The 197,855-nt window shown below is 71.0% G+C and carries 167 protein-coding genes, 3 tRNA genes and 3 pseudogenes (1 of these 173 only partly in view); 94 read left to right on the plus strand and 79 right to left on the minus strand.

The window, feature by feature from the left end; genetic code table 11:
• Positions 1-14, minus strand: partial view of an MBL fold metallo-hydrolase gene (locus OTB16_RS17045; protein ID WP_267721075.1) — the start only. It extends 1,351 nt beyond the left edge of the window; the window shows 14 of its 1,365 coding nt (coding positions 1-14); it begins with the start codon at positions 12-14; its stop codon lies off the left edge, out of view.
• Positions 15-100: 86 nt separating this feature from the next.
• Here OTB16_RS17045 and OTB16_RS17050 point away from each other — a divergent pair, with 86 nt between their 5' ends.
• The gene (locus tag OTB16_RS17050; RefSeq protein ID WP_267721076.1) at positions 101-766 is read left to right on the plus strand and encodes an ArsR/SmtB family transcription factor; all 666 of its coding nucleotides are present in this window, start codon (positions 101-103) and stop codon (positions 764-766) included.
• 46 nt (positions 767-812) lie between these two features.
• Here OTB16_RS17050 and OTB16_RS17055 read toward each other — a convergent pair whose 3' ends face one another.
• A complete protein-coding gene (locus tag OTB16_RS17055; protein ID WP_267721077.1) occupies positions 813-1,094 on the minus strand; it encodes a hypothetical protein in 282 nt (93 codons plus the stop codon).
• Positions 1,095-1,447: 353 nt separating this feature from the next.
• A tRNA-Gly gene (locus OTB16_RS17060) sits at positions 1,448-1,518 on the minus strand.
• Positions 1,519-1,998: 480 nt separating this feature from the next.
• Between OTB16_RS17060 and dcd the strand changes: the two genes are divergently transcribed.
• Positions 1,999-2,586, plus strand: a complete 588-nt coding sequence (gene dcd, locus OTB16_RS17065) for a dCTP deaminase (RefSeq protein ID WP_267721078.1) — start codon at positions 1,999-2,001, stop codon at positions 2,584-2,586.
• On the plus strand, positions 2,583-3,080 hold the full coding sequence (locus OTB16_RS17070; protein ID WP_267721079.1) for a phosphoribosyltransferase: 498 nt from the start codon (positions 2,583-2,585) through the stop codon (positions 3,078-3,080). Before dcd ends, OTB16_RS17070 begins: the two co-directional genes overlap by 4 nt.
• A gap of 46 nt (positions 3,081-3,126) precedes the next feature.
• On the opposite strand, the gene OTB16_RS17075 is transcribed toward OTB16_RS17070, so the two are convergent.
• From OTB16_RS17075 to OTB16_RS17085, 3 genes are all read right to left on the minus strand, one after another.
• Positions 3,127-4,038 (minus strand): YIP1 family protein, encoded by a 912-nt coding sequence (locus tag OTB16_RS17075; protein ID WP_267721080.1) that lies wholly within the window; start codon positions 4,036-4,038, stop codon positions 3,127-3,129.
• A 217-nt stretch (positions 4,039-4,255) separates the two neighbouring features.
• Positions 4,256-6,961: a (Fe-S)-binding protein gene (locus OTB16_RS17080; RefSeq protein WP_324290837.1), complete on the minus strand. Its 2,706-nt coding sequence runs from the start codon at positions 6,959-6,961 to the stop codon at positions 4,256-4,258.
• 111 nt (positions 6,962-7,072) lie between these two features.
• Positions 7,073-7,603 carry a sugar transferase gene (locus OTB16_RS17085; RefSeq protein WP_267721081.1) on the minus strand — a complete coding sequence of 177 codons (531 nt, stop codon included), beginning with the start codon at positions 7,601-7,603 and terminating at the stop codon, positions 7,073-7,075.
• Between the two features lie 398 nt (positions 7,604-8,001).
• Between OTB16_RS17085 and dnaK the strand changes: the two genes are divergently transcribed.
• From dnaK to OTB16_RS17105, 4 genes are read left to right on the plus strand one after another with little or no spacing between them, the layout of a single operon-like run.
• Positions 8,002-9,849 (plus strand): molecular chaperone DnaK, encoded by a 1,848-nt coding sequence (gene dnaK, locus OTB16_RS17090; protein WP_267721082.1) that lies wholly within the window; start codon positions 8,002-8,004, stop codon positions 9,847-9,849.
• Positions 9,849-10,526, plus strand: coding sequence for a nucleotide exchange factor GrpE (gene grpE / locus OTB16_RS17095; protein ID WP_267721083.1), 678 nt, complete (start codon positions 9,849-9,851; stop codon positions 10,524-10,526). The genes dnaK and grpE overlap by 1 nt, the downstream gene beginning before the upstream one ends.
• 39 nt (positions 10,527-10,565) lie before the next feature.
• Positions 10,566-11,771, plus strand: coding sequence for a molecular chaperone DnaJ (gene dnaJ, locus OTB16_RS17100; protein WP_267721084.1), 1,206 nt, complete (start codon positions 10,566-10,568; stop codon positions 11,769-11,771).
• 1 nt (position 11,772) lies between these two features.
• Positions 11,773-12,225, plus strand: a complete 453-nt coding sequence (locus OTB16_RS17105) for a heat shock protein transcriptional repressor HspR (protein ID WP_267721085.1) — start codon at positions 11,773-11,775, stop codon at positions 12,223-12,225.
• 78 nt (positions 12,226-12,303) lie between these two features.
• Here the strand turns inward: OTB16_RS17105 and OTB16_RS17110 are convergent, their stop codons facing one another.
• Positions 12,304-13,296 carry a helix-turn-helix transcriptional regulator gene (locus OTB16_RS17110; protein WP_267721086.1) on the minus strand — a complete coding sequence of 331 codons (993 nt, stop codon included), beginning with the start codon at positions 13,294-13,296 and terminating at the stop codon, positions 12,304-12,306.
• 144 nt (positions 13,297-13,440) lie between these two features.
• Between OTB16_RS17110 and OTB16_RS17115 the strand changes: the two genes are divergently transcribed.
• Positions 13,441-13,749 (plus strand): hypothetical protein, encoded by a 309-nt coding sequence (locus tag OTB16_RS17115; protein WP_267721087.1) that lies wholly within the window; start codon positions 13,441-13,443, stop codon positions 13,747-13,749.
• The gene (locus OTB16_RS17120; RefSeq protein ID WP_267721088.1) at positions 13,746-14,060 is read left to right on the plus strand and encodes a Rieske (2Fe-2S) protein; all 315 of its coding nucleotides are present in this window, start codon (positions 13,746-13,748) and stop codon (positions 14,058-14,060) included. The genes OTB16_RS17115 and OTB16_RS17120 overlap by 4 nt, the downstream gene beginning before the upstream one ends.
• A gap of 164 nt (positions 14,061-14,224) precedes the next feature.
• Here the strand turns inward: OTB16_RS17120 and OTB16_RS17125 are convergent, their stop codons facing one another.
• Entirely contained in the window at positions 14,225-14,635 is a 411-nt protein-coding gene (locus OTB16_RS17125; protein WP_267721089.1) for a pyridoxamine 5'-phosphate oxidase family protein, read from the minus strand.
• A gap of 156 nt (positions 14,636-14,791) precedes the next feature.
• Here OTB16_RS17125 and clpB point away from each other — a divergent pair, with 156 nt between their 5' ends.
• Positions 14,792-17,392 carry an ATP-dependent chaperone ClpB gene (gene clpB, locus OTB16_RS17130; protein WP_267721090.1) on the plus strand — a complete coding sequence of 867 codons (2,601 nt, stop codon included), beginning with the start codon at positions 14,792-14,794 and terminating at the stop codon, positions 17,390-17,392.
• Positions 17,393-17,517: 125 nt separating this feature from the next.
• A complete protein-coding gene (locus OTB16_RS17135) occupies positions 17,518-18,063 on the plus strand; it encodes a type III secretion system chaperone family protein (protein WP_267721091.1) in 546 nt (181 codons plus the stop codon).
• A 10-nt stretch (positions 18,064-18,073) separates the two neighbouring features.
• Here the strand turns inward: OTB16_RS17135 and OTB16_RS17140 are convergent, their stop codons facing one another.
• Complete coding sequence (locus OTB16_RS17140; protein WP_267721092.1) at positions 18,074-19,264, minus strand: glycosyltransferase family 39 protein; 1,191 nt, start codon at positions 19,262-19,264, stop codon at positions 18,074-18,076.
• Between the two features lie 162 nt (positions 19,265-19,426).
• Positions 19,427-20,617: a pyridoxal phosphate-dependent aminotransferase gene (locus OTB16_RS17145; RefSeq protein ID WP_267721093.1), complete on the minus strand. Its 1,191-nt coding sequence runs from the start codon at positions 20,615-20,617 to the stop codon at positions 19,427-19,429.
• 798 nt (positions 20,618-21,415) lie between these two features.
• On the opposite strand from OTB16_RS17145, the gene OTB16_RS17150 reads away from it, so the two are divergent.
• The 6 genes from OTB16_RS17150 (at position 21,416) to fbaA (ending at position 27,421) form a co-directional block, all read left to right on the plus strand.
• Positions 21,416-21,979: a DUF2617 family protein gene (locus OTB16_RS17150; RefSeq protein WP_267721094.1), complete on the plus strand. Its 564-nt coding sequence runs from the start codon at positions 21,416-21,418 to the stop codon at positions 21,977-21,979.
• Between the two features lie 200 nt (positions 21,980-22,179).
• Positions 22,180-23,823, plus strand: coding sequence for a polyamine aminopropyltransferase (locus OTB16_RS17155; RefSeq protein ID WP_267721095.1), 1,644 nt, complete (start codon positions 22,180-22,182; stop codon positions 23,821-23,823).
• 33 nt (positions 23,824-23,856) lie between these two features.
• Positions 23,857-24,711 (plus strand): SRPBCC family protein, encoded by an 855-nt coding sequence (locus tag OTB16_RS17160; RefSeq protein WP_267721096.1) that lies wholly within the window; start codon positions 23,857-23,859, stop codon positions 24,709-24,711.
• 27 nt (positions 24,712-24,738) lie between these two features.
• Positions 24,739-25,524, plus strand: coding sequence for an aldose epimerase family protein (locus OTB16_RS17165; RefSeq protein ID WP_267721097.1), 786 nt, complete (start codon positions 24,739-24,741; stop codon positions 25,522-25,524).
• 30 nt (positions 25,525-25,554) lie between these two features.
• Positions 25,555-26,094 carry an orotate phosphoribosyltransferase gene (gene pyrE / locus OTB16_RS17170; RefSeq protein ID WP_267721098.1) on the plus strand — a complete coding sequence of 180 codons (540 nt, stop codon included), beginning with the start codon at positions 25,555-25,557 and terminating at the stop codon, positions 26,092-26,094.
• 304 nt (positions 26,095-26,398) lie between these two features.
• Positions 26,399-27,421: a class II fructose-bisphosphate aldolase gene (gene fbaA / locus OTB16_RS17175; RefSeq protein WP_267721099.1), complete on the plus strand. Its 1,023-nt coding sequence runs from the start codon at positions 26,399-26,401 to the stop codon at positions 27,419-27,421.
• A gap of 190 nt (positions 27,422-27,611) precedes the next feature.
• Here the strand turns inward: fbaA and OTB16_RS17180 are convergent, their stop codons facing one another.
• Positions 27,612-28,607 (minus strand): ScbA/BarX family gamma-butyrolactone biosynthesis protein, encoded by a 996-nt coding sequence (locus tag OTB16_RS17180; protein WP_267721100.1) that lies wholly within the window; start codon positions 28,605-28,607, stop codon positions 27,612-27,614.
• A gap of 377 nt (positions 28,608-28,984) precedes the next feature.
• Here OTB16_RS17180 and OTB16_RS17185 point away from each other — a divergent pair, with 377 nt between their 5' ends.
• The 4 genes from OTB16_RS17185 (at position 28,985) to OTB16_RS17200 (ending at position 32,558) form a co-directional block, all read left to right on the plus strand.
• Entirely contained in the window at positions 28,985-29,731 is a 747-nt protein-coding gene (locus tag OTB16_RS17185) for an HAD family hydrolase (protein ID WP_267721101.1), read from the plus strand.
• Positions 29,732-29,782: 51 nt separating this feature from the next.
• Positions 29,783-30,574, plus strand: a complete 792-nt coding sequence (locus tag OTB16_RS17190) for a glucose 1-dehydrogenase (protein WP_267721102.1) — start codon at positions 29,783-29,785, stop codon at positions 30,572-30,574.
• 142 nt (positions 30,575-30,716) lie between these two features.
• Positions 30,717-31,487, plus strand: coding sequence for a ScbR family autoregulator-binding transcription factor (locus OTB16_RS17195; RefSeq protein ID WP_267721103.1), 771 nt, complete (start codon positions 30,717-30,719; stop codon positions 31,485-31,487).
• A gap of 285 nt (positions 31,488-31,772) precedes the next feature.
• On the plus strand, positions 31,773-32,558 hold the full coding sequence (locus OTB16_RS17200; protein WP_267721104.1) for an AfsR/SARP family transcriptional regulator: 786 nt from the start codon (positions 31,773-31,775) through the stop codon (positions 32,556-32,558).
• 87 nt (positions 32,559-32,645) lie between these two features.
• Here the strand turns inward: OTB16_RS17200 and OTB16_RS17205 are convergent, their stop codons facing one another.
• Positions 32,646-33,053 (minus strand): RidA family protein, encoded by a 408-nt coding sequence (locus OTB16_RS17205; protein WP_267721105.1) that lies wholly within the window; start codon positions 33,051-33,053, stop codon positions 32,646-32,648.
• A 101-nt stretch (positions 33,054-33,154) separates the two neighbouring features.
• Here OTB16_RS17205 and OTB16_RS17210 point away from each other — a divergent pair, with 101 nt between their 5' ends.
• The 5 genes from OTB16_RS17210 (at position 33,155) to OTB16_RS17230 (ending at position 37,693) form a co-directional block, all read left to right on the plus strand.
• Positions 33,155-33,535: a winged helix-turn-helix transcriptional regulator gene (locus OTB16_RS17210; RefSeq protein ID WP_267721106.1), complete on the plus strand. Its 381-nt coding sequence runs from the start codon at positions 33,155-33,157 to the stop codon at positions 33,533-33,535.
• Between the two features lie 334 nt (positions 33,536-33,869).
• Positions 33,870-34,283: a DUF3151 domain-containing protein gene (locus OTB16_RS17215; protein WP_267721107.1), complete on the plus strand. Its 414-nt coding sequence runs from the start codon at positions 33,870-33,872 to the stop codon at positions 34,281-34,283.
• 238 nt (positions 34,284-34,521) lie between these two features.
• Positions 34,522-35,367, plus strand: coding sequence for a tryptophan 2,3-dioxygenase family protein (locus OTB16_RS17220; protein WP_267721108.1), 846 nt, complete (start codon positions 34,522-34,524; stop codon positions 35,365-35,367).
• The gene (gene kynU, locus OTB16_RS17225; RefSeq protein WP_267721109.1) at positions 35,360-36,643 is read left to right on the plus strand and encodes a kynureninase; all 1,284 of its coding nucleotides are present in this window, start codon (positions 35,360-35,362) and stop codon (positions 36,641-36,643) included. Before OTB16_RS17220 ends, kynU begins: the two co-directional genes overlap by 8 nt.
• A 171-nt stretch (positions 36,644-36,814) precedes the next feature.
• Complete coding sequence (locus OTB16_RS17230; RefSeq protein ID WP_267721111.1) at positions 36,815-37,693, plus strand: alpha/beta hydrolase family protein; 879 nt, start codon at positions 36,815-36,817, stop codon at positions 37,691-37,693.
• Here the strand turns inward: OTB16_RS17230 and OTB16_RS17235 are convergent.
• Complete coding sequence (locus OTB16_RS17235; RefSeq protein ID WP_267721112.1) at positions 37,618-38,094, minus strand: hypothetical protein; 477 nt, start codon at positions 38,092-38,094, stop codon at positions 37,618-37,620. The two genes, OTB16_RS17230 and OTB16_RS17235, sit on opposite strands and share 76 nt — an antisense overlap.
• A gap of 125 nt (positions 38,095-38,219) precedes the next feature.
• Between OTB16_RS17235 and OTB16_RS17240 the strand changes: the two genes are divergently transcribed.
• Together OTB16_RS17240 and OTB16_RS17245 are read left to right on the plus strand one after the other, a co-directional pair.
• Entirely contained in the window at positions 38,220-39,074 is an 855-nt protein-coding gene (locus OTB16_RS17240) for a helix-turn-helix domain-containing protein (protein ID WP_267721229.1), read from the plus strand.
• On the plus strand, positions 39,071-39,322 hold the full coding sequence (locus tag OTB16_RS17245; protein ID WP_267721114.1) for a DUF397 domain-containing protein: 252 nt from the start codon (positions 39,071-39,073) through the stop codon (positions 39,320-39,322). The genes OTB16_RS17240 and OTB16_RS17245 overlap by 4 nt, the downstream gene beginning before the upstream one ends.
• A gap of 75 nt (positions 39,323-39,397) precedes the next feature.
• Here the strand turns inward: OTB16_RS17245 and OTB16_RS17250 are convergent, their stop codons facing one another.
• The 3 genes from OTB16_RS17250 to OTB16_RS17260 all read right to left on the minus strand — a co-directional run bounded on the left by OTB16_RS17250 (position 39,398) and on the right by OTB16_RS17260 (position 46,591).
• Positions 39,398-43,363 (minus strand): hypothetical protein, encoded by a 3,966-nt coding sequence (locus tag OTB16_RS17250; RefSeq protein ID WP_267721115.1) that lies wholly within the window; start codon positions 43,361-43,363, stop codon positions 39,398-39,400.
• Positions 43,364-43,564: 201 nt separating this feature from the next.
• Complete coding sequence (locus tag OTB16_RS17255; protein ID WP_267721117.1) at positions 43,565-44,869, minus strand: hypothetical protein; 1,305 nt, start codon at positions 44,867-44,869, stop codon at positions 43,565-43,567.
• Positions 44,870-45,307: 438 nt separating this feature from the next.
• Entirely contained in the window at positions 45,308-46,591 is a 1,284-nt protein-coding gene (locus OTB16_RS17260) for an adenylosuccinate synthase (RefSeq protein WP_267721119.1), read from the minus strand.
• 184 nt (positions 46,592-46,775) lie between these two features.
• Here OTB16_RS17260 and OTB16_RS17265 point away from each other — a divergent pair, with 184 nt between their 5' ends.
• The gene (locus OTB16_RS17265) at positions 46,776-47,636 is read left to right on the plus strand and encodes a diacylglycerol kinase catalytic domain-containing protein (RefSeq protein WP_267721230.1); all 861 of its coding nucleotides are present in this window, start codon (positions 46,776-46,778) and stop codon (positions 47,634-47,636) included.
• A 107-nt stretch (positions 47,637-47,743) separates the two neighbouring features.
• On the opposite strand, the gene OTB16_RS17270 is transcribed toward OTB16_RS17265, so the two are convergent.
• From OTB16_RS17270 to OTB16_RS17300, 7 genes are all read right to left on the minus strand, one after another.
• The gene (locus tag OTB16_RS17270) at positions 47,744-48,967 is read right to left on the minus strand and encodes a cytochrome P450 (RefSeq protein ID WP_267721120.1); all 1,224 of its coding nucleotides are present in this window, start codon (positions 48,965-48,967) and stop codon (positions 47,744-47,746) included.
• A gap of 197 nt (positions 48,968-49,164) precedes the next feature.
• A complete protein-coding gene (locus OTB16_RS17275; protein WP_267721121.1) occupies positions 49,165-49,824 on the minus strand; it encodes a response regulator in 660 nt (219 codons plus the stop codon).
• On the minus strand, positions 49,821-51,200 hold the full coding sequence (locus tag OTB16_RS17280) for a sensor histidine kinase (RefSeq protein ID WP_267721122.1): 1,380 nt from the start codon (positions 51,198-51,200) through the stop codon (positions 49,821-49,823). Before OTB16_RS17280 ends, OTB16_RS17275 begins: the two co-directional genes overlap by 4 nt.
• Positions 51,201-51,288: 88 nt before the next feature.
• Positions 51,289-51,960: a response regulator gene (locus tag OTB16_RS17285; RefSeq protein ID WP_267721123.1), complete on the minus strand. Its 672-nt coding sequence runs from the start codon at positions 51,958-51,960 to the stop codon at positions 51,289-51,291.
• A 5-nt stretch (positions 51,961-51,965) separates the two neighbouring features.
• Positions 51,966-53,300 carry a sensor histidine kinase gene (locus OTB16_RS17290; protein ID WP_267721124.1) on the minus strand — a complete coding sequence of 445 codons (1,335 nt, stop codon included), beginning with the start codon at positions 53,298-53,300 and terminating at the stop codon, positions 51,966-51,968.
• A gap of 10 nt (positions 53,301-53,310) precedes the next feature.
• Entirely contained in the window at positions 53,311-54,618 is a 1,308-nt protein-coding gene (locus OTB16_RS17295; RefSeq protein WP_267721125.1) for an acyltransferase family protein, read from the minus strand.
• The gene (locus tag OTB16_RS17300; protein WP_267721127.1) at positions 54,611-55,729 is read right to left on the minus strand and encodes an alpha/beta hydrolase; all 1,119 of its coding nucleotides are present in this window, start codon (positions 55,727-55,729) and stop codon (positions 54,611-54,613) included. Before OTB16_RS17300 ends, OTB16_RS17295 begins: the two co-directional genes overlap by 8 nt.
• Before the next feature lie 185 nt (positions 55,730-55,914).
• On the opposite strand from OTB16_RS17300, the gene OTB16_RS17305 reads away from it, so the two are divergent.
• The gene (locus OTB16_RS17305; protein ID WP_267721128.1) at positions 55,915-56,397 is read left to right on the plus strand and encodes an HIT family protein; all 483 of its coding nucleotides are present in this window, start codon (positions 55,915-55,917) and stop codon (positions 56,395-56,397) included.
• 32 nt (positions 56,398-56,429) lie between these two features.
• Here the strand turns inward: OTB16_RS17305 and OTB16_RS17310 are convergent, their stop codons facing one another.
• The 4 genes from OTB16_RS17310 to OTB16_RS17325 all read right to left on the minus strand — a co-directional run bounded on the left by OTB16_RS17310 (position 56,430) and on the right by OTB16_RS17325 (position 60,187).
• Positions 56,430-56,819: a nuclear transport factor 2 family protein gene (locus tag OTB16_RS17310; protein ID WP_267721129.1), complete on the minus strand. Its 390-nt coding sequence runs from the start codon at positions 56,817-56,819 to the stop codon at positions 56,430-56,432.
• An 81-nt stretch (positions 56,820-56,900) separates the two neighbouring features.
• The gene (locus OTB16_RS17315; protein WP_267721130.1) at positions 56,901-58,655 is read right to left on the minus strand and encodes a serine/threonine-protein kinase; all 1,755 of its coding nucleotides are present in this window, start codon (positions 58,653-58,655) and stop codon (positions 56,901-56,903) included.
• Between the two features lie 340 nt (positions 58,656-58,995).
• The gene (locus OTB16_RS17320) at positions 58,996-59,565 is read right to left on the minus strand and encodes a MarR family winged helix-turn-helix transcriptional regulator (RefSeq protein ID WP_267721131.1); all 570 of its coding nucleotides are present in this window, start codon (positions 59,563-59,565) and stop codon (positions 58,996-58,998) included.
• Positions 59,558-60,187, minus strand: coding sequence for a type 1 glutamine amidotransferase family protein (locus tag OTB16_RS17325; RefSeq protein ID WP_267721132.1), 630 nt, complete (start codon positions 60,185-60,187; stop codon positions 59,558-59,560). The genes OTB16_RS17320 and OTB16_RS17325 overlap by 8 nt, the downstream gene beginning before the upstream one ends.
• Before the next feature lie 339 nt (positions 60,188-60,526).
• Between OTB16_RS17325 and OTB16_RS17330 the strand changes: the two genes are divergently transcribed.
• The 3 genes from OTB16_RS17330 (at position 60,527) to OTB16_RS17340 (ending at position 63,454) form a co-directional block, all read left to right on the plus strand.
• Complete coding sequence (locus OTB16_RS17330) at positions 60,527-61,894, plus strand: aspartate aminotransferase family protein (RefSeq protein WP_267721133.1); 1,368 nt, start codon at positions 60,527-60,529, stop codon at positions 61,892-61,894.
• 97 nt (positions 61,895-61,991) lie between these two features.
• Positions 61,992-62,657, plus strand: coding sequence for a GntR family transcriptional regulator (locus tag OTB16_RS17335; RefSeq protein WP_267721134.1), 666 nt, complete (start codon positions 61,992-61,994; stop codon positions 62,655-62,657).
• 146 nt (positions 62,658-62,803) lie between these two features.
• The gene (locus OTB16_RS17340; RefSeq protein WP_267721135.1) at positions 62,804-63,454 is read left to right on the plus strand and encodes a hypothetical protein; all 651 of its coding nucleotides are present in this window, start codon (positions 62,804-62,806) and stop codon (positions 63,452-63,454) included.
• A 66-nt stretch (positions 63,455-63,520) separates the two neighbouring features.
• On the opposite strand, the gene OTB16_RS17345 is transcribed toward OTB16_RS17340, so the two are convergent.
• The gene (locus OTB16_RS17345; protein ID WP_267721136.1) at positions 63,521-64,267 is read right to left on the minus strand and encodes an SLATT domain-containing protein; all 747 of its coding nucleotides are present in this window, start codon (positions 64,265-64,267) and stop codon (positions 63,521-63,523) included.
• Between the two features lie 255 nt (positions 64,268-64,522).
• On the opposite strand from OTB16_RS17345, the gene OTB16_RS17350 reads away from it, so the two are divergent.
• The 7 genes from OTB16_RS17350 to OTB16_RS17380 all read left to right on the plus strand — a co-directional run bounded on the left by OTB16_RS17350 (position 64,523) and on the right by OTB16_RS17380 (position 70,743).
• A complete protein-coding gene (locus tag OTB16_RS17350) occupies positions 64,523-64,867 on the plus strand; it encodes a YbaB/EbfC family nucleoid-associated protein (RefSeq protein WP_267721137.1) in 345 nt (114 codons plus the stop codon).
• Between the two features lie 51 nt (positions 64,868-64,918).
• Positions 64,919-65,518: a recombination mediator RecR gene (recR, locus tag OTB16_RS17355; RefSeq protein WP_267721138.1), complete on the plus strand. Its 600-nt coding sequence runs from the start codon at positions 64,919-64,921 to the stop codon at positions 65,516-65,518.
• The gene (locus tag OTB16_RS17360; RefSeq protein WP_267721139.1) at positions 65,511-66,158 is read left to right on the plus strand and encodes a DUF5063 domain-containing protein; all 648 of its coding nucleotides are present in this window, start codon (positions 65,511-65,513) and stop codon (positions 66,156-66,158) included. The genes recR and OTB16_RS17360 overlap by 8 nt, the downstream gene beginning before the upstream one ends.
• 156 nt (positions 66,159-66,314) lie before the next feature.
• Positions 66,315-67,589: an aspartate kinase gene (locus OTB16_RS17365; RefSeq protein WP_267721140.1), complete on the plus strand. Its 1,275-nt coding sequence runs from the start codon at positions 66,315-66,317 to the stop codon at positions 67,587-67,589.
• Complete coding sequence (locus OTB16_RS17370; RefSeq protein ID WP_267721141.1) at positions 67,586-68,671, plus strand: aspartate-semialdehyde dehydrogenase; 1,086 nt, start codon at positions 67,586-67,588, stop codon at positions 68,669-68,671. The genes OTB16_RS17365 and OTB16_RS17370 overlap by 4 nt, the downstream gene beginning before the upstream one ends.
• A gap of 159 nt (positions 68,672-68,830) precedes the next feature.
• Positions 68,831-69,625: a SigE family RNA polymerase sigma factor gene (locus OTB16_RS17375; RefSeq protein ID WP_267721142.1), complete on the plus strand. Its 795-nt coding sequence runs from the start codon at positions 68,831-68,833 to the stop codon at positions 69,623-69,625.
• Positions 69,622-70,743: a hypothetical protein gene (locus OTB16_RS17380; protein WP_267721143.1), complete on the plus strand. Its 1,122-nt coding sequence runs from the start codon at positions 69,622-69,624 to the stop codon at positions 70,741-70,743. The genes OTB16_RS17375 and OTB16_RS17380 overlap by 4 nt, the downstream gene beginning before the upstream one ends.
• 56 nt (positions 70,744-70,799) lie before the next feature.
• Here OTB16_RS17380 and OTB16_RS17385 read toward each other — a convergent pair whose 3' ends face one another.
• Positions 70,800-71,612: an SURF1 family protein gene (locus tag OTB16_RS17385; RefSeq protein WP_267721144.1), complete on the minus strand. Its 813-nt coding sequence runs from the start codon at positions 71,610-71,612 to the stop codon at positions 70,800-70,802.
• 58 nt (positions 71,613-71,670) lie between these two features.
• Positions 71,671-73,515 (minus strand): S9 family peptidase, encoded by a 1,845-nt coding sequence (locus OTB16_RS17390; RefSeq protein ID WP_267721231.1) that lies wholly within the window; start codon positions 73,513-73,515, stop codon positions 71,671-71,673.
• Between the two features lie 231 nt (positions 73,516-73,746).
• On the opposite strand from OTB16_RS17390, the gene codA reads away from it, so the two are divergent.
• Together codA and OTB16_RS17400 are read left to right on the plus strand one after the other, a co-directional pair.
• Entirely contained in the window at positions 73,747-75,066 is a 1,320-nt protein-coding gene (gene codA, locus OTB16_RS17395; RefSeq protein WP_267721145.1) for a cytosine deaminase, read from the plus strand.
• A gap of 131 nt (positions 75,067-75,197) precedes the next feature.
• The gene (locus OTB16_RS17400; RefSeq protein WP_267721146.1) at positions 75,198-75,710 is read left to right on the plus strand and encodes a hypothetical protein; all 513 of its coding nucleotides are present in this window, start codon (positions 75,198-75,200) and stop codon (positions 75,708-75,710) included.
• Here the strand turns inward: OTB16_RS17400 and OTB16_RS17405 are convergent.
• Positions 75,707-75,865, minus strand: a complete 159-nt coding sequence (locus OTB16_RS17405) for an AfsR/SARP family transcriptional regulator (protein WP_476470168.1) — start codon at positions 75,863-75,865, stop codon at positions 75,707-75,709. The genes OTB16_RS17400 and OTB16_RS17405 overlap by 4 nt on opposite strands.
• Before the next feature lie 664 nt (positions 75,866-76,529).
• Between OTB16_RS17405 and OTB16_RS17410 the strand changes: the two genes are divergently transcribed.
• Positions 76,530-77,051: an acyl-CoA dehydrogenase family protein gene (locus OTB16_RS17410; RefSeq protein ID WP_267721147.1), complete on the plus strand. Its 522-nt coding sequence runs from the start codon at positions 76,530-76,532 to the stop codon at positions 77,049-77,051.
• Between the two features lie 43 nt (positions 77,052-77,094).
• Here OTB16_RS17410 and OTB16_RS17415 read toward each other — a convergent pair whose 3' ends face one another.
• On the minus strand, positions 77,095-78,024 hold the full coding sequence (locus tag OTB16_RS17415; protein WP_267721148.1) for a nitroreductase/quinone reductase family protein: 930 nt from the start codon (positions 78,022-78,024) through the stop codon (positions 77,095-77,097).
• Between the two features lie 364 nt (positions 78,025-78,388).
• Here OTB16_RS17415 and OTB16_RS17420 point away from each other — a divergent pair, with 364 nt between their 5' ends.
• The 11 genes from OTB16_RS17420 to OTB16_RS17475 all read left to right on the plus strand — a co-directional run bounded on the left by OTB16_RS17420 (position 78,389) and on the right by OTB16_RS17475 (position 101,305).
• The gene (locus OTB16_RS17420) at positions 78,389-79,438 is read left to right on the plus strand and encodes an NHL repeat-containing protein (protein WP_267721149.1); all 1,050 of its coding nucleotides are present in this window, start codon (positions 78,389-78,391) and stop codon (positions 79,436-79,438) included.
• A gap of 779 nt (positions 79,439-80,217) precedes the next feature.
• Entirely contained in the window at positions 80,218-82,194 is a 1,977-nt protein-coding gene (locus OTB16_RS17425) for a DNA methyltransferase family protein (RefSeq protein WP_267721150.1), read from the plus strand.
• Positions 82,181-83,815, plus strand: a complete 1,635-nt coding sequence (locus tag OTB16_RS17430; RefSeq protein ID WP_267721151.1) for a type I restriction-modification system subunit M — start codon at positions 82,181-82,183, stop codon at positions 83,813-83,815. The genes OTB16_RS17425 and OTB16_RS17430 overlap by 14 nt, the downstream gene beginning before the upstream one ends.
• The gene (locus OTB16_RS17435; protein WP_267721152.1) at positions 83,808-85,031 is read left to right on the plus strand and encodes a restriction endonuclease subunit S; all 1,224 of its coding nucleotides are present in this window, start codon (positions 83,808-83,810) and stop codon (positions 85,029-85,031) included. Before OTB16_RS17430 ends, OTB16_RS17435 begins: the two co-directional genes overlap by 8 nt.
• Positions 85,028-88,255, plus strand: coding sequence for a type I restriction endonuclease subunit R (locus OTB16_RS17440; RefSeq protein ID WP_267721153.1), 3,228 nt, complete (start codon positions 85,028-85,030; stop codon positions 88,253-88,255). The genes OTB16_RS17435 and OTB16_RS17440 overlap by 4 nt, the downstream gene beginning before the upstream one ends.
• A 768-nt stretch (positions 88,256-89,023) precedes the next feature.
• A complete protein-coding gene (locus tag OTB16_RS17450; protein ID WP_267721154.1) occupies positions 89,024-91,492 on the plus strand; it encodes an AAA family ATPase in 2,469 nt (822 codons plus the stop codon).
• Positions 91,489-91,848, plus strand: a complete 360-nt coding sequence (locus OTB16_RS17455; protein WP_267721155.1) for a hypothetical protein — start codon at positions 91,489-91,491, stop codon at positions 91,846-91,848. Before OTB16_RS17450 ends, OTB16_RS17455 begins: the two co-directional genes overlap by 4 nt.
• 698 nt (positions 91,849-92,546) lie before the next feature.
• A complete protein-coding gene (locus OTB16_RS17460; RefSeq protein ID WP_267721156.1) occupies positions 92,547-93,806 on the plus strand; it encodes a helix-turn-helix domain-containing protein in 1,260 nt (419 codons plus the stop codon).
• Between the two features lie 60 nt (positions 93,807-93,866).
• Positions 93,867-95,111: a restriction endonuclease-related protein gene (locus tag OTB16_RS17465; protein WP_267721157.1), complete on the plus strand. Its 1,245-nt coding sequence runs from the start codon at positions 93,867-93,869 to the stop codon at positions 95,109-95,111.
• Positions 95,108-98,437 carry a hypothetical protein gene (locus OTB16_RS17470; RefSeq protein WP_267721158.1) on the plus strand — a complete coding sequence of 1,110 codons (3,330 nt, stop codon included), beginning with the start codon at positions 95,108-95,110 and terminating at the stop codon, positions 98,435-98,437. Before OTB16_RS17465 ends, OTB16_RS17470 begins: the two co-directional genes overlap by 4 nt.
• A 24-nt stretch (positions 98,438-98,461) precedes the next feature.
• Positions 98,462-101,305: an RNaseH domain-containing protein gene (locus tag OTB16_RS17475; protein WP_267721159.1), complete on the plus strand. Its 2,844-nt coding sequence runs from the start codon at positions 98,462-98,464 to the stop codon at positions 101,303-101,305.
• A 27-nt stretch (positions 101,306-101,332) separates the two neighbouring features.
• Here the strand turns inward: OTB16_RS17475 and OTB16_RS17480 are convergent, their stop codons facing one another.
• Positions 101,333-101,740 (minus strand): hypothetical protein, encoded by a 408-nt coding sequence (locus OTB16_RS17480; RefSeq protein ID WP_267721160.1) that lies wholly within the window; start codon positions 101,738-101,740, stop codon positions 101,333-101,335.
• Between the two features lie 468 nt (positions 101,741-102,208).
• Positions 102,209-102,676 (minus strand): NUDIX hydrolase, encoded by a 468-nt coding sequence (locus tag OTB16_RS17485; RefSeq protein WP_267721161.1) that lies wholly within the window; start codon positions 102,674-102,676, stop codon positions 102,209-102,211.
• 484 nt (positions 102,677-103,160) lie between these two features.
• Between OTB16_RS17485 and aspS the strand changes: the two genes are divergently transcribed.
• Positions 103,161-104,477 carry an aspartate--tRNA(Asn) ligase gene (gene aspS, locus OTB16_RS17490; protein WP_267721162.1) on the plus strand — a complete coding sequence of 439 codons (1,317 nt, stop codon included), beginning with the start codon at positions 103,161-103,163 and terminating at the stop codon, positions 104,475-104,477.
• Positions 104,478-104,590: 113 nt separating this feature from the next.
• Positions 104,591-105,204: pseudogene (locus OTB16_RS39595) on the plus strand (HAD family phosphatase).
• Positions 105,205-105,415: 211 nt separating this feature from the next.
• On the opposite strand, the gene OTB16_RS17500 reads toward OTB16_RS39595, so the two are convergent.
• The 10 genes from OTB16_RS17500 to OTB16_RS17545 form a co-directional block, all read right to left on the minus strand.
• Positions 105,416-106,711: a serine hydrolase domain-containing protein gene (locus OTB16_RS17500; protein WP_267721163.1), complete on the minus strand. Its 1,296-nt coding sequence runs from the start codon at positions 106,709-106,711 to the stop codon at positions 105,416-105,418.
• Positions 106,708-107,619, minus strand: a complete 912-nt coding sequence (locus tag OTB16_RS17505; RefSeq protein ID WP_267721164.1) for an aKG-HExxH-type peptide beta-hydroxylase — start codon at positions 107,617-107,619, stop codon at positions 106,708-106,710. Before OTB16_RS17505 ends, OTB16_RS17500 begins: the two co-directional genes overlap by 4 nt.
• Positions 107,620-107,727: 108 nt before the next feature.
• On the minus strand, positions 107,728-107,871 hold the full coding sequence (locus tag OTB16_RS17510; RefSeq protein ID WP_167347301.1) for a hypothetical protein: 144 nt from the start codon (positions 107,869-107,871) through the stop codon (positions 107,728-107,730).
• 113 nt (positions 107,872-107,984) lie between these two features.
• Complete coding sequence (locus tag OTB16_RS17515) at positions 107,985-108,851, minus strand: protein kinase domain-containing protein (RefSeq protein WP_267721165.1); 867 nt, start codon at positions 108,849-108,851, stop codon at positions 107,985-107,987.
• Positions 108,848-109,495 carry a nucleoside/nucleotide kinase family protein gene (locus OTB16_RS17520; protein WP_267721166.1) on the minus strand — a complete coding sequence of 216 codons (648 nt, stop codon included), beginning with the start codon at positions 109,493-109,495 and terminating at the stop codon, positions 108,848-108,850. Before OTB16_RS17520 ends, OTB16_RS17515 begins: the two co-directional genes overlap by 4 nt.
• Positions 109,496-109,499: 4 nt before the next feature.
• On the minus strand, positions 109,500-110,234 hold the full coding sequence (locus OTB16_RS17525; RefSeq protein WP_267721167.1) for a hypothetical protein: 735 nt from the start codon (positions 110,232-110,234) through the stop codon (positions 109,500-109,502).
• Positions 110,231-110,863: a hypothetical protein gene (locus OTB16_RS17530; RefSeq protein ID WP_267721168.1), complete on the minus strand. Its 633-nt coding sequence runs from the start codon at positions 110,861-110,863 to the stop codon at positions 110,231-110,233. Before OTB16_RS17530 ends, OTB16_RS17525 begins: the two co-directional genes overlap by 4 nt.
• Positions 110,860-112,746, minus strand: coding sequence for a radical SAM/SPASM domain-containing protein (locus OTB16_RS17535; RefSeq protein WP_267721169.1), 1,887 nt, complete (start codon positions 112,744-112,746; stop codon positions 110,860-110,862). The genes OTB16_RS17530 and OTB16_RS17535 overlap by 4 nt, the downstream gene beginning before the upstream one ends.
• 39 nt (positions 112,747-112,785) lie before the next feature.
• On the minus strand, positions 112,786-113,220 hold the full coding sequence (locus OTB16_RS17540) for an NUDIX hydrolase (RefSeq protein WP_267721170.1): 435 nt from the start codon (positions 113,218-113,220) through the stop codon (positions 112,786-112,788).
• Positions 113,221-113,371: 151 nt separating this feature from the next.
• Positions 113,372-113,968, minus strand: a complete 597-nt coding sequence (locus OTB16_RS17545; protein WP_267721171.1) for an ATP-binding protein — start codon at positions 113,966-113,968, stop codon at positions 113,372-113,374.
• A 265-nt stretch (positions 113,969-114,233) separates the two neighbouring features.
• Here OTB16_RS17545 and OTB16_RS17550 point away from each other — a divergent pair, with 265 nt between their 5' ends.
• Genes OTB16_RS17550 through OTB16_RS17560 form a run of 3 tightly spaced genes read left to right on the plus strand, consistent with a single transcriptional unit; the run spans position 114,234 to position 116,858 of the window.
• Positions 114,234-115,601 (plus strand): NsdA family TPR-like regulatory protein, encoded by a 1,368-nt coding sequence (locus OTB16_RS17550; RefSeq protein ID WP_267721172.1) that lies wholly within the window; start codon positions 114,234-114,236, stop codon positions 115,599-115,601.
• Positions 115,598-116,437, plus strand: coding sequence for an NAD(P)-dependent oxidoreductase (locus tag OTB16_RS17555; protein ID WP_267721173.1), 840 nt, complete (start codon positions 115,598-115,600; stop codon positions 116,435-116,437). Before OTB16_RS17550 ends, OTB16_RS17555 begins: the two co-directional genes overlap by 4 nt.
• Complete coding sequence (locus tag OTB16_RS17560) at positions 116,430-116,858, plus strand: NUDIX hydrolase (protein ID WP_267721174.1); 429 nt, start codon at positions 116,430-116,432, stop codon at positions 116,856-116,858. Before OTB16_RS17555 ends, OTB16_RS17560 begins: the two co-directional genes overlap by 8 nt.
• 11 nt (positions 116,859-116,869) lie before the next feature.
• Here OTB16_RS17560 and OTB16_RS17565 read toward each other — a convergent pair whose 3' ends face one another.
• The 8 genes and pseudogenes from OTB16_RS17565 to OTB16_RS39265 form a co-directional block, all read right to left on the minus strand.
• Positions 116,870-117,382 (minus strand): hypothetical protein, encoded by a 513-nt coding sequence (locus tag OTB16_RS17565; RefSeq protein ID WP_267721175.1) that lies wholly within the window; start codon positions 117,380-117,382, stop codon positions 116,870-116,872.
• 558 nt (positions 117,383-117,940) lie between these two features.
• Entirely contained in the window at positions 117,941-118,303 is a 363-nt protein-coding gene (locus OTB16_RS17570) for a hypothetical protein (RefSeq protein WP_267721176.1), read from the minus strand.
• A gap of 252 nt (positions 118,304-118,555) precedes the next feature.
• On the minus strand, positions 118,556-120,256 hold the full coding sequence (locus OTB16_RS17575; protein WP_267721177.1) for a relaxase/mobilization nuclease domain-containing protein: 1,701 nt from the start codon (positions 120,254-120,256) through the stop codon (positions 118,556-118,558).
• On the minus strand, positions 120,253-120,816 hold the full coding sequence (locus OTB16_RS17580) for a MobC family plasmid mobilization relaxosome protein (RefSeq protein WP_267721178.1): 564 nt from the start codon (positions 120,814-120,816) through the stop codon (positions 120,253-120,255). The genes OTB16_RS17575 and OTB16_RS17580 overlap by 4 nt, the downstream gene beginning before the upstream one ends.
• A 333-nt stretch (positions 120,817-121,149) precedes the next feature.
• Positions 121,150-122,442, minus strand: coding sequence for a hypothetical protein (locus OTB16_RS17585; protein ID WP_267721179.1), 1,293 nt, complete (start codon positions 122,440-122,442; stop codon positions 121,150-121,152).
• A 272-nt stretch (positions 122,443-122,714) separates the two neighbouring features.
• Positions 122,715-123,215 (minus strand): annotated as a pseudogene (locus OTB16_RS39600) (zinc finger domain-containing protein); the annotation flags it as partial.
• Positions 123,216-123,220: 5 nt separating this feature from the next.
• Positions 123,221-123,601 (minus strand): hypothetical protein, encoded by a 381-nt coding sequence (locus OTB16_RS39260; protein ID WP_324290841.1) that lies wholly within the window; start codon positions 123,599-123,601, stop codon positions 123,221-123,223.
• A 10-nt stretch (positions 123,602-123,611) separates the two neighbouring features.
• Positions 123,612-124,061, minus strand: coding sequence for a winged helix-turn-helix domain-containing protein (locus tag OTB16_RS39265; protein WP_324290842.1), 450 nt, complete (start codon positions 124,059-124,061; stop codon positions 123,612-123,614).
• Between the two features lie 585 nt (positions 124,062-124,646).
• Here OTB16_RS39265 and OTB16_RS17600 point away from each other — a divergent pair.
• The 3 genes from OTB16_RS17600 (at position 124,647) to OTB16_RS17610 (ending at position 126,889) form a co-directional block, all read left to right on the plus strand.
• Positions 124,647-124,898 (plus strand): helix-turn-helix domain-containing protein, encoded by a 252-nt coding sequence (locus OTB16_RS17600; RefSeq protein ID WP_202200479.1) that lies wholly within the window; start codon positions 124,647-124,649, stop codon positions 124,896-124,898.
• 138 nt (positions 124,899-125,036) lie between these two features.
• A complete protein-coding gene (locus tag OTB16_RS17605; RefSeq protein WP_243331338.1) occupies positions 125,037-125,366 on the plus strand; it encodes a helix-turn-helix domain-containing protein in 330 nt (109 codons plus the stop codon).
• Positions 125,367-125,395: 29 nt separating this feature from the next.
• Entirely contained in the window at positions 125,396-126,889 is a 1,494-nt protein-coding gene (locus OTB16_RS17610; RefSeq protein ID WP_267721180.1) for a LacI family DNA-binding transcriptional regulator, read from the plus strand.
• 114 nt (positions 126,890-127,003) lie between these two features.
• On the opposite strand, the gene OTB16_RS17615 is transcribed toward OTB16_RS17610, so the two are convergent.
• Positions 127,004-127,492 (minus strand): hypothetical protein, encoded by a 489-nt coding sequence (locus OTB16_RS17615; protein WP_267721181.1) that lies wholly within the window; start codon positions 127,490-127,492, stop codon positions 127,004-127,006.
• A gap of 136 nt (positions 127,493-127,628) precedes the next feature.
• Here OTB16_RS17615 and OTB16_RS17620 point away from each other — a divergent pair, with 136 nt between their 5' ends.
• Complete coding sequence (locus tag OTB16_RS17620) at positions 127,629-128,471, plus strand: PE-PGRS family protein (RefSeq protein WP_267721182.1); 843 nt, start codon at positions 127,629-127,631, stop codon at positions 128,469-128,471.
• Here the strand turns inward: OTB16_RS17620 and OTB16_RS17625 are convergent.
• The 7 genes from OTB16_RS17625 to OTB16_RS17655 form a co-directional block, all read right to left on the minus strand.
• Positions 128,401-130,053 (minus strand): PE-PGRS family protein, encoded by a 1,653-nt coding sequence (locus OTB16_RS17625; protein ID WP_267721183.1) that lies wholly within the window; start codon positions 130,051-130,053, stop codon positions 128,401-128,403. The two genes, OTB16_RS17620 and OTB16_RS17625, sit on opposite strands and share 71 nt — an antisense overlap.
• 94 nt (positions 130,054-130,147) lie before the next feature.
• On the minus strand, positions 130,148-131,548 hold the full coding sequence (locus tag OTB16_RS17630) for an MGMT family protein (RefSeq protein WP_267721184.1): 1,401 nt from the start codon (positions 131,546-131,548) through the stop codon (positions 130,148-130,150).
• A gap of 212 nt (positions 131,549-131,760) precedes the next feature.
• On the minus strand, positions 131,761-132,213 hold the full coding sequence (locus OTB16_RS17635) for a hypothetical protein (protein WP_267721185.1): 453 nt from the start codon (positions 132,211-132,213) through the stop codon (positions 131,761-131,763).
• A 13-nt stretch (positions 132,214-132,226) separates the two neighbouring features.
• Positions 132,227-133,129 (minus strand): nucleotide-binding protein, encoded by a 903-nt coding sequence (locus OTB16_RS17640; RefSeq protein ID WP_267721186.1) that lies wholly within the window; start codon positions 133,127-133,129, stop codon positions 132,227-132,229.
• Between the two features lie 191 nt (positions 133,130-133,320).
• A tRNA-Pro gene (locus OTB16_RS17645) sits at positions 133,321-133,394 on the minus strand.
• Positions 133,395-133,434: 40 nt separating this feature from the next.
• Positions 133,435-134,157 (minus strand): Pr6Pr family membrane protein, encoded by a 723-nt coding sequence (locus OTB16_RS17650; protein WP_267721187.1) that lies wholly within the window; start codon positions 134,155-134,157, stop codon positions 133,435-133,437.
• Positions 134,158-134,161: 4 nt separating this feature from the next.
• Positions 134,162-135,130: a metallophosphoesterase gene (locus OTB16_RS17655; protein WP_267721188.1), complete on the minus strand. Its 969-nt coding sequence runs from the start codon at positions 135,128-135,130 to the stop codon at positions 134,162-134,164.
• Between the two features lie 68 nt (positions 135,131-135,198).
• Here OTB16_RS17655 and OTB16_RS17660 point away from each other — a divergent pair, with 68 nt between their 5' ends.
• Positions 135,199-135,660, plus strand: coding sequence for a GatB/YqeY domain-containing protein (locus OTB16_RS17660; protein ID WP_267721189.1), 462 nt, complete (start codon positions 135,199-135,201; stop codon positions 135,658-135,660).
• 128 nt (positions 135,661-135,788) lie between these two features.
• Here OTB16_RS17660 and OTB16_RS17665 read toward each other — a convergent pair whose 3' ends face one another.
• Positions 135,789-138,101, minus strand: coding sequence for a transglycosylase domain-containing protein (locus OTB16_RS17665; protein WP_267721190.1), 2,313 nt, complete (start codon positions 138,099-138,101; stop codon positions 135,789-135,791).
• 397 nt (positions 138,102-138,498) lie between these two features.
• On the opposite strand from OTB16_RS17665, the gene OTB16_RS17670 reads away from it, so the two are divergent.
• On the plus strand, positions 138,499-138,849 hold the full coding sequence (locus tag OTB16_RS17670) for a WhiB family transcriptional regulator (RefSeq protein ID WP_267721232.1): 351 nt from the start codon (positions 138,499-138,501) through the stop codon (positions 138,847-138,849).
• 28 nt (positions 138,850-138,877) lie between these two features.
• Here OTB16_RS17670 and bagB read toward each other — a convergent pair whose 3' ends face one another.
• Both bagB and bagA read right to left on the minus strand, forming a co-directional pair.
• On the minus strand, positions 138,878-140,236 hold the full coding sequence (bagB, locus tag OTB16_RS17675; RefSeq protein ID WP_267721191.1) for an ATPase BagB: 1,359 nt from the start codon (positions 140,234-140,236) through the stop codon (positions 138,878-138,880).
• The gene (bagA, locus tag OTB16_RS17680) at positions 140,233-141,213 is read right to left on the minus strand and encodes an ATPase BagA (protein WP_267721192.1); all 981 of its coding nucleotides are present in this window, start codon (positions 141,211-141,213) and stop codon (positions 140,233-140,235) included. The genes bagB and bagA overlap by 4 nt, the downstream gene beginning before the upstream one ends.
• Positions 141,214-141,285: 72 nt before the next feature.
• On the opposite strand from bagA, the gene OTB16_RS17685 reads away from it, so the two are divergent.
• From OTB16_RS17685 to OTB16_RS17705, 5 genes are all read left to right on the plus strand, one after another.
• On the plus strand, positions 141,286-141,447 hold the full coding sequence (locus OTB16_RS17685) for a Sp36 family protein (protein WP_007264966.1): 162 nt from the start codon (positions 141,286-141,288) through the stop codon (positions 141,445-141,447).
• Positions 141,444-141,917 (plus strand): RidA family protein, encoded by a 474-nt coding sequence (locus OTB16_RS17690; RefSeq protein ID WP_267721193.1) that lies wholly within the window; start codon positions 141,444-141,446, stop codon positions 141,915-141,917. Before OTB16_RS17685 ends, OTB16_RS17690 begins: the two co-directional genes overlap by 4 nt.
• Positions 141,918-142,213: 296 nt before the next feature.
• On the plus strand, positions 142,214-143,113 hold the full coding sequence (locus OTB16_RS17695; protein ID WP_267721194.1) for an NUDIX hydrolase: 900 nt from the start codon (positions 142,214-142,216) through the stop codon (positions 143,111-143,113).
• Entirely contained in the window at positions 143,110-143,955 is an 846-nt protein-coding gene (locus tag OTB16_RS17700; protein WP_267721195.1) for an MBL fold metallo-hydrolase, read from the plus strand. Before OTB16_RS17695 ends, OTB16_RS17700 begins: the two co-directional genes overlap by 4 nt.
• Positions 143,952-144,245: a hypothetical protein gene (locus OTB16_RS17705; RefSeq protein ID WP_267721196.1), complete on the plus strand. Its 294-nt coding sequence runs from the start codon at positions 143,952-143,954 to the stop codon at positions 144,243-144,245. The genes OTB16_RS17700 and OTB16_RS17705 overlap by 4 nt, the downstream gene beginning before the upstream one ends.
• A 6-nt stretch (positions 144,246-144,251) precedes the next feature.
• Here OTB16_RS17705 and OTB16_RS17710 read toward each other — a convergent pair whose 3' ends face one another.
• Positions 144,252-145,070, minus strand: coding sequence for a nucleotidyltransferase domain-containing protein (locus tag OTB16_RS17710; RefSeq protein WP_267721197.1), 819 nt, complete (start codon positions 145,068-145,070; stop codon positions 144,252-144,254).
• Between the two features lie 140 nt (positions 145,071-145,210).
• A complete protein-coding gene (locus tag OTB16_RS17715) occupies positions 145,211-145,885 on the minus strand; it encodes a Crp/Fnr family transcriptional regulator (protein WP_003981529.1) in 675 nt (224 codons plus the stop codon).
• A gap of 225 nt (positions 145,886-146,110) precedes the next feature.
• Between OTB16_RS17715 and nth the strand changes: the two genes are divergently transcribed.
• From nth to OTB16_RS17730, 3 genes are all read left to right on the plus strand, one after another.
• Positions 146,111-147,001, plus strand: coding sequence for an endonuclease III (gene nth, locus OTB16_RS17720; protein ID WP_420717724.1), 891 nt, complete (start codon positions 146,111-146,113; stop codon positions 146,999-147,001).
• Positions 147,002-147,111: 110 nt separating this feature from the next.
• Entirely contained in the window at positions 147,112-147,954 is an 843-nt protein-coding gene (locus OTB16_RS17725) for an NUDIX hydrolase (RefSeq protein WP_267721198.1), read from the plus strand.
• A gap of 13 nt (positions 147,955-147,967) precedes the next feature.
• Positions 147,968-149,173, plus strand: coding sequence for a MarP family serine protease (locus tag OTB16_RS17730; RefSeq protein ID WP_267721199.1), 1,206 nt, complete (start codon positions 147,968-147,970; stop codon positions 149,171-149,173).
• Positions 149,174-149,628: 455 nt separating this feature from the next.
• On the opposite strand, the gene OTB16_RS17735 is transcribed toward OTB16_RS17730, so the two are convergent.
• From OTB16_RS17735 to OTB16_RS17755, 5 genes are all read right to left on the minus strand, one after another.
• Positions 149,629-150,588 (minus strand): alpha/beta fold hydrolase, encoded by a 960-nt coding sequence (locus tag OTB16_RS17735; RefSeq protein ID WP_267721200.1) that lies wholly within the window; start codon positions 150,586-150,588, stop codon positions 149,629-149,631.
• A complete protein-coding gene (locus OTB16_RS17740; RefSeq protein WP_267721201.1) occupies positions 150,585-151,043 on the minus strand; it encodes a phage holin family protein in 459 nt (152 codons plus the stop codon). Before OTB16_RS17740 ends, OTB16_RS17735 begins: the two co-directional genes overlap by 4 nt.
• Positions 151,044-151,097: 54 nt before the next feature.
• Positions 151,098-152,525: a Na+/H+ antiporter NhaA gene (gene nhaA / locus OTB16_RS17745; protein ID WP_267721202.1), complete on the minus strand. Its 1,428-nt coding sequence runs from the start codon at positions 152,523-152,525 to the stop codon at positions 151,098-151,100.
• Between the two features lie 227 nt (positions 152,526-152,752).
• Entirely contained in the window at positions 152,753-154,750 is a 1,998-nt protein-coding gene (gene acs, locus OTB16_RS17750; protein WP_267721203.1) for an acetate--CoA ligase, read from the minus strand.
• A 179-nt stretch (positions 154,751-154,929) separates the two neighbouring features.
• Positions 154,930-157,422: a bifunctional SulP family inorganic anion transporter/carbonic anhydrase gene (locus OTB16_RS17755; RefSeq protein ID WP_267721234.1), complete on the minus strand. Its 2,493-nt coding sequence runs from the start codon at positions 157,420-157,422 to the stop codon at positions 154,930-154,932.
• A gap of 259 nt (positions 157,423-157,681) precedes the next feature.
• Between OTB16_RS17755 and OTB16_RS17760 the strand changes: the two genes are divergently transcribed.
• Entirely contained in the window at positions 157,682-158,989 is a 1,308-nt protein-coding gene (locus OTB16_RS17760) for a polysaccharide deacetylase family protein (protein ID WP_267721204.1), read from the plus strand.
• On the opposite strand, the gene OTB16_RS17765 is transcribed toward OTB16_RS17760, so the two are convergent.
• On the minus strand, positions 158,943-159,983 hold the full coding sequence (locus tag OTB16_RS17765; protein ID WP_267721205.1) for an ATP-binding protein: 1,041 nt from the start codon (positions 159,981-159,983) through the stop codon (positions 158,943-158,945). The two genes, OTB16_RS17760 and OTB16_RS17765, sit on opposite strands and share 47 nt — an antisense overlap.
• 109 nt (positions 159,984-160,092) lie before the next feature.
• On the opposite strand from OTB16_RS17765, the gene OTB16_RS17770 reads away from it, so the two are divergent.
• Positions 160,093-160,914 (plus strand): Fic family protein, encoded by an 822-nt coding sequence (locus OTB16_RS17770; RefSeq protein ID WP_267721206.1) that lies wholly within the window; start codon positions 160,093-160,095, stop codon positions 160,912-160,914.
• A gap of 472 nt (positions 160,915-161,386) precedes the next feature.
• Here OTB16_RS17770 and OTB16_RS17775 read toward each other — a convergent pair whose 3' ends face one another.
• Complete coding sequence (locus OTB16_RS17775; RefSeq protein WP_267721207.1) at positions 161,387-162,247, minus strand: HAD family hydrolase; 861 nt, start codon at positions 162,245-162,247, stop codon at positions 161,387-161,389.
• A gap of 564 nt (positions 162,248-162,811) precedes the next feature.
• Between OTB16_RS17775 and ssd the strand changes: the two genes are divergently transcribed.
• From ssd to OTB16_RS39270, 7 genes are read left to right on the plus strand one after another with little or no spacing between them, the layout of a single operon-like run.
• On the plus strand, positions 162,812-163,948 hold the full coding sequence (gene ssd / locus OTB16_RS17780) for a septum site-determining protein Ssd (RefSeq protein ID WP_267721208.1): 1,137 nt from the start codon (positions 162,812-162,814) through the stop codon (positions 163,946-163,948).
• Positions 163,945-165,093 carry a TadA family conjugal transfer-associated ATPase gene (locus OTB16_RS17785; RefSeq protein WP_267721209.1) on the plus strand — a complete coding sequence of 383 codons (1,149 nt, stop codon included), beginning with the start codon at positions 163,945-163,947 and terminating at the stop codon, positions 165,091-165,093. The genes ssd and OTB16_RS17785 overlap by 4 nt, the downstream gene beginning before the upstream one ends.
• A complete protein-coding gene (locus OTB16_RS17790; protein WP_267721210.1) occupies positions 165,090-165,977 on the plus strand; it encodes a type II secretion system F family protein in 888 nt (295 codons plus the stop codon). The genes OTB16_RS17785 and OTB16_RS17790 overlap by 4 nt, the downstream gene beginning before the upstream one ends.
• Positions 165,977-166,753, plus strand: coding sequence for a type II secretion system F family protein (locus OTB16_RS17795; RefSeq protein ID WP_267721211.1), 777 nt, complete (start codon positions 165,977-165,979; stop codon positions 166,751-166,753). The genes OTB16_RS17790 and OTB16_RS17795 overlap by 1 nt, the downstream gene beginning before the upstream one ends.
• Before the next feature lie 48 nt (positions 166,754-166,801).
• Positions 166,802-166,999 (plus strand): DUF4244 domain-containing protein, encoded by a 198-nt coding sequence (locus tag OTB16_RS17800; protein ID WP_267721212.1) that lies wholly within the window; start codon positions 166,802-166,804, stop codon positions 166,997-166,999.
• Complete coding sequence (locus OTB16_RS17805; protein WP_267721213.1) at positions 166,986-167,372, plus strand: TadE family type IV pilus minor pilin; 387 nt, start codon at positions 166,986-166,988, stop codon at positions 167,370-167,372. The genes OTB16_RS17800 and OTB16_RS17805 overlap by 14 nt, the downstream gene beginning before the upstream one ends.
• Positions 167,369-167,989: an Rv3654c family TadE-like protein gene (locus tag OTB16_RS39270; protein WP_324290846.1), complete on the plus strand. Its 621-nt coding sequence runs from the start codon at positions 167,369-167,371 to the stop codon at positions 167,987-167,989. Before OTB16_RS17805 ends, OTB16_RS39270 begins: the two co-directional genes overlap by 4 nt.
• A 29-nt stretch (positions 167,990-168,018) precedes the next feature.
• Here OTB16_RS39270 and OTB16_RS17815 read toward each other — a convergent pair whose 3' ends face one another.
• Positions 168,019-170,520 carry a DEAD/DEAH box helicase gene (locus OTB16_RS17815; protein ID WP_267721214.1) on the minus strand — a complete coding sequence of 834 codons (2,502 nt, stop codon included), beginning with the start codon at positions 170,518-170,520 and terminating at the stop codon, positions 168,019-168,021.
• 81 nt (positions 170,521-170,601) lie between these two features.
• Between OTB16_RS17815 and bldG the strand changes: the two genes are divergently transcribed.
• The 10 genes from bldG (at position 170,602) to OTB16_RS17865 (ending at position 186,692) form a co-directional block, all read left to right on the plus strand.
• Positions 170,602-170,943, plus strand: a complete 342-nt coding sequence (gene bldG, locus OTB16_RS17820; protein ID WP_073917433.1) for an anti-sigma factor antagonist BldG — start codon at positions 170,602-170,604, stop codon at positions 170,941-170,943.
• A 100-nt stretch (positions 170,944-171,043) separates the two neighbouring features.
• Complete coding sequence (locus OTB16_RS17825; RefSeq protein WP_267721215.1) at positions 171,044-171,484, plus strand: ATP-binding protein; 441 nt, start codon at positions 171,044-171,046, stop codon at positions 171,482-171,484.
• Between the two features lie 257 nt (positions 171,485-171,741).
• Positions 171,742-174,144 (plus strand): sodium-translocating pyrophosphatase, encoded by a 2,403-nt coding sequence (locus OTB16_RS17830; protein ID WP_267721216.1) that lies wholly within the window; start codon positions 171,742-171,744, stop codon positions 174,142-174,144.
• 162 nt (positions 174,145-174,306) lie between these two features.
• On the plus strand, positions 174,307-174,876 hold the full coding sequence (locus OTB16_RS17835) for a small secreted protein (protein WP_267721217.1): 570 nt from the start codon (positions 174,307-174,309) through the stop codon (positions 174,874-174,876).
• Positions 174,877-175,099: 223 nt separating this feature from the next.
• On the plus strand, positions 175,100-176,614 hold the full coding sequence (locus tag OTB16_RS17840; protein ID WP_267721218.1) for a DUF7059 domain-containing protein: 1,515 nt from the start codon (positions 175,100-175,102) through the stop codon (positions 176,612-176,614).
• Between the two features lie 182 nt (positions 176,615-176,796).
• Complete coding sequence (locus OTB16_RS17845; RefSeq protein WP_267721219.1) at positions 176,797-176,994, plus strand: hypothetical protein; 198 nt, start codon at positions 176,797-176,799, stop codon at positions 176,992-176,994.
• A 266-nt stretch (positions 176,995-177,260) separates the two neighbouring features.
• A complete protein-coding gene (topA, locus tag OTB16_RS17850) occupies positions 177,261-180,089 on the plus strand; it encodes a type I DNA topoisomerase (RefSeq protein ID WP_267721220.1) in 2,829 nt (942 codons plus the stop codon).
• A gap of 241 nt (positions 180,090-180,330) precedes the next feature.
• Positions 180,331-183,603 (plus strand): dTMP kinase, encoded by a 3,273-nt coding sequence (gene tmk / locus OTB16_RS17855; protein WP_267721221.1) that lies wholly within the window; start codon positions 180,331-180,333, stop codon positions 183,601-183,603.
• Between the two features lie 72 nt (positions 183,604-183,675).
• Entirely contained in the window at positions 183,676-184,887 is a 1,212-nt protein-coding gene (locus tag OTB16_RS17860) for a DNA polymerase III subunit delta' (protein ID WP_267721222.1), read from the plus strand.
• A 182-nt stretch (positions 184,888-185,069) separates the two neighbouring features.
• The gene (locus OTB16_RS17865; protein ID WP_267721223.1) at positions 185,070-186,692 is read left to right on the plus strand and encodes an alpha/beta hydrolase; all 1,623 of its coding nucleotides are present in this window, start codon (positions 185,070-185,072) and stop codon (positions 186,690-186,692) included.
• A gap of 52 nt (positions 186,693-186,744) precedes the next feature.
• Here the strand turns inward: OTB16_RS17865 and OTB16_RS17870 are convergent, their stop codons facing one another.
• Positions 186,745-188,277, minus strand: a complete 1,533-nt coding sequence (locus OTB16_RS17870) for an MFS transporter (RefSeq protein WP_267721224.1) — start codon at positions 188,275-188,277, stop codon at positions 186,745-186,747.
• 190 nt (positions 188,278-188,467) lie between these two features.
• Here OTB16_RS17870 and OTB16_RS17875 point away from each other — a divergent pair.
• Positions 188,468-188,541, plus strand: a tRNA-Thr gene (locus OTB16_RS17875).
• A 608-nt stretch (positions 188,542-189,149) separates the two neighbouring features.
• Here OTB16_RS17875 and OTB16_RS17880 read toward each other — a convergent pair.
• Together OTB16_RS17880 and OTB16_RS17885 are read right to left on the minus strand one after the other, a co-directional pair.
• Entirely contained in the window at positions 189,150-190,763 is a 1,614-nt protein-coding gene (locus tag OTB16_RS17880; RefSeq protein WP_185300002.1) for a site-specific integrase, read from the minus strand.
• Positions 190,760-191,419 carry a helix-turn-helix domain-containing protein gene (locus OTB16_RS17885; RefSeq protein WP_185300003.1) on the minus strand — a complete coding sequence of 220 codons (660 nt, stop codon included), beginning with the start codon at positions 191,417-191,419 and terminating at the stop codon, positions 190,760-190,762. The genes OTB16_RS17880 and OTB16_RS17885 overlap by 4 nt, the downstream gene beginning before the upstream one ends.
• Positions 191,420-191,579: 160 nt before the next feature.
• On the opposite strand from OTB16_RS17885, the gene OTB16_RS17890 reads away from it, so the two are divergent.
• Positions 191,580-191,834, plus strand: a complete 255-nt coding sequence (locus OTB16_RS17890) for a hypothetical protein (protein WP_420717723.1) — start codon at positions 191,580-191,582, stop codon at positions 191,832-191,834.
• A gap of 51 nt (positions 191,835-191,885) precedes the next feature.
• Here the strand turns inward: OTB16_RS17890 and OTB16_RS17895 are convergent, their stop codons facing one another.
• From OTB16_RS17895 to OTB16_RS17900, 3 genes and pseudogenes are all read right to left on the minus strand, one after another.
• Complete coding sequence (locus OTB16_RS17895) at positions 191,886-192,035, minus strand: hypothetical protein (RefSeq protein WP_267721225.1); 150 nt, start codon at positions 192,033-192,035, stop codon at positions 191,886-191,888.
• Positions 192,036-192,367: 332 nt separating this feature from the next.
• Positions 192,368-192,661, minus strand: a pseudogene (locus OTB16_RS39275) (IS630 family transposase); the annotation flags it as partial.
• Positions 192,662-192,722: 61 nt separating this feature from the next.
• Positions 192,723-197,534, minus strand: a complete 4,812-nt coding sequence (locus OTB16_RS17900; RefSeq protein ID WP_267721226.1) for a DEAD/DEAH box helicase — start codon at positions 197,532-197,534, stop codon at positions 192,723-192,725.
• Positions 197,535-197,855 lie beyond the last annotated feature (321 nt).

A 197,855-nucleotide genomic window follows, 5' to 3' on the forward strand; every position in this document is an offset into this window, starting at 1 on the left:
TCGGCGAAGCCCATCAGGTCCTCCAGATGACACGGTAGGGGCTCGGTGGTCCCAGCGCCCATCCATAGATACAATATTCCATGGATCTATGGAGGATGCCATGGGAGACGCCGCACGGAAGTCGGCCTTGTACGACGCTTTCGCCCTCACGGGCAAGGCACTGAGCAGCGGGAAGCGCTTGGAACTGCTCGACCTGCTGGCGCAGGGCGAACGCACGGTCGACGCGCTCGCCAAGGCGGCCGGACTGAACCTGACCACCGCCTCGGCGCACCTGCAAACCCTCAAGCAGGCCGGACTCGTCGCCACCCGTCGCGAGGGCGTGCGGATCCACTACCGCCTCGCCGGTGACGACGTCGCCGCCCTCTACGCCCTCCTGCGCCAGGTCGCCCGGACCCACCAAGCCGCCGTCGAACCGGCGCGCACCGCATACCTCGGCACGGACGCGGCGCAAGAGGTCGACCGTGAGGAACTGCTGACCCGCGCGCAAGCGGGCGAAGTCGTCGTCCTCGACGTCCGCCCGGGTGAGGAGTACGCCGCGGGCCATATCCCCGGCGCGATCTCCATTCCGGTCGAGGAACTCGCCGAGCGCATCGCCGAACTACCGGACGACGTCGAAGTCGTCGCGTACTGCCGCGGCGCCTACTGCGTCCTCGCTCACGACGCCGTACGCCTGCTCCATCAGCACGGCCGCAAAGCCCTGCGACTCACCGACGGCATGCTGGAGTGGCGTCTGGCCGACCTGCCCGTCGAGGCGGAAGCTGCCTGAATACGCGTCCTCTGTGCCCTCGCGCGTCTGAGGCGTATGGAGCTCGTCAGCCGGTGACGCGGGCAGCCCGCTCGCGGAGTTCCTGGGCTTCCGGGACGCCGTTGTACCGCCGCAGGCGGACGCGCATGTCCTGGAGGGCGGCCTGGACCTTGACCGAGCGGATGCCGTCGGCGCAGTCGAGGAAGTCGCGCCAGGTGGCCATGGCGCCGTCCACATCGCCTTGGCGCAGGCGTACGCCGCCGAGGTCGGCGAGGACGATGGCGCGGGTGCGGCGGCGGTCGAGGCCGTGGATGTCCAGCGCGAGGTGGAGGATCGCACTTCCCCCCACACCGTCAAGGAGCACGAGCGAGCCTGCCTGCGCTTCGGTAGGGAGCGCCTTGGGTGGCATTCGGAGGCGTAGGAGGAGTGTCGCGCTGCCGCCAACTCGGCTGCGTAGGCGGGGTGATTGGGCGGCTGCGTTCAGGGTTGCGAACGGGCGAATTCGAGCGCCCCTGTGGTGCGGGTCACATGGAATATGCCTCGCGATTCGAGACGACTGCGCTCCGTCGTGGGGCAAGTGGCGCACCAGGGGCCTCCGAGTAGGACGCTTCTGCGAGTTGGGGCACGCGGAGGGCACGGCGGGGGCAGAGAGGTCTAGACGACGAAGAAGGCCCAGGTCGTTGACCTGGGCCTTCTTGGAAGAGCGGATGACGGGAATCGAACCCGCGCTATAAGCTTGGGAAGCTCATGTTCTACCATTAAACTACATCCGCTTAGCGGCCCAGTTGCCTGGATCCGTCTCTTTCGTCACTCTACCCCATCGTCGACCCCCGGTGAATTTGCCGCGGGGTCGCTGTCGTGTGTGGCGTGCACGGGGGCGTGTGGGGGCGGGAGTTGGGGCGTACCGTGTGGGGGCGGAGCGGCGGCTGGAGTGGGTCGCGAACATCCCCTAATGTGGCGATTCGTCGCAGTGCGCAGCACGGCTCGTTGGGGAAAGGGACTCGATGGAGCACACCGTCGTCCGTTGTGCCGAAGGGCACGTTTTCAGTACCGCCTCGTTTCCGCTGCAGCACCTCGGTGCCGGCCGGATCGGGCCGGGGCGGCTGCTGCGGTGTCCGCGCTGTGCGCGGCTGAGGCAGTCCGTGCCCGTGGGTGGCGGCGCCGCCAAGCGGTAGGCGTACGGGACGTACGGCCGGGCGCGCGGGTGCCGCTCCGATTGGGGGTGGCCCGCGCGCTCTGCGTATCCTCGGGACGTGCTTCTCTCTGACAAAGACATCCGGGCCGAGATCGACAGCGGACGGGTCCGCATCGACCCGTTCGACGAGTCGATGGTGCAGCCCTCCAGCATCGATGTACGGCTCGACCGGTTCTTCCGGGTCTTCGAGAACCACCGGTACGCCCACATCGACCCCGCCGTCGAGCAGGCGGACCTGACGCGGCTGGTCGAGCCCGAGGGCGACGAGGCGTTCATCCTGCACCCGGGCGAGTTCGTCCTCGCCTCCACGTACGAGGTCATCTCGCTGCCCGACGACATCGCCTCCCGCCTGGAGGGAAAGTCCAGCCTGGGCCGCCTCGGTCTGGTGACGCACTCGACCGCCGGGTTCATCGACCCGGGCTTCTCGGGGCACGTGACCCTGGAGCTGTCGAACCTCGCCACCCTGCCGATCAAGCTCTGGCCGGGCATGAAGATCGGGCAGCTGTGCCTGTTCCAGCTCAGCTCGCCCGCGGAGTTCCCGTACGGCAGCGACCGGTACGGGTCCAGGTACCAGGGGCAGCGCGGGCCGACCGCCTCGCGTTCCTTCCAGAACTTCCACCGCACCCAGGTGAGGCACGAGGCATGAGCGAAGTACGCGAGAACCTCAACTACGAGGGGTTCGGGCGCGCCGTCCGCGAGCTGGCGCAGACCATCGCCGACGACGGCTACGAGCCCGACATCATCCTGAGCATCGCCCGCGGCGGGGTGTTCGTCGCCGGCGGGCTGGCGTACGCGCTCGACTGCAAGAACATCCACCTCGTGAACGTGGAGTTCTACACCGGCGTCGGGACCACCCTGGAGATGCCGGTCATGCTGGCGCCCGTGCCCGAGGCGATCGACTTCACGAACAAGAAGGTCCTGATCGCCGACGACGTCGCCGACACCGGCAAGACGCTCAAGCTGGTGCACGACTTCTGCCTGGGGCACGTCGCCGAGGTGCGCTCCGCAGTCGTCTACGAGAAGTCCCACTCCCTCGTGAAGTGCGAGTACGTGTGGAAGAAGACCGACGAGTGGATCAACTTCCCCTGGTCGGTCGAGCCGCCCGTGGTCAAGCGCGAGGGCCAGGTCCTCGACGCCTGATCCGGACCCGCACCTGCGTCGTGTTCGGCGGGGTGGTGGGCGGCCGTTACAGCGTGCCGAGCTTGATGATCGACAGCAGTGCGATGAGCTGGATCGCGGACGCGCCCAGCGCCTTCGGCCACGGCAGGTCGTGGGACTTGCTGATCAGCGACGTGAACAGGGCGCCGGCCGCGACCCAGGTGGCCCAGCCGAGGACCTGCACCACCATGTTGTCGCCGCCGAGGAACACGGCGAACAGCAGGCGCGGCGCGTCCGTGATGGACATGACCAGCATCGACAGGCCCACCGTGGGCTGCCAGGAGCCGTCGCCGCCCATCTGGCGGGCCAGGGTGTGCGTCACCGCGCCCAGGATCAGCCCGCAGATGACGAAGGCCACGCCGGTGCTGAGGACGATCGGGATGGCCGCGCCGAGGGGCGCCTTGATGGCGTCCTCGCGGGCCTTGTCGAAGCCGAACACCGCGAGCATCCCGTAGAGGAAGGTCATGGTCAGCGCCGGGCCCCAGACGGCGAAGTCGCGCATCTGGAGGAAGGTCTGCCCGGGGCGGGTCACGATGCCGCGGAGCAGTTCCTTCCACGGCAGCCGCGGGCCGGACGGCGCCGCCGCGGCCGAGCCGGCCTGGTAGGTCGCGCCCTGGCCGTACGGGTCCTCGCCGATGGAGAACGCACGGGTGTGCCCCGGGTTGTCGTTCCCGTAAGCCGGCCCGGGCGCGGGGGCGCCGGGTGAGCCGGGGGCTCCGTGGCCGTACGGGGGCCGCCCCTGCGGCTGCTGACCGTACGGGTCGAAGTACTCGGGCTCGCCTTGGTCTCCCGGGGCCTGCGAGGGCCACTGCTGTTGCGGGGGGTAGGGCTGCTGGCCGTACGGCGGCGGCGGTTGCTGCTGACCGTACGGCTGCTGCTGCGGGGGTTGTTGCGGGGTGCGGTTGTTGTCCCGGCCGCGTCCGATCCTGAATCCAGCCACGTGATCGAACGTACCTGGTCCCGTGGGTCCCGGTGGCCGGGCGGCCGGAACACGCGGCCTTTGCGGCTGACCTGTGACATCCCCTAGGGGAACCCCGGGGGGTTGTCCACACCCCGGCGTGACGTCCGGTGTGGAGTGAAATGGCCGTACCGCGGAACGCGCGACGGCCGGTCCCCCGGGTGGGGGACCGGCCGTCGCGGTGGTCGGCTGCGGGCGGTTACTTGCCGCTCTCCGCCGTCTGGGGCTTGCCTTCCGCCTCGGGCTCGGCCTCGGATTCCTTGGCCTCGGGCTCGGCCTCGGATTCCTCGGCCTCGGATTCCTTGGCCTCGGGCTCCTTGGCCGTGGCCTCCTTGGCCGTGGCCTCCGGCTTCGACTCGGCCTCGGCGGCGGGTGCCGCTTCGGCCTTCGGCGCGGCCTTCGGCGCGGCCTTCGGCGCGGCCTTCGGCGCGGCCTCGGCGGGAGCCGGGGTGGGCTCCGCCTTCGGCGCGGTCTCGGTGGCCACCGGCTCCGCGGGAGCCACCGGCTCCGCCTTGGCCACCGGGGCCGGCTCCGCAGCCGGCTCCGCCTTCGGCGCGGCCTTGACGGCAGCCGTCGTAGCCGTAGCCGTAGCCGCAGGTGCCTCCGCCTTCGCGGCGGGGGCCGGCTCGGCCGCGGTCGCGGCCGGCTCCACCACCGGCTCGGGCTCGACCATCGGCTCCGGCTCCACCACCGGCTCCGGGGTCCTCACCGACTCCAGCAGCAGCTGCGCCACGTCCACGACCTGCACGGACTCCTTGGCCTGGCCGTCGTTCTTCTTGCCGTTGACCGAGTCCGTCAGCATCACCAGGCAGAACGGGCACGCGGTGGAGACGATGTCCGGGTTCAGGGACAGGGCCTCGTCGACGCGCTCGTTGTTGATGCGCTTGCCGATCCGCTCCTCCATCCACATCCGCGCGCCACCGGCGCCGCAGCAGAAGCCCCGCTCCTTGTGGCGGTGCATCTCCTGCTGGCGCAGGCCCGGTACGGCCGACATGATCTCGCGCGGCGGCGTGTAGATCTTGTTGTGCCGGCCCAGGTAGCACGGGTCGTGGTACGTGATCAGGCCCTCGACCGGCGTCACCGGCGTCAGCCGGCCCTCGTCGATCAGGTGCTGGAGCAGCTGCGTGTGGTGAATGACCTCGTACTCGCCGCCCAGCTGCGGGTACTCGTTCGCGATGGTGTTGAAGCAGTGCGGGCAGGTCGAGACGATCCGCTTCGCCGACTTCGGCTTCTTCGTCGTCGGGTCCTCGTCGTCCTCGCCGAAGGCCATGTTCAGCATGGCCACGTTCTCCTGGCCCAGCTGCTGGAACAGCGGCTCGTTGCCCAGGCGGCGCGGCGAGTCGCCGGTGCACTTCTCGTCGCCGCCCATGATCGCGAACTTGACGCCCGCGATGTTCAGCAGCTCCGCGAAGGCCTTCGTCGTCTTCTTGGCCCGGTCCTCGAGAGCGCCCGCGCAGCCGACCCAGTACAGGTAGTCGAACTCCGAGAGGTCCTCCGCGTCCTTCCCGATGATCGGGACCTCGAAGTCGACCTCCTTCGTCCACTCGACGCGCTGCTTCTTGGCCAGGCCCCAGGGGTTGCCCTTCTTCTCCAGGTTCTTGAGCATCGTGCCCGCCTCCGACGGGAACGCGCTCTCGATCATCACCTGGTAGCGCCGCATGTCGACGATGTGGTCGATGTGCTCGATGTCGACCGGGCACTGCTCCACGCACGCGCCGCAGGTCGTGCAGGACCACAGCACGTCCGGGTCGATGACGCCGTTCTCCTCGGCCGTCCCGATCAGCGGGCGCTCGGCCTCGGCGAGGGCGGCCGCGGGGACGTCCTTCAGCTGCTCCGCCGTGGCCTTCTCGTTGCCCTCCATGTCCTTGCCGCCGCCCGCGAGCAGGTACGGGGCCTTGGCGTGCGCGTGGTCGCGCAGCGACATGATCAGGAGCTTCGGGGACAGCGGCTTGCCGGTGTTCCAGGCGGGGCACTGCGACTGGCAGCGGCCGCACTCGGTGCAGGTGGAGAAGTCGAGGATGCCCTTCCAGGAGAACTGCTCGACCTGGGAGACGCCGAAGACGTCGTCCTCGCCCGGGTCCTCGAAGTCGATCTCCTTGCCGCCGCTCGTCATCGGCTTGAGCTCGCCGAGCGCGACCGCGCCGTCGGCGTTCCGCTTGAACCAGATGTTCGGGAAGCCGAGGAAGCGGTGCCAGGCGACACCCATGTTGGTGTTGAGCGAGACGACGATCATCCAGACCAGCGACGTGCCGATCTTGATCATCGCGGTGAAGTAGATGGCGTTCTGCAGGGTGCCGAGCGAGAGTCCCTCGAAGGCCAGCACCAGCGGGTACGACACGAAGTACGCCGGGTCGTACGAGTCCACGTGGTGGATCGCGCCCTCGAGGCCGCGCAGGGCCAGGATCGCCAGGCCGATCGTCAGGATGATGTACTCGACGAAGTACGCCTGCCAGGCCTTCGAGCCGGTGAAGCGCGACTTGCGGCCGGCCCGCGACGGCAGGTTCAGCAGCCGGATCGCGATCAGGACGACGATGCCCACGACCGTCATCAGGCCGATGAACTCGATGTACATCTCGAACGGCAGGAAGCCGCCGATGACCGGCAGCGTCCAGTCGGCCTGGAAGAGCTGGCCGTACGCCTGGGCCAGCGTCGGCGGCAGCGTCAGGAAGCCGATCGCGACGAACCAGTGCGCGAAGCCGACGATGCCCCAGCGGTTCATCCGGCTGTGGCCGAGGAACTCCCGGGCCAGGGTGAGCGTTCGTGCCTTCGGGTCGTCCGTTCGGCTGCCCGCGGGGACGGGCTGGCCGATCTTCACGAACCGGTAGATCTGCGCCACGGCTCGTGCGAGCAGCGCGACGCCGACCACGGTCAGGACCAGCGACACGATGATCGCGGCGAGTTGCATGGAAGGGCTCCTCGGGCGGGGACTTACTAAGCGGTAACTTATTGAGTCAAGGCTTGAGGTTACCCATTCTCCGCGCCGCAATGTAGGCGAGCGTGCGGTGATCTGTGTCGCTCAGGCATACCTGTGTCGGTAGGCCGCGCGAGGGGTCTGAGCGAGGATCGCGAGATCCATCCCCAGCCAATGGCTCTCCACATAGTGCCGGTCGAGCAGGGCCATCTCCTCCCAGGGCAGGTCAGAGCGTGCGCTCACCTGCCACAATCCGGTCATTCCGGGGCGAACGAGCAGTCGGTCGGGCCGGTCCGTACGCGGCTCGGGGCGCGGGCCGACCAGAGACATCTCACCGCGGAACACGTTGAGCAGCTGCGGGAGCCCGTCGAGGGCGCACCGCTCGACCGCCGCCCCGGCCCGGCCCGCGCCGTCCGTGCGCAGCCGGTACGTCAGGAACGGGCGCCCGGCGAGCCCCGCGGCGGGCTCCCGTACGAGGACCCGCCGGCCGTGCGCGGTCGCGAGCACGGCGGCGGCCAGCGCGACCGGCACCGCGCACAGGGCCAGCAGGATCGCGGCCCCGATGAGGTCGAGCACCCGTTTCGCCGGCGGCCGGACCGGCCGCGGGAGGGGGAGGGCAGCGAGCGTCAGAGGCATGCCGAAACGGTCCCGCACGGCGGTGGCGCGCCCGGCGCGCCGCGCGGCGGAAGAGGGCCGGACGGGTGCCCGCGCTGGGCCGTTCGGGTGGAACCGCGTCTCCGGCGGCATCCCGCGAGTGCCCCCGGGGCGTCTGCGGGGTGTGCCCGGGGGCCTGCCCAGTGCCCCCGGAAGCCCGCCAGGAAGCCCGCCCGGAAGCCCGCTCGTTCGCGCCTCCCGAGCCCCGGGAGCCCGCCGCCGGCCCCGCGCCGCGCGCTTCGGCAGGAGCGGGCCGGGCCGGGTAGTTGCGCGTAAGGAAGGCCTAAAGATTGAGTCGGCTCGACTCAGCTCTGTTGACGCAGGCGCGACGATCGTGCATGGTTGAGTCTGTTCCACTCAAGTCAGCTGGAGGAATCGAAATGGCACGTGCGGTCGGCATCGACCTGGGCACCACTAACTCCGTCGTCAGCGTTCTGGAAGGCGGCGAGCCCACCGTCATCACCAACGCCGAGGGCGCCAGGACCACGCCGTCCGTCGTCGCCTTCGCCAAGAACGGCGAGGTGCTCGTCGGCGAGGTCGCGAAGCGCCAGGCGGTCACGAACGTGGACCGGACCATCCGCTCCGTCAAGCGCCACATGGGCACTGACTGGAAGATCAACCTGGATGGCAAGGACTTCAACCCGCAGCAGATGAGCGCCTTCATCCTGCAGAAGCTGAAGCGGGACGCCGAGGCCTACCTGGGTGAGAAGGTCACGGACGCGGTCATCACCGTCCCGGCCTACTTCAACGACTCCGAGCGTCAGGCGACGAAGGAAGCCGGCGAGATCGCGGGTCTGAACGTCCTGCGCATCGTCAACGAGCCGACGGCCGCCGCCCTGGCCTACGGTCTCGACAAGGACGACCAGACCATTCTGGTCTTCGACCTCGGTGGCGGCACCTTCGACGTCTCGCTCCTCGAGATCGGCGACGGCGTCGTCGAGGTGAAGGCGACCAACGGCGACAACCACCTCGGTGGCGACGACTGGGACCAGCGCGTCGTCGACTACCTCGTGAAGCAGTTCCAGAACGGCCACGGCGTCGACCTGGGCAAGGACAAGATGGCGCTCCAGCGCCTGCGCGAGGCCGCCGAGAAGGCGAAGATCGAGCTGTCCTCCTCCACGGAGACCTCGATCAACCTGCCCTACATCACGGCCTCCGCCGAGGGCCCGCTGCACCTGGACGAGAAGCTCACGCGCGCCCAGTTCCAGCAGCTCACCTCGGACCTCCTGGACCGCTGCAAGACCCCGTTCCACAACGTCATCAAGGACGCCGGCATCCAGCTGTCCGAGATCGACCACGTGGTCCTGGTCGGCGGCTCCACCCGCATGCCGGCCGTCGCCGAGCTCGTCAAGGAGCTCACCGGCGGTCAGGACGCCAACAAGGGCGTCAACCCGGACGAGGTCGTCGCCATCGGCGCGACCCTCCAGGCGGGCGTGCTCAAGGGTGAGGTCAAGGACGTCCTGCTCCTCGACGTAACCCCGCTGTCCCTCGGTATCGAAACCAAGGGCGGCATCATGACCAAGCTCATCGAGCGCAACACCACGATCCCGACCAAGCGGTCCGAGATCTTCACGACGGCCGAGGACAACCAGCCGTCCGTGCAGATCCAGGTCTACCAGGGCGAGCGTGAGATCGCGGCGTACAACAAGAAGCTCGGCATGTTCGAGCTGACCGGCCTGCCGCCGGCCCCGCGTGGCGTCCCGCAGATCGAGGTCTCCTTCGACATCGACGCGAACGGCATCATGCACGTCACGGCCAAGGACCTCGGCACGGGCAAGGAGCAGAAGATGACCGTCACCGGCGGCTCTTCGCTCGGCAAGGACGAGGTCGACCGCATGCGCCAGGAGGCGGAGCAGTACGCGGACGAGGACCTGCGCCGCAAGGAGGCCGCCGAGTCCCGCAACCAGGGCGAGCAGCTCGTCTACCAGACGGAGAAGTTCGTCAAGGACAACGAGGACAAGGTCCCGGCCGACGTCAGGACCGAGGTCGAGACGGCCGTCTCCGAGCTCAAGGAGACCCTCAAGGGCGAGGACACCACCGCGATCCGCACCGCGACGGAGAAGCTCGCCGCGGTCAGCCAGAAGCTGGGCCAGGCGATCTACGCCGACGCGCAGGGCGCCCAGGGTGCGGCCGGAGCCGCCGGTGACGCGGGCCAGGCCAAGGCCGACGACGACGTCGTCGACGCCGAGATCGTCGACGACGAGAAGCCGAAGGGTGGTGCTGCCTGATGTCGGAGGAGACCCCGGGATTCGACGAGAAGCCCGAAGTCCCCGCCGACGGCACGCCCGACGAGCCGAAGGCCGCCGACTCCTCCAAGGAGGAGGCGGCGGCCCCGGCCGGGGACGACGCGCAGGCCGCCGGCCAGGAGACGGCGCTGCTGGCGCAGCTGGACCAGGCCCGTACGGCGCTCTCCGAGCGCACCGCGGACCTCCAGCGGCTTCAGGCGGAGTACCAGAACTACCGGCGCCGGGTGGACCGGGACCGGATCACCGTCAAGGAGATCGCGGTCGCGTCCCTCCTGACCGAACTGCTCCCGACTCTGGACGACGTCGGCCGGGCGCGGGAGCATGGCGAGCTGGTCGGCGGTTTCAAGTCGGTGGCCGAATCGCTCGAGACGGTCGCCGCCAAGATGGGCCTCCAGCAGTTCGGCAAGGAGGGCGAGCCCTTCGACCCGACGATCCACGAGGCCCTGATGCACTCGTACGCGCCGGACGTCACCGAGACGACCTGCGTGGCGGTCCTGCAGCCGGGCTACCGGATCGGCGAGCGTACGATCCGTCCCGCACGGGTCGCGGTGGCCGAGCCCCAGCCGGGCGCGGCCCCCAAGTCCGCGGGCTCCGACTCCGCCGACGCGGAGGGCGAAGCACCGTCGGACAAGGACGCGGATGCCCCCGACAAGGGCTGATGCACCACACGTAGAGGCGCGAGAGGAGGGACACCGGGGATGAACACGAAGGACTTCGTCGAGAAGGACTACTACAAGGTCCTCGGTGTCCCGAAGGACGCCACCGAGGCCGAGATCAAGAAGGCGTACCGGAAGCTCGCCCGCGAGTTCCACCCGGACGCCAACAAGGGCGACGCCTCGGCCGAGGAGCGCTTCAAGGAGATCTCCGAGGCGAACGACATCCTCGGTGACCCGAAGAAGCGCAAGGAGTACGACGAGGCCCGCTCCCTGTTCGGCAACGGCGCCCTCTTCGATCGTGGCGGTCGCCCGGGTCCGGGCGGGGGCGGCGGCTCGTTCAACTTCGACCTCGGCGACCTCTTCGGCGGGCAGCAGCCGCAGCAGGGCGGCCCGGGCGGCGGCTTCGGCGGCGGTCTGGGCGACGTCTTCGGCGGCCTGTTCAACCGCGGCGGAGCCGGCGCCGGTACGGGCACCCGTACCCAGCCGCGCCGGGGCCAGGACGTGGAGTCGGAGGTCACCCTCTCCTTCACGGAGGCGGTGGACGGGGCCACGGTCCCGCTCCGGATGTCCTCGCAGGCGCCCTGCAAGGCCTGTTCGGGCACCGGCGACAAGAACGGCACCCCCAGGGTGTGCCCGACCTGCGTCGGCACCGGCCAGGTGTCGCGGGGCAGCGGCGGCGGGTTCTCCCTGACCGACCCCTGCGCGGACTGCAAGGGCCGCGGCCTGATCGCGGAGCACCCCTGTGACATCTGCAAGGGCAGCGGGCGCGCCCGCAGCTCCCGGACCATGCAGGTGCGGATCCCGGCGGGCGTCTCCGACGGCCAGCGGATCCGGCTGCGGGGCAAGGGCGCGCCGGGCGAGCGCGGTGGTCCCGGCGGCGACCTCTACGTCGTCGTCCACGTCGACGCGCACCCGGTGTTCGGCCGCAAGGACGACAATCTGACGGTGACCGTCCCGGTGACCTTCGCCGAGGCGGCCCTGGGCGCCGACATCAAGGTCCCGACCTTGAACGGCCCCTCGGTGACGCTGAAGCTGCCGCCGGGCACGCCGGGCGGCCGCACCATGCGTGCGCGCGGCAAGGGGGCGGTCCGCAAGGACGGCACCCGCGGCGACCTGCTGGTGACGGTGGAGGTGGCCGTCCCCGCGGAGCTGTCGGACGAGGCGCGCGAGGCGCTGGAGAAGTACCGCGAGGCGACCGGGTCGGAGGACCCGCGCTCCGCGCTGTTCGAGTCCGCGAAGGGAGCATGACATGGACGGCCGCCGGAGGAATCCCTATCAACTGACCGACGAGACCCCGGTCTACGTGATCTCGGTGGCCGCCCAGCTCTCGGGTCTGCATCCGCAGACCCTGCGGCAGTACGACCGGCTCGGCCTGGTCTCCCCGGACCGCACGGCGGGCCGCGGCCGGCGCTATTCGGCCCGGGACATCGAGCTGCTCCGCACGGTGCAGGCGCTGTCCCAGGACGAGGGCATCAACCTGGCGGGCATCAAGCGGATCATCGAGCTGGAGAACCAGGTCACCGCGCTCCAGCAGCGCGTGGCCGAGCTCGCCGCCGCGGTGGACGGCGCGGCCGCCGCGCTGCAGGCCCGTGAGGCCCAGGTGCACGCCTCGTACCGGCGCGACCTGGTCCCGTACCAGTCCCCGCAGCCGGGCAGCGCCCTGGTGGTCTGGCGCCCGACGCCGAAGCGTCCGCTGGACTGACGCACGCCGTACGTACGAGGGCCCCGCCCGGGAACGCTCCGGGCGGGGCCCTCGCGTACGCCCGGGGCGGCCGCCCCCTTACAGCGGCGGCCGGCCGGCCGGGCCCGAGACGCGGCCGAGGATGCCCGACTGGGCGATCAGGTAGCCCAGCTGGGCGCGGCTGCCGCTGCCCAGGGCGGTGGCCAGCTTGGCGATGTGCGCGCGGCAGGTGCGGACGTTCATGCCGAGGCGGCGGGCGATGGCCTCGTCCACGTGTCCCTCGACGAGGAGCTGGGCGATGGAGCGCTGAACGCCGGAGATCCCCGAGGGCGTCGGGTCGTACGGGATCTGCTCGTTGAGGGGGGTGGCGCGGCGCCACAGCTGTTCGAAGACGCGGACCAGGTAGCGCACGAGCGCCGGGTGGCGCAGTTCCAGGGCGATCTGCTGGTCGTCGCTGGCCGGTATGAAAGCGACCGATTCGTCGCAGATGATCAGCCGTTCGACCAGTTCCTCGAGTGTCCGGATCTCGACCTTGCCACTGGCCATCCGGTCGACGTAGGCCATGGTGCCCCGGCTGTGCCGGACGGTGTGCTGGTACAGGGTGCGCATGCTCACGCCCCGCCGGATGAGCGGCTGGTCGCGCTCGATCGCCTGGTTGAGTATGTTCTCAGAACGCCCGCCGCCCGGCTGGATGGTGAGCATCTCCGCCTGGCACTCGGCCGTGGCGACGTTGAGCGCCGCGTTGATCCTGTTGAATCCCTCCAGCACGGTGATCGCGTGCGTGGGTGCGGGAGTCAGAGCGCTGATGGCCATGAATGGCTCAAACGCTTCGGCGAGCTCGATGGAGGAGCGCCTGCGGTGCAGGATCTCCCGTTCCAGCGGGTGGAGCCGTTGGGCCAGTGCGACCGACGGTGGAACCGGGCGGAGCCAGTTGTCGTCATCCGGATCAGGGTGCAGCAGCGCGAATTCCAGCAGGCAGGGCACCTGATCGACCTCCTCGCGGGCGATTCGGCCGGAGCTGAGGGCACTTGCGTACAGCTCTGCCCCCAGGTCGCACAGGTCCGTCACCGCATGGGGATGTGTCTGGTTCATGCGCATAATCGGCAAATCTCCCACCCCCAGGGTCCTGCATGTACAGGAACATGATGCATCGCCACGGTGGCAATGGCGTGGCTCGATCAGTCATCGTCTGAGATGCGGGGGAGAGGAATCCATCAAGTGAGGACAACGTCGACCATGTACAAGAAATTGCTTCGCTCGGTGGCTGCCATTGCTCTCTCTACGGCTGCTGCTGTCGGTGGAATCTCGCTCGCGGACAGCGGCTGGGGCAGCGCTCCCGCCGACAGCGGCTGGGGCGCCGGTGTCACCAGTGATGACAGCGGCTGGGGAACACCCGGCAAGAGCGACAGCGGCTGGGGAAGTGTCCGGGCCGACAGCGGTTGGGGACCGTCGTCGCCCAAGGACGACAGCGGCTGGGGCAGCGGGCCGGCCGGCGCGCAGTCCGACAGTGGCTGGGGTGTGGGTGGGAAGTCGTCGGACGCATGACCCCCGACGACCGCGGGTTCCGCCGCGAAATGGCCTCTGCCTACCGTTCCGGCTGGCAGTTCATCGACCTTGCCACCGCGATCCCGTACTCCGGGGACTCGCTGATGGTCACCCTGTTCGGTCAGCCGATCGTCGTCGTGCGCGAGGAGGACGAGGACGTACGTGCCTACCGGTGCCTGCGCCGTCCGAGGGGCGCACCGCAGCCCGTCCGCTGCGAAGTGCGCTACGGAATGGTCTTCGTCAATCTTGATCAGCGCGATCACCAGCTCTTCGAACCCGACATCACCTCCGCCACCCCCCGCAGTGCCTGAAGCGATTCCCCCGTCGTTGCAGATCGCTCAGGCGCTACCCCCACACAGCGGCGCCATCGTGGACCTGACCACGATGGCGCCGTTGTGATGTCCGCATCCAGTGCGCGGCCGGACAAGTCGAAAGTCGTGCGGCCCGGTCCCGCCCCTGGTGGCGCGGTGCGGCCTCAGGCCCGCCCCATGGCCCGTTCCAGGGTGATCTCCACGACCACGCGGTCGGGGTTGGGCGAGGGCACCCGCCCGTAGCGCACCGCGTAGCGCGCCACCGCGTCGGCGACCGACGCCTCGTCCGTACGGACCACCGCGCGCCCCTCCAGGGTGGCCCAGCGGCGCCCTTCCATCTGGCAGACCGCGACCCTCGCCCCGCCCGGCTCCGCGGCGGCCACCAGGATGTTGCGGACCTTCCTGCTGTGCCGGTTGCTGATCACCCGCGCCAGGCCGGCCTCCGGGTCGTACGTCACGCCGACCGGCACCACGTGGGGGGAGCCGTCGGGGCGGTGCGTGGTCAGTGTGCAGACGTGCCGTTCCCGCCAGAAGGCGAGGTACTCGGGCGTCGGGTTGAGTACGTCATGGGACATGGCCCGAAGAGTACGTCCACGGCCGGACGCGCCCGCGGGGTGCCCGCGGGAGTGCGGGTGCCCGCAGGAGTACCGTTCTCCACCTTGAGTGAACTAGACTCAACTTTGCATAGTCGACTCTGTCATGGTTACCCCTTGAGGGAGAGGAGAAGCGCAGTGGACGCCGAGCTGACCAACAAGAGCCGGGACGCGCTGAACGCGGCCACCAGCCGGGCCGTCAAGGACGGCCATGCCGATCTGACCCCCGCGCACCTGCTGCTGGCCCTGCTCGCCGGAGACGACAACGAGAACGTCGTCGACCTGCTCGTGGCCACGGACGCCGACCAGGCGGCCGTACGGGCCGCGGCCGAGCGGCTGCTCGCCGCCCTGCCCAGCGTCACGGGGTCCACGGTCGCGCCGCCGCAGCCCACCCGCGAGCTGCTCGCCGTACTGGCCGAGGCCGACGCGCAGGCCGGGAAGCTCGGCGACGACTACCTCTCCACCGAACACCTCCTGATTGGCACGGCCGCCAAGGGCGGCGCCGCCGGTGAGGCACTTTCCGGCCAGGGCGCGAGCGCGAAGAAGCTGCTGGCCGCCTTCGAGAACGCACGAGGAGGACGGCGGGTGACCACCCCCGATCCCGAGGGCCAGTACAAGGCCCTGGAGAAGTTCGGCACCGACTTCACGGCGGCCGCCCGCGAGGGCAAGCTCGACCCGGTCATCGGCCGGGACCAGGAGATCCGGCGCGTCGTCCAGGTGCTCTCGCGCCGGACGAAGAACAACCCGGTCCTCATCGGCGAGCCCGGCGTCGGCAAGACCGCCGTCGTCGAGGGCCTGGCCCAGCGCATCGTCAAGGGCGACGTCCCCGAGTCCCTGAAGAACAAGCGGCTCGTCTCCCTCGACCTCGGCGCGATGGTCGCCGGCGCCAAGTACCGCGGCGAGTTCGAGGAGCGGCTCAAGACCGTCCTCGCCGAGATCAAGTCGAGCGACGGCCAGATCATCACCTTCATCGACGAGCTGCACACCGTCGTCGGCGCGGGCGCCGGCGGGGACTCCGCCATGGACGCGGGCAACATGCTCAAGCCCATGCTGGCCCGCGGCGAGCTGCGCATGGTCGGCGCGACCACCCTCGACGAGTACCGCGAGCGGATCGAGAAGGACCCGGCGCTGGAGCGGCGCTTCCAGCAGGTGCTGGTCGCCGAGCCGTCCGTCGAGGACACGATCGCCATCCTGCGCGGGCTCAAGGGCCGCTACGAGGCCCACCACAAGGTCGTCATCGCCGACAGCGCCCTGGTCGCGGCCGCCACCCTGTCCGACCGGTACATCACCTCCCGCTTCCTGCCCGACAAGGCCATCGACCTCGTCGACGAGGCCGCGTCCCGGCTGCGCATGGAGATCGACTCCTCCCCGCTGGAGATCGACGAGCTCCAGCGCTCCGTGGACCGCCTGCGGATGGAGGAGCTGGCGCTGAAGAACGAGTCCGACCCGGCCTCCCGCGAGCGCCTGGAGCGGCTCCGCAAGGACCTGGCGGACAAGGAGGAGGACCTGCGCGGCCTGACCGCCCGCTGGGAGAAGGAGAAGCAGTCCCTCAACCGGGTCGGCGAGCTCAAGGAGCGCCTGGACGACCTGCGCGGCCAGGCCGAGCGCGCCCAGCGCGACGGCGACTTCGACTCCGCCTCCAAGCTGCTCTACGGGGAGATCCCCGGCCTGGAGCGCGAGCTGGCCGAGGCCACCGAGGAGGAGGCCGAGGCGTCCAAGACCGGCGCCGCCAAGGACAGCATGGTCAAGGACGAGGTGGGGCCCGACGACATCGCCGACGTGGTCGGCGCCTGGACCGGCATCCCGGCCGGCCGCCTGCTGGAGGGCGAGACGCAGAAGCTGCTCCGCATGGAGGACGAGCTGGGCCGCCGCCTGATCGGCCAGGGCGAAGCCGTACGGGCCGTCTCCGACGCCGTGCGCCGCACCCGGGCCGGGATCGCCGACCCGGACCGCCCGACCGGCTCGTTCCTCTTCCTGGGCCCGACCGGCGTGGGCAAGACGGAGCTGGCCAAGGCGCTGGCGGACTTCCTCTTCGACGACGAGCGGGCCATGATCCGCATCGACATGTCGGAGTACGGCGAGAAGCACAGCGTGGCCCGCCTCGTCGGCGCCCCGCCCGGCTACGTCGGCTACGAGGAGGGCGGCCAGCTCACCGAGGCCGTCCGCCGCCGCCCGTACAGCGTGGTGCTGCTGGACGAGGTCGAGAAGGCCCACCCGGAGGTCTTCGACGTCCTGCTCCAGGTCCTGGACGACGGCCGCCTCACGGACGGCCAGGGCCGGACCGTGGACTTCCGCAACACCATCCTGATCCTGACCTCCAACCTGGGCAGCCAGTTCCTGATGGACCCGGCCACCCCGGTGGAGCAGAAGAAGCAGCAGGTCCTGACCGTGGTCAGGAGCTCCTTCAAGCCGGAGTTCCTCAACCGCCTGGACGACCTGGTGGTCTTCTCCGCGCTCAGCGGCGACGAGCTGGCGCACATCGCCCGCCTTCAGATCGGCCGTCTGGCCAAGCGGCTCGCCGAGCGGCGCCTCACCCTCGACGTCACGCCCGAGGCCCTGGCCTGGCTGGCCGACAAGGGCAACGACCCGGCGTACGGAGCCCGGCCGCTGCGCCGCCTGATCCAGACGGCGATCGGCGACCGCCTCGCGAAGGAGATCCTCTCCGGCGAGGTCCGCGACGGCGACACCGTACGGGTCGACGTGGCCGGCGAGGGCCTGCTGGTCGGCAAGGTCCTCTGACGTTCGTCCGCTCCCGCCCCCCTGGGGTTCCCGTGTCCGCCCGGAGCGGATCGGGCCCCCGGGGGTGGACACGGAGTGGGCGCGATGGGGGAGGATGCAGGTATCCGCACGAAGGGAAAATCACGGTGAGCATCGACCCGGCCTCGATTCCGAACTTCGGAGGGCAGCAGCCCGATCCGCAGGCCACAGGACCGGCGGGCCCCGTCGTCCCCGACCAGGATCTGGTCAAGCAGCTGCTGGAACAGATGGAGCTCAAGTACGTCCTCGACGACGAGGGCGACCTCGCGGCGCCGTGGGAGGAGTTCCGCACGTACTTCATGTTCCGCGGCGAGGACGAGCAGCAGGTCTTCTCCGTGCGGACCTTCTACGACCGCCCGCACAAGATCGACGAGAAGCCGCAGCTGCTCGAGTCGATCGACGACTGGAACCGCCGCACCCTGTGGCCGAAGGTCTACAGCCACACCCACGACGACGGCTCGGTCCGTCTGATCGGTGAGGCGCAGATGCTGATCGGCACCGGCGTGAACCTGGAGCACTTCGTGTCCTCCACGGTCAGCTGGGTCCGTGCGTCCATCGAGTTCGACAAGTGGCTCGTCGAGCAGCTCGGCCTGGAGAAGGACGTCGACTCCGCCGAGGGCGACGAGGACAGGAACGGCGACGCCGGCAACTAGCCGTCGCCCGTCACAGCGGTACGCGCGCCACGAGCAGCAGGTACAGCCCGTAGCCGTAGGAGAGCCCGGCCAGCCCCGCGGTCACCACGACCGAGGTGCGCGGCCGGGCTCTCGCCATCGCGGCGGCCACCGGCAGCAGCAGCGGGAACGCCGGGAGCAGGAAGCGGGGCTTCGACTCGAAGAAGCCGGCCCCGCCGAAGGCCATCAGCAGCAGCACCCCGGTGTACGCGAGCAGCGGCAGCGGGTTGCGGTCCAGCAGCAGGAGCACCGCCAGCAGGCCCGCCGCGGCCAGCACCACCACGGTCACGGTGGTCGCGAGGGTCACGTGCCCGCCGGTCAGCACCCGCTCCGCGGAGCGCAGCGCCCCGGCGCCGAAGTCGAAGCGCGAGCCCCACTGCCGCTGCACGGTGAAGTAGCCGCCGAGGGGGTCTCCCGTCCGGGCCCCCACGGCGAGGACGTACGCCGCCCAGCCCGCGGGCGCCAGCAGCCCGGCCGCCCACACCGCGGGCGCGCGGGACCCGCGTACGGCCACCGCGTACAGCGCGGCGGCGCACACGGCGGCCGCGACGGCGAGCCCCGTGGGCCGGGTCAGCCCGGCGAGGACGGCGAGGCCCCCGGCCCACAGCCAGCGGTCGCGCAGGAGGGCGTACAGGGCCCAGGCGGCGAACGCGGCGAGCAGGGCCTCGGTGTAGGCGAGGGTCAGCACCACGGCGTGCGGGAGGGCCGCCCACAGCCCCACGAGGAGCAGCCCGGCGCGGGCGCCGAGGAGCCGTTCCCCGATCCGGTAGACCCCGACGGCGGCCGCGGCGGCGGCGACCCAGGCGACGAGGAGCCCGGCGGGTGCGGGCCCGCCGGGCAGGACGGCCGAGACGAGCCGTATCAGCGCCGGGTAGAGCGGGAAGAAGGCGGTGTCGCTCTGGACGGACCCGGTGCCGGTGACGGCGTCGGGCCACATCAGGGTGCGGCCGTAGCCGTGGGCGGCTATCCCGAGGTACCAGCCGGAGTCCCAGGACCCGCCGAGCACCTTGAGCGGGTCGCGGCCGGCCCACCAGGAGCCGAGGCCGGCCACGAGCACCCCGGCCCCGCGGACGGCGCTGAACACCCCGAGCGCGAGCACGGACGCCGGGGCGGAGGCCCGGACGGCGCGGACGGCGCGCATCTCCAACGGAGACGCGGACACCGCGGCTCGGCCCGTTGCCATGTGTCCCGACTTTCCGGCTCGTCGTTCGTACGCTCATCCGTTGATGAGAGCTTCGGGCCCCCTCAAAACCGTCAGCTTCACACCGGCCCCGCCCACCCCGCAAGCGCCTCCGGAAACCAGCCTCCGGCGGATACCCGCCGGGCGGCGCGTCGCCCGGACGGCCTAGAGGCGGCGCAGGCGCTCCGCCGCCTCCCGGAGCACCTCGGTCTTCTTGCAGAAGGCCCAGCGGACCTGGGTGCGGCCGGCGTCCTGGTCGTCGTAGAAGACCTGGTTCGGGATGGCGACGACCCCGCAGCGTTCGGGGAGGGCGCGGCAGAAGGCCAGGCCGTCCTTCTCGCCGAGCGGGGTGATGTCGGTGGTGATGAAGTACGTGCCCCGCGGGCGGAAGACCTCGAACCCGGCCGCCGTCAGGCCGTCGGCGAGGATGTCGCGCTTGGCCGCCAGGTCGGCGCGGAACCCGTCGTAGTAGGCGTCCGGGAGGGCGAGGGCCTCGGCGATGGCGTACTGGAAGGGGCCCGACGCGACGTACGTGAGGTACTGCTTCGCCGAGCGGACGGCCGCCACCAGCTCCGGCGGCGCCGTGACCCAGCCGACCTTCCAGCCGGTGAACGAGAACGTCTTGCCGGCCGACGAGATCGAGACCGTGCGCTCGCGCATGCCGGGCAGGCCGGCCAGGGGGACGTGGGCGCCCTCGAAGACCAGGTGCTCGTACACCTCGTCCGTGACGACGAGGAGGTCGCGCTCGACCGCCAGTTCGGCGATAGCCGTCAGCTCGGCGGGGGTGAGTACCGTGCCCGTCGGGTTGTGCGGGGTGTTGAGCAGGAGCAGGCGGGTGCGCGGGGTCACCGCCGCGCGCAGCTCGTCCAGGTCCAGTGTGAAGGCGCCCGCGTGGGGGCGCAGGGTGACGGGGACGCGCGCCGCGCCGGCCATGGCGATGCAGGCGGCGTACGAGTCGTAGAACGGCTCCAGGGCGATGACCTCGTCGCCCGGTTCGAGGAGGGCCAGGAGGGTGGCGGCGATGGCCTCGGTGGCGCCCGCCGTGACCAGTACCTCGCTGTCGGGGTCGTAGCCGAGGCCGTAGAAGCGCTGTTGGTGGGCGGCGACGGCGGCGCGCAGCTCCGGGACACCGGGGCCGGGCGGGTACTGGTTGCCGAGGCCGGTGAGGACCGCGCGGGAGGCCGCCTCGGCGATCCGCGCGGGGCCGTCGGTGTCGGGGAAGCCCTGGCCGAGGTTGATCGACCCGGTGCGGGCGGCGAGCGCCGACATCTCCGCGAAGATCGTGGTCCCGAAGGCCGCCAGACGGCGGTTCAGGAAGGGGCGGTTGCTGCTCACGGGTGCGGTCATGGGCGCCATCCTGCGGGCAACCTCTGGACTTGCTCAAGTGCGCTTTGGCGCGCGGGGGCCGAGGGAATCCCCCTGTCACGCGGGACGCGGGGATCCCGTTCCCCCCGGGAAGACCGGGGCGTGAGAGAGGGGCGAGCGCCATGTTCGTCTTCGGAGTGATCTTCCTTGCCATGGTCGTCGGCGCTGCCGTGGCCCTGGCGATCTGGGCCGTCAGGCGCGCCGTCTCGTCGGCCGCCGCTTGCGGCGTCGGCAAGAGCGGCAGCGGCAGCGGCAGCAGCGGTGGCGGCAGCGGCAGCGGCAGCGGCAGCGGCAGCTGGTGGGCAGGCGGAAGCGGCTCGTCACACTCGTGTTCGAGCAGCTCGTCCTCGTGCGGGTCCTCCTCGTCCTGCGGAGGGTCGTCGTCCTCCTGCGGCGGCGGGGGGTGCGGTTCCAGCTGACACGGGGCAGCGGGGACCGCGCAGGCGCAGGCGTGGACGGAGGCGTGGACGCAGGCGCCGGCGCGGGCGCGAACGGAGGCGCCCGAGGGGGTCAGGATCCCCTCGGGCGCCTTTCTGTCCGGCCTGCACGGCGACGCGCGGGACGCAACTCTTTGAACACGTGAACTGTGGAGCCCCCGGGGGGATGTAAACCCCTTCAAGTTGGGTAAAACCGCTGTGAGTGCCGTGCCTTTCATGATTCCCTCGGTTGAGTAGACCAGTCCTCGGACCTCCCTGGACTTCCTGTGGACCCGTGCCGGTGTCCCCCCACCCGTTGACTACCGCTGGCGGGCTCCGGCCCATCTCCCTCGCGCGTTTGCGGAGCCGACTCATGCTCACGACCCTCCAGACCTCATACACCGACACGCGTGCCGCCGACCTCGCCTGGGCCCTGGGCCGGGACCGGCTGCCCGCCCTGGCCGTACTGAATCTCGAACTGGATGGCGCAAAAGTTGAGTTGCGCCTGCTGGGGGCCTCCCATCAGGTACTCCTCGAGGAGGGTGAGGTGCTCTGCTCGGAGACGGTCGCCTGCATGCCGGGCAGCAGCACGCCGCTGCCGCTCGGCGTGGCCAAGCGGGTGGGCGACTGGGAGTACGAGTTCGCCGCGCGGGTCGAAACCCTGTCCCGCGGATCCTTCGCGGGACGGGCGCAGGAGCTGCTCGCCCTGGTCGCCGACCACCCGAACGGGCTAGCGGGCACGTTCCCGGGCAGTCCGCACGCCTTCACGGCCCTGCTCGCGCAGCGGTGCGAGGGGCAGGTGCGCTGGCGGACCTGGCACGCCTATCCCCAGGAGGGCCAGCTGGTGGCCACCCGCACCCGGGTGGGCGTACGGATGGGTGCGGCGGCTGCGGCGGCCGCCGCAGCCGCCGCGCTGGACAGCCCGGCGCTGCTCTAGGGAGCGCCGCCGCGTCCGGGCCGGGCCGCGTGCCGGCCCGGCGCGTCCCGGCGTGTCCCGCCGCGTCCCGGCCCGGCGCGGGGCGGCGCTCGCGGGGCGCGGGTGGTGCGGTCCGGTTACGTCAACTGGCCGAATCGGTACGCCACTTACATTCATGTGGGTGACAGGGTGCGGGTGGGCCGTAACGTACGGTTCGCTTCATGATCGACCGTTCCGTCCCGCGCCGGGTGCTCCCGGCCCCGGAGCCGCGGGGCGCGGCGACCGTCCAGGCCGCCCTGCCCGTACGGCCCCGGACCGGCCGACTCCTCGTCCTGGCCACGGTGTTCGTCTGCGCCGCCTGCGGGCTGGTGTACGAACTGGAGCTGCTCGCCCTCGGGACCTACCTCATCGGTGACTCCGTCACCCAGGCGTCGGTCGTCCTGTCCGTCATGGTCTTCGCCATGGGTGTCGGCTCCCTGCTCGCGAAGCGGCTGTGCCACCGGCCCGCCTTCGGCTTCGGCGCCATCGAGGCCGCGCTCGCCCTGCTCGGCGGGCTCTCGGCCATGGCGCTGTACGCGAGCTTCGCCTGGCTGGGCGAGTCCCGCCCCGCGCTCGTCGCGTTCTCCTTCGCCATCGGGGTGCTCATCGGCGCGGAGATCCCGCTGCTGATGGTCCTCATCCAGCGGATCCGCAGACAGGACGCGGGCGGGGCCGTCGCCGACCTCTTCGCCGCCGACTACGTCGGGGCCCTGGTCGGCGGCCTCGCCTTCCCGTTCCTGCTGCTGCCGCTGTTCGGCCAGCTCACCGGCGCCCTGCTCACCGGCACCGTGAACGTGGTCGCGGGCGGCGGGCTCGTGCTGTGGCTGTTCCGCCGCGACCTGAGCCGGCGCTCCCGCTGGATCCTGATCGTCCTCAACGCGACCGTCCTGGCCGTCCTCGGCTGCGCGACCGTGCTCGCCGACGACTTCGAACGGGTCGCCCGGCGGGCGGTGTACGGCGGGGAGGTCCGCGTCGCCGTCCAGACCGGGGTGCAGGAACTGGTGCTCACCGGGCCGCCGACCGGCTCCCCGCGCTCCCTCGACCTGTACCTCGACGGGCGGCTGCGGGTCAGCGGGTACGACGAGTACCGCTACCACGAGGCACTCGTCCACCCCGCGATGACCGGCCCGCACGGCCGGGTCCTGGTGCTCGGCGGCGGTGACGGGCTGGCCGCCCGCGAGGTGCTGCGCTACCGCGACGTCGACTCGGTCACCGTCGTCGAACTCGACCCCGGCGTGGTCAGCCTCGCCCGCACCGATCCGATGCTCTCCGCGCTCAACGCCGGGGTGTACGGGGACCCGCGCCTGGGCGTCGTGAACCAGGACGCCTTCGGCTGGCTGCGCCAGCCGGCCGCCCGGGACCGGTTCGACGTCATCGTCTCCGACCTCCCCGACCCGGGCATCACCCCCAGCACGAAGCTGTACTCGCAGGAGTTCTACGGGCTGGCGGCGCGGGCCCTGCGCCCCGGCGGGCGGCTCGCCGTGCACGCCGGGCCGATGGCCGCGCGGCCGCGCTCGTACTGGACCGTCGAGTCCACCCTGCGCGCCGCCGGTCTGCGGACCGCGCCCTACAGCGCGGGCGGCCGCCTCTCCGGCTCCGCCGCCGGACCCGACCGCACCCCCCGGATCCTCGGCGCCGCGCCGCCGCAGGACTGGGGCTTCGTCCTCGCCGCCCGCGACCAGGTGCCCGTCCTGCGCGTGGACCGCGACACGCCGGGGCTCCACTCGCTGTCGACGCGTTCCCTCCAGGACGCCGCGCGCGACACGGAGCGGACCCGGATGCCCGGACTTCCGCCGTCGACGCTGCCGCACCCGCGGTATTCGTGACCCGGCGCGGGTCTCGTCGGTAGGCTCGGCCGCATGGAGCATCAGGTGTTCGTTCCGGTACCGCCCGACGACCTCCGCGCCGTACTGCGCGACCCCGTCCGGGTCGCCCGGTGCGTCCCCGGACTCCAGCAGGACGCCGACGCCGCTTCGGGGCCGCTCTCGGGCCGGCTGAAGGTCCGGGTCGGCGGGCACACCGTGACCTACCGGGGCGCCCTGGTCGTCACCGAGCGGACCCCCGGCCGCTTCACCGCCGACGGAGAGGGCACCGAGGTGCGGGGCCACGGCACCGTCACGGTCGCGGTGGAGCTGCGGCTGAACCCGGTGGACGGCGGGACCCGGCTGGAGTTCACCGCCGAGGGCACCGCCGACGGCCGCGCGGCCGCGTTCACCCCGGGGGCCACCGCCACCGCCGTACGCCGGCTGCTGGACCGGACGGCCGAGCAACTGGCAGCCGTCGCGGCGGAGCCGGCCGAGGCGGCCGCGGACGCGGCCGAGGCAGCCCGGGCGGGCGCCGACGATTCCGATCCCGTCGCCGAGGGCGAGGCCGGCGAGGACGCCGACGCCGCCGGGGAGGAGATCAGCGAGGTCACGGAGTCCGTGTACGGGACCGACGCGCCGACCCCGTCCCCGGACCCGTTCCTCGCCGGTGCCCCGGACGAGCCGGCCGGGGCACCGCGGCCCCCGGCCGAGGCCGCGCACGCCCGCCGCACCATGATCGGCCGCAGCGCCGAGGAGGTGGACCACGCTCCGCCGAGGGGCCGCTACGCACCCGTCCCCGCGCCCTCCGCGGGCACGGCCGGCGACAGCCTGCGCTGGCTCGCCCCGGCCGCCGCCCTCGCCGTGGCCTCGGCCGTCGTCCTGGGCAGGGCGCTGCGCCGCCGACGCTGACGACCGGCCCGCACTAGGGTCGGCGGCATGAGTACGCAACTGAGCGCCGGTGGCGCCGAGGTGACCGTCGACCAGGAGAACGGCTGCCGGATCAGCAGCCTGCGCATCGACGGGACGGAACTGCTGCGCCAGGGCGCCCACTACGGAGCCTTCCCGATGGTCCCGTGGTGCGGGCGGACCGAGAACGGCCGGTTCCAGGACGGTGCGACCGTCCACCAGCTGCCGGTCAACCACCCGCCGCACGCCATCCACGGCTTCGGCCGCGACGCCGCCTGGCGCCGGGCCGGCGGCGGCCCCTCGGACGCCGTGTTCACGTACGACCTCGCCGACCCGTGGCCCTACCCCGGCCGCGTCACCCAGATCGTCGAGCTGTCCGAGAACGCGATGACCCTCACCCTGGGCATCGAGACCTACGGGGACTCCTTCCCGGCGCAGGCCGGCTGGCACCCGTGGTTCCGCCGCGACCTCGGGACCGGCGAGGACGTGCGCGTCGACTTCACCGCCGGCTGGCAGGAGGAGCGGGGCGAGGACCACCTTCCCACCGGCAACCGGATCGACCCGCTGCCCGGTCCGTGGGACGACTGCTTCGGGATGCCGGAGGGGGTCGACGTCACCCTCACCTGGCCCGGCGCGCTGGAGCTGAGGGTCACCAGCCGCGCCGAGTGGGTGGTCGTCTACGACGAGGAGGCCGAGGCCGTCTGCGTGGAGCCGCAGTCCGGCCCGCCGAACGGGCTGAACAGCCTGCCCCGCCTGGTCACCCCCGTGGACCCGCTGGAAATCTCCACCACGTGGGCCTGGCGGCGGCTCGGCTGACGCCGGAGGGGGCCGTCTAAGCTCAGGGCCATGACTGACGTACACGATGCGCTTCTGCAGCAGATCAAGGACAAGGCCGTCGTGCACGGCAAGGTGACGCTCTCCTCCGGCCGTGAGGCCGACTACTACATCGACCTCCGCCGGATCACCCTCGACGGCGAGGCGGCCCCGATGGTCGGTCAGGTCATGCTCGACCTGACCGCCGAGCTGGACTTCGACTGCGTCGGCGGCCTGACCCTGGGCGCCGACCCGGTCGCGACCTCGATGCTGCACGCCTCCGCCGCGCGCGGCGGGCGCCTGGACGCCTTCGTCGTCCGCAAGGCGCAGAAGGCGCACGGCATGCAGCGCCGCATCGAGGGCACCGACGTGAAGGGCAAGCGCTGCCTGGTCGTCGAGGACACCTCGACGACCGGGGGCTCCCCGCTGACCGCCGTCGAGGCGGTCCGCGAGGCCGGAGGCGAGGTCGTCGCCGTCGCCACGATCGTCGACCGCGGGGCGGCCGACGCCATCGCGGCCGCGGGCCTGCCGTACCTCACCGGCTACCGCCTCGGAGACCTTGGCCTTTCCTAGCGCACCGGGTGCCGGACCGCCCCGGGCTGGCCCGGACCGCCCCGGACCGTATGGTTCCGGCCTGCGGGACCGCGGTCACACCTGGTGACGAAGGTCCCCGGAAGTTCCTGAGCAGTCTCTGACCTGCTGTTTTGTGTGTCGCCGGGGTGTTTCACGTGAAACACCCCGGCACGTTCTGACCGCCTCGTGCGACCGGCGGGGTGGAGTGTCGCGCGGAGTCTGGAAAGATAGGCGCGACGATGACGTCGCCCCCAGGTCAGGGCCCGCAATAAGCACACTCCCCGCACATCCAAGGAGCGGACAGATGCCCATCGCAACCCCCGAGGTCTACAACGAGATGCTCGACCGGGCGAAGGCAGGCAAGTTCGCCTACCCGGCCATCAACGTGACCTCCTCCCAGACCCTGCACGCCGCACTGCGCGGCTTCGCGGAGGCCGAGAGCGACGGCATCATCCAGATCTCCACCGGTGGTGCGGAGTTCCTGGGTGGCCAGTACAACAAGGACATGGTCACGGGCGCCGTCGCCCTGGCGGAGTTCGCGCACATCGTGGCCGCGAAGTACGACATCACGGTCGGGCTGCACACGGACCACTGCCCCAAGGACAAGCTGGACGGCTACGTGCGTCCGCTGATCGAGGTCTCCGCCGAGCGCGTGGCCCGCGGTCTGAACCCGCTCTTCCAGTCGCACATGTGGGACGGCTCCGCCGAGACCCTGGCCGACAACCTGGCCATCGGCCAGGAGCTGCTCGCCAAGGCCGCCGCCGCGAAGATCATCCTCGAGGTCGAGATCACCCCGACCGGCGGCGAGGAGGACGGCGTCAGCCACGAGATCAACGACGAGCTGTACACCACCGTCGACGACGCGCTCCGCACCGCCGAGGCCCTGGGTCTGGGCGAGAAGGGCCGCTACCTGCTGGCCGCCTCGTTCGGCAACGTGCACGGCGTCTACAAGCCGGGCAACGTCGTCCTGCGTCCGGAGCTCCTCAAGGACCTCCAGGCCGGCGTCGGCGAGAAGTACGGCAAGTCCTCGCCGTTCGACTTCGTCTTCCACGGCGGTTCGGGCTCCACGGCCGAGGAGATCGCCACCGCGCTGGAGAACGGCGTCGTGAAGATGAACCTCGACACCGACACCCAGTACGCCTTCACCCGCCCGGTCGTGGACCACATGTTCCGCAACTACGACGCGGTGCTGAAGGTCGACGGCGAGGTCGGCACGAAGTCCAAGTACGACCCCCGCACCTGGGGCAAGTCCGCCGAGGCGGGCATGGCCGCGCGCGTCACCGAGGCGTGCGCGAACCTGCGCTCCACCGGTACCCGGCTGAAGTAGCGGTACCGCTCCACCAGGCAGACCGCTTCACCAGGCAGGACGTACCAAGGGTCTGCCGGTCCCCCCGGACCGGCAGACCCTTGGGTCGTTGACGGGGCGCGGCCGCGCGGCGCGTCCGCCGCGCCGGCCGGGCCGCCCCGTCCGCTCGTGCGCACCGCCGGGGCGCCGGCCCCGTCGGCGCGCCGGTCCGTCAGCGCATCGGCGGGACGGCGTCGACCGGCTCGGTGCCCACCAGGGCGTCGAAGACCTGCTCGCCGTCCTGGATGCCCGTCACCCGGACCGACCGGGTGTCGGCGTCGCCCAGTCCGGTCGGGGCGGGCTCCGCGTGGATCCACAGGGGGCTGCCGAACTCGGCGTAGCGCTGGTAGCTGCTGATGACGGAGACGGGCAGTACGTCGCCCCCGCCGCCGAGGACCACCGCGGCCTGCCGGGCGGCCTCCAGGAGGACCATGCCGGGCAGGTGGTCGCCGACGTGGTCGAAGAGCACCGGGTGGCGGGTGTCGTAGCGCAGCCGCCACACCCCCGGGCGGGTGCCGTCGGCGAGCACCACGTCGAACGGCGAGAGCCGGCCGACGGCGGCGGGCAGGACCGGGGCCGGCGGGAGCGAGGCCACGGGCTCCTTGGCCAGTTGCTCGGCGCGCAGCCGCCGGTAGACGGCCGGCGAGGTGACGGTGTAGCCGACGCGGCCCGTCGCGACGACGCGGCCGTGCTGACGGATCACCACCTCGTAGCAGAGCGCGGTGAGCCGGTTGCCGCGGCGGCGTATCTCGGGGCAGGTGACCGTCAGGTCGAGGTCGGCCGGGGCCCTGCCGGTCACGAGGTTCTCGGGAACGGTGCCGTACTCCAGGGACCAGAGCAGGAACTGGTGTCCGAGCGGTACGCCGAAGGCCTCGTGGGCGAGGTACGAGCCGACCTGTCGGATGGTCTCGGCGATCAGCATCGGGTCGTAGTGCGTGCCCCCGATGGGGGTGAAGAAGCAGTGCCCGCGCGGCCACTGGGCGGTGATGTGGAAGAGGTTCTCCGCGGGGCGGCACATGCCGGTCAGGAAGACCTCGGCGAAGGCCGCACGGTGGACCAGCGCCCTTGGAACCGTGGTCGCCCGGCCGTCGTCCGAGCTGGCCGGGCAGACACAGCTCGCGGTCGAGGCTGAGGTGGTGAAGTCCATCGGTTCCAGAGTCGTGATCATGAAGTCCCTCGTCATCATGGCCGGATACAACAAACTTCCACTGCCAACAAAGTACGTACTTCAGGGTTTGATTACCTCTCAGATAATTACCTGAGGAACCCCCGCCCGTCCGTACAGAGTGACGCAGGCCACAGCGCGGTCGGTTGCGAGGTTGGCTGAATTGTGGAGATTGCCCAGGTCAGGTCTGGTTTCTGATGTGGTCTACGCCATAGAATCCGGGAACTGGCGGACCGTACGGCGGAACCGACATCCGGTATCTTTCTCAACGCGCGGCAGTCCGCGTACTGGTAGGTATTTTTCGGGGGGCCCGCCAGGCGCACGGGCCGCATCTGCCCGAAAACAGTCCGTGCCGGCCTCCCCCGCACGATCGGAGCGCCATGCAGCCCCTGCGGAAACTGCGGCTCGCCGCCCTGAACATCGACGGCGTCCTCCTCAACGACACCTTCAGTCCGGTCATCCACGGTTTCGTCACGAGCCGCGGCGGGTCCTACGACGGCGAAGTGGAACGCGGGATCTTCTCCCAGCCCCGTGCGGTCGCGGCGCTGGCGATGGGCCGCGCGGCCGGAGTGGACTGGCCCGCGGACAAGGTGCTGGAGGTCTACTTCGAGGAGCGGGCCGCCCACCTGGAGCGGCATCCGCTGCACGTGCTGCCCGGGGTCGGGGAACTGCTGCACCGGCTGCGCCGGCTCGGGCTGCGGACCGTCTGCTACGGCGGTCTCGACAAGGGGCACTTCGACCACTACCTCGGCCACCTCGCGCACCTCTTCGACGGCCCCGGGTACGTCAGCACGGACTCCTTCCGTCCGGGGGTGCACGAGATCGCCGTCGACGCGTTCGGCCTCGACCACGCGCAGGCGCTCTTCGTGGACGACGTGGCGCGGGTCGCCGAGGCGGCGCTCGGCCTGGGGGCGTCGTTCATCGGGCACCCGAGTCCCTTCGAACACGGCTTCCAGGAGCAGCAGATGCGCGAGGCGGGCGTGCGCCACCTGGTCGGCTCGCTCGACGAGATCGACGAGGAGCTGCTGCGCGCGGTGGACGCGGAGGCGGCGGGCGCGGCGGACGCGGCGGGTGTCGCGGGCGCGGAGCACGGTGCACGGTGCGAGGACATATGGGTGAACCGGTGAACTGGTGAACTCACAGATGGGCGAACGGGCGACCGGGTGAAGGGGAGCGGCATGCAGGTGCAGGGACAGGGACAGGGACAGCGGCAGGGTCTGCTGGAGGGGAAGGTCGCGCTGATCACCGGGGCGAGCAGCGGCATCGGAGCCGCCGCCGCCCGGGTCTTCGCGCGGGAGGGCGCGAGCGTCGTCCTCGTCGCGCGGCGCGAGGAGCTGCTCCGGGATCTGGTCGCGGAGCTGGCGGAGCAGGGCGCGCAGGCGCGCTACGCGGTGGCGGACGTGACGGTACGCGCCGACGCCGAGGCGGCGGTGGCGCTGGCGGTCGAGTCCTTCGGCCGGCTCGACTGCGCCTTCAACAACGCCGGTTGGGGGACCGGACGTACGCCGCTGCACGAGATGGACGACGACCTGTACGAGCGGATCATGCGGGTCAACGTCGACGGGGTGTGGAACTTCCTGCGCCCGGAGATCGCGGCGATGCTGGAGACCGGCGGCGGGTCGATCGTCAACAACAGCAGCGTCGGTGGACTGCTGGCCACCCCGGTGGCGGCGCCGTACGTCGCGGCCAAGCACGCGGTCATCGGCCTCACCAAGGCGGCCGCGGCCGAGTACGCGGCCCGGGGCATCCGGGTCAACGCGGTGGCGCCGGGCACCACACGGACCGAGGTGGTCCAGGAGTGGTTCGCGGCGGTGCCCGGGATCGAGGCCCAGCTGCACGCCGGTACGCCCCAGCCGCGGACGGCGGAGCCGGCCGAGATCGCCGAGGCGGCCGCCTGGCTGTGCAGCGACAGGGCGTCGTTCGTCACAGGGGTCACGATGCCTGTGGACGGCGGCTTCGTCATGGTGTGAAACTGCACGCACAGGAACGTACCCGGGGGCATGTAAAGATACCGGGTGCTGGGGATGGCGGGTGAAGACGGTTCACCCGCTGGCTGCCGGGGGAACTCCGAGCGCAGCGGCATGACCGACGGGGGCAGGAGAGGCTCGGCACATGAGGACAGAACGACCCCAGGTCAAGCAGGACCGCGCGGTGCGAACCCGGCAGGCGATCCTCGAGGCGGCGGCGGTGGTGTTCGAGGAGCGCGGGTACGAGGCGGCGAAGCTCTCCGACATCGTCAACATCGCCCGGGTGACCAAGGGCGCGCTCTACTTCCACTTCGACTCCAAGGAGCACCTCGCGCAGGCGGTGATCGACGCCCAGGTGGCCTCGGCCCCGAACGCGGCGCCCCAGGAGTACAAGGTGCAGGAGTTCGTCGACATCGGGATGATCTTCTCGCACCGGCTGCGGCACGATTCGCTGATGCGGGCCAGCGCCCGGCTCACCCTCGACCAGACCACGCTGAGCCTGGACCAGGCCTCGCCGTACGCGGCGTGGATCGAGATGCACGTTTCCCTGATGACGCAGGCCAAGGCGCGCGGCGAGCTGATGCCGACGGTCGATCCGGTCGTTCCGTCGCGGCTGATCGTCGGGTCGTACGCGGGCCTCAACATGATGTCGCAGATGCTGGACCTGGACCTGGACGAGCAGGTGTCGGCGCTGTACACGCACGTGATGCCCAACGTCGTGGTGCCGTCGCTGGCGATCCGGCTGGACACGGCGCCGGGCCGGGGGGCGCGGGCGCTCTACGGCCCGCAGGGGACGCACCCCTGTGCGTACGGATGCGCCTCGGGAGTTCCCGTCCTCGCGACGGGGGGAGGGGAACCCGGCCCGCGGGCGACCGCGGAGGCCGGCTCCGGAGCCGGCTCCGGCTCCGGAGCCTGACGGGCCCGGCGGCGCGGGCCTGACGGCCTGCCGTGCGCGCCCGCGCCTGAGGGCCGGGCGGACGCCCCGGACGAGGGGACCCCGCGCGAGGGGGTGCTCCGTCCGGGGCGTCCGCATGTCCGGAGGTGGTTCGGGGCGGACTGCGGGTGGGTGTTCCACGGGCGGTTCAGGGGTGCTTCGGGTCCGGTGGGCGGAGCCGGGTTGCCAAAAAATCCTTCCGGGTATTATTTTTTACCGGAACGGCGTCGCCATCGCCGCCGCGTCCGGCCATCTCTGGGGGGAACTGTGGACATCGACGTACTCGGAGGGCTCCGCGTCACCGAGAACGGTGTGCCCGTCGTGGCGCCCACCCCGTCGGCCCGGCACGTCCTCGCCGTCCTCGCCGCCCACGCCAACCAGGTGGTTCCCGTGTCCGTACTGGCCGACGAGCTGGCCGGCCGGGTACCGCCCGAACACGCCCGGGCCGTGGCGCACTCCGCGGTGCGCGTCCTGCGCGACCGGCTGGCCGCAGCGCTGGACGCCGGTCCGCACGCGGTCCGCACCGCCGAAGACGTCCTGCCGTCGGTGCCCGGCGGGTATCTTCTCGACACCGGCGGCGGCCGCTGCGACCTCGACGAGTTCGAACGGGGCGCGGGCGCCGGCTACCGGGCCATGGCCCGGGGCGACTTCGACACCGCGGTCCGCCGGCTGCGCGGAGCGCTGGACCTGTGGACGGGCCCGGCCTTCGCGGGGGTCGAGGCGGGTCGCTGGCTGGGCGCCCGCATCGCGTTCCTGGAGGAGTCCCGGCTCGCCGTCCTCGGACAGTGGGTGGAGGCCGGTCTCGTCCTGGGCCGCCACCGTGAGCTGCACACCGAACTCTCGGCGCTCCTCGCCCGGCAGGGCGGCCGGGAGCAGCCGGACGATCCGTACCTGGCGGCCCTGCGCCGTTCCGGGCGGCGCGTCTGGTCGCTGCGCCACCTGCACTCCCTGGCCGCCGCGCTCGACGCGGACGGCGGCCGCAGCCCCGCGGCGGCCGTACGAGCCCTGCGCCGGGCCGTCCTGATGGGCCCGCCCGGCGCCCGGTGCGCCTGAGCCGCTGCCACTCGGGGCATCCGCCGCCGCTCGGCGCGACCGGGTACGGAGCCGTGCGACCGGGTTCCGCTCCGCGCGTCCGGGGGCTCAGTCGATGACCGCGGTGGCCTCGACCTCCACCAAGTGGTCGGGTACGTCCAGGGCCGCGACGCCGATCAGCGTGCCGGGCGGTACCGGGGTACCGCCCAGCCGCGCGGCCGCGCGGGCCACCCCCTCCAGGAAGAGGGGCATCTTGTCGGGGGTCCAGTCGACGACGTAGACGGTCAGCTTCGCCACGTCGTCGAAGGTGGCTCCGACACCGGCCAGGGCGGTGCCGATGTTGAGGTAGCACCGCTCGACCTGAGCCGCGAGGTCGCCCTCGCCGACCGTGGCGCCGTCGGCGTCCCAGGCGACCTGCCCGGCGATGAAGACCAGCTTCGAACCGGTCGCGATCGCCACCTGCCGGTACGGGCCGACTTCCGGTAGTCCCTCGGGGTTCACCAGGGTGATGGCCATGCTGCCCGCCTCCTCGTCGTGGTCACTTGTGGTTACTCAGGAACCGTAAGAGAGTGGCCGCTGACATGGAAGAACGCACTTCTTGGTGACGGGGGAACCTCATGGTGACCAAGCAGTTCAGCGGCTCGCCGGACGACGCGGACCTGACGCGCGCGGACTCCCTGGCGCGGGAGATCTTCTCGGACGTCGCCAACAAATGGGCGTTCCTGATCATCGATGCGCTGGGTGAGCGGACGCTGCGCTTCAGCGAGGTGCGCGACGAGATCGAGGGCATCAGCCACAAGATGCTGACCCAGAACCTGCGCATGCTGGAGCGCAACGGTCTGGCCGAGCGGAAGGTCCACCCCACCGTGCCGCCACGGGTCGAGTACACGCTCACCGAGCCGGGGCGCGCCCTGCGCGAGACCGTCCACCGGATGTGCGACTGGACCCACCGGTACCTCGGCCACATCGAGGCCGCACGGCGCGGCTTCGGCGCCTGAGGGGCCGAGGGCGAGGATGACGCCGTCGAGCCCGTCGAGCCCGTCGAGCCCGTCGAGCCCGTCGAGTTGGGTCCCGTCGTCCAGGCGGAGGACCCAGGGGCCGTCCGGAACGCCGTGGCCGCCGGGGGTGTTCCGCATCAGGTGCTCGAACGCGTCGCGCAGGCAGGCGCCGTGGAGGGCGGCCGCCGGGTGGCTCCCGGGGCGGAGTCGGCGGGCCTCGGCGAGGGTCCGCTCGCCGTACGCGGGGTGCCCGCCGCGGCCCGGCCTCCTGCCCGCCCCGCTGACCGACCCGGTCGGCGGTACGTCCCCGTACCCGTTCCGACAGACTGTGCGCATGTCCATTCACGAGAACCTCCTCGGGGGCCCCGCCCCCACCCACCTCCCCGACGAGCCGGGCCGCGAGGCCATCGCCGCCGGGACCCCCGCCGTCGAGGTGGCGGCCGCGCACCCCACCTCCTCGCTCGCCTGGGCGGTTCTGGCCGACGAGGCGTTCGCGGCCGGCCACACCGTCGAGTCGTACGCCTACGCCCGTACCGGCTACCACCGCGGCCTCGACGCCCTGCGCCGCTCCGGCTGGAAGGGCCACGGCCCGGTCCCGTGGGAGCACGAGCCGAACCGCGGCTTCCTGCGCGCCCTCGGCGCCCTGTCCCGCGCGGCCGGGGCGATCGGCGAGAAGGAGGAGTACGAGCGCTGCTCCACCTTCCTGCGCGACTCCTCCCCGACGGCGGCGGACGCCCTCGGCGCCTGAGCGTCCGACAGCGGGTCGGCGGCGCTCGGCCGCGGGCCGCGGCGGCCCGGCCCGCGGCGGGTCGTCGGCGGGGGCGGGTCGTCGGCGGGTGGCGCGGGACACGAGCGTGTGACCTGCGTCACTCCCCGCTGGAGCGCCGCCGCGAGCGCGTCCTATGATGCGGGCAGGGGACCGGGGCTCCACTCACCCAACGGAAGGAGCGGACCGCTACCCGGAAGCACGTGTCGAGGAGACAGCGATGTCGAACACCCTTGATGCCTCCGGAGCCGGTTCGGACACCCCGAACCTCGACTTCGACGGCACCACCCCGTACGAGGACTACGTCCAGGCGGACGTCCTCACCCACCTCCAGCACCTCCGCTCGGACGACCCCGGCGAGATGGTCTTCCTGGTCACCACCCAGGTCATGGAGCTGTGGTTCACGGTCATCGTCCACGAGTGGGAGACCGCCGCGAAGGCCGTCCGCGAGGACCGGCTGCCGGTCGCGATGGACGCGCTGAAACGATCCCTCCGCGAGCTGGAGGCCCTCAACGCCTCCTGGCGCCCGCTCGCCCAGCTCACCCCCGGCCAGTTCAACTCCTACCGCTCCGCCCTCGGCGAGGGCTCCGGCTTCCAGTCGGCGATGTACCGCCGGATGGAGTTCCTGCTCGGCGACAAGTCCGCCTCCATGCTGGTTCCGCACCGCGGCGCCCCGCGCGTCCACTCGGAGCTGGAGAAGGCCCTGCACGAGCCCAGCCTGTACGACGAGGTCCTGCGTCTCCTGGCCCGCCGCGGCCTGCCCGTCCCGTCCGCCGTCCTGGACCGCGACCTCTCGCAGCGCTACGAGCCCTCCACCGAGGTCGAGGCCGTCTGGACGGCCCTGTACGCCGACCCCGACGCCCAATCGGACCTGCACCGCCTCGGCGAGGTCCTCACGGACGTCGCCGAGCTGGTCTGGCGCTGGCGCAACGACCACCTGGTGGCGACCCGCCGCGCGATGGGCGCGAAGACCGGCACGGGCGGCTCCGCCGGGGTGGCCTGGCTGGAGAAGCGCGCGACGAAGAACGTCTTCCCGGAGCTGTGGACGGCGCGCAGCCATGTCTGAGCCGACGGCCCCCAAGGCCCCCGCCGCGGCCGCACCCGCTCCCGCACCCGCTCCCGCACCCGCACCCGCACCCGCTCCGGCCCCCCTCACGGGGGACCTGGCGGCGCGCGCCGCGCTGCTGGACACCGCCGACGAGCTGGGCAAGCTCCGCGACCGCTTCACCCTTCCCGACGGTCTCGTGTACCTGGACGGCAACTCCCTCGGAGCCCTGCCGTCCGGTGTGCCCGGCACCCTGGAGGACGTCGCCCGGCGGCAGTGGGGCGAGCTCCTCATCCGCTCCTGGGACGAATCCGACTGGTGGACCGCGCCCGAGCGGATCGGCGACAAGCTCGCCCCGCTCATCGGCGCGGCCCCCGGCCAGGTGGTGGTGGGCGACTCCACCAGCGTCAACCTCTTCAAGGCCCTCGTCGGCGCGGCCCGCCTCGCCGTCCCCGGCCGCACGACCATGCTGGTCGACGCCGCCACCTTCCCCACCGACGGCTACATAGCCGCCTCGGCGGCCCGGATGACCGGCCTGACCGTCACCCCGGTGGACCCCACGCACGCGGCGGAGGCGATGGACGCGGACACCGCCGTCGTCCTCCTCAACCACGTCGACTACCGCACCGGCAGGCTGCACGACCTCGGCGCGCTGACCGCGGCGGCCCGTGCCGCCGGGGCGGTCGTCGTCTGGGACCTGTGCCACTCCGCGGGCGCCCTGCCCGTCGGCCTCGACGCGCACGGCGCGGACCTCGCGGTCGGCTGTACGTACAAGTACCTCAACGGGGGCCCTGGTTCCCCCGCGTACCTCTACATCGCCGAGCGGCACCAGGAGGCCTTCGACTCCCCGCTCCCCGGCTGGACCGGGCACGCCGACCCCTTCGCCATGACCCCGGGCTACGTCCCGGCCGGCGGGGCGCGGCGCGGCCGGGTCGGCACCCCGGACATCCTGTCCATGCTGGCCCTGGAAGCGGCGCTCGACGTCTGGGACGGGGTCTCCGTCGAGGCGGTGCGGGCCAAGTCCCTCGCCCTGAGCGACTTCTTCCTCGAATGCGTGGCGGCGTACGTCCCGAGCGGCCGCGTCGAGTCGGTCACCCCGGTCCGGCACGCCCACCGCGGCAGCCAGGTGTCCCTGCGCGCCGAGAACGCCCGCGCGATCATGGCGGAGCTCATCTCCCGCGACGTCGTCGGGGACTTCCGCGCTCCCGACGTCCTGCGCTTCGGCTTCACCCCGCTCTACGTCGGATTCGCCGATGTCGAGCGTGCCGCGCGCACCTTGGGTCACATTTTCGGGTGACCCGGTAGCGAAACGTCACCTCACGCGGCGGGCGGGGCTACGGCTCCGCCCGCCGTCGTACATCCACGCCCCCGCACGGAAGGCGCCGTTCCAGACTGATACGGTCCCGCTCTGCCGGAACACCGGAACATCTGTCCCCGCTGCCCCACGCGTTACCGAGAGGTTGAGCCGATGACGGACCCCGCCGCAGTGGAACGGGACGCCGCCGAGGCCGCCTCGGCCTTCGCCCACCCGCCCGTCGCACCGGACACGACCGCCGCGTACGGGGACCACCCCGACCAGGTCGTCGACTTCTACGCCCCCCGCGGCGCGGCCCGTGGCCCCGTCCCGCTGGTGGTCCTGCTGCACGGCGGGGCCTGGCGGGCCCCGTACGACCGGCAGCACGTCACCCCCTTCGCGGGCTTCCTGGCCCGGCGCGGCCTCGCCGTGGCCAATGTCGAGTACCGGCGCGGCAGTCCGGTCCCGCACCAGAACGCCGACGGCCCCGTCGCGGGACGCTGGCCCGAGACCTTCGACGACGTCGCCGCCGCGCTGGACGCCCTCCCGGACCTGGCCGCGACCGCGCTCCCGGACGCCGACGTCCGCCGTACGGTCGTCACGGGCCACTCGGCCGGCGGCCACCTCGCGCTGTGGGCCGCGGCCCGGCACGTCCTGCCGCCGGGGTCGCCGTGGAGGCTGCCTTCCGCGCCGCTGCTGCGCGGCGTGGTGGCACTGGCCCCCATCGCGGACTTCGCGGTGGCGGAGGAGCTGGGCGTGTGCGGGGGCGCGAGCGCGCAACTGCTGGGCGGGCCGGCGTACTTCGCGGAGCGGCTGCCGTACGCGGACCCCTCGGCCCTGCTGCCGACCGGGATCGCCACGGCGGTGGTCCAGGGCCGGGACGACATCGTGGTCCCGGAGCGGGTGGCGGAGTCGTACGTGGCCGCGGCGGCCCGTGCGGGCGAGCTGGTCGGGCTGACGCTGCTGGACGGCGTCGGTCACTTCCCGCTGATCGACCCGGCGGCGGACGCGTGCGCGGTGGTCTTGGAGGAGATCTCGCAACTGGCCTGGTAGAGCCCGGCCGCGCGGTGCAGCAACAGGGCGTGCACGAGGCGGCCGCCGGCACGCGGGGGACACCGCCAGGCGAGCGGCCAGCAGCCGTCGAGTGCCGGGACGGGGACGTAGCTGCTGCGCAGCGGCCCGGAGGTCAGCCGGGTGAACCCCTCGGGCCACATCCGGTACGCGGCGCCGCCGACGGGGATCAGGAAGTAGGTCGGCCGCCGGCCGTTGCATTGTGTGACGATCGGCCCGGGGTCACCGCCTGTGAGCGTGACGAGGAGATCGGCGAGGCTCCGTCCGGGGTCACCGTCCACACGTACTGCGTCAAATAGCACTCCTGCCTTGCGCATTCCGATTCCGGCGGCCGGAATCCAGTCCGGCGTAGGGGAGTTGGGGGCGTCACTTTCAGTGTTCATGGGACGAGTCTGGAGCCCCCGGTCTACCGTTTTCCATGTCCCGGACTTGAGGGTTCAGAACTCTGGGATACGGCCGCTCCGCGGTTGAGACCGTTTGAGTTCGTTTGAGTTCGGGGGTGTTCACATTGCCCAAAGCGGGCGCGAGCAAGGACAAGGAACAGGACGAGGACGTCCGCCACGCGACGTCCTTCATCGCGGAGATCGCCCGCATGACCCGGCTGGAGAAGGGCCTGACCCAGGAGGAGCTGGGGGCGTTGATCCAGTACACCGCCTCGGCGGTCAGCGCCATGGAGACCGGGGTGCAGCCGCCCAGTGACCAGATGCTGGAGCGACTGGAGGCGGCCATCGGGGACGGGCGTGGAATCTTCGACGCGGCGCGCAAGTACGTCCTGATGGAGAAGTACCCCGTGCGCTTCCGGAACTTCTCGAAGTTGGAAGCCTCGGCGCACATGATCTCGTCCTACGAGACGTTGGTAGTGGACGGCCTCTTCCAGACGGGGCCGTACGCGCGGGCGCTGATCGGCGGGGGATACCCGCCCCTCCCCAGTGCCAAGGTGGACGAACTGGTCGAGGCCCGGTTGGCCCGGCGGGCGCTCTTCGACCGCGACCCGATGGCGATGATCGAGCTGATCGTCGAGGAGGCCGTCCTGCGCCGGCCCTTCGGGGACTGGGAGGTCATGCGCGGGCAACTGGCATCGCTTGCGGACGACGCTCGGCGCGACAACGTGACCGTCCAGGTACTGCCCCAGGACCGAGGTCTGAAAGGCAGCTACGCGGGTGACCGAGGTCCGATGAAACTGGTGGAGACCGAGGACCACGAGCACGTGGTCTACCTGGAGATCGAGGACGAGAGCGTCCTAGTCAGCAATCGGGCGAAGGCGTCCAGGCTGTTCCAGCGGTATGCGAAGATCCGCGCACAGGCACTGAGCCCCGATGAATCCCTGGGTCTCATCGAGCGGTTGGCGGGAGAACGGATATGAGCACCAGCACCTTGCAGTGGTGCAAGTCGAGCTACAGCGACGGTGGCGGCGGCAACTGCATCGAGGTGGCCTACGCCTGGCGGAAGTCGAGCTACAGCGATAGCGGCGGCGGAAACTGCGTCGAGGTGGCGGACTGTGGGGACGGCTGCGCCGTCCACGTTCGGGACTCCAAGAACCCCGGGCCCACGCTCCGCCTGGCCGGCGGGGCCTGGGCCGTGTTCGCCGGGTGGGCGGCGGCGCGGCCGTAGAGGCGGCGGGGGAACGCGGAGGGGCCCGTCCGATCTGGCGACCGGACGGGCCCCTCGTACGCACACCCCGGGGGATCAGCCCGTGAAGTAGCCGCTCAGGTCGGCGATCACGTCCACGCTGCCCGAGTGGTTGTAGAACGTCACCTTGCCGTCCACCACCGGGACCACGACCAGGTTGGAGACGGTCTGGCCGGCGGTGAAGTTGAGGTTCGACACGTTGGGGCGCGTCACCCCGTACGGGTGGACGATGAGGTGTCCCGCCGTCGTCGGGTTGGTCACCGTGACGTTCAGGATGACCGCGGTCACCCCGTCCGCCGGCACTCCCTCTACCCCGGCCACCCGGAGGCTGACGGCCCCGCCCTGGCCCACGGCCCCGGCGCGGGCGCCGGTGCCGTCGCGGGTGTCCAGGAGGCGTACCGGATTGCCCGACGAGTACGTCGAGCCCGTCGCGGAGTAGTAGCCGGTGACGTCGGCGATGAGGTCGACGGAACCGGCGTTGTTGCGCAGGTCCACCTTGCCGTTCACCACCGGCACGATCACCAGGTTCGGGACGATCTGGCCGGCGGTGAAGTTGAGGTTCGACACCCCCGGAACGGTCTGGCCGTTCGGGTAGACCGTGACGTGGCCCGCGGTGGTCGGCTCGACGGCCGTCACGTTCATGACGACGGCGGTGACCCCGCTGGCCGGGACGCCCTTGACGCCCGTGACCTGGAGGCTGACGATGCCGCCGGGACCGACCCGCTGCTGCTTCGCGCCGGTGCCGTCACGCGTGTCCAGGAACCGGGACGGGGTGATCGTCTTGTACGCGGAGCCGGTGTCGGCCTTGTCGGTGTAGTAGCCGGTGACGTCGGCGATGAGGTCGACGGAACCGGCGTTGTTGCGCAGGTCCACCTTCCCGTTCACGACCGACACCGTCACCAGGTTCGGGACGATCTGGCCGGCGGCGAAGTTGAGGTTGGACACCCCGGGGACGGGCCGGCCGTTCGGGTAGACCTTGACGTGGCCGGCGTGCGTCGGGTCGACGGCCGTCACGTTCATGACGACCGCGGTGACGCCGGTGGCCGGGACGCCCTTGAGGCCCGCGACCTGGAGGGTGACCACGCCGCCGGGACCGACCCGCTGCTTGGTCGCGCCGGTGCCGTCACGCGTGTCCAGGAACCGGGCCGGAGTGAGCGGCACGAAGCGGGACTTCCCCGTGGTGGGGGCGGCCGTGACCGTGTACGCGTTCGGGAGGTAGCCCGGGGAGGGCACTCCGCTCGTGTAGCCGACGCCCTCGCGGACGAGGTCGTACACGCCCGCGTCCAGGCCGACCGCGTCGACCTGGACGGTGAGCGCGGTGCCCGCCGGGTTCACGGAGACCGGGGTGAGGGCCCGCTCGACGCCGTTGCCGCGGACCAGCCGCAGCTTGGTGCCGAGGGTGAGCCCGGTGCCGCTGACGACGGCCTGCGACTTCGTGCCGGTGGCGCTGGCCGAGGGGCTGATGCCCGTCGGGATCTGGTTCTGCGGGGGAGTGCAACCGCGGTCGCAGACGCCCTGCATGGAGAACTCGACGGGGGTCGTCGCCTTGCGGGGGCTGACCAGCAGGACCGCCTGGCCGGCGGGTGCGTCGCTGCCGGTGCCGCAGCGCGTGGCGAACTGGCCCATCGTGCCGAGGCAGGTGTACTGGCGGATCTGGGCGCTCCACTCGGAGGCGCTGAGCAGGTCCGTCCAGGGGTGCTCGCCGTTGGTGGCGCTGCTGGTGCCGTAGACGTTGAAGGACTGTCCGGGCTTCATGTCGAGCACGGCGCAGTAGGCGGTCGAGGTTTCGGAGAGCACCGCGCCGCGGACCGGGAATCCTTCGGGGGAGACCTGGTTGGCCGTGCACTCGGGGGCCCAGCCGGCCGCCGTGGCGACCTTCCAGGTGTCCACGTTCGAGTGGATCGGCTTGTCCTCGTACCCGGTGGCGGTCACCACCGCGACGTACGAGGTCGAGCCGGTCACCTGGCAGGACACGCCGTGCTGCCAGCAGGCGATCCTGCCGCTGGGGTCCACGACGACCAGCGTCGTGGTGGGCTCGTACCGCGATCCGAGGGTCCGCGAGCTGAACCACAGCTTGTCGGTGGCGGCCGCGGTGACCTTGACGCAGCGGGCGTCGAGGGCCGAGGTCAGGTCGAAGGGGGTGGACGGGCCGCCCACCTTCGTCGAGGCCGGGGTGGTGCAGTTCGCCGCCGGAGAGACGTCGCGGCGCACCAGGGTGTACGAGTCCTCGCCGCCCCAGCCGACCAGCAGGGCCGTGTACGGGACGCCCGCGGTCAGCGCGCACGACGTGGTGGTGCTGGAGTAGCCCGTCGCGCACGCCTCGTTGCCCGCCGGGTCGACGACCCGGACCGTGGCGTTCAGTTTGTTCTGGAGGTTCGTGTAGTCGAGCATCTCGGCGGCCGAGTGCTTGTCGGCGGGCAGGCTCAGGCAGGCCTGCCGGACGTCCGCCGGCAGCTGGACCTGCGCGCCCGACGAGGCGCCGAAGGAGGTCTGCGGCCACGGCGTGCAGCCCGCGGCCTCACCGGTGCGGTGGACGACCAGCCCGAACGCGCCGGGGTCACCCGTCAGCACCACGCGGAAGGGCGCGGTGCCGGTCAGCTTGCAGATGCTCTCCGGGGAACCGTCGCACTGCAAGGCGCCCGTCGCGTCGTAGACCTTCGGGGACGCGTAGGTGCCGTCGGCGGGCGGCCGGTTGAGCAGGTAGACGCCCTTGCCGGTGGCGGTCGGCAGGGTCAGGCAGTGCAGCTGCCCGGGACCGGCGAAAGTGCCGGCGACCGCGCCGGCCACCAGGCCGTTGTCGTGGGTCGCGGTGCAGCCCCGGGTCTCCTTGGGGGAGTGGAAGGCGATGCCGAACGCGCCGGCGTCGGTGTTCCGCGGGTCGACCACCCAGGTGTGGTCACCGGGGGTCAGGTCGCAGGCGCCCTCGGAGCAGCCGGTGGCGGGAGCCCCGGCGGCCGTGAAGAGGGTGCCGTACGGCACGGATCCGGCGGAGACCGGGGTGACGGAGTACCGGGCGGCCGCCGGAACGCGCAGCACGCGGCAGCGGGCGGTGGACCCCAGGTCCGGGGAGGCCCCGTACGCCTGGGGCTCGATCACCGGGCAGCCCTCGGGCTTCGAGAGCCGGGCCGCGGTGAAGTCGTAGGCCTCGGCGGCTCCGCCGCTCTGCAGGACCGACACGCGGAACGGCGCGGTGCCCGCGAGCTTGCAGTCGAGCGCGTCGCCCTCGCGGTTCAGGGAGGAGCAGAGCTCCTTGCCCGTCGCGTCGTAGACGGAGTGCAGGACGCGGTACGAGGTGGCGTAGGTCCGCAGCACGTCGTTCGCGGCCAGCGCCGGGGCGTAGCAGTCGCCGGCCGAGCCGACGGCCAGCGATCCCTTGAACACGGTCGGGGCGCCGAGCTTGCGGTCGGCGGGGCCGACCGGCTTGCAGACGGTGGTGGACAGCAGCGGGGCGTACGCGACCGAGGCGCCGGTCTCCGTACCGCTGTTGTTCAGGAGCGACAGCCGGTACGTGCCCGCCCCGGTGGTGGGACAGCGCAGCGCCCCGTCGGCGCTGCCGCTGCCGCGGACGTTTTCGCAGGTGACGGCGGAGCCGTCCGGCGCCGTGAGCCGGGGCCACAGCGACCCCTGCGCGGCGACGGCCTGGATCAGGACCAGGTCCTTCTGCTGCGGCAGGGTCAGCGTGAACTCGGTCGTCGTGCTCGCCGGGACGGTGCAGTTCACGACCGTGTGCGGCGTCAGGGCCGGCGGGCAGGCGCCCGCCGGGTCGCTCGCGCGCAGCGCGCGTACGGCCGCCGCGTGGTCGGCCTTCGGGTCCGGCTTCGGGTCCGGCTTGGGCGCCGCCCCGGGGCCGGTGGGTGCCTGCGGCGCGGTGGCCGCGGCCGCGGCCACCGCGGTGTCGGTGCTGGCAGGCGGTGACGGGGCCGCGAGGGCGGACCCGGTCTGGCCGGCGGACGAGGCCAGGACCGCCAGCAGCAGGGCGCCCGAGGCGACCGCGGTGCGGCTTCTCCCCCGTCTGCTGGACATTCTTCTGCCCAGTGGCAGCAAGCTCATGAACCCCCCAGTTCAAGCAGGCCCGCGCTCCGTGATCTGTACAGGGGCTGCGGGTAGGCGGAGTTTAACGTTTCGCCTGGCCGGAAACGCACCGGGTTTCCCACGGCCTGCCGCACCACGCGCGAGGGCCCGGCGCACGGGTGCGCCGGGCCCTGCGGGCGGTACGGGAGGGGGTCAGGCGCCGATGCTCCGGCGCCGCCGGACCCCGAGCCAGGCGGCGGCGGAGCCGAGGGCGACGAGGGCCGCGGCGAGCCCGGCGTACAGGCCCGTACGGTCGTCCGAGCCGGTGTGCGCGAGGGCGCCGCCGGCCGTTTTGGCGGCGTTCACCGGGGTGGTCGTCGTGGCCGCGGAAGAAGCCGGGGGCGTGGCCCGAGGCGTCGCCGGCGCGGTGGCGGCGGGCGTGGCCGACGGGGTCGCGGAGGGCGTGGCCGCCGGACCGGTGGGCTGCGTCGTCGGGACGGGCTTGGCCGGGGTGACGGCGGCGAAGGCCGAGGCGTCGGCGAACGGGTAGCCGTTGCCCGTCGCGAGGCCGGTCGAGGCCTTCAGCGTGACCTTGGTGATCTGCGTCAGCCGGGTCTTCGGGCCGAAGGTCACCCGCAGCCGCGCGACGCGCTCGCCGGAGGCGGAGCCGAAGCCCTTGGCGATCATCGGCAGGTGGTAGGTGCCGTCGGCGGCGTCGGCCGTGAGCTCCTCCCACCGGCCGCCGCTCTGGGCGCTGATCCGCAGGTCGGCGGCGGTGTTCGAGATGCCCCCGCCCGCGACGCTCGCGGTCAGCCGGGTGGCCAGGGCGGAGGCGAACGCCCCGTCACCGGTCTGCCGGTAGGTGAGCTTCAGCTCCTGGCAGAGATCGGCGCCGGCGCCCGGCTCGCACGGACCGGCCTCCTCCAGGCGGGTGTTCAGCTTCCCGGGGGTCATCGACGGGCTCGCCTTGAAGGTGTGCGCGTCCGGCTTCGCCACCTCGTGGGCGAGGCTGGTGGCGGTCAGCGCGAGGTCGCCGTCGTTGGTCGGGTAGTCCTTGCCGAGGCCGATGGTGACCTTCCACTTCAGCGCGCCGCCCGCCGGGACGTCGAACCCGGTGCCGGGCTTGCCCGCCGGGTGGAAGAGGCCCTGCCAGCCGCCGTCCTGCTGCCCGACGAGGTACTGGGTCGCGGGGGCGTCGACCGGCTCGACCTCGTAGACGATGTCCGCCTTCTGGAGCGGACTGGCGCCGGCCGGGGTGGCGAGCAGCCACGGGTGGAAGGGGGCCGCCTTGTCCGAGGAGTTCTTCACGGTCAGCTCGAACGTCTGCGCCGCACCGCCGCGCGTCAGCGGACCGGCCGGGGCCGGGGCGCCGAGCTCCACCGTCAGCACGGGCTTGCCGTCTTCCGCCGGTGCCGCGTACGCGGTCAGCGGCAGCAGGGCGGTACCGGCCACGGCTGCGACGACGATGCCGGCGGCAGCGGAGCGGAGGTGACGGCGGCGGGCGGTGCGAGCGGACATGGTGGACTCCCCCAAGGAATCAACGAGGGCGTGCTGCGGGACGGCAGCGAGCCGGGAGGAACGAACGGAAGGCAGGTGCGCGAGGGCGGAGCGGCGGGGAACGAAACGGGTCGGGTACCGGCAGAGCGCGGGCCCCGGAGAGTGGTGCGGAGGGTCGCTCCCGGCCGGCTGTGGAGCTGCCTGGCCGCTGCGATGGGCCCATCCTCGCGCGCCGGTGATCTTGGAACTATGGGTTCCGTGTCACCGCTTCGCAACAGCCGCGAGAGGGCGGCGTGCCCGGCGAGTCGCCTGGTCAGCCCGGTGCCTGGTGCCTGGTGCCTGGTGCCTGGTGGGTGGTGGGTGCCCTGTGCCCGGATACGACGGAGGGGCGGGACGCGTGGTGCGCGTCCCGCCCCTCCGGGTGGGCCTGTGGGCCTGTGAGCCGGCGGCCCGGTGCTGCTAGAGGAAGGAGTTGATCTCGATCGTCTCGGTCCGGCCGGGGCCGACGCCGATCGCGGAGATCGGGGCGCCCGACATCTCCTCCAGGGCCTTGACGTACGCCTGGGCGTTCGCCGGGAGGTCCTCGAAGGTCTTGGCCTTCGTGATGTCCTCGGACCAGCCGGGGAGGTATTCGTAGATCGGCTTCGCGTGGTGGAAGTCGGTCTGCGAGTAGGGCAGCTCCTCGACGCGCTTGCCGTCGATCTCGTACGCGACGCACACCGGGATCTGCTCCCAGCCGGTCAGCACGTCCAGCTTGGTGAGGAAGAAGTCCGTCAGGCCGTTCACGCGGGTCGCGTAGCGGGCGATCGGCGCGTCGAACCAGCCGCAGCGCCGGTCACGGCCGGTGGTCACACCGCGCTCGCCGCCGATGCGGCGCAGGTCCTCGCCGTCCTTGTCGAACAGCTCGGTCGGGAACGGGCCGGCGCCGACGCGGGTCGTGTAGGCCTTCAGGATGCCGATGACGCGGCTGATCTTCGTCGGGCCCACGCCGGTGCCGGTGCAGGCGCCGCCGGCGGTCGGGTTCGAGGAGGTGACGAAGGGGTAGGTGCCGTGGTCGACGTCGAGCAGGGTGCCCTGGCCGCCCTCGAACAGCACGACCTTGTCCTCGTCCAGCGCGTTGTTGAGGATCAGGGTGGTGTCGGCGACGTAGCCCTTGATCTGCTCCGCGTACTGGAGCATTTCCTCGACGATCGCGCCCGCGTCGATCGCGCGGCGGTTGTACAGCTTGGCGAGGAGCTGGTTCTTGCCCTCCAGCGCCGCTTCGACCTTCTGGATGAGGATCGACTCGTCGTACAGGTCCTGGACACGGATGCCGACGCGGTTGATCTTGTCCGCGTAGGTCGGGCCGATGCCGCGGCCGGTCGTACCGATCTTGCGCTTGCCGAGGAAGCGCTCGCCGACCTTGTCGAGGGTGACGTTGTACGGCGTGATCAGATGCGCGTTACCGCTGATCAGCAGCTTGGAAGTGTCGATGCCGCGCTCGTTCAGGCCGCGCAGCTCGGAGAGCAGGACGGCCGGGTCGACGACGACGCCGTTGCCGATGACAGGGGTGCATCCGGGGGAGAGGATGCCGGAGGGGAGAAGGTGCAGCGCGTACTTCTGGTCGCCGACGACGACCGTGTGGCCGGCGTTGTTGCCACCCTGGTAGCGCACTACATAGTCAACGGATCCACCGAGCAGGTCGGTGGCCTTTCCCTTGCCCTCGTCACCCCACTGAGCTCCGAGCAGCACAAGAGCGGGCACAGGCGTACACCTCTTCCGGATGGGGCATGTCCAAGGTCAGGGGGCGTACGACGATGTACACCGCAGGCTGAGCCGTCGGACCGGTACCCCGGAATAGACGAAGGCCCTGGCGCAATAGCGCAAGGGCCTCTTGCACAAAGATGCTACCCGAGGAAGGACCGAGGTGTCGGCTCCAGAGCCCACCATGAGCCATGCGGGCGCGCCGGTAGGCGGCCTGCTGCTGCTCGTCGACCCGGTCGCCCGCCGTCTTGACGGCGAGTCCGTGCGGATCGCGAAAGATGTGTTGTCAGCGGGAGCGGCGGCGAAAATCTGCCTTCCGGATTCGCAGGAGGAGTTTGCGCGGGCCCTCGCCCGCCGGGGTCATCGGCAGCCGGTGATCGTGGGCGACGACCGGGCGCTGGTCCGTGCCGTCGGGCTGTTGCACCGCGAGCGGGGGCTGGCCGGAGGGGCTGTTTCGCTGATCCCGGTGGGCCAGGCGGCCAACCTGGGGCTGGCCCGGTCGCTCGGTGTGCCCCAGTCGGCCGTCACGGCGGCGCGGGCGGTGCTCGACGGGTCGGTGCACATGTGCGACCTGCTGGTCGACGACAGCGACGGGGTGGTGCTGGGAGAGCTGTGGATCCCGCCGCTGCGCGCCGGGTCGGACGCCGCCTCCCGGGGCCCCCGGCGGCCGGGGACCGGGCCGTCGGTGTGGAGCGCGTACCGGTCGCTGGTGCGGTCGCTGGTGCGCCCGGTGGGCGGCGGGGGACCGGTGCCGCGCCGGCTGCGGGTGGAGGCCGACGGGGTGGTGCTGGTGGACGTGGACCGCCCGGTGGAGGACGTCTCGCTGTCCACGCGGGACGACGGCGGCCTCGCGGAGGTCACGGTCCGGACGGCCGGGGGCGCCGGCGGCGCGGGCGCTGGCACGGTGGTGCGGGCCCGGGCCAAGACGGTGACGGTGTCGGGCGCGGACTTCCGCTACCGCGCCGACGTCGCCGTGGCGGGCCCGGTGCGCCGCCGTACGTGGACCCTGCACCCTGCGGCCTGGGCACTCACCCGGCCCCGCTGACACGTCCGCCGGAGCGCGGCGGCCGGGCGCTCGCGCCGGAGCGCGGCGGCCGGAGCACGAACGTCAGAACGCGGTGAGTCAGAACGCGGTGAGTCAGAACGCGAAGGTCAGAACGCGACGATCAGCTCCTCCAGCCCCCTGATGACGTACCCGTCCCGCCACCGCGGCTCCTTCACGAGTCGCAGCGGCGGGACCCCGGGCGCCAGCAGCGCCCCGAAGGACGCCTCCAACTCCCGTCGCGCCAGGGGGGCTCCGAGGCAGTAGTGGATTCCGGCGCCGAAGGTCAGATGCGGATTGTCGGCCCGTACGAGGTCCAGAACGTCGGGGTCGGCGAACCGCGCCGGGTCCCGGTTCGCCGAGCCGAAGAGCAGCGCGACCTCGGCGCCGCGGGGGATGACGGTGTCACCGACCTCGATGTCGTCGAGCACCCAGCGTTCGAACATTTGTAGGGGTGTATCGAAGCGCAGGAGTTCATCCACAGCTGTGGACAAGTATTTGGACGCCGCGTCCCCGGGGTGCGGACGGGCCCGGAGCTCCGCGAGCTGTTCCGGGTGGCGCAGCAGCGTCCACCAGCCGTTGGCGGTGGTGTTGACGGTCGCTTCGTGCCCGGCGTTCAGCAGGAGCACGCAGGTGGAGATCATCTCCTGCTCGCTGAGGCGGCCCGCCTCGTCGTGGGCGGCGATCAGCCCGGAGATCAGATCCTCCCCGGGTCGGGCGCGCCGCTCGGCGATCAGCGCCCGCAGGTACGCGCTGAACTCCTCGCTCGCCCGCACCGCGCGCCGCGCCGTCTCCTCGTCCGGCCGCAGCTCGAACATGCCGCAGATGTCCGCCGACCAGGGCCGCAGCAGCCCCCGGTCCGCCTCCGGGATGCCGAGCAGTTCGGCGATCACCGCCACCGGCAGCGGTTCGGCGACGGCGGTGAGCAGATCCCCGCCGCCGTCCGCGACCAACTGCCCCACCAGCTCCCGCGCGAGCCGCCGCACGGCGGGGACCAGCCGCTCCACGGTCCGCGGGGTGAAGGCCTTCGCCACCAGCCCGCGCACCCGCGCGTGCGCGGGGTCCTCCAGGTCCAGCAGGCCGTTGCCGTTGAGCACGTGGAACGGCTCGTGCTCCGCCGGAGGGGCCGCACGGCCGAACTCCTCGTGCGAGAACCGGTGCAGGTAGGTCCGGCCCAGCCGCCGGTCCCGCAGCAGCGCGCTCACATCGGCGTAGTGCGGCACCAGCCACTGACCGGTGGCCTCGTACCACACGGCCCGCCCACGCCCCCGCAACTCCCGGTAGGCCGGGTACGGATCGGCGACGAACGCGGGGTCCCACGGATCAAAGCCCATCCCCGCACCCTAGGGGGTGACCGGAAAGGTTCCCGTGTCGCGGCGCCCGGCGCGGCACCCCGCCGCGTTGTCGGCGCCACCGGCGCGGCAACCGGACCCGCCGGACGGGCTGTTCCCACAACCCCCGTACCGTCCAGAGCGGTTCCCCGCCCGCCCGGAGGCCCGGGGCGCCAGCGCGCCGCCTCGCGCCCCGCGCCCTAGCCGGGCCGTACCAAGCGGGTCTCGTAGGCGAACACCGCGGCCTGCGTCCGGTCCCGGAGACCCAGCTTGACCAGGATCCGGCTCACATGGGTCTTGATCGTGGACTCCGCGACGACCAGCCGGTCGGCTATCTCGGCGTTGGAGAGCCCCTGAGCGATCAGCACGAGCACCTCGGTCTCGCGCTCCGTCAGCTCTCCCACGCCCGCCGGGTCGGCGAGCCTCGGGCTCTCGGCGAGCTTGGAGAACTCCGCGATCAGCCGCTTGGTCACCGAGGGTGCCAGCAGCGCCTCGCCGGCCGCCACCACCCGCACCCCGTCGGCCAGCTGACGGGCCGAGGCGTCCTTGAGCAGGAACCCGGAGGCCCCGGCCCGCAGCGCCTGGTACACGTACTCGTCGAGGTCGAAGGTCGTCAGGACCAGCACCTTCGCGTCGGTGTCGGCGGCCACGATCTCCCGCGTCGCCTCCAGTCCGTTCATCAGCGGCATCCGGATGTCCATCAGCACCACGTCCGGCCGCAGCGCCGCCACCTGCGCGATGGCCTCACGGCCGTCGACGGCCTCCCCGACCACCTCGATGCCGTCCATGGCGTTCAACAGGACCGAGAAGCCCTCGCGGACCATCATCTGGTCGTCGACGATCAATACCCTGATCGTCATGGCGTTCCCGCCCCGGAGCCCGCCCCGGAGCCCGCCCCGGAGCCCGGCGCGGACGCGTCCTCGGCCGCCGACTCGGCACGGCCGCGCACCGGGATGAACACCGCCACCTCATACCCGCCGCCGACCGTGCTGCCGGCCGTCATCTCCCCCTCCAGCATGGCCACGCGCTCCCGCATCCCCGTGATCCCGTGCCCGGCTCCGGGCGAGGGGCGGACGTCCCCCGTCGCCGCCTCGTTGACCACGCGTATCCCCAGGCCGCCGAGCACGTAGGACACCTCCACAGCGGCCTGCGCACCCGGCGCGTGCCGCAGCGTGTTGCTCAGCGCCTCCTGGATGATCCGGTACGCCGACAGCTCCACTCCCTGCGGCAGCTCCCGGACCGCGCCCGTGACGGTCTTGTCCACGCTCAGCCCGGCCTCCCGCACGTTCGCCAGCAGCCCGTCCAGCGAGGCCAGCGTCGGCTGCGGGGCGTCGGGGGCCTCGTAGTCCGCGGAGCGCACCACCCCCAGCACCCGGCGCAGTTCCGTCAGGGCCGCCACCGCGTTCTCCCGGATGGTGACGAACGCGGCCTCCAGCTCCGGCGGCGGATTCTTCACCCGGTACGGCGCCGCCTCCGCCTGGATCGCCACCACCGACATGTGGTGCGCCACCACGTCGTGCAGCTCGCGGGCGATCGTGGTCCGCTCCTCCAGCAGCGTCCGCTTGTCCCGCTCGACGGCCGTCACCTCCTGCTGCGCCGTCACCTCCGCCGTGGCGTGCCGGCGTATCTGGACGCTGCTCGCGATCGCCAGCGCGATGGCCGAGGTCACCGCCATCTCCGGAAGGTTCATCCCCGACCGGTTGCCGAACACCATCGCGATCACGAAACCCAGGGCGAAGGTCAGCGCCCACATCCAGGCCGCGATCCGCGGCCCGGTCCGCAGGGTCACCAGGACCAGGACGACGATGTAGGAGAAGAAGCTGCCCGGGGTCCAGGGCCAGTTCCAGGATCCGCCGAGCACGGCCAGGACCAGCGTCATCGCGACGGCCGCCCACCACGCACCCACCGGCCGCACCAGCGTCATCAGGATCGGGATCGCGGCGATGAGCCCTGCGGCGAGCCGCCCCAGATCGCCGAGGAAGGTCTGCTGGGAGCCGACCGTGAAGATCGCGGCGAAGACGGCCAGCGCCGTCACCGCCGCGTACCGGCTCCACGGCGAGTGCCTGCGTATCGCCGCGGGCATCCGCCGCATGAAGCGCCCCGGGGTCGCCACCAGCGGTAGCGGCCGGTAGGCGAAGGCATCGGTGATCATGTCCTGGCGCAGGGTCGCCAGTACCCCCGCTGCCATGCGGAACTCGGGTGTCCGGGCTGTCCCCCCGGCGGTCGTCTCGGTCATACACACAACCGTAGGTCGCCGCCCCCGTCGCCCGCGTCGCCGCTGATGGGGATATCCGGGGGTCCCCCTCAAGTACTACCCGGGTCCGTCAGTAGCCCGTCGGGCGGATCAGACCCGTCTCGTACGCGAAGACGGCGGCCTGCGTCCGGTCCCGCAGCCCCAGCTTCACCAGGATGCGGCCCACATGGGTCTTCACCGTCTGCTCGGCCAGGACCAGGTGCGCGGCGATCTCCGCGTTCGACAGGCCCTGGGCGATCAGCGACAGCACCTCCGTCTCCCGCTCGGTCAGCTCGTCGATCCGCGCACGTGACCGGCCGCGGGGAGCCCCCATCCGGGAGAACTCCGTGATCAGCCGCTTCGTGATGTTCGGCGAGAGCAGCGCCTCCCCGGCCGCCACCACCCGCACCGCCTCGGCCAGCTGGTCCGCCGAGGCGTCCTTGAGCAGGAAGCCGGAGGCCCCGGCCCGCAGCGCCTCGTACACGTACTCGTCGAGGTCGAAGGTGGTGAGCACCAGCACCTTCACGGAGGCGCCCGGGACGGCGGTGATGACGGACGTGGCCTCGATGCCGCCCATGCCCGGCATGCGGATGTCCATCAGCACCACGTCCGGGTCCAGCGCGGCGACCTGGGCCACGGCATCGGCGCCGTCCACAGCCTGGCCGACCACCTCGATGTCGGGCTGGGCGTTGAGCAGCACGGTGAACCCCTGCCGGACCATCATCTGGTCGTCGGCGATCATCACCTTGATGGGGCTGGTCATGGGGGTCAGTCCTTCTTCGTGTCAGGGGCGGATCCACCGGTCGGCTGCCGCGGGTCCATCGGGAGCACGGCGCTCACCTCGTACCCGCCGCCGGGGCACGGCCCCGCGGCCAGCTCGCCCCCCAGCATGCCCGCGCGTTCCCGCATGCCCAACAGCCCGTGTCCCGCGCCCGGAGAGGACGGGGCGGGGCGCGTCGGCGCGGTGTTGGCGACGCACAGGTGCAGCTCGTGCGGCCCGTAGGCGATGCCGACCTCGACCTGCGACCCGGGCGCGTGGCGCAGGCAGTTGCTCAGGGCCTCCTGCACGATCCGGTACGCGGTGAGCTCGACGCCCGGGGTCAGCGGCCGACGGCGGCCCGCGATCTCGGTGGTGACGTCCAGTCCGGCCCCCCGCACGTTGTCCACGAGGCCCTCCAGCTCGGCGAGGGTCGGCTGCGGATGGTGCGGGTTCGCGGGATCCTCCGGTTCCTCGGAGCGCAGGACGCCCAGTACCCGGCGCAGCTCGGTCAGGGCCTCCAGGGCGTTCTCCCGGATGCCGGACAGATTCTCCTTCAGCTCCTCGGACGGGTTCTCCACGAGGTGCGGGGCGACCTGGGCCTGGATGGAGATCACCGACATGTGGTGCGCGACCACGTCATGGAGCTCGCGGGCGATCCGGCTGCGCTCCTCCAGCAGGGTGCGCCGGGCGCGTTCCTCCCCGGTGAGGTTCTCCTGCTCGACGAGTTCGCCGCGGGCCAGCCGCAGCGCGCGCAGCGCGTAGCCGAGGAGTCCGGCGAAGCCGAAGAGGAGCGCGGCGCCCACGAAGGTGCTCTGGCCGTTCACCGGTTTGAAGAGCGCCTCGGTCAGGGCGGTGTAGCCGACCGAGACGCCGACGACCGCGATGGTGACCCTGGGCGGTACCCGTAGGGCGGCCAGGAGGATGAGCGGCGCGAAGGCGAACAGCCCGCCGGGCGTCCAGGGCCAGGTCGCCCCCGGCCCCAGGGGGAGGGGGATCGTCCAGGCGATCAGGGCCGCGGCCACCAGCCCGAGCCACCAGGCGGCGATCGGACGGAACAGCGCCAGCCCGATGGCCAGACCGGTCAGGACCGCCAGGAAGAACGCGAGGTCGCCGCTGACCTGGTACGGGTCGAAGAGCTGCGTCGCCGTGAGGAGGCCGAGGAGCACGGCCGCGAGCATGACGATCACGTGCGGCAGCCGGGCCAGCCAGCGCGGCCGCGACATCCGGGGAAGCGGGTCCCGGCGCAGGGTGAACAGTTCCCGCCCCACCGCCCGCCAGGTGGTGTCCCCCAGGACGGGGGCACGGAACGGTGGTTCGGCCGGGGACGGGGGCTTCGGAGTCACGGGGGTCACCCTAGGCACCGGTGACCTCCTTGACGGGGTCCGGACAAGCACCGGCCGTCCGCCGCGCGGCAGCCGGGCGGGACCCGGCCACCCGGGCGGCCCGCGGCGGCCGGGACGCCTGCGGGGGCCCGGGTGGCCGCGCAGACCCGGGTGGCCGCGGGGGCGGGGACGGCCGCGGGGTCGTCCGGGGCGACCGCCGTGACCGGGGTCGCTCGTACGCGCGGAACGCGGCCCAGCACACCGCCAGCGCGGCGGCGAACACCGGCAGCCACAACAGCCGGGCGGCCGTCCAGCCCACCGAGCCGGGCACCGTGTGCAGCCCGGGCAGGTCTGCCGAGACCAGCAGCCCGACGGCGGTGACAGCGATCATGGCGGTCTGGTGCCAGAGGAAGACCGTCATGGCGGACAGGTTCACCAGGGCCACCTTCGCCCAGGCCCGCGGCCGGCACATGGCCCGGGCCAGCGGCTCGCGGACCAGCAGCGCCAGCCCGCACTGGGCCAGGCCGAAGGCCACGGCGGCGAGCGTCGGCGGGTTCAGGTTCGACACCGCGGCGCCGGGAACGCCCACCATCGACGCCGGGTACCCGCCCCAGAGCACCAGCGAGGCGGTGGCGGCGGCCCCGCCGCAGAGCAGGAGCAGCGCCGGCCCACGCCGGGCGAACACCCCCCGGGACCACGCGGCGCCCAGGGCGTACGGCACGAGCCAGCCGGCGGCCACGTTGACCCAGCCGATCGCCTCGGGCCCGCCGAAGCCGAACCGCCACACGTCGACGCCCGCCACCACGGCCAGCGGCCAGAGCGGGTTCAGCCGCGCCACCAGCGGGGTCACGGCGGTCAGCGCGGCGAACACCAGCAGGAACCACAGCGGCGACAGCACCAGCGCGACCAGGGTCCGCACGGTGTCCAGCGGCACCCCGCCGAGGAGCATCCCACCCGCGGCCACGGTCCACAGGACCAGTACCGCGGCGACCGGACGGAACAGCCGGCCCAGCCGCTGCCCGACCCAGGTGCCGTACGGGATCCCCCGCGCCCGGGCCGACGCGTACCCGCCCGCCGCGACCTGGCCGCCGACGAGGAAGAAGACGGCGAGGGTCTGGAACACCCAGGACACCGGGGCCAGCCAGGGCATGTACGCCAGCGGACTCGCGCCGCTCAGACCGCCGTTGGCGGTGGTCACGGCGGTGACCAGCCAGTGGCCGAGCACCACGCCAAGGATCGCGAAGGCCCGCAGCGCGTCCACGGCGCGGTCCCGCCCGGCCGGGGTGGCGCCGTCGACGCGGTCCGCCAGGACGGACCAGCGGGAGCGGAGGCTACGCACGGGACACCCCCGGAGCAGGGACGATGGCGGAGGTGCCGGTGCCGGTGCCGGTGCCGGTGGCGGTGCCGAGGACGATGGCGGCCAGGCTGTCGAGGGATTCGGTGCCGGGCTTGAGGTAGTCGCTGTGCCCGGCGGAGCCGGCGGCGAAGGGCCGGGCGCCGAAGGCCGGGTCGACCGGGTCGGCGCCGAAGCCGACCCCGGCGACCCGCACGTGCGGAACGCCGCCGATCCAGTCGCCGGTGCCCCGGCCGGCCCACACCCGGGCCCCGGTCGGCAGGTCGCCGGCGGAGTCGGCCCCCGTGCCCGGGCTGCCGAACAGGGCCACGTCGGTGACCCCCGGCCCGGTGGCGGTCCGGGCACAGACCACGGACCCGTAGGAGTGGCACAGCAGGGAGATCCGGGCACCCGGGCCCGACAGCCCCCGCAACCGGTCGAGGAAGGGCCGCAGTTCGGCGGCGGCCTCGTCCGCCCGTCCGGCGGTGAGGACGGTGACGCTGACCGTACCCGGAGTGTCGTACCCGAGCCAGGCCACCACGGCCGAGCGCGGGTGCTCGGCCTCGAGGCGCTGCTGAAGGGCGACGGCCCCGGCGCGGAACCGCTGGTAGGTGTCGAGCGTGGTGTCCGACCCGGGCACGAGCACGGTGACGCGGTCGGCGCCCTCCAGGCCGCCGAACACCTCGACGGCGCGCCCCTTCCCGCGGCCGTCGAACGCGAGGAACCGGGCCGCACCGCCCGCCTCCATGGCACGGAGCTTCGCGGCCCGGCCCGTGCGGCCGGCGCTCCGGGCCGTACGGGCCGCCTCGGCGAGGTTGGCGAGGTTGGCGGCGTACCGCCCCTCTGCCGTGGCGTCCTCCGCGAACACCACGGGCGGCGGCGCGGGCACGTCGGGGGAGGCGGCGGCGGAGACGGGTATCGCGACGGCGGAGGCGACCAGGGCGGCCAGCACCGTGCGCCGCGCCCGCCCTCCGGCCCGCCCACCAGCCCGTACGGCCCCGGCGACGCCCGCCGCGCCCGCCGTCCCGGTCGCCGTGCCGGTCGCCGTGCCCGCCGCGCCCGCCGTGCCGGTCGCCGTGCCCGCCGTGCCCGTTGTCCCGGTCGTCGTCCCCGCCATCGTCTGTTCCTTCGGTCCGGAAGAGCCGTCCCCGCCCCTCTCCGTTCCGAAGTTAGAAATCCAGGCCCGTGGTTCGCGTCCCGCTGCGGAGCCGTGTTCGTACGTGGCTCTCAGGTATGACAGGGGTTACGTGAGAGGCGAGTTGGGACCGGTTGAGACGCCCGGCCGTTCGTTAGGGTCTCGTCATGAGCGATACCGCGTGGCGCCACGACCGCATCGGCAGCGCGCACCGGGGGGAGAACCCCACCGTCCTACGCCGCCTCGACACGGGCTTCGCCGTGATCGGCGACCGGCAGTTCCTGCCCGGGTACGCGGTGCTGCTGACCGACGACCCCGCCGTCACCCGGCTCTCCGACCTCCCCCGGGCGCGCAGGACCGCGTACCTCTGTGACATGGAGCGGCTCGCCGAGGCCGTCGAACTGGCCTGCCGCCGGCTCGACCCGGCCTTCCGCCGCGTGAACATCGAGATCCTGGGCAACACCGATCCGTACCTCCACGCCCACATCTGGCCCCGCTACGACTGGGAGCCCGACGACCTCGTCCGGATGCCGGTCTGGCTGTACGACCGGGAGGCGTACTGGCGCGGCGAGGAACACGCCCTGGCCCCCCGCCACGACGGCCTGCGCGCCGCGATCGGGGAGGAGCTGGACCGGCTCGGCGCCGCCTGACGGCTCGGCGCCGCCTGACGTCAGCGGGCGGCTCAGTCCGCCAGCAGGGGTTCCACGTACCCCGCCCGCCAGCGCGGTGCAGGGTCCTGGCCGGGGCTGGTCCAGTACTCCCTCGCGCGCACGATCTCCCCGTTCCGCACGGTCCACAGGGAGACGGCCCGGTAGACGACGTGGTCCTGAGGTATCTCCACCTCGGTGACGACGAGGTCCTCGTCCGCCAGGATGCGCAGCAGTTCCACCGGTCTCTCGTCCGAATAGCCGTCGTCGCTGTTCACGGCGATGAAGTTGGCACGCCCCACGATGCGCTCACCGCTCACGGGCCATTCGATGACCGCGTCCTCGGCGATGAGCCTGGCCACCCCGTCCCAGTCGCGTGCCTCGATCCGCTCCCACAGTTGTGCCACTACGTTCAACGGCTCCATGTGCGGCAGTGTCCGACGCCGCCGTCATACGTAACAAGCTCTGCTTGCAAGCTTATTGACGTCGACACAATTCGGTGATGCTCACTGTTCGCGATACGTCAGCGGCGGACTGTCGCTGCCGACGAGCTCCCGCTGGAGGCCCCCGCCGGGCAGCAGCCGCAGTCGGCTCCACCCGCCGGGCGCGCAGGTCACCGGGTCGCCCGAGGTGACGGTGGAGCCGTCCAGCTCCACCGGTTCGGAGGCGCTGCGCAGGGGCGCCTCCCAGGAACAGGCGAAGGCGGGGTCCCGGACGGAGAGGGACATCACGGTGTCGCCGACCGAGCCGGGACCGAGGGTGAGCTGCCACGTCTGGGTGCCGTTGGTGGCGCGCCAGGTGCCGAGGTAGGCGTCGGGAAGGCGGCCGGCGGCGGCGGAGGTCCCGGCCCCGGACGCGCCCGCCGCGGTGGCAGGGGCCGACGGCGACGGCGCGGCCGGGTCCGAGGGGGCGGCGACGGCGGGCGTACGGGGAGTGCTGCCGGGCGGCCGTACGCCCTGGTCGCGGCCCATCACGGCGTACACCGTGCCGCCCGCCGCGACCGCGACGACCGCGGCCACCACGAGGAGGAAGGCGGTGGACGCGGTCCGGGGACGCGGAGCCGGTTCCGCCCGGGGCGGTCCGTACGCGGGGTGGCCGGTCGGCAGCGTCGGGGCGCCGTAACGGGTCGGGAGCGTCGACGGGTGCAGCGGTGGCGGTGGCGGTGGCGGGGACGCCGGGAGCCGCGGAGGCGTCGGTCGCGGCGCCGCGCCGTTGCCGCCCGGGTGGGGCGGCGGGTACGGGAGCCCGTACGGGGCCGGATACGGCGGCTGATACGGCGGCTCGTACGGGGACGGGGCCGCGGCCCTGGGCTCCTGTTCTGGCTCCGCGCGGTCCGGGCCGGCGTCCTCGCGGTCCAGGAGCTGTACGGCGTGCCGCCCGAGCTGGGCCACCAACGGGCCCGGAAGCCACGGTTCCAGGGCCCGCCCGTCCGCCACGGTGTCGCCCGCGCCGACCCGGGCCAGCACCTCGGCGGGCCCCGGCCGCTCGGCGGGGTTACGGCGCAGGCAGTCCCGCACGAGGTCGAGGAGGCCGGCCGGTACGCCGGTCAGGTCCGGCTCGGCCCCGGTGATGCGGAGCAGCAGCGCGGCCATGCCGCCGGGCCGCTCGCTGTCGCCGAACGGCAGCCGGCCGGTGGCGGCGTACGCCAGGACCGCGCCGAGGCAGAACACGTCGCAGGCGGCGGTGACCGGAACGCCGTTGATCTGCTCGGGGGCCATGAACCCGGGGGAGCCAATGAGTTCGCCGGTCCGGGTCAGACCGGCGTCGGGGCCGGCCGGGGCGCGGGCGATGCCGAAGTCGATGACGCGGGGGCCGTCGAGGGTGAGCAGGACGTTCGAGGGCTTCAGGTCGCGGTGGATGAGCCCGGCGCGGTGGATGTCCTGGAGGGCGTACGCGAGGCCCGCGGCGAGGATCCGTACGGAACGCCCCGGCAGCGGGCCGAAGTCGGCGGCGACGGCCTGGCGGAGGCTGGGCCCGGCGATGTAGCCGGTGGCGAACCAGGGGGTCGGGGCCTCGGTGTCGGCGTCGAGCACCGGGGCCGTCCACGCACCGCCGACGCGGCGGGCGGCGGCGACCTCCTGGCGGAACCGGATCCGGAACTCCTCGCGGGCGGCGAGCTCGGGGTGCACGAGCTTGACGGCGACGGTGCGGCCGCGGTCGGACCGGGCCAGGTAGACCTGGCCCATGCCGCCGGCGCCGAGCCGGGACAGTAGGCGGTACGGGCCGATGCGGTGCGGGTCGTGCGGGTGCAGTTGCTCCATGGCCGGGTGGCCCCTCCCCCTGGACTGGCCGTGGATCCGAGCCTAGTGGGGTGGGCTCGGGCGGGGGGCCGGAACGCGGGGTCCCGGCGGGCTGACGCCCGCACCCTTGCGCGGTGGTCCGGCTGCCGGGCTCTGCCCGGACCGGACCCGTGCCTCATGCCCCGGCGGGGAGGGGGGCCGTGCCTCCGGCTCCGGGGGTGGGGTGGCCCGTACCGGCTGCGCGCCGGGGCCGCCGGGCTCTGCCCGGACCCGCGCCTCAAACGCCGGCGGGGCTGGAGGGGCGCGCCTCAAACGGCGGCGGGGATGGACCCGCGCTTCAAACGGCGGCGGGGCTGGGGCGTCAGGGGTGGGTGGGGTCCGGGAGGGTGTCCAGGGCTGCTGTCAGGCGTTCCAGGACGCGTACCGTCTCCGCGAAGGCGTCGTCGCCCATCGCGTCCGCCAGCCGGTTCGCCAGGGCCGCGTGGCCCGGGGCGATGCGGGAGATCGCCGCGCGGCCGGCTTCCGTCGGGCGGAGCAGTTTCGCCCTGCGGTGGGCCGGGTTCGGGGCGTACTCCGCGAGCCCCTTGTCCGCCAGCAGGTCCGCGATGCGCTGGACGCTCTGCCGGGTGATGCCCATGGTCCGGGCTATGCCCGAGACGGGCAGCGGCTCCCGGAGCACGGCCCCCAGCACCTGCCACCAGGCGGCCGTCAGCCCGGCCGGCCGGGCCAGTTCCTCCGAGAGGGCGAGGAACTGGCCGTTCAGCCGGAACACCTCCAGCGCGGTGCTGCTCAGCAGGTCCTGCCGGGCGCGGTCGGCCCGGCCCGGTATGCCCGCGGCCGGCGCCCCCGCCTCCGGGGCCGCCCCCGCCCCCTCGGCCGCCTCCGCCGGTGCCCCCGTCGCCAGGGCAGGCCCCGTCGCCAGGTCAGGCATTGCCGGCCGCCGCTGCCGCCATCAGGACCGGGTACGCGCTCGCGTCCGAGTCGCGGAACAGGCGGTACCAGGCGTCCAGGACGTCCGGCTCGTAGACGTCGAGCCGTGCGAACACCTCGCGCGCGAAGGCCACCGGGTCCGTCGGGCCCGCCGTGATCAGGTCGCCGTCCGTGACCGCGTCGGCGTCGACGTAGTGCTCCGCGCCGCCGTAGCCCGGCTGCTCCGCCAGGTAGAAGGAGACGGCGCTCGTGTGGGTCCGGCCGTCCAGCAGGCCCTCCCGGGCGAGGCCGGCGGTGGCCCCGCAGATCGCCGCGACCGGCACTCCCGCGGCCAGGAACTCCCGGGCCTTCGCCGCGAAGGGGGCCAGTTCCTCGCCCGAGTCCCACAGTTCGGCGCCGGTGAGGATCAGCAGCGAGGAGTCCTCCGGTCGCAGTTCCGCCAGCGCCAGGTCAGGCTGGATGCGGACACCGCCCATGGTGGTGACCGGCTCCCCGGCGACCGTGCCGACCGTACGGACCTGGTGGCCGCGCTGGGTCAGGTGCGCGGTGGTGTAGCCGGTCTCCCAGTCCGCGTACGTGTCGTAGACCGCGAGGTGGACGGGCTTGCGGGGGGTCTCGCTCATGGTGCTCGCCTCCAACATCGATTCCGGTGGCGACTGCGAGGCACGATGTTCCGTCCGCCTCGTTTCCGACACCGACTTGCTATGACAATAGACTGTCATAAAGGCAGCATGCTGTCAATCGCACAGCCGGTCGGATCCGGCCCGCAAGGCCCCCCTCGCAGGCCCCGGAAAGCCCTCCGCGAGCCCCCCGGTACCCCTTCGCAAGCCCCCCGTACCCCTCCGCAAGTCCCCCGCGGTCCCTTTCGGGCCGTCCGCGCAGACAGACTGCCGAGGCCTGCCCCCCACCCCCATACAGTCCGCCGATATCGGTCCCCACCTGGGCACTTCTAGCGTGGCGCCATGACCCCTCATGCCTCCCCGCACACCCTTGCCGCCGTGAAGGACGCCGACCGGAAGCACGTCTTCCATTCCTGGTCCGCCCAGGCCCTCATCGACCCCCTCGCCGTGGCCGGGGCCGAGGGCTCGTACTTCTGGGACTACGAGGGCAAGCGCTTCCTCGACTTCTCCTCCCAACTGGTCAACACCAACATCGGCCACCAGCACCCCAAGGTCGTCGCCGCCGTCCAGGAGCAGGCCGCCCGGCTCTGCACCCTGGCCCCGGGCTTCGCCGTGGACGTCCGTTCCGAGGCCGCACGCCTCATCGCGGAGCGGACCCCCGGTGACCTCGACAAGATCTTCTTCACCAACGGCGGCGCCGAGGCCGTCGAGAACGCCGTCCGCATGGCCCGGCTGCACACCGGCCGCCAGAAGGTGATGTCCACCTACCGCTCGTACCACGGGGCCACCGCCGCCGCGATCAACCTGACCGGCGACCCGCGCCGCTGGCCCTCCGACACCGCCGCCGCGGGCGTCGTGCACTTCTGGGGCCCGTACCTCTACCGCTCCGCCTTCCACGCCACCACCGAGGCAGAGGAGTGCGCGCGCGCCCTCACCCACCTCGCCGACACGATCGCCTTCGAGGGGCCGCAGACCATCGCGGCGATCATCCTGGAGAGCGTCCCCGGCACCGCCGGGATCATGACCCCGCCCGCCGGGTACCTCGCGGGCGTGCGCGAGCTCTGCGACCGCCACGGCATCGTCTTCATCCTCGACGAGGTCATGTCCGGTTTCGGCCGGACCGGCGCGTGGTTCGCGGCCGACCACTGGGGCGTCACCCCCGACCTGATCACCTTCGCCAAGGGCGTGAACAGCGGTTACGTGCCGCTCGGCGGCGTCGCCATCTCCGCCGCCATCGCCGAGACCTTCGCCACGCGCCCCTACCCGGGCGGGCTCACGTACTCCGGCCATCCGCTGGCCTGCGCCGCCGCCGTCGCCACCATCAACGCGATGGAGGAGGAGGGCGTCGTCGCGCACGCCGCCCACCTCGGGGAGAACGTGATCGGCCCGGCGCTCGCCGAGATCGCCGAGCGGCACCCGTCGGTCGGCGAGGTGCGGGGGCTGGGCACGTTCTGGGCCCTGGAGCTCGTACGGGACAAGGAGACGCGCGAGCCGCTCGTCCCGTACAACGCGGCCGGGGCCGACAACGCGCCCATGGCCGAGTTCGCGGCCGCCTGCAAGGCGTCGGGCCTGTGGCCCTTCGTCAACATGAACCGCACGCACGTGGTCCCCCCGTGCACCATCTCCGAGGCGGAGGCCAAGGAGGGTCTGGCCCTGCTCGACGAGGCCCTGACGGTGGCCGACCGGCACACCACGGCGGCGTCCGCATAACGGGTACCAAATCCGCATAACGATCGCCGACCGCTCGGTTTCGGCCGCGCTGCCTGGCCTAAGGTGTCCGAAGTTCTCACTGAGGAAACGGACCCCTATGCCAGGCAGCGGAGCTGTCACCCGCAACACCCTTCGCCAGCAGATCGCGGACGCGCTGCGGGACGAGGTCCTTGCGGGACGCCTGCCGCCGGGGACCGAGTTCACCGTCAAGCAGATCGCCGAGCAGTACGAGGTCTCGGCGACCCCGGTCCGCGAGGCCCTCGTGGACCTCTCCGCGCAGGGGCTGCTCGAACTGGTCCAGCACCGGGGGTTCCGGGTCCGCGTCTACTCCGTCGACGACTTCCGCGGGATGATCGAGGCCCGCACGCTGATCGTGGACGGGATATTCCGCCGGCTCGCCGAGCGCGGCACCGTGCCCGGCTCCGGCGAGATGCTGGTGTCGGTGCGCCGCCGGGCCGAGGAGGCGCGGCGCGCCGCGCAGAGCGGCTCGCTCGAAGTGCTCATCGGCTACGACCTGCGCTTCTGGCGGGAGCTGAGCGGGCTGGTCGGCAACACCTACATCTCCGAGTTCCTGCACCGCATCCGGATCCAGTGCTGGGTCTTCGCCGTCCCGCACCTCCAGCGCGAACCGCAGCTCCGGGCAGCCCTGTGGGACCGGCACGGGGAGCTGGTGGACGCGGTGACGCTGGCGGACGCCGAGACCGTGCGCGGCCTGGTGCTCGACTACAACCGCCACGGCCTGGACTGGGCCGCCGGGCTGTAAGGACGGGCTGCAGGGGACGGGGCGGGGCGCCGATCCGCGCGGCACGGAACCGGCCGTACGCCGACCGGGTTCTGCGCACCCCTTCGCGGAGGGTGTTGGGCGCACTACGCTTGGCCGATCGGCGGCAACGACTGATCGGAGCCCGCGTGGCCTGTGACCTGTGGCTGGTCCCCCTTGTCGACGTGCTGTGCCACAGCCCCGACAACCCCTTCGCGGAAGAGATCGCCTCGTACGACAAGGCGCTGGGCGAGGCCGGGCTGCCGTCCGTGCCCGTCTTCTCCTACATGCCGGGTCTGAGCGGGGACGTCGCCCCGGTCGCCGGCTTCGACTACGACGCCCTGCACTTCCTGCGGCGGGCCTACCTCCTCCAGCTCTGCGGACTGCCGGTGACCCCGGTGGACGAGCTGGGCGGTGACTACGAGCAGCTGCTGGAGATGTTCGAGCCGACCGCCCAGCAGTCCCACCTGGTCTGGCACTACGACCACGCCGGGGCCTACGTCCCGGTGGACTTCGCGGCGCCGCTGGCGAACGAGGAGCTGCTCGCCGGAGGGGGCCCGCTCGGATCCGCGCAGGGGCTGCTGCGGGAGCTGCTCTTCGTGGCTCCGGCGATCGGGATAGACCCGGGGAACCCGCCCGCGCCGCCCGCGCCGCCCGGCCGTCCGACCTCGCTGGAGGAGCCCGCGGGGCCGATCCCGTACGACGACAGCCCCTTCGCCCGGGAGCGCCACGTCTGGCTCGGGCTGCACGCGGCCGCGACCCGCAGCCTCGGCCAGGGCTCGATGATCATCTTCAGCTGACGGGAAAACTCCGGACCCGCGCCCCTGCCCCGCCCGACCCGCGCCCCGCCCGCCCCGCCGCAGCGGCTACCTCGGCTGCTCCGGCGGGCGCTGGCGCGGCATGTTCGGCCGGGTGCCCGGCGGCAGCGGGAACCGGGCCGGCGGGATGCCCGCCTCCACCCGGCCCGCCGAGGCGCCCAGGGACTGCATCACCAGGGGCGCGGGCCCGGCCCGGAACTCCACCATCCAGTCCGCCGTCTCCGAGCGCACCAGCTCGGTGATGTCCTCGGAGAACCGCCGCAGCACGGTCAGGCAGCGCTCGGCGGCCTCGCTCGCCGTGCCCTCGGTGGGACCGAGCACCTCCCGTACGTTCTCCGAGGCCCAGTCGAACTGGAGCGTCTGGAGCCGGCGCTGCACCGCCTGCGCGGTCGCCACGTTGCGCATCCAGCCGGACGTCAGCCCGAAGAACCGGTCGCAGGCCAGCGCGGCCGCGCCCAGCAGCAGTGCCAGGTACCCGTAGGAGGCCGCGCCGGGCACCGAGCCCGTCAGCTCCAGCAGCGGCATCGCGGCGCCCGTGACGGCGCCCACGGCCGCGGCCCCGCGCAGCACCCGCGCGCCCCCGCGCTTCCAGGCCCGGTCGGCGAGGTACCACTCGGCGGTGCGCAGGGCGTCGGCCTCGACCCGCCGGTACAGCTCGTCGAGCCGCTCGGCGGGCTCGCCCCAGTCCCCGAGGGGGAACGGCAGGCCGATCAGGTCGCCGGCCGCCACCGGCCCGTCGACCTCCTCCCGGGGATCCCGGGGTGGCCCTTCGGGCTGCATCTCCGGCTGGCTCACCCGGCACTCCCTCTGCCTGCGCTGACGACTGGTGGTGCGCGTGTGCGCAATGGTGCGCATGCTCTTCCTACCTTCGAATGACGGGCGGCGGACGACGATTCCCGGGATTTCCGCCCGCAAGGAGGTCTCCAGCAGGTACGCGCACGCCCGCTCCCTCACTCGAAAGAGTTGGTCCTCACGGCGTAGGGCGCTGCGCCCGGGGAGCACGTAGGCTCGGATTGACCAAGCGTCCCGACGGTACGGAGTGAATGACCTGTGATTCCCGGTGGTGGCCAGCCCGACATGCAGCAGCTGCTCCAGCAGGCCCAGAAGATGCAGCAGGACCTCGCCGCGGCTCAGGAAGAACTCGCGCGCACCGAGGTCGAGGGCCAGGCCGGCGGCGGTCTGGTCCGGGCGACGGTCACCGGTTCCGGTGAGCTGCGCGCGCTGGTGATCGACCCCAAGGCCGTGGACCCGGCGGACACCGAGACCCTCGCCGACCTGGTCGTCGCGGCGGTCCAGGCCGCCAACGAGAACGCCCAGGCGCTCCAGCAGCAGGCGCTGGGCCCCCTGGCCCAGGGCCTGGGCGGCGGCAGCGGCATCCCCGGCCTCCCCTTCTAGTCCCCCGCACCCGCCTCGCGGCGGGAAACCGAAACGAAAGAAGGCAGTCCGTTGTACGAAGGCGTGGTCCAGGACCTGATCGACGAACTGGGCAGGCTGCCCGGCGTCGGGCCCAAGAGCGCGCAGCGGATCGCCTTCCACATCCTGCAGGCCGAGCCCACCGACGTCCGCCGCCTCGCGCACACGCTGCTGGAGGTCAAGGACAAGGTCCGGTTCTGCGGGGTGTGCGGGAACGTGGCGCAGGAGGAGCGGTGCGGGATCTGCCGCGATCCGCGCCGCGACACCACGGTCATCTGTGTCGTGGAGGAGCCCAAGGACGTCGTCGCGGTCGAGCGGACGCGCGAGTTCCGGGGCCGGTACCACGTCCTCGGCGGTGCGATCAGCCCGATCGAGGGCGTCGGACCGGACGACCTGCGCATCCGCGAGCTGCTGGCGCGCCTCGCGGACGGGGTGGTGACCGAGCTGATCCTCGCCACCGACCCGAACCTGGAGGGCGAGGCGACCGCCACCTACCTCGCCCGGATGCTCAAGCCCATGGGCCTCAAGGTCACCCGCCTGGCCAGCGGGCTCCCCGTCGGGGGAGATCTGGAGTACGCGGACGAGGTCACGCTCGGGCGGGCCTTTGAAGGAAGGCGACTTCTCGATGTCTGACGCAACCCTGCACGCAGCGGGCCCGGAACCGGGCGACTTCGCCGTCCAGACCGCGGACCAGATCGGTTCGTTCATCGTCGCGGTCACCGAGGTGGCCAAGGGCGAGGATCCGGACCGCGCCGTGCCGTTCCTGCTGCTGGAGATCTCGCAGCTGCTGCTCGCGGGCGGCCGGCTGGGCGCGTACCAGGACGTACTGCCCGACGAGCGCTACGAGCCCGACCTGGGCCCGGAGCCTGACGTGGACGACCTGCGCGAGCGCTTCGCCGTGATGCTGGAGCCGGTCGACGTCTACTCCGAGGTCTTCGACCCCTACGAGCCGCGCAAGGCCCCGGTCCCGCACCGGATCTCCGACGACGTGGCCGACGTGGTGGCCGACCTGCGGCACGGCCTGATCCACTACCAGGCGGGGCGGATCACCGAGGCGCTGTGGTGGTGGCAGTTCTCGTACTTCACCAACTGGGGCCCGACGGCCTCGGCGACCCTGCGGGCCCTGCAGTCCCTGGTGGCCCACGTGCGCCTGGACCAGCCGCTGGCGGCCCTGGACGGGCTGGACACCGACGAGGATCTGGCCGAGGACGACCTGGCCGAGCAGGCCGGGGTGGTCATGGCGGAGGAGCTCGGGGGCCTCGGCCGCAGGTGAGGGGCCTGGTGGCGGCCTGGTGGCGGCCCGTTCGGATGTCCCGGCGCGGGAACTTCTGGGCTGATCTTTTCGTCTCATGATGTGGTACGAAGCGGTCGGATCGCGGCCGCTCGTTAGACTGCACCAGCAATGAGACGGACTGAGCGAGGAGCGCACGTGGGCCTTGTCGTGCAGAAGTACGGAGGTTCCTCCGTAGCCGATGCCGAAGGCATCAAGCGTGTCGCCAAGCGGATCGTGGACGCCAAGAAGAACGGCCACCAGGTGGTCGTCGTGGTTTCCGCGATGGGCGACACGACGGACGAGCTGATCGATCTCGCCGAGCAGGTGTCCCCGATGCCTGCCGGGCGGGAGTTCGACATGCTGTTGACCGCCGGAGAGCGGATCTCCATGGCCCTGCTGGCCATGGCGATCAAGAACCTGGGCCACGAGGCCCAGTCGTTCACCGGCAGCCAGGCAGGCGTGATCACCGACTCGGTCCACAACAAAGCGCGCATCATCGATGTCACGCCGGGCCGTATCCGCACCGCGCTGGACGAGGGCAACATCGCCATCGTCGCCGGCTTCCAGGGCGTGTCCGCGGACTCCAAGGACATCACCACCCTCGGCCGCGGCGGCTCGGACACCACCGCCGTGGCGCTCGCCGCCGCGCTGGACGCCGGGGTCTGCGAGATCTACACCGACGTCGACGGCGTCTTCACCGCGGACCCCCGCGTCGTGAAGAAGGCCCGGAAGATCGACTGGATCTCCTCCGAGGACATGCTGGAGCTCGCGGCCTCCGGCTCCAAGGTGCTCCTGCACCGCTGCGTCGAGTACGCACGCCGCTACGACATCCCGATCCACGTCCGCTCGTCCTTCTCGGGACTGCCGGGCACCTGGGTCAGCAACGAGAATCCGCAAGGGGACGCGCAGGTGGAGCACGCCATCATCTCCGGAGTCGCGCACGACGTCTCCGAAGCCAAGATCACCGTCGTCGGCGTCCCGGACAAGCCGGGTGAGGCCGCGGCGATCTTCCGCGCCATCGCGGACGCCGAGATCAACATCGACATGATCGTGCAGAACGTGTCGGCGGCCTCGACGGGCCTCACCGACATCTCCTTCACGCTCCCCAAGGCCGAGGGCCACAAGGCCATCGACGCCCTGGAGAAGGCCAAGGACCGGATCGGCTTCGACTCCCTGCGCTACGACGACCAGATCGGCAAGATCTCCCTGGTCGGCGCGGGCATGAAGACGAACCCCGGCGTCACCGCCTCCTTCTTCCAGGCCCTGTCCGACGCCGGCGTGAACATCGAGCTGATCTCCACCTCGGAGATCCGCATCTCGGTCGTGACCCGTCAGGACGACGTCAACGAGGCCGTCCGCGCCGTGCACACGGCCTTCGGCCTCGACTCCGACAACGACGAGGCCGTCGTCTACGGAGGCACCGGACGATGACCGCGCCCCGGTCCTCCGGCCCGGCTCTCGCCGTGGTCGGGGCGACCGGAGCGGTCGGTACCGTCCTGCTCCAGATCCTGTCCCAGCGGGCGGACGTCTGGGGCGACATCCGCCTGATCGCCTCCGCGCGCTCGGCCGGCCGTGTGCTGGCCGTCCGCGCGGAGGCGACCGAGGTGCTCGCCCTCACCGAGGACGCCTTCCACGGCCTCGGCCCGGGCGACGTCGTGGTCTTCCTCACGCCCGCCGCGGTCTCGGCCCGGTGGGCGCCCGTCGTCACCGCGCGCGGTGCCGTCGTCGTGGACCAGTCCGCCGCGTTCCGCGCGGACCCCGAGGTGCCGCTGGTGGTGCCCGAGGTCAACGCCCACGCCGTACGGATCCGGCCGCGCGGGATCGTCGCGGGCCCGGACTGCGTGACCGCCGCGATGAGCGCGGCCCTCGGCGCGCTGCACGCCGAGTACGGCCTGACCGAGCTGGCCGTCTCCTCGTACCAGGCCGCGGGCGCCGCCGGCCGGGCCGGCTCCGAGGCGCTGCGCCGCCAGCTGTCGCTGGTCGCCGGCACCTCCCTGGGGGAGCACCCCGGCGACGTGCGCCGGGCCGTGGGCGAGGACACCGGCCCCTTCGCGGCGCCGCTCGCCCTCAACGTCGTTCCCTGGTCGGGCGAGTTGTGCGAGGGCGGCTGGTCCTCGCACGAGCTGGCCGTACGGGCCGAGACGCGCCGGATCCTGGACCTGGAGCGGCTCCCGGTGTCGGTGACCTGCGTACAGGTGCCGGTGGTGACCGGGCATTCGCTGACCGTGCGGGCCCGGTTCGAGAACCCGGTGGACGCCGCGCACGCCCGGAAGATCCTGGAGGCGGCGCCCGGCGTGGTGCTCGTGGACGACCCGGCGGCGGGCGAGTTCCCCACCCCCGCGGACGCCGCGGGGACCGATCCGGCCTGGGCGGGGCGGGTGCGGGTGTCGCTCGACGACCCGCGCGCGCTGGAGTTCTTCGTGTGCGCCGACAATCTGCGCAAGGGCGCCGCTCTGAATGCCACGCAGATCGCGGAACTGATCGCGGGTGAATTTGCGTATTTCGCTTTGTAGGATCGGTGCTGATCCCTTGATCAAAGTGATGGCCCGACTGCCGTCTCGATAGGACCGGGGCAATCGGGAAGATCGGGAACGCATGAGGGCAATGGGGATATCGCGGGCGAGGTTGCCCGGCGCGTACAACCCTCGCGGGGGGACGCGCGTCCTACAGGCGTGGCAGAGGCACTTCTCGACCTGGCCGTCCTGCCGGCGCGCACCGGGACCGTTCCGTCGCGCCGGGGATCCCGCGCGCCGGGCGGCGGTTTCCCCGTGATCGTTCCCGTCCCGCCGACGGGGCCTTCCGAGGCGTCCGTACGGGCTCCCGCGTCGGCCCGGGGCGGGCGCGTGCCCGCGCCGCGCGGCGGCGCCGGGACAGCGGCGGACGACGGGGCGGCCGGCGACGGGACGGCGGCGGGCGGCGACACGGCCGCCGTGGCCGGGAGCGCGGCCGCCGAAGCCGCGCCGGTGGTGGCGGGCACCACCGTCGACCACCTCACGGCGACCTACCAGGCCCACTACCGCTCGCTCCTCGGCCTGGCCGCACTGCTCCTCGACGACACCGCCTCCTGCGAGGACGTCGTCCAGGAGGCGTTCATCCGCGTCCACTCGGCCCGCAACCGGGTCCGCGACCGGGACAAGACACTGGCCTACCTGCGCCAGACCGTCGTCAACCTCTCCCGGTCCGCGCTGCGCCGCCGCATCCTCGGCCTCAAGCTGCTGTCGAAGCCGATGCCGGACATGGCCAGCGCCGAAGAAGGTGCCTACGACCAGCTGGAGCGCGACGACCTGATCAAGTCGATGCGCGGACTCCAGCGCCGACAGCGCGAGGTGCTGGTGCTGCGCTACTTCGCGGACATGACGGAGGCCCAGGTCGCCGAGACGCTCGGGATATCGATCGGTTCGGTGAAGGCGTACGGATCGCGAGGGATTGCCGCACTGCGGGTGGCGATGGAGGCTGCGCAGTCATGACGGACGACCACACCCCGCTGTGCGGGGCGGGCGAGGAACAGGCGCTACGGGGCCTGCTGCACGGGGCCGTCGAGGGCCTGGAGCCCTCCGAAGGCGCGCTCGAACGGCTGCGGTACGCGGTCCCCGCGCGCCGGAGCCGCAGGCGCCGGGCCGTCGTGGGCGCCGCCGCGGCCGCGCTGCTGGCCGGCGCGGGGATCCCGGCCGCCGTGCACCTGAGCGGCGGCGGGAACACGGCCGCCGACCGCTCGGCGATGGCCCGGCACGGCGAGCGGTCCGGAGCCACCGCGGGCACCGCCTCCTCCGACCCGCACCAGAACGGCGCCGGGGCCCATCCGAGGGCCACCCGCTCCCCGGGCGCGGCCCCCGACGCGGGCGGCACCACCGGGGAGCCGGACCAGGCCGCCACCGGGTCGCCGACCGGCGGGACCGGAGCCTCCGCCGGACCCTCGGGCGCCGGCACGCCGTCCGGCTCGTCGCTGGGCCAGAGCGGGCAGCTCCCGGTCACCGGACCCCAGCCGCCCGCCGCGCAGGGGGTGGGTCGCTGCGGCGCCGACCAGCTCGGAGTGGTGGCCTCGGCCCGCGCCCCCGAGGCCGACGGCAGGGTGTACGGCAGCTTCAAGGTCACCAACGTGTCGGTGCGCGGCTGCATCGTCTCCGGCGCGGACAGGGTGACGGCCGCGGCCGCCGCGCCCGGTACGGGCACGGGCACCGCCGTCGTCGGCCACACCGCGGGCGATCCGGCGAGCGGGCTGCTGCCCGACCCGTCGGCGGCGCCGCCGCTGCTGGTGCTCCAGCCGAACACGGCGTACGAGGTGCGCTTCGCCTGGGTTCCCTCGGGGGAGTCCTGCCCGGCGGCGACCCCGGCGGGTCCCAAGCCGCCGCAGGGTGATTCCGCGGACGGCGCGGGCGCCGCTCCGGGCGGTGCGGACGGTACGGGGGGCACGGCGGGCGCGGGCCCGGACCCGCAGACGGGCCCGCCGTCCCCGGACCCGGCCGGGGTCGCGGTCGCGCACACTCCGGTGGCGGGGTCGCCGAGTACGCAGACGACGATCCCCGAGGCCTGCGGGGGCACGCTGTACCGGACGGGCTCGATCCCGCTGGACGCGCCGGCGCCGTAGAGCGCGGTGCCGGCGCCGTGGCCCGAGCGCCGCGGGGCGGCGGAGGCGCCGGGCCGTCAGGCGCGCCGGAGCGCGGCTTCGGCGGTGGCGGCGGAAGCGGCGGTGGGGGTCTCCTCCGCGGGGAGGAGACCGGCCTCGGCGTCGCGGAGGGTCTCGATCTCGCGGCGGTAGAGCCGGAACCACATGAACAGCACGAAGGCGGCGAAGACGAACCACTCGCCGGTGTAGCCGAGGTTCTGGAAGGCCTTCAGGTCGAGCCCGGTGTCGTTCGGGGCCTGCGGCGGCACCGGCAGCATGCCGTCCGCCGGGGTCCGCACCGTCAGCCACGCGTCGTACAGGTCGTACGGGACGATGTTGACCAGCGACGCGGCGCCGATCACCCCCAGCTGTCCGGCGGGCAGCCCTCCCTCGGAATGGACCCCCTTCGTACGGGAGTTCTCCGGGGGCTGCAGCGCCCCGGTGACGTCCACCCGCCCGGCCGGCGCGGCCGGCGCCGCCGCCGGGTCCGCGTTCCCCGGCAGCCAGCCCCGTACCACCGGGACGGCCTTGCCGGAGTCGGTCCTCAGCAGCGTCAGCACGTAGAAGCCGGGCTTCCCGTCGAGCGTCCGCTCCGGGACCAGCAGCTGCTCCGCGTACTCCCCGGACACGGCGGCCGGCTGCCCGGAGGTCTTCTTGTCCACCGGGAGCAGCGACGCCAGCGGGGCGGCCGCCCGGTCGGCGGGCCGCTCGGCGGTCGCCTCGCGGTGGGAGTCGACGCGGTCCTCGAACCGGCCGAGCTGCCAGGTCCCCATGAACAGGCAGAAGGGGACGCCGAGCGCGACGAAGACGTTGATCCCCCACCAGCGCGGGGTCAGGAGAAACCGGTGCACCCCACCACCGTACGGGGGGTGCGACCGGTTCCGTCTGCCGGGGCTCGGTTCTCCGGGGTCAGCGGGGGAGGTGCTTCAGGGCGAACTCCAGCTCCATCCGGACCTGCTTGATCCGCTCCTCCACGACCAGCGAGCCGTGGCCCGCGTCGAAGCGGTACACCTCGTGCTCCGCGCCGCGCGCCGCCAGCCGGTCGACGTAGTTGTCGATCTGCCGGATCGGGCAGCGCGGGTCGTTGACGCCCGCCGCGATGTACACCGGGGCCGTCACCGCGTCCACGTACGTCAGCGGCGAGGACGCCTCGAAGCGGTCCGGGACCTCCTCCGGGGTGCCGCCGAAGAGGGTGCGGTCCAGGGACTTCAGCGCCTCCATCTCGTCGTGGTACGCCGTCACGTAGTCGGCGACCGGTACGGCGGCCAGGCCCACCGCCCAGGCGTCCGGCCGGGTGCCCAGACCCAGCAGGGTCAGGTACCCGCCCCAGGACCCGCCCGAGAGCACCAGCCGCGCCGGGTCCGCGAGGCCGGACTCCACCGCCCACGCGCGGACCGCCTCGATGTCCTCCAGCTCGATCAGGCCGACGCGGTGCTTGAGGGCGTCGGTCCACTCGCGGCCGTAGCCGGTCGAGCCGCGGTAGTTGACGCGGACGACCGCGAAGCCGTGGTCGAGCCAGGCCGCCGGGGTCGCCAGGAAGGCGTCGCTGTCGTGCCAGGTCGGGCCGCCGTGGATCTCGAAGATGGTCGGGAAGGGGCCGTCGCCGTGGCCGACGGGCCGCTGTGCCAGCGCGTGGATCCGCCCGCCGGGTCCCTCCACCCACATGTCCTCGACCGGCACCGAGCCCGGCGGCCGGAAGCCGGGCGGGTCCAGTACGACCCCGCCCGCGGTGGACCGTACGGAGGCGGGCTCGGCGGCCGAGGACCACTGGTACTCCACCGTCCCGTCGGGGCGGGCCGTCGCACCGGACACGGTCCCGGCCGGGGTCCGCACCGCGACCAGGGCCCGCTCGGCCAGGTCGTAGCGCCACAGTTCGCTGCGCGCCTCGAAGCTGTGCACGATCAGCAGCGCCGACCCGTCCGGGTACCACTCTGCGCTGACGTCGCCAGGCAGCTCGATGCCGAGTTCCGTCTCCGTGCCCGTGGACACGTCCCACACCATCGGCTCCCACCGACCGCGCCGCTGGTGGCCGACGAGCAGCCGGGTGTCGCCGTCGACGGGGGCGAAGCCGAGCACGGCGAGGCCGAGGTCCTCGGTGCCGCCCTCGGAGTCGTCGAGCTCCGCGACCGTGGCGCCGTCGAGGGTGACGACGCGCAGCGCCGAGTGCATGGCGTCGCCGTGCTCGGTGTGCTCGATGACGAGCAGGGAGCCGTCGCGGGACAGGTCGCCCACCCCGGCGGACTCGCGGTGCCGGTAGACGACGGCGGGCGCGCTGCCGTCCGGCCGCACCACGTGGATCGTCGTGCCGTCCTCGTCGGTGGACCGGCCCACGACCGCCGTCCCGTCCCGCCCGATGGCCAGGCCCGCGGAGTACGAGGGCTCCAGCCCGGGCGTGGCCGGCTCGTCGGGGCCGCCCGCGAAGGGCTGGCGGACCCAGGTGCCGAACTCGTCGCCGTCGGTGTCGGAGAACCACCAGATCCACTCGCCGTCGGGGGAGAGCGTGCCGTCGGTGGTGCCGTTGGGGCGGTCCGTGGCCTGCCGCTGGGCGCCGGTGGAGCGGTCCCAGGCGTAGAGCTCGAAGGTGCCGGTCGCGTTGGAGACGAAGAGGGAGCGGTCCGGCGCGTCCTCGGCCCACTCGGGCAGACCGACGCGCGGGGCGCGGAACCGCTTCTCCCACTCGGGGACCGCGTCGGGGGTGGTGTCGGGGGCGGCGCCGGGGGTCGCTCCGGCGCCGTGCGCGCCGCCGCCGTTCATGCCGCTGCCGTTCACGTCGCCGTTCACGCCGTCGCCGGTCTCGTCGTTGCCGGTCTCGTCGTTGCCGGTCACATCGCTGTCGCTGCTCATGCCTCCCATTCTTGCCACACCCGGTCCCCGAACGACGACCCCGCCGGAAGACCCCGCCGGACGGGCGCCGCCCGGAACCGCCCGCCCGCCGCTTCCCACCGCCTCCCGCCGGGCCGCGGGCCGCGTGCGTACGCTGGCGGCATGCGGATGATCGTCCGGGGCGCCCGGCTGCTGCACACCGAAGGCCACGAGCGGGGCCGGGACGGCCTCTGGGACGTGGAGGTGGGCGAGGACGGCCGGATCGCGCGCGTCCTGCCGCACGACGACCAGAAGGAACCCCCGGCCACCGGCGTCCTGATCGAGGCCCACGGGTCGCTCCTGAGCGCCCCCTTCGTCGAACCGCACATCCACCTCGACACGGCCCTGACCGCCGGTGAGCCGCGCCCCAACGCCTCCGGCACCCTGTGGGAGGGCATCGCCTGCTGGAGCGAGCGCAAGCGGACCCTGACCCGCGACGACGTCGTCGGCCGGGCCACCGAGGTGCTGCGCTGGCAGGCGGCGCAGGGCGTGCTGCACGTGCGCACCCACTGCGACACCACCGACCCGGCCCTGACCGCCCTCGACGCGCTGCTCGAAGTGCGCGACCGCGTACGGGACTTCATGACCCTCCAGATCGTGGCCTTCCCGCAGGAGGGCATCGTCTCCTTCCCGGACGGCGAGGCGCTGCTGCGCGAGGCGGTCCGGCGCGGCGCGGACGTGGTCGGCGCGATCCCGCACTTCGAGGACACGCGGGAGGACGGGGTCGCCTCGCTGGGCATCGCCTTCGCGCTCGCCGAGGAACACGGGCTGCGCGTCGACGCGCACTGCGACGAGATCGACGACGAGCAGTCCCGCTTCGTGGAGGTGCTGGCCACCCTGGCCCTGCGCTCGGGCCTGCGCGGACGCGCCACGGCCTCCCACACGACGGCGATGGGCTCCTACGGCGGCGCGTACAGCTACAAACTCCAGCGCCTGCTGTCGCGTTCGGGGATCAACCTGGTCTCCAACCCCTTCGCCAACCTCAACCTCCAGGGCCGGTTCGACGCCTACCCCAAGCGCCGCGGCCTCACCCAGGTCAAGGAGATGCTGGCGGCGGGGGTCAACGTCGCCTTCGGCCACGACGACGTCATGGACCCGTGGAACGCGCTCGGCACCGGCAACCCGCTCCAGACCGCCCTCGTCGGGGTGTACGCCGCCCAGCTCACCGGCGCCGACGAGATCCCGGAGGCCTTCGCGATGGTGACCGACCGCGCCGCGCGCGTCCTGGGCCTGCCGGAGGCGGAGTACGGCATCGCGGAGGGCGCCCCCGCCTCCTTCGTCCTGCTCCCGGCCCCGACCCCGCTGGAGGCGGTCCGCCGCCAGGTCCGCCCCCGGTACGTCGTCGCGCGCGGGCGCGTCCTCGCGGAGAACCCGCCGGCCCCGGCCCGGCTGTCCTGGCCCGGAGAGGCCCCGTCCGAGGTCGACTTCGTCCGCCTACCCTGAGGGGGCCGGTCCGTCGACGAGGTGCCGCGTGACCCCGCTCGAGCGGTCCGCCGCGGGCAGGGCCCGGCGCGAGACGGCCGTACCGCCCGTGACGAAACCGCGGGTTCCGACCGCACCGAAGGACTCGACTCATGAACGACCCCGACCGAACCCCCATCGAGGACACGCGCTTCGGCGAGATCACCGTCCGCCAGGACGGGCAGCTGTCCCTCCAGGTCGAGGGCGAGCGGATCCCCCGCGTCACCCTGGAGCGCGACCCCGGCTCCGAGGCGGACCCGCAGACCGCCATCGGCACCCGGGACCCCGAGCACCTCACGATGCGCATAGACGGCCGGAAGGTCGGGCTGAGGCCCGCCAAGGGCGGCCTGGCCAGGCGCTCGTACCGGGTGGACGTGGAGTACGACGGAGCGCGCTACCGGCTGGTCCCCGACTCCGTGCCCAGCAGCCGGCTGACCCGCGACGGCGCGCACCTCGGCGACTTCTCCTCCGACGGCGACGAGCTGGTCCTCGCCGAATGGCAGGAGGACGCCGAACTCCGCCCGGCGGACGCGTCGGTCGGCTACGCCCTCGCCTCGGCCTTCGGGACGGGCGGCCAGCCGATGTGGATGATGATCGCCGACGGCGTGAGCAGCGCCCTGCCCTAGGTCTGGAGCGTGGTGAGCCCGCTGCGCGGGATCGAGTCCCCCCAGAGCTCTTCCATCAGCGTCGCGATAGGCACCACCCGGCCGCACCTCAGCGCCAGGAGCGTCAGCAGCTGCCGCTGCTTTCCGGCGGTCGGAACGATCGACCGGCCGTTCACCTCAATTGAGATCGGGCCGAGCGCGTCTATTTACATCGAATACGGAGCTCCGGCTGATTCTGCCTTCATACTTCATTCCCCCGTGGAAGAGTGTGAAATTAGCTGACATGCGGCTTCGATGGCCGGTCGGAGATGCCAGGTGTGAGATGTGATCCGCATCGCACAGTGTGAATGCGTCTGAGGAGGCGGTGAAGGGAGTCCTTGAATGGACGAACAGGGCGCATTCGCCCCGGGTGTGCCTATCGGCGGTCGAGTGCGACCGGGGCGTCAAGTCTTCGTCCAGGCGTGACACGGCAGGCAGGGGCCATCACGACACGTTCAACTGCCACCGACATCAAGCCCGTCCTTTCTGTGCGAGAGAACCTCTCGTGTGGCAGCGCAAGATTCCCGGCGGCCAGAGATGATCGCCAGGCTACGACCTGTACAGAGTAAAATCAAGCAAAATTCGAGTGGCTTGATAGGTGCACTGTGGTGCCTTGATATCGATGGCGACATTGTGCCATCGGATGGAGCTGTGATAGTGGCTTCGATAAAGCGGCTTCGGGTGTGCGGGCGGTGCGGAACATTCCGGGTTTAAGGCTCGAGTGACGTCCAAGTGATTTCCCGTCGACCTCTGATCGCGCTCTCCCATACTCGGTCGGCCCCGAGTGAAGGAGATCAGCCCATGCACCCCACCTCCGTGGCCGAATCCCGACTGTCGCGTGCCGCACGCGGCGCCGCCGAACTCGCCGGCGCCGAGGCCGCGCGGGCCGAGCAGGACCGCTCCCTGAGCCCCGAGGTGCTCGGCGCCGCCCAGGGGGCACTGGCCCACTGGTCCGGGTACGCCGTCCAGCGGCTGCGCGCCCAGGCCCCCGGAGCACCCGGCCCCTCCTTCTACGAGGAGACCCTGGCCCGTACGGCAGGGGAGCTCGATGCCGCCCGGCTGCTCCTGGAGCGCGCCGACGCGGCCGCGGAGGTCACCGCGCTGGAAGCCGCCCGCGGCCAGCGCGACTGCGCGCTCGCCGCCGACCTGCTGGTGGGCGCGGTGGAGCGGCTGTTCCGCGCCTCCGGCACCGCCGGGCACGACGAGGGCGCCGTGCTCCAGCGGCTGTGGCGCGACATCCACTCCGCCGCGGGCCACGTGGTGCTCCAGTTCGGCCCGTCCGCGGCCGCCTACGCGCGCCATGCCCTGAACCCGGAGTCCTGAGGCGCGACGCGGGGCGGCCGCTGTCGCGGTCGCCCAGGCGCCGTCAGGCCGCCTCCGGTTCGGCCTCGGAGGGCGGCCCCGGAGGAAAGGGGATCGCTGCGAGGATCGGGAGGAGCGACTCCTCCTCGTAGTCGAGGTGCGCGGTGAGCTCGTCCGACATCCGCGTCAGTTCGGTACGGAACCGCTCCGGGTCGGCGCCCGCGATGTCGGCCAGCAGCCCGCTGAGCTCCTCCTGGAGACGGGCCACCGTGCGGTGCTCGACACGCAGCCGCTCGAACGCGTCGCTGAGGTGCGGGTTCTGCGCCTCCAGCATCGGGAACATGTGCGCGTCCTCGCTGACGTGGTGGAACTCCAGCGACTGGCAGAAGGCCAGGCACCGCTGCCTGATCTGGAGCCCGAGCCCCGGGGCCGGCGGCTCGCCCGGACCCTGGTGCGCCGCCACGGCGGCGAAGTGGGCGTCCACCTCGGCCCGTACGTGGCCCAGCTGCGCGCGGAGCCAGACGTGGACCTCCACGAGCTTGTCGGCGAGGTTCCTCACCTCCGCGGGACCCTCGCCCTCGGCCACCTCGGCGGACTCCAGCACCACGACCGGCAGCACGCGCCGGGTGTTCTCCTGGTACTCGCCGTAACCCGGCTCCGCGCTCACCACGTGGGTGAACAGCTCATCGCGCCGGGCCCCTTCGGCGGGGACCGCGATGGCCTCGAAGGACTCGGCGCCGATCTCCACCTGGACCAGCGGGTGCGCCAGCAGGTTGTGGTACCAGTCGGGGTGCTTGTCGGCACCGAGGTTCGACCCGATGACCATCAGCAGTTCGCCGTGGCGGACGAATCCGAGGGGCGTGGTGCGCTCCTCACCGGACTTGGCCCCGGTGGTGGTCAGCAGGAGCAGGTCACTGCCCTCGAAGTAGCCGCCGACCACTCCCTTGTTGGCGCGGAACTCATCGATGACGGACTGGTTGAAAGATGTGGGCATGATGCTTCGAATCTCCATGGGGGCGCAGAACCGCATCGCAGTGCGGTGATGTCGGCCGGGAAGGTTCCAGAACGCGGAAGCCCGTGATGACGGGATCGCGGAACGCGGAGTGACGTACGGCGTGCGGGGCTGCGTCACGCGGCTGTGCCGCGTACGGACGCGCCTCGGTCAGGCGTTGCCTGTGAGGTATGGACTCATGAGGGTCCCCTGCTGGCTGGTGGTCGCCCGACTGCCGGCCGGCCCACTGCTCTTTGGCCGGCGTCACGCGCCACGATCTTGATTAAACCACGGGGTCCGCCGGTGTCAACGTGCTGTTTCAGCGGGTAGCAGCCGGTCCGTCCGCGGGTCCAGCCGGATTCGAGTCATGCTGGAGCGCTCCTCAGGCGGAGGCCGCCACGATGCCGCCCGTCGTACACACAAGGGGAGGCACGATGCAGAGCACATCGATGACGCGACGCCGGCTGTTGGGCGCCGGAGCTGCGCTGGGCGGCGCCGTGGTGCTCGGCTCCGTCGCCCATACACGGCACGCGCCACCCCGCGCGTACCGGCGGGCGGCGCGTGGCCGGACGAACTGATCCTGCCGGAAGGCTTCCACCCGGCGGGCATCGGCATCGGCCCCGCCCCGTACGCGTACTTCGGCTCGCTCCTCGGCGGCGCGATCTACCGCGTCGCCCTGGCCACCGGACGCGGCAAGGTGATCAACCCGGGCGGCGGCGAAGGCCACTTCGCCGTGGGACTCCAGGTCGACGACCGCCAGCGGGTGTTCGTCGCGGGCGGCTGGGGGCGCACCATCACCGTCATGGACGGCGTCACCGGCCAGGTGATCCGGACGTACGAGGTGGGCAACGCCGACACCTTCGTCGACCACCTCGTCGTCACCCCCCGCATGGTCTGGTGCACCGACTCCTTCAGCGGCCAGCTGTTCGGCCTGCCCCTCGGTCCGGGCGGCCGCCTGCCCGCCCCGCACGAGGTGGTGACCCTGCCGCTGACGGGTGAATGGGTACAGGGCCCGTCGGACGGCCTCAGCGCGACGGGCATCTCCACGACGCCCGACGGCAGGTCCCTGCTGGTGGTCAACATCCACGCCGGCGGCGGCAGCCTGTTCCGGGTCGACCCGGCGACCGGCACCGCGCGCAAGGTCGACCTCGGCGGCGTGACCCTGCCCACCACCAACGGCATCCTGCTCCGCGGCCGCACGCTGTACGCACCCCGGCAGTCCGACCTCGCGGTGTTCCACCTCGACCCCACCGGCTTCGGCGCGCACCTGTTCAAGACCGTCGCCGACCCCCGCTTCGATACCCCGTGCGCGGCCGCCGTCCACAACGGCCGCATCTACCTTCCGAACTCCCGCTTCCCCCTCCCCCCGGAACCGGGCACCCCGTACAACGCGGTGTCCCTCCCCCTCCCCCTCTGACCGAGGGACCCGATCCCGGCACGCATCAGGTCGGTCCCACGAACACGGAGGACGGACGGGGCCCCGCAGGTGCGCGAGAACGCGCGCACCCGCTCCCACCCGAGGGCTGTACGGAGAACGCCAAACAGGGGCCTGATCCGCAATGCGGATCAGGCCCCTGACCTGGTACTACAGCGTCGGGGTGGCGGGATTTGAACCCACGACCTCTTCGTCCCGAATGAGGTCCACCCAAGATCCCCACCAGCGCGAACGACGTTTCCCCTGGTCAGCGCCGTGGGCTCGAACGGTCTGGGGCAGTCTCAAGAGGCCTCGGTGAGCAGACCGGCTCCCAGCTGGCTCCCAAGCCTCCCGATGTCATCTTGGGAGCCATTAAGCTTGGGGGCGCTCGATAACCCCCGTTATCGAGAGCCCGTGGCGGCTTCATCGAAGAGCGGCCGTAGTTTTTGGATACGCGGGAGGCGGTACTGCCGACGGGGCAGTCAGGGTGTCCTGCGAACAGGATCTTGAAGGGGGGGGAGGGCACCGTGGTTCACCGTAGGGTTTCCGTGCCGGGCTCATCTCACCCCTTCGCGGCTGTGCCGTACGTCTCCATGTCCGAGATCGCAACGCTCGCGCGGGTGAAGCGTCCCGTGGTCTCGACGTGGCGGCGACGGTACTCGCATTTCCCGGCACCCGTCGCGGGAAATGCCGGCCGTCCCTTGTTCGACGGCGGGCAAGTGGCGGAGTGGCTGATTTCCTCGGGCCTGGGAAACACCGACCATGCGGAGCTTCGTTCTGATGTGGCCCTCTTCGGCATCGTGGCACTGACGGACCGATTCAGTGGGTGGCAGCTCATTGAGGTCCTGGGCAGCCTGCTCTGCCTGCGCAAGCTCGACGGCCGCCCACTGGCCGGCCCTGACGCCGGTCCTGACGACGATGACCGGACGCTATGGACCGCGGTGATGCACCGAGCTGAGCGGATGGACGCCGAGGACGAGTTCGTCCTGCGCGAGCTGCGCTCAGTCGACGCTGCCGCCGCCCCGCTCGTCCGGTTCGCAGAGGACCTGGCTGACGCCGCCTACAACGAGCGAGGCGCGTACGAGCGGCTGCTGGCTGCCCGCGCCCGGCTCGGCGTGGACGCTCTCGCCGCAGATGCCGTGTCCCCCGAGCTTCTGAGCCTGATCACCCAGCTCGCGGACCTGCGTGTCCGCCTGGAACGCGACCAATCGATCACCCTCGCCGACCCGCACGCACGCGCTGGCGACCTGCTTGCCGCGCTGCTGCGCGAGGCCGACGACTGCGAGAACATCACCGCCTTGGCCGCCGAGCCGGACGAGCGCCTGGCCCGCATCGCCCGTCGCCGCTTGCTGCTCGCGGGCGTCGACGAGCTCGCACTCGACGTGCAGACCGGCAACGACCTCGAGGAACGCCTCGCGGACCCCGATCTCATCGTGACTCAGCTCCCGTACCGCCCCGGCGAGGACCGCTCGGCCCTCGCCGCCCTTGAGGGCATAGAGCGCGTGGCCGACCTTCTCGCCTCTGGCTCGACGGCCCTCGTGCTGGGCCCCGCCGACGCCCTCGTCGACGCTCTGCGGGGCACGGAGGAGTCCCAGCTGCGGTCGGAGCTGCTGCGCAGAAATATCGTCGAGGCCGTCATCGCTCTGCCCGGCGGCGTGCTTCCTTACCGTCCTGGCTACCGTCCGGCTCTTTGGGTACTCACCCGCGACCCCGTTTCGGCAGCGGACGGCAAGGTCTTGCTCGCCGACATCAGCGCCGTCTCCTTGACCGAAGACGTATGCTCCCGGCTGGCTGAAGACGTACTCCTCTGGCGCGCCGAAGGCTTCCGCGCACTCGACGGCCACGACCCCCGCTACGGACGCGCGGTGGACGTCGCTGTCCTGGACCGTTCCTTCGGCGGCCCGCTGACCCCGCCCGCGCCGCCTGCCTCCGCGATCTGGTCGCGTACGACGACGGAGCGTCCCGCGCTGATCGCCGAGGCCGAGGCCTGCCTGGAGCGTGCGGCCGACGAGGCCGGGTCGTACCAGGACACGCACGGCCCGTACCGCGGGCGCGTGCTGCGCCGCGTCGGCCGGATGCCCCGGCGGACCACTCTCGGCGCCCTCATCGCCGAGGGTAAGGTGAGCAGGCTTAAGGGCCACCGGATCGACGAGGACCATCTCGTCCGGGACGGCCATCACACCGTGCTCGGCCCCGAAGAGATCACCGGGCACGGTGCCGTCGGGGCGCGGCGCATGGACCGGCTGGTGCTGGCCACCGCGTACGACCGCGTGGCGCTCACCGAGCCGGGCGACGTCGTCTACACCCTGGCGCCGCGACTCGGCCTGTACGTCGACCACGACGGCTTCAGCGTGGTCGCCTTCCCGGCCCGCGTGCTCCGCGTCAACCGCGCCGCCGAACGCCCGCTGACCCCGCGCGTGCTGGCAGCCTTGCTCGGCGTCGCCCGCAACACCGGCCGCAGCCCGAGCGCCGTGCGGGCCGCCCGCCGCATCGAGGACTACCAGCTGCCCGACCTCGACCCGGAGGACGTCGAGCGTTTCGACGCCCTGCTGGCCGAGACCGAGCGCCGGGAGCGGCTGTTGCGCGCGCAGGCCGACGCGCTCGCCGAGGCCACGAGCCTGACGGTCGCCGGGCTCGCGGACGGCACCCTCACTCTCGACCGAAACGTGAACCAACCACCGTACGCAATGCATACCTTGACCATGGACGAGCTGTCGTCGAGCAGTCACGCAGGAAGAAGGAACGATGCCCCCGCGTAAGCGAGCCGCCGCCGGACAGGGCGAACTGCCCGGCGTCTCCAGCACCAAGGAGATCCAGGACATCTTGTGGAAGGCCGCGGACAAACTCCGCGGCTCCATGGACGCCGCGCAGTACAAGGAGTTCGTGCTCGGCCTGGTCTTCCTGAAGTACGTCTCCGACGCCTTCACCGAGCGCCGCGAGGAGCTGGCCGCCGACCCGGAGCTGGCGGCCATCCCGGAGCACCGGCGGGCGGCGTTCCTGGAGGAGAAGGACGAGTACACCGAGAAGAACGTCTTCTGGGTGCCCCCGACCGCCCGCTGGGACCACATCAAGGAGAACGCGTCGAGCGTGGAGGGGGGCGTCGGCAAGCTCCTGGACGAGGCCATGGACGAGGTGATGAAGGCGAACAAGACCCTCACCGGCGTCCTCCCCAAGATCTTCAACCGCGACAACGTCGACCAGAAGCGCCTGAAGGAGCTGGTCGACCTCATCAGCGACGCCCGTTTCACGGGCCACGGCGACCGCCCGGCGCAGGACGTGCTCGGTGAGGTGTACGAGTACTTCCTGGAGAAGTTCGCCAGGGCGGAAGGCAAGCGCGCCGGTGAGTTCTACACCCCGGCGAGCGTGGTGCGGCTGCTGGTCGAGGTCTTGGAGCCGTACGAGGGTCGGGTGTACGACCCGGCCTGCGGCTCGGGCGGCATGTTCGTGCAGAGCGGAAAGTTCGTCGCGAATCGGCGCGGCAAGGACCACACGCACGACATCGCGGTATACGGCCAGGAGGCCAACGAGCGGACGTGGCGTCTGGCGAAGATGAACCTCGCCATCCACGGCATGGACCCGAAGGGTGTCGGCGAACGGTGGGCGGACACGTTCGCCGACGACAAGCTGCCTGACCTCAAGGCCGACTTCGTGATGGCCAACCCGCCGTTCAACATGTCCGACTGGGCAAGGAAGTCGGACGACCCTCGCTGGCGTTACGGCGTCCCGCCCCAGTCGAACGCCAACTACGCCTGGCTCCAGCACATCGTCTCCAAGCTGGGGGACCGGGGCAGCGCGGGCGTCGTCCTGTCGAACGGCTCCATGTCGTCGAAGCAGTCGGGCGAGGGCGAGATCCGCGCGGCACTGGTCGCGGCCGACCTGGTGGCATGCATGGTCGCGCTGCCGGCCAACCTGTTCCGCACGACCGCGATCCCGGCGTGCCTGTGGTTCCTCACGAAGGACAAGTCCCCGCAGGGCACGAAGGCGCTGGAGGACCGCCGTAGCCGGGTGCTGTTCATCGACGCGCGGGCGATGGGCACGATGATCGACCGCACGGAGCGCATCCTCACGGACGAGGACCTGGAGAAGATCTCCGATACGTATCACGCGTGGCGCGGCACCAAGTCGGCGAAGCACAAGGGGGTTGCGTACGAGGACGTGTCCGGCTTCTGCTACAGCGCAACGCTGGAGGAGATCGAGAAGCACGACTATGTGCTGACGCCCGGCAGGTACGTGGGCGCGGCGGAGGTCGAGGATGACCCGGATGCCGAGCCCGTGGAGGAGCGCGTTGCGCGACTGACTAAGGAACTATTCACGCGTCTGGACGAGTCGGCGAAGTTGGATGTAGTGGTACGCGATCAGTTGGGGAGGATTGGTGGCTGAGCGAGCTTCTTTGGACGTGGCGAAGCTCCCCCGTCTTCCTAGAGACTGGTCCTACGAGGCCCTCGAAGATCTACTAGAACCGAGCGGTATCTCCTATGGAATCGTTCAGCCCGGGAGTCCTGACCCGGATGGGATTCCCATCGTTCGCGTAAAGGATCTGAAGGGTGGCCGTGTAGTTCAGGATGACCCGCTGCAGGTCAGTTCGGAGATTGAGGAGAAATATGCACGCACGCGCCTCCGAGGTGGAGAGGTGTTGATTTCACTCGTAGGCTCCGTGGGTGAAACCGCAGTCGCCGCGGAAGCGCTCTCTGGATGGAATGTCGCGCGCGCAATTGGTGTCCTGCGAGTATCCCATAAGGTTTCGGCAAAATGGCTCAAGACATGCCTGAGCGCTGACGTCGCGCAGCAATACATGCACACGCGGTTGAACACAACGGTCCAGGCCACGCTCAATTTGCGGGATGTGCGAAGGATCCCGGTCGTCATGCCGCCCGATTCGGAGCGTGCAGCCATCGCGGGGGTGCTCGGGGCGTTGGACGACAAGATTGAAGCGAACCAGGCAGTCGCGACCACCATTGAGGCTTTGCTACGTTCCTGGTATGACCTGTTCGGTGTGCGGGCTAGCCGCACGGTCCGCATCGATGACCTCGGTCATCTAATCCGAGACACCGTGAAGCCCGACGGTCTCTCCGGTGTAGAGCCTTACATCGGACTTGAGCACATGCCGCGTAAGTCTATTTGGCTCCATGCGTGGGGTCAGGCATCGGAAGTTGGCAGTACCAAAACCTCCTTCGATTCCGGCGATATTCTCTTCGGTAAGCTGCGTCCATATTTCCGCAAGGTGGGGCTTGCGCAGGTAGCTGGCATTTGCTCAACTGACATCCTTGTGGTGCGAGCACGCAAGGCTGATAGTCGGGCCTGGCTCTTGCTGGCACTGTCCAGTGACGAGGTTATCGAGCATGCGACAGGTCGAAGCGATGGGACTCGAATGCCTCGCGCCAAGTGGTCTGACCTCGCCGAATTTAAGATCCCATTTCCTGATGCCGAGGCTCTCGCCCGGTTTGAGGCAGTGGCATCCCCCTTGGTAGAGCGAGCAGAGCTGGCTGGAGCTGAGAGTCGAACTCTCGCCGCCCTGCGCGACTCGCTCCTCCCCCAGCTCATGTCCGGCAAGCTCCGCGTCCGCGACGCCGAGCGCATCGTGGAGGACGCCCTATGACGACCGTCAACGACGGCGTCAAGCTCGACGGGAAGATGACCGAGTCCACCTGGGAGCATCTCGCCATGGACGAGCTCGCCGAGCTCGCCTGGGAGGTCAAGGAGGGCAAGGCCATCGCCCCCGGCTCAGGCCACCGCAAGGACTGGGACGACCTGATCCTGCACGACCAGCTCCAGGCGGCCATCGAGCGCCTGAACCCCGAGCTGTCGGCCACCGCCGTCCACGAGGCGCTCCGCATCGCCACTGACCCCGCCTCCACCGAGCCGTACCCGGAGAACAAGCAGGCGCACGCCCACCTCACCGCCGGCGTCCGGCTCACCTACACCGACGAGTTCGGCGCCGAGCAGACCCCCACCGTCCGTCTCGTCGACTTCAACGACCCCGACGCGAACACCTACCTCGCGGTCAACCAGGTCACCGTCCGGGACACCGACGGCCGCCACCGCCGCTTCGACGTCGTCCTCTACGTCAACGGCCTGCCCCTCGCCGCCATCGAGCTGAAGAGTGCCTCCGCCGAGAACGCCACCCTCAAGGACGCGCACGCCCAGCTCCAGACCTACGTCGCCGAGTTCCCCATCGCGTTCCGCTACAACGTCCTGAGCCTGGTCTCCGACGGCATCACCGCGAAGTACGGCACCGTCTTCACCCCGTACGAGCACTTCGCACCGTGGAACGTCGACCACGACGGCGACCGCGTCGACACCAACGCCCCCGACTATGACGGCCTGGAGGCGCTGAACCTCGCCCTCCACGGACTGTTCACCCAGTCCCGCTTCCTCTCCCTCACCCGCAACTTCGTCAACTTCACGCCCACCGGCAAGCGCATCGCGAAGCCGCACCAGTACTTTGCTGTGACCAAGGCCGTCGAGGCGATCGTCACCGCCTCCCAGAGCAACGGCCAGGCGGGCGTCGTCTGGCACACCCAGGGCGCCGGCAAGTCCGAGGAGATGGTGGAGACCTCCGCTCTGGTCTCCCGCCATCCCGCTCTGAACAACCCCACCGTCGTCGTCGTCACCGACCGCAACGACCTCGACGACCAGCTGTACGACACCTTCCGGGACAGCCAGACCCTCCTCGGGCAGGAGCCCCGCCAGGTCAACACCCGCGAAGAGCTCCGCACCGAGCTGAAGAGCCGTACCGTCGGCGGGATCATCTTCACCACGCTGCAGAAGTTCGGTCTCAGCCAGGAGGAGAAGGACTCGGGCGCGGGCCACCCTCTCCTCTCCGAGCGCCGCAACATCCTGGTGGTCGTCGACGAAGCGCACCGCTCGCACTACGACAGCCTCGACGGTTACGCCCGCCACCTGCGCGACGCGCTCCCGTACGCCACGCTCATCGCCTTCACGGGCACCCCGATCTCGAAGGCCGACGCCGACACCCGCGCGGTGTTCGGCGAGTACATCGACATCTACGACCTCAAGCGGGCCGTCGACGACGAGGCCACCGTCCGCGTTTACCACGAGCCCCGCGTTATCGACGTGTCCCTGCCGCCCGACGTCGACCCGTCCGCGATCGACGAGCAGGCCAACGCCCTCACCGAGGGCATGGACGACGCCGAGCGCCGCCGCGCCGTGCAGTACGCCGCCACCATGAACACGGTCTACGGCGCGCCCGACCGCATAGCGACGCTCGCCGACGACCTGATCTCCCACTGGGAGAGGCGTCGCGAGCTGATGAAGCCGGACATCGGCGGCCCTGGCAAGGCGATGATCGTCTGTGCAACGCGGGAGATTTGCGTCCGGGTGTACGACGCGCTGGCTGAGCGCCGCCCCGAGTGGGCGAGCGCCGAGGTCGACCAGGGCGTCATGAAGATCGTCTTCCACGGTGACCGCACCGACGACGAACACCTGCGCAAGCACGCCCTGCTCAAGTCCCAGCAGAAGACCATCCAGGCCCGGGCCAAGAACCCGGAGGACGCGCTCGAACTGCTCATCGTGCACTCGATGCTGCTCACGGGCTACGACGCACCGCCCATCCACACTCTCTACATGGACCGCCCCATGCGGGGTGCCAACCTGATGCAGGCCCTGGCCCGCGTCAACCGCCGCTTCCGCGGCAAGCAGGACGGTCTTCTCGTCGGATACGCGCCGCTCACGGACAACCTTTCCAAGGCCCTGGAGGAGTACTCCCGCCAGGACCGGCAGGACAAGACGCTCGGTGCGGACATCGAGCGGGCCATCACCGAGGTCAAGAACGAACTCGCCACCATCAGGGGCCTGCTGGCCGGCTCGCGTTGGCGGGAACTGCTCGCAGACACCGCCCACCCCGAGCCGCGCAAGCGAGCCCTGCGCCTGACCTCCAACTTCCTGCGCGACCCGAAGACCCCGGGCAACAAGGTGGAACCCGGCACCAAGCCGCTGTCCGTCCGTTTCAAGGACAGTGCCGCTCGCCTGGACCGCTTCTACCGGATCTGCGCGATGAGCAAGGAGATCGCCGAGCGCTGCGAGGACCTGGAGGACTGGCGGCGCGACATCGCCTTCTTCAGTGAGGTGCGCGCCTGGATGATCAAGCTCGACGCCGCCGACCGCGAGGCCACCGGTCAGCCGGTGACCGCTGAGATCCGGCGTTACCTCGAAGCGCTCGCCGCCTCGGTCGTCGACGCGGACGAGATCACCGACCTGTACGAAGAGGCCGGGATCGGGCGGCTGGACATCACCCGCCTCAACGACGCGCAGCTGCGGAAGCTGGAGAACTCCGAGACCCCACACCTGGTCGCCGAGGCGTTGCGCCGCATGATCGAGCAGAAGATGCGCGAGGTGACGAAGCACAACGTCGTCCGGCACGAGAGTTTCTCCGAGCGGCTGAACGACCTGATGACGCGCTACATGCTCCAACAGCTCACCAGCGCCCAGGCGATTGCCGAACTCGCGGCGCTGGCACGGCAGGTGTCGGACGAGGCCCGTCGCGGTGAGCGCTTCGACCCACCGCTCAACCACGCCGAGCTGGCCTTCTACGACGCGGTCGCCCATCGCGACATGGCCGAGCTGATGGAGGGCGGCGACGACAAGCTCGCGCAGATCGCCCGGGCCCTCGTTGCGGACGTCCGCAAGAACCTGTCCGTCGACTGGCTCTCCCGCGAGCCGGTGCGCGCCAAGCTGCGCACCCGCATCCGCCGGGTCCTGGCCATGTTCGACTACCCGCCCGAGGAGGAGCTGGAGGCCATCGACCTGGTCCTCAAGCAGATGGAGACCTTCGCGGCCCAGTGGGCACCCGGCGCCAAGTAGTCCTCAGCAGGCGGGCCGCCATGCGGCCGGCCCGCCTGCTGAGATCGGCGATCAGTCCCGCACGTGCGAGTTGAACGGAGGTGCCGTCGTCGCGGCAGCCCGCCGTCCCGGCCAAGTGCGCTCAAGGCACGCGAGACGCAAGCAGTGGTGCGGCCGTTCGGTGAGGAAGCGTGCGAGCCAGGGGAGGAAACCGGGTCCGCACAGGAGGAGTTCGCCGCGTAGTTCACCTCGACACCCCGAGGTGCGCATCTCGCTCTGCGGCTCGCAGTGCGCGTCCTGGAGGAGTGGGGGGCATCCGCCTGCCTCGGACGTCTCCTGCACCGTCGCCCTGTTGGTGGTGGAACTCGCCGCCAACGCCGTACGCCACGGGCGGTGCCAGGGCTCGACGTCCGGCTTCGCCTGACCTCTGATGCGCGGCGGCGTCTGATCCGTATCGAGGCGGGGGACGCGTCCTCGGACTGGCCCCCGGCCCCTGCGCCTGCGCCGTCCCCCGACGATGAGGCGGTGCGCGGCCTGCTTCTCGTGGACGTGCTGGCCACCCGCTGGGGTGTGACGTCCCGTGTTCCGATCGGCAAGGTCGTCTGGTCGGAAGTGGCGGTGGAGCCCTGAGGCCTTCGACTGAACTCAACCCTGTTCCACGTCGACCAGTTAGCGATAACGGGAGTTATCGGTGAATCAATAGATCGAAGCCATCCAGTCTTCCTACTGTTCCTTTACACCGAGCCCCCACGAAGCGGCGGGCCGGACACCGGAGCAGAGGAGCTGACCGTGACGGCACACCCCGCGCAGAGCACTCACGCTGAAGAATCAGCACCGTCGGCAGAAGCCGAGGACCCGCAGACGCTCTCCGGCCTCCTGGAGACCCGCCTCGCCGCCTCGGTGCTCTCCGACGCGACGAAGGCGATGCTCTGGGAGGCGCTGGGAGACGTCGAAGGGGCCGCCGCGGCCACCTCGCCTCGCCGCGTCTATCTGGACTCCGTCTCCGTCGCCGGCTTCCGGGGCATCGGCCCCAAGGCGTGGCTCTCCCTCGCCCCCAAGCCCGGCGTCACCCTTGTTGTCGGACGCAACGGCTCCGGCAAATCCAGCTTCGCCGAGGCCATCGAGACGGCGTTCACCGGGAAGAGCGCCCGGTGGGACGGGCTCAACCCCGTGTACCGCAGCAACTGGCGCAACCTGCACGACGGTGCCGCGCCGAAGATCGAAGTCAAGCTGTGTGAGGAAGGAGACACCAAGCCCAGCACCCTGACCTGCACCTGGGCGGGGGCCGATGTCACGCTGCCCGACATCGAGTTCAAGCGTCCGGGGCACGGGCACGGGCACGGGCGCGGCGCCTTCGGCGAGGCGGGCTGGCAGCAGCCGCTGACCGACTACCGCCCGTTCCTGTCGTACTCCGACCTCGACCGGATGATCAGCGGGAAGCCCAGTCAGATGTACGACGCGGTCGCCAAGATCCTCGGTCTGGGCAAGCTGACTGGCGCCGACGACCTGCTCCAGCTCCTCGAGAAGGAGCTGAACACCGCGCTGAAGAGCGCTGAAGCGGAGCTGCCGGGGCTGGTCGAGATGCTTTCCGGTCTGGAGGACCCCCGGGCGGATGCGGCGATCGCTGCCCTCGGCCGGACCGGAGCCTCCGACTTCGACGCGCTGACCGTGCTTGTGGAGGGCCTGCCCACCGCCGACGCCGGCCACCTCGACGGGCTGCGCGCCGCCGCTGCCCTGACCGGACCCGACCTCGACGAGGTCGGCCCGGCGGTGGACCGTCTGCGCGAGGCCGTCGCCGTCCTGGGCGACGTGCGCGCATCGGGAGCCGAGGACGCTCACCAGCGCGCCGAACTGCTGGCCAAGGCCCTGGACCACAGCCGCCGTCACCCCGGCGAGGAAGCCTGTCCCGTCTGCGGCTCGGCCCGGCTGCTGGACGACGCCTGGGTAGAGCGTGCGGCCGACCAGATCGCCGCCCTTCGGCAGGAGGCCGCCGCCGCCGAGGAAGCGCGGAGCGCCCTGCGCCGCTCTGCGGATGCCGTCCGGTACCTCGTTACCCAGGCCCCCAACTGGCTTCCGGCCGCGCTGGTCGATCCGTGGGAGGAGTGGACGGCCTGTCGCGGGATCGCCGATCCCGAGCAGCTCGCCGGGCGGGCCGAGAACAGCGCCCTCGTCCTGGCCGACGCCTGCGCCGTCCTCAGGGAGGAGGCGGTCCTGGAACTGGAGAAGCTGGACGAGGGCTGGCGCCGGTGCGTCGCGCGGCTCGCGGGCTGGCTCGACCGGGCGCGTACCGCCCATGCCGGAAAGCCCCGGCTGCGTCAGGTGAAGGCGGCCCGCAAGTGGCTCAAGGACGCCGGCGGGGAGCTGCGGGAGGAGCGGCTGCGGCCCTTCGCCGACCACGCGCAGAGGATCTGGGAGCAGCTGCGGCAGCAGAGCAACGTCGACCTGCGGTCCGTGCGCCTGAACGGCACTGAGAAGGCCTCCGTGCGCAAGCTCGTGATGGACGTGTGCGTGGACGGTACGGAGGCGTCGGCCCTCGGGGTCATGAGCCAGGGGGAGCTGCACTCCCTCGCGCTGTCACTCTTCCTGCCCCGCGCCGCCGCGCCAGACAGCCCGTTCGGCTTCGTGGTGATCGACGACCCGGTGCAGTCCATGGATCCGGCGAAGGTCCACGGCCTCGCGAAGGTCCTGCACGACCTCGGCCAGAGCCGGCAGGTCGTGGTCTTCACCCACGACACCAGGCTGCAGCGTGCCTTCCACGACCAGGAGCTCGCCGTGACGGTGCTCCAGGTCGAGCGGGGTGACCGGTCCATCGTCAAGGTCGAGCGGGAGACCGATCCGGTCGCTCAGGCGCTGAAGGACGCGCGGGCCCTCGCGAGCACGACGGACCTCCCGGCCGTGGCGATGACTCATGTCCTGCCGGGCATCTGCCGGACCGTGCTGGAGCGCGCGTTCACCGAGGCCGCCTGGCTGCGTATGCACAGGGCTGGCATCGCGGAACACGAAGCACAGGCCGCGATCACCGACGCGAACACGCTGAGGGAGATCGCCGCTCTGGGGCTGTTCGGTGACGCGTCCAGGGCGGGGGACATCTACCGGGAGCTGAGCAGGCGCTGCGGGCCGCAGACCGTGGGACTCGTCAGGCAGTGCCAGGAGGGTGCGCATCCCGCGGGCGCTTCCATGCCGGCCCCGCACCGGTTCGTGGACGCTATCGCAGTCATTGCCGAGAACGTACGGAAGCCGGAGGACTCGACGCCGTGAACGCCACCATCCCCCTGTTGCTCGCGACCGCCGACCGGCTCCTCACCGACCCGCCCGCCGCGATGGCGGCGGGCAGGTACCGGGGAGCCGCCTTCGCCCTCCGGACCGCAGTGGAGATCGCGGTCTCCGACGCGCTGCTGGCCGCGACGCCCGCAGTCCGGGCCAGGTCCACGCGAGCGAAGCTCCTCTGCCTGCGCTGCTGCACCGAAGCCGAGACTGCCCGACGGGCCAAGGCCGTATGGAAGCTTCTCTGCCTGGGCTGCCACTACCACCACTACGAAATCGGCCCTACCGCGAGCCAGCTGGAGCTCTGGCGGAGCGAAGTCATTCTCGTTGTCGGCCGATTGGGGAATTGAGTCAGACTTTGCACACCGATTTCTGCTAATCCTATGACCGTTGACACGGGCGCCAGCCCCTCGTAGCGCCAGTATGGCGAACCGCTGATTGCGGCGGGACCAGGCTGACTGGCTGAGCGTGTGGCAGATGATCGGATGCCCTGACCACGGCCGGTTGCGTTTCCTGCGGGATCTTGCCCAGAGCATTCGCGACGTCGAAGGGCCCCATTGCGAATGGTGGGCCCTCCGACATCGTGGCCGGTGAGGCACTGGCGGAGGGTGCGAGATTCGAACTCGTGAAGGGTTGCCCCCAACACACTTTCCAAATGTTCGCCCGGGCGTACGGCGACGATCAGGGGGGTTCTGACCTGCGTCTGAGTGCTCAGGGTGGCCCCGCCCGGACGGGTCCGGACAGGGGCGAATGAGACCAGGAATGAGACCAGGATAGGCACGCCCACGGGACCCGATCTGGCCGACGTCAGCCGAGATGTACCAAAGCCTGCTGGCTGCTCGCACCGCCGAGGAGATCGAGTCCGGGCCGCAGACGAGGCGGCTGCGACGGTCAGGATGATCGCGCTCACGCCCTGCAGCGTCATCATGCCGGAGGAGTGAAGGCCGAGGGCGTACCCGGTGGTGCCGTCCGGACCAAGGCGGACGCCGTCGCTGTGGTTGGAGCGGCACCATTGCAATGAAGTCTTCATGCGACTTCCATAGAAGGCATGCCATCGCCGTTGCGCACAGTCGATCCGGTACGTCTGAGGGCTCGACGCGTCGAGCTGGGACTCTCCCGCGCCGCCCTAGCTGCCCAAGCTGGAGTTTCGACTCGGATGATCTTCTTTTACGAGGAAGGTCGTCACACCCCCACCTCGCAGCGCCTGGAGCAGTTGGCGACCGCGCTCAGATGCAAAGTAGAGGCGCTCACCGGTGTCCCACGTGGTCAGGAGACGTTAGTCGATCTCAGGTATGCCGCCGGGCTGACCTTGGAGCGCGTCGCCGAACTGCTCAAGACCACGCCTGCGGGGAGGGAGCTGCGCGTGTCCGCGCCGAAGGTCTCCGTGCTGGAGAGCGGGGGACAGGTCACTGGGCGGCACTGGCAGGACCCCAAGGCGACGGGGCGCCTAATCGGTCCCCTGGCCAGGGCGTACGGAGTTCCGGTGCGCATGGTCCTTGACGCATGGCTGCGCACCAGGCCGGAAGACCCCGCTCCTGTGCTGTCGGACAAAGCCAAGCAGGCACCTTCGAGGGCGGCTCTGGCAACATGGGATTCGTTGAATGAGCGTCAGCAGGTCTACCTGGGTGAGGTCATGCGGGACGACCGGATGACCGCGACCGAGATGTGGATGCGGCGGCTTCAGCGGCTGCCCGTGCCTAAGGCCGCTGAGTGGCGCCGACTGCCTCTAGCCCTGCGGGCCGCTCCGTCCGTTGTCGGATACACCCGGTTGCAGGAGCGGCTTCGCCAGCGTGGCGTTCACGATCCCGGCGCGGGTTCGACGGTGCACGCTCTAGAGCGTCGAGGGCTGTTGGTGGTCAGTGAGGATTCCGTTGACCACCCTGCTGTTGGGGAGGTTGGACGGGTGCTGGTGGAGATCACCGGGCGTGGCCGGGCTGCCGCCCGTGCGGGGCTTGGCGAACCGCGTGAGCCGGATCCTGCGCCCCACCTGCTTTCGGAGTGGCTATGGGGCGTCGTTGCCCGTGTTGCTTCCGCAGAGCCTGCTGGCCTGGAGGACGACCAACTAGCCGGCCGCTCATTGTTCTTCATCGGAGTGGGCTACCGGGGCAGATCCGGAGCACAGCCGAGCCGTGGCTTCGTGGACTCCGTCCCAGTCATGGCATCGGGAGGGACACACGTCTCGGAGTACCGCTGGCGGCTGACCCAGCTCGGCCTACGCCATGTAGCGGAGTACCTGCACGTCTACCGAGACCTCTATCCGGGAGTCAATACCACAGGACTCGAAGAAATCGCGGGTGACTCGCCATAGTCCGCGCCTTTCCTCCTTGGGCGGCCCGATTGTCAGAGGCGCCGCTTACGCTCCATGGCTGTGACGAGTTCAACGGAGAACGGCGCGCAAGAACTTGGCGATGTCCGTGTTCGCTACCTGGTAACCCGGGCCGCTCTGCGTGCGGCAAAGGCGATGACCGAGCCCGGACTTGAGCCGCAGCAGCGGCTGGCAACCCTGATGGAGTGCCACGGAACGCTGCATGCGGCGCGTGGCCCGGGAATTCTTCTGCCGTTCGGGGAGTTCCGCCGCGCGCTCGGAGGGAATCTGGCGGCCCTGCTGCCCGACAGTGTGGACCCGCTCGACCTGGAAGGGATGCTGGTCGTCGACCGGGATGGACAGGTGACGGAGGACGCCTTCGATCTCGATCTTGAACAGCAGATGCTGCTGCACACGCTGCGGAAGCTCGACACGACCGCAGGAGCGGTGAGCGACAGGGAGCTCCAGTCGGAGATCGACCAGGAGACCGCGTTCACACTGCTGCACAAGCAGGGTGACCAGGCCGTCTACGAAGCCGGACGGTCAGACCTGATCCGTTCTCCTGCTGGTGCCGTGGACGAGCTCTGCGAGCTACGGCTGCCCCCGTTGGTCGCGGACTTCTACCGGGAGATTCCCTACAACTCACAGTTCGAGGGCTGGTGGTTCCCGTGCCCTGTATGCCGGTGGCCGATGCGGATCGTCCTACGGAAGAACAGCGGCGCTCTGGTAGGAGCAGTCCGTTGCTGGCATGCTCCGCACGCGGACATGGGGGCCTCCTACCTGTTTCGGCCGACCACGAATCCCAGTGCCCCCGAGTTGCTACCCGAACCGTCGCCGGCCCGGCCGAGTGGCCGTGAGGCAGTCCTGTATCCGGACCTCGGGGACATCCCGCTGGCTGTGCCCGTCGCTGGGCACAAGGCCGTCAGCCGGGGGATTTGGCGGTACACGACCGTTCCTGGACTTCCTGAGCTGTCCCTGTACGACCGGTTGGTTGATCGCGGCCTCAAGGTGAAGCTGTGGCCAGGGCTCGATGCTTACGACCTGCTGGTCGAGGCCGGGCCCAAGCGGGGCAAGAAGGTGCCGTTCAAGGTTGACGTGAAGGACTACACCTCGGCGGCGACGCTGGCCAAGCTGATCCACGCCCAGGATGGCGACCGCGGTGGCGCCGAGTGGCTGGTGGTGCCTGACTACCGTGCCCGCCAGGTCCCGCTGCTGTCGGGGGTGTGCGAGAAGTACGGCATGCGGGTGGCTGCGGCCTCCGAGTTCGGCGAGATGGTCTGCGAGAAGGCTGGGGTGAGCTGGACATGAGTGATGTGCCGATCGCAGAGACCGCCGTCTACACGGCGCTGGCCCTCGCGGCCCACTACTTTCCTACGTCTGTCGACGGGGACTCCCGCACTGCGGCCCCGTTCGCCGAGGCGGCATCCCTGGTCTCGGGGAAGTACCGGGCTTGGGACCGGTGGAAGGAACTGCCTCACGACGAGAGGCAGCGCATCGCCATGGTCTGCTCCATCGCTCCCGGCGAACTCGCCGACGTCCGCACATTCTCGGTAGCGGCGCGCACCCTGTTGTCACCGCTCACCGCGGACGGAACCAGCAGCGTCCCGGTGATGGGCCCCTTCGAGCTCGTGGGCACCGACCCCTTCACTGCGAATTCCGCGTTCCCCAGGCTCGGCGGTGATCCTCTGGGCTACGTCGACCGTATGACCAGCCGGTTCCGACGCCCCAGCGCCCGCAGCAAGCCTCCGGAGTTCGCAGGACCGGGGACGTGGCTTACCCGGGAGATCTTCGTCAAGAACGTGGGCCAGGTCCACGGCCGGCTGCAGATCCCCACCTACCCCCAGTTCACGGAGGCGCTCGGCCACGACAGTCTGCCCAGCGTCTCGACCGTGCCGTACCAGGCCGACTTGCGCATCCCCACGCCGGAACTGCTGCGCTTGGCAGAAGAGATCGACCTGCGCTTCCCGGAGAGCAAGCGCTACCTGCACAGCACTCTCGGGCAGCTGTTCAAGGTCCTGAAGACCTCGGACACGGTGTCCCCCGAGGAGGCCCTGTCCCTGGCTGCCGGCGGCATGGAGATCTTCAATGCACCCACCGGTACCGGCAAGAGTGTCCTGGTCCGCGTGATGGCTGCCTGGTTCGCTGCCACTGACCGGCGCATCGCTATCGTCTTGCCGGATATCAAGGCGTGTCTGGCCATGACCTGGAATGTGCGCGAAGACCTGGATCACCTGCACCGTTCCGGGAGTATCAAGCAGAAGCGCACGTGCGCGCACCTGATGTCGTCCTCCGGGATGCACGACCGCGCTCTCAAGCTCGCCTCGCTGATCAACGAGTCTGTGGACGCGCCGGGCGAGTGGGGCGAACGAGCCGAACGTGACATCGATCCCCTGGCATACGGATGTGCCCAGAGGACGTTCCTCGAATCCACCGGCGACTACCCGCCCGGACGCGAACCGTGCCTGTCACTGCACCGACAGGGCGTCGGGTCGGCAGCCTGCCCCTGGATCCCCACCTGCGGGAAGTACACCCCCGTCTACGAGGCGGCCACCGCCAACGTCGTCATCATGAACCACTACGTCTTCATGCAAGGCCACCTGAAGATCGGCGTCAATCTGGACGGTCGACCCGTTCGCAGCATGACCGCAGCCGAGTTCGCCTTGCGGACCTGCCACGCGGTGGCGATCGACGAGGTCGACCAATTCCAGTCCCGAGCCGTGGACAAGTGTGCCAGTGAGATCGTCTTGCACTCACGCCGGCACTGGTCGGCAGCGCCCCAGGAGATGGACACCGACGCCAAGCGACTGCGCATCGACGACGAGCACAGCCTGCTGCCTGCCGTCAGCCATGTCCGCCTCATGGCCGAGTTCTTGCTGCTGAGCATCTGCAAGAACGCTCTCAGCCTGCACGCCACCGAGGACGACCGCGCCCAGGCACGCATCCCCGACCAGACCAGCACTCGCTGGCACCTAGCCCGCGGACGGGACCGCACCCTCCTGCGACTGCTGTGGCCGGAAACCGCAGCGGAGGACAGGGCAGACATCCCTGTCGAGTACTTCCAGCGGCTCAACGCGCTCATGCCTGCCCGCTACCAGCGCCTCGACCCGCTCAGCGGGCAGCCGAGCCTGCTCGAACCCGACTGGCACGAGGTCAGGAGCGAGCTCAGCGCGCTGGTGGCGCCCCGTGGCGAACACCTTCTGGATGCAGTCAAGCTCGAACTCCACCGACTCCTCGGGGACGCCGTCAAGGACCCTCACCAGCGGACACAAGCGATCAACCTGCTGGTCACCAGAACCGCCATGATCGAGCTGGACGAGGCGCTCTCGGCCCTCCAGGAGAAGGCCCACGACTACCGCTCCTCCGGTCTGCGCTCGGCCCAGAGGATGTCCAAGGATCTGCAGTCCGGCGCCGTCGCCTCCGTTCTGCCACTCGGCATGCTGGGTCGAGCGATCACCGGCTACCGTGTCACCGGTCTGGACGATAAAGAGAAGAACGCCTCCCTGGTCGCCCAGACCATCGCCGGCGACCCGCACACCTTCACCGCCGAACTGGGCGGCATCGTTTCGCTTATCCTGGCCGGCGTCGAGCGGCCGGTGATCGGGCTGTCGGCCACCGCATACTTCCCCCAAGCGGTACGTGAACACCTGCATGCCCCGGTGCGCTGGTGGATGACCGACGCCCAGGCTAAGTCCATCCGGGCCCGGAAGCACCGGATCGACTACGGCGAGGGCCACCCTCTCTTCGGTGACCCCATCAAGGTCTCCGGCACCCACCCCAGCCGTAAGAAGGACGCTCTCATCGAGCTGGGCAGCAACCTGTACGACCAGTACATCCACCGCGAGCTCGAACGCACCGCCGTCAAGGACCCGGACCGGGCACACGTCCTGGTCGTCGCCAACTCCTACGAGCAGTGCGCCTGGCTCGCCCGCGGCATCGCCCGGGCCGGGCGCTACGACGGAGGGCTCTGCCTGGCGGTCAGGGCCGAAGACCTCCACAGCCCCAACCCCGAGCTACCCCGAGAGAACGTGGCCGTACGGCTGACCGCCGAGGAGTTCGAGGACTTCCCTCGGCACGGGAAGATCCTGGTCGTGCCGTTGTCGCTGATCGCCCGAGGACTCAACATCGTCAAGGGCACCCGCTCAGCGGTCCGCTCCGTCTACCTGTGCGTGCGCCCCCTCGCCCTGCTCAACGACCCCGCCGAGATGTACGGAAGCATCAACGCCGCCGGACTGCGAGCCCTGCCGACGGGCGGCAGCCCGCTTCCCTCACAGGCCCTGACTAAGGCCAGGGATGCCGCCTGGGACCGTCTCGCACTTCTACTACGTACCGCTCCACAGTTCACGGCAATGCACAAATCCCTCCAGGAGGAAGTCGTCGCTGGCATGATTGTCGACCTCATCCAGCTTGCTGGCCGCGCCCGCCGCGGCGGCACCGAAGCCGTGCTGCACATGGTCGACTACGCCTTCCACGAGGACACCTGGAGCGCCGACCTGGAAACCGTCCTCAAGCGCATTCATTCCCAATGGGCGCCGGAGGTGAAGCAGCGCATGAACGACCTGTATGGGGAGGCACTCAACGCCTTCCTCTCCTACGCCGGCATCGAACCCCACGACACCGGCCTCCCGGGCAACTGAGCGAGCAGAGACGGAAGAGGACACGTGACCCAGCAGGACCGTGAACCCGGCAAGTACCTGAACACCCTCGCCTTCCGCTGTACCCCGGAGCTGGTCGGCGACGCCGCAGTCCACGTGCGCCACTTCGACGAGGCGACCTGGAAGCTCTGGGACGACTTCGACAGGCTCTGCAAGAAGAAGTTCAGGAACGACTCGGCCCAGGCCCCCTACTCCATCGCCACCACGGTCCTCAACATGACCAGCGGCGGCTACGTGTACTTCGATCCCGACCGCCGCGCCCCGTTCCTCGCCTCCCTCCAACCCCTCGACGACAAGCTGCTTCGCCGTGTGTTCACCCTCGCCTATCACCTCGCCCTGGGGCAGGACGTCAGCACCATCGACCTCACCGCTCCTCCTGAGCTCGCCAAGAGGTTCGCTGACACCCCTGAACACACGTACTCGCTAGCCACCTACCTCCAGACCACGAAGAACGCTCAGCCCACGGCCCCCAACTGGCTCTACCGCACAGTTGCCTGGCAGCTCTCCCAGCAGCTCGCCACCGAGCCCTGGGCCATCTCCGACAGCCGGACCGTCAAGCTGCGGCCCGACACCACCGGCGGCCTGGTCGCCTTCGACGACCCCTGGACGAACGAGCAGGGCGGTCGCTACGCCCTCTCCCGAACAGCTCTCAACCTGAAGACGCTGCCCAACGTCTCCAATCCCGTGCTGCTGCTGACATCACGGGTAACCCGGATCTCCTCCTCCCTGGTCTTCTCCAACACCGCCCTCGCCGAGCAGCCCGGCAGGAACCACCCGCTCCTTGAGGTCACCCTCAACGGCCGCGGAGGTGCTCGCACCATCAACCGCCTTGCGCTGCAGGCTCTCGGCCGCCTGGAGATGGATTACTCCATCCTGCGTGCTATCGATGAGCGGTCGCAGGCGGAGCAGAAGCTGCTCGCCGAGGTGGCAAAGGCGAAAGCCGAGGGGAAGGAGCCGCCCCGCTTCGCCAGCGGGCACCCCGGCAAGGTGTGGCCCATCCTGCCGAAGAATTTCTCCTTCCCCGTCGGCACCGGTACCGGCATGCAGCACCTGCGGCTCCTGTACCAGCACTTCACCAAGGTCTTCGACACCGACGCCGTGCCGCTGGAGGCACGTGAAGTACGGATGAGCCTGCCGCACCGGCCGACAGACCCCGAGAACATCTCGAAGATGGAATACCTCCGCCGCAAGGCAGAGCGCGAGGCACATCCGGAGCCCAAGACACTGGGTCCGATCCGTAAGCGCGGCACCCTTTTCCCGACCCCAGAATCCATCTCCGCCTCAGTCGAGGCCGCCGGCTTCAAGAAGCTGCGCATCGTCTGCCTCTGGTACCAGGACGACACCCGGCTCCGGATGCTTGACACCTTCTGCAAGAGCTTCGACCTCAACCCCGAAGGGCTCGACCGGGAGAACGGCCAGGAACTCCGGCTGCACGGCGACCAGATCGTCGCAGAATTCCACTACGCCCCCGCCTTCCTCAAGCCCGGCCCCTCCGGCGAACGCAGGGACGCACTGGCGGCCACCGGCGCACCGATCCGCTCCCAGAACGGGGTGCTTGTCGCAGCATGGTGCGAGACCGAGATTCCCACGTCGGTAGTGGCAGAGGAGTATGCGGGGGTCAGTTTGGACGATCTCGACGCCAAGCCGCAGACCAGGAACATCTTCGGAGACCTCGGCGTCCCCAGCCAGTACCTCCGTGGCCAAGACGAGAAGGGTGTCGTTTTCAAGCCCAAGGCCAAGGACCACCCCGCCGAGATGGCCCTTCTCGATCTCTACCGGTCGCTCGGCATCGTCGACGGCCGCATTGCGGACGCCCTACGTCCGGAGAAGGCGGGTTACCCGGTCGACCGCATCGCACACGTGGGTATCCACGTACGGCAACAGAACCGACGAAAGGGGGAGTTCGGCCAGCCCAAGGTCGTCATCACCGCGTCCGCCCTCGTGCCTCCGCAAGCCACCGGCGGTACCTGGACCATGCTCGGGTGGAGCTCTACCCGGCCCGAATGGCAGCCCTACCACCTCGCCCAGCCGGCCTTCCACGCCAGCGCCTACCCAGAGGGAACGGGCGATAAGAAGACCTACCGGCAGCGCTGGGACGACGCGGCCGAGACCGTCGAACGCGCCCTCGCCGATCTCGCCGACGAACTCGACGGTACGCCGTACGTCGTCACCGTGGACGAGTTGGCCTCCCGACGAATGTGGGACGGGCTGCAGAACATGCGGCAGGGAGGCTCGCCCGGTGACGGCAACAGCCGCTACTGGCTCCCCGGCACCACGCTGAGCCGCGATGACAGGCCGCAGGCCGTCGTCCGCATCAACATCGACAGCGATGAAGTGCCGCAGCCGGTGAGCACCACCCGTTTTGTCAAGGCCAAGGACAGCGAGCCGGTGGAGCAGGACACGGCGACCACGCTCTACCAGGTCACCACGGACTTTGGCGCACCTGCATGGATCCTTTGCAACGTCCCGCGAGCCTTCGACGGGGACGGAGCGGGCCGGTTGGGCTCGAAATACACGCGTTGGGATGCCAAGGCATCCGTCTTCTCCGATAAGAAGGAGGACCGCCGCAAGGGAGAGATGCCGCAGAACTGGTACTCCATGACGGCCAGCGAAATCTACCCGCTCGCCTGCGCTGCCGGAGTCTCCGAGGAAGCCCTCGCCATCACCACGGCGAAGCTCTGTCACCAGAGCCAGTTCTGGGACGGCCGCTCCCGTTTCCCGCTCCCCCTGCACGCCGCGAAGCAGATGGACCTCGACCACCCGCAGTACCGACGCACGGCCGCGCCTGAGGAGAAGCTGAACCCGGAACTCGGTATCGAGGACGCTACTGCCGAGGGAACCGAGGAGTAGAAGTACTAGGGCTCGCAGGGGGCGGCTTCACCGAGTTCCGTAATACCGCCCCCACATACGGAACCGCGACCTGTTCGTCTCGACCTGGTGATCGTGGCTACGTTCCAGACGAGCTTCGTGAATAGGGTTTGCCGCCGCACTATCGGGACCAAGAGCTGCAGTGCGCCGTTGCCGCACTGCGGCGATGGCTGCTGAGCCTCGGCGAGCACCAAGCTTCACGTTGAGGCAGTCGTTCGAGTCCATCGCCATCCCAGAGGGGGTGTAAGCGATGACGCCGTGCTCGGACCCGGCCAGGGCCCGCATCGCGGTGCACCGCTGCCCGGCGTCGCCGCTGGTGTACTTGATCACGACCGAGTCCCTGCGGTCGGCTGGGTCTTCTTCATCAGGATTGCCGGGCAGGATGTAGGCCGCCTCCACGTCCTGGACACGCTTCACCCATGCGGGGACTCCGGCCCCGAAGCTGGGAGCCACGCGGGGGGTGGGTGTGTCAGGGGCCTGCGGCGTCGGCGCAGTCGATGGTGAAACCGCCGAGGGGCTCATCGGTGCGATGGGTGCTGCCGACACGTGAGAGGGCGCCGAGGTGGTCCCGTTCACGTCACTGTCATCGAGGTCGAGCAGGAATGCCAAGGCGACGACGGCTACGAGTCCGAGGCCGGCGAACAGGCAGGCCCGGGAGAGCGGCGGCCCCGCACCAGCAGGCGTCGTCTGAGAGGTCAGTCTGTCCGGAGGGACGGATAGCTCGCTTCCGGTGCTGAGCATTCGTATCTCGATGTTGCCGTCGGCCGCGTGGCCCGTGACATTGGCACGGTTCCCCAGGTACCGGACGATCGAGCCGACCGGGAAGCTCTGTGGCGCGGGCGTCAAAGCAGGAGCCTTTCGATTGCAGGAGATAAAGCTGGTGGCTCAGCCGAGGTAGGGGTATGTGCCGGCGAGGTAGTCGCCGATCTGCTGGCGCATGCTGGGGTGGATGTCGTACTGGTCGAGCTCGGTGGGCTGGATGAAGCGGACGCCGTCAGCCTCGTCGTTGATGGTGGGATCGCCGCCGAGGGGGCGGCCGATGTAGGTGTTCTCGTACTGCTGGCGGATCTCGCCGTCGGTGTAGGCCACGATGTGGTGGGGGTTGGTGTAGACGCCGAGGAAGCCGGTGATCTCGGCGACGATGCCGGTTTCCTCCAGGCATTCGCGGACCGCGCATTCGGCGGCGGTCTCGCCGATGTCCTGGGCGCCGCCGGGCAGCGCCCACTGGCCGGTGTCCCGGCGACGCTGGAGCAGGATGGCGCCGTTGTCGTCCATGACGAGCAGGTTGCTCGCAGGGATGAGGGTGTTGGCCTTCGGCGCGGTGGGGTCGTTGTAGTACTCAGTCCTACCCATGTGCGGCGGTCCCCTCCTGGTCGGGAGTCCAGGGCCGCGAGCGGCCCGGACGGCTTCGCGGCCCGATCGTAGTTGCCGCGTACTCGTGGTGGCCTTGCACGGTAGCGATGGACGAAGGGGCGTCCGATTTGGCCCCGGCAGGGGCAGCATCCGGTCACCTGGCGCGCCGCCGCCGTGAATCCGTTGCGAGGGGCTTGTGGGATCCCTATCCTCGTGACCAACGCGTCGACGGAGATGAGTAGCCACGGATCATGCGAGCAGAGAGAGCCGCCGGTAGCTGTGAAGGCGGACTCGCACCCGTAGTGAAGACCCTCCCGAGCGCGGGGAGGAAAGGCCCTCGGGCCCAATGCCCCGCCGGTTTGCCCCCGTCATCGGGCTGAATGAGGCCGCCGCTGTCTGGCGGTGGCAAAGGCGTGGTGGCACCGCGAGTACCCTTCTCGCCCACGCTTCCAAGGGATCATGACGACGCCCCTGGAGGGCTGCGATGATCCACAGCACTAGCCGCGTACTGGTTTCTGACCTACGCGCACACCTCGACCAGACCGTCACCGTCTCCGGCTGGGTGAACGCATTCCGGCTGCAGCGCAAGATGCAGTTCGTCATCCTGCGGGACCACTCCGGCATGGCGCAGGTGACCCACAAGCGCGACGGCGGCACGCTCGAAGCCGTCATCGAGTCGCTGACCCCCGAGTCCGCCGTCCGGATCACCGGACGTGTCGTAGAGGCGGCCCAGGTCAACCTGGGCGGGCTGGAGATCGTCCCCGAGACGATCGAGGTGCTGAACCGGGCGGAGACGCCGCTGCCGATCGACGAGCACACCGGCCCCGAGCACCGGCTCGACTGGCGGTTCCTTGACGTACGCAAGCGGGCCACCGCGCAGATGGTGTTCGCCGCGCAGACGACCCTGGAGCAGGGGCTGCGCGAGTACGCCATGCAGAACGGCTGCACGGAGATGCACACGCCGAAGCTGATGGGCACTGCCTCGGAGTCCGGCGCGGAGGTGTTCAAGCTCGGGTACTTCGACCGCTCGGCGTACCTGGCGCAGTCGCCGCAGTTCTACAAGCAGATGGCCGTGGCCGCGGGCATCGACAGGGTCTTCGAGATCGGGCCTGTCTTCCGGGCCGAGCCGTCGTATACCTCCCGACATGCGACCGAGTTCACCGGCGTGGACGTCGAGCTGTCGTGGATCGACGACGTCGAGGACGTGATGGCGTTCGAGGAGCGGATGCTCGCCCACGCCATCGCAAAGGTCGCAGAGGTCCACGGTGAGGCGATCCGGGAGGTCTTCGGGATCGAGGTCGTCGTGCCGGAGGCTCCGTTCCCCAGGATCACGATGGCCGAGGCGCAGGAGATCCTGCGGGCCGGCGGCTGGGACCCCGAAGGCGTCAAGGAGGACCTGGACCCGGAAGGTGAGCGCACCATCGCCGCCCACATGAAGGAGCTCACGGGCCACGAGTTCGTGTTCATCACGCACTACCCGGCCAGCATCAGGCCCTTCTACCACATGCGTCCGGCGGACCAGCCTGACCTGACACTCAGCTTCGACCTGCTCTGGAAGGGCCTGGAGATCACCACCGGGGCCCAGCGTGAGCACCGCTCCGACGTGCTGCTCAAGCAGGCGGAGGAGAAGAGCATGGACACCGAGCCGATGCAGGACTACATGAACATCTTCCGCTTCGGGTGCCCGCCCCACGGCGGCCTCGGCGCCGGCCTGGGCCGGATCCTGATGGTCATGCTCGGCCTGGACTCGATCCGCGAGGCCGCGTTCCTGTTCCGCGGCCCGAACCGCCTCACCCCCTGAGCCAGGGGTAGACGCACCGCTGCCCCACCGCCGGCCTGGCGGCGGGGCAGCAGGGGCTCACCGGGTGTGGCCGAGGTCGAGCGGCCCCGCCTCGGCGGGGTTCTTGTCACTGGATGTCGCACAGCAGTGAGACCACCTATGGGCAGGAGTGGCTCGGCGGCCCGCTCGCTGCCCACCGTGCGTGGTGCGTATCCGAAGGGATGGCCCCGGAGGAGTGGCGCAGCACCCTCAACGACGACCCGGAGGGTCGGCGTCTGTACGCGGCGCTGGAGGTCGGGGAGATAAGGCAGGTTGAATGGCACGAGGGCACTGCCGTTCTGCTGGGCGCGCACGTGGACCCGGTGAACCTGAAGGGGCGGGGGTGCCAGCGGCTCGTCGGATGGCGGCCCTTGCCAGTGCGGCGCGGGCTGCTGGTGATCGGGTCGCCCTGTTGTCCAACGGCTTCGGATTGGACCCGTTCAACGCGTACGAGCACGCCGGACTCTCCCATCGCTATTCAGGCAGGTCTTGTGGTTCATGCACGCAGGGAGCTGCTGCGGGCTCGGTGACGGCCTCCGCGGGTTCGGGGGTGGTCGTCCACCTCGATTCGCGTGTGGGTGCTGCTTCGGTGCGGCTCGTCTATGAGGCGGATGGACTGCCATACCCGCTCGTGGAGTTCGGAGATGCAGGGGTCACAGGCGAACATCGGTGCCTGCATGCCCGCGACGCTCGCTGGCCCTATCCATAAGACGCGTGTCCGGCGTTGGCCGCAGTACAGCCAGCAGACACCGTCGACCCACGCGTTCGAGTCATCGGTTTGGGCGGGCGTGGGCAGACCTTCGTGGACGTACGCCGCGATCCCGGGAATCACCAGGTGGTTGAGCATCAGGAGTCTCCAGTTCGGTTCGCGTCTTCACCGGTTGTGGGTGGGGAAGTCGGATGGCGCCTTGCGGCGGTGACTACTGGCGGATGTACGTGAGTCCGGGGGCGCGGTCGAGGTCGAGGGTGAAGCGGTCGACCTGGTCCGTGCTGCTGGGCACGGTGAGGGTGTAGCCGTTGCCGGCGTAGATGCCCGAGCCCGTGGGGATGAGCTGGTCGCATGTCCCTCGGCGCCACAGGTGGAGAGCGTCGGCCCTGCGGGTGAGGCGAAGGCTGCCGGGGGCCTGGTCGCAGGCGAAGGTGCCGAGCTCTGTGTGCTGGCCGACGTGGTCGGGTGTGGGCTGATCTTGTATGCCAGTGCTTGAGGCTCGCTCCCGGGCTGCTGCGCGGACGAGGGCCTCCTTCTGGGCCAGCGTCGGCTGCCGGTGGAGGTCCCGGAGGATGGCGGCGGTGACGCGGTCGGCCGAGAGCCTGGCGTTGTTGGACAGGACGATCACGCGCAGCCCCGATGCCTCTAGGTGGGTAGCGGCGGAGAAGCCCTGTTCGTGGCCGTAGTGGAAGACAGCGGTGTGGTCGGGGCGGGCGTCGGCGTAGAGCCCGGGGCCGTAGAGATAGGGCTCGTGGTCGCTGGGCTCGTAGTCCACAGTTTCCTGCCAGGGGAGCTGGTGGGGGTGCTGCCAGCGCTGGTGGAGGTAGGTGAGCCAGCGGTCGAGATCGCCGACTGCGGTCCATAGGGTTCCGGGGCCGGGCAGGGTGACCGGCACTTCTGTGTGCTGCCAGCCGTGGTGGGTGGCCTGGTAGGCGGATGCGGCTCCGGGGATGACCTGGCGCGGGTCCGCTTTGAAGTGGGTGGAGTGCATGCCGAGCGGGCCGAAAACGCGGTGCCGGGCGAGGTCGGACAGCGTGGTGTGGTGGACTGTTTCGAGGATCTCTGCCAGGAGGAGGTAGTTGGTGTTGCTGTAGAGGAAGCGGCCTTCGGGGACGGCGCGCTGGTCCTGGCGGTAGGCGAGGGTTCGCAGGTCGTCGGCCGTGTAGTGGTCGAGGTCCCGGAAGCCGGCGAGTGAGAGCAGGGACTCGGCGTCGCGTATGCCCGATCGATGGGTGACGAGGTCCGCGACGGTGACATCGCTGATCTTGAGTCGGGGCAGCAGGTCCGCGGTCTTCTGGTCCAGGCGCAGGAGATCGTCATGCGCGGCGAGCAGGATCAGGTGGGCGGTGATCTGCTTCGCGACCGAGCCGACGTTGAAGGTGGTGTCCGGTCCGATGGGCAGTCTGTGTTCGAGGCTGGCCAGACCGGTGTGCAGAAGAGTGGGCTGTTCGCCTGGCCGGTGGACCAGCAGGGTCAGGCCGGGCTCCTCGTCGTGGGCCGCGTTCACAGGGCGAGGGCCTGGCGGTGGGCGGCAGCGAGGCGGTCACGGAGGCCGTCGTCGCTGATCAGCTCCAGAGCGAGGGCGTGATCGGGCGTGGTGCCGGCGAGGAGGCTTCGCTGTTGGTCGAGGTAGGCGGTCAGGAACCCGTGCAGATCTCCCGTGGCGCTGTTCAGCGCGTGCGCGGTGAACAGCATGGTGAGCGGGAACGCCCAGCAGGCGTGGAGGAAGCCGAACGCCGGCCGCATCGTCTGCTTCCACGGGGAGTGGAAGTGCGCGGCGTCGCTGATCTTGCATCCCGTTGCCGCGAGGGCGTCGTTCAGCCAGTTGTGCCCTGCCTCGTGGATGAGGTCGCGGGCCAGGACGATCGGGTCGTCGACGTGATCCATGAAGACCGTGCCCGGCAGGCGGCTGATGGTCCAGCTGTCGAGGGTCTCGCCGAGGTTCTTCGTCCGCAGAAGGCACAGGACGACGGCGTGCGCGGCGAGCAGATCGCCGAACCCCGCTCGTGCGGCGCTGGCGTACGCGTCGGCCGCGAGGACACGCAGGTGAGGCTGGGCGGGTTCGGTGCCGGGGCCCAGGACGTAGTAGGGGGTCTCGGAGATCGCGGATCGGGGCAGGTCGGCGAGTGTGGGCGCGACGACCACGCAGGCGCCGACCGCGGTGGGAACGGAGTTGGTGGTGGCCCCCGCGTCGGGGTGGGCGACATACCAGTCGAAGGTCGCGGCATCGCCGGCGCGGGCGGCGGCTTCGGCCCCTTCGAGGGCGTGGTGAGCCAGGCAGTAATCGGCCGCCGTACTGGTGCTGGACTGAGGCGCCTGGGATCCGGGGCGGATGACCGCGTGGATGCGCTGCGTCCGCTCGTGGTGGAGACGGCCGATCGGCGGGAGGTCGAAGAGGTCGGCGAGGATGTGCATGTGGCGGCTCTCCTGTTCGGTGGTGGGCCTGGGGCCGGGCCGCAGGTGCTGACGGCCCGGCCCCAGGTGTGTTCACCGGCTGCGTTCAGCGTGCCGGGCGGCTGTGGTTCAGGCGGTGGTGGTCTCCGCCTCGGCCGCCGGCCAGCCCTCGGCCGAGACGCTGGAGGTGTGGGCGGTGGTACGGACGGTCTCGTCCTCGCCGCGCAGGTCCTCGACGTTGGCGAGGAAGTCGGCGATGCGGTCCTGGTTCATGAGGTGTTCCGCCTTTCGGTCTCGTTGGCTTCGGCTTGTTCCGCTTGCTCTGCGGTGGTGCCGGGTACGCGGCGGTGCTCTCGCCCTGGGCATGAGGGGCTCCCTCGCGGTGATCAGCGGTGGTGGAGGTCGGCCGCTGTGCGGAGCGCGGTGTGTAGGTCGTCCATGGCGGGGCGGTCACCCGCGTCGTCGGAGAGCGCGGCGGTGACGATGCTGCGCAGCGGCTCGAGGATGAGGGGGAGTTTCGTACGGCCGGCGAGGCGGGGGATGTCCGCGCACAGGTACCGGTAGATGAGGACGGCGAGGCTGAACACGTCGGCTGCCGGGGTGGCCTCGTGGTAGCCGGTGAGGTACTCCGGCGGCCAGTGGACCTCGGGGCCGCGGTGTTCAGGCCCGCGGGGGGTGGACAGGCGGCGGGCGGCTCCGAGGTCGGTGATCAGGCCCCGACCTTGGTCGATGAGGATGTTCTCCTGGTAGACGTCGCGGTGGACGATTCCACGCTGGTGCAGGTTGCCCAGGCCACCGGCGACGTCGGCGAGGATGCTGAGGCCCTTGGCGGTGTCCTTGGACGTGGCCATGAAGGCCCGGAAGTTCCCGCCGTCGCAGTGCGGCATGGTGTACCAGTCGAACCGCTCCGAGCTGCCCTGTTCCAGCAGCGGGACGATGTGATCGGTTCCTCCGGCGGCGGCGGTCAGCTCCGCCTCGTGGCGAAAGTCTTCGCGGGTGAGGGCGCGTTCGGTCTCCGTCATCTGCGCGTACCAGTAGAAGCCGTACGCGGCGAGCCTCTCGCTTGGGTCAAGCTCGGCCAGGACGTGGTTGCTGCCGAATCCCGCCTTGACTACGACGTCCTCCTGGCCGAAGCGGCTTGCTCTGACCAGGGTGCTGGCCCGCGTGAACGCGAGGAGGTCGCTGATGTGCCAGCCGTCCGTGCGGAGCTGATCGAGGACCCAGGCTGCGGGATGCATCGGGTGCAGGTTCATCGGCTCGCTTCCTTGTTCGGGGCCGTCGGGCTGTCGGCCGAGCGGAGGTCCTCCATGCAGGCATCAACCAAGGCTTCGAGGTCGGCATGGGTCGTGCAGGGGTGCTTCAGCACTGGCAGGCCGGTGGCATTGGTCCAGGCGTCGGCGGCCTCGTTGTAGAGGTCGGCCAGCCGGGCGGCGGCCTCGGGCTGTTCGGTGAAGCGGCGCTCTGTCGCACGTCGAGTGATGCGGTCGTGGCAGATGTCGGGCGCGGTGGTCAGCAGAACGGTCAGCTGCGGACGGACCTGGGTCTGCTCGGCGAGGCGCTCGACGTACGCGTCGGCGGGCTGCCGGTGGAGCAGGGCGAGCAGGCAGGCGGTGGAGAGGGTGAGCCGGTCGGCGAGGACCGGGCCCTCGGTGAGGGCGACGGCGATGTTGAAGCGGGAGTGCAGAGCCAGGTCCTGGGCGGCGGCCTCGATGGCCTCCCGCTCGTCGCCCCCGTGCCCGGCCCGCAGGTGGATCAACGTGCGAGTGGCCGAGTGGGAGAGCCAGGAGAACTGGCCGATGTGGCTGAGGGGGATGTCCTCGGCGTGGGCGGTGGCCAGGAGCCGGTCGCGCAGGGTGCTCTTTCCGGCGCCGGCTATGCCTTCCAAGGCCAGGAGCACGCGCTCACCCGGCCGCGGTGGGCTCGGCGATGAGCCAGCTGATGAACTTGGCGACCCGGCCGGCGGTGACCGGGAGGGTCCCGTGCGCGAGCTGGGAGCCGTACAGCAGGGCCGTTCCGGGGGTCGGGGCGACGCTCCAGCGGGTGCGGGGCATCTGCTGGAACCAGGTCGCGGAGTTGTCGGCTCCGTCGTGGGCCAGCCACATGCCCTCCGCGTAGCCGTTCGAGGCGGCATCGGGGGCCTTGCCGTTCCACAGCCGGTCGTTGGAGGCGGTCTCGACGTAGAAGTCGCCTCCGGCGTCGGCCTGGGTGATCACGACGCTGATGCCGGCGATCTGGCGGGGCCAGGCGAGCGGGTCGGGGGCGATGCCGTCGAGGTGGCTGGTGATGTGCTGGCCCACGCCGTACTCGACGTACGTCCACGGGCGGCAGAGGGTGATCGAGGGCATGACGCGGGAGAGGGCCGGGCGAGCGCGTTCGAAGGCGTCACCCAGGAGCTTCTCGGCGACTTCGGGGATCGAGGGGATCTCGACGCGTCCGGCCGGCTCGTAGACGGCCATGGCCTCGTCGGGGCTGTGGCCGGGGATTTCGTGGATGGAGGTCCGGCGCTCGTCACCGAAGCGGCTGGTGCCGCCGCTGGTCAGGACGTCGTTCATCAGGTCGGCGAGGCGGGCACGCTCAGCGTCGCTGAGGAAGTTCTCGATGCTTCCGACGCCGACGGTCTCGGCTATGTGGATCACTTCGTGGTTCCCCCTTGCTGGAGCACGTGGTGGATGTCGTTCAGGTCCGTGCAGTGGTTGAGCCAGCTGACGACCGGGCTGCGGGTGGCGGCCAGCGGGTCCTGCCACAGGGCGAGGAGTTCTCCGGTCAACGGCAAGGTGGCGCTGTCGGGCAGCAGGCCAGCACCAGGTGTCTCGGCCTGGGCCAGGGCGCGGCACGAGGTCCTGTGCTGCTGGGCGAAGACGAGGGCGAGACGGGATGCGGCCGCGATACGGCAGGCCCGCAGGAGAGGGTCCGCGGGTAGCGGCAGGCCGTACGAGCGGTGTTCGGTGACTGCCCATGCCTGGGCGATGCCGGCGCCGGAGGCTGCGATGCGGCAGGCCGCGCAGCACCGGTGGTCGGAGTCCGGGCAGAGGCGAAGGTGCTTGCCGAGGGTGGTCGCGATCTCGTCGAGGACTGCCCAAGCGGTACTGGCCAGCACGGTACCGATGTTTGGCTGTCCGAATCCCGAGGTGTCCTTGTGGTAGCAGCAGGCCTCGCCCGCTCGGGGCTGCTTGCTGGAGGTGAGGGCGGGTTCGATGAACAGGGTGTGGAAGTAGGCGATGCGTCCCAGGAGCTGGTGGATGGTGACCGCGTCGCCGGGCTTCATCGCAGCACCTCCTCGGGGGCTTGCGGCGACACCGGCAGCGGGCAGGCGCACACGGATTCGGCCTTGGGGCGCTCGGCGTCGAGGGCTGCGGCCAACACAGCGGTGGCCTCGTTCAGGCGGGCGAAGTAGCCGTCCCACCCCTGACCGGCGCCGGGGTCCAGGCTCAGGTCGAGGACCGGGGTGGTGGTGCCCGTGCTCTCGCAGGTGAGCTCCGAGCGGCCGATGTTGACCTCGATGCCCGCGGGCAGGAGGGCGCTTGCGAAGGTGGCGGCCCGGCACAGCGCCGCAGCAGCGCGGGCGTACTCCTGGCGGTCGCGGGGGAGGAGCCCGATGCGTAGACCTGTTGGGGCCAGGTCCGCGCCGGTGTACTGGTGGCCCTGGCAGCTGTCGTACGTGACGAGCCCCCAGGCTCGGGTGACTGTGTCGACTAACGGCCAGACGCCGGGTTCGATGGCCGCCCGCCACATCGGGTGGCCTGGGGTCAGATCGTCGGCCTCGTGTATACCGGCGAGGCCCATGGTGTTGATGTTGCCGTGCTCACTGGTGTGCAGCCTGACTTCGCTGCCGACGAGGTCGGGAGTGTCCCAGCTGGTCAGGAAGGCGTTCGCGTCGCGCATGCTGTTCGGGGTGCGCGGGCGCCACCGCAGGCTCTGGCACCAGGCGCCGGCGGGATGACCGGGCTGGGCAAGCAGTGCGGCGACGCCGTCGATCATCCGCATGCGGTAGTCGCAGTACGCGTCGTGATCGGCGGACGGGTCCTGGCGCCAGCGGGTGGCGATGCATCCTCCGCCGCAGGTGGTGCGGTAGTCGCAGGTCGTGCACTTGTCCATCAGGGCTTTGCCCTGGTCCAGGAGGAGAGAGTTCTGCTGGGCGCGGGCCACCTCGTGCTCGTCGGCCGTGGACTCCAGCTGGGTGAGGCGGGCCTGGGGCCAAGGAAGTTCGTCGCAGCTCCCGAGGCGGCCATCGGGGTAGAGGGTGAAGACGTGGTCGCACTTGAGGTCGGAGAAGTGGCAGAACCCTGTCGTCAGCCCCCGTAATCGCCGGATCGTGGAGACGGCCGGTTCCAGCTTGATGCGGGCGAAGTGTCCGGCGGTGATCCAGTGAGCGGTGGCGGCGAGGACGAACTGGGTGTACTCGTCGGGATGGATGGCCCAGGCCGGGCCATCGGCTGCGTTCACGGCAGCCTGCTGAAGCAGTCGGCTGGCCGACTTGCGCCTGCTCGGCAGGGCCGTGGAGCGGCGGATCGTGGAGTCGAAGCAGGGTACGAAGCTGATCGCGTTGACCGAACCGAAGCCGGCGAGGTGGTCCAGCACCTCTTCGGCGCGGTCCAGCACCGCCGGGGTCACCGCGGCGATCACACCGACGCTCCGGCCCCGCTCCGCGAGCAGGTTCAGGGCAGCGGCGACGCGCGGATACACGGGCTTGCCGTCGTAGCCGACGCGCCAGGCGTTGCCCTGGGCATCACCGTCGAGGGAGATGCCGATCCGGAGGTCCGGGCAGAGGGTGTCGAACATGTCGAGCCAGTCGGCGTCGAGCAGGACACCGTTGGTCTGCAGGCTGACGCGGACGACCTGCGGCAGGCCGGACAGCTCCGCCAGGATCTCGCCGATGTGCTCTCGCCCGGCCGTCAGGGGCTCGCCGCCGTGGAGTTCGACGGCGAGCTTGCGGCCCTTGAAGATGCTGGCCAGGCGCCTGATCTGGTCGGCGCTGACCCTGGCACCCCCCGGGGCCTCCTTGCGCTTCTCGTAGCAGTAGAGGCAGTCGATGTCGCACGTCTCGCCGCGCGTCTTGACGATGACCGACACCGCGGTGCCGGTGTCATCGGCGTCCAGGCTCCGGTAGAGCCCGTCGATCGTGTGGCGCTGTTCTGTGCTGAGGTTCATCGGCTGCCCCCTCCTATGCTGCCGTGACCGGATGAATGGCTAGTCGGACAAACGCCCCAGCAGGGCGCCCTGGCCGGACTGGAGAATGTGCGCGGCCTCCAGCGGGATCCAGAAGCACTCGAAGTGAGTCGGCTCCTGCTCGCCGTCGTGGTCCTCCTGGCTCATCCACCGCTCCGGGGTCGGCTCGGTGAGCTCCAGGTGGAAGACGTGCCGGTGCTGGATCTCGAACCGGTACGGGCTGATGTCGTACTCGGTCTCGCCGAGCTTGCGGACGAGCTTGAAGTCCGACAGTCCGGTCTCCTCGCGGGCCTCGCGCAGGGCGGCGGCGTCCGGGGTCTCACCGGGGCGGATGCTGCCCGCGGGGACCTGGATGCCGACCTCCTCGTAGGAGTAGTCGGTGTGGCGGAACACCAGCAGGCGCCCGTCGCGCACGATGTAGACGAGGACCTTTTCCTTCGTGACCTTCTTGGGCATAGCGAAACCTCCACTTGGTACAGATGCTGATTCGTGGGCCCGGCCAGGGAGAGGCTCGGGGACTGCTTATCCCCGGGCCGACTGTGACCGGTCGGTGCCGCAGGGAAGCCCACGAGTCTAGGCCCCCAACTTGCCTTCGGATCGGCGTTATTCAGTCGATGGGTCGGCCCGCAATGGGCCTGCTCGCGGCTCGAGATACGGTCCGACGCCGGGCCCTCGTTCGGGTGTGCGATGGCGAGCCCGCTACCGGTACGCGAACCCTCGTTGCCGCCCGATCAGCCATTTCGCGAGCATGGCCAGAGGGGAGACGCCGATCACGACGGCTGCCCTGATCCGCCCTTTGATCACCCACGCTGCTGGGCAGATTGAACTCCGCCCAGCAGCGCTTGCCCGTCGCCGTCAGATCGGCACCGTGACGGTCGGCGATCACTGATACAAGATGCAGACCGCGCCCGGACTCGGCGCACTCGCTCAAGGGCTCGGGCCGCGGCAGGACCTTTGCGGCGTCGTGCACCTCGACCATGAGCACCGGCCCCTCCTGGTAGACGCTGACGGTGACAGGCCCCGACCTGGTGTGGCGCACGGCGTTGGTGATCAGTTCGCCGGCCGCCAGCTCGATTCCGTCCAGTGCCTCCTCGTCGAGCCGTATGCCCCAGGAACGGATGCCGGCGACGACGCGGTGTCGTGCCTCCTGCGCGGCGGCTGGCGAGTGAGCGACGGTGAACGCGAGCTGGTGGTGCGCTGCCATGAGCGGGCCTCCTGGGCTGCCTGACTTGCGTAACCACGGCGGATACTCGGCCTCGCAGGGCCGCCGTCTTGCCGGGGCGAAGACGAAGTGTTCCCGGCGGCTCCCGCCTGAACGAGCCCCTGAGCAACGCCGAACGCCGCCCTTTCGTGCCTAACCGATGTCTATTCGCTGTCCGTCTGGAATTTCTGGACAACAGATCTGCGATCGACGGCTGTTGATGTCTAGCGTGGAGACCGGACAAGGACCCCGGCATGAGGGAGCGGCTGTGGAGCCATCAGGACCGACCCTCTTCCAGACCCTGATCAACCAGCGGGGCTGGCAGGACTATCAGGTCTTCAAGCGGCGCTACGAGCAGGCGGCCAAGCAGTTAGCCGAGCTGGAGGGGCCACCCTCGATCGCGACCGCGACGATCGAGAAGCGGCAGTTCTTCCGGTACGCGCACGGTGAGGTCCGGACCCCGCAGACCGTCGCCCGCCGCGTCCTCGAGTTCATGTTCCCGGGCATCCCGGCCGCCCGACTCCTCGGACCTGCGGAGCCCAAGCCGGTGGCCTCGCCTCACCACCTAGCGGCTGACGACCGCAACGCAGTGGATCCATCCGAGTACGGCCTTGAAGACGTGGTCATGGCGGCGGCGAATGAGTCGGCGCAGTTCGCGGCCAGGGCAGAGAGCAGCAACGTGGGACCGCACACGCTGGAGCAGCTGGATGCTGACATCCGCCGCCTCGTCATTACGTACCCCAACCGGCCCGTCGGGCCCCTGTTCCGCGAGGTTCGCGCCCTGCGCGACCGCGCGTTCGAACTCCTCGAAGGTCGTCAGCCACCGCGGTACACCTCCGACCTCTACGTGGGCGCCGGTGTCCTGTGCGGCGTACTGGCGAACGCCAGCTTTGACCTGGGCCGCTACGACGCGGCCGAGACACAGGCACGCACCGCCTTCCTGTTCGGCGAGCTCGCCGGCCACAACGGACTGCGCTCCTGGGTACGCGGCCTCCAGGCACTCATCGCGTACTGGGACGGACGTCCGGTAGATGCCGTACGCCTCGCCGACTCCGGAAGCGCGTTCACCCCCGAATCCGGCACGGCGCAGATCCGGCTGGAGAGCATCAAGGCACGCGCCTACGGCCAGCTCAACCGGGGCAGCGATGCCCTGGCCTCCCTGAGTGCCGCCGACCGCTTGCGTGAGCGTCTCGTCGAAGGCGACGAACTGCCCGGCGGGATGATGGCCTTCCCTGTCGAGAAACAGCTGTTCTACTCCAGCAGCACGCACCTGTGGCTGGCCGGCACCCAGCACCTCAGCGACGCCGAGGCCCGCGCCGACGAAGCGGTGGAGATGTTCCAGTCCGCACCGCCGGAGCAGCAGCGCCTCGGCGAGATGTCCCTGGCCTGCATGGACCTCGCGATGGCTCGGCTGGGCCGAGGGGATATCGACGGGGCCGCGACGCAGATCCACGCTGTCCTCGGGGTCAGTGCTCGGCGTCGCACCGAGAGCGTCGACCGCCGCATCGGCCACTTCAGCCGTCAGCTCGCGCTGCACCCTGGGGCCGGATCACCTGCCGCGATCGGCCTTCGTGAGGTGATCATTGCTCATCAGGAACGCATTCCCGCTCAGCTCCCGCCAGGAGGCAGCCAGTGACGACCGTGACCCTCTTGCACCCCGGCGCCATGGGCGCGGCCGTCGCCGCCCAGGCCGTCAAGGCAGGCCACGAGGTGCTGTGGGTGCCGGAAGTCCGCAGCGACGCAACCCACCGGCGCGCGAAGGAAGCCGGGGCCACCGCGTGTGACTCGCTGGGCGAGGCGCTGGAACGCAGCGAGATCGTCCTGTCGATCTGTCCGCCGCAGGCCGCCGAAGACGTGGCGACCACCGTCGCCGGCTACGCCTTCGCCGGCGTGTACGTAGACGCCAACGCGATCAACCCCCAGCGCATGCAGCGAATCGCGGAGGAGATCAGGCCGGGCGCCACGGTCCTCGACGGGGCGATCTTTGGACCGCCGCCCGGTGGCCAGCGGACTGCTCGCCTCTACCTCGCCGGCGAAGCCGAGGCCGTGGACACGGTGCAGCCTGTGTTCAAGGACACCGCGTTGCACGTCCGCCGCGCGAGCGGCGGCGTCGGCTCCGCCTCCGCACTGAAGATGGCGTTCGCCAGCTACCAGAAGGCCGCCCGAACCCTCGCTGGCGTGGCCCACGCGCTGGCAGATGTTCATGGCGTCGGCGACGAGCTCACAGCCGAAGCGCAGGTGATGGCGTCCAACATCCTCGCTGACCCCGGATACTTGCCCAGCGTGGCCGCACGAGCCTGGCGGTGGGCACCGGAGATGGAGGACATCGCTGAGACCCTCCGCGCGGCGGGTCTACCAGCAGACATGGCCGAGGCCGCGGTGGCGGTGATGTCGCGCTGGGAAGGAGACAAGGACCGATACGACCTAGAGCTCACCGACGTCTTGTCCCACCTACGGAGCCAGGGTGAGTGAGCAGCGACCAGTCCTCTCCCCGGACGAAGTCCAGCAGCAAGCCGTCGCCGCTGCCGTGGTCGTCCACGAAGGGCAGGTGCTGCTGGTGCGACGCCGCGTGGCGGAGGGACGACTCTCCTGGCAGTTCCCGGCAGGCAAGGTCGAGGCTGGTGAAACGGGGCAAGCTGCCGCTGTGCGGGAGACGAAGGAGGAGACCGGCCTGGATGTAACCGCGGTGACGCTGCTAGGTGAGCGCGTCCACCCCGTCACCGGTCGGCTGATGTCATACACAGCGTGCGCGGTGGTGGGAGGAACGGCGCACGTTGCGGACGCTGACGAGATAGCCGAGGTCGCCTGGGCAACCCTCGCGGAGATCCCGCGCTACGTCCCGTACGGAATCTTCGAGCCGGTGCAACAGCACCTCGACGCCGTGATCGGGTGACCGGAGGCCTGTCAGCCCCTACCTCGTTCCGTCCGCAGGAGTTGATTCTCCTTCTCCAGCGCAGCCACGCGGCGTTCTAGATCAGCCCGAGTGCGTCTTGCCGGCGCAGGCAGTTCTGCCTTCGATGGGGTGGGTGGTTCGCCGGCGAGTCCTAGAGGCTCGAAGGCCACGATCGTCGAGGGATTCTTCCCGCATTCCGGGCAGCGAATCTTGCGGCTGGGTTTGGCGTTCTCGCTGTGACGCGAGGTCTCGGCGATGTGCCCGCAGTAGAGCCGAACCCGCCACCGTATGATCATGAATTCCGGTGTCTTGAAGGACAGCATCAGCCTGCAGACCTCCTCCAAGTGCTCCCGCTGGCGCTCCGCCATTTCGGGGTTCGCTCGCACCTCGGCCATGTGTTCATCGACGCGTCGACTGGCAAGGTCGCAGATCCCCTCCAGCTCCTTCTGCCATTGGTGGTCACGTCGCGTCAGCTGGTAGTCCTCGAGTGGGACGCCGTGGCTCTTGTATTCGACCTCGCGCATGGGCGGCACCGTAACCGCGGAGGATGGGGCAGCAGGGGAAGAGCCTGTTCCCTTTCGCCCAATGACAAGACTTGCGCGCGTTGGTCGCTCGACTACTGGGGTTCGGTCAAAGCCGATCGGGTGCTCACTCTGATTGGCTGTGCCTCCGCGAACCGCCGGAGTGCACTGTGAAGCCGCTCCCGACGGCTACGACCGTGGCTATCGGTGGTGTTGGTGTTGCTGGCTTGCGGGAGGCGTAGGTACGGAGGGCTGACGGCTAGCTCGTCGCCACCCTCAACGACTCCAGCCTGCCCATCGACCGCACTCCTCGAACAGTGCCAGCAGCAGGACGGCTCCTCCCTCGTCCTTCCCGAATCTCTCTTCCGTACCTCGGCTACCGCCGGATGGAACACCGGAGGCACAGTGCGCTTGTCGGACAGGTGCGGTCGCGAGGAGATGCCTGGGGCGCAGGCGCCGATGTCGCAACATGCTCGGGCTGCACTGAGCAGTGCGGACGGCGGCCGGGAGGTTCTCCCAGCCGCCGTCCGAGGCCCCTGTTTGGGTGTCCTGCCCTTGTGCTCAGTCGTGCGGGAGGAACCTGTCGGCTCCCGCAGCGACGATGACGCCCAATCGGTCGTACTCGATGAGGTCTTCGTCGGTCATGAGAGCGGCGAGGGTTCGGTGGTGCTTGACGGCGTACTCGAGCAGGAGCTCTGCCAGTGTGGTCGCGGCTGCCTCTGCCTCCGCTTGGGCTTCGGGGTTGTCGACGTGGACGCCTGCGGCCTGGAGTTCTTCGATGGTGGCGTTGCGGACGATGGCCTGCTCCTCCTCGGTGAAGAGGCGTCCGTCGAGGCGGCGGAAGACGAGGGAATCCGCCGGGCGCTTGAAGTCTGTGTCGAACAGCAGGGCCATGACGTGAGGGCGAGGGGTGACTGCGGGCATGGAGGTGCTTCCTAAGGAAGGGGGTGGGTAGGTGTATCCATGGTCTGGAGAATCCCCGGTTTGGCTGACCGGGGATCGTCGGCTATATCTGTCAGCCCTGTCGTCGTGCGCGCACGAGCGGCTTCGCATGTGCGCCTCGTCCCGGCTATCGCCCTGGTAGCGGTCCACCACGTTGGCTGGTCGGCTGTCCTGTATGGAGAGCCCCGGCTGGCGGAGGGTGGAGAACGGGGCTCCGAGCAGGGCGCTTGGAGCTCAGCGTCGGGGACGGTTCGGCGGGGTCGCGGGCGCGGCGGGCGGCTGCGTGCCGTGTCCCGGCTGGCCGATCCACGATGCCGTTGTGCGTCGGCGGGCGGCTTCGGCGCGGGGGCTGGGGCTGGGGTTGCGACCGGTGTGCTGAAGGCGGGTGATCAGGACGCGGGCGGGTTGGCGGGCTGTGCCGAGTTCTCGCTGGGCTGCGGCTTCCTTCAGCAGTTGCTGGGGTTGGTGGCCTCGGGCCTCCGCGTCGGCCAGGAGGGCGGCGAGGGCGGGCCAGCTGGGGTCGATCAGGATGCGGTCGGCCTGGTCGGGGACAGCGGCGCGTACGTCGCGGGCGAGGGTCCGGCGGGCTTCCTCCCTCGGCTGACGCTGTTCGAGTACGACGAGCGTCGGTGTGAGGGCTTGCTCGGCGGCTGCCTGCAGGTGGTGGAGGGCTTGGCGGGCGGCATCGGCCTGGTGGGCGTGGCCCTTGGTCTCGTGCCAGCGGCCGGCGATGATCCCGGCCCACAGGAGAGCGGCGATTAGGGCGGCGAGGGCGCTGCCGTCGGGGCCTGTGGCGGTGTGGACGATGTCGCGGGCCGCGTTGCGGATGGCGTGGGCGGCGCGGTCTTCCGCCCGGATCTGGGAGCGCTGGGCGCGTGCGAACGCCCTCGATGCCGCCTGGAGTTCGGCGCGTAGGTGGGTGGGGACGTTCTGGGCGGTGGCTTCAAGGAGTTCGCCGAGGGCAGTGATGTGGGCCTGGGCGTGGGTGTCGTCGGTGAGGTCGGTGCGGAAGGTATCGAGGGCTTCGGTGGCCTGGTGCCAGGCTGTGGCGGGCTGGTGGCGGCGGGCGGTGGGGTGTTCTTCGGGCTGGCCGCCTTCGAGGCGGTCGCGGAGTTTGGGGAGGGTGAGGTCGGGGGCGATCTTCCCGCCGGGGTGGAAGACCTGTTCGCCGTCCTTGTTGAGGTCACCGGGGCGGCCTGCGGCGTAGCCGAGGAGGTCTCCGGAGGGGCCGCGCCGGGCCTTGACCGCGATGCCGTCGGCTTCGAGGTAGGCGAGGAGTTCCTCGGCGGTGCGGGCGTGGGGGATGGCGGCGCGGATGCGGTCCTGGAGCCATTCGCGGCTGGTCTGCTCCCAGCCGAGGCGTTCGGCCTTGTGCATCTCGGCCGGGGTGGGGGCGCGGGTGCCGGTGCGGTCGCCCTTCTTCAGGCGGCGCAGGCCGTAGTCCTTCTCGATCTGGCGGCATGCGTCGCCGACGCGGATGCCGCTGTCGTGGAGCTTGGGGCGGCGGCCGTCCTCGCGGACGGTGGTGGCGAGGATGTGGATGTGGTCGTCGGCATGCCGTACGGCGATCCAGCGGCAGGCCAGGTCGTCGCCTTCGGGGGCGATGCCTGCTGCGGCGACGATGCGCTGGGCGATCTCGCCCCACTCGGCGTCGGAGAGGTGGCGGTCTTCGGGGGCTGCGCGGACGGGGCAGTGCCAGACGTGGTCGGTGATCTTCTTGCCGAACTCGCTGTTGCGGAGCCGGATGGGTTCGTCGAGGTAGCGGGCGAGCTGGGTGAGGGTGGCGTTCTCGTCGCGGCCGGGGTCGGGCATGGCGAGCATGGCAAAGCCGGCCACGATGTGCGGGTCGGTGTGCTCGTCGTGTCGGCCGGGGCCGTAGAGGTAGGCGAGCAGTCCGCGGGTGTTGGCGCCGGAAGGCTTGATGGCTGCGATCACGGCTGTCGGACCTCCTGCGGGTTGGCGGGCTGGCGCAGGGTCTCGGCGATCAGGGTGAGCAGGTCGTGGAGTTCGTCGAGGCGCTGGCGTATGTCGGGCGGGGTGAGATCGCTGTTCAGGGCGCGGGCGATCTGGTTGATGTTGACGCCGATGCGGTTGCACTGGCGTAGGACCTGGGCGCGGAAGACGTGCGTGCGGCGCCGGTCCTCGGACAGTGGCAGGTTGGCGGTGAACCGGCCGTTGATGAAGGCGAGGACGATGTCGGCGGCGAAGCCGGATTCGCCTTTGTAGCCGTGCTCGGCTGCTGCTTCCTGGAGGCGGGGGCGTTCGTCGTCGGTGAAGCGCAGGGGGCCGACGCGGTCGCCGCGCTTGTTGCCGGTGAAGCGGCGGATCGTGGGCTGGGCGCTCTTAACCGTCGGCTCTCCGCCGGCGGTGAGCTCGGCGTTGCGTTCGGCGTGGAGGATGTCGCGCTGGACAGCGTGGAGCGTGCCCTGGTCGGGGCCGCCCTCGGACCCGACCTCACGGTCCGGCGCCCCCTGGCGCTGGGCCGTCTCCGCCACCCCCGGGGCGGAGATCCCCGAAGACCGGCCGTGAGTCGGACTCGGGGTACTACTGGCTCCCCGGTCGGTGGCTGGGGTGGGGGCTGATTGCTGCTGTGCGTGGTGGGTGGCTATGGCGGGCTGATCGTGGATGGAAGAAGCTCCTTGTGTGGAGGTGGATTGGGTGAGGTGGGCGAGCAGTTTGGCGGCGGCCTCGCCTCGCGGCGTTCGGGAGGAGGGAAGGCGGGCCGGGCCACTGCTTGCGCGGTCGGGCGAGTAGAACGACTACGGACCAGCTGGAGCCGCTGATCCGTAGTCCCCGTTCCGGTGTTTCGCGACTGACCGGAGATCCGGTCAGTCGCTGGTAGCGCTGGTACCGCTGCCCTGTTCCATGAGCAGCAGTGCCCTGAGCTCGGTGAGCCGGTGCTCGGCGATGGGGAGCCCGGCAGCGTGCACGGCGTCCCGCAAGACAGCTCGAGTGGGCTTTCCGTGCACTGCTATGGCCTGGCGGCCGATGACGAGCAACTCGTCCATTTCGGCGCCGGGAGGGCGACCGTAGCGTTGCGTCGTAGGACCGCCCTTCTCAGTGGACGGCTCCATGCCGTCGGGGGCAGGGATCGTTTCGTGCAGGGGCAGGTGGGGCTGCACAGATGTAGGCGGCGAGCCTTCGGGGTGAGCGTCGGGATCGGGGTGTTTCCTGGCTTCCTCTTCTTCCGTGCTGTTGTCGATGCCCGATCGGCTGGGTGAACTCCTCGGCTCGCAGGAGGGCGCGACGTTCCGGTCAGGGCTGGACTCGGTCCAGGGCGAAGGCAGCTCGATGGTCGCCAGCGCTACTGCGTGGCGCCGGGCCGCGAGCTGCTGGAGCAGGTCGCGGAGCTGGCGATCGTCGATGCCTACCGCGGCTTGGGCGACGGCCCGTGACAACCGCCGTGCAATGCGCCGGCCGCGCCACCCGCTGCGCTGCTTGGGGGTGCGCTCGGCGAGGCGTGCGGCCAGGGCAACGGCCTTTCGGGTGGCGCGGTCGCGGGTGATCTGTGCCGCGTCGCGATCGCGTTCGGCGATGCCCAGGCGGGAGAGCAGGCGTTCACGTATCTCGCGGCCGGTCCGGGCGAGGATGCTGTGGGAGGAGGCTTCCGGCTTGTGGAGGCGTAGCTCGATGCCCATGGCCTGGTGCCAGAGCAGTGCGGCGAGGACCGGGCCCACGAAGGCTCGCACGGTGCCGCCGACCAGGCCGGACTCGGCGTACGCGGGGATCACCTGCACGGTGGTGATCACCCAGGTTAGGGTGCCCGGCAAGCCGGGTGCCTGCTTGGGGCCGTGGAGGTTCTGCCGTGCCAGCAGCGCCGTGGCGAACAGGGCGAACTCCGCGGCGGCGAACATGGCGGCGCGTTCGGCCGTGCCGCTCATGTCCAGGTAGTCGGCGGCGAACCGCCAGCTGGTGTCGGCGCTGTACGCGGTGCAGCCGACCGCGGCCAGCGCGGCGATGGTGACGGCGGGCGACGCAGGCTTGCGGATGCCGCCGTTTCGACGTGCGCGTTGCTGCGCCAGCCGCTTGATCAGCAGCGCGGAGCAGGTCAGTGCGAGGGCGATGAGAGTGAGGGACGTGGCGTTCCAGTGCCCGAGTGCGGGCAGGGCGAGTGGTGTCATGCAGGGGTCTCCGGAGACTCGCCCGCGCCATGCAGGGGCGCGGGCGGGCGGTGTGGTGATGGCGATGAGGCGGGGAGGCTGCGCCGGAGGCGGGCGAGGCCGTCGCGACGAGACCAGGAGCACGGTGGGTGGCCGACCCAGAGGCCGGACCGGCACGAGTGGGGGGCGGCTCAGCGTCTGGTGGAGCGAGCGGGACCCGAAGAGGGAGTGCCGATGCCGCCCGCCACGCCGGTGGTCGGGCGTGGTGGGGCCGACTGCCGGGTGGGAGGCGTGGCGGTGACGGCTTCGCGGCCCGCACGACCGGACCGGTAGGGCGCGAGCTGGGCGCGTACCGCTGGAGGGATTACGGATCCGACGGAGCGCAGGCGGGCCTCGACGTCGGGGTGCGGGCCGACGGTGAGCTCGTGGAGGGTGGACGGTGCTGTCTCGCCGACCGCGACGGCGCGCCGGTTTCCGCGCAGTTCGGATAGGTATGCGGTCACGTCGTCCGGATCCGCGACCGGGAGGGGATCGGTGTGCCGTGCCAGGCGGTCGCGGCGGTAGGCGTCCCACTGGCGGGCGATGTCCACCGGCAGGATCCGAAATCCGGAGGTGCGGGTGTGTGCCGTTACCGCTTCGCGGACGTCCCAGCCGTGGGCGGTGAAGGGAACGTCGGCCAGGATCTCGTGCCACTGGGCGATCTGGTCACGGGCAGTGCCGCTGTCGGTGTGGGCGGTGCGGGTGTCGAGGCGTCCGACGTAGGCGAGCAGGAGGGCGATCTCTCGGAGGTCCAGGGTAGTTATTCCGTTCCGGTAGGGGTGTCATGGGCTTCGAGCTCGGTGAGGGCATCGAGCAGGGCGCTGGTGTGCTGTTCGGCGCGGGTCCTTCCGGTCGCAGGACCGGAGGAGGCGCCGCCTGGCAGGGAGCGCAGGTGCGGGCGGCCAGGAGCAGGAGTGTGTTCGCGGGTGATCCACTCGCGCCAGTCGGCGGACCAGGCAGCGGCGTTGCGCGGTCCCCAGACCGCCCGGTAGTTCCGCCACTTCTCGTCAGCCGCTCGCAGGGCGTGCTCGCCGAGCCGGCCGAGGTGGCCCTGTTGCCGCAGCCACGTCTCGGTGGCGTCGTCGATGTGCCACTGGGCGGCGGGGATGAGCGGGGAGCTGCTGCTCTTACTACCGTTCATCTTTAGTTCTCTACTGTTCTGGGGGTCGGATTCCGGCCCCCAGCCGGGCTGGAATCCGGTCCCCCCCAGGGGTTGGATTCCGGTCCCCGGGGCCGGATTCCGGCCCCTCTGCAAGTGGCTTCGACGGGCTGGATTCCGGCCCGGTGGGGGCCGGATCCCGGTCCCTCGCGGTGGCCTGCTCGGCGAGGAACCGAGCCGCGTCGGGGAGGTGGTAGTACCTCTCGCCGCGAGGGCCCTTGCGATCCTCGATCCACGCCAGCTCGCCGCTGGCGATCAGCTTGTCGAGGGCGTCCCGCACGGCGCTGCGGGACGCGTTGGCCCGCTTCATGAGGGCGGAGACCGAGGCGTACGCGATGCAGCGGCCATCGACGCATCGGTCGGCGATCAGCACGAGGATCATGCGGGCGGTGCCCTTGCTGCGGCTGTGGTCCCACACCCATGCGCGGGCGTCGTGACTCATCGGGTGGCGGCTCCTTGGTGTGGGCGGGCAGGGGGTAACCCGCTTCGGGTGGGGGAGGGGAGGGTGCGGTGTGACGGTTGCGGCCTGCGGGCGTTGGTGCTGGCAGCTTCGCTGCCTGGCCTTGGAGTGCCGGGGCTTGCCGTGTCCCCCGGGATCAGCGTTCGGGGTGCATGGACAAGACAGCCACATTGGTTCGCGCAAGTCCAGCATTCCGCCGAGAAAGCAAACAGCTCACGGCGAACATGTCCCTGTGGGTGTGTAAAAACGGTAGACCCGAATCCCCGGTTGACCAAATAGCTCGGGAAATCGGCGGGACGAATAGGGCAAGTCGCGACGCTTCGGCAATGTCTCCGCGCACCCTCGCCGTTACCTCCTGGTGCTCCATCTGTGCAGGTTGGAAGGGTGCAGCCTGCGGGCTGCTCTCCAGTCGACGGACCTGACGGGCCATTATTTGGTCAACCGGGGATCCGCTGCTATGTTTCGCAATTTTTCGGCGGCAGGGTAGGGAACCTGACAACAAAGCGGCGGAATGTAGCAGCAGATCCCCGGTTACCCAAACCGGGGATCCCAAGTTACAAAATATGCATGCCCCCAACACCTCTGGAAATCGGTCCGGCCGGGAATCGGGTCGCCCGTGCCATCGAGCGAGCCCGCACCGCCCGCGGTGTCGCCCAGCGCCAGCTGGCAGCCCGTGCCACCGCGCTGGGCCACCCCATGACCGTCACGACGATTTCCCGCATCGAACGCCGACGCCGCCGCTGCGACGTCGACGACCTCGTCGCGATCGCCGCCGCCCTCGGCGTCTCCCCGCTCGTGCTGCTCCAGCCCGCCGCGTAGCCGCACGAGCCCGGCCTGCGGCGTGCCAGTGTCGCCGCCGGCCACTCCGCACAGGCCATTTGTCCACTCCAGAACCGCGGTCGAACCCTCGGCCTACTCCGCCGTACCTGATGAGGATCCTTCTTGCGTCAATCGCCCATGGCCGCAGCCTGCTCCGACTCCTCCGCCCTCCCCCGACTGTTCCGCCCCGAGGAGATAGCCGATGCCCTCGGCTGTTCCGCCTGGTGGGTCAAGGACCGGGCCAGCCGGGGACGCATCCCGTTCACCCGGGTCGGACGTTCGTACCGCTTCACCGCTGAACACCTCGCGGAGATCATCCGCCTGTACGAAGTGCGGCCGGCGATCGCACCCGAACCAGTCGCACCCTCCGTCCGTACGGTGCCGTCGCGCACGGCAGCCCCATCCGCCCGCCTCCGCGCCCGTCGACCCCGCCGTGCGCGCCAGGACGACTTCGACACCACCGCGTAGCTGACGAGCAACCAAGAGGGGAGGAAACAGTGGGCTTCGCGGAGAAGCGCAGCAACTACTGGCGCGGTCGTTACAAGGCGGCGCCCGGAAAGCACAACACGGTCGTCGACTCGACCGGAGCGACCATCAAGTTCGCCACCAAGAGAGAGGCCAAGCGGGCCGCCGACGAGGCGGAGATCGGCTTCCGGCGCGGCGACGTACGTGACCCGTCACTGGGCCAGGAGACGTTCGGCGAGTACGCGAGCCGCTGGTACGACGCCCAGGACCTGGCCGCGTCCACCATGCAGAACTACCGCCGCCACATCGAGGAGCACCTGCTCCCCGACTTCGAGGACAAGGCCCTCGCCGGCATTCTCCGTACCGACGTCGCGCTGTGGGAGAAGAAGGAACGTGCCTCCTACGCCGCCTCCAGCGTCAAGACCTGGCGGGCCACGCTCCACCTCATCCTCGCCGACGCCGTGGACGAGGGGCTCATCGACGCGAACCCCGCCGCCAAGCGCCGGGGGAGGGGCAAGCGGGCCGGCCGCTCCGCCGACCGCGGTCCGGAGAAGGTCGTCACGGACGCGCTCGGCGCCCTCCTGATCGCGGAGCGGGCTGCCCTGCTGTCCGGCCGGGACGACGAGTTCGTCGCGGTGATCCTCAAGGCGTACACCGGCATGCGCTGGGGCGAAGTCGTCGGCCTGGAAACCGAGTTCGCCCGGCGGGGCTCGGTCCGAGTCGAGTGGCAGCTGTACGAGCTCGACTCGGGTGTGATGGTCCGCTGCCCGCCCAAGGACGACAGCTACCGCACCATCGACGCCCCCGACTGGCTCTCGGCCCTCGTGGCCGACCACGTCGCCCGTACCAAGCCCAAGCCGTGCCCGTGCCATGGCAGGACGTACGTCTTCCAAGGCCAGGGCACCGCCCGTACCGGAGGACACCAGGGCGCGAAGCTGGTCGACGTAGCCCGCCGCGCTGGCGTCTCCACGGGCACGGTGTCCAACGTCCTGAACCACCCCGACCGCGTGCGCGAGGCCACTCGCACCCGGGTCGAACTCGCCATCACCGAGCTGGGCTTCGTACGCGGCGGCGCACCCACGGAACACGCCGCCCACTGGCGCCGCAACGGCTTCGCCACCTGGCTCTTCCACCCGGCGACGACGGGCTGGTACCCGAAGAAGGCGCCGCAGGAGTCCCGTCCCGTTCCGCTCCTCGGAGACCCGTTCCCGGGCATACCGGTCCGGGGTCGCAACGCCCAGGGTCGCGCCGACGCTTGCTGGACGGCCATCGCCAGGGGCCTCACCCCGCACGGCCTGCGCCATTCCCACCGCACCCACATGGAGGACCTCGGCACGGAGAAGGTCCTCATGGACGAGCGCATGGGCCACATCGACGGCTCGGTCTCCGCCCGCTACGCCCACGTCACGCCCGGCATGCGGCGGCGCCTCATGGCCGGCCTCACCCAACAGTGGGAGACAGCGCTCGCCGCCCGCCGTGAGATGGGCCCGAGATCCCCTGTCGCTGCTCTCGACCGGCTTCTGTGAACGACGTGTAGTCGCTGACAGGTCTACCGCTGCGAATATGCAGGCCCGGCCCTCCCGAGGGAGGCCGGGTCTGCCCATCGGCGAGGGCCTCTACAGTCGAAGCCGAATCCCGATCTACTTGCCCGTCGCCGGAGCGCGCCTGACGATGTCGGACAGCTGGCCACGGTAGGTGGTGCCGAGCTTGCTCACCACGCCTGCGGTAGGGCCCGGGCCGTCCTTCATACGGCTCACGTAGTTCTCTGGCAGCAGCACCCGATCGCCGACTTCGAGCGGCTCGCTCCCACGCCAGCGGTAGCTGTACCTGCCGACCTCTACGACCTGGTGGCCGTCGACCTGGTAGACGCGCCTCGTGGCGTCCAGTTGCTCCTCAAGTTCCTTGACGCGATGTTCCAGCCGTTCGACCCGGGACTTGGAGAAGCTCGTGCTGCTCTCGCTGCCCGACCTGTAGCCCTCGCTCCACCCGCGCCGATGTGCCTCGGCCACGGCTTTGTCCTGCTCCGTGGCGTGCGTGCCGCACGCCACGTCCGAACCCGATATCCGGATCTTGCACGGACTCCCCGAGCGGGTAGGTCGCCCGCAGGTCCGGTCCTGGTGGTCGGTCATGTGCGGTAGTCCCCTTCGGTAGAACGCTGACAACGATCTTCTCCCAGACCGCTTCCGATCGAACGGCGGAAACCGGACAGGCACCCGATCCGGCGTTCGGCATCCGGCGCCGCCGGTGACCTGGCTCAATGGAGGAATGGAGATCGGGGAGCATTGGGCCTATCGACCAAGGCCCAAGGAACTGGGCGGTGCACTCCGCCCGGTGGAGATCGTCAGGGTGGGCGGCTCAGGCAGGTCCGGGAGCGTCCACGTGCGGTTCCTGGAAGGTGACGCAGCCGGCCTGCAGGAGTGGGTGAGCCCCAGCTGCCTGGTCGCCCTCTGGCCTGACGTCGAACTCTTCCGGGCGGACGACGCGGCGGAACTGGCCCTGGCCGAGGCATCGAGGGCAGTGCGGGGGAGCGCTGAATTCGAGGCGGCCCGGATGATCCTGGGCTTCGTCCGGCCCAAGGGCCGGCTACGTCTGCGGAAGGCGGTGGCCGACGCGGGCGTCTTGGAGCTCGGGCATCTCGACGAGACCGCGCCCCTCGTCGGCATGGAGGCTGCCCGACTACGTGATGACCCCATGGTCCACGAGGACCGCAAAGGCTGCTCCCTTGTGGGCTGGCCGATCACCGAGCGGATAGCACGCCAGGTCGCCCAGCGGCTGGCCGAGGAGATCCTGCCCGAGGTCGACCGGCGGCAGCGAGCCATAGAAGAGGAGCGCGACCGATCTTCCTGGTACGGCCACCAGCGTCGGGACGACCGAAGGCTGGACGCGGAGAAGGAAGCCCTGCGCACGGTGCGGGAGTGGTGCGGACAGGAGAAGGCAGAGCGCCACGACGAACTGGTGGCCCTGAGGTCGGAGGTGCTGCGACTCGGGGAACTGGTCGAGCGGGCCGTGAAGGCGCTCCGCGACCGGGGCCACGGTGTCATCGCCTCCACCATTGAGCGCGACCTGGGCGTCCATATCTCCAGCCTTGGTCCAGACGTTCGTCGCTGAACGCGCGTGAGCGCTCCGACTCCGGCCGTGCCTCGGGCTGGGCCGGAGCGGGCGGCGACGGCGGCTTCTCCTTCTTGGGACGGTGCGGGTGCCAGCCGTCTAGGAACGGACGAAGCTGGTCACCCGTCGGCTCCGCGTGGAAGTTCCGCCCGCGTAGCCCCTTGCGGCTCAGGATGGGATCGAGCCGGGCTGCCTCTGACCGTCCCCAGGCCGACCACTCCCGAAGGCTCTCTGCCTCTGCAGGGTCATCCGCCTGGGAAGCGGCCTCGTCCAGTACGTCGCAGAACGCCCGGATCTCGCCGACCGCTCGCCACTGGTCCAGAGCCGTCCCGAACTGCTCGGCCCGCGCCGCGTCGACCGCCTTGATCGAAGCCACGCTGACCGCGGTCTCCCACTTCTCCTGTGTCCGCTGCTGCTTCTCCGCTTCCACCCGTTGGCGGTCGGCCTCCTGCCTCGCACGCTCCTCCTGCAGCCGATGCTGTTCCGCGTCGCGCTCCTCCCGCAGGCGGCGCTGCTCCGCCTCGTACTTCAGCCTGGCCCGCTCCTGCTCCTGCCCACGTGTCTTCAGTACCTTGAAGACCTCATCGATCTGGTCTTCCAGCGGCCTCTCGTTGGCGTCGGCCCACTCCCTTTTGATGCCCAGGCGCAACTCGAGCTCCCCGGAAGGCTCGAACCGGTGCGCCGGCGTCACCCGCTGCCAGTCATAGGTGCGCCGGCCCGGCTGCTTGGGTACGTACGGGACCTGCCTCTGTCGCTCACGGAAGCTGATCTCGCACGTGATGCCATGGACGGTGAGCAGTGGCCTCGGCTGCTTGCGCTTCCTGGAGACAGTGATCTCGCCATGGAGGGCGAAGGCGCGCTCGGCGAACAGCCGGAGCAGAGACAGAACCCGGGGGAGTACCTCCTCCGAGACTTCGAAGGCGCTGTGGTCCTTCTCGACCGCCGCGATCACATCGTCGACGTCGGTCAGCGTCCTGCTGCGTGCGAGCCTGATGCGGTTCCACTCGGTGTCGTCCTCGCCGTTCAACCGGAGCAGCCCGAAGCTGATGTCTCCCTTGGCCCGCCCGGTGTACTTCAGGTGGTATCCGGCCGGGGGATACTGCCTTGCCGCATCGAAGGCCCGTCGGTACCGGGCCCGCTCCGCCTCACCCGGATCCGGGATGCGCAGGAAACGCCCAGCCTGCTGCACTTCCGCGATCAAGGCCGCCCCGATATCGGCGGGGGAGGGCTGTGGAACCTTGGGCGCACGCTGAACACGAGGTTTCGGTTCGGCTGGGTTCTTGGGCTCGGGAGGCTCAGGCTCCTGGGTCGCCGCGGTGGCGGCCGCTGTCGTGCGGGACCTTCGAGGTGCGGGTGCAGGCCGGTCCGGGTGATGGCCGTGCTGGAGGTAGAAGCGCCCAGCATCGGAGATCTCCGCCTGCCACCGTCCGCCCTCCTTCGGCATGGCGATGAGGCCCCGTTCCTTCAGGGCACGCGCAGTAAGGGCGAGCTCCGGGAATTCTGACGTGACCGGGTCGCTTCCCTCCCCGATGCGTGTGAGGAGGGCAAGTTGGCGATCGTTGAGCGGTGTCCAACGGTGCATGTGATCGTCGTACCGTCAGCGATCCGGTGGGCACAAGCTGTGCGGTGGGCTTTCCGGGGGCTGGTTCCCGGCCGGCCTCTACGGCAGTTCGAGGTCAGTCGCCAGGGAGGGTCTTCAGGGCTTCCACGGACAGGCGCGCAGTCGGATCCGCTGCCCCTGCATCGAAACGGACGCCCTCGGCCGCCAGGATGTCGGCGGGGGAGTCTGTGCGGGTGGGGTCGCTCCAGCGGAAGCCGGGGCTGACGCGGCCCGCCGCGTTGAGGACCCGCCAGGCATTGGGGCACTGGCCGCAGGTTGCCAGGTGGGTGCCGACCGGGACGGCGTGGCTGCTGATCACGGCCGCCACGTCCCCGTAGGTCGTCCACCGTCCGGCGGGGACGGCGTTCAGGAGGGTGTGCAGGCCCGTCCAGTCCTTGCTGGTGCCGTTGAACTGCTTGGCCAGGCCAGCGAGGTTGGTGCCGGCCAGTGCTGCCCATTCGTCGGGGTCGACGGTGTCCGGGACGTGGGCGGTGTCGATGTCCCACCAGGTGGTTCCCTGTATGCCGTCGGCTTTGCGGCCGGTCACGCTGGTGAAGATGTGGTTGGCCAGTCCGGTCGGGGTGTACGGCTTGCCGTCGCTCTTCCACGTCAGCGGCTTGGCAGTGTTGTTGTTCCACGTGACACTCGCTCGGCTGCTGTCCTCACCGACCCAGGCCAGGATGTCCTCGCGGATGCCTTCGGTCACTCCGTGCCTCGGCGTCAGCCGGAGCAGGGCCCCATCCGGGATCAGCCCGGCGCCGACGATAACGTGCACGGCGTTCTGGGCCCGCGAACGTTCCTCCAGCTTCTGGGCCGCGGCCTTGGCCTCGATCCTGGCCGGAGCGAGAGTGAACTCCTCCACCTCCGGGGTGGGATAGACCTTGGTGAAGCTGGCGACGAGCTCGTCCTTCACCTTCCACAGGCCCACCTGGATGAGGTCGATGTCGAGGTTCATCTCCGACAGCCACACCACGGTGTGGGTGACCTGCTTGGGGAAGTCGCCGGCGATGATCACCTGCCTGGGGCGCTGGAGCAGTTCAGGGCTCCAGTCCCCGTCCACGTGGTCCAGGAGGCGCTGGCGGCACGTGTCGAGTTCGAGGCTCTCGCCCCGCACCTTCCGGAAGTCGCGGTGCGCTTGGGCCAGTGTGTCGAGGTCGAACCGGGACACCAGGGCGGCATAGGTGATCGCCTGGAGGTGGACGTCGCGGTCGGCGGTACCCCGCTTCAGCTCGACCACCACGAGCCGCCCGGTGGCATCCAGGCCCAGGACGTCCAAGCGGTCGCGCGCCGGCACCCCGTCCGTGTCGGCCCACCGATCGAACTCGGAGGTGATCACGAGCACCGACTCTCCGAGAACCTGAGGGTGCGCGATCACCCACTCCTGGAGGTGCTGTCGTTCGAGGAGCCCCTCCGCTGCGAGCGCGGTCGGTGCTATGGGTACGGCCAAGGCCCCTTCGACGGTGAAGAGATGATCCACGCTGTCCCCCTGCCCCAGTCCGCCGTCCAGGCGCTCTCGCGCCGAGCCTACGTGCGGACCGTGCCCCGGGGCAGCTGCTTCCGGTAGATCACGGACGGGGTAGGGCCGACTTCTAAGTCGGGTCGTGGGCGATGCCGGTGCCCCCACCGCACGAGATCACCGCGGGATGGGGCGCCGACGCCTACCGTAACTTCTGTTTGTACCGTCTGGGATCAGACGGCGAAGGCTTGACCGCATACGAGGCAGTGATACGGGCCCGACGTGTCATCGGGTACCTTCACCGGCTCGTACGAGTGGCAAGGGGAGGCCACGATGACCATGTCGTCGGGCTCGATGAGTGGCGAAGGCGTCTCCGGGGTATCCACACTGCCCCTGAGATCGACCTTCACGTACTTGCTGCGTGCCTGCTTGAGGGTGGCCTTCAGCTCCTGCTCCACCATCCGTGCTGCGACTGGAGCCATCAGGCCCCCGGCATAGTCGATCTGTTCCCGCGTCCACCAGGAGTCCGGCCCCGCTGGCTGCCCGCACAGAGGGCAGTAGTAGGTAGTTGGCGACGGCTGCTGCTCGGCCTCCGCATTCGCCGGCCCGTGGTGCCACTTGAACTGATCAACGCAGTGCGGGCATTCCCGGCGCAAAAAGCCGTCGTTGTCGAGAGGCAGACTCATTGGGATCTCCACGTCACGCCCCATCCACGAACTCTTCGACCTCGATCGGCACACCGTCGACGGTCTTGCCCGACAGGACAACGTTGAAGTACGAGCTTGCTCCGGACCACCCCAGGGAGCGAGAGGTGAGCAACCGAACGGACTTCCCAGCCGGCAGCTTGGGGACCGGGAAGTCGGCCTGGCTGCGAGTGATGAGCTCCTCCCCTGCGTCAGCCCGTACGTCCAGGTCGTAGACGTCGCCGGGGCCGTGATTGGTGATCTGTACGGCCCCCATCTTCTTGGGGCCATTGTCGACGTACCGAGCGCTGAGCCGGGGCATACCCGCTGCCTGTGACGACGGTAGCTTCCGGCCCAGGGGGAGCCCGCCGCCCGGGGTGACAGGAGGGGTGAGGTCGCCCGCGTCGTGCCAATCTGTACCGGTCAGTCGCACGGCACACCCGGCAGTCTGTAGGCGCATCGCGAGATCCTGCCGCTTGCGCACGGAGCCGTCGAGGCGGATCACGTGTCTGCCGTGAATGTCACTGAAGACCTTCACCTGCCCGAGTTCCACGATCACGGTGCGGTTCTCGTCGCGGCCCATGGCCATCCCTGCCTCGAACAGGACATTCGGCCGGGGCTGCATCTGTGGGTTGCACTCGGGATCGCCGGCGTACGTCAGACTCTCGTGGAGGTAGGTGACGTCATCGGGCGTCTGCAGGACGACCACTGCTTGTGCACTGCTGAACGCCGTGTCGAGGACCTCGCCGATGTACGGGGAGCCCTTGCCGGTCATCTGAATGGCCTCGGACCACTCGATTGGATCGAGGCCGATGGCGCGCAGGAACTCGAAGAGCCCCTTGCGAGCGAGCTCGTTTCGTCCGTGGATCACGAACACCTTGCGAGGATCTGTGCCGTCCTCGCCCACTCGGTCTGCCATGTCTTGCTCACCACTCACGGTCGAGAGGGAACTGTCTTCAGCGACGGTAGCGGCAGGTACCGACACTCAGGCCTCGATGAGGGGAGCCGGATTCGGAGGTCGGCTCCCCGATGGCTCCCAAGACAGGGGCAAACGCCAAACAGGGGCCTGATCCACTGAGTGGATCAGGCCCCTGACCTGGTCTTACGAAGTCGGGGTGGCGGGATTTGAACCCACGACCTCTTCGTCCCGAACGAAGCGCGCTGCCAAGCTGCGCTACACCCCGATCGTCGCCTTGGCAGCGTGTGCTGTCCTGGCGACATCGATTACTTTAGCGGACCTCCGGCCGGAGACGAAATCCGGTTTACGGGGCCCGCGTCCGGAGTCAGCGGTGATGCCCGGCGGAAGCGGTCCGCCGCCACCAGCGCGAGCCCGAGAGCGTAGAAGGCGAGGCCCAGTACGGCGGCGTTCAGCGCGACGCGGGCGTAGCCGTACTGGGCCACGTCGACGAACGGGTACGGGTAGCGGCCCTTGGTGCCGGGGGCCAGCAGGGCGCCGCGGACCAGGGCGAAGGTCACGTACGCCAGGGGGTAGGCCAGCCACTGGAGGGCGTGGCGGGGGCGCAGGGTGCGCGGGGCCGTCAGGAGGAGGAAGTCCAGGACGGCGCCGATCGGGGTGACCGTGTGGAGGAGCTGGTTCGCGACGGCCTTGGCGCCGGAGAGCTCGGAGAGCTCCGCAACCACGTTGAAGGGGCTCGACGGGTTGGCCAGGACCAGGTGGAAGACCAGGCCCGTGACCAGGATGAAGAGGAGTACGCCGCCCCGCCACAGCGGGGCGACGTCCGGCCGCCGCTGCCAGGTGCGGGCCGCGGAGAGCCCGAAGACGGCCGCGACCAGGATGTTCGTCCAGATGGTGAAGAAGCTCAGCACCAGGGGCACGCTGCCCTGGACGCACTCGATGACGATCCCCGTCGCGGCCGCCGCCGCGATCACGGCGCGGAAGCCCGTGGCGGCGGCGCGGGCGAAGGGACGGGGCGGCGGCGGGGTCATGCCGTCAACGTACGGGCGCCGGCCTCGGGAGTTCTCCGGCCCCCGGCGTCAGCGTCAGGAGCGTCGCCTCCGGAGGGCACGCGAAGCGGACCGGGGTGTACCGGTTCGTGCCGCAGCCCGCCGAGACGTGGAGGTACGCGCGGTGGCCCTCCGCCTCGTGCGTGGAGAGCCCCTTCACCCGCTTCGTGTCCAGGTCGCAGTTGGTGACGAGCGCCCCGTAGAAGGGGATGCACAGCTGCCCGCCGTGCGTGTGCCCGGCGAGGATCAGCGGGTACCGGTCGGCGGTGAAGGACTCCAGGACGCGCAGGTACGGGGCGTGCACGACGGCCATCGAGAAGTCCGCGTCCGTGTCCGGGCCGCCCGCCACCCGCTCGTAGCGGTCCCGCTTGATGTGCGGGTCGTCCAGGCCGGTGAAGGCCAGCTCCAGGCCGTCCAGCTTCATCCGGCCCCGGGTGTTGGTGAGGTTCAGCCAGCCCGCCGCGTCGAAGGCGTCCCGCAGGTCCTCCCACGGGTTGTGGACGGCGCCGACGACCGGCTTGTTGCCGTTCAGCCCGTGCCGGCCCTGCGTCCGCTCGATCAGGTAGCGGCCGGGGTTGCGCAGCCGGGGCCCGTAGTAGTCGTTCGACCCGAAGACGTACACGCCGGGGAAGTTCATCAGGGGGCCGAGGGCGTCCAGCACCTCCGGCACGCCCTCGGTGTCCGAGAGGTTGTCGCCGGTGTTCACGACGAGGTCGGGGCGCAGGCCGGCGAGCGACTGCAGCCAGGCGCGCTTCTTGCGCTGCCCGCCGACCATGTGGATGTCCGACACCTGGAGTACGCGCAACGGGCGCATCCCCGGAGGCAGGACGGGCACCGTGACCCGGCGAAGGCGGAACGACCGCGCCTCGAATCCGGCGGCGTAGGCCACACCAGCGGCCCCCACCGCCGCGATCCCGGCAGCAGCCTTCAGAGGTACTCCGTAACGCGCGCGCATGGACCCATCGTCGCAGACCGGGAAAACGCGCGGGCGCCATCACCCCCGTACCTGGCAGACTCATGTCCATGACCACGCTCAAGGCCAAGCTCCAGGAAGACCTCACGACCGCCATCAGGGCGCGCGACGAGCTGCACTCGTCCACGCTGCGCCTGACCCTCAGCGCCATCACCAAGGAGGAGGTCGCCGGCAAGGAAGCCCGAGTGCTCTCCGACGAGGAAGTCCTCAAGGTGATCGCGAAGGAGGCGAAGAAGCGCCGCGAGGCCGCGGACGCCTTCGCCCAGGGCGGCCGTCCCGAGCAGGCCGCCCGGGAGACCGCGGAGGGCGAGTTCCTCGACACGTACCTGCCCCGGCAGCTCTCCGACGACGAGCTCGTCGCGATCGTGACGCAGGCCGTCGAGGAGGCCAGGGCGGCGGGAGCCGAGGGGCCGCGGGCGATGGGCGCCGTCATGAAGATCGTGAACCCGAAGGTCGCCGGGCTGGCGGAGGGCGGGCGCGTCGCCGCCGTCGTCAAGCGGCAGCTGTCCTGACCGGACCCCGTCGAACGGGTGAGGGCCCCAGCCGGTGATCCGGCTGGGGCCCTCACCCGTTCCGCCGCCTCGCGCGGGCCGCGCGGCCGGGCGTGCCGGCCGCGCACCTCCTCGTGCGGGCCGCGTGCCTACTGGTCGTCGCGGCCGCCGATGAGGCCCGGGTCCAGGGAGATCCCCGGGAAGGGGTCCTCCTGGTCGCCGCCGCCTCCGTTGCCGCCGCCCGTGTTGGCGGCTCCGGCGTTGGCGGCTCCCGCGACGGTCTGCCCGCCGGGGCGGCCGCCGGGCCTGTTGTCTCCGCCCGGCTTGCCCGGCTTTCCGGGCTTGCTCGGGTTCGTCGTCGGAGGCTTGTTGCCGCGCGGGCCGCCCGCCGGGACGTTCGGCTCCGGGATGCTGACCGTGGTGAAGCCGGGGGCCTCGCGCCCGGACAGCGCGCCCGAGACCGCGTCCTTCCAGATCGGACCGGGCAGCCCGCCGCCGAAGACCTTGTCGTAGGACCGGCCGCCGATCACGATGTCCTCCATCGTGATCTTCTTCGCACCGCCGGAGCCGACCCACACCGCGCCGGAGACGTTCGGCGTGTAGCCGACGAACCAGGCGTTGTAGCGGTTGTCCGTCGTACCGGTCTTGCCCGCGCTGTCGCGCTCGCTCAGGCCGGCCCGCTCACCGGTTCCGGAGTCCACCACCCCGCGCAGCAGCGTGTTGATGGTGTCTGCGGTGTCCTGTGACATCGCCCGGTCGCACTTGGACTTCGGCACCGCGAGGGCCTTGCCGTGCGAGTCGGTGATCGACTCGATGGCGACCGGCGTGCAGTAGACGCCGCGGTTGGCGAAGGCCGCGTACGCGTTGGCCATCGTCAGCGGGGACATCTCCTCCGAGCCGAGCGCGATGGCCGGGCCGTCGGCCAGCTTCGCGCCGCTCGCCGGGACGACACCGAGCTTCTTCGTCATCTCGGACACCGGGCACAGGCCGATCTCGGAGATCATCTCGACGAAGTAGGTGTTGATCGACTTCTCCATGGCCGTCCGCAGCGCATAGGGGCCGATCTCGTCCTCGGTCTCGTTCTCCGCCGTCTCCTTGGTGACGTTGACGTACTGCGAGCCGTCACAGCGGGAGATCGGGCTCGGGTAGTCGAGCTTGTTCGGCGCCTGGTACACCTTCGTCGGCGGCAGGCCCCGCTCCAGCGCGGCGGCCGCGATGAAGGGCTTGAAGGTCGAGCCGACCTGGAAGCCGAAGTTCGAGCCGCCCATCCGCTTGTCCACGGAGTAGTTGATCTGGGTCTCGTTCTTGCCGAAGCCGTACGGCTTGGACTGACCCATCGCCAGGACCCGCCCGGTGCCCGGCTGGACCAGGGTGACCGCCGTCGCGATCGAGTCCTCCTGGTAGACGTGGTCCTTGATCGACTCGTTGGCCGCGTCCTGCGACTGCGGGTCCAGGGTCGTCCGTACGGTCAGGCCGCCCTGGTTCCAGACCTTGGCCCGCTCCTCGCGCGTCTTGCCGAAGACCGTGTCGGTCAGGAAGGTGTTGCGGACGTAGTCGCAGAAGAATCCGGCGCCCTTGACCGCGGTGATGCAGCCGTTGCGCGGCTTCGTCACCTTCAGCGTGACGGGCTTGGCCTTCGCCGCGTCCGCCTCCGCCTGCGAGACGTCCTTCATGTCGGCCATCCGCTGGAGGACGATGTTGCGCCGCTTCATCGCCTCCTGCGCGTCGTTCACCGGGTCGTACCGGCTCGGCGACTGCACGACGCCCGCCAGCAGCGCCGACTCCTCCAGGGCCAGGTCCTTGGCCGGCTTGCTGAAGTAGCGCTGGGCGGCGGATTCGATTCCGTACGCCTGCTGGCCGAAGTACGTGATGTTGAGGTAGTTCTCGAGGATCTTCTTCTTCCCGAGTTCCTCCTCGACCTGGATCGAGTACTTCAACTCGCGGATCTTGCGCCCGAGGCTCTTCTCCTGCGCCTCGCGGACCTTCGTCTCGTCGTCGCCTGCCTCTTCGACGAAGACGTTCTTCACGTACTGCTGGGTGAGGGTGGAGGCGCCCTGCGCGGCGCCGCCTTCCTGCGCGTTGCGGTTGACCGCGCGCAGGATGCCCTTGAGGTCGACCGCTCCGTGTTCGTAGAAACGGGAGTCCTCGATCGCGACGATCGCCTTCTGCATGTACGGGGAGACCGCCGTGAGCGGGACCACCTGCCGGTCGCGCGAATAGACGGTGGCGATCAAGCCACCTTCGGAGTCCAGAATCGTGGTCCGCTGGCTCAGCGGCGGAGTCTTGAGATTGGCCGGGATCTCGTCGAATCCCTCGACGGTGCCCTTGGCCGCGATGCCCAGTGCGCCTGCCGCCGGGATGGCCATGCCTGCCAGTACAACTCCGGAGAGAACGGACACTCCGAGGAACTTGGCGGCCTGCTGGCTCCCCGTGAGCCCGCCGCCCGAGCGCTTCTTTCCCATGGAGGGCAGCCTACGTTCTGATTCACCGGACACGCGCGAATGCCTTGGCCTAAGCTGTCCCCAACTGTCACAGCAGTGCGGTACGACATCAACCCCTCGGCTTGTTTTTCACCCTTCCCGAATGGGGTGGACGCATGTCCGAATCCCGCCCCCTGTGCCATCTGAGCCCCGCCGGTGGTATCCCGATTTCACCCGAATCGCCGGAATGGCCGGGCATGTCGCCGGATCACTCCGTCGGGTGATCTGCCGCTTACCCATAGTCCGTTCGGACCATTCAAGATTGGGCCCGTCGGGGGTGTTGCGCGGTGCCCACCTTCCGTAACGTCCTCAACTGGCAGCGGTGAATATGCCTCTGCCGCCGTGGGGGAGCCTCGATTCGGGAGAGGACGGCGCCGGGATGGGCTGGGTTACCGACTGGAGTGCGCAGGCAGCCTGCCGCACTACCGATCCGGATGAACTGTTCGTTCAAGGAGCGGCACAGAACAGGGCCAAGGCGGTGTGCACCGGATGTCCGGTGCGGACCGAATGCCTGGCCGACGCCCTCGACAATCGCGTCGAGTTCGGCGTGTGGGGCGGAATGACCGAGCGGGAACGACGTGCGCTGCTGCGCCGGCGTCCCACCGTCACCTCGTGGCGACGGCTGCTCGAAACGGCTCGTACGGAGTACGAGCGCAGCACCGGCATCCTCACCATGGATGACGACACGGAGATCGACGTTCCGTACGAGACGTACGCGGCAGCCGGGTAACCGCCCGGGCACCACGTCGTACGGACGCCTACGCTCCGGCCGGAACCCCGGCCGCGAGTCGCTCTCCGATGGCCCGCAGCCCGGCGAGGTCGTGCACATCGCCGGGCAGGGCGGCCACTTCGGCCACCGCCACTTCGGGGTGCAGCGAGGTGAAGCGGTCGCGTGTGCGCCGTTCACGCGCGATCACCTGCATCCTCTCGGCGTGCAGGCGCAGCAGCCCCGCCGTGATCACGTCCACCGTGATCGCGTCGTCAGCCGTGTCGGTGCCATCGGCTTGGTGCGCGCCGTCCTCGTCGTACGTGTCGACTTCCGCGGTGTCGCGTGCGGCGGTGGGGGAGCCGGTCTCGGGAGTCTCCGCGGAAGTGCCGGCGGCCTCCGCGGCCGCGTCACGAAGTCCAGCTTTCCCGGACTCCTGATCGACAATGCACCCTTCCTCAAGATTCTCTGCGGCGGCCAACGCCCGCTCCGCGGACAGCTGGTCGGCGCCGCTGCCGTGCACCCGGTTCAGTACCAGCCCGGCCAGCGGCATGCTCTCCGCGGCCAGCCGCTCGACGAAGTACGCGGCCTCGCGCAGCGCGTCCGGCTCCGGGGCCGCGACCACGAGGAAGGCCGTACCGGGAGCCTGGAGCAGCCGGAAGGTGGCGTCCGCGCGGGTGCGGAATCCGCCGAACATCGTGTCCATCGCGGCCACGAAGGTCTGTACGTCTTTCAGCAGCGAGGCACCCATCAGCTTGCTCAGGGTGCCCGTCATCATCGACATCCCGACATTCAGGAACTTCATCCCGGCCCGGCCGCCCACCTTCGCCGGAGCCATCAGCACCCGGATGAACTTCCCGTCCAGGAAGGACCCGAGGCGTTTGGGGGCGTCGAGGAAGTCCAGCGCCGAACGGCTCGGCGGGGTGTCCACGATGATCAGGTCCCAGTCGTCCCGGGCCCGCAGCTGCCCCAGCTTCTCCATCGCCATGTACTCCTGCGTGCCCGCGAAGCCGGCCGACAGGGACTGGTAGAACGGGTTGGCCAGGATGGCCTGGGCCCGCTCGCCGTCCGCGTGCGCCTCGACGATCTCGTCGAAGGTCCGCTTCATGTCCAGCATCATGGCGTGCAGTTCGCCGCCGTCAGCGCCCACGGAATCCACCTTGCGCGGCGTGTTGTCCAGCGAGTCGATGCCCATCGACTGGGCGAGCCGCCGCGCCGGGTCGATGGTCAGCACCACCGCCTTGCGCCCGCGCCCGGCCGCCCGTACGCCCAGTGCCGCGGCCGTGGTGGTCTTCCCGACCCCGCCCGAACCGCAGCACACGATGATCCGGGTCTCCGGGTCGTCCAGCAGCCGGTCGACCGCCAGCCGCGGCGGAGTGTCCAGGCCCACGGTGTCCACCCCCTCGCTCATTCGGCCACCGTCTGCTTCCGCAGGTCCTTGGCGAGCGCGTACAGCCCCGCCAGATCCATCCCCGTGCCCAGCAGGGGGAGTTCGTACGCGGGCACGTCCAGCCCGTTCAGCACGGCCCGCTGCGTGCGCTCCAGCTCCACCCGGCCCGCGTGCTCGGCCGCCTGCGCGACCAGCGGGTCCACCAGCCGCTCGGCCAGCCCGCCGCGGCGCGACCCGCCGAGCCCCGCCCGGGACAGCGCCTGCGCCACGCCGGCGCGGTGGTCGCCGGCCGCCGCGCGCAGGGTGTCCTCGTCCAGGTGGTGCGGCCGCACCATGTTCACGACGACCCGGCCCACCGGCAGCCCGGCCTCCCGGAGTTCCGCGATGCCGTCCGCGGTCTCCTGCACGGGCATCTCCTCCAGCAGGGTGACCAGGTGCACGGCCGTCTCGGGGGACTTGAGCACCTTCATGACGGCCTGCGCCTGGTTGTGGATCGGGCCGAACCGGGCCAGGCCCGCGACCTCGTCGTTCACGTTCAGGAAGCGGGTGATCCGGCCGGTCGGCGGCGCGTCCATGATCACGTGGTCGTAGACGAACCGGCCGGTCTTGTCCTTGCGCCGGACCGCCTCGCACGCCTTGCCGGTCAGCAGGACGTCCCGCAGCCCGGGGGCGATGGTCGTCGCGAAGTCGATCGCGCCGAGCTTCTTCAGGGCGCGGCCCGCCGAGCCGAGCTTGTAGAACATCTGGAGGTAGTCCAGCAGCGCCCGCTCGGCGTCGATGGCGAGCGCGAAGACCTCACCGCCCCCGGGAGCGACCGCGATCTTCCGCTCCTCGTAGGGGAGCGCCTCGGCGCCGAAGAGCTGCGCGAGCCCCTGCCTGCCCTCCACCTCCACCAGTAGAGTCCGCCTGCCCTCGCGTGCGAGGGCGAGCGCGAGTGCGGCGGCGACCGTGGTCTTGCCGGTGCCGCCCTTGCCGCTGACCACCTGGAGCCTGCTCACAGCGTCCGAGCCTAACCACTCGGCTCACGGGCCGCGCATGAGCCCCGCATCACAGGCACTACCCTCGCTCCCATGACCAAGAAGTTCGAATACGCGACCGTCCCGCTGCTGGTCCATGCCACCAAGCAGATCCTGGACACCTGGGGCGAGGACGGCTGGGAGCTCGTCCAGGTCGTGCCCGGGCCGAACAACCCCGAGCAGCTGGTGGCCTACCTCAAGCGGGAGAAGGCATGAGCGGAGTCGTCGAGGCGCGGCTGGCCGAGCTCGGCCTGACCCTGCCGGAGGTCGTCCCGCCGCTGGCCGCGTACCAGCCGGCCGTGCGGTCCGGCGTGTACGTGTACACGGCGGGCCAGCTCCCGATGGTCAAGGGCAGCATGCCGGTCACCGGCAAGGTCGGCGCCGAGGTCTCGGCGGAGCAGGCCAAGGAACTCACCGCCGTCTGCGCGCTGAACGCCCTGGCCGCCGTCAAGTCGGTCATCGGTGACCTCGACAAGATCGTGCGCGTCGTGAAGGTCGTCGGCTTCATCGCCTCGGCCCCCGACTTCACGGGCCAGCCAGGCGTGCTGAACGGCGCGAGCGAGCTGCTGGGCGAGGTGCTCGGCGAGAAGGGCGTCCACGCCCGCAGCGCGGTCGGCGTGGCGGTCCTCCCGCTGGACGCGCCCGTCGAGGTCGAGATCCAGGTCGAGGTCGAGCCCTCCGCCTGACGCGGCCGGTCGGCGCTCGCCGGTCCGTCGGTTCGTGCGACGGGCCGGTTCGTGCGACGGGCCGGTTCGTGCGCTGGCTCGTGTCGTGCGTCGTTCTGTCCGTCGGTTTGTCCGTCCGCCTGTTCGTCCATTCGGAGACGGGCCGGGTCGAGCGGGCCGTGGCCCGGCCCGGCCCGTCTCCGTCGGTACCCCGTACGGGCCGGGCCGCCGCCCGCTTCCGGGTTCCGGGCGGCCGGACGGCGGGGCGCCGCAAGGTGCCCCTCGAACATCGGGCCGGATGGCCGTAGCATCCCGCCATGCCGAATGGTCAGTACGGTCAGCAGCAGCCCCCCGCCGGAGGCCAGTGGTACCCGCCGGAGTGGCCCGACCGCATCCGCGCGCTCGCGGACGGCTCGATCACCCCGGTCGACCCGCGGCGCGCCGCCACCGTGATGCTGCTGCGCGACACCCCCGCCGGGCCCGCCGTGCACATGCTCCGCAGGCGGGCCTCCATGGCCTTCGCCGGGGGCGCGTACGCCTATCCCGGGGGCGGGGTCGACCCCCGCGACGAGGAGCACCAGGTCGGCTGGGCCGGGCCCTCCCGGAGCGACTGGGCCGCCCGGCTGGGCACCGATCCGGCCACCGCCCAGGCGATCGTCTGCGGGGCGGTGCGCGAGACCTTCGAGGAGGCGGGCGTCCTGCTCGCCGGCGAGACCCCGGACACCGTCGTGGGCGACACCACCGGCGACGACTGGGAGGCCGACCGGGCGGCCCTGGTCGCCCGCGAGCTGTCCTTCGCCGCGTTCCTGGACCGCCGCGGTCTGCGGCTGCGCTCCGACCTGCTGGGGGCGTGGGCGCGCTGGATCACCCCGGAGTTCGAGCCGCGCCGCTACGACACCTGGTTCTTCGTCGCCGCCCTCCCCGTGGGCCAGCGCACCCGCAACGCCTCCACCGAGGCGGACCGCACCGTCTGGATCCGCCCCGCCGACGCGGCCGCCGGGTACGACAAGGGCGAGCTGCTGATGATGCCGCCGACGATCTCCACCCTGCGCTCCCTGGAGCCGTACGGGAGCGCCGCCGAGGCGCTCGGCGCGGCCGCGGCGCAGGACCTCGCGCCGGTCCTGGCCCGAGCCTCGCTGGAGGATGGGCAGCTGGTGCTCAGCTGGCCGGGCCACGACGAGTTCACGAAGCGCGTGCGCCCGGGAGGCCCCGCATGACCGACGCCGCCGCACTTCCCGGGCAGCCCCGCGGGACGGTCGTCTCCGGGCCGGCGACCGCCCGCGCGGTCAACGTCCTGGCCCCCAACGCCTCCGCGATGACCCTGGACGGCACCAACACCTGGCTCCTGTCCGAGCCCGGCTCCGACCTGGCCGTCGTCGTCGACCCCGGCCCGCTGGACGAGGCACACCTGCGCGCGGTCGTCGCCACCGCCGAGCGGGCGGGCAAGCGGATCGCGCTCACCCTCCTCACGCACGGCCACCCGGACCACGCCGGGGGCGCCGGCCGCTTCGCCGAGCTCACCGGCACCAAGGTGCGCGCCCTGGACCCGGCCCTGCGCCTCGGCGACGAGGGCCTGGCCGCCGGGGACGTGATCCGGACCGGCGAACTGGAGCTGCGGGTGGTCCCGACCCCGGGGCACACCAGCGACTCGCTCTGCTTCCACCTGCCCGCCGACCGGGCCGTGCTGACCGGCGACACGATCCTCGGGCGCGGCACCACCGTCGTGGCCCACCCCGACGGCCGCCTCGGCGACTACCTGGACTCCCTGCGCCGGCTGCGCTCGCTCACCGTCGACGACGGGGTCCACACCGTCCTGCCGGGGCACGGGCCGGTCCTGGAGGACGCCCAGGGGGCCGTGGAGTTCTACCTGGCCCACCGGGCCCACCGCCTCGCCCAGGTGGAGACCGCCGTGGAGAACGGTTTCGCCACCCCCGAAGCGGTCGTCGCCCGGGTCTACGCGGACGTCGACCGCTCGCTGTGGCCGGCCGCGGAATGGTCCGTCCGGGCGCAGCTCGAGTACCTTCAAGATCACGGACTGATCCCGGGAGGGCCCGAGTGAACGACCTGTTCCTGCTGCTGATGCTGCTCGCGACGGCCGCCTGGATCACCTCGACGGTGACCCTGCGCATGCAGCGCCTCGAGCACAGGGCGGACCGGGCGGAGCGCCGCCTCGGCCTGATCCTGGACCACCTCGGCATCGTCGAGCCGGAGCCGGCGGGTCTGGACGGGGTACGGGCCCTGCTCCGCGACGGCCGCCGGATCGAGGCGATCAAGGCCTACCGCGCCGCCACGGGCGCGGGCCTGGTGGAGGCGAAGTCGGCCGTCGAGGCCCTGGAAGTCACCCTGTAGGGCCGCTCAGGAGCCCTCCGGGGACTTGCGGGGGGTCTTGGTGCCGTGCCGGGCCGCGTACTCGTCCGCGAGCCACGGGCCGAGGTCGTCCACGTACGCGCGGAGCACGGCCGGGTCGGCGACCGGGTCCAGGGCCACCGCGGCCGCCGCCCGCATCTGGGCCGCGCGGCCCGGGTAGTACCGGCCGAACACCTCCGCGGACTCGGCGAGGTCGCTGGTCCAGCCGCCCCAGCGCGGCATCACCAGCGTGAACCCGGTGCGCACGAGGTGCCGCGAGAACCCCCGGGTCAGCCGGCGCAGCTCCTCCGGGGTCGAGGCGGCACCGGCGCGGTCCCGCCACCCCGGCAGCATGGCGGCAAGGTCGCCGTTGGTCTCCCGGGCGAGCAGGCCGTCCGGGCGGTAGCGCGGCAGGTGCTCGGCCAGGTCCGGGCCGAGGAGCGGGGTGGACAGGCAGGCGAGGAACCAGCCGAGGTCGTACCGCTCGGCCTCGCTCAGCAGGGTGTCCTCGCCGTAGAGCAGGATCCCGACCCCGTCGATCACGGGGAAGTCCTCGTCCAGCCCGCGCGCCAGCACCTCGGCGGTGTCCCGGTCCTCGGCGGCGGGCTCGTGGCGCAGGGCGAGCAGCAGGTCCAGGTCGGACCGGCCGGGCCGGGCGGTCCCGCGCGGCACGGACCCGTACAGGTACGCGCTGTGCAGGCGCTGCCCGTACGCCTCTGCGGTCCGCTCCCGCGCGGCCGCGACGACGCCGGCGAAGGCGGCGGGCACCCGGCCGAGGGCCCCCTCGCGCTCGAAGTACCCGTACGCGTCCAGGCCCTTGTGTTCCATGACTCCACTGTGCACCGTCGGCCGGCGGGGCGGCCCGACGGGGTCGCGGGACGCGTGGAGGGGCGCCGGACCCTCTCCCGGGACGCGTGAAGGGGCCCTGCCCGGCGTACGGGCAGGACCCCTTCAGGGTGCGACGGGTGTCAGCGGGACCGCTTCGCGAGGCGCTCCACGTCCAGCAGGATCACGGCGCGGGCCTCCAGGCGCAGCCAGCCGCGGCCCGCGAAGTCGGCCAAGGCCTTGTTCACGGTCTCGCGGGAGGCACCGACGAGCTGGGCGAGCTCCTCCTGCGTCAGGTCGTGCACGACGTGGATGCCCTCCTCCGACTGCACGCCGAACCGGCGCGACAGGTCGAGGAGCGCCCGCGCGACACGGCCGGGAACGTCGGAGAAGACCAGGTCGGACATCTGGTCGTTGGTCTTGCGCAGGCGCCGGGCGACGGCGCGCAGCAGCGCGGTGGCGACCTCGGGCCGGGCGTTGAGCCAGGGCTGGAGGTCGCCGTGGCCGAGGCCGAGCAGCTTGACCTCGGTCAGCGCGGTGGCGGTGGCGGTGCGCGGGCCCGGGTCGAACAGCGACAGTTCGCCGATCAGCTCGCCGGGGCCGAGGACGGCCAGCATGTTCTCGCGGCCGTCGGGGGAGGTGCGGTGGAGCTTCACCTTGCCCTCGGTCACGACATACAGCCGGTCACCGGGGTCGCCCTCGTGGAACAGGGCGTCACCGCGCGCGAGGGTCACCTCGCCCATGGAGGCGCGGAGCTCCGCGGCCTGCTCGTCATCGAGCGCCGCGAAGAGCGGGGCACGCCGCAGTACGTCGTCCACGAGTCTCTCTCCTATGTCGACCAGCTCAGGGAACCGCTCCCCATTTTGCCGGACGGCTCAAACAGTGCGATCAATCACAAGGATGCCGGACGGACGGGTGTGCTGTGCGGCGAGCGGCCAATCGGGGTGGTGTTACCAGAGGTCCGGGCGGGTGTCAGCGGCCGGCCTTAGGCTGGCCGGGTGTCCAACAAGCCGGTGAGAGCACAGGCCAAGGGGTCCGCGGGAGTGACGGCCGCCCCCGATTCAGCCGTGGGCGAACATGCCCCTGTGGAGGCGTCCGCGAAGGCCCCGCCCGCACCCGAGGGTAAAAATTCGGTCAAGAAACCGAAGCCGGCCCGGGGTGAATCGCACCTGGCCATGGTGCGCAGGGCCCGCCGCATCAACCGCGAGCTGGCCGAGATCTACCCGTACGCCCATCCGGAGCTGGACTTCCGCAACCCCTTCGAGCTCCTCGTCGCGACGGTGCTGTCCGCACAGACCACCGACCTGCGGGTGAACCAGACGACCCCGGCCCTGTTCGCCGCCTACCCGACCCCCGAGGACATGGCCGCGGCCGCCCCCGAGGATCTGGAGGAGCTGATCCGGCCGACCGGGTTCTTCCGGGCGAAGTCCCGCTCGCTGCTCGGCCTCTCGCAGGCCCTGCGGGACGACTTCGGCGGGGAGGTGCCGGGCCGGATCGAGGACCTGGTGAAGCTGCCGGGGGTCGGCCGCAAGACCGCGAACGTGGTCCTCGGCAACGCCTTCGGCGTCCCGGGGATCACGGTCGACACCCACTTCGGCCGACTGGTGCGCCGCTGGAAGTGGACCGGGCAGGAGGACCCGGAGAAGGTCGAGGCGGAGATCTGCGCGATCTTCCCCAAGAGCGAGTGGACGATGCTCTCGCACCGGGTCGTCTTCCACGGCCGCCGGATCTGCCACTCCCGCAAGCCGGCCTGCGGCGCGTGCCCGATCGCCCCGCTGTGCCCCGCGTACGGGGAGGGCGAGACGGACCCGGAGAAGGCGAAGAAGCTGCTCAAGTACGAGAAGGGCGGCCAGCCGGGCCAGCGGCTGACCCCGCCCCCGGACTACCCCGGCCTCCCGGCCCCGCCGGCGGCCGCGCGGGCGGCGCGGCCGTAGGGCGGAGCGGGCGGCGCAGCCGTAGCGGCGGTGCGGGCGGCGCGGCCTCAGGAACCAATCGGTACCCGGACCGCGTTTGGCGGTGTGGGAGAACACGGACAGGGGTGCCTATGACTGGGGCTACGCAGAACCGCCCGGCCGACGCCGGAGCACAGAGGGCGGCGGCCCGCGGCGCGGTGGGCCCCCCGGACGCGCCCCCGCCGCCCCCGCCGCCCCCGGCTGCCCCGCAGGCCCCGTACGCCCCGCAGGCCCCGTACGGCGCCTTCCCGCCCGCCACCGGGCGGGGCAGCACCGACGTCACCGCCGAGGGGCTGCCCGGCTGGCTCGACCCGGTCGTGGCGGCCGCCCGGACGGTCCGCCCGGCCCAGCTGAGCCGCTTCCTGCCGCCCGAGGACGGCCGGGGCCGCCAGTCCGCGGTGCTGATCCTGTTCGGCGAGGGCCCCCGCGGCCCCGAGCTGCTCCTCATGGAGCGCGCCAGCAGCCTCCGCTCCCACCCCGGCCAGCCCTCCTTCCCCGGCGGCGCCCTCGACCCCGAGGACGGGGACCCGCGCACCACGGGGCCGCTGCGCGCTGCCCTGCGCGAGGCCGAGGAGGAGACCGGCCTCGACCCCGCCGGCGTCCAGCTCTTCGGGGTGCTGCCCCGCCTCTACATCCCGGTCAGCGAGTTCGTCGTGACCCCGGTCCTGGGCTGGTGGCGCACCCCGAGCCCGATCGACGCCGTGGACCCGGCCGAGACGGCGCGGGTGTTCACGGTTCCCGTGGCGGATCTCACGGACCCCGGCCACCGGGTCACCGTCGTCCACCCGAGCGGGCACCAAGGCCCCGCGTTCACCGTCGAATCGGCGCTGGTCTGGGGTTTTACGGCCGGAGTGATCGACCGGATCCTGCATTTCGCGGGCTGGGAGCTTCCGTGGGACCGCTCTCGGCACGTACCGCTCGACTGGCGCTCATGAGACGGTGGCCCATGTGAACGTGCTGGACATCCTGTTGCTGGTCGCCGCCGTGTGGTTCGCGATCGTGGGCTACCGCCAGGGGTTCGTCGTCGGCATCCTGTCGGTGATCGGCTTCCTCGGCGGTGGTCTCATCGCCGTGTCCCTGCTCCCGCTGATCTGGGACCGGGTGACCGACAACGGCACCCAGGTGTCCACCACGGTCGTGGTCATCGCCGTCGTCGCGATCATCGTCTGCGCCTCGATCGGCCAGGCCCTGACGACCCATCTGGGCAGCCGTCTTCGGCGCCACATCACCTGGTCGCCGGCGCGCGCGCTCGACGCGACCGGCGGCGCCCTGGTGAACGTGGTCGCGATGCTGCTGGTCGCGTGGCTGATCGGCTCGCTGGTCGCCGTCACCTCCCTGCCCACCACGGTGGGCAGGGAGGTCCGCAACTCCAAGGTGCTGTCGGGCGTGTCGCGGGCCCTGCCCGACCAGGCGGACACCTGGTTCACGGACTTCGGCTCCACCCTCGCGCGCAACGGCTTCCCCCAGGTGTTCAGCCCGTTCTCCAACGAGCCCATCACCGAGGTGAGGGCGCCCGACCCGGCGCTCGCCGGCAGCCCCGTCACCGACCAGGCCAAGCGCTCGATCGTGAAGGTCGTCGGGACCGCGCCCAGTTGCAGCAAGGTGCTGGAGGGCACCGGCTTCGTCTTCGCGCCCGGCAAGGTCATGACCAACGCCCACGTCGTGGGCGGGGTCACCGAGCCGACCGTGCAGATCGGCGGCGAGGGCAAGCTGTACGACGGCAAGGTCGTGCTCTACGACTGGGCGCGCGACATCGCCGTCCTGGACGTGCCGAAGCTCAAGGCCCCGCCGCTGGAGTTCACCGACAAGGACGCCGCAAGCGGCAGTGACGCCATCGTCGCCGGCTTCCCGGAGAACGGCGCGTACGACGTGCGCGCGGCCCGCGTCCGCGGCCGGATCAACGCCAACGGCCCGGACATCTACCACCGGGGCACCGTCCGCCGTGACGTGTACTCGCTGTACGCGACGGTCCGCCAGGGCAACTCCGGCGGCCCGCTGCTCACGCCCGACGGCAGGGTGTACGGGGTCGTCTTCGCGAAGTCCCTCGACGACCCGAACACCGGTTACGCGCTGACGGCGGACGAGATCCGCGACGACATCCGGCTCGGCGCCACGGCCACGCGCCGGGTCGACAGCCAGAGCTGCGCACTCTGAGCCGTACGGGCACGGAGCTCCGTACGGGCACGGAGCTCCGTACGGCTCAGGGTGGTCCGTACGGCTCCGGGGCCGCGTCCGTGTGCCGGTCCGTCCGTGTGTGTGCCGGTCTCTACGTCCGGGGATGGCGGAGCCGTGCCGAGACCCAGCGGGCGCGGCGGCGCAGGATGCGCGGAATTCCGAGCCGGAGGTCGTGGCCGTGCCGGCCAGGCCTCTCGTGGGTGCCCGGCGCGGTGGCCGAGCGTCGTTCGTGTGCGGTGTCACCGTAGTCGTGCGTCCAGCCCATACTCCGAGCTGTGCCCGTGCCCCAAGGTCGGTAATCCCGTCCGGGGCGGCCAATTGGCCTATGCGCCGGGCAATTGAATGCTTGTCATACGGGAGGGCCGCGACGTGCCGGTGCGTCAGGACCGCCCGGACGCCGCCCCAGTGGCCCGCCGGCGCGCGGCCCGGGCGGTTCAGCGGTCCGGCTCGGGGTCCTTCAGCCAGTTCACCAGCTCGGTGGAGAACGCCGCCGGGTCCTCCTCGTGCGGGAAGTGCCCGAGCCCGTCGAACAGCCGCCACCGGTAAGGGGCTTCGACGTACTCACCGGATCCGGCCGCGCTCCGCGTCCGCATCACCGGGTCGAGCGAGCCGTGCAGGTGCAGGGTCGGCACCCGGACCGGGCGCTTCATCCGCCGGTTGAACTGGAGCCCGTCGGGCCGCGCCATCGACCGCATCATCCAGCGGTACGGCTCCACGGAGCAGTGCGCGGTGGAGGGGATGCACATCGCCCTGCGGTACACCTCGAGGTCCGCGTCCTCGGGGAGGAGCGGTCCCGACCAGTCCCGGATCAGCTCGCCCACGAGCGCCCCGTCGTCGGCGACGAGCTGCCGCTCGGGGACGAACGGCCGCTGGAAGCCCCAGATGTGCGAACTGGCCCTGGTCTGGCCGAAGTCCGAGAGCATCGCGGAGCGCCAGCGGCGGGGGTGCGGCATGGAGGAGACCACGAGCCGGCGCACCAGCTTGGGCCGCATCACGGCGGCCGTCCAGGCGAGGTACCCGCCCAGGTCGTGCCCGACCAGGGCGGCGTCCGGCTCGCCGAGGGACCGTACGACCCCGGTGATGTCGAGCGCGAGGTTGGCGGGGTCGTAGCCGCGCGGAGTACGGTCGCTGCCGCCCACCCCGCGCAGGTCCATCGCGACGGCCCGGTACCCGGCGTCGGCGAGCGCCGTCAGCTGGTGGCGCCAGGTCCACCAGAACTGCGGGAAGCCGTGCAGGAGCAGCACCAGCGGCCCGTCGCCGAGTTCGGCGACGTGGAAGCGGGCCCCGTTGGCCGCGACGTCCCGGTGGGTGACCTTCCGGCCGCCGGGGATGTCGAGCCGTACCGCCGTGGCAGCTGTGGGGGGAGTGCTGGGGTCCGGCGTGGGGGCTGTCATGAGGACGAGCGTGCCACACCCACAGCCTGGTCACTCACCGGCCGCGGGTGCGGCTTGACGGTCCCCACGATCGCCGCGGTCTGCTTGACGGACTCGATGGTCCTCACCGGCGGCTTGACCTTCTTGAACTTCGCCACCGCGAGCAGCCCGACCAGGGCCGCGATCAGCCAGAACGCCCCGCCGACGATGAGGAAGCACCAGACCAGGCCCAGCCCGGTCGAGTGAATGCCGTACGCCGCGGCGAAACTCAGTACGGGGAGGGAGAACAGGAGGAGCACGCCCGCGACGATCGCGGCACCGCTGCCGATGCCCGCCCGCTTGACGTCCTGCTTGATCTCCACCTTCGCGAGGGCGATCTCGTCGTGCACCAGGGCGGACATCTCGGCGGTGGCCGAGGCGACCAGCTGGCCGAGTGTGCGCTCGGCTCCCCGCGCCCCTTGGTCCACTGCGCTCATCGCTCTCTCCCTCTGTCGTCTGCTGCCGGCGGCTGTCCTGCGTCGTCTGTCAGATCATGCCGGACGGTCGGCCCCGGCGCTGGACCCGGATGCCGCTTCGGACGTGGCGGACGTCGCCGCGGCGGCCTTGCGGCGGTGCTCGGCGGCCCTCTCCTCGTAGATCTTCGCCATCCGGAGGTGGTACTCGGGCTTGTCCTCCTCGTAGATGTCCGGGATGCCGTCGTGGTCCTCGTCCCGCTCCTCGGCCTCGGTGAGCGCCCGGTACTTGCGGTTCCGGAGCTTGAGCAGGACGCTCGCGATCACGGCGGCGATGAGCGAGCCGATGAGGACGGCGGCCTTGATCTCGGAGGTGAGGACCGGGTCGTCGGCGAAGGCGAGTTCGCCGATGAGCAGGGAGACGGTGAAGCCGATGCCGGCGAGCGAGGCCACGGCGAGTACGTCGGGCCAGGCCAGGTCCTCGTTCAGTTCGGCCTTGGTGAAGCGGGCGGCCAGCCAGGTGCCGCCGAAGATGCCGAACGTCTTGCCGACGACCAGGCCGAGGACCACGCCGAGGGTCTCGGGGCGGGTGAAGACCTGGGCGATGGCCTCGCCGGAGAGAGAGACCCCGGCGGCGAACAGGGCGAAGAGGGGTACGGCCAGTCCTGCGGACAGGGGCCGGACCAGGTGCTCGATGCGCTCGCCGGGGGACTCGGACTCCCCCTCCCTGCGGGAGCAGCGGAGCATCAGGCCCATGGCGACGCCGGCGATGGTGGAGTGGACGCCGCTGTTGTACATCAGGCCCCAGATGACCAGGGCGAGCGGGACGTACAGGTACCAGCCGTGGACGTTCTTGCGGAGGAGGAACCAGAAGAGGGCCAGGCCCGCGAGGGCGCCGCCGAGCGCCACGAAGTTGATGTCGCTGGTGAAGAACACCGCGATGATCATGATGGCGAAGAGGTCGTCGACGACGGCGAGGGTCAGCAGGAAGGCGCGCAGGGCGGACGGCAGCGAGGTGCCGATGACGGCGAGGACGGCGAGGGCGAAGGCGATGTCGGTGGCGGTGGGGACCGCCCATCCGTCCATCGAGCCGCTGCCGAGGGTGTTGACCAGTACGTACACCAGCGCGGGTACGGCCATGCCGCAGAGGGCCGCGATCACGGGGAGGGCGGCGGCCTTGGCCTCGCTCAGATCGCCTGCGACGAGCTCGCGCTTGAGCTCGATTCCGGCGACGAAGAAGAAGATCGCGAGCAGGCCGTCGGCCGCCCAGTGCTGGATCGAGAGGTTCAGGCCGAGAGACTCGGGGCCGATGTGGAAGGACCCGACGCTGTCGTAGCTGTCCGAGATGGCGGGGACGTTCGCCCAGATCAGGGCGGTGACGGCGGCCAGGAGCAGCAGTACGCCGCCGACGGTCTCGGTGCGCAGCGCGTCGGCGACGAAGCGGCGCTCGGGCAGCGAGAGCCGGCCGAAGGCCTTGCGGGTGGGTGTGGGCGTGGGCGTGTCCACGGTGGGGCACCTCCGGTTGGTCGACGGCATGGCTCATGCAGTTGCCGACCAGACTTCCCGGCGCACCCTGTGTTGTTCCGGCGTCTCTTCGGACGCCACGTATTGACAGCTCTTCGACTTTACAGGGTCGCGCAGCCGTATCGGATGATCTTCACCTTAAACGGACGGAGGGCGTCCGGCGCGTGACGCGCCGGACGCCCTCCCGGGGCCCGTGGACCCGCCCGGCGTCAGTCGTCGCTGCCGGCGGCCGGAAGCCTGGACTGGATCAGGTCCATGACCGAGGAGTCGGCCAGCGTGGTGACGTCACCGACCGCGCGGTTCTCCGCCACGTCGCGCAGCAGGCGGCGCATGATCTTGCCCGAGCGGGTCTTGGGCAGCTCCTGCACCGGCAGGATGCGCTTGGGCTTGGCGATGGGGCCGAGCGTGGCACCCACGTGGTTGCGCAGCTCCGCGACCAGGGTGTCGGTCTCGGAGGCGCTGCCGCGCAGGATGACGAAGGCCACGATGGCCTGGCCCGTGGTCTCGTCGTTGGCGCCGACCACGGCCGCCTCGGCGACCGAGGGGTGTGAGACGAGCGCCGACTCGACCTCGGTGGTGGAGATGTTGTGGCCGGAGACCAGCATCACGTCGTCCACCCGGCCGAGGAGCCAGATGTCGCCGTCGTCGTCCTTCTTGGCGCCGTCGCCCGCGAAGTACTTGCCCTCGAAGCGCGCCCAGTAGGTGTCGATGAACCGCTGGTCGTCGCCCCAGATGGTGCGCAGCATGGAGGGCCACGGCTCGGTGAGGACGAGGTAGCCGCCTCCGCCGTTCGGGACCTCGTTGGCCTCGTCGTCCACGACGGTGGCGGAGATCCCGGGCAGCGCGCGCTGTGCCGAGCCAGGCTTGGTCTCGGTGACGCCCGGCAGCGGGGAGATCATCATCGCGCCGGTCTCGGTCTGCCACCAGGTGTCCACGATCGGACAGCGGTCGCCGCCGATGTGCTTGCGGTACCAGATCCAGGCCTCGGGGTTGATCGGCTCGCCGACCGAGCCCAGTACGCGCAGGCTCGACAGGTCGAACTTCGCGGGGATGTCGTCGCCCCACTTCATGAACGTGCGGATGGCCGTGGGCGCCGTGTACAGGATGGTGACGCCGTACTTCTGCACGACCTCCCAGAACCGGCCCTGGTGCGGAGTGTCCGGCGTGCCCTCGTAGATCACCTGGGTGGCGCCGTTGGCGAGCGGCCCGTAGACGATGTACGAGTGCCCGGTCACCCAGCCGATGTCGGCGGTGCACCAGTAGACGTCGGTCTCCGGCTTGAGGTCGAAGACGGCGTGGTGGGTGTAGGCCGCCTGCGTGAGGTAGCCGCCCGAGGTGTGCAGGATGCCCTTCGGCTTGCCCGTGGTTCCCGAGGTGTACAGGATGAACAGCGGGTGCTCGGCGTCGAAGGCCTGCGGGGTGTGCTCGGCGGACTGGCGGCCGACCACGTCGTGCCACCAGACGTCGCGGCCCTCGGTGAAGGCGGTGTCCTGGCCGGTGCGGCGTACGACGAGCACGTGCTCGACCTGCGGGCACTTGGCGACGGCGGCGTCGATGGCGGGCTTGAGCGCGCTCGGCTTGCCGCGGCGGTAACCGCCGTCGGAGGTGATCACCAGCTTGGCGTCGGCGTCCTGGATGCGGGAGGCGACGGCGTCGGCGGAGAAGCCGCCGAAGACCACGGAGTGCGCGGCGCCGACACGGGCGCACGCGAGCATCGCGACGACCGCCTCGGGGATCATCGGCAGGTACACGGCGACGCGGTCGCCGGCCCGCACGCCCAGCTCGGTCAGGGCGTTCGCGGCGCGGGAGACCTCGTCCTTGAGCTCGGCGTAGGTGATCGCGCGGCTGTCGCCGGGCTCGCCCTCGAAGTGGATGGCGACGCGGTCGCCGTTGCCGGCCTCGACGTGGCGGTCCACGCAGTTGTACGCGACGTTCAGCTTGCCGTCCGCGAACCACTTCGCGAAGGGCGGATTGGTCCAGTCGAGCGTCTCCGTCGGCTCGACGGCCCAGTTCAGCCGCCGGGCCTGCTCGGCCCAGAAGCCCAGCCGGTCCGCGTCGGCCTGTGCGTACGCAGCCTCTGTCACGTTGGCGGCGGTGGCCAGATCGGCAGGCGGTGCGAACCGCCGCTCCTCCTTGAGCAGATTGGCCAGGCTTTCATTGCTCACGACATCTCCCTTTCCCAGGGTGTCCGTTGTGTCCCCGGGCATAGCTCATCAGTCGCAGGCCCAGGTGACAAGGGGTAACCGTCAATTGGTTTAGACCTATAGCACGTCTGGGGCCGCACCAACGGTGTCCGGCACGCGGCGTCCGGCGCACGAAGGGCCCCTCCCCGCGGCAGGATGCGGGAAGGGGTCGAACGGTTGCACGGACACGGGAGGGTATCGGTTCAGGCGTGCTGCCCGACCTGACCGACGCTGTCGAAGACCCGGCAGTCGTAGAAGTCCTGGCCCTCGGACAGCAGGTAGGCCTGGGCCTCACCCACGTGGAAGTACATCCCGTGCAGCTCCAGCGTGCCCTCGGCGAGCCTGCGGGCCACCGCTTCGTGGGCCTTCAGGTGCTCCAGCTGCTGCACCACGTTGGTCAGGCACAGCTGCTCCACGGCATCCGCCGGGAGCCGGCCCGAGATCCGTGCCCAGGCGTGGTGGCGGCTTGCCATCCGCTCCAGACTGGGCAAGCCGTGCCGCAGCCAGCGGCGCAGCGGGGTCATCGGCGTCGAGGGCGAAGAGCTGAGCAGCGCCTGCATCGCCCCGCACCCCGAGTGCCCGCACACCGTGATGCTGTCCACCTGGAGCACGTCCACGGCGTACTCGATGGCCGCCGCGACCGAGTCGTCCCCGGACTCGGCGCCCGGCAGCGGGACGAGGTTGCCGACGTTGCGGACGGTGAACAGGTCGCCCGGACCGCTCGCCGTGATCATGCTCGTCACCAGGCGGGAGTCGGCGCAGGTGAGGAAGAGCTGGGAGGGCCTCTGTCCCTCCCGGGCCAGCCGGGCCAGCTCGTCCCGTACGTGCGGCGCGGTATCGCGCTGGAAGGCGCCGATACCGCTGGCCAGCTGGCCGGCGCCGCGGCGGCGGGGCGCCGCGGCGGGGATGTCCGACGGCTCTGCCGTCTCCGCCGCTGCCGCTGCCGCCTCCGCGGCGGTCGCGGCCGTACGGCTTTCCGCGGCCCGGTGGTCGCAGTGGTTCTGCCACGGGGTCCAGGGCCGGCAGCACTGGTGCCCCCCTCGCTGGGGCGAGCGCCGGGAGCGATCGGCCCGCTGGACGAGGTCGGCGAGACCCGCCCGGTCCGAGCGGTCGGTACGGCCGCCGGGTCCGCCCACGCCGTCGGGGCCCTCGGAGCCGATGCCGGTGCCGGCGAGGAGGCCGGCCCGGTCGGACCGGTCGTCCTCGGAGGCGTGCGCCGAGGCCCCGGAGCGTCCGCTGACCTCCAGTGTGCCCCCGTGCGCGAGGTGGGAGTCCTGCCAGTCCTGGAGGGTCTCGTAGGCCGCGTGGTCCATGAACGAGCCGTCCAGCTCGAGGACCGCGTGCCGGTCGTGCGGGATCTGGTTCAGCACCCGGCTCAGCCGGGGCACGGCGAGGAAGGTCAACTGGCCGCGCGCGCAGACCCGGTGGGCCCCGCCGTCCAGCTGCTCCACCGTGATCCGGGTCCGGGCCAGGCGGTGGAGGGCCAGCGCCACGGCCACCGCGATGCCGATGGCCACGCCCTCCAGCACTCCGCCGAGGACCACGGCCGCGATGGTCGTCCCGTAGACCAGGATCTCCCGGTGCCGGGTGACACTGCGCAGGTGCGTGATGCTGACCATCTGTACGCCGACGGCCATGACCAGGGCGGCCAGCGCGGCGAGCGGGATCAGGTCGAGGACGGGGACCAGGAGCCCGGCCGCCAGGAGGACCCAGAAGCCGTGCATCATGGAGGACTTCCGGCTGGCCGCACCGGACTTGACGTTGGCCACGCTGCGGACGGCCACCCCCGTGATGGGCAGCCCTCCCAGGGCGCCGGAGACGATGTTCGCGGCGCCTTGGCCGCGCAGTTCCCGGTTGAGGTCGGCGCGCGGCGGGCGGTTGGCCGTACCCCGCTCGGAGGCGATCAGCTTGTCGGTGGCGACCGCCGACAGGAGGGACTCCACACTGCCGACCAGGGTGATGGTCAGGACGGCGGCGATGAGGCCGAGGACCGGACCCTCTGGAAGTTCGGGCAGGGCGTGGCTGCGCCAGGACGGCAGGTCCACCCGGGGGAGGGTGAGCCCTGCCAGGGCGGCGAAGGCGGTGGCCGTGGCGACGGCGGCGAGCGCGGCCGGCACCTTGCGCAGGGCGCGGCCGGCCCGCCCGGGCAGCCGCGGCCAGCCGAGCAGGATCAGCACGGTCAGCGCGCTGATGCCGAGCGCGGCCGGGTGCAGGTCGGCCAGTTGGCCCGGAAGCCCCTGGACGTTGGCCACGGCGGAGCTCTGCGGGGTGCCGCCGAGCACGATGTGCAGTTGGGCGAGCGCGATGGTCACGCCGATGCCCGCGAGCATGCCGTGCACGATGGCCGGGCTGACCATGAGCGCCGACCGGGCGGTGCGCAGCGCGGCGAGCCCGAACTGGCAGCAGCCCGCGAGCACGGTGATCGCACAGGTGGTGCGCCACCCGTAGTGCTGGATCAACTCGGCGGTGACGACGGTGAGTCCGGCCGCGGGCCCGCTCACCTGGAGCGGAGCGCCGCCGAGCCGGCCGGCGACGATTCCACCGACCGCCGCGGCGACCAGTCCGGCCTGGAGCGGAGCGCCGGTGGCCAGGGCGATGCCGAGGGAGAGCGGCAGGGCGATCAGGAAGACGGCGATGGAGGCGGAGAGGTCCGCGGAGAGGTCCTTGCGGCTCTCTTCGCGGGTCCCTTTGCGCATGGGGGCGGGGGAGATGGCAGTCATAAGGTCCCGTCTCCTCGGGGGAGGGGTGAAGCGGCGGGAGTCTCAACACTCAGTAAATGGATGGTAATGGAGAGTAAAGAGGCGTGGTGAATAATTGGGGCAAATGGTCTACGAATTAGCACTCAAGGGTGATTAAGCATTTTGTCCGGCTTGTCATACCTTCCTCGTGGTGGACCACATGGGACGTTGCGGCGCGGAAGTCCTGCGATGGAACTGCGAGGGAGAGGTGGGGCGGATGATCGCCGCCACGAAGAAGATCGCCGGCGGCCTGGCCGCCACGGCGCTTGTGCTGGGGGTCGCCGGGTGCGGCTCCTCGGAGCCCGCCAAGCCCCCTGCCCCCGGGGGCCAGAACGCCAGGAAGGGCGCGGCCGCCCCCGAGGCCCCGGGCAGCGTCAACCGGCTGATCGGTGACGGCTCGACCGCGTACACCGGAACGCAGCCGAACGTACAGAAGCCGCAGAAGCTGAAGCCGGGCGAGAAGCCGCCGCAGTTCGTGGTGTTCTCGTGGGACGGCGCGGGCGAGGACAGCCAGAAGCTCTTTTCCCACTTCCGCGAGGTCGGCAAGCAGTACAACGCCCGGATGACCTACTTCCTCAGCGGCGTGTACATGCTCCCGGAGGAGAAACGATCCCTCTACACCGCCCCGCAGCATTCGGCGGGCCGCTCGGACATCGGCTTCGGCGACCTCCAGGGCATCAAGGACACCGCCACCCAGGTGCGCGGAGCCTGGCTGGAGGGCAACGAGATCGGCACCCACTTCAACGGGCACTTCTGCGGTCCCGACGGCGGCGTGGGCACCTGGTCCGTGGAGGAGTGGAAGAGCGAGATCAACCAGGCCAAGTCCTTCGTCAAGAACTGGAAGACGAACGCGGGCCTGAAGGGGATGGAAGCGCTCCCCTTCGACTACGACAAGGAGCTCATCGGGGCCCGCACCCCCTGCCTCGAAGGCCAGAAGAACTTCATGCTGGCGGCGAAGGACATGGGCTTCCGCTACGACTCCAGCGGTATCAGCAAGCAGATCTGGCCCAAGAAGACCGACGGCCTCTGGGACCTTCCGCTGCAGCTGGTCCCCATGCCGGGCCGGGCCTTCGACACCCTGAGCATGGACTACAACTACATGGTCAACCAGTCCGGGACGACCTCGCAGGGCGACCCCTCGCAGCACCGGTACTGGGGCGACCAGATGCGCGACGGCCTGCGGCAGGCCTTCGACCGGGTCTATCAGGGCAACCGCGCGCCGCTGATCATCGGCAACCACTTCGAGTCCTGGAACGGCGGCACCTACATGCGTGCCATCGAGGAGTCGATCAAGGGCATGTGCACCAAGCCCGAGGTCCGCTGCGTGCCGTTCCGCGAGCTGGCGGACTGGCTGGACGCGCAGGACCCGAAGGCCCTGGAGTGGATGCGCACCCTCGACGTCGGCGAGACGCCGAAGCAGGGCTGGGCCACGTTCCTGACCGCGGGGCCGCCGGCGAAGCCGGCCGCCCCCGCGGACGTCAAGCCGGCTGCGGAGCAGGCTGAAGCGGCTGCGGACGAGGGCTGACCAGGGCCTCGGCGTCCGCGCCGCGCTCCACCCCCTCGTGGAGCACGAAGTCGGGGTCGACCTGGTCCGCCAGGTCGACCCCGGTCTTGGCGTTGCCCCAGCTCTCGGCGTTCTTCAGGTGGAACCGGACCATCTGCTCGGTGTACCGGTCCCAGTCGCGCTGCGCGTACGAGTCGTCGGCCGCGTCCTGGAGCGCCTGGAGGGCGAGCCGGTTGGTCGCCTCCAGCAGCTCGAAGGCAGCAGGGCGGCCCTTCTCCATGGCCCGTACCCAGTCGGAGTGTCCGACGGTGACCAGCAGGTCCTCGCCCACCTCGTCCTGGAGGAACTCGATGTCCTCGGGGCCCTGCACCTTGTTCCCCACGACCGCGAGCGTCACCCCGAAATCCCGCGCGTACTCCTTGTACTGGCGGTAGACCGAGACGCCCTTGCGCGTCGGCTCGGCCACGAGGAAGGTCACGTCGAAGCGGGTGAACATGCCCGACGCGAAGGAGTCGGACCCGGCCGTCATGTCGACGACCACGTACTCGTCGGGGCCGTCGACGAGGTGGTTGAGGCAGAGCTCGACCGCGCCGACCTTCGAGTGGTAGCAGGCCACCCCCAGGTCGGCCTCGGTGAACGGCCCGGTGGCCATGAGCCGTACGGGGTCGCCGTCGAGCAGCAGCGTGCGCGCGCACGCCTCGTACACCGGGTTGTCCCCCGTGACGCGCAGGAGGCGCGAACCCCTGCCCGGCGGGGTGGTCTTGATCATGGATTCGGCGGACGCGATCCGTGGGTTCGACCCCCGCAGGTACTCCTTGATCAGGGGCAGGTGCGCGCCCAGCGCGGGCAGTTCGGCCGCCTCGGCGTCGCCGAGGCCGAGCGCGGTGCCCAGGTGTTGGTTGATGTCGGCGTCCACCGCGACGACGGGGGCTTCATTGGCGGCGAGGTGGCGGATGAAGAGGGAGGACAGCGTCGTCTTGCCGCTGCCGCCCTTTCCCACGAAAGCGATCTTCATGTTCACCAAGCGTAGTGGACCTGTAGCGGCGCGTGGTCGAGGTGAGTGAAGAAGACCACTCCAAGGAGGGGTCGGTGCTGGGGGTGCGCAGTGCGTAGGCTCCCTACTTATGAGTAGCGCTGCTGACCCGCTGGCCCCGCTGGCCGGTCTTCCGGGTGTCGCCGGTTCCGTCGATTCCGTACGCAAGGCCGTGGACCGGGTCTACGGGCACCGGGTGATGCGCCGGCGCAGCGCGGAGATCACCTCGGAAGCCGCACTGCGCGGCGCCCGCGGGAGCGCGGCACTGTCCGGCGCGGACTGGGCGCTGGAGGAGGTGCGCCGCCGCACCGACTTCGGGACGGAGCCGGAGGCACTGACGGTCGGCGCGGCGCTGCGGCTGACGGCGGAGGCCGGCCAGCTCCTGAGCATCTGGCGCCAGTCGCCGCTCCGGGTCCTGGCGCGCCTGCACCTGGTGGCGTCGGGGTCGACGGCCGACGGGGATGCGGTGGGCCGGCCCAGGCTCGCGGGCGAACCGGTCCGTGAACCCCTGGTGGACCTCCCGCTGCCGAGCGCGGAGGAGGTCGCGGGGCGCCTGGACGGGCTGTCCCGGCTGATCATCGCCGGCGGCCCCGCCCCCGCGCTGATCACGGCGGCCGTGGTGCACGGCGAACTTCTGGCGCTACGGCCCTTCGCCTCGTACAACGGCCTGGTCGCGCGGGCGGCCGAGCGCATCGTCCTGATCAACAGCGGACTGGACCCGAAGGCGATCTGCCCGGCGGAGGCCGGACACGCGGAGCAGGGGAACGGGGCGTACCTGGCCGCCTTCGAGGGTTACGTCTCGGGGACCGGGGAGGGGATGGCCGCCTGGATCGCGCACTGCGGCCGTGCCGTCGAGCTCGGTGTGCGCGAGTCGACGGCGGTCTGTGAGGCCCTCCAGCGGGGCGCGGCCTGAGATCTGCCCCCGGACATGGGTTGCGGCGACACCGTCGTGCTGTGGTGTCGCCGCCGGCATGCGCGCCCAGTTACCAAGCGTCCTCGAAATATGCCCATCAGGTCGGGACTTTGCCCGTCACCTGGTGCGGCTGGCCCGTAATCGACGGGTCGACGTCGCGTGGGTACTCGGCGTTCATGCTTCGGTCCGTGGGCCTTACTGCGTTTTAAAGATGATCCTCTCGGATGTTCTTTGGTCTCGCGGGCCGTTGCTTCCTTTGTACTCCGCTATGGAGATAACCGGAACCCCTGGCCGCACTTCTTTACTTTCCGGGACGAGCGAGGACGAATGGGACGCCCGTGTTCGGGCGGGTCGGGACATTCCGGGCGGCGGGGTGGCGGGGTGGCTGGTCGGTGGGGTGACGGGCACCGCTGGGGCCGGGGCCGGGCGTCGGGCGGCGGGCTGCCGGATGTCGGGGTTCGGGCCGCCGGGGTCAGCCGGCGGCGGCCGCGGCCCGGCGCCGGCTCGCGTACCAGACGAGCCCCGCCGCTGCCGCCGCTCCTACGGCCGCCGCGGCGACGAGTGCGGGCCGCGGCGGCATCGACAGCCCGGGCAGCCGCTGCTTCAGCCGTACGGGGCGGTTGAAGACCAGGACGGGCCATTCCCGGGCCACGGCCTCCCGGCGCAGTGCCCGGTCGGGGTTGACCGCGTGCGGGTGCCCGACCGCCTCCAGCATCGGGATGTCGGTGGCGGAGTCGCTGTAGGCGTAGCACCGGGAGAGGTCGTAGCCCTCGGACTCCGCGAGTTCGCGAACGGCCTCCGCCTTGGTGGGCCCGTAGGCGTAGTACTCGATCTCGCCGGTGAAGCATCCGTCGTCGCCCACGACCATGCGGGTGGCGACGACCCGGTCGGCGCCGAGCATCTCCCCGATGGGTTCGACGACTTCAGCCCCGGAGGTCGAGACGATCACCACGTCGCGGCCCGCCGTGTGGTGGGCCTCGATGAGGGACGCCGCTTCGTCGTAGATGATCGGGTCGATGAGGTCGTGCAGGGCTTCCGCGACGATCTCCCGCACCTGCTGCACGTTCCACCCCTTGCAGAGGGCGGACAGGTACTCCCGCATCCGTTCCATCTGGTCGTGGTCGGCGCCGCCGGCCAAGAAGATGAACTGCGTGTACGCGGTGCGCAGCACGGCTCGCCGGTTGATCAGGCCGCCCTGGTAGAAGGACTTGCTGAACGTCAGGGTGCTCGACTTCGCAATGACAGTCTTGTCCAGGTCGAAGAAGGCTGCGGTGCGAGGCGAGGAGTGCGGCAAGGGCTGATTTTCCACGCCCAGAGCATATGCGCCCACCATTCGGCGTAAGGTGTGGCGCGTGGGTTTGCCTGAGAAGGCTCTCGGGTACACCATGGAAGTCACGGATCGTTCGCGACCGTGCTAACCCGGTCTGGCTCCTCCCCCCCCGAGTCGGACCGTGGGGACGACCCCCGCTCTCCCCCCCGGCGGGGGTCGTCGCATGTCCGGACGCGGTTCGCGTCCCTGCCTTCGGCCCCAAGTGACCATGTTCCAGGCCTTTCCCTCGTGAATGGGCCCGCGTGGCGAAGGCCCTCACCCCCTCGAACCCGTGACGTTGCGTAGTGGTTCCGCAGCGCTCTGGAACTCACCTGTGCGGGTGACCGGGATATTCACAATCGGACCGTTGTCCACAGTTTTCGAGCAAGATCCACTTCTTTTTCCCGATGGCTGCACCGTGATGAGGGCCGCGAAGTCCGCGGCGCTCGGATTCGCAGTGCGAAGGGGGCGGAGATCGTGGCTCGATCGAAGTCGTGTGAAGTTCCGGAAATCGCGGTGCCGGGGAAGCGGACCGGCTCGGGGGCCGGCCCGAAAACCCGTCCGGTGGGCCGTGTGGAGCGCGGTCCGGTGGCAGGGCCCGCGGGCGGGCGACCGCTGATCATCACGGAGGACCCCCTGCTGCTCGACGATCTGCTGCGGCTGTGCGCCGCCGCGGGGGCCGAGCCGCACGTGCACCACGCGGTTCCGGAGCGGACCGGTGCGCGAGACGGAGCCCGGGAGGCGGACGGCGCCGGGGGCGCCGAAGGCGGCGGGAGCGTCGGCTGGGAGTCCGCACCGCTGGTCCTGGTCGGGGACGACGCGGCCCGGCGGGTGCGCGGAGCCCCGCGCCGGGACGGGGTGTTCCTCGTCGGCCGGGACCTGGACGATCCCCTGGTGTGGCAGCGGGCGCTGGAGATCGGCGCCGAGGAGGTGCTCCGGCTCCCCGACGCCGAAAGCCGCCTCGTCGACCGCATCGCCGATGTGGTGGAGGGCGCGGGGCGGCCGGCCCTCGCCGTCGGGGTGATCGGCGGCAGCGGTGGCGCGGGGGCCTCCACCCTGGCCTGCGCGTTGGCCGTACGAGCGGCCCGGGCCGGGGAGCGGACCATCCTCATCGACGGTGACCCGCTCGGCGGGGGCATCGACGTCCTGCTCGGCGGCGAATCCGTACAGGGGCTGCGCTGGCCGGACTTCGCGGGCTCGCGGGGACGCGTCGGCGCCGGAGCGCTGGAGGAGTCCCTGCCCGAACTGCACGCCCTTCGGGTGCTCAGCTGGGATCGCGGGGACCGGGTGGCGGTGCCGCCCGCCGCGACGCGGTCGGTGGTCGCCGCCGCCCGCCGCCGGGGCGGGGTCGTCGTGGTCGACCTGCCCCGGCGTGTGGACGAGGCGGTGGCCGAGGTGCTGGCCCAGCTGGACCTGGTGCTGATCGTCGTACCGGGGGAGCTGCGCGCTGTGGCCGCCGCGGGACGGGTGGCGGCAGGGGTGCGGATGGCGGCGCGGGACGTGCGCGTGGTCGTACGGGGCCGCTGTCCGGCGGGACTCGATCCGGAGGACGTGGCCAGGCTGTTGGGGGCGCCGCTGGCCGGTGAGGTACCGGTCGAGGTGGGGCTGCCCGGGCGGGTGGCCGAGGGCGAACCGCCGGGGGCCCAGGGGCGCGGTGCGCTGGCCCGCTTCTGCGACGGCTTCTGGCAGCGGGCGCTGGGCCCCGCCCAGGGGGTGCCGGCATGAGCGCCGTCCTGCTGGACGCGGTGCGCCGGCGGCTCGCCGAGAGCGGGGCGGAACCGACCCCGGCCAGGGTCGCGGCGGCCCTGCGGGCCCAGGGCCGGCTGCTGGGCGACGCGGAAGTGCTGGGCGTGGCGGCGGAGTTACGCTCCGAGCTGGTCGGCGCGGGCCCGCTGGAGGCGCTGCTCACCGACCCGGAGGTCACCGACGTGCTGGTGGCGGCTCCCGACCGGGTGTGGGTGGACCGGGGCGGTGGCCTGGAGCTGACCGGGGTGACCTTCACCGGCACCGATGACGTGCGGCGGCTCGCCCAGCGGCTGGCCGCCGTGGCGGGGCGGCGGCTGGACGACGCGCGGCCCTGGGTGGACGCGCGGATGCCGGACGGCACCCGGCTGCACGCCGTGCTGCCTCCGGTGGCCGTCGGGTCCGCCTGCCTGTCCCTGCGGGTGGTCCGGCCGAAGGCCTTCACCCTGGAGGAACTCGTCGAGGCCGGAACGCTGCCGCCCGGCGGGCACCGACTGCTCCGGGAGATGGTCGAGGCCCGGCTGTCGTTCCTGGTCTCCGGAGGTACGGGCACCGGTAAGACCACGCTGCTCAGTGCCCTGTTGGGACTGGTCGGGCCCGGTGAGCGGATCGTCCTCGCCGAGGACTCGGCGGAGCTGCGGCCCGACCATCCGCATGTGGTGCGGCTGGAGACCCGGCCGGCCAACCAGGAGGGGGCGGGCCTGGTCACCCTGGCGGACCTCGTCCGGCAGGCGCTGCGGATGAGGCCCGACCGGCTGGTGGTCGGCGAGGTGAGGGGCGCCGAGGTGGCGGACCTGCTCGCCGCCCTGAACACCGGGCACGAGGGTGGCTGTGGAACGGTTCACGCGAATGCCGCCACCCATGTTCCGGCCCGCCTGGAGGCCCTCGGTACGGCCGCCGGACTCGACCGGGCCGCCCTGCACAGCCAGTTGGCGGCCGCGCTGACGCTGGTGGTCCATCTGGTCCGGGACCGCGAAGGACGCCGCCGGGTGGCCGAGGTGCACGTGCTGGAGCGGGACGCCGCCGGACTGGTGGTCACCGTGCCGGCGCTGCGCTGGGGTGCGCGCGGCTTCGTACGGGAGCGGGGCTGGGAGCGGCTGCGCCCACTGCTGAGGGGTGTCCGGTGAACGCGGGGGCGGTGCTGTCGGTGCCGGTGTTCTCGGGGGTGCTGTGTGCCGGGGCTGCCGCCTGGCTGCTCGCCGGGGGAGACCGGGTGTCCCGGCGGACCCGGGTGGTGCTCGCCGGGATCGGCCCGGCGGAGGTGCGCGGGCCCTCCCTCCGGGACCGGCTGACAGCCGCCGTACGGGTGCGTGTCGCGGCCCGCTGGCCTGAGTGGGCCTGTTTCGGTGCCGGACTGCTGGTCGCGGTGGCCGGCGGGTCGGTGATCCCGCTGGCCGCGGGGGCGGCCGCGGTGCCGCTGGTGCGCCGGTGGCTGCGGATCCGGGCGCGGGAGCGTGCCCGGGCGGCGCGGGCCGCCGAAGTGGTGGCGCTGTGCGGCGCGGCGGTGGGCGAGTTGCGGGCGGGGGCCCAGCCGGGGCAGGCGCTCACGGCGGCGATGCGGCGTTCCGCGGCCGGCCCGGGCGGTCCGGGCGCGGCGGAGGCGGGGGTGCTGGCCGCCGCGGCCTTCGGCGGGGACGTACCGGGGGCGCTGCGCCACGCGGCGCTGGAGCCGGGGGCGGAGGGGCTGGCGGGGATGGCGGCCTGCTGGCGGGTCTCTGTCGACGGCGGAGCCGGACTGGCCGCCGGGCTGGACCGGCTGGAAGGGGCACTGAGGGCCGACCGGGACCGGCAGGAGTCGCTGCGGGCCCAGTTGGCGGGGGCCAGGTCGACGGCGGTGGTGCTCGCGCTGCTGCCCTTGGTGGGCTTGCTGATCGGTACCGGACTGGGGGCGGATCCGCTGCGGGTCCTGCTGCACACCCCGATGGGCTGGGGCTGCCTGCTGGCGGGCGGGGTGCTGGAGGGGCTGGGGATCCTGTGGTGCCGGCGGATCGTGCGGACGGGGGAGCGGTGATGGCCGCCGCCGCGGTCCACAGGCTGGGGACGGCGCTGTGCCTCGTGCCGGTGGCGGTGTGCGTGGTGTCGGCGCTGACGGCGCGGGTCCGCGCTCGGGCGGTGCGCCGCAGGATGGCGGCCCTGCTGGGCGCGGAACCGACCCGCAGGACGCCGGTGTCGCGCTCACGGCTGCGGGGCCTGGGGGCGGCGTGGGCCGGTCCGGCCGGGGCGCTCCTGGCGGCCTGGGTGCTGATCGGCGGGATCTGGGGCCCGGCGGCGGGGGTTCTGGTGGCGGTCGGCGTGTGGCGCTGGCAGGCCAGGGCGCAGGCGCCGGTGGGGCGCGAGCCGGGGGTGGCGGAGCGTCAGTTACCCATGGCGGCCGATCTGCTGGCCGCATGCCTGGCGGCCGGGGCGGGACCGGTGGAGGCGGCCGAGGTGGTGGGGGAGTCGCTCGGCGGACCGGTGGGCGAGGCTCTGGCGCGGTCCGGGGCCGAGCTGCGCCTCGGCGGCGAACCCGGCTCCGCGTGGGGGAGGTTGGCGGGGATACCGGGTGCCCGGCCGCTCGCGGAATGCCTGGAGCGGGCGGCCCGGACGGGTGCTCCCGCGGCCGAACCGGTGTCCCGTATCGCCTCGGGACTCCGCGAGGACCGGGCGAGGTGTGCGGGCGCCCGGGCTCAGCGGGCGGCGGTTCTCGTCACCGCGCCGGTGGGGCTGTGCTTCCTCCCCGCATTTCTCGCGATCGGGGTGGCTCCGGTGGTGATCGGAATGGCTTCCGGACTTCTCTCCGGCACCTGAGAACACATTGATCACGGAAATCGACAACGAAAATCAAAGGGAGTTGCCATGAGGATCATCTGGTGTCGCGTGCGGACGGCGTGGAGTGGTCGCGGAACCGACCACGGGATGTCCACTTCGGAATACGCCATGGGCACGATCGCGGCCTGTGCGTTCGCCGCCGTGTTGTACAAGGTGGTGACGAGTGAAGTGGTCTCCACGGCCCTTCAGTCGACCATCGGGAAGGCGCTCGATGTGCCGTTCTGAGGAGAACTCCGCGGCGCGTCGGAAAAACGCGGACCGGGGATATGTGACGGCGGAGGCCGCGCTGGTGATCCCGGCGCTGGTGTTGTTCGCGGCGCTGCTGGTGTGGGCCCTGATGGCGGCGGCCGCGCAGATCCGGTGCGTGGACGCGGCCCGGGCCGGAGCCCGGGCGGCGGCCCGGTCGGAGCCGGTGGACGTGGCGGTGGCGGCGGCGCGCGCGGCCGCCCCGCCGGGGGCGGAGGTGGAGCTGGAACGGACGGGCGACCTGTGGCGGGTTCGGGTGGCGGCGCCGGCGCCGGGGCCGGGCGGCCTGCCGGTCCGGCTCGGCGCCGGGGCGGTGGCCCTGGCGGAGGACAGCGTGGGGCCGCCGCCGTGAGCCGGGACCGGGGGTCGGCCACGGTGTGGGCGGCGCTGGTGACGACAGTGCTCTGCGCCGTGTTCGGGGGCGTGCTGCTGCTGGGGCAGGCCGTCGTGGCCCGCCACCGGGCGGCGGCGGCCGCCGACCTGGCGGCCCTCGCCGCGGCCGCGACCTGGGCCCACGGACCGGAGGGCGCCTGCGCCGCGGCCCTGCGGGTGGCCCGGGCGCAGGACGCGGCGCTGAGCTCCTGCCGAGTCCTGGGCGAGGTGGCCGAGGTGACGGCCCACCCCGCCACCGGCACCTTCACCCCGAGGATCCGGGCCCGCGCGGGCCCGCCCGCCGAGCGAAGACCCCCGGTCGCGCGGGTCGGGCCCGCCGAGCGGCGTACCCCGGCGGCGCCGGTCGGGCCCGCCGATCGGCCTACCCGGGCTGCGCCGGATGGGCCCGCCGAACGAAGCCTCCCTGCATCCACGGCCGGGTCCGACGAGCGGGGCGTCCCGGCGGCGCCGGATGGGTTCGCCGGGCGGCGTACCCCGGCGGCGCTGGTCGGGTCCGCTGAGCGGAGTCCCCGGGCCGCGCCCGTCGGGCCCGTCGGGTGGCGTGCTGCGGCCGCGCCGGGGGTCGGTGCCGGGTGAGCGCACCCGGATGGCCCCCGGGGCCGGGGCTACGGGCGGGAGGGCTCGGGGGTGGCTTCGGGGCGGGGGGCCGTCGGGGGGGCCGGGGACTCGGCCAGGAGGCGGGTGAGGAGCCGGACGGCGCCGCGCTTGTGGAGGGGGTCGTTGCCGTTGCCGCACTTGGGGGACTGGATGCAGGAAGGGCAGCCGGCCTCGCACTCGCAGGCGGCGATGGCGTCGCGGGTCGCGGTCAGCCAGGCGCGGGCCGTGTGGAAGGCCCGCTCGGCGAATCCGGCGCCGCCGGGGTGGCCGTCGTAGACGAAGACGGTGGGGAGAAGGGTGTCGGGGTGCAGCGGCACGGAGACGCCGCCGATGTCCCAGCGGTCGCAGGTGGCGAACAGCGGGAGCAGGCCGATGGAGGCGTGCTCGGCGGCGTGCAGGGCTCCGCCGAGGATCTCCGGGGTGATCCGGGCCTCGTCGAGCTGGTCCTCGGTGACCGTCCACCACACGGCCCGGGTGTGCAGGGTGCGGGGCGGCAGGTCGAGCTTGGTCTCGCCCAGGACCTCGCCGGTGATCAGCTTGCGGCGCAGGTAGGAGACGACCTGGTTGGTGACCTCGACGGATCCGAAGCAGAGCCGGGCCGAGCCCCAGGGGATCTCGGTCTCGGTCTCCAGGACGGAGATGGAGGTGGTGTCGCGGGCGGTGGTCGAGAAGGGCGGGTTCGCCTCCTCGACGAGGGCGGCCGAGTCCTCGAGGTCCAGGTGCCTGACCAGGTAGGTGCGGCCCTGGTGGAGGTGGACGGCGCCCTCGTGGACGGCCGTGTGGGCGGCTTCCTCGTCGACCGTGCCCAGCAGCCGGCCGGTCGAGGCCTCGACGATCTGCACCGGGCGGCCGCCGCCGCCCCGGATGTCGGTCAGGTCGCAGGCCCGCTCCCGGCGGGTCCAGTGCCAGGCCGTCGCCCGGCGCCGCAGCAGCTTCGCCGCTTCGAGCTGGGGGAGGAGGTCGTGGGTGGCCGGCCCGAAGAGTTCCAGGTCGGCGTCGGTCAGCGGTAGCTCGGCGGCCGCCGCGCACAGGTGGGGGGCCAGGACGTACGGGTTGTCGGGGTCCAGGACCGTGGCTTCCACCGGCTGCCGGAACAGCGCCTCCGGGTGGTGGACCAGGTAGGTGTCCAGCGGGTCGTCCCGGGCGATCAGCACGGCCAGGGCGCCCTGCCCCGAGCGGCCCGCCCGGCCGGCCTGCTGCCACAGGGAGGCCCGCGTACCGGGGTACCCGGTGATCAGGACGGCGTCCAGGCCGGAGACGTCCACACCGAGCTCCAGGGCCGTCGTGGCGGCCAGTCCCAGCAGCTCGCCGGAGTGCAGGGCCCGCTCCAGGGCACGGCGCTCCTCGGGCAGGTAGCCGCCGCGGTAGGCGGCCACCCGCCCGACCAGCGAACGGTCCACCCCCGCGAGGCGCTCCTGGGCGATCACGGCGATCAGCTCCGCACCGCGCCGGGAGCGGACGAAGGCGACCGTACGGACGCCCTGGACGACCAGGTCGGTCAGCAGATCGGCGGTCTCGGCCGTGGCCGTACGGCGGACGGGCGCGCCCTTCTCGCCCCGCAGCTCGGTGAGCAGCGGGGGCTCCCACAGGGCGAAGACGAGCTCGCCGCGCGGGGAGGCGTCGTCGGTGATCTCGATCACTCGGGTTCCGGTCAGCCGGGAGGCTGCCGTGGCCGGATCGCTGGAGGTGGCGGAGGCCAGCAGGAAGACGGGATCGGAGCCGTAGCGGGCGCACAGCCGCCGCAGCCGGCGCAGGACCTGGGCCACGTGGGAGCCGAACACCCCGCGGTAGGTGTGGCACTCGTCGATCACGACGTAGCGCAGGGCCCGCAGGAAGGAGGACCAGCGGGGGTGGGCGGGCAGGATGCCCCGGTGCAGCATGTCGGGATTGGTGAGGACGTAGTTGGCGTACTGCCGCACCCACTCGCGCTCCTCGACGGGGGTGTCCCCGTCGTAGACGGCGGGGCGTACGGCGTTCCCCAGCGGAGCGGCCAGTTCGCGTACGGCGCGCCGCTGGTCGGCCGCCAGGGCCTTGGTGGGGGCCAGGTACAGGGCGGTGGCCCCCCTGCCGTTGGGGGCCTCGGCGCCGTCCGCGAGGGCGGAGAGCACGGGCGCGAGGTAGGCCAGCGACTTGCCCGAGGCGGTGCCCGTGGCGACCACGACGGACTCGCCGTCCAGGGCGTGCTCGGCGGCCGCGGCCTGATGCTCCCACGGGTGTTCGATTCCGGCGGCCTGAATGGCGGCTACGACATCCGTTCGGATGCGATCGGGCCAGACCGCATGACGACCCTCCCGAGGGGGCAAGTGCTCCGTATGGGTGATGCGCGCAGCTCGGGAAGGCCCCCGCGACAGGCGGTCCAGGACCGTGTCGGGAGTGGGTCGAGGGCCCGCGGGTGCCGTGGGCCGTCCGGGGCGGTGAGTATTGGCCATTGGAACCGAGTGTGTCACCGACGTGCGGGACAATGGTCCCAAGGCGTCGTGCGCGCCTGCCGGTAAGTGATTGAATGCCATCGCGGCAGCCAATCCCTCGCCCACCTCCGGGTGGGGAGGCCCCTGGGGGGCGCCGCTCGATAGCAAGGTGCTGGAGGATCCGTGGACCTGTCCCTGTCGACTCGCACTGTCGGCGACCGAACGGTCGTAGAGGTCGGTGGCGAGATTGATGTGTATACCGCGCCCAAGCTGCGCGAGCAGTTGGTGGAGTTGGTGAACGACGGCAGCTACCACCTGGTTGTCGACATGGAGCGAGTGGACTTCCTCGACTCCACCGGACTCGGTGTGCTCGTGGGAGGCCTCAAGCGCGTCCGTGCGCACGAGGGTTCGCTGCGCCTCGTGTGCAACCAGGAGCGCATCCTGAAGATCTTCCGTATTACCGGTCTGACCAAGGTGTTTCCCATCCACACCACGGTGGAAGACGCCGTCAGCGCCACCGACTGACCGCTCCCGGCGGCGAGTGGCCGCCTGGGAGAACGGGGGACCGGGCCATGGTCGGCCCGGGCCCCTGCCAAGGCACGCCCGTAGTCCGAGGGGGACGCGCATGGCCACCGTTGAACTGCGCTTCAGCGCCCAGCCCGAACACGTCCGGACGGCCCGCCTGGTCGCGGCCGCCGTGGCGCGCAGGGCCGGTGTCGAGGAAGCCGTCCTCGACGAGGTCCGCCTCGCCGTGGGCGAGGCCTGCTCGCGCGCCGTCGGACTGCACCGGGGCAACGGACTGACCGCGCCCGTCCGGGTCGTCCTGACCGAGGAGGAGAAGGTGTTCTCCATCGAGGTCGGCGACGAGGTTCCCGGGCCGGCCGGCGGGTCGGTCGACGGCGTGGCGGGCATCGACGTCGTCCTGGACCCGGACATCGAGGGCGAGGACGAGATGGGCCTCGCCGTCATCAGCGGGCTCGTCGACGACGTCGAGGTGACCAGTGGGGAATCGGGCGGGACCATCCGGATGAGCTGGCCCGTTTCGGGGACGTCCGCGCTGCCCTAGATCCACTGAAACGACATTCCGTCGTATCGTCTGATCTTCAATCAAGGCCCTGCTGAGCAGGGCCTTTTCTATTTCCCTTGATCGGTGATCAGCCGTCAATGCTTTTGCCCCATTACCACTTTCGAGGGTAATGGAGTGACGTGATCCATTGCTGAGGGGCAAGTGCAGGCCAATTGTGTTTCCTGCGCACTGTTTTGATCAGGGTGCGCTCCCTACAATCCGTCCACATCTTGAGCTCATCACGTCAAGGAGGACGAATGACGGGGCTCTTCACCCCTCTCGCGCCGGATCGCGTCACGGATCTGGCAGCCGCAGTACTCACCGATGGCAATCGGCTCATCGTGATCGTCATCGCGGCCGTGGCCGTGGCCGCGCTCGTCGTCGCGCAGATCCTGGTCCGCCAGGTCCTCGCCGCCGACGAGGGAACCGACCGCATGAAGGAGATCGCCGCCGCCGTGCAGGAAGGCGCCAACGCCTACCTCGGACGGCAGATGCGCACCCTCGCCGTCTTCGCCGTCGTGGTCTTCTTCCTGCTCTTCCTGCTCCCCGCCGACGACTGGTCGCAGCGGGCGGGACGGTCCGCGTTCTTCCTCGTCGGCGCCCTCTTCTCGGCGGGCACCGGCTACATCGGCATGCGTCTCGCTGTCCGCGCCAACGTGCGCGTCGCCGCGGCCGCGCGCGAGGCCACCCCGGCCGACGGGGAGCCCGCCAGGGACCTCACCGAGGTCTCCCACAAGGCGATGAAGATCGCCTTCCGGACGGGCGGCGTGGTCGGCATGTTCACCGTCGGCCTCGGCCTCCTCGGTGCCTCGTCCGTCGTCCTGGTCTACGCCGCCGACGCCCCCAAGGTGCTGGAGGGCTTCGGCCTCGGAGCCGCCCTGATCGCGATGTTCATGCGCGTGGGCGGCGGAATTTTCACCAAGGCCGCCGACGTCGGCGCCGACCTGGTCGGCAAGGTCGAAAAGGGCATTCCGGAGGACGACCCGCGCAATGCCGCGACCATCGCCGACAACGTGGGCGACAACGTCGGAGACTGCGCGGGAATGGCCGCGGACCTCTTCGAGTCGTACGCCGTCACCCTCGTGGCCGCGCTCATCCTCGGCAAGGTCGCCTTCGGCGACCTGGGCCTCGCCTTCCCGCTGATCGTGCCCGCCATCGGCGTCGTCACCGCGATGATCGGCATCTTCGCCGTGTCCCCGCGCCGCTCCGACCGCAACGGCATGACCGCGATCAACCGGGGCTTCTTCATCTCCGCCGTGATCTCGCTCGTGCTGGTCGCCATCGCCGTCTACGCCTACTTGCCCGCCACCTACAAGGAGCTCGTCGGCGTCGAGGACGCCGCGATCGCCGCCCACTCGGGCGACCCGCGCGTGCTGGCCGTCGTCGCCGTCGCCATCGGCATCGTGCTCGCGGCCCTGATCCAGCAGCTCACGGGCTACTTCACCGAGACCAGCCGGCGGCCCGTCCGGGACATCGGAAAGTCCTCCCTCACCGGCGCGGCCACCGTCGTCCTCGCCGGAATCTCCGTGGGTCTGGAGTCCGCCGTCTACACGGCGCTCCTCATCGGCCTCGGTGTCTACGGCGCGTTCCTGCTCGGCGGCACGTCGATCATGCTCGCGCTCTTCGCGGTGGCCCTGGCCGGCACGGGCCTGCTCACCACCGTCGGCGTCATCGTCGCCATGGACACCTTCGGGCCGGTCTCCGACAACGCCCAGGGCATCGCCGAGATGTCCGGCGACGTCGAGGGCGCCGGCGCGCAGGTCCTCACCGACCTGGACGCCGTGGGCAACACCACCAAGGCCATCACCAAGGGGATCGCGATCGCCACGGCCGTGCTCGCCGCGGCCGCGCTCTTCGGTTCGTACAACGACGCGATCGCTACCGCCGTGAAGGAGGTCGGGGCCAAGGCCGGGGAGATGAACCTCAGCCTGGACATCGGCCAGCCCAACAACCTGGTCGGGCTGATCCTGGGCGCCGCGGTCGTGTTCCTGTTCTCGGGCCTGGCCATCAACGCGGTCTCCCGCTCCGCGGGCGCCGTGGTCTACGAGGTGCGCCGCCAGTTCCGCGAGCACCCCGGGATCATGGACTACACCGAGAAGCCCGAGTACGGGCGCGTCGTCGACATCTGCACCAAGGACGCGCTGCGCGAGCTCGCCACGCCCGGGCTGCTCGCCGTGCTCACCCCGATCGCCGTGGGCTTCTCCCTCGGTGTCGGGGCCCTCGGCTCCTTCCTCGCCGGCGCCATCGGCACGGGCACGCTGATGGCGGTCTTCCTCGCCAACTCCGGTGGCGCGTGGGACAACGCGAAGAAGCTGGTCGAGGACGGCCACCACGGCGGCAAGGGCAGCGAGGCGCACGCCGCGGTCGTCATCGGCGACACGGTCGGCGACCCGTTCAAGGACACCGCCGGTCCCGCGATCAACCCGCTGCTCAAGGTCATGAACCTGGTGGCGTTGCTGATCGCGCCCGCCATCGTGCAGTTCAGCTACGGCGACGACGCCAGCCCGGCCGTACGGGCGGTCGTCGCGATCCTCGCGATCGGCGTCATCATCGGCGCGGTGTACGTCTCCAAGCGCCGCGGCATCGCCGTCGGGGACGAGGCCGGGGACGGAGCCGCCGAGCGGGTGGCCCAGTCGCCCGGAACGGCAACGGTTTCCTGATCCGAGCCGGGGCAGCGGAACGGGCGGGGCCGGGCAGGGCAGGCCGTACGCCCGAACGGCGGACAGGCGGGGCGTACCGACGCGCCGCCTGTCCGCCTTTGTGCATCCCCTGATGGCGGGCGTGTATCTTCCGGGCCGAGAGCCTTCGAAGGGACCAATCCGGTGAACAAGAAGCTTGCGGCCGCCCTGTCGGGCGGTGCGGTGCTGATGCTCGTCCTGTCCGGCTGCGGCGGGGACGACGACGGCGACAAGAAGGCCGACGCCTGGGCCAAGAAGGTCTGCGACCAGTGGCAGCCCCAACTCAAGAAGATCGAGACGGCCAACGCCGAGATCAAGCGCGTGGCGACGGAGAGCAGCAAGCCAGACGAAGTGCAGAAGACCGACTCGGCTGCCTTCGCGACCATGTCCGAGTCGTACAAGACGATGGGAACCGCCCTGCAGGAGGCGGGAATCCCGCCGGTCAAGGACGGCCAGTCGACCCAGACCGCGGCGGTCAAGGGCTTCGAGGAGACCTCGAAGGGCTACTCCGATCTGAAGACCCAGATGGACGCGCTGGACGTCAATGACCAGACGAAGTTCGCCGAGGGTCTCAAGACGCTCGCGGGCGGCCTGGAGAACGCGACCAAGGGGGGCCGGGACGCCGTCACCCAGCTCAACGCGGGCGGTCTGGACAAGGCCATGAACAGCCAGAAGGGCTGCCAGGTCACGGCGCCGTCGGCATCGCCCAAGTAGCCGGACGGGCCGGTGTCGTCCGCCGCGCCGCGGTGGGACGCCGCAGGTCCTCCCGCGCGGCGCGCCGACAGGGCGGCCGGGGTTCCAGGAGGGGCCGCGGCCGCCCTGTCGCCCGCCCGGACGGTGCTCCGCACTCGGCCGCCGCGGGCCCGCGGCGCCGCGCGGACCGCGCCGACGCCCGCGCGGCGCACGGATCGGCGCCGCCAGCGGACACAATGGGCGGGTGAGTACCACCAGCCTCCCCTCGTCCGAGCACGCCGCCGAACTGCGCACCGCCCTGCTCGCCGCCGGCTTCACCGCCGACGGCCTGCTGGACCTGCTCGGCGCCCCCGCCTACGCCGCGCTGGCGCGCAGCGAGACGGTTCCCGCCCTGCGCGCCACCCGGCGCGGCGGCGACGGTCCGCTCGCGAGCCTGGTCCGGCTGTTCCTGCTCCAGCAGCCCGTGCCGTACGCGCACGCCGCGGCCGCGCTGCCCGTCGGGGCGGCCCTGGCCGACGGCTGGCTGCGGCGCGAGGGCGACGAGGTGCGCGCGGCCGTCGACGTACGCCCGTACGGCGGCCCGGACGGCGAGGACTGGTTCATCGTCTCCGACCTCGGCTGCGCCGTCGGCGGGGCCGGCGGGATCGGCAGCCGGGAGGAGGGCGTGGTCCTCGGCGTCGGGGGCGCGTCCACGACGCTGGCCGGGATCACCGTCCGGATCCCGGTCGGCTCCGCACTCGACGTCGGCACGGGTTCGGGCATCCAGGCCCTGCACGCCGCCCAGCACGCGACCCGGGTCACGGCGACCGACGTCAACCCCAGGGCCCTGGAGTTCACCCGTCTGACACTCGCGCTGTCCGGGGCCCCGGCGGCCGAGCTGCTCGCCGGGTCGCTCTTCGAGCCGGTCGGCGACGCCACGTACGACCTGATCGTGTCGAACCCGCCGTTCGTGATCTCGCCGGTCGCGCGCCTCACGTACCGGGACGGCGGCATGGGCGGCGACGACCTGTGCCGGACCCTGGTCCAGGAGGCCGGAGCGCGGCTCAACCCGGGCGGCTACGCGCAGTTCCTCGGCAACTGGCAGCACGTGGAGGGCGAGGACTGGCACGACCGGCTGCGCTCCTGGGTGCCCCGCGGCTGCGACGCGTGGATCGTGCAGCGTGACGTACAGGACGTGACGCAGTACGCGGAGCTGTGGCTGCGCGACGCGGGCGATCACCGCGACGACCCCGAGGCGTACGCGCGGCGGTACGAGGAATGGCTGGACGAGTTCGAGGCGCGCAAGACCAAGGCCGTCGGTTTCGGCTGGATCACCCTGCGCCGGTCGGACGCGGCCGAGCCGTCGATCGTGGTCGAGGAGTGGCCCCACACGGTCGAGCAGCCCCTCGGGGAGGCCGTCCTCGCCCATTTCGCCCGCCAGGACTACCTGCGGGACCACGACGACGCGGCGCTGCTGGAGGGCTACTTCCTGCTCGCCGCCGAGGTGGTCCAGGAGCAGGTCGGAGCGCCCGGCGCGGAGGATCCCGAGCACGTGGTGCTCCGCCAGAACCTCGGCATGCGGCGCGCAACCAAGGTCGACACGGTCGGGGCCGGGTTCGCGGGAGTGTGTGACGGCTCACTGAGCGCGGGCCGGATCCTGGACGCGATCGCGCAGCTGGTCCAGGAGGACCCGATCGTCCTGCGGGACCGCACGCCGGAGGCCATCAGGATGCTGGTCGAGCAGGGCTTCCTGGAGCCGGTGAGGGACCCCTCGGGCTGACCGGATCCACTGCCGGACCGATTGCCGGACCGATTGCCGGACGGGCAGCAGGGCAGGTTGCCGGCCGTACCCGACCCGGGATGTAACCCGGGGTTCGCCCGCCGTATCCCCGCGCCTGCCAGGCTCCTGCGCAGCGGGGTCCGGGGGGATCCCGGGAGCGGCCCGGGGGTAGGGGGAGCGGCATGGAAAACGGTCCGGCGGTCTTCGCGGCGGTCGTGTTCCTGCTGTTCGGGACCGCTCTGCTGGTCTGGACGGGGGCGCGCGCCCTGCACCGTGCGCCGGTGGCCGAGGGCGTGCGCCCCGTCGTCGCCGTACCGGTGACCCTGCTCACCGGCGGCGTGTTCCTGGCGCTCGGGCTGTGGTGCCTCGCCCGGCTCTGACGGGAGCGCCCGGAGCGGTGTATCCGCCGGGTGAACGCCGACGTCGGGAGGGGTGCGGGGGCGGGGCCAGACGGCCCCCGGGCCACCCGGCCCGGTGACCGGGGACGGTCCGGCGCGGCATCCGGGCGGCAGAAACGGCACTTGTCGGGTTACCGTTCGAGTGGCCGTTGCGGGCTTGTGCCGTTTGACACGGGGGCGGGTTGTACCGTCACACTCCGCAGCGTCGCCGTACTGCGACCGAGTGCCGACCGGAGAGAAGAGCCAAGTTGTCCCCGACTAGCGAGACCGCAAAGGGCGGCCGCCGACTCGTCATCGTCGAGTCCCCTGCCAAGGCGAAGACGATCAAGGGCTATCTCGGCCCCGGGTACGTCGTCGAGGCGAGCGTCGGGCACATCCGCGACCTCCCCAGCGGCGCGGCCGAGGTTCCCGACAAGTACACCGGCGAGGTCCGCCGGCTCGGCGTGGACGTCGAGCACGACTTCGCGCCGATCTACGTCGTCAACGCCGACAAGAAGGCGCAGGTCAGGAAGCTCAAGGAGCTGCTGGCCGAGTCCGACGAACTCTTCCTCGCCACCGATGAGGACCGCGAGGGCGAAGCCATCGCGTGGCACCTGCAGGAAGTCCTGAAGCCCAAGGTCCCCGTCCACCGCATGGTCTTCCACGAGATCACCAAGGACGCGATCCGCGACGCCGTCGCCAACCCGCGCGAGCTCAACCAGCGCATGGTCGACGCCCAGGAGACCCGCCGCATCCTCGACCGCCTCTACGGCTACGAGGTCTCGCCGGTCCTGTGGAAGAAGGTCATGCCGAAGCTGTCGGCGGGCCGCGTCCAGTCGGTGGCCACGCGCATGGTCGTCGAGAAGGAACGCGAGCGCATCGCCTTCCGCACCGCCGAGTACTGGGACCTGACCGGTACGTTCTCCACCGGCCGGGCCGGCGACGCGTCCGACCCGTCGACGCTGGTCGCCCGCCTGAACACGGTGGACGGCAAGCGCGTCGCCCAGGGCCGCGACTTCGGCTCGACCGGGACGCTCAAGAGCGAGGTGCTGCACCTCGACGAGGCCGGCGCCCGGGCGCTGGCCGCCGCGCTGGAGGGTTCCTCGTTCGCCGTCCGGTCGGTCGAGTCCAAGCCGTACCGCCGTTCCCCGTACGCCCCGTTCCGTACGACGACGCTCCAGCAGGAGGCCTCGCGCAAGCTGGGCTTCGGTGCGAAGGCGACCATGCAGGTGGCCCAGAAGCTGTACGAGAACGGCTTCATCACCTATATGCGTACGGACTCCACGACGCTCTCCGAGACGGCCGTCACGGCGGCCCGCGCCCAGGTCACGCAGCTCTACGGGGCCGACTACCTGCCGGAGAAGCCGCGCGTCTACGCGGGCAAGGTCAAGAACGCGCAGGAGGCGCACGAGGCGATCCGTCCTTCGGGCGATCGTTTCCGCACTCCGGCCGAGACGGGCCTGACCGGCGACCAGTTCCGCCTGTACGAACTCATCTGGAAGCGGACCGTCGCCTCCCAGATGAAGGACGCGGTCGGCAACTCGGTCACCGTGAAGATCGGTGGGCGCGCCGCGGACGGCCGCAACGCCGAGTTCTCGGCCTCCGGCAAGACGATCACCTTCCACGGCTTCATGAAGGCCTACGTCGAGGGCGCGGACGACCCGAACGCCGAGCTCGACGACCGCGAGAAGCGGCTGCCGCAGGTGGCCGAGGGCGACGCCCTCGCCGCCGAGGAGATCACGGCGGACGGCCACTCGACCAAGCCGCCGGCCCGCTACACCGAGGCCTCGCTGGTCAAGGAGCTCGAAGAGCGCGAGATCGGCCGCCCGTCGACCTACGCGTCGATCATCGGAACCATCCTCGACCGCGGCTACGTCTTCAAGAAGGGCACGGCGCTCGTGCCGTCCTTCCTGTCGTTCGCCGTGGTGAACCTCCTGGAGACGCACTTCGGGCGCCTGGTCGACTACGACTTCACCGCGAAGATGGAGGACGACCTCGACCGCATCGCGCGGGGCGAGGCCCAGTCCGTGCCGTGGCTGAAGCGGTTCTACTTCGGCGCGGAGGACGCCTCCGAGGTCGTGCCGGCCCAGGGCGACCACCTCGGCGGTCTGAAGGAACTGGTCACGGACCTGGGCGCGATCGACGCCCGGGAGATCTCCTCCTTCCCCGTCGGCGACGGGGTCGTGCTGCGGGTCGGCCGCTACGGGCCGTACGTGGAGCGCGGCGAGAAGGACGCGGAGGGCCACCAGCGGGCCGACGTACCGGAGGACATGGCGCCGGACGAGCTGACGGTCGCGTACGCGGAGGAGCTGTTCGCGAAGCCGAGCGGTGAGTTCGAGCTCGGCAAGGACCCGGTCAGCGGGAACGAGATCGTCGCCAAGGACGGCCGCTACGGCCCGTACGTGACGGAGATCCTGCCCGAGGGCACGCCGAAGACGGGCAAGAACGCGGTCAAGCCGCGGACGGCCTCGCTCTTCCAGTCGATGTCCCTGGACACGGTCACGCTCGACGACGCGCTCAAGCTGATGTCGCTGCCGCGGGTCGTCGGAGTGGACGCGGAGGGCGTGGAGATCACGGCCCAGAACGGCCGCTACGGCCCGTACCTGAAGAAGGGCACGGACTCGCGGTCGCTGGAGACCGAGGACCAGCTGTTCTCGATCACGCTGGACGAGGCCCTGGCCATCTACGCGCAGCCGAAGCAGCGGGGCCGCGCGGCGGCCAAGCCGCCGCTGAAGGAACTGGGCACCGACCCGGTGAGCGAGAAGCCGGTGGTGGTCAAGGACGGCCGCTTCGGGCCGTACGTGACGGACGGCGAGACGAACGCGACGCTGCGGCGGGACGACGACGTCGAGACGATCACGCCGGAGCGGGGCTACGAGCTGCTCGCGGAGAAGCGGGCGAAGGGCCCGGCCAAGAAGGTCGCGAAGAAGGCCCCCGCGAAGAAGGCGCCGGCCGCCAAGAAGGCTCCGGCCAAGAAGGCCACGGCGAAGAAGGCGGCGGCGGCGACCAAGACCACCGCCGCGAAGAAGGCCACGGCGAAGAAGACGGTGGCGAAGAAGACGGCGACGGCCACGGCGACGGCCACGGCGGACGAGTAACCGCTCTGCCCGGCCGCAGGCGGTTCCGGCTGGCCGGGAGCCGTGGTGGTCCCGGCCGACCGGCCGGTGTGCGTACGAGGGGCCCCGCGCGGAAGCGTGCGGGGCCCCTCGCCGTTTCGTGCGGAGCCCCTCGCCGTTTCCGGGCCTCCGGGCGGGGGCGTGGCGGGATCGCCGAAGGGTCGCCGCGGGGGTTGTCCACAGCCCCTCCGCACCTCGCAGGCGCAGCGGATAGGCTGGGCGGATGACGCGAGCCGAGCAGCCAACGGTCGTGACCGCCCCGGCGAAGCCGACCTACGACGAAGCCCTGACAGCGGACTCCCGCGAGCGGGCGGTGCGCGCACTCCTGCGCACCCCCAGGCTGCGCCGACTGTGGAGCGCGCAGCTGGTGAGCGGCATCGGCGACGCCCTCGCCCTCTTGGTGCTGGTGCTGCTGGCCCTTCAGGCGGCCGTCTCCGAAGAGGTCTTCGGCGGCGGCTACCGCGGAGCGGCGCTCGCCGTCGCCGCCGTATTCGGCGTCCGGATCCTCGCGACCCTCCTCTTCGGCGCGGTCCTCCTCGGCCCGCTGGCCGGTCTCGTCGCCTCCGGGGGCAGGCTCGACCGCCGCTGGACGATGATCGGCGCCGACGGGGTCCGCCTCGGCCTCTTCGTCGTGGCCCCGCTGTGGCTCGACTGGATCCCGGCCCACGCGCTCACCGCGCTGCTGGCCACCGTCTTCGTGTCCGGCGCCGCGGAGCGGCTGTGGACGCTGGCCAAGGAGAGCGCCGCGCCCGCGCTGCTGCCCGCGCCGCCGCCCGAGGGGGCGACCGTACGGCCGCTCCCGGACCACTTGGACGCCCTGCGCCGGCTGACCCTGCGTACGGCCTTCGCGGCGCTTCCCGTCGCCGCCGCCGTGCTGCTCGCAGCGACCCTGGTCGGCAAGGCCCTCGGCCTCGGCATCGACTGGTTCGCCGGGAACCAGGCCGCTCTCGGCTCCTACGTGGCCTCCGGCCTCTTCGCGGCATCGGTCTCGCTGCTGCTCCCGCTGGTGCTGCCCGACGGCAAGACCCCGCGTCCCCGTTCGCCGCTGGAGGGCCTGCGGGCCCCCAGGACGGGTGACCGGCCCGACAAGGGCCGTACGGGCGTGGTCCCGCTGCTGGTGCTGGCCTGCGCCGCGGTCGCCGGCGCGGTGTCCTGCGCGGTCGCCGTGGCCGTCCTGCACGCCGGCGACCTCGGCGGCGGCCCCGCCGCCTTCGCGCTCCTCGTCCTCGCGCTGGTCGGCGGCACCGCCGCCGGGATCCGCGCCCACCAGGCCGGCAAGGTGCTCCCCGCCCTCTCCCGCCGCCGTCTGCTGGCGCTGGCCATAGCGGTGGCCGGGGTCGCCCTGCTGCTGTCCGGGCTGGTTCCGGACACGGCGACCGTCCTGTTCCTGTCGCTGCTCGCCGGCACCGCCGCGGGCGTCGCGGCCAACGCCGGGCACACCCTGCTCGACCAGGAGACCGAGGAGTTCCGCCGGGCCCGGGTCACCGAGCACCTCCAGGCGGTCGTACGGGTGGCCGTGGCCGTCGGGGCGGTGGCGGCCCCCGTGCTGGCCGCCTTGATCGGATCCCACCGGCTGACCGGCGACCAGGCCGCCGCCCACGGCGGCGCCGCCTTCACGCTGATGCTGGTCGGGGCCCTGTTGCTGCCGGTCGCCGTGGTGGTGCTGGCCAAGGCCGACGACCGCAGCGGCGTACCGCTGCGGCGCGACCTGCGCGAGGCGCTGCGCGGCGGTGAGCCGGTGGAGTCGGCTTCCGACGCCGGGTTCTTCATCGCCCTGGAAGGCGGCGACGGCGCCGGCAAGTCCACCCAGGTGGAGGCGCTGGCCGACTGGATACGGGGCAAGGGCCACGAGGTCGTCGTGACCCGAGAGCCGGGCGCCACCCCGGTCGGCAAGCGGCTGCGCTCGATCCTGCTGGACGTGTCGTCGGCCGGCCTGTCCAACCGTGCCGAGGCCCTGCTGTACGCCGCCGACCGGGCGGAACACGTGGACACCGTGGTGCGGCCGGCGCTGGAGCGCGGGGCGGTCGTCATCTCGGACCGCTACATCGACTCCTCGGTCGCCTACCAGGGCGCCGGCCGTGACCTGTCGCCGACCGAGATCGCCCGGATCTCGCGCTGGGCGACCGACGGACTCGTACCGAACCTGACCGTGCTCCTCGACGTGTCGCCGGAGGCGGCGCGCGAGCGCTTCACGGAGGCTCCGGACCGGCTGGAGTCGGAGCCGGCGGAGTTCCACCGGCGGGTGCGGTCCGGTTTCCTGACGCTGGCCGCGTCCGACCCCGGGCGCTACCTGGTGGTCGACGCGGGCCAGGACCCGGACTCGGTGACCACCGTCGTACGCCACCGGCTGGACCGGATGCTGCCGCTCTCCGAGGCCGAGGTCGCCGCCCAGGCGGAGGCCAGGCGCCTCGCTGAGGAAGAGGCCCGGCGCAAGGCCGAGGAAGAGGCCGCGCGCAAGGCGGAGGAGGCGCGGCTGAAGGCCGAGGAGGAGGCCCGCCTGGCCCGCGAGGCCGAGGAGGCCCGGGTCAGGGCCGAGGCGGAGGCCGCCCGCAAGGCGGCGGAGGAGCGCCAGCGCGCCGAGGAGGAGGCCCGGGCCCGGGCCGAGGCCGAGCGGCTGCGCGTGGAGGCCGAGGAGAAGGCCCGTGCCGCCGAGGCGGAGCGGATGCGCCGACAGCACGAGGAGGAGGCCCGGCTGCGGGCCGAGGCCGAGGAACGGCGGCTGGAGAAGCAGCGCCGGGCGGAGGAGTCCCTGCTGAAGGCGGAGGAGGCGCGCCGCCTGGCGGCTGCCGCCGCGGCCGAGGCGGCTGCGAGCGCGGCTGCCGCGGCGGCGGCATCGGAGGCGGCTTCGGCCCGGGCCGCGGCTTCGGCTTCCCCGGCTTCCCCGCCTGCTTCGGCTCCTTCTGGCCAGGGGACGGCGGCCCGGCACTCGGACGACGCCGTGACCGTGGAGACCCCCCTGATCAAGCGGGTCGTCCGGCCGGACGACGTCACCCAGACGGTCCCGGTTCCGAAGGTGGACCCGGCCGCCGCGCCCCCCGCCGATGCGGCGGAGACGGCGGTGCTGCCTCCCGTACGCGCGACCGACGAGACGGCCGTGCTGCCTCCCGTACGCGCGACCGACGAGACGGCCGTGCTGCCTCGCGTACGGCCGGACGGCGGTCAGGAGGGCCGGGCGCAGCCGGACCGCGGCTCCCGGGCGGACGGTCCGCGGGCGGCGCAGGGACCGGCCCGGTCCGCGTCGCGCCCGACGGCCCAGCGCCCGCCGGAGAACCCGGCCGACCGTGTGCCGCCGGGCATCTTCCGGGACTCGGACAACGACCGGACGCGTGAGCTGCCGGTCGTCGAGGAGGACGGGAGCCCGCGCCGACAGCGCTCGGACTGGGCCGAGGAGACCCCGCTGGACGATCTGCCGTCGCTGGCGGACGAACTGCTGGGACGCCACCGCGAGCCCGGTGACGACGAGGACGGCACCAGGGGGCCGCGCCGCCGTCGCTGACCGGCCGCGGGACGGGATTGTCAGTGGCGCGCGCCACAATGGGCGTACGGAGAGTGAAAGGTGGTGGGCGGGATGCCCGTATGGGACGACCTGGTGGGACAGGAGCGTGTCCAGACGCAGCTGGCCGCCGCCGCCCGTGACGCCGACGCCCTGGTCACGGCCATCACGGACGGGACCGAGCCGCCCGCCGCGAACAAGATGACCCACGCCTGGCTGTTCACCGGCCCGCCCGGTTCCGGGCGGTCCACCGCCGCCCGCGCCTTCGCGGCCGCCCTGCAATGCACCAGCCCCGACCGCGCACTCGGCGGCGAACCGGGTTGCGGGTTCTGCGACGGCTGCCACACCACCGTAATCGGCACCCACTCCGACGTGCAGATCATCCGTACCGACCTGCTGTCCATCGGTGTGAAGGAGACCCGCGACCTGGTCCGCAAGGCGCAGCTCTCCCCGGCCGTCGGCCGCTGGCAGGTCATCGTCATGGAGGACGCCGACCGGCTCACGGAAGGCGCGGGCAACGTGCTGCTCAAGGCCGTGGAGGAGCCCGCCCCGCGCACGGTGTGGCTGCTGTGTGCTCCCTCGCTGGAGGACGTGCTGCCCACGATCCGCTCCCGCTGCCGGCACCTGACCCTGCGCACCCCCTCCGTCGATGCGGTCGCCGAGGTCCTGGTCCGGCGCGACGGCATCGAGCCCGCCGCCGCCGCGGCCGCCGCCCGTGTGACGCAGGGGCACATCGGCAGGGCGCGCCGGCTCGCCACCGACGCGGCCGCGCGGTCCCGCCGGGCCGCCGTACTGAAGCTCCCGCTGCGCGTCGAGGACGTGGGCGGCTGCCTCAAGGCCGCGCAGGAACTGGTCGACGCAGCCGCCGAGGACGCCAAGCAGGTCGCGGAGGAGGTCGACGGCAAGGAGACCGAGGACCTGCGCGCCGCGCTCGGCGCCGGAACGGGCGCCGGAAGCCGGATGCCGCGCGGAACCGCGGGCGCGATGAAGGAGCTGGAGGACCGGCAGAAGCGCCGGCGCACGCGCACCCAGCGCGACAGCCTCGACCTGGCGCTGACCGAGCTGACCGGCTTCTACCGGGACGTACTGGCCCTGCAGCTCGGGTCGTCCGTGGCCATCGCCAACGAGGAGATACGCCCCGACCTCGACCGGATCGCCCGCGCCTCGGGCCCGGAGCGGACGCTGCGCCGGATCGAGTCGATCATCGCCTGCCGGGACGCCCTCGACCGGAACGTGGCCCCGCTGCTGGCGGTCGAGGCGATGACGATGTCGCTGCGCGCGGGCTGACCGCCCGCCGGGCCGGTGCGGTTCCGGGCGTCCGGTTGACGGGCTCACCCGTACGGGCGGTCCGCCGCCGGGACAGGGACGGGCGCGTCCCGTGGCCGGTCCGGCACGGGCCACGGAAGGCGCGCGACCGTCCGGGGCAGGACCGCCCCTGGACCCCGGCCGGCAGGACGTAGGCTCCGGGAATGGACACCAGCCGCCTGCTGCGTACGACCGGGACCGTGATCGCAGCCGCCGGGCTGCTGCTCTCCGGGTGCACCTCCGGCGGGTCGGGGGAGCCGCGGGCCTCGGCGACCCCCGGGTCGTCCTCGCAGGCCGGGTCCGGCCCCGCGTCGGCCGGTTACACGGCTCCGTCGGTGCGGCCGTCCCCCGATCCGGTCGCGCTTCGCCCGTACTACGATCAGAAGCTGACCTGGCGCGACTGCGGTGTTCCCGGGTTCCAGTGCTCCACGATGAAGGCCCCGCTGGACTACGCGTCCCCCCGCTCCGGGCAGGACGTCGACATCGCGGTGGCCCGCCGCAAGGCCACCGGGCCGGGCAAGCGGCTCGGCTCGCTGGTGGTCAACCCCGGCGGTCCCGGCGGCTCCGGCATCGGGTACCTCCAGGCGTACGCGGGCATCGGGTACCCGGCGCCGGTCCGCGCCCAGTACGACATGGTGTCCTTCGACCCGCGGGGGGTGGACCGCAGCACTCCCGTCGAGTGCCTGAGCGGCCCGGCCATGGACAAGTTCACGCAGGTGGACCAGACGCCGGACGACGCGGCCGAGCGGACCCGGCTGGTGGCCGCGTTCAAGGAGTTCGCGGCGGCCTGCAAGGAGCGTTCGCAGCGCATCCTGCCGCACGTGTCGACCGTGGACGCCGCCCGGGACATGGACCTGCTGCGCGCGGTGCTCGGCGACGAGAAGCTGACGTACGTCGGAGCCTCGTACGGGACGTTCCTCGGGGCGACGTACGCGGACCTCTTCCCGGGCCGCGTCGGCCGTCTCGTCCTGGACGGGGCGATGGACCCCTCGCGCCCGGCGCTCGACCTGAACCGGGACCAGACGGCGGGCTTCGAGACCGCCTTCAACGCCTTCGCCGAGGACTGCGCGCAGCAGTCCGACTGTCCGCTGGGCACGGGCGACCCGAAGGCGGTGGCGGCGCGCCTGAAGGAGTTCTTCGCGAAGGTCGACGCCCAGCCGGTGCCGACCGGCGACGCGCGCCGCCCGCTCGGGGAGTCCCTCGCGACGACCGGGGTGATCGCCGCGCTGTACGACGAGAGCGCCTGGCCGCAGCTGCGCGAGGCGCTCGGCTCGGCCATGAGTGGTGACGGGGCGCCCCTGCTGGCCCTCGCCGACAGCTACTACGAGCGCGGACCGGACGGCACGTACGCGAACCTGATGTTCGCCAACGCCGCCGTCAACTGCATCGACCAGCCACCGGCGTTCAGCGGACCGGAGGCGGTGGACGCCGCGCTTGCGTCCTTCGGGAAGGCGTCGCCGGTCTTCGGAGAGGGGCTGGCGTGGGCCTCGCTGAACTGCGCGTACTGGCCGGTGAAGGCGACGGGCACGGCGAAGAAGCTGACGGCGAAGGGCGCCCCGCCGATCGTGGTGGTGGGCACGACGCGGGACCCCGCGACCCCGTACAAGTGGGCCCAGGCCTTGGCCGGGCAGCTCGAGTCGGGCACCCTGCTGACGTACGAGGGCGACGGGCACACGGCGTACGGGCGCGGCAGCGACTGCATCGACACCTCGATCAACCGGTACCTGCTGGAGGGCAGGGCCCCGGAGGACGGCAAGAGGTGCGAGCCGTCCGACGCGACCCGGTGAGACGGGTGCCGCGCGTGTCCAGGGCGCCGCGTGTGCCCCGGGTCTCGCGGGGCTAGTGGCCGGACCCGGTGGTCTTGAAGGAGCCGGGCACCATCCACACCACGAGTACCAGCACCGCGGCCGCGATGCCGATGGAGACGTACGAGGTCGTGGTCAGGGCGCTGTCGAAGGAGTGCCGGGCCCGTTCGAGGAGCCCGGCGCGCTCGGCGGCGGGCAGGGTCTCGGCGTACTCCCCGGCTCCGCCGATGGACTCGGCGGCCACGGCGGGGGTGCCCGCCATGTGCCGGGCGTAGGCGGCCCCGTGGATGGACCCGAGGAGCGCGACGCCGAGGCCGACCCCGAGCTCGTACGAGGTCTCGGACACGGCGCCGGCCTGCCCGGCCCGCTCCGCGGGGACCGCCGAGACCAGCACGGAGGCGGCGGTGGTGACGGCGAGGCCGTCGCTGAAGCCGAGGGTCGTGAGGAAGACGGCGACGTACGCGTACGAGGTCGGCTGCGGGGCCAGGGCCAGCAGGGTGAACCCGGCGACCAGCCCGGCCAGGCCGAGCGCCATGCAGGCCCGTACGCCGATCCGGTGCATCAGCGTCGGCGCGAGCAGGGAGCTGACCAGCATGGCGAGGGCGGTCGGGAGGGTGCGCAGGCCGGCTTCGAAGGGGGAGTAGCCGTGGACGTACTGGAGCCACAGGGACACCAGGAACAGCGCGGCGCCCGCGGCCAGCATCGCCATCAGGGTGACCAGGGCCGCGGCGGTGAAGGGGCGGTTGCGGAAGAGCCGTACGTCGAGCAGGGGGTCCTCCAGCCGCAGCTGGCGGCGGGCGAACCAGGTGAGCAGCACGATGCCCGCCAGCAGGACCGCCAGGTCCGCGGCCCCGGGACGGCCGGTGGCCACGTGCTTGATCCCCCAGGCGAGGGAGATGATGCCGGCGACGGAGAGGACGGCGCTGAGGCGGTCGAGGGCGTGGTGGCCGGCGTCCTTGAACTCGGGCAGCAGCCACAGCCCGGCGGCGACGGTCACGACCACCACGGGGACGTTGACCCAGAAGGCGGCGGCCCAGCCGTACCGTTCGACGAGCAGCCCGCCGACGACCGGCCCGATGGCGGCCCCGGCGCCGGCCACGGCGGCCCAGATGCCGATGGCGAGGTTCCGTTCGCGGGGGTCGGCGAAGATGTTCCGGATCAGCGAGAGCGTGGACGGCATGACCATGGCTCCGCCGATGCCGAGGAGCACGCGGCCGGCGATGAGCTGGGTCGAACTCCCGGCGGTGGCGGCGAGCACGGAGGCCACGCCGAAGAGCACGAAACCGATCAGGAAGAGCTTCTTGCGCCCGACCCGGTCACCGAGCGCGCCGGTGGTGACGAGCAGCCCGCCGAGGACCAGGCCGTAGATGTCGATGATCCACAGCTGCTGGATCGCACTGGGCCGGAGGTCGTCGATGAGGGAGGGGAGTGCGACGTTCAGGATGGTGGCGTCCATGGCCACCAGCAGCAGGCTGGCGCAGAGAACGGCGAGCATCGCCCACCGCTCGGCCCCGTACGCGGAACGGTCTCCCGCGCCGGGGCCAGCGGGCTGCACGGCTCGGGGCACGGGGCCTCTCATCCCTCCGGGGGGTGGATCACGGCGAAACGGCGCGCCGAATTCGGCGCATCTGCACCAGTATGTGACCTACGTTCCAGTCCCGCACAACCCGGTTCTGGGCACCCGTCGACACCCTGTAGACTTGGCGCCGCTGCTGATGAGAGCACCTCTTCGAGGGAATACTTGTCTGACCAGCGGTGCCGCCTTAGCTCAGTTGGCCAGAGCAACGCACTCGTAATGCGTAGGTCTCGGGTTCGAATCCCGAAGGCGGCTCGGATTAGCCCCAGGACTCACTCGCCGTGACCTGGGGCTTTTTCCATTCCTTGACCTAACTCCTGTCGGCGCGTCAGCCCAGAGGCTTCGCCAGGCGGCCCCTGGTGGCCGACCGGTGGCCAAACGTGCAAATGGCGTGCAGCGGCGGTGTCCGGAAGCATCGACGGGGGCGGGCGGGCGGCGGCCTGGTTGTTGTTCTATCCCTACAAGTCTTCGTCCAGCACCGCCGCCTGGGAAGGCTTCGGTCGGGTCCAGGTGTCCTGAAGTCGTGCGCCAAGGAGGCGGGCGGCGCGGCTCCGCGTCGTTACTAGGGGTTCTTCTTCGTGCTCAGCCGCGTGAACACCCAGCCCCACCTTCGGCTGTGTCGGCAGTGGCTGGAGCCCCAGGGCCTGCAGGAGGTCGATGCGCCAGTGGCTCGCTCAAGACTGCTCGGGGGTCGCCGATTGAGCCGCGCTCGAAGCGGCGGCGCGCTTGGGTTGGCTGTCCATAGGGAGGGAGATAGTCACGCTATGCGATCTCTCGCGGTCTGCTGCGACTGATGGGTGACGTTCATCACATGCCGGAGCCCCGGTCAGATATCCGCTGACCGGGGCTCCTTCACGCCTGAATCAGGCGGAACGTTCTTCCTTGGCCTCGTCGCTCTTGCGCGGAGGTGTCATCCTCGGCCGGCGGGGAGAGGGCGTCGGCTCCCCGTCCTTCACCGCTGCCAAGGGCGTCCGGGCGTGCGGCACGAGCTGCACGACCTTCTCGGCGGCGTCACGAGCGAGATCGTCCAGGACCGACTGGTAGATGTCCCGGGTGATCCGCGTGTCCGAGTGGCCGAGCGTTTCGGAGACCACCTTGATGTCGACCCCGGCAGCGAGCATCAGCGTCGCTGCGACGTGGCGAAGATCGTGGAGCCGGATCGGAGGAAGACTAGCGGCTTCCACCAGACGCTCGAAAAGGTCGCTGACCTTGCCAGGGTGAAGAAGGGAGCCGTCCTCCTGGGTGAAGATCCGACCGGTGTCCTGCCAGCCCTCGCCCCAAGCCTCCCGCTCCCGTTGCTGGCGAGCCTTGTGAGACAGGAGGTCCTGGTTCGTCTCCGCGTCGAGGGCGATCAGGCGAATGCCGCTGTCGGTCTTGGGGGCGCCCTCGTGGACCTCCCAGCCGTCCTGCACGAGCTGCGTGGCGATGGCGAGGGAGCGAGCCTTGGCCGAGTGATCTTCCCAGCGGACGCCGCACCCTTCGCCGCGTCGTGTCCCCCGGAAGGCGATGAGCCGCCAGAGCACGTACAGCCGGTCCTGCTCGACGAAGTCGAGGAACGTCGCCGTCTGCTCGGGGGTCCAGACCATGACCGGCGAAGGCTTCTCGCCGGTCTCCTTCCAGCGCGCAATGCGCTCGTCGCTCCAGACGAGGGCCTTCGGCTTCGTGCCCGGCAGCAACTCGACGTGCGCCGCCGGGTTGAAGGTGGGCATCACCTGCTGGGCGATGGCGACGTTGAGCGCGGCGCGCAGGGTGTCCCGGATATGCGGCTGCGTGTTGAGACCGGTGATCCGCCGGAAGGGAGGCATCGCGTCGAGCTGAGCGCGCAGCCAATGACGTCGGGCACGGTTCTCTGCACCCTTGTTCGGCGTGGCCTTGAGGTCGTCGCGCACGACCCGCCGCTGGGCGTTCTGTTCCTGGATCTCGATGTTGCGCTCATTGATCGCGTCGAACATCGAATCGATGTGGTGAACGCGGAGCTTGTCGAGGCGTAGATGCCCGAGATGCGGCTTCAGGTGGACGCGGATATCGCACTCATAGCGGGTCGCCCCACCGCGCCGCAGACGCTTGCGCCCCGCCAGCCAGGTGTCGAGCCACTCCGCCACGGTGACCTTGGAGTTCAGGGACTGCCCTGTCTTGAAGCGGCGGCGGGTCTCGTCGTAGTCCGGAACGGGGTCCTTGTCCTTGACGCAGTTCTCCAGGAGGTCGCTGATCTGGGTCTTGCCCCAGGCGTCGTCCTCCTCGGGAATGGCCATGAGGGCACGGACCTTGTCCAGCTCCTCCTGGGCCTTGGTGGAGGTCTCGAAGCCGCCACGACGAAACCGCCTGCGGTCGCCGTTCTGGTTGGGTTCGAGTTCCTGGACGGCGGTCCAGGTGCCGTGTCGGCGCGAAGACTTGAGCTTGGGGCAGGAAGCGCCGTACTCCTTGTTGGTCTTCGGGTCCGTGCAGCGGCACCGTCGTATGAGGTTGCCGTTCTTCACTCGCTGTCCTCCGAGGGGGTCGGTGTTTCGGGCTGGTCGACGAAGGCCAGCTCGTCAGGCAGGGATGGAGGTGCCAGGTCGCGGTCGCGCATCCGGCCACGGAACGTGCGCAGTTCCTGGCAGTCCTCGAACGCGTGCTCCTCGTAGCCCTCGGCGCGCTGCAGGAGGGTGGCTCTGCGGGCCCGGTCCAGGGTGGTGCTGGCCGACCGCCGCCTTTCCCTGGCCAAGGCGTGGGAAGACATCGCGGCAGCCACCAGGTCGCCGTGCTGACGGAAGAGGTCGAGGATGTCCCGAGCGGAGCCTTCGGGGGCGGGCTCGGCCAAGGGCGTCTCGCCGGTGAACCATGCGACCGCATCCCAGGTGGAGACTTCGCGACCGGGGAGGGCTTCGACCGTGGCTGAGGACCCGAGTGGGAAGAGGAGGGTCACCGGCGGGACGCCGAGGACGTCAGCCAGTACGACGACCTCCGCGACGGTGATGCTCGTCTTGCGCCCCGACTCCAGATTCTTCATCGAGTGCTCGGTGAACTCCGGCAAGCCGCGGTCGGCACAGCCTTGGGCGACCTCCGCCATCGTGAGGCCGGCGGCCTTGCGCGAGTCCCGCAGGCGCCGTGCGATCCGACCGGTGAATGCTGTCGGCCATTGGTCAGGTGTCATGGTGACACTTTAGGCAGTCAAAAGGCGCTGCTGCAACTTCGTGATACACCTACGGCGTCACCGCGACACGAGATTTCCCCAGGGGGGCACCATGGCAGCATCTGATTCGTCCCGTGAGGCACGAGGGCTGACGGGCGACGAGCTGCTTGCCCTTCCTGCCGTGATCGACCTCGACACCTCAAACCGAGCGCTGATGATCGGCCGATCAACGGGATACGGACTCGCTAAGCAGGGGGAGTACCCGGTCAAGGTGCTGCGGCTCGGGAACGCCTACCGGGTGGTCACCGCCGACCTGCTGAAGCTGCTCGGACTGGAACGCCATCAGCCGGGGGACGGGAAGCCTGAAGCCAGAGCTGACGAACACCGCAGCTACCCACGCAACGCTCGGCTGCGACCCAGCCGAGCTCCTGCCTAAACTGGTGGCGACTTGATCACATCAACCACATGTAGCAAGGGCTCCTGGAATCTACTGCCAGCGCAGGGGGCCATGGGACTGGCTGATATCGACGCGCATCTGGCCGGTGAGGACGAGGAGCTGCTGGCTCGACGGCGGGCTCGGAACCCGGGCCACGGTCGAGGCGCACGTGCGCCGCTGCATCGTGCAGTGGGAAGCCAACGGCCCAGTGCATGCCTTGGGAATTCGGGTGGCCGCATCGGCGGTACTGACCGGCACGGTCGAGGTGCAGTTCGACCAGCCGTATCTGACTCCGAGGCAGGTCAACATCTCCTACGGGCTCTATCCGGCTTGGCGGGGGCGGGGATTGGTCACGCGTGCGGTGGAGCTGGCCAGTCAGCATGCCGCCGCGTACGGGGCGGTGATCAGGCTAATCCGGGTAATCCGGCATCCGCGACCGCTTCCCGGTGGGCTTCGTGCCGGTGCAGCGCAGAGCTGCTCAGGACGGCAGCGTGATGGACTGGTTCGGGCGCGAGCTGTCTTTGACCTACGGCTCAGGCGGCCTTCGCCCTGTCGACGATGACACGTAGGTGGCGGTCGTCGGCCTGGCGGTTTCGCCAGATGATGCAGCGGCGGATCATGCTGCCCCGTTCCTTGTGGGTGGCGTGGGCGGTGCCGTCCAGGGTGAAGGTGCAGGACGGTGAACTGGGCTTCGATCCGGTTCAGCCCGGAGAAGTTTATCGGGGTGTAGGCGCTCTTGACGTTGTTCGCCGTTGCCAGGTGCCCACTGTGCAGCTGTTCGTGGTCAGGTGCGGGGAGAAGATGTCGCAGGCGATCGCGACACGGACGTCGACCGGGCAGAGGGTGGGCTGTCGGGGACCGGAGTGCCGGCCCCCGACATAAGGCGGCTTACTTCAAGATGTCTAGTGCAGGTAGGGCATCCACGATGCGCACCGTCTCCACACTGACCGTCACGATCTTCTTCAGGAGGTCGATGATGTAACGCGGGTCGTCGGACCAGTCGTTGGGGTCGTTGACGATGCCGCTCGCCTTGTCCTGCTTCACCTGGTAGCGGTCGATGATCCACTCGATTGCCGAGCGGGCACCCAGCTGGTAGCGGTACGCCTCCTCCGGGATGTTGGAGAGAGTGACTCGGCTGTTGTAGATGATCGTTGACTTGTCTTGCTTGGAGCGGACCTTCATTTTCACGACGCGGTAGAGCTCGGTCGGGTCCGTGTCCGGGGAACCGGTGACCGTCTCGTCGAGTGCGGCGTACGGCTTCACTGACTCGTAGTTGATGTGCAGGCCCGCGAGCCTGCGGCCAGCCTCGGCGAAGCCACGGAAGTCTCGGACCTTGGGGATGCGGGGCAGCGACTTTTTCAGGTCGGCCGCGAACTGCTCCCGGTAGGCGGTGGAGTGCAGCAGGCCATAGACGTAGTAGAAGACGTCGTCCTTGGTGACGGCGTCGCCGTAGGTGCTCTGGTAGTCGAGGAGGGCGGCGTCGGTGATGTTGTCGATGCGTTCGTGGTCGGCCGCCTCCTCCGCGGTGCTGAATAGGTCGTCGCCAGCACTCGGAGCGCGGTAGGTGTAGCGGGGGTAGAACTGGCCGTTACTGGAGCCCCAATAGGCCAGGTCGGGGATGTGGTTGACAGCGTGTGCCGAGAAAGGCTTGTCCGACCCCAAGCCCGTGATGTAGAACCCCATGTTCTGGTGTCGCGGGGTGGGGAAGATCCGCGGCATCTGCGACCGCTCATGGTTCAAGTGGCGGTCGAAGTAGACAAGCTCCTTCATGAACGGCCGATAGGCTGCGCTTGTTACCCGTTCGGCACCGAAAGCGATCGTCTCTTTTTTGGCCAGATAGCCCTTGAGGCTCCGAGACCAGCTGATCTTCTGAGGGTCCAGGTCGATGAAGCCATCAACATGATCGCGTGGCGAGGTGATCCTGTGCTCCTCGCAGTATGCCTTGAAGTCCTCGACCTGCGAGTTATAGAAGTCGATCATCGACTCAGCAGTCTCGCGTACGCGGTCAGCAGAGTAGTTGTAGACCCAGACATCACGGTTCGTCTGGAGCCCTGCCGAGTACACGCCGAATAGTGCGGTGTGCCCGCTCTTGCCGGACTTGTCTCCGAGGGGCTGGAATTCCCCGAACCGGTCATCCCGCTGGTTGATCCAGTCACCCTCCGGGCTGGGTGTGATCGGCTGCCACTCCACTGTGTCCAGGTCGTGCCCCGCCACGGTGGCGAGCTTTTGCTCGCGGCTGAGGTAGTCGCCGATGTCCCGGTAGAACAACCGGCAGCCGCCACCGGCACCGGCTCCTCCCTTGACCAGGAGCAGGATGGCGATGGTGCTGCGGCTTCCCGAGCCGAAGACCTTGCCGCCTTCCTTCCTGGACTGCTCGCCGGCCGTCCGCTGGTTGCCCCGCAGGTTGTAGCAGTAGATCGCGTCGAACTCCTCGGCCAGAGACTTACGCAGGCCGTCCGCAGTGTTCCCGTCGATGTAACCGCCGTTGGAGACGTAGCAGATGACGCCCTCATCCTTGAGGCGGTCGGAGGCCCAGCGGATCGCGCGGATGTAGGAGTCGTACAGCGAGTTCTTGTTCGTGGCCGTGGACTTCACCGCGTAGGTTTCCGCGATACGTCGGTCCAGCTCCTCGTACTTCTGGTTCTGGTTGTCGTCGTTCTGGCTGTCCTGGCCGGCCGAGTACGGCGGGTTGCCGATGACGACGCGGATGTCCTGCTCTTGCTGCTTGCGCGCCCGGTCGCTGTTGCCGTCGAGCAGGCCCAGGCGCAGCTGCTTGCTGCCTTCGGCCAGCTGGAAGGTGTCCGTGAGAACGATGCCTTCGAAGGGGACATAGTCGTCGCCCTGGTGCTGGTCGTGGAAGGCGGCCTCGATGTTGACGGCGGCGATGTAGTACGCCAGCAGCACGATCTCGTTGGCGTGCAGCTCGCTGGTGTACTTGCGGAGCAGGTCGTCGGGTTTGATGAGGCCGGACTGGAGCAGCCGGACGATGAAGGTGCCGGTGCCGGTGAAGGGGTCGATGATCTGGACGCCCGTGTCCGAGAGCGAGGTGCCGAAGTGCTTGCCGAGGGCCTGGTTGGTGGCCCGCAGGATGAAGTCGACGATCTCGACGGGGGTGTAGACGATGCCTAGAGCATTGGCGGTCTTGGGCAGGGCCGTCTTGAAGAACTTGTCGTACAGCTCGATGATGACCCGCTGGCGGCCCTCGTGGTTGTCGATGCCCTCCGCGCGTTCCCGCACCGACTCGTAGAAGCTGTCGAGCTTCTTGGCTTCTTCGCCGATGGCTTGGTCGTCCAGGGTGTCGAGCATGCGCTGCATCGCCTGGGAGACCGGGTTGTGGTTGGAGAAGGCGTAGTCGGAGAAGAGGGCGTCAAAGACGGGCTTGGTGACCAGGTGTTGGGCGAGCATGTCGATGGCGTCGGTCTCGCTGATGCCTGGATTTATGTTCGCCCGTAGCTCCTGGACGAACTCCTCGAAGGCGGCCTTCTTCTCGGGGAGTTTGAGTGCGGCCTTGATGCGGGCGACATGCTTCTCGGCGATCTGGGCGATGTCCTTGGCCCAGTCCTCCCAGTAGTGGCGCTCGCCGACTTTGGTGACGATCTTGGCGTAGATGGCCTCGCGCCAGTCCTCGACGCCGAAGGCGGCCTGGACCCACTTGGGGGCCGCGGTCGTGTCGCCGGTGCCATCGCCGAGGGAGTCCTCCTCCGGGCCGGCGTGGCCGACCATGATGTTGTCGGGGCGCTGCTTGTTCAGTTCCAGCTGGTTAACGGTCGCGTTGAAGCGGTCGTCGTGGGCGCGAAGGGCCTGGAGGACCTGCCAGACGGTCTTGAAACGTGCGTTGTCCGCGAGGGCCTTCTCCGGGGCCATGCCCGCCGGGATACCGATGGGCAGGATGATGTAGCCGTACTGCTTTCCCTCGGCCAGGCGCATGACACGGCCGACGGACTGGACGACATCCACCACGGAGTTGCGGGGGTGAAGGAAGAGGACCGCGTCCAGATCGGGGACGTCCACGCCCTCGGAGAGGCAGCGGGCGTTGGAGAGGATGCGGGCCTGGTGCTCGCCCGGGTCCTGCTTGAGCCAGTCGAGCAGCACGTTGCGGCGCAGGGAGTTGAACGTGCCGTCGACGTGTTTGACCTCGCAGTTCAGGATGTCCTCGTCGGCGCCGTCGTAGGCGCTGACAACTTCCGCGAACAGCTCGGTGATCTTTTTCGAGTCGGCGATGTTCTTGGCGAAGGCGACCGCGCGTTTCATCGGGGCCTCGCCTGGCTGGAAGCCGGTGCCATCGGCGAAGCTTCCCGACCGCTTGGCCAGGCCGTTCCAGCAGCCGACGATCTTCACGGCATCGTCGAGCTGTGACAACTCGCTGTTCTGGTCGGCGAACTGCTGCTGGAGGGAGGAGGCGACGTACTCTTCATCGACGGTGAGGATGAGGACCTTGTAGTCGGTGAGCAGGCCCTGTTTGACGGCTTTGCCGAAACCGAGTCGGTGGAACTCCGGGCCGTACAGCGTCTCATCGTCCATGGAGCACAGGACAGCGTCGTTCTGTTTGGCGTCGGACTTGGTCTCGTCGTTGAACAGACGCGGCGTCGCGGTCATGTACAGACGCCGGTCGGCCTTGAGGAAGGCGTTGTCGTGAACCTTGACGAACTGCGACTCGTCCTTGCCGACCTTGTCGGCCAGGGTGACGCCGGTGGTGCGATGGGCTTCGTCGCACAGGATGAGGTCGAAGTCGGGCAGGCCGGTCTTCTGTGCCTGGGCGACGGTGGTGATCGACTGGTATGTGGAGAAGATTACGGAGAGGCCGTGGGTGGTTTCGGCCCGCTTCATCTGCTGGATCAGCCGGGCGGGATCGGTGGTGGCGGGGAAGGCCAGGTCATGGCTGCTCATGTCCTGGTTGTCGCTGTTCACCGTCTGCTTGCTGGCCTTGGCATCTGAGCAGACCGCGAAGCTGTGCAGCGGCGTCTGGCTCTGGGCGGTCCATTCCCGCAGGGTCTGTGACAGCAGCGAGATCGACGGCACGAGGAAGAGGACGCGGGTCGGCTCGTCGCCGCCCTTCTCCGCTGCGACCCGTTCGGCGATCTTCAGCGAGGTGAACGTCTTGCCGGTGCCGCACGCCATGATCAGCTTGCCGCGATTGTGACTGGTGAAGCCCTCGAAGACCGCGTCGACGGCTTCTTCCTGGTGCGGGCGCAGCGACTTCTTACGCTCAAGGTGCAGTTGGAGGTTCTCGCCGGGCTTGGGCCAGACGATGTCCCAGTCGACGGGGCTCTGCGCGATATCGGCCAGACCGATCCGGGTGACCGGGATCTGCTGGCTGTTGAGCGCGTCCTCGGCGTTCTTGCCCCACTTGTCGGTGGTGGAGATGATCATGCGGCTGGTGAAGGGTGCCTTGCCGGAGGCGGTGAAGAAGGAGTCGATGTCCGCCTTCTGAAGGATGTGATCCGGCTCGTAGAACTTGCACTGGATCGCGCAGAAGTCACCAGTGTCCCGTTCCCGGGCCACGAGGTCGATGCCGGTGTCGATCTTGGTGCCGTTGCCCGGCCAGTCGGTCCACATCCACACGTCGCTGAAGTGGCCGGTGTACTGCGGGTCGGTACGCAGGTACTGGACCATGAGCTGCTCGAAGCGCGTTCCGAGATCGCGGTTCGTCTCCGAGCCGTCGCGGATCATCTTGAGGATGTCGTGCACCGTCGTGGCCACTGAGCTTCGGTTCCCCGTTCCAGTCAGAGGTGCGCACCCGCGTACCGGCAAGATCGCACCAGATTCGTCAAGGCAGCCTAACCGGCAGCGCCTCTTCATCACCCTAGAGTCACAGACCTGCCTTGCGAGGACAGGGGGCACTGCGGAAGCAGCGAACATATCTGGGCGATCGGGGCGAAAGCGAATAGAGGTGACTAGGAGCGTGGGTCAGTAACGGGCAGCCCACGTTCGGTTCGTGATCATTCATGCGGAATGATGTCGGTATGCATGGTGGGGATGGGCTGTTCGAGGTCGAGCCGGTCGAGAAGAAGCGGCCGCAGG

Origin of the sequence: Streptomyces antarcticus (genome assembly GCF_026627255.1) — a bacterium.
Lineage (GTDB): Bacteria > Actinomycetota > Actinomycetes > Streptomycetales > Streptomycetaceae > Streptomyces > Streptomyces antarcticus.

What these genes read in the sequence shown, in the direction of transcription:
- OTB16_RS17050 (WP_267721076.1), top strand. Translation starts at nt 101, where the DNA reads ATGGGAGACGCCGCACGGAAGTCGGCCTTGTACGACGCTTTCGCCCTC.
- OTB16_RS17070 (WP_267721079.1), top strand. Translation starts at nt 2,583, where the DNA reads ATGAGCGAAGTACGCGAGAACCTCAACTACGAGGGGTTCGGGCGCGCC.
- OTB16_RS17080 (WP_324290837.1), bottom strand. Translation starts at nt 6,961, where the DNA reads ATGCAACTCGCCGCGATCATCGTGTCGCTGGTCCTGACCGTGGTCGGC.
- OTB16_RS17085 (WP_267721081.1), bottom strand. Translation starts at nt 7,603, where the DNA reads ATGCCTCTGACGCTCGCTGCCCTCCCCCTCCCGCGGCCGGTCCGGCCG.
- dnaK (WP_267721082.1), top strand. Translation starts at nt 8,002, where the DNA reads ATGGCACGTGCGGTCGGCATCGACCTGGGCACCACTAACTCCGTCGTC.
- grpE (WP_267721083.1), top strand. Translation starts at nt 9,849, where the DNA reads ATGTCGGAGGAGACCCCGGGATTCGACGAGAAGCCCGAAGTCCCCGCC.
- dnaJ (WP_267721084.1), top strand. Translation starts at nt 10,566, where the DNA reads ATGAACACGAAGGACTTCGTCGAGAAGGACTACTACAAGGTCCTCGGT.
- OTB16_RS17105 (WP_267721085.1), top strand. Translation starts at nt 11,773, where the DNA reads ATGGACGGCCGCCGGAGGAATCCCTATCAACTGACCGACGAGACCCCG.
- OTB16_RS17110 (WP_267721086.1), bottom strand. Translation starts at nt 13,296, where the DNA reads ATGAACCAGACACATCCCCATGCGGTGACGGACCTGTGCGACCTGGGG.
- OTB16_RS17115 (WP_267721087.1), top strand. Translation starts at nt 13,441, where the DNA reads ATGTACAAGAAATTGCTTCGCTCGGTGGCTGCCATTGCTCTCTCTACG.
- OTB16_RS17120 (WP_267721088.1), top strand. Translation starts at nt 13,746, where the DNA reads ATGACCCCCGACGACCGCGGGTTCCGCCGCGAAATGGCCTCTGCCTAC.
- OTB16_RS17125 (WP_267721089.1), bottom strand. Translation starts at nt 14,635, where the DNA reads ATGTCCCATGACGTACTCAACCCGACGCCCGAGTACCTCGCCTTCTGG.
- OTB16_RS17140 (WP_267721092.1), bottom strand. Translation starts at nt 19,264, where the DNA reads ATGGCAACGGGCCGAGCCGCGGTGTCCGCGTCTCCGTTGGAGATGCGC.
- OTB16_RS17145 (WP_267721093.1), bottom strand. Translation starts at nt 20,617, where the DNA reads ATGGCGCCCATGACCGCACCCGTGAGCAGCAACCGCCCCTTCCTGAAC.
- OTB16_RS17150 (WP_267721094.1), top strand. Translation starts at nt 21,416, where the DNA reads ATGCTCACGACCCTCCAGACCTCATACACCGACACGCGTGCCGCCGAC.
- OTB16_RS17155 (WP_267721095.1), top strand. Translation starts at nt 22,180, where the DNA reads ATGATCGACCGTTCCGTCCCGCGCCGGGTGCTCCCGGCCCCGGAGCCG.
- OTB16_RS17160 (WP_267721096.1), top strand. Translation starts at nt 23,857, where the DNA reads ATGGAGCATCAGGTGTTCGTTCCGGTACCGCCCGACGACCTCCGCGCC.
- OTB16_RS17165 (WP_267721097.1), top strand. Translation starts at nt 24,739, where the DNA reads ATGAGTACGCAACTGAGCGCCGGTGGCGCCGAGGTGACCGTCGACCAG.
- pyrE (WP_267721098.1), top strand. Translation starts at nt 25,555, where the DNA reads ATGACTGACGTACACGATGCGCTTCTGCAGCAGATCAAGGACAAGGCC.
- fbaA (WP_267721099.1), top strand. Translation starts at nt 26,399, where the DNA reads ATGCCCATCGCAACCCCCGAGGTCTACAACGAGATGCTCGACCGGGCG.
- OTB16_RS17180 (WP_267721100.1), bottom strand. Translation starts at nt 28,607, where the DNA reads ATGATCACGACTCTGGAACCGATGGACTTCACCACCTCAGCCTCGACC.
- OTB16_RS17185 (WP_267721101.1), top strand. Translation starts at nt 28,985, where the DNA reads ATGCAGCCCCTGCGGAAACTGCGGCTCGCCGCCCTGAACATCGACGGC.
- OTB16_RS17190 (WP_267721102.1), top strand. Translation starts at nt 29,783, where the DNA reads ATGCAGGTGCAGGGACAGGGACAGGGACAGCGGCAGGGTCTGCTGGAG.
- OTB16_RS17195 (WP_267721103.1), top strand. Translation starts at nt 30,717, where the DNA reads ATGAGGACAGAACGACCCCAGGTCAAGCAGGACCGCGCGGTGCGAACC.
- OTB16_RS17205 (WP_267721105.1), bottom strand. Translation starts at nt 33,053, where the DNA reads ATGGCCATCACCCTGGTGAACCCCGAGGGACTACCGGAAGTCGGCCCG.
- OTB16_RS17210 (WP_267721106.1), top strand. Translation starts at nt 33,155, where the DNA reads ATGGTGACCAAGCAGTTCAGCGGCTCGCCGGACGACGCGGACCTGACG.
- OTB16_RS17215 (WP_267721107.1), top strand. Translation starts at nt 33,870, where the DNA reads ATGTCCATTCACGAGAACCTCCTCGGGGGCCCCGCCCCCACCCACCTC.
- OTB16_RS17220 (WP_267721108.1), top strand. Translation starts at nt 34,522, where the DNA reads ATGTCGAACACCCTTGATGCCTCCGGAGCCGGTTCGGACACCCCGAAC.
- kynU (WP_267721109.1), top strand. Translation starts at nt 35,360, where the DNA reads ATGTCTGAGCCGACGGCCCCCAAGGCCCCCGCCGCGGCCGCACCCGCT.
- OTB16_RS17230 (WP_267721111.1), top strand. Translation starts at nt 36,815, where the DNA reads ATGACGGACCCCGCCGCAGTGGAACGGGACGCCGCCGAGGCCGCCTCG.
- OTB16_RS17235 (WP_267721112.1), bottom strand. Translation starts at nt 38,094, where the DNA reads ATGAACACTGAAAGTGACGCCCCCAACTCCCCTACGCCGGACTGGATT.
- OTB16_RS17245 (WP_267721114.1), top strand. Translation starts at nt 39,071, where the DNA reads ATGAGCACCAGCACCTTGCAGTGGTGCAAGTCGAGCTACAGCGACGGT.
- OTB16_RS17250 (WP_267721115.1), bottom strand. Translation starts at nt 43,363, where the DNA reads ATGTCCAGCAGACGGGGGAGAAGCCGCACCGCGGTCGCCTCGGGCGCC.
- OTB16_RS17255 (WP_267721117.1), bottom strand. Translation starts at nt 44,869, where the DNA reads ATGTCCGCTCGCACCGCCCGCCGCCGTCACCTCCGCTCCGCTGCCGCC.
- OTB16_RS17265 (WP_267721230.1), top strand. Translation starts at nt 46,776, where the DNA reads ATGAGCCATGCGGGCGCGCCGGTAGGCGGCCTGCTGCTGCTCGTCGAC.
- OTB16_RS17270 (WP_267721120.1), bottom strand. Translation starts at nt 48,967, where the DNA reads ATGGGCTTTGATCCGTGGGACCCCGCGTTCGTCGCCGATCCGTACCCG.
- OTB16_RS17275 (WP_267721121.1), bottom strand. Translation starts at nt 49,824, where the DNA reads ATGACGATCAGGGTATTGATCGTCGACGACCAGATGATGGTCCGCGAG.
- OTB16_RS17280 (WP_267721122.1), bottom strand. Translation starts at nt 51,200, where the DNA reads ATGACCGAGACGACCGCCGGGGGGACAGCCCGGACACCCGAGTTCCGC.
- OTB16_RS17285 (WP_267721123.1), bottom strand. Translation starts at nt 51,960, where the DNA reads ATGACCAGCCCCATCAAGGTGATGATCGCCGACGACCAGATGATGGTC.
- OTB16_RS17300 (WP_267721127.1), bottom strand. Translation starts at nt 55,729, where the DNA reads ATGGCGGGGACGACGACCGGGACAACGGGCACGGCGGGCACGGCGACC.
- OTB16_RS17305 (WP_267721128.1), top strand. Translation starts at nt 55,915, where the DNA reads ATGAGCGATACCGCGTGGCGCCACGACCGCATCGGCAGCGCGCACCGG.
- OTB16_RS17310 (WP_267721129.1), bottom strand. Translation starts at nt 56,819, where the DNA reads ATGGAGCCGTTGAACGTAGTGGCACAACTGTGGGAGCGGATCGAGGCA.
- OTB16_RS17315 (WP_267721130.1), bottom strand. Translation starts at nt 58,655, where the DNA reads ATGGAGCAACTGCACCCGCACGACCCGCACCGCATCGGCCCGTACCGC.
- OTB16_RS17320 (WP_267721131.1), bottom strand. Translation starts at nt 59,565, where the DNA reads ATGCCTGACCTGGCGACGGGGCCTGCCCTGGCGACGGGGGCACCGGCG.
- OTB16_RS17325 (WP_267721132.1), bottom strand. Translation starts at nt 60,187, where the DNA reads ATGAGCGAGACCCCCCGCAAGCCCGTCCACCTCGCGGTCTACGACACG.
- OTB16_RS17330 (WP_267721133.1), top strand. Translation starts at nt 60,527, where the DNA reads ATGACCCCTCATGCCTCCCCGCACACCCTTGCCGCCGTGAAGGACGCC.
- OTB16_RS17335 (WP_267721134.1), top strand. Translation starts at nt 61,992, where the DNA reads ATGCCAGGCAGCGGAGCTGTCACCCGCAACACCCTTCGCCAGCAGATC.
- OTB16_RS17360 (WP_267721139.1), top strand. Translation starts at nt 65,511, where the DNA reads ATGTCTGACGCAACCCTGCACGCAGCGGGCCCGGAACCGGGCGACTTC.
- OTB16_RS17370 (WP_267721141.1), top strand. Translation starts at nt 67,586, where the DNA reads ATGACCGCGCCCCGGTCCTCCGGCCCGGCTCTCGCCGTGGTCGGGGCG.
- OTB16_RS17380 (WP_267721143.1), top strand. Translation starts at nt 69,622, where the DNA reads ATGACGGACGACCACACCCCGCTGTGCGGGGCGGGCGAGGAACAGGCG.
- OTB16_RS17390 (WP_267721231.1), bottom strand. Translation starts at nt 73,515, where the DNA reads ATGAACGGCGGCGGCGCGCACGGCGCCGGAGCGACCCCCGGCGCCGCC.
- codA (WP_267721145.1), top strand. Translation starts at nt 73,747, where the DNA reads ATGCGGATGATCGTCCGGGGCGCCCGGCTGCTGCACACCGAAGGCCAC.
- OTB16_RS17400 (WP_267721146.1), top strand. Translation starts at nt 75,198, where the DNA reads ATGAACGACCCCGACCGAACCCCCATCGAGGACACGCGCTTCGGCGAG.
- OTB16_RS17410 (WP_267721147.1), top strand. Translation starts at nt 76,530, where the DNA reads ATGCACCCCACCTCCGTGGCCGAATCCCGACTGTCGCGTGCCGCACGC.
- OTB16_RS17415 (WP_267721148.1), bottom strand. Translation starts at nt 78,024, where the DNA reads ATGCCCACATCTTTCAACCAGTCCGTCATCGATGAGTTCCGCGCCAAC.
- OTB16_RS17420 (WP_267721149.1), top strand. Translation starts at nt 78,389, where the DNA reads ATGCTGGAGCGCTCCTCAGGCGGAGGCCGCCACGATGCCGCCCGTCGT.
- OTB16_RS17430 (WP_267721151.1), top strand. Translation starts at nt 82,181, where the DNA reads ATGCCCCCGCGTAAGCGAGCCGCCGCCGGACAGGGCGAACTGCCCGGC.
- OTB16_RS17440 (WP_267721153.1), top strand. Translation starts at nt 85,028, where the DNA reads ATGACGACCGTCAACGACGGCGTCAAGCTCGACGGGAAGATGACCGAG.
- OTB16_RS17460 (WP_267721156.1), top strand. Translation starts at nt 92,547, where the DNA reads ATGCCATCGCCGTTGCGCACAGTCGATCCGGTACGTCTGAGGGCTCGA.
- OTB16_RS17470 (WP_267721158.1), top strand. Translation starts at nt 95,108, where the DNA reads ATGAGTGATGTGCCGATCGCAGAGACCGCCGTCTACACGGCGCTGGCC.
- OTB16_RS17485 (WP_267721161.1), bottom strand. Translation starts at nt 102,676, where the DNA reads ATGGGTAGGACTGAGTACTACAACGACCCCACCGCGCCGAAGGCCAAC.
- aspS (WP_267721162.1), top strand. Translation starts at nt 103,161, where the DNA reads ATGATCCACAGCACTAGCCGCGTACTGGTTTCTGACCTACGCGCACAC.
- OTB16_RS17505 (WP_267721164.1), bottom strand. Translation starts at nt 107,619, where the DNA reads ATGCACATCCTCGCCGACCTCTTCGACCTCCCGCCGATCGGCCGTCTC.
- OTB16_RS17510 (WP_167347301.1), bottom strand. Translation starts at nt 107,871, where the DNA reads ATGAACCAGGACCGCATCGCCGACTTCCTCGCCAACGTCGAGGACCTG.
- OTB16_RS17515 (WP_267721165.1), bottom strand. Translation starts at nt 108,851, where the DNA reads ATGAACCTGCACCCGATGCATCCCGCAGCCTGGGTCCTCGATCAGCTC.
- OTB16_RS17530 (WP_267721168.1), bottom strand. Translation starts at nt 110,863, where the DNA reads ATGAAGCCCGGCGACGCGGTCACCATCCACCAGCTCCTGGGACGCATC.
- OTB16_RS17535 (WP_267721169.1), bottom strand. Translation starts at nt 112,746, where the DNA reads ATGAACCTCAGCACAGAACAGCGCCACACGATCGACGGGCTCTACCGG.
- OTB16_RS17540 (WP_267721170.1), bottom strand. Translation starts at nt 113,220, where the DNA reads ATGCCCAAGAAGGTCACGAAGGAAAAGGTCCTCGTCTACATCGTGCGC.
- OTB16_RS17545 (WP_267721171.1), bottom strand. Translation starts at nt 113,968, where the DNA reads ATGGCAGCGCACCACCAGCTCGCGTTCACCGTCGCTCACTCGCCAGCC.
- OTB16_RS17565 (WP_267721175.1), bottom strand. Translation starts at nt 117,382, where the DNA reads ATGCGCGAGGTCGAATACAAGAGCCACGGCGTCCCACTCGAGGACTAC.
- OTB16_RS17570 (WP_267721176.1), bottom strand. Translation starts at nt 118,303, where the DNA reads ATGCCCGCAGTCACCCCTCGCCCTCACGTCATGGCCCTGCTGTTCGAC.
- OTB16_RS17585 (WP_267721179.1), bottom strand. Translation starts at nt 122,442, where the DNA reads ATGACACCACTCGCCCTGCCCGCACTCGGGCACTGGAACGCCACGTCC.
- OTB16_RS39260 (WP_324290841.1), bottom strand. Translation starts at nt 123,601, where the DNA reads ATGAACGGTAGTAAGAGCAGCAGCTCCCCGCTCATCCCCGCCGCCCAG.
- OTB16_RS39265 (WP_324290842.1), bottom strand. Translation starts at nt 124,061, where the DNA reads ATGAGTCACGACGCCCGCGCATGGGTGTGGGACCACAGCCGCAGCAAG.
- OTB16_RS17600 (WP_202200479.1), top strand. Translation starts at nt 124,647, where the DNA reads ATGCCCCCAACACCTCTGGAAATCGGTCCGGCCGGGAATCGGGTCGCC.
- OTB16_RS17605 (WP_243331338.1), top strand. Translation starts at nt 125,037, where the DNA reads ATGGCCGCAGCCTGCTCCGACTCCTCCGCCCTCCCCCGACTGTTCCGC.
- OTB16_RS17615 (WP_267721181.1), bottom strand. Translation starts at nt 127,492, where the DNA reads ATGACCGACCACCAGGACCGGACCTGCGGGCGACCTACCCGCTCGGGG.
- OTB16_RS17620 (WP_267721182.1), top strand. Translation starts at nt 127,629, where the DNA reads ATGGAGATCGGGGAGCATTGGGCCTATCGACCAAGGCCCAAGGAACTG.
- OTB16_RS17625 (WP_267721183.1), bottom strand. Translation starts at nt 130,053, where the DNA reads ATGCACCGTTGGACACCGCTCAACGATCGCCAACTTGCCCTCCTCACA.
- OTB16_RS17635 (WP_267721185.1), bottom strand. Translation starts at nt 132,213, where the DNA reads ATGAGTCTGCCTCTCGACAACGACGGCTTTTTGCGCCGGGAATGCCCG.
- OTB16_RS17640 (WP_267721186.1), bottom strand. Translation starts at nt 133,129, where the DNA reads ATGGCAGACCGAGTGGGCGAGGACGGCACAGATCCTCGCAAGGTGTTC.
- OTB16_RS17650 (WP_267721187.1), bottom strand. Translation starts at nt 134,157, where the DNA reads ATGACCCCGCCGCCGCCCCGTCCCTTCGCCCGCGCCGCCGCCACGGGC.
- OTB16_RS17655 (WP_267721188.1), bottom strand. Translation starts at nt 135,130, where the DNA reads ATGCGCGCGCGTTACGGAGTACCTCTGAAGGCTGCTGCCGGGATCGCG.
- OTB16_RS17660 (WP_267721189.1), top strand. Translation starts at nt 135,199, where the DNA reads ATGACCACGCTCAAGGCCAAGCTCCAGGAAGACCTCACGACCGCCATC.
- OTB16_RS17665 (WP_267721190.1), bottom strand. Translation starts at nt 138,101, where the DNA reads ATGGGAAAGAAGCGCTCGGGCGGCGGGCTCACGGGGAGCCAGCAGGCC.
- OTB16_RS17670 (WP_267721232.1), top strand. Translation starts at nt 138,499, where the DNA reads ATGGGCTGGGTTACCGACTGGAGTGCGCAGGCAGCCTGCCGCACTACC.
- bagB (WP_267721191.1), bottom strand. Translation starts at nt 140,236, where the DNA reads ATGAGCGAGGGGGTGGACACCGTGGGCCTGGACACTCCGCCGCGGCTG.
- OTB16_RS17685 (WP_007264966.1), top strand. Translation starts at nt 141,286, where the DNA reads ATGACCAAGAAGTTCGAATACGCGACCGTCCCGCTGCTGGTCCATGCC.
- OTB16_RS17690 (WP_267721193.1), top strand. Translation starts at nt 141,444, where the DNA reads ATGAGCGGAGTCGTCGAGGCGCGGCTGGCCGAGCTCGGCCTGACCCTG.
- OTB16_RS17695 (WP_267721194.1), top strand. Translation starts at nt 142,214, where the DNA reads ATGCCGAATGGTCAGTACGGTCAGCAGCAGCCCCCCGCCGGAGGCCAG.
- OTB16_RS17700 (WP_267721195.1), top strand. Translation starts at nt 143,110, where the DNA reads ATGACCGACGCCGCCGCACTTCCCGGGCAGCCCCGCGGGACGGTCGTC.
- OTB16_RS17710 (WP_267721197.1), bottom strand. Translation starts at nt 145,070, where the DNA reads ATGGAACACAAGGGCCTGGACGCGTACGGGTACTTCGAGCGCGAGGGG.
- OTB16_RS17725 (WP_267721198.1), top strand. Translation starts at nt 147,112, where the DNA reads ATGACTGGGGCTACGCAGAACCGCCCGGCCGACGCCGGAGCACAGAGG.
- OTB16_RS17735 (WP_267721200.1), bottom strand. Translation starts at nt 150,588, where the DNA reads ATGACAGCCCCCACGCCGGACCCCAGCACTCCCCCCACAGCTGCCACG.
- OTB16_RS17740 (WP_267721201.1), bottom strand. Translation starts at nt 151,043, where the DNA reads ATGAGCGCAGTGGACCAAGGGGCGCGGGGAGCCGAGCGCACACTCGGC.
- acs (WP_267721203.1), bottom strand. Translation starts at nt 154,750, where the DNA reads ATGCCCGGGGACACAACGGACACCCTGGGAAAGGGAGATGTCGTGAGC.
- OTB16_RS17755 (WP_267721234.1), bottom strand. Translation starts at nt 157,422, where the DNA reads ATGCGCAAAGGGACCCGCGAAGAGAGCCGCAAGGACCTCTCCGCGGAC.
- OTB16_RS17760 (WP_267721204.1), top strand. Translation starts at nt 157,682, where the DNA reads ATGATCGCCGCCACGAAGAAGATCGCCGGCGGCCTGGCCGCCACGGCG.
- OTB16_RS17765 (WP_267721205.1), bottom strand. Translation starts at nt 159,983, where the DNA reads ATGAAGATCGCTTTCGTGGGAAAGGGCGGCAGCGGCAAGACGACGCTG.
- OTB16_RS17770 (WP_267721206.1), top strand. Translation starts at nt 160,093, where the DNA reads ATGAGTAGCGCTGCTGACCCGCTGGCCCCGCTGGCCGGTCTTCCGGGT.
- OTB16_RS17775 (WP_267721207.1), bottom strand. Translation starts at nt 162,247, where the DNA reads ATGGTGGGCGCATATGCTCTGGGCGTGGAAAATCAGCCCTTGCCGCAC.
- OTB16_RS17785 (WP_267721209.1), top strand. Translation starts at nt 163,945, where the DNA reads ATGAGCGCCGTCCTGCTGGACGCGGTGCGCCGGCGGCTCGCCGAGAGC.
- OTB16_RS17795 (WP_267721211.1), top strand. Translation starts at nt 165,977, where the DNA reads ATGGCCGCCGCCGCGGTCCACAGGCTGGGGACGGCGCTGTGCCTCGTG.
- OTB16_RS17800 (WP_267721212.1), top strand. Translation starts at nt 166,802, where the DNA reads ATGAGGATCATCTGGTGTCGCGTGCGGACGGCGTGGAGTGGTCGCGGA.
- OTB16_RS17805 (WP_267721213.1), top strand. Translation starts at nt 166,986, where the DNA reads ATGTGCCGTTCTGAGGAGAACTCCGCGGCGCGTCGGAAAAACGCGGAC.
- OTB16_RS17815 (WP_267721214.1), bottom strand. Translation starts at nt 170,520, where the DNA reads ATGGCATTCAATCACTTACCGGCAGGCGCGCACGACGCCTTGGGACCA.
- OTB16_RS17825 (WP_267721215.1), top strand. Translation starts at nt 171,044, where the DNA reads ATGGCCACCGTTGAACTGCGCTTCAGCGCCCAGCCCGAACACGTCCGG.
- OTB16_RS17830 (WP_267721216.1), top strand. Translation starts at nt 171,742, where the DNA reads ATGACGGGGCTCTTCACCCCTCTCGCGCCGGATCGCGTCACGGATCTG.
- OTB16_RS17845 (WP_267721219.1), top strand. Translation starts at nt 176,797, where the DNA reads ATGGAAAACGGTCCGGCGGTCTTCGCGGCGGTCGTGTTCCTGCTGTTC.
- tmk (WP_267721221.1), top strand. Translation starts at nt 180,331, where the DNA reads ATGACGCGAGCCGAGCAGCCAACGGTCGTGACCGCCCCGGCGAAGCCG.
- OTB16_RS17860 (WP_267721222.1), top strand. Translation starts at nt 183,676, where the DNA reads ATGCCCGTATGGGACGACCTGGTGGGACAGGAGCGTGTCCAGACGCAG.
- OTB16_RS17865 (WP_267721223.1), top strand. Translation starts at nt 185,070, where the DNA reads ATGGACACCAGCCGCCTGCTGCGTACGACCGGGACCGTGATCGCAGCC.
- OTB16_RS17885 (WP_185300003.1), bottom strand. Translation starts at nt 191,419, where the DNA reads ATGACACCTGACCAATGGCCGACAGCATTCACCGGTCGGATCGCACGG.